Origin of the sequence: Prevotella scopos JCM 17725 (assembly GCF_018127785.1) — a bacterium.
Lineage (GTDB): Bacteria > Bacteroidota > Bacteroidia > Bacteroidales > Bacteroidaceae > Prevotella > Prevotella scopos.
Genome location: NZ_CP072390.1, coordinates 807,397 through 1,038,082, shown reverse-complemented (window position 1 = coordinate 1,038,082; position 230,686 = coordinate 807,397). Strand labels below are relative to the sequence as shown.

186 protein-coding genes, 5 tRNA genes, 14 pseudogenes and 1 riboswitch (2 of these 206 running past the window's edge) are annotated in these 230,686 nt (G+C 38.6%); of the genes and pseudogenes, 108 read left to right on the top strand and 97 right to left on the bottom strand.

Annotated features, from left to right (window positions below):
• Together J4856_RS09755 and guaA are read left to right on the top strand one after the other, a co-directional pair.
• A protein-coding gene (locus tag J4856_RS09755) for a sugar phosphate nucleotidyltransferase (protein WP_025838111.1) crosses the window boundary here: on the top strand, positions 1-653 show its 3' portion. Its footprint begins 154 nt before the window's first position; 653 of the gene's 807 nt are visible here — the last part of the coding sequence; its start codon lies off the left edge, out of view; it ends in the stop codon at positions 651-653.
• A 25-nt stretch (positions 654-678) separates the two neighbouring features.
• Entirely contained in the window at positions 679-2,223 is a 1,545-nt protein-coding gene (gene guaA, locus J4856_RS09750) for a glutamine-hydrolyzing GMP synthase (RefSeq protein WP_065367762.1), read from the top strand.
• A gap of 502 nt (positions 2,224-2,725) precedes the next feature.
• Here the strand turns inward: guaA and mscL are convergent.
• Entirely contained in the window at positions 2,726-3,148 is a 423-nt protein-coding gene (mscL, locus tag J4856_RS09745; RefSeq protein ID WP_025838113.1) for a large-conductance mechanosensitive channel protein MscL, read from the bottom strand.
• Positions 3,149-3,408: 260 nt separating this feature from the next.
• Here mscL and gap point away from each other — a divergent pair, with 260 nt between their 5' ends.
• The 6 genes from gap (at position 3,409) to J4856_RS09715 (ending at position 11,489) form a co-directional block, all read left to right on the top strand.
• The gene (gene gap / locus J4856_RS09740) at positions 3,409-4,437 is read left to right on the top strand and encodes a type I glyceraldehyde-3-phosphate dehydrogenase (RefSeq protein WP_025838115.1); all 1,029 of its coding nucleotides are present in this window, start codon (positions 3,409-3,411) and stop codon (positions 4,435-4,437) included.
• Between the two features lie 110 nt (positions 4,438-4,547).
• A complete protein-coding gene (miaA, locus tag J4856_RS09735; protein ID WP_025838117.1) occupies positions 4,548-5,516 on the top strand; it encodes a tRNA (adenosine(37)-N6)-dimethylallyltransferase MiaA in 969 nt (322 codons plus the stop codon).
• The gene (locus J4856_RS09730; protein WP_025838119.1) at positions 5,510-6,451 is read left to right on the top strand and encodes a diacylglycerol/lipid kinase family protein; all 942 of its coding nucleotides are present in this window, start codon (positions 5,510-5,512) and stop codon (positions 6,449-6,451) included. The genes miaA (J4856_RS09735) and J4856_RS09730 overlap by 7 nt, the downstream gene beginning before the upstream one ends.
• 326 nt (positions 6,452-6,777) lie before the next feature.
• Complete coding sequence (locus tag J4856_RS09725; protein WP_025838121.1) at positions 6,778-8,721, top strand: glycogen debranching enzyme N-terminal domain-containing protein; 1,944 nt, start codon at positions 6,778-6,780, stop codon at positions 8,719-8,721.
• A gap of 14 nt (positions 8,722-8,735) precedes the next feature.
• Positions 8,736-10,004, top strand: coding sequence for a glycosyltransferase family 4 protein (locus tag J4856_RS09720; RefSeq protein WP_025838123.1), 1,269 nt, complete (start codon positions 8,736-8,738; stop codon positions 10,002-10,004).
• Positions 10,005-10,052: 48 nt separating this feature from the next.
• Entirely contained in the window at positions 10,053-11,489 is a 1,437-nt protein-coding gene (locus J4856_RS09715; RefSeq protein WP_044081081.1) for a glycoside hydrolase family 57 protein, read from the top strand.
• 588 nt (positions 11,490-12,077) lie between these two features.
• Here the strand turns inward: J4856_RS09715 and J4856_RS09710 are convergent.
• The 3 genes from J4856_RS09710 to J4856_RS09700 are packed head-to-tail and all read right to left on the bottom strand — an operon-like array spanning position 12,078 to position 13,936.
• Complete coding sequence (locus tag J4856_RS09710) at positions 12,078-12,647, bottom strand: UpxY family transcription antiterminator (RefSeq protein WP_025838125.1); 570 nt, start codon at positions 12,645-12,647, stop codon at positions 12,078-12,080.
• A 24-nt stretch (positions 12,648-12,671) separates the two neighbouring features.
• Positions 12,672-13,241: an anthranilate synthase component II gene (locus tag J4856_RS09705; protein ID WP_065367763.1), complete on the bottom strand. Its 570-nt coding sequence runs from the start codon at positions 13,239-13,241 to the stop codon at positions 12,672-12,674.
• 29 nt (positions 13,242-13,270) lie between these two features.
• A complete protein-coding gene (locus tag J4856_RS09700) occupies positions 13,271-13,936 on the bottom strand; it encodes a phosphoribosylanthranilate isomerase (protein ID WP_065367764.1) in 666 nt (221 codons plus the stop codon).
• Positions 13,937-14,189: 253 nt separating this feature from the next.
• Here J4856_RS09700 and J4856_RS13345 point away from each other — a divergent pair, with 253 nt between their 5' ends.
• Together J4856_RS13345 and rpe are read left to right on the top strand one after the other, a co-directional pair.
• Entirely contained in the window at positions 14,190-14,318 is a 129-nt protein-coding gene (locus J4856_RS13345; RefSeq protein ID WP_262502746.1) for a hypothetical protein, read from the top strand.
• A 7-nt stretch (positions 14,319-14,325) separates the two neighbouring features.
• Complete coding sequence (rpe, locus tag J4856_RS09695; protein ID WP_025838127.1) at positions 14,326-14,982, top strand: ribulose-phosphate 3-epimerase; 657 nt, start codon at positions 14,326-14,328, stop codon at positions 14,980-14,982.
• 99 nt (positions 14,983-15,081) lie between these two features.
• On the opposite strand, the gene J4856_RS09690 is transcribed toward rpe, so the two are convergent.
• Both J4856_RS09690 and J4856_RS09685 read right to left on the bottom strand, forming a co-directional pair.
• Positions 15,082-15,678, bottom strand: coding sequence for a sigma-70 family RNA polymerase sigma factor (locus J4856_RS09690; protein ID WP_025838128.1), 597 nt, complete (start codon positions 15,676-15,678; stop codon positions 15,082-15,084).
• 118 nt (positions 15,679-15,796) lie between these two features.
• The gene (locus J4856_RS09685; RefSeq protein ID WP_025838129.1) at positions 15,797-16,282 is read right to left on the bottom strand and encodes a DUF6359 domain-containing protein; all 486 of its coding nucleotides are present in this window, start codon (positions 16,280-16,282) and stop codon (positions 15,797-15,799) included.
• Between the two features lie 407 nt (positions 16,283-16,689).
• On the opposite strand from J4856_RS09685, the gene J4856_RS09680 reads away from it, so the two are divergent.
• Complete coding sequence (locus J4856_RS09680) at positions 16,690-16,935, top strand: hypothetical protein (protein ID WP_065367765.1); 246 nt, start codon at positions 16,690-16,692, stop codon at positions 16,933-16,935.
• A 107-nt stretch (positions 16,936-17,042) separates the two neighbouring features.
• Here the strand turns inward: J4856_RS09680 and J4856_RS09675 are convergent, their stop codons facing one another.
• The 4 genes from J4856_RS09675 to J4856_RS09660 all read right to left on the bottom strand — a co-directional run bounded on the left by J4856_RS09675 (position 17,043) and on the right by J4856_RS09660 (position 20,955).
• Positions 17,043-18,611 (bottom strand): peptide chain release factor 3, encoded by a 1,569-nt coding sequence (locus J4856_RS09675; RefSeq protein ID WP_025838135.1) that lies wholly within the window; start codon positions 18,609-18,611, stop codon positions 17,043-17,045.
• A 127-nt stretch (positions 18,612-18,738) separates the two neighbouring features.
• A complete protein-coding gene (gene rfbD, locus J4856_RS09670) occupies positions 18,739-19,623 on the bottom strand; it encodes a dTDP-4-dehydrorhamnose reductase (RefSeq protein ID WP_025838136.1) in 885 nt (294 codons plus the stop codon).
• A gap of 12 nt (positions 19,624-19,635) precedes the next feature.
• Positions 19,636-20,244 (bottom strand): DUF4924 family protein, encoded by a 609-nt coding sequence (locus J4856_RS09665; RefSeq protein WP_025838138.1) that lies wholly within the window; start codon positions 20,242-20,244, stop codon positions 19,636-19,638.
• A 24-nt stretch (positions 20,245-20,268) separates the two neighbouring features.
• The gene (locus J4856_RS09660) at positions 20,269-20,955 is read right to left on the bottom strand and encodes a LysE family translocator (RefSeq protein WP_025838140.1); all 687 of its coding nucleotides are present in this window, start codon (positions 20,953-20,955) and stop codon (positions 20,269-20,271) included.
• A 129-nt stretch (positions 20,956-21,084) separates the two neighbouring features.
• Here J4856_RS09660 and J4856_RS09655 point away from each other — a divergent pair, with 129 nt between their 5' ends.
• Positions 21,085-22,086, top strand: coding sequence for an ROK family protein (locus J4856_RS09655; protein WP_025838142.1), 1,002 nt, complete (start codon positions 21,085-21,087; stop codon positions 22,084-22,086).
• A gap of 410 nt (positions 22,087-22,496) precedes the next feature.
• Here the strand turns inward: J4856_RS09655 and fmt are convergent, their stop codons facing one another.
• The 4 genes from fmt to J4856_RS09635 form a co-directional block, all read right to left on the bottom strand.
• Positions 22,497-23,519, bottom strand: a complete 1,023-nt coding sequence (gene fmt, locus J4856_RS09650) for a methionyl-tRNA formyltransferase (RefSeq protein ID WP_025838144.1) — start codon at positions 23,517-23,519, stop codon at positions 22,497-22,499.
• A 57-nt stretch (positions 23,520-23,576) separates the two neighbouring features.
• Positions 23,577-25,373, bottom strand: a complete 1,797-nt coding sequence (locus J4856_RS09645) for a chloride channel protein (RefSeq protein WP_025838146.1) — start codon at positions 25,371-25,373, stop codon at positions 23,577-23,579.
• A gap of 12 nt (positions 25,374-25,385) precedes the next feature.
• On the bottom strand, positions 25,386-25,955 hold the full coding sequence (locus J4856_RS09640) for an L-threonylcarbamoyladenylate synthase (protein WP_025838147.1): 570 nt from the start codon (positions 25,953-25,955) through the stop codon (positions 25,386-25,388).
• A 365-nt stretch (positions 25,956-26,320) separates the two neighbouring features.
• Positions 26,321-27,070, bottom strand: a complete 750-nt coding sequence (locus J4856_RS09635; RefSeq protein WP_025838148.1) for an outer membrane beta-barrel protein — start codon at positions 27,068-27,070, stop codon at positions 26,321-26,323.
• Between the two features lie 1,106 nt (positions 27,071-28,176).
• Between J4856_RS09635 and J4856_RS09630 the strand changes: the two genes are divergently transcribed.
• The 18 genes from J4856_RS09630 to J4856_RS09545 all read left to right on the top strand — a co-directional run bounded on the left by J4856_RS09630 (position 28,177) and on the right by J4856_RS09545 (position 47,408).
• Positions 28,177-28,638 (top strand): DUF6078 family protein, encoded by a 462-nt coding sequence (locus tag J4856_RS09630; RefSeq protein ID WP_025838002.1) that lies wholly within the window; start codon positions 28,177-28,179, stop codon positions 28,636-28,638.
• Positions 28,639-29,129: 491 nt separating this feature from the next.
• A complete protein-coding gene (locus J4856_RS09625) occupies positions 29,130-30,068 on the top strand; it encodes a glycosyltransferase family 2 protein (RefSeq protein ID WP_025838004.1) in 939 nt (312 codons plus the stop codon).
• A 4-nt stretch (positions 30,069-30,072) separates the two neighbouring features.
• On the top strand, positions 30,073-31,044 hold the full coding sequence (locus J4856_RS09620; protein WP_052349116.1) for a glycosyltransferase family 8 protein: 972 nt from the start codon (positions 30,073-30,075) through the stop codon (positions 31,042-31,044).
• A 28-nt stretch (positions 31,045-31,072) separates the two neighbouring features.
• Positions 31,073-32,515 carry a lipopolysaccharide biosynthesis protein gene (locus J4856_RS09615; RefSeq protein WP_065367768.1) on the top strand — a complete coding sequence of 481 codons (1,443 nt, stop codon included), beginning with the start codon at positions 31,073-31,075 and terminating at the stop codon, positions 32,513-32,515.
• Between the two features lie 185 nt (positions 32,516-32,700).
• Positions 32,701-33,693, top strand: a complete 993-nt coding sequence (locus J4856_RS09610) for an acyltransferase family protein (protein ID WP_249117980.1) — start codon at positions 32,701-32,703, stop codon at positions 33,691-33,693.
• Positions 33,678-34,667, top strand: coding sequence for a glycosyltransferase family 2 protein (locus tag J4856_RS09605; protein ID WP_025838008.1), 990 nt, complete (start codon positions 33,678-33,680; stop codon positions 34,665-34,667). The genes J4856_RS09610 and J4856_RS09605 overlap by 16 nt, the downstream gene beginning before the upstream one ends.
• Positions 34,664-35,740, top strand: a complete 1,077-nt coding sequence (locus J4856_RS09600) for a glycosyltransferase family 4 protein (RefSeq protein WP_065367769.1) — start codon at positions 34,664-34,666, stop codon at positions 35,738-35,740. The genes J4856_RS09605 and J4856_RS09600 overlap by 4 nt, the downstream gene beginning before the upstream one ends.
• Positions 35,727-36,521 carry a glycosyltransferase family 2 protein gene (locus J4856_RS09595; RefSeq protein WP_044081067.1) on the top strand — a complete coding sequence of 265 codons (795 nt, stop codon included), beginning with the start codon at positions 35,727-35,729 and terminating at the stop codon, positions 36,519-36,521. The genes J4856_RS09600 and J4856_RS09595 overlap by 14 nt, the downstream gene beginning before the upstream one ends.
• Complete coding sequence (locus tag J4856_RS09590; protein ID WP_025838010.1) at positions 36,518-37,486, top strand: glycosyltransferase family 2 protein; 969 nt, start codon at positions 36,518-36,520, stop codon at positions 37,484-37,486. The genes J4856_RS09595 and J4856_RS09590 overlap by 4 nt, the downstream gene beginning before the upstream one ends.
• Before the next feature lie 46 nt (positions 37,487-37,532).
• Positions 37,533-38,675, top strand: a complete 1,143-nt coding sequence (locus J4856_RS09585; protein WP_065367770.1) for an EpsG family protein — start codon at positions 37,533-37,535, stop codon at positions 38,673-38,675.
• A complete protein-coding gene (locus tag J4856_RS09580) occupies positions 38,672-39,571 on the top strand; it encodes a glycosyltransferase family 2 protein (RefSeq protein WP_025838012.1) in 900 nt (299 codons plus the stop codon). Before J4856_RS09585 ends, J4856_RS09580 begins: the two co-directional genes overlap by 4 nt.
• A gap of 9 nt (positions 39,572-39,580) precedes the next feature.
• Complete coding sequence (locus tag J4856_RS09575) at positions 39,581-40,540, top strand: glycosyltransferase family 8 protein (protein ID WP_025838014.1); 960 nt, start codon at positions 39,581-39,583, stop codon at positions 40,538-40,540.
• Positions 40,541-40,664: 124 nt separating this feature from the next.
• Positions 40,665-41,729, top strand: a complete 1,065-nt coding sequence (locus tag J4856_RS09570; RefSeq protein WP_025838016.1) for a glycosyltransferase — start codon at positions 40,665-40,667, stop codon at positions 41,727-41,729.
• A 214-nt stretch (positions 41,730-41,943) separates the two neighbouring features.
• Positions 41,944-43,047, top strand: coding sequence for a glycosyltransferase family 4 protein (locus J4856_RS09565; protein WP_025838017.1), 1,104 nt, complete (start codon positions 41,944-41,946; stop codon positions 43,045-43,047).
• Positions 43,048-43,080: 33 nt separating this feature from the next.
• Positions 43,081-44,271 (top strand): glycosyltransferase family 4 protein, encoded by a 1,191-nt coding sequence (locus J4856_RS09560; protein WP_025838020.1) that lies wholly within the window; start codon positions 43,081-43,083, stop codon positions 44,269-44,271.
• Between the two features lie 6 nt (positions 44,272-44,277).
• Entirely contained in the window at positions 44,278-45,393 is a 1,116-nt protein-coding gene (locus tag J4856_RS09555; protein ID WP_065367771.1) for an ATP-grasp domain-containing protein, read from the top strand.
• A gap of 9 nt (positions 45,394-45,402) precedes the next feature.
• Entirely contained in the window at positions 45,403-46,038 is a 636-nt protein-coding gene (locus J4856_RS09550) for a sugar transferase (RefSeq protein WP_025838021.1), read from the top strand.
• A gap of 8 nt (positions 46,039-46,046) precedes the next feature.
• Entirely contained in the window at positions 46,047-47,408 is a 1,362-nt protein-coding gene (locus tag J4856_RS09545; protein ID WP_025838023.1) for an aminotransferase class I/II-fold pyridoxal phosphate-dependent enzyme, read from the top strand.
• Between the two features lie 299 nt (positions 47,409-47,707).
• On the opposite strand, the gene J4856_RS09540 is transcribed toward J4856_RS09545, so the two are convergent.
• Together J4856_RS09540 and J4856_RS09535 are read right to left on the bottom strand one after the other, a co-directional pair.
• Positions 47,708-48,490, bottom strand: a complete 783-nt coding sequence (locus J4856_RS09540; RefSeq protein ID WP_025838025.1) for a tetratricopeptide repeat protein — start codon at positions 48,488-48,490, stop codon at positions 47,708-47,710.
• Complete coding sequence (locus tag J4856_RS09535; protein ID WP_025838027.1) at positions 48,475-48,807, bottom strand: 2-amino-4-hydroxy-6-hydroxymethyldihydropteridine diphosphokinase; 333 nt, start codon at positions 48,805-48,807, stop codon at positions 48,475-48,477. The genes J4856_RS09540 and J4856_RS09535 overlap by 16 nt, the downstream gene beginning before the upstream one ends.
• Positions 48,808-48,919: 112 nt before the next feature.
• On the opposite strand from J4856_RS09535, the gene J4856_RS09530 reads away from it, so the two are divergent.
• A complete protein-coding gene (locus J4856_RS09530) occupies positions 48,920-49,873 on the top strand; it encodes a glucosaminidase domain-containing protein (RefSeq protein WP_025838029.1) in 954 nt (317 codons plus the stop codon).
• 425 nt (positions 49,874-50,298) lie between these two features.
• On the opposite strand, the gene J4856_RS09525 is transcribed toward J4856_RS09530, so the two are convergent.
• Both J4856_RS09525 and bamJ read right to left on the bottom strand, forming a co-directional pair.
• Positions 50,299-51,534: a GTP-binding protein gene (locus J4856_RS09525; protein ID WP_025838031.1), complete on the bottom strand. Its 1,236-nt coding sequence runs from the start codon at positions 51,532-51,534 to the stop codon at positions 50,299-50,301.
• Positions 51,535-51,732: 198 nt separating this feature from the next.
• Positions 51,733-52,134 carry a BamJ family beta-barrel-assembly machinery protein gene (bamJ, locus tag J4856_RS09520; protein WP_025838033.1) on the bottom strand — a complete coding sequence of 134 codons (402 nt, stop codon included), beginning with the start codon at positions 52,132-52,134 and terminating at the stop codon, positions 51,733-51,735.
• Between the two features lie 125 nt (positions 52,135-52,259).
• Here bamJ and J4856_RS09515 point away from each other — a divergent pair, with 125 nt between their 5' ends.
• From J4856_RS09515 to J4856_RS09465, 11 genes are all read left to right on the top strand, one after another.
• Positions 52,260-52,400, top strand: coding sequence for a hypothetical protein (locus tag J4856_RS09515; RefSeq protein ID WP_172823683.1), 141 nt, complete (start codon positions 52,260-52,262; stop codon positions 52,398-52,400).
• 13 nt (positions 52,401-52,413) lie between these two features.
• Positions 52,414-53,757 (top strand): MATE family efflux transporter, encoded by a 1,344-nt coding sequence (locus J4856_RS09510; protein ID WP_025838035.1) that lies wholly within the window; start codon positions 52,414-52,416, stop codon positions 53,755-53,757.
• 16 nt (positions 53,758-53,773) lie between these two features.
• Positions 53,774-54,877: a metallophosphoesterase gene (locus J4856_RS09505; protein ID WP_025838037.1), complete on the top strand. Its 1,104-nt coding sequence runs from the start codon at positions 53,774-53,776 to the stop codon at positions 54,875-54,877.
• A 282-nt stretch (positions 54,878-55,159) separates the two neighbouring features.
• The gene (locus tag J4856_RS09500) at positions 55,160-55,960 is read left to right on the top strand and encodes a polysaccharide biosynthesis/export family protein (RefSeq protein WP_025838039.1); all 801 of its coding nucleotides are present in this window, start codon (positions 55,160-55,162) and stop codon (positions 55,958-55,960) included.
• Positions 55,961-56,132: 172 nt separating this feature from the next.
• Entirely contained in the window at positions 56,133-57,980 is a 1,848-nt protein-coding gene (gene glmS, locus J4856_RS09495) for a glutamine--fructose-6-phosphate transaminase (isomerizing) (protein ID WP_065367772.1), read from the top strand.
• Positions 57,981-58,170: 190 nt separating this feature from the next.
• Complete coding sequence (locus J4856_RS09490; protein ID WP_065367773.1) at positions 58,171-60,072, top strand: amidophosphoribosyltransferase; 1,902 nt, start codon at positions 58,171-58,173, stop codon at positions 60,070-60,072.
• Positions 60,073-60,200: 128 nt separating this feature from the next.
• A complete protein-coding gene (gene carA, locus J4856_RS09485) occupies positions 60,201-61,277 on the top strand; it encodes a glutamine-hydrolyzing carbamoyl-phosphate synthase small subunit (protein ID WP_065367774.1) in 1,077 nt (358 codons plus the stop codon).
• A complete protein-coding gene (gene carB / locus J4856_RS09480; RefSeq protein WP_065367775.1) occupies positions 61,277-64,504 on the top strand; it encodes a carbamoyl-phosphate synthase (glutamine-hydrolyzing) large subunit in 3,228 nt (1,075 codons plus the stop codon). Before carA ends, carB begins: the two co-directional genes overlap by 1 nt.
• 74 nt (positions 64,505-64,578) lie before the next feature.
• Positions 64,579-65,160, top strand: coding sequence for a hypothetical protein (locus J4856_RS09475; RefSeq protein WP_044081068.1), 582 nt, complete (start codon positions 64,579-64,581; stop codon positions 65,158-65,160).
• Between the two features lie 108 nt (positions 65,161-65,268).
• Positions 65,269-66,129 carry a patatin-like phospholipase family protein gene (locus tag J4856_RS09470; RefSeq protein WP_065367872.1) on the top strand — a complete coding sequence of 287 codons (861 nt, stop codon included), beginning with the start codon at positions 65,269-65,271 and terminating at the stop codon, positions 66,127-66,129.
• A gap of 102 nt (positions 66,130-66,231) precedes the next feature.
• Positions 66,232-66,717, top strand: coding sequence for a low molecular weight protein-tyrosine-phosphatase (locus J4856_RS09465; protein ID WP_025838043.1), 486 nt, complete (start codon positions 66,232-66,234; stop codon positions 66,715-66,717).
• Positions 66,718-67,078: 361 nt separating this feature from the next.
• On the opposite strand, the gene J4856_RS09460 is transcribed toward J4856_RS09465, so the two are convergent.
• From J4856_RS09460 to J4856_RS09450, 3 genes are all read right to left on the bottom strand, one after another.
• The gene (locus tag J4856_RS09460) at positions 67,079-68,266 is read right to left on the bottom strand and encodes an AGE family epimerase/isomerase (RefSeq protein WP_065367776.1); all 1,188 of its coding nucleotides are present in this window, start codon (positions 68,264-68,266) and stop codon (positions 67,079-67,081) included.
• A gap of 154 nt (positions 68,267-68,420) precedes the next feature.
• The gene (gene uvrA / locus J4856_RS09455; protein WP_025838045.1) at positions 68,421-71,249 is read right to left on the bottom strand and encodes an excinuclease ABC subunit UvrA; all 2,829 of its coding nucleotides are present in this window, start codon (positions 71,247-71,249) and stop codon (positions 68,421-68,423) included.
• Between the two features lie 113 nt (positions 71,250-71,362).
• Complete coding sequence (locus J4856_RS09450) at positions 71,363-72,046, bottom strand: T9SS type B sorting domain-containing protein (RefSeq protein WP_025838047.1); 684 nt, start codon at positions 72,044-72,046, stop codon at positions 71,363-71,365.
• A 213-nt stretch (positions 72,047-72,259) separates the two neighbouring features.
• On the opposite strand from J4856_RS09450, the gene J4856_RS09445 reads away from it, so the two are divergent.
• From J4856_RS09445 to J4856_RS09435, 3 genes are read left to right on the top strand one after another with little or no spacing between them, the layout of a single operon-like run.
• Positions 72,260-73,651 (top strand): PBP1 and LysM peptidoglycan-binding domain-containing protein, encoded by a 1,392-nt coding sequence (locus J4856_RS09445; RefSeq protein ID WP_025838050.1) that lies wholly within the window; start codon positions 72,260-72,262, stop codon positions 73,649-73,651.
• Positions 73,652-73,678: 27 nt separating this feature from the next.
• A complete protein-coding gene (locus tag J4856_RS09440; protein ID WP_025838052.1) occupies positions 73,679-74,428 on the top strand; it encodes a porin family protein in 750 nt (249 codons plus the stop codon).
• A gap of 24 nt (positions 74,429-74,452) precedes the next feature.
• Positions 74,453-75,982, top strand: coding sequence for a peptide MFS transporter (locus J4856_RS09435; protein WP_025838054.1), 1,530 nt, complete (start codon positions 74,453-74,455; stop codon positions 75,980-75,982).
• Between the two features lie 169 nt (positions 75,983-76,151).
• Here J4856_RS09435 and uvrA (J4856_RS09430) read toward each other — a convergent pair whose 3' ends face one another.
• Positions 76,152-79,028 (bottom strand): excinuclease ABC subunit UvrA, encoded by a 2,877-nt coding sequence (gene uvrA / locus J4856_RS09430; protein ID WP_065367777.1) that lies wholly within the window; start codon positions 79,026-79,028, stop codon positions 76,152-76,154.
• Between the two features lie 152 nt (positions 79,029-79,180).
• Here uvrA (J4856_RS09430) and J4856_RS09425 point away from each other — a divergent pair, with 152 nt between their 5' ends.
• Complete coding sequence (locus J4856_RS09425; RefSeq protein WP_025838057.1) at positions 79,181-79,585, top strand: hypothetical protein; 405 nt, start codon at positions 79,181-79,183, stop codon at positions 79,583-79,585.
• A gap of 103 nt (positions 79,586-79,688) precedes the next feature.
• Here J4856_RS09425 and J4856_RS09420 read toward each other — a convergent pair.
• From J4856_RS09420 to J4856_RS09390, 7 genes and pseudogenes are all read right to left on the bottom strand, one after another.
• A pseudogene (locus J4856_RS09420) lies at positions 79,689-81,349 on the bottom strand (IS1182 family transposase).
• A 127-nt stretch (positions 81,350-81,476) separates the two neighbouring features.
• Positions 81,477-82,142, bottom strand: a complete 666-nt coding sequence (locus J4856_RS09415; protein ID WP_025838059.1) for a hypothetical protein — start codon at positions 82,140-82,142, stop codon at positions 81,477-81,479.
• 112 nt (positions 82,143-82,254) lie between these two features.
• Complete coding sequence (locus tag J4856_RS09410) at positions 82,255-82,632, bottom strand: YccF domain-containing protein (RefSeq protein ID WP_025838062.1); 378 nt, start codon at positions 82,630-82,632, stop codon at positions 82,255-82,257.
• Positions 82,633-82,926: 294 nt separating this feature from the next.
• Positions 82,927-83,436 carry a nitroreductase family protein gene (locus J4856_RS09405; protein ID WP_065367779.1) on the bottom strand — a complete coding sequence of 170 codons (510 nt, stop codon included), beginning with the start codon at positions 83,434-83,436 and terminating at the stop codon, positions 82,927-82,929.
• 59 nt (positions 83,437-83,495) lie between these two features.
• The gene (locus J4856_RS09400; RefSeq protein ID WP_025838064.1) at positions 83,496-84,533 is read right to left on the bottom strand and encodes a DHH family phosphoesterase; all 1,038 of its coding nucleotides are present in this window, start codon (positions 84,531-84,533) and stop codon (positions 83,496-83,498) included.
• Positions 84,534-84,693: 160 nt separating this feature from the next.
• Positions 84,694-85,605: a glycosyltransferase family protein gene (locus J4856_RS09395; protein ID WP_025838065.1), complete on the bottom strand. Its 912-nt coding sequence runs from the start codon at positions 85,603-85,605 to the stop codon at positions 84,694-84,696.
• Between the two features lie 283 nt (positions 85,606-85,888).
• On the bottom strand, positions 85,889-86,596 hold the full coding sequence (locus J4856_RS09390) for a DNA alkylation repair protein (protein ID WP_025838067.1): 708 nt from the start codon (positions 86,594-86,596) through the stop codon (positions 85,889-85,891).
• 222 nt (positions 86,597-86,818) lie between these two features.
• On the opposite strand from J4856_RS09390, the gene J4856_RS09385 reads away from it, so the two are divergent.
• Positions 86,819-87,088: a co-chaperone GroES gene (locus tag J4856_RS09385; RefSeq protein ID WP_025838069.1), complete on the top strand. Its 270-nt coding sequence runs from the start codon at positions 86,819-86,821 to the stop codon at positions 87,086-87,088.
• A 114-nt stretch (positions 87,089-87,202) separates the two neighbouring features.
• On the top strand, positions 87,203-88,828 hold the full coding sequence (gene groL, locus J4856_RS09380; protein ID WP_025838071.1) for a chaperonin GroEL: 1,626 nt from the start codon (positions 87,203-87,205) through the stop codon (positions 88,826-88,828).
• Between the two features lie 418 nt (positions 88,829-89,246).
• Here groL and J4856_RS09375 read toward each other — a convergent pair whose 3' ends face one another.
• On the bottom strand, positions 89,247-90,167 hold the full coding sequence (locus tag J4856_RS09375; RefSeq protein WP_428842426.1) for an IS256 family transposase, variant Zn-binding type: 921 nt from the start codon (positions 90,165-90,167) through the stop codon (positions 89,247-89,249).
• 685 nt (positions 90,168-90,852) lie between these two features.
• Between J4856_RS09375 and J4856_RS09370 the strand changes: the two genes are divergently transcribed.
• Complete coding sequence (locus J4856_RS09370) at positions 90,853-92,934, top strand: GDSL-type esterase/lipase family protein (protein ID WP_065367781.1); 2,082 nt, start codon at positions 90,853-90,855, stop codon at positions 92,932-92,934.
• Positions 92,935-93,272: 338 nt separating this feature from the next.
• Here the strand turns inward: J4856_RS09370 and J4856_RS09365 are convergent, their stop codons facing one another.
• Complete coding sequence (locus tag J4856_RS09365; RefSeq protein WP_065367782.1) at positions 93,273-94,814, bottom strand: sulfatase; 1,542 nt, start codon at positions 94,812-94,814, stop codon at positions 93,273-93,275.
• A gap of 435 nt (positions 94,815-95,249) precedes the next feature.
• Between J4856_RS09365 and J4856_RS09360 the strand changes: the two genes are divergently transcribed.
• From J4856_RS09360 to J4856_RS09345, 4 genes are all read left to right on the top strand, one after another.
• A tRNA-Lys gene (locus tag J4856_RS09360) sits at positions 95,250-95,322 on the top strand.
• Between the two features lie 606 nt (positions 95,323-95,928).
• Entirely contained in the window at positions 95,929-97,116 is a 1,188-nt protein-coding gene (locus J4856_RS13470) for an RHS repeat domain-containing protein (RefSeq protein WP_065367783.1), read from the top strand.
• A 199-nt stretch (positions 97,117-97,315) separates the two neighbouring features.
• Positions 97,316-99,196 (top strand): IS1634 family transposase, encoded by a 1,881-nt coding sequence (locus tag J4856_RS09350; RefSeq protein ID WP_065367784.1) that lies wholly within the window; start codon positions 97,316-97,318, stop codon positions 99,194-99,196.
• Positions 99,197-99,399: 203 nt separating this feature from the next.
• On the top strand, positions 99,400-99,723 hold the full coding sequence (locus J4856_RS09345) for a hypothetical protein (protein ID WP_025840016.1): 324 nt from the start codon (positions 99,400-99,402) through the stop codon (positions 99,721-99,723).
• A gap of 540 nt (positions 99,724-100,263) precedes the next feature.
• On the opposite strand, the pseudogene J4856_RS09340 reads toward J4856_RS09345, so the two are convergent.
• A pseudogene (locus tag J4856_RS09340) lies at positions 100,264-101,804 on the bottom strand (sulfatase-like hydrolase/transferase).
• Between the two features lie 266 nt (positions 101,805-102,070).
• Between J4856_RS09340 and J4856_RS09335 the strand changes: the two are divergent.
• Positions 102,071-103,276, top strand: coding sequence for an ISL3 family transposase (locus tag J4856_RS09335; protein WP_065367786.1), 1,206 nt, complete (start codon positions 102,071-102,073; stop codon positions 103,274-103,276).
• 316 nt (positions 103,277-103,592) lie between these two features.
• Positions 103,593-104,321 (top strand): HAD family hydrolase, encoded by a 729-nt coding sequence (locus J4856_RS09330; RefSeq protein WP_025840006.1) that lies wholly within the window; start codon positions 103,593-103,595, stop codon positions 104,319-104,321.
• Between the two features lie 650 nt (positions 104,322-104,971).
• Here the strand turns inward: J4856_RS09330 and J4856_RS09325 are convergent.
• Complete coding sequence (locus J4856_RS09325) at positions 104,972-106,339, bottom strand: DDE transposase (protein WP_211817815.1); 1,368 nt, start codon at positions 106,337-106,339, stop codon at positions 104,972-104,974.
• 128 nt (positions 106,340-106,467) lie between these two features.
• Here J4856_RS09325 and J4856_RS09320 point away from each other — a divergent pair.
• The 3 genes and pseudogenes from J4856_RS09320 to J4856_RS09310 form a co-directional block, all read left to right on the top strand.
• A pseudogene (locus J4856_RS09320) lies at positions 106,468-106,775 on the top strand (transposase); the annotation flags it as partial.
• Positions 106,776-106,940: 165 nt separating this feature from the next.
• Positions 106,941-108,821 (top strand): IS1634 family transposase, encoded by a 1,881-nt coding sequence (locus tag J4856_RS09315; RefSeq protein WP_065367784.1) that lies wholly within the window; start codon positions 106,941-106,943, stop codon positions 108,819-108,821.
• 58 nt (positions 108,822-108,879) lie between these two features.
• A pseudogene (locus J4856_RS09310) lies at positions 108,880-109,467 on the top strand (ISAon1 family transposase); the annotation flags it as partial.
• A 124-nt stretch (positions 109,468-109,591) separates the two neighbouring features.
• On the opposite strand, the gene J4856_RS09305 reads toward J4856_RS09310, so the two are convergent.
• From J4856_RS09305 to sppA, 5 genes are all read right to left on the bottom strand, one after another.
• Positions 109,592-109,664: transfer RNA gene (locus J4856_RS09305), tRNA-Phe, on the bottom strand.
• A 127-nt stretch (positions 109,665-109,791) separates the two neighbouring features.
• Positions 109,792-110,904: a thiamine-phosphate kinase gene (locus J4856_RS09300; RefSeq protein WP_025839930.1), complete on the bottom strand. Its 1,113-nt coding sequence runs from the start codon at positions 110,902-110,904 to the stop codon at positions 109,792-109,794.
• A 99-nt stretch (positions 110,905-111,003) separates the two neighbouring features.
• Positions 111,004-111,813: a purine-nucleoside phosphorylase gene (locus tag J4856_RS09295; protein ID WP_072904696.1), complete on the bottom strand. Its 810-nt coding sequence runs from the start codon at positions 111,811-111,813 to the stop codon at positions 111,004-111,006.
• Positions 111,698-112,876: a tetraacyldisaccharide 4'-kinase gene (gene lpxK, locus J4856_RS09290; protein ID WP_025839933.1), complete on the bottom strand. Its 1,179-nt coding sequence runs from the start codon at positions 112,874-112,876 to the stop codon at positions 111,698-111,700. Before lpxK ends, J4856_RS09295 begins: the two co-directional genes overlap by 116 nt.
• 6 nt (positions 112,877-112,882) lie before the next feature.
• Positions 112,883-114,661, bottom strand: a complete 1,779-nt coding sequence (sppA, locus tag J4856_RS09285) for a signal peptide peptidase SppA (protein ID WP_065367790.1) — start codon at positions 114,659-114,661, stop codon at positions 112,883-112,885.
• Positions 114,662-114,756: 95 nt separating this feature from the next.
• Between sppA and J4856_RS09280 the strand changes: the two are divergent.
• Positions 114,757-115,809: pseudogene (locus tag J4856_RS09280) on the top strand (glycerate kinase family protein).
• Positions 115,810-115,944: 135 nt separating this feature from the next.
• Positions 115,945-116,201, top strand: a pseudogene (locus J4856_RS13250) (helix-turn-helix domain-containing protein).
• Here J4856_RS13250 and J4856_RS09275 read toward each other — a convergent pair.
• Both J4856_RS09275 and J4856_RS09270 read right to left on the bottom strand, forming a co-directional pair.
• Entirely contained in the window at positions 116,164-116,760 is a 597-nt protein-coding gene (locus J4856_RS09275; protein ID WP_025839934.1) for a hypothetical protein, read from the bottom strand. The pseudogene J4856_RS13250 and the gene J4856_RS09275 sit on opposite strands and share 38 nt — an antisense overlap.
• Positions 116,761-116,940: 180 nt before the next feature.
• Entirely contained in the window at positions 116,941-117,084 is a 144-nt protein-coding gene (locus J4856_RS09270; protein ID WP_156766843.1) for a hypothetical protein, read from the bottom strand.
• A gap of 255 nt (positions 117,085-117,339) precedes the next feature.
• On the opposite strand from J4856_RS09270, the pseudogene J4856_RS13245 reads away from it, so the two are divergent.
• Positions 117,340-117,567: pseudogene (locus J4856_RS13245) on the top strand (plasmid mobilization protein); the annotation flags it as partial.
• A gap of 117 nt (positions 117,568-117,684) precedes the next feature.
• Here the strand turns inward: J4856_RS13245 and J4856_RS13465 are convergent.
• The 7 genes from J4856_RS13465 to J4856_RS09235 all read right to left on the bottom strand — a co-directional run bounded on the left by J4856_RS13465 (position 117,685) and on the right by J4856_RS09235 (position 122,002).
• Positions 117,685-117,786, bottom strand: coding sequence for an IS1/IS1595 family N-terminal zinc-binding domain-containing protein (locus tag J4856_RS13465; protein ID WP_428842434.1), 102 nt, complete (start codon positions 117,784-117,786; stop codon positions 117,685-117,687).
• Between the two features lie 221 nt (positions 117,787-118,007).
• Positions 118,008-118,265: a hypothetical protein gene (locus J4856_RS09260; RefSeq protein WP_025839935.1), complete on the bottom strand. Its 258-nt coding sequence runs from the start codon at positions 118,263-118,265 to the stop codon at positions 118,008-118,010.
• A gap of 131 nt (positions 118,266-118,396) precedes the next feature.
• Positions 118,397-118,798, bottom strand: coding sequence for a hypothetical protein (locus J4856_RS09255; protein WP_244885757.1), 402 nt, complete (start codon positions 118,796-118,798; stop codon positions 118,397-118,399).
• 161 nt (positions 118,799-118,959) lie between these two features.
• The gene (locus tag J4856_RS09250; RefSeq protein WP_234967331.1) at positions 118,960-119,442 is read right to left on the bottom strand and encodes a hypothetical protein; all 483 of its coding nucleotides are present in this window, start codon (positions 119,440-119,442) and stop codon (positions 118,960-118,962) included.
• Positions 119,402-120,217, bottom strand: a complete 816-nt coding sequence (locus J4856_RS09245; protein WP_234967330.1) for a hypothetical protein — start codon at positions 120,215-120,217, stop codon at positions 119,402-119,404. Before J4856_RS09245 ends, J4856_RS09250 begins: the two co-directional genes overlap by 41 nt.
• A 48-nt stretch (positions 120,218-120,265) precedes the next feature.
• Entirely contained in the window at positions 120,266-120,649 is a 384-nt protein-coding gene (locus J4856_RS09240; protein ID WP_044081342.1) for a DUF4347 domain-containing protein, read from the bottom strand.
• Between the two features lie 963 nt (positions 120,650-121,612).
• On the bottom strand, positions 121,613-122,002 hold the full coding sequence (locus J4856_RS09235; RefSeq protein ID WP_044081343.1) for a hypothetical protein: 390 nt from the start codon (positions 122,000-122,002) through the stop codon (positions 121,613-121,615).
• Positions 122,003-123,041: 1,039 nt separating this feature from the next.
• Between J4856_RS09235 and J4856_RS09230 the strand changes: the two genes are divergently transcribed.
• The 3 genes from J4856_RS09230 to J4856_RS09220 all read left to right on the top strand — a co-directional run bounded on the left by J4856_RS09230 (position 123,042) and on the right by J4856_RS09220 (position 124,977).
• A complete protein-coding gene (locus J4856_RS09230; protein WP_025839975.1) occupies positions 123,042-124,457 on the top strand; it encodes a threonine/serine exporter family protein in 1,416 nt (471 codons plus the stop codon).
• A gap of 336 nt (positions 124,458-124,793) precedes the next feature.
• Positions 124,794-124,866 (top strand) — tRNA-Lys (locus tag J4856_RS09225).
• A 38-nt stretch (positions 124,867-124,904) separates the two neighbouring features.
• Positions 124,905-124,977, top strand: a tRNA-Lys gene (locus J4856_RS09220).
• 96 nt (positions 124,978-125,073) lie between these two features.
• Here the strand turns inward: J4856_RS09220 and J4856_RS09215 are convergent.
• The 7 genes and pseudogenes from J4856_RS09215 to J4856_RS09185 form a co-directional block, all read right to left on the bottom strand.
• Positions 125,074-125,391, bottom strand: coding sequence for a transposase (locus J4856_RS09215; protein WP_262503084.1), 318 nt, complete (start codon positions 125,389-125,391; stop codon positions 125,074-125,076).
• A 379-nt stretch (positions 125,392-125,770) separates the two neighbouring features.
• Positions 125,771-126,961, bottom strand: a complete 1,191-nt coding sequence (locus J4856_RS09210) for an IS256 family transposase (RefSeq protein ID WP_428842433.1) — start codon at positions 126,959-126,961, stop codon at positions 125,771-125,773.
• Positions 126,962-127,634: 673 nt separating this feature from the next.
• A pseudogene (locus J4856_RS09205) lies at positions 127,635-127,960 on the bottom strand (ISAon1 family transposase N-terminal region protein); the annotation flags it as partial.
• Positions 127,961-128,357: 397 nt separating this feature from the next.
• Positions 128,358-129,665, bottom strand: a complete 1,308-nt coding sequence (eno, locus tag J4856_RS09200; RefSeq protein WP_021671154.1) for a phosphopyruvate hydratase — start codon at positions 129,663-129,665, stop codon at positions 128,358-128,360.
• 126 nt (positions 129,666-129,791) lie between these two features.
• A complete protein-coding gene (locus J4856_RS09195; RefSeq protein ID WP_025839353.1) occupies positions 129,792-130,367 on the bottom strand; it encodes a LutC/YkgG family protein in 576 nt (191 codons plus the stop codon).
• Positions 130,360-131,742 carry a lactate utilization protein B gene (locus J4856_RS09190; protein WP_025839351.1) on the bottom strand — a complete coding sequence of 461 codons (1,383 nt, stop codon included), beginning with the start codon at positions 131,740-131,742 and terminating at the stop codon, positions 130,360-130,362. Before J4856_RS09190 ends, J4856_RS09195 begins: the two co-directional genes overlap by 8 nt.
• Positions 131,743-131,776: 34 nt before the next feature.
• Positions 131,777-132,508, bottom strand: a complete 732-nt coding sequence (locus J4856_RS09185) for a (Fe-S)-binding protein (protein ID WP_025839349.1) — start codon at positions 132,506-132,508, stop codon at positions 131,777-131,779.
• A 169-nt stretch (positions 132,509-132,677) separates the two neighbouring features.
• Here J4856_RS09185 and J4856_RS09180 point away from each other — a divergent pair, with 169 nt between their 5' ends.
• Positions 132,678-134,546, top strand: coding sequence for a DNA topoisomerase 3 (locus tag J4856_RS09180; RefSeq protein WP_025839347.1), 1,869 nt, complete (start codon positions 132,678-132,680; stop codon positions 134,544-134,546).
• Positions 134,547-134,849: 303 nt separating this feature from the next.
• Here the strand turns inward: J4856_RS09180 and J4856_RS09175 are convergent, their stop codons facing one another.
• From J4856_RS09175 to J4856_RS09160, 4 genes are all read right to left on the bottom strand, one after another.
• Positions 134,850-135,401, bottom strand: a complete 552-nt coding sequence (locus tag J4856_RS09175; RefSeq protein ID WP_234967296.1) for a hypothetical protein — start codon at positions 135,399-135,401, stop codon at positions 134,850-134,852.
• A gap of 492 nt (positions 135,402-135,893) precedes the next feature.
• Entirely contained in the window at positions 135,894-137,036 is a 1,143-nt protein-coding gene (locus J4856_RS09170; protein WP_025839344.1) for a cytochrome d ubiquinol oxidase subunit II, read from the bottom strand.
• Complete coding sequence (locus J4856_RS09165) at positions 137,033-138,568, bottom strand: cytochrome ubiquinol oxidase subunit I (protein ID WP_025839342.1); 1,536 nt, start codon at positions 138,566-138,568, stop codon at positions 137,033-137,035. Before J4856_RS09165 ends, J4856_RS09170 begins: the two co-directional genes overlap by 4 nt.
• Before the next feature lie 77 nt (positions 138,569-138,645).
• On the bottom strand, positions 138,646-138,861 hold the full coding sequence (locus J4856_RS09160) for a DUF4492 domain-containing protein (protein ID WP_025839339.1): 216 nt from the start codon (positions 138,859-138,861) through the stop codon (positions 138,646-138,648).
• Positions 138,862-139,055: 194 nt separating this feature from the next.
• Between J4856_RS09160 and J4856_RS09155 the strand changes: the two genes are divergently transcribed.
• The 4 genes from J4856_RS09155 to J4856_RS09140 all read left to right on the top strand — a co-directional run bounded on the left by J4856_RS09155 (position 139,056) and on the right by J4856_RS09140 (position 144,552).
• Positions 139,056-140,561: a TolC family protein gene (locus tag J4856_RS09155; RefSeq protein WP_065367875.1), complete on the top strand. Its 1,506-nt coding sequence runs from the start codon at positions 139,056-139,058 to the stop codon at positions 140,559-140,561.
• A 117-nt stretch (positions 140,562-140,678) separates the two neighbouring features.
• Positions 140,679-141,665, top strand: coding sequence for an HlyD family secretion protein (locus J4856_RS09150; RefSeq protein WP_065367794.1), 987 nt, complete (start codon positions 140,679-140,681; stop codon positions 141,663-141,665).
• Positions 141,666-141,940: 275 nt separating this feature from the next.
• Positions 141,941-143,122, top strand: coding sequence for an ABC transporter permease (locus J4856_RS09145; RefSeq protein ID WP_065367795.1), 1,182 nt, complete (start codon positions 141,941-141,943; stop codon positions 143,120-143,122).
• A 131-nt stretch (positions 143,123-143,253) separates the two neighbouring features.
• On the top strand, positions 143,254-144,552 hold the full coding sequence (locus J4856_RS09140; RefSeq protein WP_025839337.1) for an ABC transporter permease: 1,299 nt from the start codon (positions 143,254-143,256) through the stop codon (positions 144,550-144,552).
• Positions 144,553-144,742: 190 nt separating this feature from the next.
• On the opposite strand, the gene J4856_RS09135 is transcribed toward J4856_RS09140, so the two are convergent.
• The 3 genes from J4856_RS09135 to J4856_RS09125 all read right to left on the bottom strand — a co-directional run bounded on the left by J4856_RS09135 (position 144,743) and on the right by J4856_RS09125 (position 147,393).
• Positions 144,743-145,507 carry an SDR family oxidoreductase gene (locus J4856_RS09135; protein ID WP_025839335.1) on the bottom strand — a complete coding sequence of 255 codons (765 nt, stop codon included), beginning with the start codon at positions 145,505-145,507 and terminating at the stop codon, positions 144,743-144,745.
• A gap of 100 nt (positions 145,508-145,607) precedes the next feature.
• The gene (locus J4856_RS09130) at positions 145,608-146,489 is read right to left on the bottom strand and encodes a DMT family transporter (protein WP_065367796.1); all 882 of its coding nucleotides are present in this window, start codon (positions 146,487-146,489) and stop codon (positions 145,608-145,610) included.
• Complete coding sequence (locus J4856_RS09125) at positions 146,470-147,393, bottom strand: DMT family transporter (protein WP_025839334.1); 924 nt, start codon at positions 147,391-147,393, stop codon at positions 146,470-146,472. Before J4856_RS09125 ends, J4856_RS09130 begins: the two co-directional genes overlap by 20 nt.
• 399 nt (positions 147,394-147,792) lie before the next feature.
• A riboswitch (TPP riboswitch) is annotated at positions 147,793-147,891 on the top strand.
• 91 nt (positions 147,892-147,982) lie between these two features.
• Here J4856_RS09125 and thiD point away from each other — a divergent pair.
• The 9 genes from thiD to J4856_RS09080 all read left to right on the top strand — a co-directional run bounded on the left by thiD (position 147,983) and on the right by J4856_RS09080 (position 156,194).
• Entirely contained in the window at positions 147,983-148,798 is an 816-nt protein-coding gene (thiD, locus tag J4856_RS09120; RefSeq protein WP_025839331.1) for a bifunctional hydroxymethylpyrimidine kinase/phosphomethylpyrimidine kinase, read from the top strand.
• On the top strand, positions 148,795-149,430 hold the full coding sequence (locus tag J4856_RS09115; RefSeq protein ID WP_025839330.1) for a thiamine phosphate synthase: 636 nt from the start codon (positions 148,795-148,797) through the stop codon (positions 149,428-149,430). Before thiD ends, J4856_RS09115 begins: the two co-directional genes overlap by 4 nt.
• A complete protein-coding gene (thiC, locus tag J4856_RS09110; protein ID WP_065367797.1) occupies positions 149,427-151,004 on the top strand; it encodes a phosphomethylpyrimidine synthase ThiC in 1,578 nt (525 codons plus the stop codon). The genes J4856_RS09115 and thiC overlap by 4 nt, the downstream gene beginning before the upstream one ends.
• Before the next feature lie 38 nt (positions 151,005-151,042).
• A complete protein-coding gene (locus J4856_RS09105) occupies positions 151,043-151,816 on the top strand; it encodes a sulfide-dependent adenosine diphosphate thiazole synthase (protein WP_025839328.1) in 774 nt (257 codons plus the stop codon).
• 10 nt (positions 151,817-151,826) lie between these two features.
• Positions 151,827-152,423: a thiamine phosphate synthase gene (locus tag J4856_RS09100; RefSeq protein ID WP_025839326.1), complete on the top strand. Its 597-nt coding sequence runs from the start codon at positions 151,827-151,829 to the stop codon at positions 152,421-152,423.
• 258 nt (positions 152,424-152,681) lie between these two features.
• Positions 152,682-153,677, top strand: coding sequence for a 2-hydroxyacid dehydrogenase (locus J4856_RS09095; RefSeq protein WP_025839325.1), 996 nt, complete (start codon positions 152,682-152,684; stop codon positions 153,675-153,677).
• Positions 153,678-153,977: 300 nt separating this feature from the next.
• Complete coding sequence (locus J4856_RS09090; protein ID WP_025839322.1) at positions 153,978-154,553, top strand: porin family protein; 576 nt, start codon at positions 153,978-153,980, stop codon at positions 154,551-154,553.
• 765 nt (positions 154,554-155,318) lie between these two features.
• Complete coding sequence (gene trxA / locus J4856_RS09085) at positions 155,319-155,828, top strand: thioredoxin (RefSeq protein WP_025839321.1); 510 nt, start codon at positions 155,319-155,321, stop codon at positions 155,826-155,828.
• A 9-nt stretch (positions 155,829-155,837) separates the two neighbouring features.
• Complete coding sequence (locus J4856_RS09080) at positions 155,838-156,194, top strand: MarR family winged helix-turn-helix transcriptional regulator (RefSeq protein WP_025839319.1); 357 nt, start codon at positions 155,838-155,840, stop codon at positions 156,192-156,194.
• Between the two features lie 122 nt (positions 156,195-156,316).
• Here the strand turns inward: J4856_RS09080 and J4856_RS09075 are convergent, their stop codons facing one another.
• Both J4856_RS09075 and J4856_RS09070 read right to left on the bottom strand, forming a co-directional pair.
• Positions 156,317-157,858, bottom strand: a complete 1,542-nt coding sequence (locus J4856_RS09075; RefSeq protein ID WP_025839316.1) for a RapZ C-terminal domain-containing protein — start codon at positions 157,856-157,858, stop codon at positions 156,317-156,319.
• A gap of 42 nt (positions 157,859-157,900) precedes the next feature.
• Positions 157,901-158,119 carry a hypothetical protein gene (locus tag J4856_RS09070; RefSeq protein ID WP_065367798.1) on the bottom strand — a complete coding sequence of 73 codons (219 nt, stop codon included), beginning with the start codon at positions 158,117-158,119 and terminating at the stop codon, positions 157,901-157,903.
• 233 nt (positions 158,120-158,352) lie between these two features.
• On the opposite strand from J4856_RS09070, the pseudogene J4856_RS09065 reads away from it, so the two are divergent.
• A pseudogene (locus tag J4856_RS09065) lies at positions 158,353-159,057 on the top strand (HD domain-containing protein); the annotation flags it as partial.
• Positions 159,058-159,116: 59 nt separating this feature from the next.
• Here J4856_RS09065 and J4856_RS09060 read toward each other — a convergent pair.
• The gene (locus J4856_RS09060) at positions 159,117-160,997 is read right to left on the bottom strand and encodes an IS1634 family transposase (protein ID WP_065367799.1); all 1,881 of its coding nucleotides are present in this window, start codon (positions 160,995-160,997) and stop codon (positions 159,117-159,119) included.
• Positions 160,998-161,186: 189 nt separating this feature from the next.
• On the opposite strand from J4856_RS09060, the gene J4856_RS09055 reads away from it, so the two are divergent.
• From J4856_RS09055 to rpmA, 10 genes are all read left to right on the top strand, one after another.
• Complete coding sequence (locus J4856_RS09055; RefSeq protein WP_234967317.1) at positions 161,187-161,681, top strand: hypothetical protein; 495 nt, start codon at positions 161,187-161,189, stop codon at positions 161,679-161,681.
• Positions 161,682-161,731: 50 nt separating this feature from the next.
• Complete coding sequence (gene lpxD, locus J4856_RS09050) at positions 161,732-162,772, top strand: UDP-3-O-(3-hydroxymyristoyl)glucosamine N-acyltransferase (RefSeq protein WP_025839755.1); 1,041 nt, start codon at positions 161,732-161,734, stop codon at positions 162,770-162,772.
• 5 nt (positions 162,773-162,777) lie between these two features.
• Entirely contained in the window at positions 162,778-164,166 is a 1,389-nt protein-coding gene (locus J4856_RS09045; protein WP_065367800.1) for a bifunctional UDP-3-O-[3-hydroxymyristoyl] N-acetylglucosamine deacetylase/3-hydroxyacyl-ACP dehydratase, read from the top strand.
• Positions 164,167-164,182: 16 nt separating this feature from the next.
• Positions 164,183-164,953, top strand: coding sequence for an acyl-ACP--UDP-N-acetylglucosamine O-acyltransferase (lpxA, locus tag J4856_RS09040; protein WP_025839754.1), 771 nt, complete (start codon positions 164,183-164,185; stop codon positions 164,951-164,953).
• Positions 164,954-165,065: 112 nt separating this feature from the next.
• Positions 165,066-165,992: a tRNA (adenosine(37)-N6)-dimethylallyltransferase MiaA gene (gene miaA / locus J4856_RS09035; protein WP_025839753.1), complete on the top strand. Its 927-nt coding sequence runs from the start codon at positions 165,066-165,068 to the stop codon at positions 165,990-165,992.
• Between the two features lie 77 nt (positions 165,993-166,069).
• On the top strand, positions 166,070-168,592 hold the full coding sequence (locus J4856_RS09030) for a transglycosylase domain-containing protein (RefSeq protein WP_065367801.1): 2,523 nt from the start codon (positions 166,070-166,072) through the stop codon (positions 168,590-168,592).
• Positions 168,593-168,776: 184 nt separating this feature from the next.
• Positions 168,777-170,549, top strand: coding sequence for an ATP-dependent DNA helicase (locus J4856_RS09025; protein ID WP_025839752.1), 1,773 nt, complete (start codon positions 168,777-168,779; stop codon positions 170,547-170,549).
• Between the two features lie 3 nt (positions 170,550-170,552).
• A complete protein-coding gene (locus tag J4856_RS09020) occupies positions 170,553-171,068 on the top strand; it encodes a hypothetical protein (protein WP_044081272.1) in 516 nt (171 codons plus the stop codon).
• 754 nt (positions 171,069-171,822) lie between these two features.
• Positions 171,823-172,140: a 50S ribosomal protein L21 gene (gene rplU / locus J4856_RS09015; RefSeq protein WP_025839751.1), complete on the top strand. Its 318-nt coding sequence runs from the start codon at positions 171,823-171,825 to the stop codon at positions 172,138-172,140.
• 16 nt (positions 172,141-172,156) lie between these two features.
• Positions 172,157-172,447: a 50S ribosomal protein L27 gene (gene rpmA / locus J4856_RS09010; RefSeq protein WP_004361192.1), complete on the top strand. Its 291-nt coding sequence runs from the start codon at positions 172,157-172,159 to the stop codon at positions 172,445-172,447.
• A 539-nt stretch (positions 172,448-172,986) separates the two neighbouring features.
• Here rpmA and J4856_RS09005 read toward each other — a convergent pair.
• Entirely contained in the window at positions 172,987-173,145 is a 159-nt protein-coding gene (locus tag J4856_RS09005) for a hypothetical protein (RefSeq protein ID WP_234967316.1), read from the bottom strand.
• A 169-nt stretch (positions 173,146-173,314) separates the two neighbouring features.
• A complete protein-coding gene (locus J4856_RS09000; protein ID WP_025839749.1) occupies positions 173,315-174,004 on the bottom strand; it encodes an HAD family hydrolase in 690 nt (229 codons plus the stop codon).
• 486 nt (positions 174,005-174,490) lie between these two features.
• Here J4856_RS09000 and nrdD point away from each other — a divergent pair, with 486 nt between their 5' ends.
• A complete protein-coding gene (gene nrdD, locus J4856_RS08995; protein ID WP_025839748.1) occupies positions 174,491-176,650 on the top strand; it encodes an anaerobic ribonucleoside-triphosphate reductase in 2,160 nt (719 codons plus the stop codon).
• Positions 176,651-176,914: 264 nt separating this feature from the next.
• Here nrdD and J4856_RS08990 read toward each other — a convergent pair whose 3' ends face one another.
• On the bottom strand, positions 176,915-177,358 hold the full coding sequence (locus J4856_RS08990) for a hypothetical protein (RefSeq protein WP_025839747.1): 444 nt from the start codon (positions 177,356-177,358) through the stop codon (positions 176,915-176,917).
• Positions 177,359-177,562: 204 nt separating this feature from the next.
• Here J4856_RS08990 and J4856_RS08985 point away from each other — a divergent pair.
• A pseudogene (locus tag J4856_RS08985) lies at positions 177,563-177,786 on the top strand (IS4 family transposase); the annotation flags it as partial.
• Positions 177,787-177,898: 112 nt separating this feature from the next.
• Here J4856_RS08985 and J4856_RS08980 read toward each other — a convergent pair.
• Positions 177,899-178,390 carry a hypothetical protein gene (locus tag J4856_RS08980; protein WP_025839745.1) on the bottom strand — a complete coding sequence of 164 codons (492 nt, stop codon included), beginning with the start codon at positions 178,388-178,390 and terminating at the stop codon, positions 177,899-177,901.
• Positions 178,391-178,540: 150 nt separating this feature from the next.
• On the bottom strand, positions 178,541-179,053 hold the full coding sequence (locus J4856_RS08975) for a hypothetical protein (RefSeq protein ID WP_234967315.1): 513 nt from the start codon (positions 179,051-179,053) through the stop codon (positions 178,541-178,543).
• An 831-nt stretch (positions 179,054-179,884) separates the two neighbouring features.
• Between J4856_RS08975 and J4856_RS08970 the strand changes: the two are divergent.
• A pseudogene (locus J4856_RS08970) lies at positions 179,885-180,546 on the top strand (hypothetical protein).
• 217 nt (positions 180,547-180,763) lie between these two features.
• Here the strand turns inward: J4856_RS08970 and J4856_RS08965 are convergent.
• Positions 180,764-181,159 carry an Imm50 family immunity protein gene (locus tag J4856_RS08965; protein WP_025839741.1) on the bottom strand — a complete coding sequence of 132 codons (396 nt, stop codon included), beginning with the start codon at positions 181,157-181,159 and terminating at the stop codon, positions 180,764-180,766.
• Between the two features lie 157 nt (positions 181,160-181,316).
• Here J4856_RS08965 and J4856_RS08960 point away from each other — a divergent pair.
• The 6 genes and pseudogenes from J4856_RS08960 to J4856_RS08935 form a co-directional block, all read left to right on the top strand.
• Positions 181,317-181,549: pseudogene (locus J4856_RS08960) on the top strand (IS4 family transposase); the annotation flags it as partial.
• 111 nt (positions 181,550-181,660) lie between these two features.
• Positions 181,661-182,851, top strand: coding sequence for an IS256 family transposase (locus tag J4856_RS08955; protein WP_428842427.1), 1,191 nt, complete (start codon positions 181,661-181,663; stop codon positions 182,849-182,851).
• A gap of 966 nt (positions 182,852-183,817) precedes the next feature.
• Positions 183,818-187,138 (top strand): protein O-mannosyl-transferase family, encoded by a 3,321-nt coding sequence (locus tag J4856_RS08950; protein WP_065367804.1) that lies wholly within the window; start codon positions 183,818-183,820, stop codon positions 187,136-187,138.
• 181 nt (positions 187,139-187,319) lie between these two features.
• Positions 187,320-187,952, top strand: coding sequence for a polysaccharide deacetylase family protein (locus J4856_RS08945; RefSeq protein ID WP_065367805.1), 633 nt, complete (start codon positions 187,320-187,322; stop codon positions 187,950-187,952).
• A 130-nt stretch (positions 187,953-188,082) separates the two neighbouring features.
• Entirely contained in the window at positions 188,083-189,078 is a 996-nt protein-coding gene (queG, locus tag J4856_RS08940; protein ID WP_083130768.1) for a tRNA epoxyqueuosine(34) reductase QueG, read from the top strand.
• Between the two features lie 132 nt (positions 189,079-189,210).
• Positions 189,211-189,534 carry a cupin domain-containing protein gene (locus J4856_RS08935; protein WP_025838881.1) on the top strand — a complete coding sequence of 108 codons (324 nt, stop codon included), beginning with the start codon at positions 189,211-189,213 and terminating at the stop codon, positions 189,532-189,534.
• A 186-nt stretch (positions 189,535-189,720) separates the two neighbouring features.
• Here the strand turns inward: J4856_RS08935 and J4856_RS08930 are convergent, their stop codons facing one another.
• Positions 189,721-190,101, bottom strand: a complete 381-nt coding sequence (locus J4856_RS08930; RefSeq protein ID WP_025838878.1) for a hypothetical protein — start codon at positions 190,099-190,101, stop codon at positions 189,721-189,723.
• 209 nt (positions 190,102-190,310) lie between these two features.
• Here J4856_RS08930 and glyA point away from each other — a divergent pair, with 209 nt between their 5' ends.
• The gene (glyA, locus tag J4856_RS08925; RefSeq protein ID WP_025838876.1) at positions 190,311-191,591 is read left to right on the top strand and encodes a serine hydroxymethyltransferase; all 1,281 of its coding nucleotides are present in this window, start codon (positions 190,311-190,313) and stop codon (positions 191,589-191,591) included.
• A 565-nt stretch (positions 191,592-192,156) separates the two neighbouring features.
• Here the strand turns inward: glyA and J4856_RS08920 are convergent.
• The 4 genes from J4856_RS08920 to J4856_RS08905 form a co-directional block, all read right to left on the bottom strand.
• Positions 192,157-193,173 (bottom strand): branched-chain amino acid aminotransferase, encoded by a 1,017-nt coding sequence (locus J4856_RS08920; RefSeq protein ID WP_025838874.1) that lies wholly within the window; start codon positions 193,171-193,173, stop codon positions 192,157-192,159.
• Between the two features lie 126 nt (positions 193,174-193,299).
• Positions 193,300-193,488 carry an exodeoxyribonuclease VII small subunit gene (gene xseB / locus J4856_RS08915; protein WP_025838873.1) on the bottom strand — a complete coding sequence of 63 codons (189 nt, stop codon included), beginning with the start codon at positions 193,486-193,488 and terminating at the stop codon, positions 193,300-193,302.
• A 40-nt stretch (positions 193,489-193,528) separates the two neighbouring features.
• A complete protein-coding gene (xseA, locus tag J4856_RS08910; protein ID WP_025838871.1) occupies positions 193,529-194,833 on the bottom strand; it encodes an exodeoxyribonuclease VII large subunit in 1,305 nt (434 codons plus the stop codon).
• Positions 194,834-194,860: 27 nt separating this feature from the next.
• Positions 194,861-196,282 (bottom strand): S8 family peptidase, encoded by a 1,422-nt coding sequence (locus J4856_RS08905; RefSeq protein WP_025838870.1) that lies wholly within the window; start codon positions 196,280-196,282, stop codon positions 194,861-194,863.
• Positions 196,283-196,662: 380 nt separating this feature from the next.
• Here J4856_RS08905 and J4856_RS08900 point away from each other — a divergent pair, with 380 nt between their 5' ends.
• Complete coding sequence (locus tag J4856_RS08900) at positions 196,663-198,036, top strand: MATE family efflux transporter (protein ID WP_025838868.1); 1,374 nt, start codon at positions 196,663-196,665, stop codon at positions 198,034-198,036.
• A gap of 721 nt (positions 198,037-198,757) precedes the next feature.
• On the opposite strand, the gene pncB is transcribed toward J4856_RS08900, so the two are convergent.
• The 5 genes from pncB to nrfH all read right to left on the bottom strand — a co-directional run bounded on the left by pncB (position 198,758) and on the right by nrfH (position 204,743).
• Positions 198,758-199,963, bottom strand: coding sequence for a nicotinate phosphoribosyltransferase (gene pncB, locus J4856_RS08895; RefSeq protein ID WP_025838866.1), 1,206 nt, complete (start codon positions 199,961-199,963; stop codon positions 198,758-198,760).
• A gap of 311 nt (positions 199,964-200,274) precedes the next feature.
• Positions 200,275-201,063 (bottom strand): cytochrome c biogenesis protein CcsA, encoded by a 789-nt coding sequence (gene ccsA, locus J4856_RS08890; protein ID WP_025838865.1) that lies wholly within the window; start codon positions 201,061-201,063, stop codon positions 200,275-200,277.
• Positions 201,060-202,397 (bottom strand): cytochrome c biogenesis ResB family protein, encoded by a 1,338-nt coding sequence (locus J4856_RS08885; protein ID WP_025838863.1) that lies wholly within the window; start codon positions 202,395-202,397, stop codon positions 201,060-201,062. The genes ccsA and J4856_RS08885 overlap by 4 nt, the downstream gene beginning before the upstream one ends.
• Before the next feature lie 197 nt (positions 202,398-202,594).
• Positions 202,595-204,091, bottom strand: a complete 1,497-nt coding sequence (gene nrfA, locus J4856_RS08880) for an ammonia-forming cytochrome c nitrite reductase (RefSeq protein ID WP_025838861.1) — start codon at positions 204,089-204,091, stop codon at positions 202,595-202,597.
• Positions 204,092-204,110: 19 nt separating this feature from the next.
• Positions 204,111-204,743 carry a cytochrome c nitrite reductase small subunit gene (gene nrfH, locus J4856_RS08875; protein ID WP_025838860.1) on the bottom strand — a complete coding sequence of 211 codons (633 nt, stop codon included), beginning with the start codon at positions 204,741-204,743 and terminating at the stop codon, positions 204,111-204,113.
• A gap of 534 nt (positions 204,744-205,277) precedes the next feature.
• On the opposite strand from nrfH, the gene J4856_RS08870 reads away from it, so the two are divergent.
• Positions 205,278-206,486 (top strand): L-serine ammonia-lyase, encoded by a 1,209-nt coding sequence (locus J4856_RS08870; RefSeq protein ID WP_025838858.1) that lies wholly within the window; start codon positions 205,278-205,280, stop codon positions 206,484-206,486.
• 338 nt (positions 206,487-206,824) lie between these two features.
• On the opposite strand, the gene hisS is transcribed toward J4856_RS08870, so the two are convergent.
• From hisS to J4856_RS08855, 3 genes are all read right to left on the bottom strand, one after another.
• Positions 206,825-208,183, bottom strand: coding sequence for a histidine--tRNA ligase (gene hisS / locus J4856_RS08865; protein ID WP_025838856.1), 1,359 nt, complete (start codon positions 208,181-208,183; stop codon positions 206,825-206,827).
• Between the two features lie 97 nt (positions 208,184-208,280).
• On the bottom strand, positions 208,281-209,555 hold the full coding sequence (locus J4856_RS08860) for an adenylosuccinate synthase (protein WP_025838854.1): 1,275 nt from the start codon (positions 209,553-209,555) through the stop codon (positions 208,281-208,283).
• A complete protein-coding gene (locus J4856_RS08855) occupies positions 209,552-210,058 on the bottom strand; it encodes a Fur family transcriptional regulator (RefSeq protein WP_025838853.1) in 507 nt (168 codons plus the stop codon). Before J4856_RS08855 ends, J4856_RS08860 begins: the two co-directional genes overlap by 4 nt.
• Positions 210,059-210,382: 324 nt before the next feature.
• Between J4856_RS08855 and J4856_RS08850 the strand changes: the two genes are divergently transcribed.
• The 3 genes and pseudogenes from J4856_RS08850 to J4856_RS13240 all read left to right on the top strand — a co-directional run.
• On the top strand, positions 210,383-211,051 hold the full coding sequence (locus tag J4856_RS08850; RefSeq protein WP_025838851.1) for a DUF4230 domain-containing protein: 669 nt from the start codon (positions 210,383-210,385) through the stop codon (positions 211,049-211,051).
• A 2-nt stretch (positions 211,052-211,053) separates the two neighbouring features.
• Entirely contained in the window at positions 211,054-211,746 is a 693-nt protein-coding gene (locus J4856_RS08845) for a DUF4230 domain-containing protein (protein ID WP_025838849.1), read from the top strand.
• Positions 211,747-211,832: 86 nt separating this feature from the next.
• A pseudogene (locus tag J4856_RS13240) lies at positions 211,833-212,051 on the top strand (MATE family efflux transporter); the annotation flags it as partial.
• Here J4856_RS13240 and J4856_RS08840 read toward each other — a convergent pair.
• The 11 genes from J4856_RS08840 to J4856_RS08790 form a co-directional block, all read right to left on the bottom strand.
• Positions 212,031-212,279: a hypothetical protein gene (locus tag J4856_RS08840; protein WP_025838848.1), complete on the bottom strand. Its 249-nt coding sequence runs from the start codon at positions 212,277-212,279 to the stop codon at positions 212,031-212,033. The pseudogene J4856_RS13240 and the gene J4856_RS08840 sit on opposite strands and share 21 nt — an antisense overlap.
• Positions 212,280-213,054: 775 nt before the next feature.
• Positions 213,055-213,606: a 5-formyltetrahydrofolate cyclo-ligase gene (locus tag J4856_RS08835; RefSeq protein WP_025838844.1), complete on the bottom strand. Its 552-nt coding sequence runs from the start codon at positions 213,604-213,606 to the stop codon at positions 213,055-213,057.
• 13 nt (positions 213,607-213,619) lie between these two features.
• A complete protein-coding gene (locus J4856_RS08830) occupies positions 213,620-215,281 on the bottom strand; it encodes a S41 family peptidase (protein WP_025838842.1) in 1,662 nt (553 codons plus the stop codon).
• A gap of 156 nt (positions 215,282-215,437) precedes the next feature.
• A complete protein-coding gene (locus tag J4856_RS08825; RefSeq protein WP_143150347.1) occupies positions 215,438-215,926 on the bottom strand; it encodes a deoxycytidylate deaminase in 489 nt (162 codons plus the stop codon).
• 80 nt (positions 215,927-216,006) lie between these two features.
• Positions 216,007-218,094 carry a M3 family metallopeptidase gene (locus tag J4856_RS08820; protein WP_025838838.1) on the bottom strand — a complete coding sequence of 696 codons (2,088 nt, stop codon included), beginning with the start codon at positions 218,092-218,094 and terminating at the stop codon, positions 216,007-216,009.
• A 202-nt stretch (positions 218,095-218,296) separates the two neighbouring features.
• Positions 218,297-218,962: a Crp/Fnr family transcriptional regulator gene (locus tag J4856_RS08815; protein WP_025838836.1), complete on the bottom strand. Its 666-nt coding sequence runs from the start codon at positions 218,960-218,962 to the stop codon at positions 218,297-218,299.
• 55 nt (positions 218,963-219,017) lie between these two features.
• Entirely contained in the window at positions 219,018-220,034 is a 1,017-nt protein-coding gene (locus J4856_RS08810; protein WP_025838834.1) for an FAD:protein FMN transferase, read from the bottom strand.
• 139 nt (positions 220,035-220,173) lie between these two features.
• The gene (locus tag J4856_RS08805) at positions 220,174-220,866 is read right to left on the bottom strand and encodes a DUF6048 family protein (protein ID WP_025838832.1); all 693 of its coding nucleotides are present in this window, start codon (positions 220,864-220,866) and stop codon (positions 220,174-220,176) included.
• On the bottom strand, positions 220,820-221,323 hold the full coding sequence (locus J4856_RS08800) for a DUF6452 family protein (RefSeq protein ID WP_025838830.1): 504 nt from the start codon (positions 221,321-221,323) through the stop codon (positions 220,820-220,822). Before J4856_RS08800 ends, J4856_RS08805 begins: the two co-directional genes overlap by 47 nt.
• Positions 221,324-221,400: 77 nt before the next feature.
• Entirely contained in the window at positions 221,401-222,354 is a 954-nt protein-coding gene (locus J4856_RS08795; protein WP_025838828.1) for a glycosyltransferase family 2 protein, read from the bottom strand.
• A 51-nt stretch (positions 222,355-222,405) separates the two neighbouring features.
• The gene (locus J4856_RS08790; protein WP_025838827.1) at positions 222,406-222,945 is read right to left on the bottom strand and encodes a DUF4199 domain-containing protein; all 540 of its coding nucleotides are present in this window, start codon (positions 222,943-222,945) and stop codon (positions 222,406-222,408) included.
• A 259-nt stretch (positions 222,946-223,204) separates the two neighbouring features.
• Between J4856_RS08790 and J4856_RS08780 the strand changes: the two genes are divergently transcribed.
• The 3 genes and pseudogenes from J4856_RS08780 to J4856_RS08770 all read left to right on the top strand — a co-directional run bounded on the left by J4856_RS08780 (position 223,205) and on the right by J4856_RS08770 (position 224,872).
• Positions 223,205-223,278, top strand: a tRNA-Thr gene (locus tag J4856_RS08780).
• A gap of 743 nt (positions 223,279-224,021) precedes the next feature.
• Positions 224,022-224,219: pseudogene (locus tag J4856_RS13230) on the top strand (DDE transposase); the annotation flags it as partial.
• A 488-nt stretch (positions 224,220-224,707) separates the two neighbouring features.
• The gene (locus tag J4856_RS08770; RefSeq protein ID WP_065367807.1) at positions 224,708-224,872 is read left to right on the top strand and encodes a transposase; all 165 of its coding nucleotides are present in this window, start codon (positions 224,708-224,710) and stop codon (positions 224,870-224,872) included.
• 369 nt (positions 224,873-225,241) lie between these two features.
• Here the strand turns inward: J4856_RS08770 and J4856_RS08765 are convergent, their stop codons facing one another.
• The 3 genes from J4856_RS08765 to J4856_RS08755 all read right to left on the bottom strand — a co-directional run bounded on the left by J4856_RS08765 (position 225,242) and on the right by J4856_RS08755 (position 229,827).
• A complete protein-coding gene (locus tag J4856_RS08765; RefSeq protein ID WP_025838614.1) occupies positions 225,242-226,357 on the bottom strand; it encodes a nucleotidyltransferase domain-containing protein in 1,116 nt (371 codons plus the stop codon).
• Between the two features lie 8 nt (positions 226,358-226,365).
• Positions 226,366-228,282, bottom strand: coding sequence for a polysaccharide biosynthesis protein (locus J4856_RS08760; protein WP_065367808.1), 1,917 nt, complete (start codon positions 228,280-228,282; stop codon positions 226,366-226,368).
• A 168-nt stretch (positions 228,283-228,450) separates the two neighbouring features.
• Positions 228,451-229,827 (bottom strand): toxin-antitoxin system YwqK family antitoxin, encoded by a 1,377-nt coding sequence (locus tag J4856_RS08755; protein WP_025838617.1) that lies wholly within the window; start codon positions 229,825-229,827, stop codon positions 228,451-228,453.
• A 146-nt stretch (positions 229,828-229,973) separates the two neighbouring features.
• Here J4856_RS08755 and J4856_RS08750 point away from each other — a divergent pair, with 146 nt between their 5' ends.
• On the top strand, positions 229,974-230,686 hold the 5' portion of the coding sequence (locus tag J4856_RS08750) for a phosphate acyltransferase (protein ID WP_025838620.1). 223 nt of this gene lie beyond the right edge of the window; 713 of the gene's 936 nt are visible here — the first part of the coding sequence; it begins with the start codon at positions 229,974-229,976; the stop codon falls past the right edge of the window.

Sequence of the window (230,686 nt, the reverse complement as noted above, 5' to 3'; positions counted from 1 at the left end):
ATGTACATCATTTTGCAAACCAGATAACAGACTATTTGGATACACACAACTATGGTGTGGATATCTATGTGTCTGATGAAACAGAGCAGCTCCTTGATACCGGTGGTGGTATCAAGCGAGCTGCTTCGCTTTTTGATCAGCATCGGCCAGTGCTGATTCATAATGTTGACATATTAAGTAATGTGGATTTAGCCGCATTCTATCGCCATGCTATGGAAACAAAGGCAGATGCAATGTTGTTGGTAAGCCATCGCATCACACAACGTTATTTAGTGTTTGACAGCAATATGCGCTTAGTTGGCTGGACGAATGTGGCTACAGGTGAGGTGAAATCACCTCATGTGGAGATACGTCAGATACATTTCGTTTCACCAACAGAGAAAGAAAGTTCTTATTATCAGAACAACTGCTACCTCTGTGCTTTCTCTGGTATTCACGTGTTAGCTCCCTCTGCGGTACAAACAGTTGAGGCTGTTGATAAAGATAAGTTCCCAATTATGGACTTTTATCTCAACAACTGCGACACACTTGATATCCGTGGCGAACTAAAAATCGACCTCCATCTGCTTGATGTAGGTAAACTTGACAGCTTACAAGCTGCAGAAGACTTTATTGCAAATTCAGATTATCAAAGCTCCAAGACGGAGAACTGATATTCTTTAAATATAATTCATTTACATGCAACAGAAGATTATCATTTTGGATTTCGGCTCACAGACGACACAGCTTATCGGCCGTCGTGTACGTGAGTTGGATACCTTCTGCGAGATCCTCCCTTACAACAAGTTCCCGAAAGATGACCCATCTGTGATTGGTGTGATTCTTTCTGGCTCACCTTATTCCGTACATGACCCAGAGGCTTTCAAGATAGACCTCAGTCAGTTTATCGGTAAGATTCCTGTTCTCGGCATCTGTTATGGTGCTCAGTACATCTCTTATTCAAATGGAGGTAAGGTTGAGCAGACGGGTTCACGTGAGTATGGTCGTGCCAACTTAGAGAGTATCGACCTTAACAACCGCCTTTTTGCAGGCTTTGAGAAAGGCTCGCAAGTGTGGATGAGTCATGGTGATACGATTACGGCAATCCCAGAGGATTATGATATTATTGCCTCTACAGGTGATGTTAAGTATGCTGCTTTTGCATCAAAGACACAGCCAGTATGGGCAGTACAATTCCATCCAGAGGTTTACCACTCATTGCAGGGTAAGCAATTGTTGGAGAACTTCGTTGTGAATATCTGTGGTAGCAAGCAGGAGTGGAGTGCTGCTTCCTTTGTTGAAAGTGCTGTTCAGGAGATTCGTGAGCAGGTGGGTAACGACCGCGTTATCCTTGGTCTTTCAGGTGGTGTTGACTCTTCTGTTTGTGCAGTATTGCTCAATAAGGCTATTGGTAAGAACCTTACTTGTATCTTCGTTGATCATGGTATGCTTCGCAAGAATGAGTTTACAAAGGTTTTGGAAGCTTATAAAGGACTTGGATTGAATGTTATCGGTGTCGATGCATCTGATCAATTCTTTAAGGATTTGGAAGGTGTTACCGATCCAGAGCAGAAGCGTAAGATTATTGGTCGCGACTTCGTTGAGGTATTTAATGCCGAGGCAAAGAAGATTACCGATGCAAAGTGGCTCGCACAGGGTACGATTTATCCAGACCGTATTGAGAGTCTTAGCATTACGGGTATGGTTATCAAGAGCCATCATAATGTAGGTGGACTTCCAGAGGAGATGCATCTTCAGCTTTGTGAGCCACTCCGTTGGCTTTTCAAGGATGAGGTTCGCCGTGTAGGTTATGAACTTGGAATGCCTGAGCGTCTTATCAAGCGTCATCCATTCCCTGGTCCTGGTCTTGCTGTTCGTATTTTGGGTGACATCACGCATGATAAGGTACGTATCCTCCAAGATGCTGACGATATCTATATTGAGAAGATGCATAACTATACAATGCCAGATGGTTCAAGTCTTTATGACCATGTTTGGCAGGCAGGCACTGTATTACTTTCTACGATTCGTTCTGTAGGAGTGATGGGTGATGAGCGTACCTACGAGCATCCAGTCGCTCTTCGTGCTGTAACTTCAATGGATGCGATGACTGCTGACTGGGCACACCTCCCATACGATTTCATGGCAGATGTTTCCAACGAAATCATCCGCAAGGTGAAGGGAGTTAATCGTGTATGTTACGATATCTCTTCAAAACCACCTTCAACAATTGAGTGGGAGTAAGACGAAGATATAAAATATAAGAAGAATGGGGACGTATGAGCGTCCCCATTCTTCTTTATACAATGTTGTAAAGAAAAAGAGAAGAAGGCTACTGGGATTATGTTGGGAACTTACTTTACAACTCTATCTTTCGTTTGATTTTAAAGTTGTGTTCAAAGATGTCAGTAATTTGCCTGCTACGATTCCATCGCTATTTGTGCCATCGTCACCTCAATGATGTGGCGTTTTGTGATAAGTGCTTAACCTTCTATAGTTCAGAAAGATACATAAAGTTGTAAAAATGATAGTAACTTAAAATAAAACTAATCTAGTAAGTTATACGATAATTTCTTTCTAATTTTGGAATACTTGCTATTCAAAAAAATGAAAATATTTATTATCATTAGCTTTTTATGTGCCTTTTCCACACGCTTTTCCTACTAGGTCAGATTCATAAAATCAAAAAAGTTCGAAGACTCTTTACGACTCTTCGAACTCATTATATCAGTTTTCAGAAAATTGCTTACTTATTCTTCAGCAAGTCACGAATCTCAGAAAGAAGTTTCTCCTCGTTAGTTGGCTCTGGGTCTGGTGCAGGAGCAGCTGGCTCTTCCTTCTTTTTAGAGAGTTTGTTGATACCCTTTACCATCATGAATACACAGAAAGCGATGATGATAAAGTCAAGTAATGTCTGTAAGAAGTTACCATAGTTGATGGTAGCTGGTGCAGGAGCTGTTACACCAGGTATCTCTACTGCTGGTAGCGTCCATTTCAAGTCTGAGAAGTTAACACCACCAATAAGCCATCCAATAGGAGGCATGATGATGTCGTCAACGATAGATGAAACAATCTTGCCGAATGCACCACCAATGATTACACCGACTGCCATATCAACAGCATTACCCTTTACAGCGAATTCCTTGAATTCTTGAATAAGTTTGCTCATAATTACTCTTGTTGTTAATTTGTTTTTTGCGTTATTTACTAATACCCTTTTTTGTTACATAGACTTTACAATATTGGTTGGTTATCTTGCATATAATAGTCTATGTGTGCAAAACGATTTAATTTTATAATATTTAATACGCTAAGCGACTGCAAAAATAAAAAAAAAATTGTATCTTTGCAATCGTAAGAAAGGAAATCTTCTATAAGAAGGTAAAAGAGAATTGTTTTTATAAACTTTTATAAATAATTTATAGTAAAATGGTAAATGTAGCTATTAACGGCTTTGGCCGTATTGGTCGTCTCGCATTCCGTCAGATGTTCGAGGCTGAAGGTTATGAGGTTGTTGCAATTAACGACTTGACAAGTCCTAAGATGCTTGCTCATCTTTTGAAGTATGATACCGCTCAGGGTGGTTTCGCTGGCAAGTTCGGTGAGGGTAAGCACACTGTAGAGGCTACTGAGGATTCTATCATCGTTGATGGTAAAGAGATTAAGATCTCTGCTGAGAAGGACGCTGCTAACTGCCCATGGGCTGCTAACAACGTAGATGTAGTTCTTGAGTGTACTGGTTTCTATACATCAAAGGAGAAGGCTTCTGCTCACCTCCAGGCAGGTGCAAAGAAGGTAGTTATCTCAGCTCCAGCAGGTAACGATCTTCCTACAGTTGTTTTCAATACAAACCACAAGACTTTGAAGGCTGATGATACTGTTATTTCTGCAGCTTCTTGTACAACAAACTGCTTGGCTCCAATGGCTGCTGCATTGAACGCATACGCTCCAATCCAGTCAGGTATCATGTCAACTATCCACGCTTACACTGGTGACCAGATGATTCTTGATGGTCCACAGCGTAAGGGTGACCTCCGTCGTTCACGTGCAGGTGCTTGCAACATCGTTCCTAACTCAACTGGTGCTGCTAAGGCTATCGGTCTTGTTATCCCAGAGTTGAACGGTAAGTTGATCGGTTCTGCACAGCGTGTTCCAACTCCAACAGGTTCTACAACAATCCTCGTTGCTGTTGTTAAGGGTAAGGACGTAACAGTAGAGGGTATTAACGCTGCAATGAAGGCTGCTTCAACAGAGAGCTTTGGTTATACTGAGGATCAGATCGTTTCTTCTGATATCATCGGTATGCGTTTCGGTTCTTTGTTTGATGCAACTCAGACTATGGTAAGCAAGATCAGCGATGATTGCTATCAGGTACAGGTTGTTTCTTGGTACGACAATGAGAACTCTTATACTTCTCAGATGGTTCGTACAATCAAGTACTTCGCAGAGTTGAAGTAATACCAACCGAAAGGTCATCTGCAATCCTCTCTTGCGTAGAGAGTGATTGACGGATAAAATAATAGTCTCTGTCAGCTTGCTGGCAGGGATTTTTTTGTTATCTTTGTGACATGAAGAACGAACATATAGGTGAGGACCTTGCTGCTGGTGTTGCTTGCAACAAGCGTATGATAACTATCCTCGGACCAACGGCTTCGGGGAAGACTGACCTTGCTGCGCATTTAGCCGCTCGACTCAACGCTGAAATCATTAGTGCTGACAGCCGTCAGGTTTATTGTGGCATGGATATCGGTACGGGAAAGGACTTGGCTGATTACACGGTGGATGGGAAGACTGTGCCTTATCACCTTATAGATATATGTGAACCAGGAACGAAGTATAACCTTTTTCGCTATCAGAAGGATTTCCTTGATAGTTATGAGGATATACGGAGTAGGGGAGTGCTGCCCATTCTCTGCGGTGGTACGGGTCTTTATATTGAGGCTGTGTTGAAGGGTTATAATCTTTCGCCAGTGCCACAGAATCCTGAACTGCGTAAGGCATTAGAAGAGAAATCGCTCGATGAATTGACGGCTATGTTAGTTGACCTGAAGGAAAAGAATCATTCCGTTATGCACAATAAGACGGATGTTGACTCTTGTCAGCGTGCTATTCGTGCCATTGAGATAGAGACCTATAATCTTACAAAGCCAACAGAAGAACGGCAATGTCCGCCAATTGACTCATTAATAATAGGTGTAGACATAGATCGTGAGGCAAGAAGAAAGAAAATAACCAATCGTCTGAAAGCACGCCTTGAAGAAGGAATGGTTAACGAGATAGCTGGGCTATTGAAGGAGGGGATACCTGCAGAAGACCTTATCTATTATGGCTTGGAATATAAGTATGTGACAGAGTATCTCATAGGGAAGCTGTCTTATGACGAGATGTTCCGACAGTTAGAAATTGCTATTCATCAGTTTGCTAAGCGGCAGATGACGTGGTTTCGTGGTATGGAGCGACGTGGCTTTACAATTCATTGGGTAAATGCTGCACAAAAGATGGAGGATAAACTTGAAGAAATATTGAGCTTATGGTAGAGGAAGGAAGATGGGGAGTTATTTATTGTCCAAAAGGTGGAGGAGTGCTTGCTAACCCCGTAAAACGTTGGGAGCAAACTGAACGTTGCCTGCAAGCGCACAATATTCAATATGATATGGTGCAGAGTGAGAATCCACGTAGTGTGGATAGACTCGTGCGAAAGTTGATTAGTAATGGTTATAAAACAATTATTATCTACGGAGGCGACTCAGCGTTGAATGATGCGGTAAATTATCTGATGCAATTAGAACCAGAAGAGCGTGAGCGTATTACGTTGGGAGTTATTCCGAATGGCGTGTTAAATGATTTTGCACACTTCTGGGGCTTTGATGAGTCGCACTTGGAACAGACAATAGTTTGGCTCAAGCAGAAGCGTGTAAGACGAGTAGATGTCGGCTGTATTCGCTATGAGAATAAGAAGAATGAGCGTTGCCGTCGATATTTTCTTAATTGTGTAAATATTGGAATGGTGGCTAATATTATAAGTCTTCGTCGTCGTATGCGTCACCTCTTCGTATCCCGAACAATCTCATTTATCCTCTCATGTTTTCTGCTTTTGTTTCAACGTATGGATTATCTGATGTCGCTGAAAATCAACACAGACAGCATTAGGCAACGTCTGATGACGATATGTGTCGGTAATGCACAGGGGTATGGGCAGACACCGAATGCTGTTCCTTACAATGGTTTGCTGGATGTTTCTATCGTTTCCCAGCCCAATATGCTCCAAGCAATGGAAGGTATGTATCTGTTGTTGCGGGAAAAGATTTTGAATCATCGTAACGTACAAGCCTACAGAACAAATGAAATAAACGTGCAGATCGCACAGCATACGCCCGTCAGTGTTGATGGTCGCCTCATAAATGGTACACCCATTGGAACATTCACTATTGATGTGGAGAAAGAAGTTATTAACTTTATCATACCGAGTTAAACTACTTTATATATAATGTATGACGTGATATACAAACGTATGTCACGTCATATTAGGTATAGCCTACGGACATAATATCTATTAAAGTGTTAAGATTAAATTTGTAGGTTTTATTTCGTTTATCTATAATTATCAATACCAAATCTTGTCCTTAATTTTCGTATGAGTTTTAAATGTTAAGGTATTAATCGAATATAATAATAAAATAATATCTTACTTTTAATGTCGTTATGAAAAATATTTGTATCTTTGAAGTACGAAAAGGCAAAGTCTGTAAAGACTTCTACCTAGAATACATAAAAACCAAACACTAAACCTTAAAAGACATGAGCTACTTAAAATTTGAAAAGGCTCTGATGACCAATCTTCAAGATTCGCTTCCTAGGGAGCTGTTGAGAACCAACCGCTCTGGTGCCTATTCATGTTCGACGATTGTTGATTGCAATACGCGCAAGTATCATGGATTACTTGTTGTACCAGTTCCCGAACTGGACGATGATAATCATGTGCTATTGAGTTCGCTTGACCCAACCGTCATTCAGCATGGTGCCTCGTTCAATTTGGGCTTGCATAAGTATCACGGCAATAACTTCAGTCCACAAGGGCATAAGTATATTCGTGAATTTGATTGTGATACTGTGCCTACAACGCTTTATCGAGTAGGTGGTGTCTTGTTAAAGAAGGAAGTTGTCTTCCAGCATTACGAGGACCGTATTTTGATACGTTATACCTTATTGGAGGCACATTCAAAGACTACTTTGCAATTCCGTCCGTTCTTGGCATTTCGTAGTGTTCGTCAGTTTACGCATGAGAATGGTGCTGCTGATCGCTCATATCAGGATGTAGATAATGGTATAAGTACTTGTATGTATGCTGGTTATCCTTCACTTTACATGCAGTTCTCAAAGAAAAATGAGTTCCACTTTGAACCATACTGGTATCGTGGGTTGGAATATCCAAAGGAACAGGAACGTGGTTATGCTTCTAATGAGGATCTGTATGTTCCTGGTTATTTTGAGATGAATATCAGTAAAGGAGAAAGTATAGTCTTTGCTGCTTCAACAACTGAAAGCAAAACTTCAACTTTGAAGATTTTGTTTGATAAGGAAGTGGAGTCACGTAGTCCACGTGATAACTTCTTCCATTGTCTTGTTAATGCTGCACATCAGTTCCATAATCGTACGAAGAAAGATGAGCGATATATCCTTGCTGGCTATCCTTGGTTCAAGTGTCGTGCCCGTGATGAGTTCATTGCATTGCCAGGACTTACTTTGAGTATCGAAGAACAAGATTACTTCGAACTTGTAATGGAGACTGCTGCAAAGGGCTTACGTGAGTTTATGGAAGGTAAGCCACTCACGGTGAAAATCTATGAGATGGATAAACCTGACGTTCCATTGTGGTGTATTTGGGCCCTTCAACAGTATGCAAAAGAGGCTGGTAAGGAACGTTGTAAGAAACTCTACATGGACTTGATACGAGAAATCATGGATTATCTCATTGCCAGCAAGCATCCAAATCTTACTTTGGATGAGAAAGGATTGCTCTATGCTGATGCAAAGGGTGAAGCTATTACATGGATGAACTCCATGGACAATGGCAAACCTGTTGTACCTCGTTCAGGTTATATCGTAGAATTCAATGCGCTTTGGTATAATGCACTACGTTTTACAGCTGCCATGGAAACAGAATGTGGCAATGGGGAACGTGCAAATGAACTTGATGTACTTGCAGAGAAATGTAAGGTTGCATTTGTAGAAACGTTTCTCAATGAGTATGGCTACCTCTATGATTATGTTGATGGAAGGATGGTTGACTGGAGTGTACGTCCGAATATGGTGTTTGCTGTGGCTCTTGACTATTCTCCACTTGACCAGAAGCAGAGAAGGGGAGTGTTAGATGTATGTACACGAGAGCTACTTACACCAAAGGGATTGCGTTCGCTTTCTCCAAAGAGCGGTGGATATAACCCGATGTACACAGGTCCGCAGAGTCAGCGCGACCTTGCTTATCATCAAGGAACAGCCTGGCCATGGTTAGGTGGCTTCTATCTTGAGGCTTGTTTAAAGCTATACAAGCAGACACGTCTTAGTTTTGTTGAACGTCAGTTGGTAGGATATGAGGATGAGATGATAAACCATTGCCTCAGTACACTACCTGAACTCTTCGATGGTAATCCACCATTCAATGGCCGTGGAGCAATCTCTTTTGCTATGAATGTAGCCGAGGTGCTTCGTACGTTGGAGTTACTTGAGAAATATAAATTTTAGTATGAGGAACCTGTATGAAAGTATTAATGTTTGGATGGGAGTATCCTCCTCATGTATATGGTGGCTTAGCAACTGCTAATTTTGGAATTTCAGAAGGTCTTCACGCACAGGGTGATATAGAGACAATACTCTGTTTGCCACATCCTTTTGGTGATGAGGACCATACCTATGCTGAGATTGTGGCGATGAATCATGTGCCAATCGCTTATCGTGAATTAGGCTATGATTATGTAAAGAATCGTCTTGGCAACATTATGTCGCCAGAATTATATTTTAAGTTGCGTGAGCATATTTATGCAGACTTTAATTATATGCACGTCAACGACCTTGGCGCAATGGATTTTGCGGGAGGTTATCCTTCAAATTTGCACGAGGAAATTAATAACTATTCTATTATAGCAGGTGTTGTTGCACGTACTTACGACTTCGATATTATCCATGCACACGACTGGCTGACTTACCCCGCTGGTATTCATGCTAAGCGTGTATCCGGTAAACCTTTGTGTATCCATGTGCATGCAACTGATTTTGACCGTTCACGTGGTAAGGTTAATCCTACTGTATATGGTATAGAAAAGGATGGTATGGATAATGCTGACTGCATCATGTGTGTATCAGAACTTACACGCCAAACGGTTATCAATCAGTATCATCAGGACCCACGCAAGGTGTTTACAGTACATAATGCTGTTTATCCACTGCCACAAGATATTGCTGAAATGCCACGTCCCGTCCATAAAGGTAAGGAGAAGATTGTTACTTTCTTGGGGCGTCTGACAATGCAGAAGGGACCAGAATACTTTGTTGAGGCTGCCAACATGGTACTTCATCGAACACGGAATGTTCGTTTTTGTATGGCAGGTTCAGGCGATATGATGGAGCAAATGATTTATCTTGCTGCAGAAAGAGGTATTGCAGACCGCTTCCATTTCCCTGGTTTTATGCGTGGTAAACAGGTTTATGAGTGTCTTAAAGCATCTGATGTTTATGTGATGCCATCTGTGAGTGAGCCTTTCGGTATCTCTCCTTTGGAGGCAATGCAGTGTGGTACACCAAGTATCATCTCTAAACAAAGTGGTTGTGCTGAAATTCTCAACAATTGTATTAAGTTAGATTATTGGGATATCCACGCACTTGCTGATGCTATCTACTCTATCTGTCATAATGAGAGCTTATTCGATTACCTATCTATAGAAGGTAAGCGAGAGGTTGATCAGATAACATGGGAAAAGGTTGGAGCATGGATTCGTGAACTTTATCTTCGTACCTTAGGCTGGTCATAAATGCCATGTGAGTACTAATAACCTTTTTTAAACTAAAACAAAAAGATAATGAAAACAATCTGTTTATATTTCGAGATACACCAGGTAATTCACCTGAAACGCTACCGCTTCTTTGATATTGGTACAGACCATTATTATTATGACGATTTTGAGAACGAACGTTCTGTATCAGAAATCGCTGAGAGAAGCTATATGCCAGCATTGGATACGCTGCTACAGATGATTAAAGATAATGGAAAAGCCTTTAAGGTTGCCTTCTCACTTTCAGGTGTTGGTATTGAACAACTTGAGATGCACGCTCCACAAGTCCTTGACAAACTGCAGGAACTTAACAATACTGGCTGTGTGGAGTTCCTTGCTGAACCTTATTCTCATGGTTTGGCATCGCTAGCTAATGAGGAAAGCTTTAGGTCAGAAGTGAAACGTCAGGCGAATAAGATAAAGGAGTACTTTGGGCAAACACCAAAGGTGTTGCGTAACTCTTCACTCATCTATAGTGACGAGATAGGTCTGATAGCTTCGCAAATGGGCTTTAAGGGAATGTTGACCGAAGGTGCAAAACACGTCTTAGGATGGAAGAGTCCACATTATGTTTATAATTGTGCGCTCGCCCCTAGCCTAAAACTTCTGTTGCGTGATGTGAGATTGAGCGATGATATATCATTGCGCTTTAATAATTCAGACTGGGAGGGGTATCCTTTGTTTGCTGATACGTATATGGCAGAGATTGCCGCACTCCCAAATGAAGAGCAAGTTATTGGTATCTTCATGAACCTTTCAGCACTTGGTATCGAGCAACCTTTGTCAAGCAATATTCTTGAGTTCTTCAAGGCGTTACCTGCTTGTGCTAAGCAACAGGGTATTACCTTCTCAACCCCAACAGAAATTTGTATGAAGTTGAAGAGTGTTGATAACCTCTATGTGCCAGATACCTTGAGTTGGATGGATGAAGAACGTGATGTCAGCACATGGTTGGGTAATCCAATGCAGCGTGAAGCTTTCAACAAGTTGTATAGCATTGCTGATCGTGTACGCATTGCTAACGACTCACGTATTAATCAGGATTGGGACTATCTGCAGGCAAGTGACAACTTCCGCTTTATGTCAACCAAACCTTCACGTGTTGGAATGGATCGTGGTATTTATGATAGTCCGTTTGATGCCTTCACTAATTATATGAATATTCTTGGTGATTTCTTGAATCGTGTCAATACACTTTATCCAGCTGATATTGATAATGAGGAGTTGAATAGCTTACTCACAACAATTCGCAATCAGGGTGATGAGATTGAAATGAAATCAAAGGATATCAGCAATCTCCAAGCAAAGGTTGAGAAATTGGAGGCGGAAGAGGATAAACTTCGTACTCTTATAGAGGAGAAAGCACCTGCAAAGAAAGCCACCACAACAAAGGCTACAGTTAAGAAAACTGCCAAGAAATCTGCTGTTAAGAAAGTTGAAAAGCCTAGTACAGAGGAGTCTTAGTCGAAGTAAAATTCTGTAGTAATATACTTACAATGCTCATATAGCATACTGATGGTTTCATCAATCATGCTGTATGAGTATTTTTATGTCTTGTAGGTTGATAGGTTCATAGGGAAAGGAACTCTCTGCAGATTTTTTAGGGAATTATTCCTTTAAACCTTGTAAAACAAGAGTTTTCAAAGAAGAAAGAAATTATTGCATAAACATAAGAATAGTTTTATTTTGAATTGCTGTCACTTTTAACATTTTATGTATCCTGCTGTAAAATAATAAGTTAAGTATCTAAGATGAATGACACGAGTGACAGGAAATCAAGTTCATAGATTACTCGGTACAATGAAATCTGCTAATTGGTATTGACTTTTTCTCCCCCAAAACATGAAGTGATTTGGTGGGGGGGCTGACACACTTGGTTTGGTGGGAATGCACAACATGTGTGAGACGCTAAGGTCACTATGATATATGGATGATAGAGGATATGTTGTGGGAAAAGCTTTGTATGACTAAGGTTAACAGTGTTCATTAGTTATCCAAAAGAAACGTTGCAGAATCAATTTTAGAAACTATGTGTCGAGAATGATATGGAGTTTATTTCTTTTCTATGGGTACGCAGCACCAACGTGAAATCTTTAGCATAACGCCTAAGCCTGGTATTTCTTTTAGTAGATAATATTTCTTACTTGACCGAACTAACCGCCCATTCATTCCTTTTAATGGACCGAATTTAACAAACACTTCATCTCCAGCTTTCATTTGAGCTTCTTCGGACGAGAGAAACTTGCGCATCGATATTTCAGGATTACACATCAATCGGAACTCATACATCTGATCATGAGGGATGAGTGCCAATTCCTGTGACTCCTTATGTTTTTTTATAATACTAATTTTATAGTTGGTTTCTTGTATAAGCTTCTGAAGTGATTTGTCCTTCTTAGGTTGTTTGATAAAGAGGAGATTACGCACGATAGGGCGTAAGATAGGGTGGAGCTTACCATCAGCACCTTCCACGTCAACATATTGCTCTGGAACAAAACATTCCAAACCAAGATTTGTAAAGTAGGTTCTTACCTCTTCCAGCTTTAATGTGAATAGTCTTAGTGCATACCAAGATGCTCCGTCATCAATGATTCCGTCTATATACCTTGTTGCTTTTGTCATAGTATGTACAAGAATAATTTCTTCTTAAATGCGTAACCAATTAGCCATAATCTTTTTCCCATCAGGCGTAAGAACGCTCTCTGGGTGGAATTGGATGCCATAAATGTTGTATGTCCGATGGCGTAATGCCATTATTAATCCCTCTTTGCTCTCAGCTATTATCTCTAAGCAATTAGGAAAATGCTCTTTTTCTACAACCCAACTATGATATCTACCTACTTGGAAATGTTTTGGTAAACCCTCAAACAGAGGAGTATCGACTATTTGTGTTGTTTTCGTTGTGACACCATGAAATACATCTGATAAATTCTTTAACTTTGCACCAAAAACCTCGCCAATAGCTTGATGTCCTAAACATACTCCTAAGATGGGCTTTATACCCGCATAATGTTTTATAACATCCAATAGTAATCCTGCTTCTGAAGGGATACCAGGACCGGGGCTTAAAACAATACGATCGTAGGTATTCAAGTCTTCAAGTGAGAATTGATTGTTACGTACTACAGTAACATTTAGTCCTAGTTCTTTTATGAGATGGACAAGATTATAGGTAAAAGAATCGTAGTTGTCAATGATAACACAGTTAGTTTTCATCAGTATCTCAATTCTCTAATTAGGGAGTATTACTTTAACTTTTCAAGAAGATCTTTCAGGGCAGCTACATCCTTTATGGCAGTCGCAGCTTCAAACTCTTCATTCACATCGATACCATAGAACAATGGGTGATGAAAGTCTCTGTTCTTTTCTATGTCGTCAATGCTGATATTCCCACTGATGAAGAACGGAATCTTACCATCATAAGATGCTAAGATATTCCAGTCTTTTATATTCTCATCGATTTCAAAGAGGAAATAATCAATTCCCTCCGCATACTCTTTATATTTCTCTATGTCTTCAGGTTTAGTGATAGCCAAGCACTTCATAATCTTTATTCCTGCATGTATATCAGGATCCAATGTGTGTCGAAGATTATCTATCATCACCATATTTTCCGTTCCACTCAGCTGAACGATATCAAGGTTGAAGTTGAAAACACGAGTAACAATATTCTGTGGCATATCATCAGCAAAGACACCACAAAGAACGAGTCTGTGATTTTTTTGTGATGGCTCTTGTGAAGATAAGGCAGACAAGCTACTATAGTCTGGAATAATACCCGCACATGATGATATCTGGCTGACATAACGTTCGCTATTAGGACGAAAATCCAGTCCTACCCAGTCTATGCCCAATTGGGATACTTCGTGAATATTGCTGGCATCACGCATGCCACTTACCTTTATGACCATATAGATTTAAAATGCTCAAATACTTTTATGCTACAAACTTACATAAAATTATTGAATTATAGGCGTGTCTGGTAAAGAAAAGCATTATTTTGCATAGGAAAGATGTTTAAGAGTAGGCAGGCGAACGTTTTCTTTTATGGTATAGTTTCAAATTGTATAAAAAGTGAAAAATTTATTGTGAATAGATATAATAATATTTTTTATATGGCGTTTAGAAGATATCATAACTATTATTAATAAGTTATTAAGGCCTATGGTTAGAATATTTACATCAGAAGAACTTAAGCCGTCTGAAAAGACGCTTAACCTTATCCGACAGATAGCTTATAGCTATCGTGTTATTAAAATCAATGGGAAGATGCAAACCTTCTGCTTGAACTAATATCGATATGGAAATTATTATATCACCTTCTTTGCTCTCCGCTGACTTCCTGCATTTGGACAAGGAGATTGAAATGATTAATGAAAGTGAGGCTGATTGGCTTCATATGGATGTTATGGATGGCGTCTTTGTACCAAACATTTCTTTTGGATTCCCAATCCTTGAGGTAGTTGGTAAAGCCTGTAAGAAACCGATGGACGTACATCTAATGATTGTTTATCCAGAGAACTATATTCAGCAGGTTGCTAATACTGGTGCCGCTATCATGAATGTTCAGTATGAAGCTTGTCTTCACTTGCATCGGACGATACAAGCAATTCATGCTGCAGGAATGAAAGCTGGTGTGACGCTTAATCCTTCAACACCTGTTAATGTTCTTGAGGATATAATTTGCGATGTAGATGTTGTTCAACTGATGAGTGTAAACCCTGGTTTTGGTGGACAAAAATTCATTGAGAGCAGTATCAGGAAAGTGCAACGTCTTCGTCAACTAATTGAGCGTGAGGGAAGTAAGACCCTGATAGAAGTAGATGGAGGTGTACAAGCAGACACGGCTCCTCGTCTGGTTGAAGCAGGGGTTGACATACTCGTAAGTGGTAGCTATGTATTTAAAGCAGCCGACCCCAAGGCTACTATTCATTCACTCAAGCAATTGCATAGATAAACACGCTTGAATGTGAAAATACCCTCACTTGTCCTTATCAAACTGTAAAAAGATAGGTGAGGGTATATAGTATAGAAAAAAGAGGAATGCTTCTTGTATTTATGTTAAGAGCAAACTTACCTTATGTTCGCGCATCATTCTTCTCAAGTTGAAGATAGCATAGCGCATTCTGCCAAGACTAGTGTTAATGCTAACACCTGTTGTTTCAGCAATCTCTTTAAATGACATCTCTTGATAGAATCGCATAAACACGACCTCACGCTGTGTTGCAGGAAGAAGATTCATCATTCGTTTCACATCAGAGAGTGTTTGGCTATTAATAAACTGACACTCAATATTGTCGATAACAATATCGTCACCACCAACATTTGATAAGTCATTGTCTTTAGGTGCATCAACCACCTTGTCTGCACGTTGCGCACGATACCAATCCATAATGACATTATGAGCAATACGCATAATCCATGCAGAGAACTTACCTGTTGGTGAGTACCTACCTTGTTGTAACTTTGTAATGATCTTTACAAAGGTTTCTTGAAACAAATCGTCAGCAGCATCCCTATCACGAACAACGAATAGAATATACGAAAAAAGTTTCGATTGATTGCGTGAAAGCAATAAATCGAAAGCATCGTTGCTTCCTTCAATGTATGACAATGCCAACTGCTCGTCGGTCATCTCATTCAATTTCTTCATCTTTATTTTTTTTCTTATGAAGTAGAAGTTTTTCGATAGGCTTTTCTTATTATTTTTATTAATTGAGTTGCAAATATAATCATTTTTCCTTCTTAATGCAAATCTTTTATACAAAAAGTCACTCATCCAACCATTCGCTGGCTTGTACGTGCTTTTTCATACCAGGTATTCCCAAGTATTTTTGTTTGACACCACAAAAGGCTATATGTCTTCCATAGTTTTGTGGATTTGCATCTAAAGCTATTTCAGTTTTCATCTGTTTGTTAACCATCTGAATGGAGATGACATTCGTTGCGTCAGTCTCATCGGGACTGTCTGCTAGGAGTACTGCTGAATTGGCTGTGAAGGGTGGTTCCCATTCTGCTTGCTTTATGCTGCGTTTACACGCACCAACGATATAGCCGTGTACCCACACCTCTCTATTCCCGAAGTCGCCTTCTATAAATTCACTGATAGTGTAGAGGTCTAACTCGTCTGGTGAGGAAGAAGAGTCCTGCTTTTCTATTTCGTCTTCCTCTTTATTGTCTGATGGCAAGATGGTTTTGCCACAACTAAACAATAATACTAGTATTAAAAGCGAGAGAAAATATCTGTTTTGTTTCATAGAATCAAGATTAATAATCTGTTACAAAGGTAAATAAATATTCGTAACAAGTCAAGTTAAAAGATAGATTTTAATTCTGATGGATAAATAAAAAGAGGTTGGTGCAGGAAGCTACCAACCTCGAAAATGATTTAGCAAAATATCTAAATCAGTGAAAAACACTTCGCAAATATAGAATAAAAAATGGAATAAAGCAAGTTTTATCAGTAAAAAAATATGTTTTTAACATTGTAAGCGCACACATTGACTTATTCCGTCAGTCGGCATTCATATCATAAAGGATAAATAAAAGATTATACATTGAAAGTGCAACAGAAACCATCTCCAAAATTGTTTTTGCTATTTCTTTTAATCATTGGGATAAGGCTAATAATGTAGATGTTGGGACACTTACAGATTCAACAGAAGTGTCAGGTAAGAATACTTATTATTTTCAAAATTGGGGTGGTTCTTCAAAGAAAGTTGTACTCAATGTGAAGAAAGCATATCTTAGAAAAGTTATAGTAACAACTACAACTTCTGATGGTATCGAAACTGTAAGCTCGATAGAACTGAATGAGAATGCACCTATCTATAACCCCGCAGGGCAGCGTGTAAGTAAGGATTATAAGGGTGTTGTAATACAAAATGGTAAAAAGTTTATCAAGCGATAGACAACTCTTAATAAGTTTGTGATACAGATTTTTTTAAGTATCACTTAATAAAAAAGCGCCAAAGAAACGAACTGTTCTTTGGTGCTTTTTATGATCTTAATCTTAAATTAGAACTCACTTGTAAAGTGGAAACGGATGTGCTCAAAGTCTTGTTGTGCCATGCTTAGCACGTAGCCGGAGTCTGCGAGAAAAACATCACGCCCTTCAATATCCTTTGCCATATATTGATATTTACGTTTCTTGAAGTTCTCTAATTCTTTCTCATCGTCAGCTTCAATCCAACAAGCTTTGTAAAGATGTACGGGTTCCCAGCGACACTTTGCATTGTACTCATGCTCTAATCGGTATTGGATAACCTCAAATTGAAGTTGTCCAACGGTTCCTACAATACGACGATTGTTAAACTGATTGACAAACGACTGTGCGACACCTTCGTTCATCAGCTGTTCAATACCTTTCTGGAACTGCTTAGACTTCATAGGGTCGTCGTTCTCAATGTATTTGAATAGCTCTGGTGAGAAGCTTGGTAAGCCGCGGAAGTGGAGGCTCTCTCCTTCAGTCAGTGTGTCACCTATCTTAAAGACACCACCACTATCTGGCAAGCCTACAATGTCACCTGGGTAAGCCTCTTCTACTGTACTTTTACGTTGCGCCATGAACTGAGTAGGAGAGGAGAAACGCATTGTCTTATCGCTACGAACGTGGAGATAAGGCTGGTTACGCTGGAATTTACCAGAGCATACCTTACAAAAGGCAATACAACTACGATGGTTAGGATCGATATTGGCTGTAATCTTAAAGATGAAACCTGTAAACTTAGGTTCAGTAGGTTCTACTACACGTTCTTCAGCCTTGGTAGAACGTGGACTTGGTGCTATCTGAACGAAACAGTTAAGAAGTTCTTGTACACCGAAGTTGTTCAATGCTGAACCGAAGAAAACGGGTGCAACCTCTGCGCGGCGGTAAGCTTCAACATCAAAGTCTGAATAAACGCCATTAACCAATTCAAGGTCATTGCGTAATTGTTCTGCGAACTCTGCACCTACCTGCTCATCCAATGCTTCGGAGTTGATATCTACCTCAACCTTCTCTGTCACACGTTGTTTGTTTGGTGTGAAGAGATTCAGCTGTTGTTCGTAGATGTTATATACACCCTTAAAACGTTGTCCCTGACCGATTGGCCATGAGAGTGGGCGTACGCTGATTTGGAGTTCTTCTTCCAGTTCATCCAACACTTCAAATGGGTCACGACCTTCACGGTCCATCTTATTGATGAAGATGATAACAGGTGTGTTACGCATGCGGCACACTTCCATCAACTTACGTGTCTGTGCCTCTACACCCTTCGCTGAATCGACAACGATGATGGCTGAATCTACAGCCGTCAGTGTACGATAAGTGTCCTCGGCAAAGTCCTGGTGACCAGGAGTGTCGAGGATGTTTACCTTATAACCTTCATAGTCAAACTCCATCACAGAGGTTGATACTGAGATACCACGTTGTTTCTCAATATCCATCCAGTCGGATGTAGCTGTCTTGCGTATCTTATTGCTCTTCACCGCACCAGCAACTTGAATCTGACCACCGAAGAGAAGGAACTTCTCTGTCAGCGTAGTCTTACCGGCATCTGGGTGAGAGATAATGGCGAACGTTCGCCTGCGTTCTATTTCATTCATTTATTTTATAATCTTTTGGAGTACCTGAAAAGTCTGTTGTTGTCTGAGTGCAACTAACTTCTCCCCATTATCTTTTGAAGAGGTTTAGGTCTTGACGCTTTCTGACTAATCTCTGATACTACTCCTATTATTTGTCTTGTTCTTGCAAGCCTTTCATACACTTCTTCAGCGAGTCAACCCAATAAGGAATCTTTATGCTGAAGGTCTCCTTAATCTTTGTCTTGTCAAGGACTGAATAGGCTGGACGTTTAACAGGTGAAGGGAACTCGTCACTATGGCAAGGCAGAATCTCACAGTCCTTATTTCCTGCAAGTTCTGCAATTTTAATGGTGAAGTCGTACCAACTACATACGCCCTCGTTAGAGAAGTGATAGATTCCACTTTTACCTTCATACTTACGCTGCTCAATAATGTCATAGATGGCATCTGCCAAGTCGCCAGCGTAGGTGGGTGTACCACATTGGTCAAAGACAACTTTCAACTGTTGCTTAGTTGCTGTGAGATTAATCATTGTCTTAACAAAGTTATGACCAAACTCACTATAAAGCCATGCTGTACGAAGAATGATGTGTTTCACGCCAGTAGCTTGAATCTTCTCTTCGCCATGTAGCTTTGTTAGTCCATAAACACCAGTTGGAGTACCCTTCATGTCTTCCTTACAAGGAGTGTTATATGGGTCTCCACCAAAAACATAGTCTGTACTGACATGAACAAGCAGACCATCGACTTCTTTCATTGCCTTAGCAAGGTTCTCTGGTGCAACAGCATTGAGCAATTCAACAATCTCACCCGCTGTCTCTGCTTTGTCCACATTAGTCCATGCAGCGCAATTGATGATAAATTCTATCTGATTGTCATGTACCATCTTTCGGATGTCTTCCAGATTCGTAATGTCTAACTTAGTATATCCCTCACACACATCAGTGAAGATATAGTTGTCTTTACTCTGCTTAGATACGAGTTGTATCTCGTTGCCAAGTTGTCCGTTGGCTCCTGTAACTAAAATGTTCATAAGCGATCTCCGTTATTCTTCGCCGAAGTTTAAGCCTTCAGTCTTGTCCTTTATGTAGTAGTCTGATAACATACCTATGAAGGTTGTTATCTCGTTAAGTGCACGAGTTGTTTCGGGAGTAATCTCCTTCTTCTGTAGGCGAAGCATCATCACGCCATAAAGGAGGTCAAAGCATGTTTCAATCTCGCTCTTCCCTAATTGTGAGGCAACGCTCTTCAGCCGATTATCATTTGTACGTGCCATCTTGTCCGCTGTGCGCTTTGCCTTACTTCTTAGTTCAACGATGAAAGGCAGAACACGATAATATTCTGCAGAGTAGAAAGGAAACTTTGAGGATTGTAGCAACTGTGCGTGGAGTTCAGTTAGGTCCTGCATGAGTATCTTGTTTATCTGTAAGTGTCCCCCTTCACGACAACCTTCCTGATTCATCATTCGTACAAGGTCACCAAACCAGTCTTCCTCTTCCTCCTTTTGTTCTTCTGTATATTGGAATTGATCGATATATTCTTTGCGGATACGCGTCAATGAACAATCGTACGCACGAATAGTGTCTTCAATCTGCCACATATAAAGCAGATATTCTGCAATACTCTTTTTTCTTAGTTCCTTTGCAACAAACATAAAATCTATCTTTGAAAGTTATCCTTAGTCCATTAAATTATCAATTGTTGGCAAATGATAGAGATTAAATACTGTTCCCAAAAGCATAATGATAGAGAACAGGATGACAACAGAACCTATTACCTTATTTATGATAAGAATACCATTATCATCAAATTTACCTCTGATTTTATCAATCAACCATGATAAGCCATACCACCATAGCAATGCGCCAGCAGGTATGCAAGCAAAACCGATAATCATCTCTAATGGGCGATCGGGCTGAACAAATGCAAACTGTGCGTATGATGCAATGAAGAGAAAGATAATCAATGGGTTAGAGAGTGTTACCAAGAATGCTGTTACGCCATTATGGAATAGAGAACCCTTTTCTTTGCCGCTTTTATGAGCCTTCTTCATAGGGTTGGATTTGAAGCAATAGATTCCGAATAATAGAAGCAGAACACTTCCTGAAATCTGTATGCCAAGCTTATAGCTAGGGTTTTCTAAAGGTCCCATAATGAAGCTCATTCCTAATCCAACGATAAGTGCGTAAATAGTGTCACTTACAGCCGCTCCTATACCAGTTATAAAACCATACCAACGCCCCTTGTTCAAGGTTCGATGTATACATAATATTCCTACTGGACCCATGGGAGCTGAAGCAATAATACCTATGAGAAGTCCCTTAAAAATGAAATCCAGTATATCTAATTGAATGGGAAATTGCATACCTATTATTTTGAGTGCAAAATTGCAAAAATAATATGAGATAAGCAAATTTACCTAACAAAACTTTGTGGAATACCACTTTTTTCATAACTTTGCCCATAGTATATTAAACTAAAAACTTATTATATCATGGATATATTAGAGCAAAAGCCAGTAGTAACTGGATTGGAAAAGCCTTTCGTTATCGGCTTAGACTTAGGAGGAACAAATGCGGTGTTCGGAGTAGTTGATCAGCGTGGTCAGGTACTTGCGACAAACTCTATAAAAACACAGGCATACAAGACTGTTGACGATTTTGTAGAGGCTGGCGTAGAGGCTATCAAACCACTCGTTGCAAAATACGGTGGAATAGGGCAGTTCCGTGCCATGGGTATTGGTGCTCCTAATGGTAATTTCTATCGTGGAACGATTGAGTTTGCACCTAACCTTTCTTGGGGTCACGATGGTGTAGTGCCATTGGGTGACATGTTCTCAAAGAAGTTAGGTATTCCAGTTGGTCTTACGAACGATGCAAATGCTGCTGCCATTGGTGAGATGCAGTATGGTGTAGCGCGTGGCATGAAGGACTTTATCATGATTACCCTCGGTACAGGTGTAGGCTCTGGTATTGTAATCAATGGTCAGATGGTCTATGGCTCTGATGGTTTTGCAGGTGAGTTGGGCCATGTTATAATGGTACGTGACGGAAAGGGTCGCACCTGTGGTTGCGGTCGTAAAGGTTGCTTGGAGACTTATTGTTCTGCTACTGGTGTTGCACGTACTGCACGTGAGTTCTTGAAGCAGAGCAAGGAGGAATCTTTGTTACGTGATATTAAGGCAGAAGATATTACATCTTTGGATGTTTCTATTGCAGCTGGTCGTGGTGATGCACTTGCTAAGCGTGTTTACGAGTTCACTGGTAATCTGCTTGGTGAAGCTTGTGCTGACTTTGCCACCTTCTCTTCTCCAGAGGCTTTTATCTTCTTCGGTGGTTTGACTAAGGCTGGCGACTTATTGATGGAGCCTATCATGCGATCTTACAAAGAGCATGCATTGGAAATCTTCAAAGATAAGCCAAAGTTCTTGATTAGTTCACTTGATGATGCTGCTGCTGCTGTTCTCGGTGCTTCAGCTATCGGTTGGGAATTGTAATTAAAAATAAGTTAGGATTCTCTCAACTTTTGTATGTACAGGCTTTCTGTATCAGTTGAATAGAATCTGAGACTTATAGATTTAGTTATAGGGACAAACACCCTTGTAAGTAGTTCTTCATCAAGAAGATACTTTAACTTACGAGGTCGTTTGTCCCTATTTCTTTTCTTAGACATTTGAACCTTGAACATAATAGTGCTAAGGTCCTAGACAGAATAACATAAGAACACATTTTCAATGACATGTTCTTTTGGGGAACTAAAAGGGCTAATGATAAGAAAGTCTTTTCAAACTTTGGAATAACGGGTTACAGTTTTACTTTTCCCGCTGCGCTTTTACCTTTTTACTTTATACTTTTCCCAGGAGTGCTAATCATAATTATGAATTATTAATTATGAATTAAAAACAAGTCACTCTCTCCGGAAAGTGTAGTTTTCTATACCCTTAAATCCATTCAAGAATGAGCGAACATCCATTCTTTTTTTACCAGATAGCTGAATATCAAGCAGTTCTATACAACCATCTGAAGTGTTAACATACAAGCGGTTCTTCTCTATGGCAAGCGTACCAGGTGTTCCAGTGGCAGGATGATCTGATTTTGCTGTTTTGTAAACCTTCATCACCAAAGGTTTTTCGCCATTGGGTGAAATAGGATGGAGCGTACTCCATGTCCCAGGATAAGGACTAAGACCACGCACAAAGTCGTAAATCTTCTTAGCCGACTGGTTCCAATTGATTTCACAAGTCTCTTTGAAAATCTTTGGTGCGGTAGGTAGCTCCACATCCTCACATGCTTGAGGAGCGCTGATGTCGTTTAAGACAGCAGTGAAATCAACTTTCTCCAAATTATCTTCAGGCAATTTAGATGCTATCAGGTCGATAGTCTCCATGGCTATTTTTGCTCCTAAATGCATCAACCCATCATAGACATACTCAACGTCTGCCGTATCAGGAATGGCAAACGGCTTTTGAAGAATAATGCGACCAGTATCAATATCCTTATCGAGGAAGAAGGTTGTCACACCCGTCTCCGTTTCACCATTGATGACTGCCCAATTGATAGGAGCAGCACCACGATAATGTGGAAGTAAGGCTGCATGAACGTTAAATGTACCCAATCGAGGCATTCCCCAAACAATCTCTGGTAACATACGAAATGCTACTACGACCTGTAAATCAGCCTTGTATGAACGCAATTCTTCAATAAAATCTGCATCCTTCATCTTAACAGGTTGTAGGACAGGCAGATGATGTGCAAGTGCATATTGCTTCACAGGTGATGGCTGTAACGTCTCTTGATGACGACCAACAGGTTTATCAGGCTGTGTAACAACAGCGACAACATGATAACCATTCTCAACTAATGCCTTCAATGATTCCACAGCAAACTCTGGAGTTCCCATGAAAACAATGCGTATATCTTCTTTTTTCATTGTCTTTGATGATTTTATAAGAGGAAGATGATAAAATGAGAGTAGTTGACAAAAACTCTACTCAGCACTAAAGTCAGCTACAAACTGTCTATACATACTATACAGGCGGGCACGAGAGATATAGCCAACAAGCTGACTGTCAATATTGACGACAGGCAGATATTGTGCCCCCGTGCGTTCAAAAGTCTTCATCACATCTTCCATTGGGTCATTGGCGCCAAGCGTTGCTGCTGGTTCCGTCATAAGCTGACTCACATGAAAGCGATGATAAAGCTCTGTACGGAAGATAATATGTCGAAGTTTGTTTATATCTATCTCACCCAATAGAGTACCCGATTCATTGAGTACAGGGATATAGTCATTTCGACTCCCGCTGATAGCATGAACGAGTTGTCCCATCTCCATATCTGGACTGACTGATGTAAACTCGCGATCCACAAGCTTATCCATGCTCATCAGTGTGAGGATGGACTTGTCCGTATGATGGGTGAGCAATTTACCTTGTTTTGCTAAACGTTCTGCATAAATGCTATGATGCTCAAAAATATTAATGGTGAGATAGGAACTAATCGTCACAATAATCAAAGGGATAAAAAGCTGGTAACCACCCGTCAACTCTGCAATAAGGAAGATGCCTGTCAGTGGTGCATGCATCACCGCTGCCATTACCGCTGCCATTCCATAGAGTGTGAAGTTCTTCTCAGGAACATATACACCAAGTTGTTGCATATTCCAGAATCGAGAAAAGAAAAAACCTGCAAAACCGCCAATAAACAATGATGGAGCGAAGGTTCCACCACAACCACCTGCACCATTTGTTGCACTGGTTGCAAAGACCTTTGTCATCGTGACAAAACCCACATACAACAGAAGGAATTTTGTCTCTCCAGCAAACATGGAACCGCTCATCACCTGCATCCAGTCGGCTTCCGTCTTACCTTCAATAAACAGTCTCAAACTGTTATATCCTTCTCCATATAAAGAAGGGAAGAGGAAGATAAGCGGAGAAAGTACCAAACCACCCACAAGGAGTTTCATATAAGGACGTGAAGATAGCTTCGAATAACCATTCTCACACCATGACATCAGTCGCATGAAATAAAGAGAGACAAATCCACAAGCTATACCTAGCAGGATTGTTGGTGGAACGCGATCAAGTCCCCAAAGGTAGTCCATCTGAAAATGATACATTGATGAACCACCCGTAAAGAAATAAGAGAAACAAGTTGCTGTTACGGATGCTATCAAGATAGGCAAAAGAGAAGCCATCGTTAAATCTACCATCAGCACTTCAAGTGTGAAGACCAAACCTGCTATTGGGGCTTTGAAGATTCCTGATACCGCTGCTGTTGCGCCACAACCGACGAGGAGCATAAGCGTGCGATTGTCTAACTTAAATATACGTCCCAGGTTACTTCCTATTGCTGATCCCGTTAAGACGATAGGTGCCTCAGCTCCTACCGAACCACCAAAGCCAATCGTTATAGCAGACGCAACAATAGACGACCATGTGTTATGGGCTTTTAAGCGCGATTGGTTTGTAGAAATGGCATAGAGGACACGTGTTATACCATGCGAGATATTATCACGTACAACATACTTAACAAACAAACTTGTGAGCCAAATTCCTACGACTGGATAGATGAGATAGAGCCAGTTTATGGTTGTAACATGAAATCCGGAGGTAACCAATTCCTCTATCACCTTGATAATTACATGAAGAATGTAGGCTGCTAAAGAAGCCAGAAAGCCAATCGCAAATGCTAATACTAAGACCAGCTCACGATTGGACACATGATTCTTTCGCCAATTGTCAAGACGAGGTATAAGTCCCAGACTATCTGATGCTTTCATCTATCTGTTCAATTATTTCCTTATAATTGTTACTTCGCCATCAGCAGTCAACTTGATAATGCTAGATGGAGTGTGTGGTTTGTGCTCCTGACGTCTTGTCTGACAAACATAATCAACACCATCAAGAATCTCCTGTGAGATGTCACAATAGTTTTGTGCAGCTGGTTCACCACTGACATTCGCTGACGTACTGACGATTGCTTTTTGGAATCGATAACATAACTCGTGAGAGAACGCTTCCTTCGTAACTCGAATACCGATAGAACCATCTTCTGCTATCAAATTTGGAGCAAGATTCACTGCGCCATCAAGAATTAATGTTGTTGGTTTCTCAACAGCCTCTATCAGCTGCCAAGCAACATCTGGTACGTCACGCACATAACGCTGAAGACGATGGTCAGAATCGACCAGGCAAATCAGTGCCTTCGAATCGTCTCTGCGTTTCAAAGCATAAACCTTTGCCACTGCCTCTGCATTGGTAGCATCGCAACCTATACCCCAAACGGTATCCGTAGGGTAAAGAATAATACCACCTTGTCTCATCACCTCGATAGCTTTCTTGATGTCGTCTTCCTGTTTCATCGTCTTTTCTTTTTTTTCTTTCTAAGTATTATTAGTAAACGCAAAGTTAGAGTAAAAAAACGAGAACACAAAACAAAACTTATAAAAAGAAAAGATATATTGTATAGTGTCTCCTCATTGCTAATAAGGAAAAAATACCGCATCCCTCCCCGAAAAGGGAGGGGGCAAATTTGCTAAGTGAAGGGTGATTGGTTTGTTGTTATTGGGTTTGCGAACTGCAAGCGTATTAGTCTCTAATCATCTCTCACGAAGTGTTGGTGACGAGACTTCTGTGAATTCTCCCTACCTTAGAGGTCTATATGGGTTTGAATCAGGGAGTTCTGTTCCCCTGTCTCTTTATGAGTATTCTGTCTTTAAACTTTGCGTCAAAGAACCTGTATTCTGTATCCAAGAGTCACCTCAAACATACTGTTACGAGCGTTCTTTAGTAAATCCTTTGCTTTATCGTCTTTCGCTAACTTCCTGAAGAATATGTTGTAACGTGCCTCTATCTGCCACTGCTTCCACTCATAGCTAGCACCGATAGGGATAGCTATATCACCTTTATAGATATGATTCCTTAGATTGAGATCTTCACCATGTTTCTCTTTCGCATGTGCATTTACGACATATCCTGTATGTATGCCTGTAGTGAAACTCCATGGTAAATCAGCCCAAGGATACCAACGAACTAAATAGCTCGTGTTGATATAATGCAGATTTACGCTGTATGGACCATATTTCTGTGTAACAGGATTACCATAGTCATCTGTTGCGCTGATATTTCGATAGATGCCCGATGCTCCTTGCTGGCTATACTGCATTTCTACGTCTAACGCAATGTTCTTAGCCAAGAATACCTCAACATAGGCTCCAGCAACGACTCCTGGTTTTATGTTATTCTCAACACCTAAAAGGTTAGATAAGTTTAAGCCAACTTTTGGGGCTACGTAGATGTCCCAAATCGTATGATCACCAGTTGGTTTGGTATCTTGAACAATAGCTTCTTTAACGTCTTGGTAGCCTTCTTTCACAGCCTCGCCAATACGCTTTGCGGCGTTCTTGTTTATTACCTGAGCTTGTCCGTTTGTCAATGCCCCTAAAAGGATGGCAGCAATCAATATAATCTTTTTCATTTTTTTAGGATAACTGATTATGTTGCAAAGATAGTAATTTTTCTTCAAACCATTGATATCTTGTGGCTTTTTCATACATATAAAGATACAGAATGCTAAACAGAATGACATAAAGGTATAGATAATGTTAAGCCATAATGACATAAAGCCATATTCTTTAATGACATATTCGATATAAGCTGTGTGGATAAATATGTTTGATAGCCATAATGACATAAAGCCATATTCTTTAATGACATATTCGATATAAGCTGTGTGGATAAATATGTTTGATAGCCATAATGACATAAAGCCATATTCTTTAATGACATATTTGATATAAGCTGTGTGGATAAATATGTTTGATAGCCATAATGACATAAAGCCATATTTTTTAATGACATATTCGATATAAGCTGTGTGGATAAATATGTTTGATAGCCATAATGACATAAAGCCATATTTTTTAATGACATATTCGATATAAGCTGTGTGAATAAATATGTTTGATAGCCATAATGACATAAAGCCATATTTTTTAATGACATATTCGATATAGGCTGTGTGGATAAATATGTTAAGCCATAATGACATAAAGACATTTGTTATGACATATTCAATACAGGATAGGTGGTTGGAGTATTAATTATGTCTCTATGTCATTCTGTCTTTGCTTTGTCATCATACGTGCGGGGTATCTCGGTGATTACTCCCCTCCCTTTGGGGGAGGGGTTAGGGGGTGGGGCCATTTCTTTCTTTTTTATATCGTGTGCCTACAATTATTCTATGAATATTCTTTCTTTTCTCATTTTTTTTATTTAATTTTGTACCCATAATAACAGAAAATAAAAACTATTAACAGAAAGAGTCTGCGAGCGAATCCCAACTACTGAATTGACCAACACAGTTTTTGTTGTTTAATTGAACGATTGTAACTGTTTCAAGTCCTTTTGTTTTTGCGTTTCGTTCTAAAGTGGAGGAACCGTAATAGTTGTCAGCCTGCGAGCAAATCCTTGTTTGCAGGGAGGAGATGATGTTTTTCATTCAAACAGTTGACAATTTCATTTATGGGGTGTTCTAGATGATTCTCTTTCTTCAGACTGATAGTTTAATATCAATGATTAACTATGGAAATAAACGATTTACTCAGCTTAAACGCATTCCCTAAAGGTTATGAAGCTTGCTTTCTGGAGGGTTGTTCTTTGAAAGAAACTTGTCTTCATCATTTGTATTACAGTTTACAACCGGTGAACAATACTTGGGGTGATGCCATTTATCCTTCAGTTCTTAAGGCTGAAAACCTTGTGGATGGTTGTTGCAGGATGTATCAGGAGAAGAAGCTCGTCACTTGTTATGCGGGGTTTACTCATTTCTTCGATGAGGTGCGCCGTATGGATTTACCAAGTCTTCGCAAAGAAGTATATACCTATTTTCGAGGACGCAGCAATTTTTATCGTTATAGCAATGCTGAAAATGGATACCTTTATACACAGTCGATGGCAGATGATATCAAAGCGTTATTTATGAAGTATGGCTATAACGAACCTAAATACGAACGGACATTTGAATCAATACCCTTCCGGCAGTAAGTATTGAGTCCGTTTTTAAACAAGATATGATTAGTTTAAGCATCATAAAAGTGCTATTTAAAGTTTATTCGGAGCCTTCGGACAAACTTTCCGACACTCTAGGACACTCTGTCTGGAGGCTTCGGACAAAGTGTCCGGGCTATTCGTACAATTAGTTTGGAGGTCTCGGAAAAGCATTAAAGATGTTATAGATGGCATAAAAGTGATTTAATCTTTGTAACTATTTAGCGACAATGTGTATAAACTATTGTTGATTATCAACAAGTTACATAAATAAATGCATACAAATTCTAATAAAGAATGTCACTTCGAACCTTTTTGTCACAATGTTAAGTTTATAGGTTCTTGATATTCAACGTATATTATCGCTGAATAGTTACAAGAATTTATCAGAATGTTTATTAATGTTAAACATAATGTAAGCAAAGGTATTTATACAGCTTCTTAAAAAATCTTGTTTTATTTTTAGTTCGACATAATTTACATATTAAATGGATTTTATTTATAGTATTATAATTCCTCATAAAAACATTCCCAAGCTTTTGCAACGGTGTTTGGATTCTATTCCAGAAAGAGATGATGTACAAGTTATCATTGTGGATGATAATAGTGATCCTGCTATTGTTGACTTTGAACATTTCCCAGGACTACAACGTAAAAATACAATTGTTGTTTTTGACAAATCATCTAAGGGGGCTGGACATGCAAGAAATATTGGAATAGAACATTCCAATAGTAAATGGTTAATATTTGCAGATGCTGATGACTTTTTTAATTATTGCATTGATGAATGCTTAGATAAATATAAGGATGCTTCTGAAGATGTTATATATTTCTTTGCAAACTCTCTTGATAGTGTTACTTATGTAAACAATAATCGTGGAGGGGCTGTGAATAATCAGCTGGAAAGGTATATGTCTGATAATGAGAGCAACGAGTGGCTTGTTAGATATGAGTCTGGAGTTCCATGGGCAAAGTTTTTTAAATCCAATGTTATCGAAAAATATCACATCAGATTTGATGAAACTCGCATACATAATGATAATACGTTCTCTTATTTAGCTGGTTATTTTGCAAAACGAGTTAAAGGTGTTGGAATTGCGATATATTGTGTAACTTATAGAGATGGTTCTATTACATATACAGAAATGGATATGGAGAAGTTCAAGGACCGGTGGACTGTTTTTGCAAAACGAGTAGCCTTTATGGAGCAACATAATCTTAAGTATTTTACCTATGATAGCTTTTTTATTACTTGTCTATTAGAGCTTAAGAAAAAAAAAGATAAAACCCGTTACCATGAAGCTTTGAATATTTTTGAACAGAATGGTGTGCCTATTTCTCTGATAAAATCATTTGTAAGACAGCGAAGGAAAATGGATTTTACGTATAAGGTAAAACATTTTCTTTATCAATTATTAAAATGGTAGAATTATGATGCATGTCGTATGTACTACTGATTCAAATTATGTGATGCCTACTGGGGTCATGATAAAATCATTATCAGTTAATAATAATGAAGAACGAATAGTTTTTCATATAGTTGTAGATGAGAGCGTTACCACACAACAAAAAAAGGAATTGAATCGAGTTTTATGTGAGAATCCTCAACATTCTCTTCTATTCCATCTTGTGGATGATACTTTATTTGATGATTTCCCCCAGTTGGGTGCATCTAATCCAAAATTGTTTATAACGAAAGCAACATATTATAGATTGTTATTTGCAGAAATTCTTCCAGATTCTATTAATAAAGTAATTTATTTGGATTGTGATATGATTGTCCTGGGCTCGATAGCTGAACTCTGGAATATAGATATTTCACACTATGCATTGGCTGCTGTAACTGACATGTCAGAAAGAATTCATGACTTCCAACGTTTAGGCTATAATCCAGAGTTAGGATATTTTAATGCAGGATTGTTACTGATTAATCTTGCATATTGGAGAGATATTAATGCTAAAAGCTTATTTTGGGAATTAATAAAGAAAGATCCAGAACGAATAAAATATCATGATCAAGATGTTTTAAATATTTGTTTTAAAGATGATAAAAAGATGTTGCCTTTCAAATGGAATTTTCAGGATGGTTTTATTTACAAGCCTGAATTGATGGAGTTAGATGAAAAAAAATATCATCAACAACTCATAGAAGCACGTCAAAATCCGATCATCATTCATTATACCTCAATGGCAAAACCTTGGCATGTAGAATGTTTAAATCCTTATAAAAAATATTTTCTTAAATATCTAAAGCAGACCCAATGGAAAACTTATAAGATAAAGCGAAGGTTCGCATATAATCCTTTGAAACATCATTTAGGATTTTTTTTACGGATGTTACATCTTCGTAAGCCTTTGCCACAACATGTTTATCCTTATTCTATTATGAATAATGATGTCTAAAGTATTTAAATCTAAATATTAATTTCTTATGGAAGAAAATATACGTGGAAAAGCTTTTTCAGGAATAATATGGGGAGGTATGGAGAAACTTTCTCTTCAAATTTTTGGTTTCGTGCAAGGTATTATTCTTGCACGTTTACTTTCCCCTGCTGATTATGGATTGGTTGCGATGGTAGGCATCTTTGTGATGCTTTCTTATACTTTCGTTGATGCTGGGTTTGGAACTGCTCTTATTCAAAAAAAAGATAGAACGGAGAAAGATTATTCTACGGTCTTTCTTATGAACCTTTCTTTGTCCTTTTTTATATCACTGATATTATTCCTATCTGCTCCTTTTATAGCTGACTTTTATAAAGAACAGATTTTAACAAAGATTGTCCGGACATACTCTTTTATTATTTTCCTTAGTTCTTTGGTTGCAATCCAAGACGTCAGGTTATCTATTTTTTTAGAATTCAAAAAAAAGAGTATAATTAACATGGTAATCACTGTAGTGTCAGGCGTTTTATCAATAATTCTTGCATTTTCAGGATATGGAGTGTGGTCATTAATTTATCCACAATTTGTAATGTTATTTGTAAAATGTTTGCTTTATTGGCATTTTCAACATTGGATACCGAAGTTAGCTTTCTCGCGTGAATCATTTTGTAAGTTATTTGGTTTTGGCTCAAAGATACTTATCTCATCTATTATGGCAACTTTTTCGGGGAATATTTATTCGCTGGTAATTGGAAAAATATTTTCTGCAAGTGCATTAGGATTTTATGGTCGAGCTGATGGTTATGCAGCACTTCCTGTAAAAACTATTACTGGTGTAGTAGATAGCGTTACTTACCCTGTACTAAGTAAATTTCAAGATAACGATGCACAATTAATTGGTTCTTTTAAACGTATGTTACGTATATCTGCCTATGTTATTTTTCCAATAATGATAGGATTGGTGGTTTTAGCTAAACCTCTTGTTTTAATCTTAGTAACTGAAAAATGGTTACCTTGTGTCGTATATTTACAAGTACTTTGTTTTGCCCGGATGTGGTGGCATGTACACATTTTAAATTTAAACCTTCTAAAAGCGCGAGGCCGTTCTGATTTATTCTTAAAGTTGGAGGTTGTAAAACAATTTACAGTTATATTTTTTCTTATAGCTTCAGCACCATTTGGAATTTTGGCTATATGTGTAGGTAGTGTATTTTCATCATTAGTAAGCATGTGTATTAATTCCTATTATACAGGAAAACTATTACAATTTGGAATAGTTAAACAATTAAAGGAAATGTTACCATCCATATTATATTCTTTAACCATGGGTATAATAGTTTACCTTTCAGTCTTTTTCCTTTCAAGTATGTGGCTAAGACTATTAGTGGGTATATGTGTAGGAATGTTTTCTTACGTTTTACTCTCTATTCTAACTAAGTCTCAAGATTTTAATTATCTATTAGCGTTAGTTCGTGAGAAGATAGGTAAATAATTAATATATGAAACAGCGATATAATTATATAGACAGATTGAAAGGGCTGGCTATTATAATATCATAGATATATAATTTTATTGTGATTTGTTCGTTTAAGTCCTTTACTAAAAAAGTTTGTTTATGGTAGGTATAATTAATAAATACAATAAAAGAAACTCATCTTATGAGTTATTGCGTATATTGTGTATGTTATTTGTTGTAGGTGGGCATCTTATTGGGAAAGGCATGCAAATTACATACGACAATACACTATTAGGGGGGGGGAGGACTATACCCTTTCAAGACTCCTCTATAGCTTCTGTACTGTTGCTGTAAGCACTTTCATACTAATTTCAGGTTATTTTGGCATAAACTTCAATTGGCGTAAAATATTAAAAATTTGGTTTTCTGTGTTATTCTTTTCTTGGGTAATAGTAATTTATAAGATTATAGGACAAAATGATATCAAAGGTTGTCTACCTTATTTTTTGCCAATCATTTCTAATGAATTCTGGTTTATATCTTGTTATTTTATATTATGTGGATTGTCACCATTGTTAAACAAATTAGTTGACAGTTTGTCAAAGAGACAGTTAAAGCAACTGGTACTATTAAATTGTGTTGTTTTTTATGGTTGGGCAACTTTTAATTATATATTCAATTTTAGGCAATTTGTCCCCGACTTTGGAGGAGGTATAATAAATTTCGCTATTTTATATTTAATAGGAAGATATATAAAGCTGTATGGACTTGTTAATCGTTCGTCATTTTTTTGGACTTGTGCTTTTATAGGTAATACATTCTTGATGGTGTTATTAGAGCTATTATATTCTTATATTCTTCATTTTGGATTCACAAGTTTCGAAAATATAAATTCAGTTTTCGTAGTAGCAAATGCAATCTTTCTTTTTTTGGCATTTAAGAACTTACATTTTCATAGTCGGTATATAAATTATTTGGCGGTGTATTGTTTAGCCGTCTATATTATTCATTTTAATGATGTAGGAATGCCTTTTCTTACAGATTTCTTTGGTTTGAAAAATTTACATGGGATTAGCATCTTATGGAGTGTACTATTTATTCCCCCTATTGTGTATTTAGTTTGTGTGATTATAGAGTTCATTCGTAGAACTCTTTGTGGCAGAATCGAAAATTATATATTAGATGCGATAGCACAAAGATGGAAATTAAATTAGTTACATATATTATCCCTATCTATAATGTCTCAGACTATATCGTAAAGTCAGTGCGGAGTCTTTTGGAGCAAAGTTATAGTAATATAGAGTATATTTTTATCAATGATTGCTCCTCGGATGACAGCGAAATAAAGCTACGTAGAACTATTGAAGAATTTCCTGAGCGGTGTGATAATATTAAAATTATTACGAACAAACAGAACCTTGGCTCTGCTACAAGTCGCAATATAGGTTTAGATACAGCACAAGGTGAATATGTCATGTTTGCTGATAGTGATGATTGGATTTTTATGGATTATGTGGAATCTATGGTTCGCCAAATAGATTCTGGTAATTATGATATTGTATATTGTGACTATTTTGAAAGCTATAATAATCATGACATTCGTATCAGCCAAGCTTATGGTCAAGATAATATAGAATGTATTCGTGCAATGTTAGGTAGAGGGATGCATGGGTCTACTTGTAATAAGATTTATAGAAGGTCTTTCCTGTTAGCATCCAAACAAAGATTCATAGATGGGGCAGACCTTTTTGAAGATGTAAGTTGGAATATTCGTTTATTTTCTTGTACGAAACAAATCTCTTATCTTTCTCAGGCTTTCTATCACTACGTTCAGTATAATAATAATTCTATTATTAAGAGCATGTCTTCAACTGAAAAGAAACGAAACAGAGCCTTGCAGCGTATTGAGAATGTAAGAGTTGCTTGTGACTATCTATTATCTTTAGGGTTTTCTGCACATTTAGGTCGTGAAATAAATGAATGGAAGTTGATGGCAAAAAATGATTTGATAGATGAGAAGGATAGGAGTTCTTTGCAAAGTTGGATAGAAATATTTCCTGAAGCAGATTCTGCGATTATTAGTTGCAACAAGATAACGTGGAACTATAAACTTCTGTTATTGTCATTACACTATAAACGTATTTGGCTCTATAACCTTCAAAGGACTATAATGCGTAAATTAAGATGAGAAAGATAGTTTTTTGGATGCCTCGTGCGTGTATGGAACCAGCAGGTGGCTTTAAAATAGTTTTTGAATATGCTAATAGACTTGCCAAAGACGGTTTTCCTGTAGAAATAGTATATCCAATGATTCATTATGGGGCAAGGTATGATTGGAAGCATGCAATAGCTTACCGACTTATTTTCCTTTGGCGACTCATTTTTAAATCGTATAAGCCTGCCAAATGGTTTCATATAGAGGATTCCATTCGACAGAGATGGTTATGGAAACTTGAAAATTATCAGCTAAAAGAACCAGCGGTTATAGTTGCTACTGCTATAGAGACAGCATACAGCTTGCAGAATTATCAAAGTAAATACTTAGAAGGCAAATTTAATTTTATTCAGGGATTTGAGAACTGGAGTTTTACGGATGAACAAGTAATACAAAGTTATCATTTTCCAATAAAGAAAATTGTAATTTCAACGTGGCTTAAAGATATAGTAAATAGTTGTGGTGAAAAATCCGTTTTTATACCTAATGGATTTGATTTTACTTTCTTTAATGTAAAGAATCCGATAACGGATAGGAATGAATATGAAGTTATTTGTATGTATCATACCAGTGCTCTAAAGGATTTTTCAACAGCTTCTAAAGCCTTTGATATTGTAAAAGAAAAACACCCTCAGTTACACGTAACATTATTTGGCGTATTTGATAAACCAGATTTACCTGTGTGGTATGATTATTACCAACGCCCAGAAAAAGAACTCTTTAACAAGTTGTATAATAATGCTGCAATCTATGTTGGTTCAAGTCAGGTTGAAGGCTGGGGATTAACAGTGGGTGAAGCGATGCAATGTGGGTGTGCCGTTGTTTGTACAGATAACAAAGGTTATTTAGAAATGGCAAAAGATGGTGAAACTGCACTTGTCTCTCCAGTAAAAGATCCTCAAGCATTAGCTAAGAATATCATAAGATTGATAGAGGATGATCAGTTACGTCATACTATAGCAATGAATGGGAATAAATTTATTTATGAATTTGATATAGAGAAATCATATCTGAAACTAAAGAAATTTTTGAATGAAATTAACTAATATTATAAATATATCTGTAAGCATAATTATTGTAAATTACAGAACACCTTCTTTAACATTGGCGTGTATAGACAGCATTTATGCTCATACAAAGGGTGTTGATTTTGAAGTAATTGTTGTAGATAATCACTCAGAAGATGATTCTGTTGAACGTTTAAGCAAAGATAATAGGATTATACTTATTGAAAGTTTACGGAATGGTGGCTTTGGATATGGAAATAATCTTGGGATGAAAGTTGCACGTGGAAAATATTTCTTTCTATTAAACTCTGATACGCTTTTGGTAAACAATGCAATAAAAGAATTTTATGATTATGCCGAAAGTCATGAACCTAAAACTCTCTATGGTTGTTATCTTATAGGAGATGATGGTACATATCGTGGGTCTTTTCATTATTTCCCTGCATTAACTATTGGGGCTTTTTTCAGAAGACTTTTTCGTAAACAAAATTATACGCCAGACTATACGGATAAGGAAGTAGAATGTATTTGTGGAGCTGATATGTTTATTCCTCGTACTGCGATAGAAGAATGTGGAGGTTTTGATGAGAATATTTTTCTTTATGGGGAAGAGGGAGAATTACAATTTCGTATGGCAAAAGCCGGCTATAAGCGTATGTTACTCTCTTCACCCAAGATAATTCATCTTGAAGGGAAAAGTTTAGAACAGTCAGAGACGAAAAGGAAGATTAAACTTAAAAGTCATTTTTATGTTCTGAAAAAATATATGTGTTATCCAACTTACTTGTTGGCAAGAACATATTATTACATAAGAGGATGAAAAAAATATCATTTATAATTCCGTTATATAATTGCGAACAATACATTCAGAAATGTATTGAATCAATCTTATCATTACCGATACCCAATTCTGAAAAGGAAATATTGGTAGTAGATGATGGCAGTGTTGATCGGGGTGCTGAAATAACTCAACTTTTCTCTCAGAATCATCCTGAGGTTAGACTGATTCAACAAACAAATAAAGGTGCTTCAACTGCTCGTAATCGTGGTTTAGAAGAAGCTCAAGGTAAATGGGTATGGTTTGTAGATGCCGATGATCAGGTTATTTGGGATACAACAAATAGTTTCCCATTAGAAAGTCTATTAGAATTGGAAGATACAGAACTTATCTGCTTTAATTATAAAAAAGAATATTCCCAAGCTTTAATAGAACATACAGATTATCATTCTCAAGAAAATATAGATGGTGTTAGCTATTTGTATCGACATCAAAGTCTGTATCTTTGGAATAAAATTTTTCGAAGAAGTTCAATAATTAATTATCGTTTTGTAGATGGTACGAAGAATATAGAGGATATGTATTTTGATATGAAAGCTATTATTGATATGAAACATGTGCTTTGTGTGCCAATTTATGGCTATGTTTATAATCAACTTAATTTTAATTCAACTTCACGGAGTAGATCATTATCTAATCTTAGGAAGTTGAGTGATGATACGCAGACAATTCATTCTCTTATTAAGAAGGATATTTCAGTTATGACTGGCGAAAAGAAAGATGTGTTTCAGTTTCTTCTCAATCTAAGTTCTGTCGGATATATTTATAGTTTGGTAACACTATATCCTATAAGGGAGATAAGAAAAAGCTTGAAAGAATATCGAGAGAGGGGATTATACCCTATTAAAAAAACTGGTATAAAAAAGTATGATCTTTTTCTGCTATTTACTAACTGTTCTGTTGGTGTAGTTCTTTGTAGAATTTTATTTTTATTACGCCGATTGTAAAAATTAGATATAAGAATTTGATAATTTAAAAAGATATGATATTATAATGGCTTACTATTTAGTTTTATTTCTTTTTACAGCTATTCTTGCATGGGCTCATAATGGTGAGACGAAAGTGTCTAAATCTTTCTTCTTCGCATTTTGCCTTTGTATCGGTCTGTTTGTTGGTTTAGCTGATATGTTAGGTGGATATGACCGATATATATACAGTGAGGTTTTCGAAAGAATGCACGAGAGTATAAGTGAAGGAGTGGTTTTCAGTCAATCGTTTCTGTCGTTTTTTGGCAAGGAGCCTGTTTATGGATTGATTAACGACCTTATTGCATTTTTTACCCCTAACCGATATGTCTTTATTTTAGTTTACACCTTGGCATTATATGTAGTGTATGCTATTAATTTCTATAAAAACACAAAGAATCCATTCTTTGCCCTTCTTATATTCGAAGGGTTGATGTTTTTCTTTACCTTTACTTATCTTCGCCAAGTATTAGCTGCTGGTATAATATGGTTAGCGATTCCTTATGTTACACATCGGAAGTTTAAGAAATACCTTTTGTTCGTGATGCTGGCAACGCTTATTCACAATTCTGCAGCGTATATGATACTTTTATATTTTATTCCAAGGCGGAAATTTGAACAAAAACATATAATCTTATTCATGTTAGCATTGTTGATTTTTGGCGTTAGTGGATTAACAAAATATGTCTTTTCAATCTCTGGAGATGCCATTAATAATGCAAAGATTGCAGGATATGCGAATACGGCTGAGTTTGGATTTAGAATCGAGTATGTAATTGAATCTGCGTTATTTCTTTTCATTCTATTGACAAATTATAAAAAGATTGGCGAAGATGAATATTCATTGACTATGGTTAATGTATATTTGATGTTTTGTGGGCTTCTACTTTTCTTTTGTAAGTCGTCTGATGGTGGACGCATTTCATGGTACTGTTTATTAGGAGTTATTGTTATATTAGAAAAACTTTGCAGACCAAAATCAGCAGTTCCATTAAAAAGTTTCATAACACTTTTGTGTGTTGTCCTTTTCTATCGAATACTCTCGTCATGGGGGATATTACTCTACCCATACAAGACATTCCTTACTCCAGGAATCAGACAAGGTGATTTCATAGAAGAATTGTATGAGTATGACCATACATATGACAATGATAAATTGTATAATTTATGATAACCGTATTTACTCCTACATACAATAGAGGTAATCTGTTAAACAGGCTATATCAGAGTCTTTGTAAACAAATATACAAAGAATTTGAATGGGTGATTGTTGATGATGGTAGTAGAGATAATACAGCTTCTATTGTCGAATTGATACAGAAAAAGCATTTAAGGAATGAGTTCTCAATCCGTTATTTTAATAAAGAGAATGGGGGGAAGCATACGGCAATTAACTTAGGAGTAAAGAAGGCACAGGGGGAGTTATTCTTTATAGCCGATAGTGACGATTTCTTACCAGCAGACTCTTTACTGATTGTTCATGAAGAATGGGATAAGATAAAACATGATGATTCTTTTCTTGGCTTGAGTGGTGTCGATGCAGATGCAAAAGGAAATATAATAGGTAGTGGTTTACCAAAAGAATACATTGATTGCCATGCCTGGGAGATCTCAACAGTTTATAAAGTTACAGGTGACTTAAAAGAGGTTTTCCGAACGGAAGTGTTACGCCAATTTCCTTTCCCTGAGATTAAAGGAGAAAGATTTTGTCCAGAGGTTTTAGTATGGTTTCGGATGGCACGGCATTACAAAATGAGATTTTTGAATCGTATTATTTATATCGCGGATTATCAACCAAATGGTATCACGTCAGCAATATCACGCTTACGGATGAATAGTCCTATAGGTAGTATGTTAACATACTCTGAATTGGTACATTATCCCATTCCTTTTAAGGATAAATTAAGAAATTCTATAAACTATTGGCGTTTTCGTTTTTGTTTAACAACTAAAAATAAAGCTGGTGTATCACCAAATGAAGTAGATATACCTAAAATCAGTGGGAGATGGTATTTCTTAGCACCAATAGGATATTTAATGCATCTTAAAGATAAAAGAAATATATAAATAATAAATATGAAATCAGATAATCTTCATATAGCAATATCTTCTGACGCTAATTATGCCAAATTAGTTTCAATATTACTTGTCTCACTCTTTGATAATAATAAGTGGGCGAATTGTATAACAGTACATCTTTTGTCTAATAATATAGACGAAGAAAGTATAAAGCAGATTGAAAGACATATTCCTTGTGGTCAAGGTTTCTTAAATGTGTATGATATAAGTGATATTAACAGTCGTTTAAAGGTTAGGGTGCCGCCTACAATTTCGATATCATCATACTCTAGATTATTTCTTTCTTCTCTTTTATCTAGTGACATAGATAAAGTTATCTATATGGATGTGGATGCAATTGTTTCGGGGAGTTTAGAAAAACTTTGGAATACTGATATGAAAGATTATCAAATAGCTGGTGTTTTGGATGATGTTTCGCTATATGCAAAAAAAGCTATCGGGTTGTCTTTTGATACTGCATATGTAAATGCAGGCTTTCTTGTGCTTAATATTAAGCAATGGAGAGAGGACGATATTGAAGCAAAAATATTAGATTATCTTATAGCACATAATGGCAAAGTTTTTCATCACGATCAAGGGTTGATTAATGCAGTGTGTATACGTAAAATGATATTATCTGTGAATTATAATATGGTAACTAATTTCTTCGTTTTCCCTTATCATAGCTTTAAGCAGCAGCCATTCTATTCTGAAGAAGAAATGGAGGATGGAAAAAAGCATCCGATATTTATTCATTTTACAGCAGGTGTCGCTAATCGCCCATGGATGGAAAATTGTAAGCATCCTTTAAAGGACATTTTCCTTAAGTATAAAGCAAGATCTTTATATAAAAATGTTCCGTTAGAAAAGGACTCACGTTCGACTAAACTTAAGATACTTGCAAGTCTGTACTATCATTGCAAACCACTATATTACTTTAGTCTCAAGCTTCGTTCTTTGGTGGAAAGTAGAATATAGTTATTATAATGGAAGTAGGAGATTTTATACATCTCATTGGTGTTAAATAATATCGAAAATGTTGGTTGGGTAGTATGATATCCATCTATAATTTGATTAACAAATAATTTTAAAGATTACTTAGATGAAGGTTTATATTGATCCAAGAACAGAATACAGATATACCTCATTTTATAGGTTAGGTTTATATAAACTTTTTGGGAAAGATAAAATAATATATTCCGTTAATCCATTTGAAGATTTAAAGATTACAAATGCAAGTCAATATGGTTGTGGAATGGAGGTAGTGTTTGATAATGAAAATGGTAAAATAACGAAAGTTTATTTTGATATTAAGGACGTAGCTGAAATTGAAAAAGACAAATATGATTGGTGTGATATCTATTCTAAAGTCAATATAGAGTTTGGAGATTTAGAGAAATATGAAAAATTATTTGTTCCAGGTCCTAATTTTGGCATAAGGAATCATTCTCTTGTAGGTTTATTATCATTCGGCTTGTTAAATTATTATCGTGGAAAATCCTCGTCTTTTCAATCATTAAGGCGATATATGCACGATTACTTCTATATTTATGTGCGCCGTCGCCCTATTAAATATTATGAAGATTTTGTAGAAGTAAAATCTAATTATGTTTTTCACGCATCAACATTATGGTATAATCAATTTGCCAAAGATTGTACCAATCTTTATCGAGGGGAATTTTTGAAATCTTGTCAACGTGCGGGAATGGAAATCGAAGGTGGCTTGTACTACTTAAAAGATGACCCTGCTGTTTTGTCTGAGATGCCTGACTATCCTTATTATGAAGAAATATATAAGAACTTTCTATATGAAAAACGTCTTTCAATGGATGATTATATCCGAAAGACAAAAGAGAGCGTTGTCGTTTTCAATACACCAAGTGTTTGCGGTTGTCATGGTTGGAAGTTAGGTGAATATCTATGTATGGGAAAGGCTATTATATCTTCTCCACTTCTCCGTGAAATGCCAGGAGAAGGTCTTATACACGGAAAGAATATTCATTTTGTCAACTCTCCTGAAGAAATATATGATGCAGTGATAAAGATTAATACTGATGAAGATTACCGAAAGCATTTAGAGGAAGGAGCAAGGCGTTATTATGAAGAATGGATTGCCCCAGAGGTTGTTATAAAGCGGTTGTTGGAGAAAGTAGGTGAAAAGGTCTGAGGCGGAAAAGAAATACTTGGTTCTCGTTCAGGTTTTACATTTTCAATTTTGCTGTCATTTCTGTCACTATAGGTCGTAGCATAAAGTACATTATATCAAGTATTTGTATTCTAATGTTAAAATGACAGGAAACATATATAAACCTTATTTTGATGTTTTATTCAGATAATACAATCAGTAGAGTAGAACGATATAGCATAAAAGATACAAGAGAATGAGAATTTTACAAGTCATAACATCTTTGGATATGGGTGGAGCTGAAACGTTGGTGGTTAATTTGATACCAAGATTACAGGCTTTGGGAAATACGGTGGATTTATGTATCTTTGATTGTACGGAAACACCACTGACCAAACGATTAAAATCTGAATGTCCACAGACGAAGATTTACGCATTAGGGCATGGGGTTTATAATCCTCTCTATATATGTAAATTGGCAAAGATTATGAAAAACTATGATGTTGTTCATACGCACAATTCTTCACCACAACTTTTTGTTGCAATCGCCAATATGTTTGTTCGCACGAAACTTGTATCTACGGAACATAACACCTCAAATCGGAAACGGAACTGGAAATGGTACCGTCCTATAGAAAGCTGGATGTATGGAAGATACAATCATGTGATTTGTATCAGTAAGATCGCAGAAGAGAAATTAAGGGAATATATGGGAGGTGAATGGCTTGATAAATCATCAAATAAGTACAAGATGATTACAACCATTAATAATGGTATAGACGTTGGAGCCATATCCAAAGCCATCCCTTGTAAGGAGCTATTAGACCTAAAGGAAAATCGTAAGTCTATCTTGATGGTGGCTGGATTCCGAAAGCAAAAGAACCAAGATACTATTATTAGGGCTTTAACCTTATTAGATAAAGAAAAATACGAGATTTGGTTTGCTGGTATAGGTGAACGGATGGAGGAAGTAAAACAATTAGCTCTTTCTTTAGGTATTAGTGAGCGAGTTAGATTCTTAGGCTTACGTACCGATATTCCAAATGTCCTGAGAGCAGCAGATGTGATTGTGATGTCTTCTCATTGGGAGGGATTAAGTCTTAGTAATGTAGAAGGGATGAGTGCGCATAAACCTTTTATTGCTTCAGATGTTAATGGCTTGAAAGAGGTTACTAAGGGATATGGTATTCTTTTCCCACATGAGGATGCAAAGGCATTGGCAGAAGAAATTAACCGATTAGCAAGTGATGAAGCTTATTATAACGAAATTGCAGAACGCTGTTATAATAGAGCCTTGGAGTTTGATATTAGCAACACCGTTAATGGTTATGCTGATGTTTATAAGGCTGTCTTGAAATAAAGTCCTCAATATTTACCTATTTTTATTTGAAAATTGGAAGCAAATCAAAGAAAAAAAATTATTCGCGTAACAACAGCAGATATCTCTTTGGATGGTTTACTGAAAGGGCAGCTGAAGTTTTTGAACCAATACTTTGAGGTTATTGGTGTTGCAAAAGATACAGGTGTTCTGAAGGAAGTTAGTAAACGAGAGGGAATTCGTGTTGTGGATGCTCCCTTGGAACGCCCTATCAGTTTGTTAAAGGATATCAAAGGGCTTTGGTTCTTGTATCGTCTGTTTCGTAAGGAGAAGCCATGGTGTGTCCATACTAATACTCCCAAGGGAAGTCTTTTGGCAATGATAGCAGCATGGTTTGCATGCGTTCCGCATAGAGTTTATACCGTCACTGGCTTACGTTATCAAGGAGCTCATGGAATTCTTAGAAATATTCTAAAAGGGATGGAAGTTTGTACTTGTTTTTTTGCAAATAAAGTTGTTCCCGAAGGAAATGGAGTAAAGCAAATTCTGCAGGAGGATCATATAACAAAAAAGGAGTTGAACGTTATTCTGAATGGAAATATAAATGGAGTTGATATTGACTACTTTTCTCCAGACCATTTTACAGCAGAAACAAGAATAAACGGAAAGCCATATACAGGAAGTAAAGAAGATATTCGTAAAGACTTAAATCTTAGTAAAGATGATTTTGTTTTTATTTTCATAGGGCGAATCGTTGGTGATAAGGGTATGAATGAACTATCTGATTCTATGAAACGTTTTCAAAAAGAAGGTAAGAATGTAAAGTTACTTCTTGTTGGACGTTTTGAAACAGAACTCGACCCTTTGAAGAGTGGTAATGAGGATTTTCTTAGAAATAATCCAGATGTACGTTTTGTTGGCTATCAAAGAGATGTACGTCCATTCTTTGTTGCAGCAGATATTTTAGTTTTTCCAAGCTATCGAGAGGGTTTTCCTAATGTAGTGTTACAAGCTGGTGCAATGGGACTACCATCTATTGTAACTAACATCAATGGATGTAATGAGATTATCAAAGAAGGACAGAATGGTAAAATATTCCCTTCTAAAGATACAGATGCATTATTTAAGGAAATGAATTGGTGTATAGAAAATAAAGATCTTATAAAGGTGATGGCTTCACAGTCTCGTAAAATGATAGTTGATAGATTTCGACAAGAAGAGGTTTGGAAGGCAACGCTCAAAGAATACGAAAAACTTGAAAAGTAGTTGACTATGAAATGTGATGTTATTGTAACATATTGTTGGAACCGAGTTGGATATAATATTATTCGTAGCCTTTATGAAAAAGGCTTAAAGGTTGTAGTAGGAGACACATCATCATATAATATTTGCAGTATCTCTAAATTTAGTGTTGGTAAATTTGTCTATAGAGATTTCAAGACAGATGAGCAAGGTTTTATTGAGGATTTGAAGAAAGCTATCAAAGATTTCTCTCCCAAAGTCCTTATGCCCACGCATGATGAAGCCTTAATTATAGCAAAACACATAGATGAGCTTCCTAAGGATGTTATATATACAATGGAATCTTATGAGAAACAAGTTCTGTTGTCTGATAAGCATCAAGCAACTATTTTATCTGATTCTGTTGGTGTACCAGTGCCCCGTTTTATAGACGATATTAAGCAAGCTACATACCCAATAGTAATTAAAACAAAATTTGGGAACTCTGCAAAAGGGGTCTTTTTTCCTAAAAAATATGATGAAGCAAAGAATATTTTACTCAAATATGATACAAAAGATATCTTAATAGAAGAGTTCTTTGCAGGTATAGATTATAGTGTAGACTGTGTTAGGTATGATGGCTTCTTCCAAGCATGTACATATAGATCTTTAGTAACAAAGACAGATGGTGGAGGAACAACAACACAAAGAATTTTGGTTGAAATGCCAGAAATAGAAAGATATTCTAAACTAATTTTAGATAAAGTTGACTATAAAGGAGTTTGTGGTATAGACTTTAAGGTTAATGAAAACACGAAGGAGGCTGTGTTTATTGAGGTTAATGCTCGATTTACTGGCGGTTTAGCAACACCAATGGCGGGTGGTTTCGATATACCTTATATTGTATATTCTCTTTTCACTTCAGGGAAGTATGAGCATAAGATTCAACCACGTATGGGGACAAAGACTAAGTGGATTCTTGGTGATATAATTACTCTTGTGGGTAAAATTCTTCGTTGTTCACTGACAATGAAAGAGTTTAATCAGATTATGAGTTGGGACTTTGATGCTTTTGATGATTATAGAAAAGAAGATAAGAAAGCTATTTTGGGTGAGTTCCTCTATTATTTTGTAAAGTTGGTAAAGAATAGAAATCTGAATCCGTAAATTAATATTATGTGTTTAAAATGGTTATTTGATAAACTCGCATCTTTGTTTGGGTTGCTATTCCTTAGTCCAGTATTATTGGTAGTAGCAATTCTAATCAAGGTGAAGATGCCTGGTCCTATATTGTTTTGTCAGAAGAGAGTGGGGCAGTATGGTAAACTGTTTACTGTATATAAGTTTAGATCGATGACTGTCAAGGCTGAGGCTTCTGTGGCAAGTAGGGATTCAGAAGCAACTTCTATTGCTTCAACTGAACAGTGCCGTATCACACCACTTGGAGAGAAACTCAGACGTTATAAGTTGGATGAACTACCAGAACTCTGGAATGTCCTCAAGGGTGATATGAGTTTTGTTGGTCCACGTCCAGACGTTCCTGGTTATGCGGATCAGTTACAAGGTGAGGAAAGAGATATTCTGAAGTTAAAGCCAGGAATAACAGGTCCAGCCAGTTTGAAATATAGAAATGAGGAAGAACTTTTAGCTTCTGTAGAGAATCCTGCTCAATATAATGATGAGGTGATTTTCCCTGATAAAGTAAAGTTAAACCTCTATTATCTAAAGAACTATTCATTTATAAAAGATATTCAAATGATTATCTGTACGGTTCTCGGTAAAAAGATGGACTATGCAGGTGAAAAAATATAGTTAGTAAAATGGAAAGAAATCGTGTTTTACTTTGTCTCGCTCATATGAGCGGTAACGAGATGAAATACATCCAAGAGGCGTTTGATACCAATTGGGTGGTGCCATTGGGACCGAATGTCAATGGTTTTGAAGATGACTTGAGACGTTTTTCAGTCTCAGTAAGTCCTTCAGGTGTAAGAAGAAACTTCCTTGAAAAAGAGGAATATCCACAGACAATTATGGCGCATGAGGATAATCCTGATAATCTTTGGAAGGAGTCTTTACCAGAATTGGAGGATAAGCGTATAGTCGCACTCTGTTCTGGTACTTCTGCTGTACACCTCGCTTTAGTAGCATTGGGAGTAAAGGCTGGCGATGAGGTTATCTGTCAGAGTTTTACCTTTTGTGCCAGTTCACATCCAGTAACTTACCTTGGTGCAACTCCAGTGTTTGTTGACTCAGAGAAGGAAACATGGAATCTTGATCCTGCACTTTTGGAGGAAGCTATTAAAGATAGAATCGCTAAGACAGGTAAGAAACCAAAAGCAATCATCGTAGTTTATCTTTATGGTATGCCTGCAAAGATAAAAGAAATTCTTGCAGTAGCAGATAAATATGATATCCCTGTTGTAGAGGATGCTGCAGAGGGTTTAGGTTCAAGATATGACGGACAGGTATGTGGTACCTTTGGTGAGTATGGTGTTCTGTCATTTAATGGAAACAAGATGATTACCACATCAGGTGGTGGTGCACTTGTTTGTCCTAATGAAGAGGCTTGTAATAATGTGATGTTCTATGCAACACAGGCTCGCGAGGGTTATCCATACTATCAGCATGAGAAGATTGGTTTCAACTATCGTATGAGTAATGTTTGTGCTGGTATCGGTCGTGGTCAGATGACAGTTTTAGATGAGCATATTGCTCATCACCATCATATTGCTCATTTATATGAAGAGGCTTTCAGTAAGATAGATGGTATTACTTTCCATGCAAACCCTTCACCAGAGTATGACTCTAATTTCTGGTTGAACACAATGGTCCTAGACCCTTCTGTTAAGGTGAAAGGGCAGGAGAATGCATATAAGACAACAGTACAGGGAGCAGTTGGTGGTGCGGCTGGTGTTATACATTCAGTAGATAATGCACATACTGATTGCGAACCTAATACGAACGTTGAGGCTATGCGTGTCTTCTTGGATAAAGCCAATATCGAGAGTCGTCCGCTTTGGAAACCTATGCACAAGCAGCCTTGTTATAAGGATTGCCCAGCATACGTGAATGGGGTAAGCGAAGAGTTATTTAAAGTTGGTATGTGTTTGCCAAGTGGACCATTGGTTACGGATGATGATGTGAAATATATTGTAGAGAAAATAAAAGAGGCAATGGAATAAAACTTATCTTTTTTATCCCATGTAAAGGGCTGACGTCGTAGATCTCAATGTCTTCGGTGCCAGCCCTTGTTGTGTTTCCTCATAGATACTAGATTATGATAATATATTTTTACTTTGCCTTCTTATCTTCTACATAAAACCCGTTAGTTGTCAGATGGATAAATAAAAACCTGAATTTTATTAGGATTGTATGTTAAGTAAATATTAGGCAAGCGTTTCTTATGCTATTTTGAAAAGTAATTGACGCAAAAGTACGAAAAAAAAACGAGCGAACGAAGAAAAGAATAAAAAAATAGTATTTATTTTTCAAGTTTTATTTTCTCATTCTTTTTGATAATATATTTTACAGAATTGAGTGTATTATAGGGTACTAATATCGTAGAAATCAGTGAGTTGATAATTGTCGATATGTTTTTTAATTGCGTCGTCTCATTCTTTTTGTTGGTCGGATTGTCAGTTGTTTTTGATAGAGAGTCTTTAGGTAATGTGGCCTCATAGTTTGCCCAACATGCCGTTGACATACGTTTTATTTGTGCAAGTCTTGTTTGCACCTCTTCTTCCTGTTGATACTGACTATAAATCTTTTCTGCATTCACATATTGGTCGTAAGCAGGTTTCCACAACTGCAGAAACATATTACATAAGCCTAGCCGATAATAGATGTCTCCCTTTTCTCGTTCATAACATACGGTTAAAGTTTTTTCATAGTAGGGGATGGCTTTCTTATACTTCTTTAGATAAAAGTTGCTCTCGGCTGTAGTATAATAGTAGATTGAGCGTTCGTGAGGGGCGAACACTTCCAGTTTGGGCATTACACTTTCCAAATATTTAGCTGCAGTCTCATAGTCCCAATCGTGGTAATAGCATAAGCCGATATAAGCTTTGAAGCGTTCGTTAAGTTTATATTCTTTATCTAAGCGCTGAAAGATGAGCAAGGCTTCATGATACTTTGCAGACGTAAAGTATTCCAGCGCTTTCCCTAACTCTTCAGCATCCTTGCTCTTCTGTGCTGAGGCTGAGAATGTTGTTGTCAGAGATAGCAGAAGTGTTATGATGAGTTTTCCCGTTATTCTTGCAGCCATATAATTTCTTTTACAATCTTATCGCCATATTGTGCAAGGTCAATATCAATCAGAACCATTCCTCTTTGATGGTTTTCGTGCGAATCACCCATGATTTGTTCTATTGCTTTTAAGTAATCTCTTACTTGTTCAAGAGAATATTCTGTTTCAAAATATCCTATACAATTCAAGAATGTATCTGACTCAATCCCAATAGGTTCTGTCCAAACTGGATTAGAAAATCGGATACCCTTGAAACGTTGTTTGAGAAGTATCTGTGCTTTGGATATGTTCTCTTCCTGCTTAGAATTTGAACCAAGTGCAATAATTGTCTTCATAATACAAAGTTACGTATAAGTTTTGAAATCTTTGTGAGATTTAGGATATTTCACTTTGCGCTATGTAATAAAAGGAGTAATTTTGCGTTAGAAAATTTAAAATAGAAATTTTATGAAGCGATATATCTTTTTTATCCTTTCATTCCTCTATATATTACCCGGCGTTGTAGTTGGACAAGCAAAGTGGAATCAGACTTATCAATCGTATATTAATCAGTATAAAGACATGGCTATCGAAGGTATGCTGAAGTATGGTGTGCCAGCCAGTATCACTCTAGCACAAGGACTGCTTGAGAGTGGAGCGGGACGAGGCAGGCTTGTTCTTCTTGGGAATAATCACTTCGGCATCAAATGTCATGGGTGGACGGGGCGTACAATCTCACATGATGATGATGAAAGGGGAGAGTGCTTCCGTGCATACAATAGTGCTTTAGAGAGCTATGAAGATCATTGTAGGTTTCTGCGTGAGCGTCCACGTTATCAAAGTCTGTTTAGTTTGGATAGGACAGATTATCGTGGTTGGGCATACGGCTTGAAGCGTGCTGGTTATGCTACTAATCCTGTTTATGCACAGAGTTTGATAAATATCATAGAGCTTTATAAGCTTTACGTGTATGATACTGCCAAAAGTTACGATCGCTTCATGGCTCATCATAGTGGTGAAAACACTACTATACCTAGTATTGGTAATGGTCGTTTGAATTCTGTTCAGGTTTTAGGCGCACACACTATAAATAAATATAATGAAAATTACTATATTGTTGTAAGACAGGGAGATTCATTTAAGTCTTTAAGTAAAGAATTAGAGATTAGTGCGGGTAAACTGGCTAAGTACAACGAGCGTGATAAGCATGATCGTCTTATCCCAGGTGAATTTATCTGGTTGAAGAAGAAACAGAAGAAAGCTCCGAAAGAGTTTAAGAAACGCCCTTATTATGTACGTAAATCTGAGAGCTTATACGATATTGCGCAGCGGTATGGTATTCGTTTGAAGAGTCTTATAAAGAAGAACGAATCAATTGCTGAACGTGGATTAAGAATAGGTGACGAGGTGCGTTTATATTAAGAGCGGAGAGCGGAGTAAAAAAACGATATCCCTAGTGGTGTTTGACGTTTAAGGCATAATGTACAGAACTAAGTCTAGATCATAGTGCAATGTACAAACTGCAATAATGCTTAACTAATAAATTGAGCATTTGCTTGCTAAAATATGTCATTGAAGAATATGTTCTTATGTCATTCTGTCTATTGTCTATAATAAGATAGCTACAAAAAGTTGTCTTATTAATTAAGGGAACTATATTCTGATACAGATTTACATCTAAACCTCGTACGCTCCGAGACCCATTATGCTGTCTATGTCTTTGTCAATAAAATTGTCTGTCTTCTAACCCGGTGTAATTGACTACACACTTGTTACAAAGACAGACAATCAACTTGATCAATAAAGTAGGTTCAATCTCTAATAATAGATTGATGCGTATAAAGCAATTAGAAATCAGTAAGACAGGTATCCAAAGCTTTGGTTATGGCCTCTTTGTCAAGGTCTTGACCAATAAATACTAATTTCTGCATTCTGTCACCGTAGGGTTCTTCCCAATCCTTTTTAAGTTTTGGATTGTTCTCTAATAATTCACGCAACTGGAATGGAGGCATGGTGGCATACCATTGACCAGCATTGCGAAGACTTACTTGCTTACCTGCTTGTTCAAAGACGTAGCAAATATCCTTTTCATTAGCAAAGTAACAGAGACCTTTACAACGGATAATCTGCTTTGGCCACTGGCGTGCTACGAAATCATCAAAGAAGTTGATGTCAAACGGGCGGCGTGCATAATAGACGAAGGTCTGGATGTTGTATTCCAAGGCTTCACCACTCTCTTCATTTTCCAAGCCATGATGATGATGGCAATGGTGGTGGTGCTCATGATGATCTTCGTGGTCGTGATGGTCGTGATGATGCTCATGACCTTCATGCTCATCATCTTCATGCTCGTTACCCTCAATCTCGGCAATCCATGTTGCTGAGGTAGCAACCTTGTCGAAATCGAAGTTGCCTGTGTTGATAATCTTGTCTAAATCAACATCACCATAGTTACATTCTATCATCTCTGCCTTTGGTTGAAGTGAGCGGATAATCTCCTTCACCAATCCTAATTCTTCCTTGCTGACGTCATCAACTTTGTTTAGGAGGATTATATTACAGAACTCAATTTGCTGAATAAGTAAGTTCTCGATGTCATCTTCTTGCAAATCCTTCTTCAGAAGGTCGTTACCAGCTGAGAATTCGTCACACATACGGCGTGCATCAACAACTGTTACAATAGCATCGAGTACAGCCTTACCATTCTTTGCTAAGTCTGGATACATCTGAGGATAAGCACAAATCGTTTGTGCGATTGGAGCTGGTTCGCAGATGCCACTTGCCTCAATGACGATATAGTCAAACTTCTTCTGTGAAACGATTTCATTCAGTTGCTGCACTAAGTCCATCTTCAGTGTACAGCAGATGCAGCCATTCTGAAGCGCAACAAGTGAATCGTCCTTCTGGTCAACAACACCGCCTGCCTCAATGAGGTCGGCATCAATATTTACTTCGCCAATATCGTTGACGATAACGGCAAACTTAATGCCTTTCTTGTTGGCAAGAATCTTGTTTACTAAAGTAGTCTTACCACTGCCTAAATAACCTGTCAGCAGGAGGACAGGAGTTTCTTTTACTTTCATTTTATATTGTTTTGTTTTATATTTCTAGGATTACAAAGTTACAAAAAATATGCCAAGTGTACTATATAGATAAGTCGAAATGATTTCTAAATAATATTTCTTGTTCCTTCATACAAAAGGCGCACTTGTGATAACTATCAAAGTCGCATTTAATGAAATGGGTTTGGTTAATTTTCTGTTAAAGAACGGATCATTGTCTCATCCGATATCAAAGAGTTCAATCTCGAAAATCAAAGTGGAAAAAGCGGGAATAGCACCATCACGCTTTGTGCCATAGCCCGCCTGATACGGAATGTAAACACGCCAATGGTCGCCTTTATGCATTGCTAGGAGCGCTGTTTGAAAGCCCGTAATCAACTCGTTCACACGGAAAGCCTCAGGGATACCCCTTTGCCAACTATCATCGAACACTTTACCCGTAATAAGACTTCCACGATAATGGCAAGTGACAATGGAACGTGCTGTCACTTTTCCCTCACCGCTTCCTTCCTTGATTATTTCGTAAAGTAAATCATTTGGAAGTGTCTTTATTCCTTCTTTCTGACTCAGTTCTCGAAGGTATTCCTCATTCTTTAATTTATATTCTTGTTTCTTTCCCATATCGTCTAGTTATTTACTTGAACACGTTGCACACGCAAAATTAGCGAATATCTTTTGATTTTACAATAATTTCAATTACTTTTGCTTCGGTATAGTATTTGTTCTATGGCATATAAACGTAAGATATGAATTTTGATAAAATTGAGAATGATACACGTCGGGCAGAGCTGATTCGTGTGTTGGAACATTCAATAGAGCGACTGTCGCTGCCAGAGTTAGAGGCATTGTATTACGACCTTGTAGCTAAGGATTACATCCGAGAGTAGTGAGATGCAATTGATGGATAACTGGAACAAGGAGATTCTTCGCCTTGCCATCCCGTCTATAATAAGTAATGTGACGGTACCACTGTTAGGTCTTGTTGACTTAGCTGTGGTGGGACATATTGGTAATGAGACTTATATCAGTGCAATAGCTGTTGGTTCAATGGTATTTAATGTCATGTACTGGTTGTTAGGATTCTTACGTATGGGTACGAGTGGTATGACATCACAAGCGTATGGCAGGCAAGATGAGCAGGAGTGTCTGAATATTCTTTTACGCACGCTGATGATTGGGTTAGGGATGGGAATCCTCTTTATTGTCGCACAGCGTGGCATAGAGTGGGGGATGCTTCGGCTAATGAATACGCCAGAAGCTTCGTGGAGTTTTGTTGCTACCTATTTTAGGATTGTTATATGGGGCGCTCCTGCAATGTTAGGACTTTATGGACTGACTGGATGGTTTATCGGAATGCAGGATACGCGTACTCCAATGGTAGTGGCTGTATTGCAGAATGTGGTCAATATCCTTGCCTCTTTAATCTTTGTTTTTGTTCTTGGCTGGAAGATTAGTGGTGTTGCTGCGGGTACAGTTCTGGCTCAATGGGTTGGTTTCATGGTTTCTTTATATGCCGCATATAGACGGATTTCGTCTGAGAAAGAACAGGGGCTAACTTCGGAGAAAAGTGGTCTTATGGTGTTGCAGACTACATTCTGTCGTGTACTTGTAATGAGGGGAGAATGGAGAGAGTTCTTTCGTGTCAATAAGGATATCTTCTTGCGAACCCTTTGTTTGGTGGCAGTAAATTTCTTTTTCACCTCAGCTGGAGGAAAACAAGGAGCAATGATGTTGGCAGTGAATACATTATTGATGACTTTGTTTACGCTTTTCTCTTATCTGATGGATGGCTTTGCATACGCAGGAGAGGCACTTAGTGGTAAGTACTATGGTGCTGGTGATACAAAAGGGCTGCGTATAACAGTTCGTCGATTGTTTGGCTTTGGTGTCATTATGGCATTGATGTTTACTGCAGTTTACGTCTTTGGAGGTGTAGGGTTCCTTCATCTTCTTACCAGTGATGGATCTGTTGTGGCAGCAGCACAGCCCTATCTCTTTTGGGCTTACCTTATTCCCATGGCTGGAATGGCAGCTTTTGTGTTAGATGGTGTATTTATTGGGTTGACAGCAACTAAGGGAATGTTATTCTCAACAGCTATGGCAATGATAGTATTCTTTGTTGTTTATTATCTGTTTTGGAATAGTTTTGGAAATGATGCCTTATGGATAGCTTTTCTGTCGTTTCTTGGAATGAGAGGAATAGCCTCTATTCTCTGGGTACGTCGATATTTAGTAATATTTTAATTTTAAAGATTGTAAAATGGGTTTTGGTTGGATAATAGTATTTCTTTTGGTCCTTCTACTGGGCTGTGGATATGTAAGTTGGCATGTGTGGCAGATTTTGCCTCTTGCTGTAGTAGGTAAGTGGATTGTTGTTGGAGTATTATTACTTTTCATCGTATGCTTCTTTACTAATTTTATATTAGGTTTGGATAATAAGCCAATGCCAATAGCAGTGACGTTGTATGAACTTGGCAATTCTGCTGTGTTTATTGGGCTGTATCTGTTGTTATTTTTCCTTGCGCTTGACTTGGGAAGATTACTTCATCTTGTTCCTCGTTCTTTTCTTTATAATAGTTGGACAGGTACAGTGTCAGTAGTTGTCATTATGATAGGATTGTTCGTTTATGGATATTTCAATTATTTGCATAAAGAGCGTGTACCCTTGAGTTTACAGTCTGCTAAAGCGATGAAAAAGCAACATCGTTTGGTGATGATGACCGACCTTCATTTAGGTTATCATAATCGTGCAGATGAGTTTAGAAAGTGGGTTGATAAGGTGAATGAAGAGCAGCCTGAGGCTATTCTCATAGCAGGAGATATTATTGATGGTAGTATTCGTGCGCTCATAGACCAAGATATGGCAGCTGAGTTTCGTCGTCTGAAAGCACCTGTTTATGCATGTTTGGGTAATCATGAGTATATAAGTGGTGAACCACGTGCAAAGAAGTTTTATCAAGATGCAGGTATTCATTTACTAATAGATAATCATAGCTTGGTTCCATTGGCAGGTGGCGATACGATTCTTGTTGTCGGGCGTGATGACAGAACGAATAAGAAGCGTGCTAGTCTTCAGCATCTAATGGAGTCTGCACCAAAGGGCTATTATACGATTTTAATGGATCATCAACCTTACTATTTGGAAGAGGCGCAGCAGGCAGGCATTGACTTTCAACTCTCTGGACATACTCATTATGGACAAGTGTGGCCGGTTAGTTGGATAGAAGATATTATCTACGAGGATGCTTTTGGCCCTTTACAGAAAGGTAATACACATTATTATGTGTCTTCAGGAATAGGTATTTGGGGTGGTAAATTCCGTATCGGCACAAGGTCAGAGTATGTGGTAGCAGATATTCGGTAATGAAAGCATTTACGCATCTTGCTAGTGTCGATAGACAAGCGTTATGGATATAGAATTGCATTTGAGAATCTTCAACACATGAGCGTGGGTAGCTACTCCATTATTTTGTCTTGAAGAATCTAAAAAGAAAAACAGATATTCATTTGCGGTTATCAGAAAATAGTTGTATTTTTGCAAAGAATATATTTCGATCGATAAAATAGGGAAGATGTCCTAGTGTTTTCGTTCGTTTTTGTTTTGCTAAAATTAATGTTGATAGTTGACTACACGTTATTTGTTCAAATGAAAAAGATTATTTTCTCCCTCATAGTTACGGCTATGATTATGGCCATGACGGGATGTGGCTCAAGTAAAGGCTTTACTTACTTAGAAAATGCTGATTCTATTAGTCTTGCTGCCTCACGAGGTCTGTATGATGCACGCATCATGCCAAAAGATGAGTTGACGATTACAGTGAATACTACTGATCCAGAAGCTGCAGCTCCTTTCAATTTGCAGGTACGTAACCAGTTGGGAGGTGGCAAACAGGTTAGTTCAGGTGGTGGTTCGCTACAAGGTTACTTGGTTGACAACTCAGGTTTCATCAATTTCCCTGTGATTGGTAAGATTCATGTCAGTGGTTTGACAAAGCCTGAATGCGAAGACCTTATCAAGAGTAAGATTCAGCCATATTTGGCACGCACTGAGAATCCAATCGTAACTGTTCGTATGAGTAGTTATCATATAACCGTTCTTGGTGAAGTTGGTCAGCCAGGTGTTATCCCTGTATCAACAGAGAAGATGAGTGTTTTGGAAGCAATTGCGCAAGCTGGTGATCTTGGTGTTTATGGAAAGCGTGATAACATCATGTTGATTCGTGAAGATCCAACAGGTCAGAAGCATGTTGTACGTTTGAATCTCAATGATGCAAACCTGCTTAACTCACCTTACTATTATCTTCAGCAGAATGATGTACTCTATGTTCAGCCAAACAGTGTAAAGGCTAAGAACTCAGGTGTTGGTAGTTCTACTACTCTTTGGTTCTCTTTCATTGGTATCGTGACATCAGTTGCATCGTTACTCGTAAACGTATTGAGAAAATAAAATACTATCCTTACCGAGGCTATGTTTATAGCCTTTCTTTGGATAAAATATAATAGGAATGAGAATATCTTTGACATCCACGTCTTGGGTAGGCCTTTGGGTACTACTAAAAAGAGAGGGGTGTGAGAGGTGTTCTTTTTTTTAATTTGTGGTAACTGATTGTATAAGAATTATGTGTGGAATCGTAGGATACATTGGAACAAAGCGTGAAGCTTATCCTATTTTAATAAAAGGCTTACAGCGCCTTGAATATAGGGGATATGACAGTGCTGGTGTTGCATTGATAAATAAAGGTAGGGAATTGAATGTTTATAAGACAAAAGGAAAGGTTGCCGACCTGGAAGAGTTTTGTTCAGATAAGGACATAACTGGTAATGTTGGTATTGCACATACACGTTGGGCAACACATGGTGAACCTTCTTCATTAAATGCTCATCCGCATTATTCACAGTCGAAGAATCTTGCTATTATTCATAATGGCATCATTGAGAACTATGCAGAAATCAAGCATAATCTCATAGAAAAAGGAATGACATTTCAGTCAGAAACTGATACAGAAGTATTAGTGCAATTGATTGATTATATACAAACAAAGAAAAATCTTAGTTTGCTGGAAGCTGTTCAGTTAGCTCTTTATCAGGTAATTGGTGCATATGCCATAGCTATACTTGATAAGCGCAACCCAGATACTATTATTGCTGCACGTAAGCAGAGCCCATTAGTAGTGGGCATCGGTGATGGAGAGTTCTTTCTTGGCTCGGATGCCAGCCCTATTGTAGAGTTTACGGATAAGGTTGTATATTTGGACGATGGCAATATTGCCGTTATGAAGTTAGGAGAAGAGCTGAAGGTTGTTAATATTCTAAATGAAGAACTGTCACCAGAGGTACGTACAGTAGATATTAATCTTGGAGAGATAGAGAAAGGAGGCTTCCCTCACTTTATGCTCAAAGAGATTTTTGCACAGCCACAGTGTTTGAAGAATTGTATGCGAGGACGTGTACATCCAGAACATACTCAGGTGACGCTGAGAGCCTTGATGGATCATCGTGATAAGTTGTTGAATGCGAAGCGTATAATTATTGTTGCTTGTGGTACAAGTTGGCATGCAGGACTAATTGGTAAGCAGCTGATTGAGGAGTATTGTCGTATCCCTGTTCAGGTCGAGTATGCAAGTGAATTCCGTTATGGCAATCCAGTGGTTGGTGATGGTGATGTTGTAATTGCCATCTCACAGAGTGGCGAAACAGCAGATACACTTGCTGCAGTAGAACTTGCAAAATCAAAGGGTGCTTTTATTTATGGAATCTGTAATGCGATAGGCTCAAGCATTCCTCGTGCTACAGATACAGGAACTTATATTCATGTGGGGCCTGAGATTGGTGTAGCATCAACAAAGGCCTTCACAGGACAGGTTACTGTGTTGACAATGTTTGCACTTGCATTGGCTAATGCAAAAGGAAGTATTAGTGGAGGCGAGTATAATAAAGTGATAAAAGGGTTGGCAGAGATGCCATCTGTTATAGAAGAAGTGTTAAAGACAAACGATCAGATAGCAGACTTAGCCCGCACATTTACGTATGCCCGCAACTTCCTCTATCTTGGTCGAGGTTATAGTTATCCTGTAGCTTTGGAAGGTGCACTGAAGTTGAAGGAAATATCCTATATACATGCTGAAGGCTATCCAGCGGCAGAGATGAAACATGGACCAATAGCTTTGATAGATTCAGATATGCCTGTCGTAGCTATTGCAACTCATAATGGGATGTATGAAAAGGTTCGTAGTAATATCCAAGAAATAAAGGCGCGCCAAGGACGTGTGATTGCTTTAGTTTCAAAGGGAGATACAACCATCTCTAAAATAGCAGATGCTGTTATAGAACTTCCTGACATGATGGAATGTCTTGAGCCCTTAGTAGCAACGGTTCCATTGCAGCTGTTGGCTTATCATATCGCTGTTTGTAAAGGCAAAGATGTTGATCAGCCAAGAAATCTGGCTAAGTCTGTAACAGTAGAGTAAGGAGATGTTTGTGGTTGACACCAGACTTTATAAAGCATAGTCTGTGTATTTATTCTTAATGAATATGTCCAATGCACAGACAATGTTACTCCTAATAAAGTGACGTTTATATTCATCTTTCTTTTTATTAAGGAAGACATGGAAATAGATATACGATTTAAAAGTAAAAGAAAGACAGAAAACCTTATCAATGGAAAAGAACATTCATGAAGACTGCGGTGTTGCAATGATCCGATTGCTGAAGCCGCTTGAGTATTATCAGGAGAAGTATGGCACCTGGATGTATGCACTGAATAAACTCTATCTGATGATGGAGAAACAGCATAACCGTGGTCAGGAGGGAGCAGGTATGGCTTCTGTGAAGCTAGATTCTGAACCAGGTAATGAATATATGTTCCGTGAGCGTGCAGAGGGTAAGAATGCTGTAGCTGAGATTTTTGCCAATGTTCATAAGCATTATAATGACCTCCCTTCGGAGCAGTTGTCTGATGTTTCTTTTGCTAAAAAATATCTTCCGTTTGCGGGAGACCTATATATGGGCCACCTTCGGTACTCAACTACCGGTAAGAGTGGCCTTTCTTTTGTCCATCCGTTCCTACGTCGTAATAACTGGAAGGCAAAGAACCTCTGTATGTGTGGGAACTTCAATATGACCAATATTGGAGATGTTTTTGAGATTCTCACAGAGCAGGGACAATGTCCACGTATATACAGCGATACTAATATTTTGCTGGAGTTGATGGGACACAGACTTGATCGTGAGGTGGAACGTAATTTCGTTGATGCTCAGAAGTTAGGACTAACGAACCGTGATATCACCCACTATATTGAAGAGAATGTGCAGATGAGCAATGTTCTCAAGACAACGATGCAGCACTTTGATGGTGGCTACGTTATCTGTGGATTGACTGGTTCGGGTGAGATGTTCTCTATCCGTGATCCATGGTCAATTCGTCCAGCTTTCTATTATAAGAATGATGAGATTGTAGTCTTAGCAAGCGAACGCCCTGTTCTGCAGACAACATTCGACCTTGAGTGTGATGATATTCAAGAGTTAAAGCCTGGGCAAGCATTGATTGTCAATAAACGCGGTGAATGTTCATTGCAACAGATACTTGAACCTAAGAGTAATTCGGCATGCTCCTTTGAGCGAATCTATTTCTCACGAGGTTCTGATCGTGACATATACAAAGAGCGTGAAACACTTGGACGTCAGCTAACAGAACACGTTTTGAAAGCAGTTGACTATGACACAGAGCATACTGTACTCTCATATATTCCAAACACAGCTGAGGTTGCATTCTATGGTCTTGTACATGGCTTTAAGGAGCAAATTGACAAGAAGAAGGTTGAGCAAATTGCTGCTTTAGGTGCTAATGCTTCTTCAGAGGAGGTTTATCGCATTATTCATCAGGATGTACGCTCTGAGAAAGTAGCGTGGAAAGATATTAAGTTGCGCACTTTTATTACTGAAGGTAATTCGCGTAACGACCTTGCTTCTCATGTTTATGACGTTACATACGAGTGTATTAAACCTTATGAGGATAACCTCGTTATTATTGATGACTCTATCGTACGTGGTACAACATTGAAAGAAAGTATTCTTCGTATTCTCGACCGCTTGCATCCTAAGAAGATAGTAGTTGTTTCCAGTGCGCCACAGATTCGATTCCCAGATTACTATGGTATTGATATGCCACATCCAGAAGAGTTCTGTGTCTTCCGTGCAGTAATCGAATTGATACGCGAACGCGGTCTGGAAGACTTGCTTCGTGAGGTTTACGAGAATTGTAAGAAAGAATTGGCAAAGCCTAAGGGAGAGCCAATCTTCAATGCTGTTCGTGCAGTTTATAAGCCTTTCACAGTGGAGGACATTAATCGAAAGATTGTTGAGATGCTGCGCCCTGAAGGTATGACAACACCTGTTGAACTTGTATTCCAAAGTGTTGAAGGATTGCACAATGCAATTCCTAATCATCCAGGTGATTGGTATTTTACAGGAAACTATCCAACTCCAGGTGGTATGCGACTGGTCAATGAGGCTTTCGTGAGCTACTATGAGCGTGAACATTTGAACACAGTAAAAGCGTAATAATCGCTTGTCTGTATATTATTATCATGATAAAAAAGAATTATTTTCATGAAAAGAAATCTTTCTTTTCACGATAAAAAATATTTCTTTTCATGAAAAGAAATTTCAATCCAACAATACTATAAGCAATGAGGAACGTAACTTTAGTCCTAAGTGACGGAACAAAATTCCATGGAAAGTCGTTTGGATACGATGCAGCAGTAGCTGGTGAAGTGGTCTTCAACACAGCTATGATGGGTTATCCAGAGAGCTTGACTGACCCTTCATACGCAGGTCAGCTACTAACAATGACCTTCCCGCTGGTAGGTAACTATGGTGTGCCACCTTTTTCCATAGAGGAAAGTGGTATTCCAACCTTCATGGAGAGTGATAAAATCTATGTTTCAGCCTTGATAGTGTCTGATTATACAGAGAAGTATTCGCACTGGAATGCAGTAGAAAGTCTGGCAGACTGGCTGAAGAGAGAACACGTACCAGGTATTACTGGTATCGATACACGTGAACTTACTAAGGTGCTACGTGAACACGGAGTGATGATGGGTAAGATTCTCTTTGATGATGAACCAGATAATATCCCAGAAGCTGATTATGAAGGAGTTAACTTTGTCGATCGTGTTTCTACAAAGGAGATTCTTCGCTATAATGAGGGTGCTGGTAAGAAGGTTGTGCTTGTTGACTGTGGTGTAAAAGCAAACATTATCCGTTCACTTATCAACAGAGGTGTTGAGGTTATCCGTGTACCTTGGAACTATGATTATACTGGTATGGAGTATGATGGTCTCTTCCTCGGTAATGGTCCTGGTGATCCTGATATGTGCAATGATGCTGTTGAGGTTATCCGTAAGCAGATGAACATGAGCAAGAAGCCTATCTGTGGAATCTGTATGGGTAATCAGTTGCTTTCAAAGGCTGCTGGTGCAAAGATTTATAAGTTGAAATACGGTCATCGTGGACATAACCAGCCTGTTCGTATGGTGGGGACTGACAAGTGTTACATTACCTCACAGAACCATGGTTATGCGGTTGATGCATCGACACTAGACAAGGATTGGAAAGAACTCTTTGTCAATATGAATGACGGAAGTAATGAAGGTATCTGTCACAAGGAGAATCCTTGGTTTACCTCTCAGTTCCATCCAGAGGCTTGCTCTGGTCCGGTTGATACTTACTTTATGTTTGATAAATTTGTAGAAACACTGAAATAATGAAAGACGAGTCAGTAAAGAAAGTCCTGATACTTGGTTCAGGCGCATTAAAGATAGGTGAGGCAGGCGAGTTTGATTACTCTGGTTCACAGGCGTTGAAGGCATTACGCGAAGAAGGTGTTTCTACGGTTTTGATTAACCCAAACATTGCTACGGTACAGACTTCTGAGGGTGTTGCAGATCAGATTTATTTCCTTCCTGTACAGCCTTATTTCGTTGAGCGTGTCATAGAGAAAGAACGTCCAGATGGTATCTTACTATCGTTCGGGGGACAGACGGCGTTGAACTGTGGCGTTGAATTGGATAAGACAGGCGTTTTACAGAAGTATAATGTAAAGGTTTTAGGTACTCCTGTAAAAGCGATTATGGATACTGAAGATCGTGAACTCTTCGTAGAACGGTTAGATGAGATTGACGTAAAGACTATCAAGAGTGAAGCTTGTGAGGATATTCAGCAGGCACGCCAGGCTGCTAAGAGTCTTGGTTACCCTGTTATCGTTCGTGCAGCTTACGCATTGGGAGGCCTTGGAAGTGGTTTCGCTGATAATGAAGAAGAGTTGAATACACTCTGCGAGAAGGCTTTCTCATTCTCACCTCAAGTATTGGTTGAGAAAAGTTTGAAGGGTTGGAAGGAGATTGAGTACGAGGTAGTACGTGACCGATATGACAATTGTATTACCGTTTGTAACATGGAGAATTTCGACCCATTGGGTATTCATACTGGTGAGTCTATCGTTATTGCACCATCTCAAACACTCTCAAACAGCGAGTACCATAAGCTTCGTGCGTTGTCTATCAAGATTGTACGCCACATTGGTATTGTTGGTGAATGTAATGTTCAGTATGCTTTTGACCCAGAGAGTGAAGACTATCGTGTGATTGAGGTGAATGCTCGTTTGTCACGTTCTTCTGCACTCGCTAGTAAGGCTACAGGTTATCCTCTTGCTTTCGTGGCAGCTAAGTTGGGTATGGGTTATGGACTCTTTGACTTGAAGAACTCTGTGACGAAGACTACCTCTGCCTTCTTTGAGCCAGCACTTGACTATGTAGTTTGCAAGATTCCACGTTGGGACCTCAGTAAGTTCCGTGGTGTTGATAGAGAGTTAGGTTCAAGTATGAAGTCAGTCGGTGAAGTGATGGCTATTGGTCGTAACTTCGAGGAAGCTATTCAGAAGGGACTTCGCATGATAGGACAGGGTATGCACGGCTTTGTGGAGAACAAAGAGTTACAGATTGATGACCTTGATGCTGCTCTTCGCGAACCAACTGATAAGCGTGTCTTCCTTATCTCTAAGGCAATGCACAAGGGATATACGGTTGATCAGATTCATGAACTGACCAAGATTGACCGTTGGTTCCTCTATAAGCTAAAGCATATCATTGATATTGATGAGGAGTTGAAACGCAAGAATATCAATACACTTGATAAGGACCTCTTACATACTGCTAAGGTTTATGGTTTTACAGACTTCCAAATCGCACGTGCTGTTGGTTTGGAGGAAGAGTGCAAGAAGATGCACGAAGCGATGAGAATCGTTCGTCGTCTGCGTAAGAGTTTTGGTATTCTTCCTGTTGTTAAGCAGATTGATACATTGGCTGCCGAGTATCCTGCACAGACCAATTACCTCTATGTTACATACGCTGGTGTAGCTTCAGATGTTACGTTCCCTAATGACCGCAACTCGGTTATTGTACTTGGTTCAGGTGCTTATCGTATTGGTAGCTCTGTAGAGTTCGACTGGTGTGGTGTTCAGGCATTGAATACTATTCGCCGTCAGGGTTATCGTTCTATCATGATCAACTACAACCCAGAGACTGTTTCAACAGATTACGATATGTGTGATCGTCTCTATTTTGATGAGTTGACCTTCGAACGTGTAATGGATATCATTGATGCAGAGAATCCACATGGAGTGATTGTGTCAACTGGTGGTCAGATTCCTAACAACCTTGCGATGTATCTTGATGAGGAGAATGTGCCAATTCTTGGAACAGCTGCAAAGGATATTGATAATGCAGAGGACCGTGCAAAGTTCTCATCAATGCTCACAGAGAATGGTATCAACCAGCCGGAATGGAGCGCATTGACAAGCATGGATGATATTGATAAGTTCGTTGACCGTGTAGGCTTCCCTGTCTTAGTACGTCCATCTTATGTACTTTCTGGTGCTGCTATGAACGTCTGTTCAAACAAAGACGAGCTTACTCGCTTCCTTCAGTTGGCTGCAAACGTCAGCGAGGACCATCCAGTTGTGGTAAGTAAGTTCATTGAGCACGCTAAGGAGATTGAAATGGATGCTGTAGCACAGGATGGTGAGATTGTAGCATACGCTATCTCTGAGCACATTGAGTTTGCTGGTGTTCACTCTGGTGATGCTACAATTCAGTTCCCACCACAGAAGCTTTATGTTGAGACGATGCGTCGTATTAAGCGCATTAGCCGTCAGATAGCAAAGAAACTACATATCAACGGACCATTCAATATTCAGTTTATGGCACGTGATAATGACATCCTCGTTATCGAGTGTAATCTCCGTGCAAGTCGTTCGTTCCCATTTGTAAGTAAGGTCTTGAAGATAAATTTCATAGATTTAGCTACGAAGATTATGCTTGGCGTACCAGTGGAGAAGCCTAGCAAGAACCTCTTCGACCTTGATTATGTTGGTATAAAAGCTTCTCAGTTCTCATTCAATCGTTTGCAGAAGGCTGACCCAGTGTTGGGTGTTGATATGAGTTCTACTGGTGAGGTTGGTTGCTTGGGTGATGACACTTCAACGGCATTGCTAAAGTCTATGCTCTCAGTTGGTCTCCGCATCCCAAAGAAGACCATTCTGTTATCAACAGGTGGTGCAAAACAGAAGGCTGACATGCTTGATGCAGCAAAGATGTTGAAGCAGCATGGCTACGAACTTTATGCGACAGTTGGTACATCTAAGTATCTTGCTGAGAACGGAATTGAGAATACTTGTGTCTATATGCCTTCAGATGAGGGAAAGCATCCACAAGCGCTTGACCTATTACATGAGAAGAAGATAGACATGGTTGTAAATATGCCAAAGGACCTTACACCGCGTGAGTTGACTAATGGTTACAAGATTCGTCGTGCAGCGATTGACCTCAATGTACCTTTGGTCACGAACAGTCGATTAGCAAGTGCCTTTATCTCTGCCTTCTGCAATGTCACTTTGGATGACATTGATATTAAAGCATGGGGAGAATATAAATAGTTTAAGGGGCCAGAAGTTAAGAGAGTTTGAATAATTTCTCTGATTTTCTGGTCCTTATCTTTTTCTTCTTAAAAATGAAACAATATCCTATGAAGTTACTGCCCATAGTTTTTGTTACTTTTGCGGCAGTAGCGATTGCGTCTTGCTCTGGTCATTCTTTACGTGGGGTAGGACATTATGATACGACACAGGTTGACACCATGTTAGCTGTCAACCTTGATAGTGCCTCATCAGGTGATGGGACATTTGTTTCATCATGGATTTACCTCAACGATTCTGCAGTAGCGAAGATGCAGAGTGCACCCAATAAGAAATCCCAGATTACGATGTCAAATCGTATGACACTCCGTGTACGTTATCTTGGACGTGTTGGAGTGGAAGCGTGTATGATTCTTGGTGATGGTGAACAGTTTGCTGGAAATAGTTATGACTCAAGCAATTTCGTTCGGGTATATGCGTATGGAAAAGAGGTTGGACGTTTTACTTATAAACCAGGTATCAGTAAGCAGACTGATTCTGCCTTTATTCAAAGTCCTGAGGCTTTTGTTGATTGCCTTCGTAAGAATCGCTCGCTTAAGATTGAGACAACGACCTTTACTAGTGGAACGCTTGTTTATAGCTTTGATGCTGTTGACGCATTGGCACGAAGAAAATAAGAGTGAAGCCTCATCTTTTGGATGATTATATTTTTTTGTGAGGCTATTGTTTATATCTTTAGTTATCAGTTTTTTATTAACGGATTGTATTTAAAGTCAAAGATTATAATGAAGAAAGGACTTGTGTTAGAAGGAGGAGCCATGCGCGGCTTGTTTTCAGCTGGTGTGATGGATGTTCTGATGGAAAAAAATCTATGGCCTGATGGTGTTGTTGGTGTTTCAGCGGGTGCTGCATTTGGATGCAACATGAAGTCGAAGCAGTACGGACGTGTTCTGAGATACAATCAGAAATTAGCACACGATTGGCGTTATGCTTCCTTGCGCTCACTCCTGACAACGGGTGATTATTATGGTGGAGAATATGCTTACCATTATATGCCTCGTCATATTGATTACTTTGATGTTGATACCTTTCGAGAAAATCCTATGGAATTTTGGGCAGTATGTACGAATGTAGGTACTGGAAAGGCTGAATACAAACGCTTGATGGAAGTTGATGATAATTGCTTAGAATATATCCGTGCTTCTGCTTCTATGCCCATTGCCGCACGTATTGTGACGATAGAAGGTAAGAAACTTTTGGATGGTGGAATAGCCGATTCTATCCCACTTCGTTTTTTTCAGGAACAAGGGTATGACCATAATCTCGTAGTACTTACTCAGCCTGATGGTTTTGTTAAAGAGCCAAACTCATTGATGCCGTTAATGCGTATGTGGTTACATCGTCATCCACGTGTTGTAAGGGCTTTGGAGCAACGCCATATCATGTATAATGAGCAGTTAGCCTACGTTCGTGAAGAAGAAAAGAAGCCCAATACCTTAGTGCTTCGTCCTAAAAGAAAACTAACCATAGGACATTTCTCACACGACCCAGCAATGATGCAAGCTACTTATGACCAGGGTAGGGAAGTTGCTTTGGAACATCTAGTTGAGATAAAGGAGTTGTTTGGAGTGAATGAGGTGAAATAAGTTATGCGATGTCCAAAAGTGACATCTTATAAATAAAGATTCAAATAAATCTCAGATTAATCATTTGGAGAAAATTATCTGCCATAAAAATACAAGATTAATATGAATACAACAACAAACGATAAAATCAGTATATTATTTATTTGCTTAGGTAATATTTGTCGCTCTCCGGCTGCACATGCCGTAATGCAACATCTTGTTGAAAAATGCGGTTGTGCTGATAAATATATGATAGATTCGGCTGGTATTGGTAATTGGCATGTTGGACAGTTACCTGATAAGCGCATGCGTGAATTTGGCAGACTGCGGGGGTATAATGTTAATCATCATGCTCGCCAGTTTGATGCCCGTCGAGATTTTGAGTTATTCGATAAGATTGTCGTCATGGACGAGGACAATTATCGTAATATTACGTCTCAAGCACCTAATAAAGAAGCAAGAAACAAAGTTGTGAGAATGACTGATTTCTTTACGAAACATCCTTCAGCTACTTGTGTTCCTGATCCATATTATGGTGATGCAGAGGATTTTAACTTAGCCCTCGACTTAATAGAAGATGGATGCGAAGGTATTCTCAATACACTCTAATGCTTTCCTATGAATCGTAACTGGCAAAGTTGAGGCGAGTCTATTTTAAATTGGTCATTTATGTATCATAGTTAGTTTATCCCTCCGCACACGTGGTGTTAAGCCTCCGCACCAAATGTGTTAAGCCTCCGCACAACTCGTGTTAAGCCTCCGCACCATTTCAGTAGGATATCAGTACAATAGCGAGTGATAGTAAACATTCAGATACATGGTAGTAATGTCTTACTATTCAGGGACAAACAGCTCACACGATTCGTTTTCCAGCTTTGTTCTCTCACAAGTCTTTATAATAAAACTCCCATAACGCTACCGAAGTTGGTAGGATTATGGGAGTTTCTGTTTTATGTCTTAATTTCTTATATTATTCCATTGTCTTCAGTATCTCCTGGCAGAGCATATATCCCTTAATCATCATACGTGGAATGTGGAAAGGACCTTTGAAGAGATTACCCTTTGCAGGTTGTGCAACGGTTCCATCACGATGGAGGTAACCGTACCACTCAGGGTAGTCTTGGTCTAGGAAGTGGGCGTATGTCCACTCGCTAATACGCTGATGACGATAAAGATACTCCTCGTCGCCTGTTCCAAGGTAAGCATAGAGAGATGCAATGATTGTCTCGCACTGTGGCCACCAGAACTTCATATCCTGCGAGTAGTCTTGTGGTGGGAGGTTGCGGCAGTCTCGGAAGTTGATGATACCACCATATTGCTTGTCCCATCCCCAGTCCCATGACCAGTCGAAGATAGTGAGGGCGGTGTCGAGTAAGTCTTTATCCCAGTTGCGTAACTTCGCTTCCTCCATAATAAACCAAGCCGTTTCAATGCAATGACCAGGGTTGATGGTACGTGCTGCATTGGTATCAATGAATTCTCCCTTTGGACCGACTGTTTCAAGCAATGCCTTAAACTCTGGGTGCATGAAGTAGCGACGGAGCAATGAGATAGAATCATCAATCTGCTGGGTTAGTGTTGGATCGTCAATCACTGCACGTAAACGTGAGCCAACGTTGATGAGAATCATAATGATAGAATGGCTCTGCATCTCTACACCTGCCTCATACTTAGATGGAAGGAAGCCCGGAGTAGAGAGAAAACGCTGTGCATCGTGGAACACCTGTAACGCTCTTTCTGCATAGTGTTTGTCACCTGTTGCCAAAGAGTATTCGGCAAAAGCTATCGCTGCAAATGTCTCTGAGAAAACATAGCGACGCTTACGCAGTGGCTTGCCCTCTGCTGTTACCTCAAAATACATGTGTCCATTCTCATCAAAGCAATGCTTCTCTATGAAGTTGATGGCAGACTTAGCTGCTTCAAGCCATTCCTGATTCTTTTCTACATTGTTGTATGCAAAGGCACAGATGAAAGCCCATCGTCCTTGGAACCATACCGACTTTGTCGTGTCCATTAATGAACCATCACGATTCAAACAGGTGTATATACCGCCATTCTCCTTGTCCCAACCATGGCTCAACCAGAAAGGCATAATGTTGTTTGTTAGGTCGTTCTTGTAGGTTTCAGCCCATGAACGTAAGTATTCTTTTTTATCCATAATTTTAGGTGATATAGACAATATTCTATTTCTAAATTGTTGATTAAGTAATGCAGAAGAAAAGTATCTGTTTGCAATAGGTGTCTTGGATGAACTTATCTCTTATCCAAATAAAAGAATTGAATCTCCCGTTACTCCATGAATCATATAAAGCTTATTTTAGCACTTTCGCAAGGAATTCAGAAGTGTAGCTCTCCTTATTTTTTGCCACTACTTCTGGTGTTCCACAACTCAGCACACGACCACCACCACGACCACCTTCTGGCCCCATGTCAATAATATAATCGGCAAGTTTGATGACATCGAGGTTATGTTCGATGATGATAACAGTATTGCCACGGTCCACAAGTTTCTGCAACACATCCATTAAGATACGGATATCTTCAAAGTGTAAACCGGTTGTTGGTTCATCAAGAATGTATAGCGTCTTACCAGTATCACGTTTAGCGAGTTCTGTCGCTAACTTTACACGCTGACTCTCACCACCAGAGAGGGTAGTGGAACTTTGTCCAAGTTTGATATAGCCTAATCCAACATCCTGTAAAGCCTTTATCTTTGGTAATATCTGCGGAACATTCTCAAAAAACTCAACCGCCATATTGACTGTCATATCTAATACGTCAGCAATTGACTTGCCTTTGAAGCGTACTTCAAGCGTTTCACGGTTATAACGTTTGCCATGACATACCTCGCAAGGTACCATCACGTCAGGTAAGAAGTTCATTTCAATAGTTTTGTAACCATTTCCGCCACAGGTTTCACAGCGTCCTCCCTTCACGTTAAATGAGAATCGTCCCGGTTTGTAACCACGAATCTTTGCTTCAGGAAGATTGACGAAGAGTTGACGAATATCTGAGAAAACACCTGTATAAGTGGCAGGATTGCTACGTGGTGTACGTCCAATCGGACTTTGGTCAACATTCACCACTTTGTCTATGTTGTCTATGCCTTCAATCTTTCCGTAAGGCATTGGACGCTTTAGTGAGCGGTAGAAGTGTTGTGAAAGGATAGGCTGTAAAGTCTCATTGATGAGTGTACTCTTTCCTGAACCTGACACACCAGTGACTACAATCAGTTCACCAAGTGGGAAGGTTACGTTTACATCCTTGAGGTTATTACCTTTACAACCAATGAGTTGGACGGTCTTTCCATTGCCTTTCCTACGTTCCTTAGGTATTTCGATAGCACGTGCACCATTCAGGTATTGTGCTGTGAGTGTATGCGTCTTAAGCATATCAGTAGGCTTTCCTTGGAAGACAACCTCCCCACCTTTGCGACCAGCTTTTGGCCCGATGTCTATTACCCAGTCAGCGACACGCATCATGTCTTCGTCGTGTTCCACAACGATGACGGTATTCCCCATATCACGTAGTTCCTTAAGTGAATTAATGAGACGTTCGTTATCGCATTGATGCAGACCAATGGAAGGCTCGTCAAGAATATAAAGCACGTTAACCAACTGCGAACCAATCTGCGTTGCAAGACGGATACGCTGACTCTCTCCACCAGAGAGGGTGGCACTCTGACGATTTAATGCAAGATAGTCAAGACCCACATCCAATAGAAAGTTTATACGCTTACGAATCTCTTTTATGATTTCTACGGCAATCGTAAGTTGCTTCTCATTCATGTGTTCCTCAACATGATCAATCCAACCTTTCAACTCTGTGATGTCCATTTCTGCAAGGTCGGCAATGTTTTTGTCCCATATTTTATACGACAATGTCTCACGATTTAGTCGGTGACCATGACATTCTGGACATCGTACTTCAGCTATGAACTGGTCTGCCCATTTCTTTCCTGTTGATGAGTCATCATTCTCCATAACTGTGCGGAGGTACTTTATGATGCCATCAAAGGATACAAAGTAATCAGAAGTGGTATGAACAAGCTCTTTGGCAATCTTCAACTTTTCAAGTGAACCATACAAGACTTCATCCATTGCCTCTTTTGGAATGTCTTTAACTGGTGTTTTCAGACTACAATCATAATGTTTTAGTAATGCATCTATCTGCCAGAATATCATCTGGTTTTTGTATTTCCCTAAAGGAACAATTGCACCGCTATGAATGTCTAGTTTGTCATCTGGTATAACCTTCTTTAAGTCTATCTCATCAATGACTCCTAAGCCTTTGCACTGAGGGCAGGCTCCTTCTGGAGAGTTGAATGAGAAGATGTTTGGTGCAGGATCTTTATATGCAATACCTGTGATAGGGTCCATCAGTCGTTTAGAAAAGTATTTAGCTTCATTACGCTCGTTATCAAGAATCATAATCAAACCTTCTCCCTGTTTCATTGCTGTTGAAACCGTCTTTGCTAAACGCTCACGTAGGGTATCATTCTCCGTACCACCAAGCTTCATCTTGTCGATAACAACTTCGATGTTATGGTTTTTGTAACGATCTACTTTCATGCCACGCGTAAGTTCCTCTATCTCTCCATCTATGCGTATATACAGATAACCTTTGCGACGCATTTGCTCAAAGAGTTCACGATAGTGACCTTTACGATTGCGGATGAGTGGGGCAAGGATGTGTATCTTTCTACCTTGATAATCAGACATAATCATATCAACCACCTTCTCCTCCGTATATTTTACCATCTTCTCACCACTCATGTAAGAGTAAGCTTCACCTGCACGAGCAAAGAGAAGTCGGAGAAAATCGTATATCTCGGTAGTTGTTCCAACGGTAGAGCGAGGGTTCTTATTCGTTGTCTTTTGTTCAATTGAGATAACAGGAGAGAGTCCTATAATCTTATCTACGTCAGGACGCTCCATATTTCCAAGGAAGTTGCGTGCGTATGCCGAGAAGGTCTCAATGTAGCGACGCTGTCCTTCAGCGAAAATAGTGTCGAAGGCAAGCGAACTCTTTCCCGAACCAGATAGTCCGGTAAAAACTGTAAGTGAGTTGCGTGGGATGGTTACATCTATATTCTTCAGATTATGTACTCTGGCTCCGAAGACTTCTATTTTTTCTTTCATTATTGAGTGCTAATGTGTTGAGTGTTGATGGATAGTTGAATCCTTAGTTGTTCTTTTATGAAATAATAGTCAATTAATAAGAATTTAATTTATGACTAATATTCATTACTTCCTCATCTTGTATTCTGCGTATATCCTCTAAGGAGGTTGACATCTCGACGGATATGAAACTCTTTTCCATCAGCTCCCTTAGCAGTGACGTTGACGAAGTAAGTTCCTTGTGCTACATCTTTTCCTTTATATTTGCCATCCCAGCCACCAGCAGGGTCGTTCCATTCATAAATCTTTTGTCCCCAGCGATTGAATATGATAGCTTTGAACTCAACAATACTTTTATATCCTGGTTTTGCACGATAGACATCATTGATACCATCGCCATTAGGAGAGAAGGCATTAGGCATTTGAAGGCTGCTCTCACTGATAGAGAAGCTGATAGCATTATAGCGTGTAGTGTCCCCATTGAGAATCTCATAGAGGATAACCCTTGTTGTTCCCGCCTCTGTGAAGGTGTATTCTGTATTCTCATCATAACGGATAAGAAAGGCTGAACGAGGATTCTTTTGATTGAAGAAATGCCATTCGTAATTAGTGGACGTATTGTTTGGGGTGAGCGGATTAGCTGAGAATGCAATTGTTAGAGGAGCTGAACCAACATAGGTATCACCCGCTGCAATTGTATTTGTTTCTCCATTAGCATCGGTATATTTACCTGATGGTTGACAATTTTGTGTCCATGCTATAGCAGGAAGTAGCATCGACAGCATCACACCAAATATTCTGAGTTTATATTGTTCCATTCCAATCGTTTGTTTAATGTTACCTTGAAAATGTATAATCGTGCAAATTTACATAATTTTTCCCATACAAACAAGTAAAAGCACTAGCCAGCACATTATAATAATAGTGGAACTGTGTTTTTGTGTTTTTTATCATTCTACATCTTTTGATTACAGATTTCTTTTGTATATTTGCAGTTGTAATTTGTTACTATTCGAAATCAAAGTAAGCATATGAAAAAATATTTAAGATATCTTATGTTGTTTTTAGCAGTGACTTTCAGTTACTGTGTGATGGCACAAAGTGTTCAATGGCGTGATCAACATAAGATAAAACGCAAGGAAACAATCTTTGGTATTGCGAAAGAGTATGGGGTAACTATCCCACAGCTTCTTGATGCTAATCCATCAATGAAGCAGCCAGGATATGAGTTGAAGAAAGGTGATTTGATTTTTGTTCCTTATTCAAAGGAAGGTGACTTCCTTTCAGATGGCTCCGTAAAAGGTAAAACAGACAAGAAAGCAGCTACTAAGCCAGCTGTTGTTCAGGCTCCAGTAAAGGCTGTGAATACGATTCGTGTTGGTGTTATGCTTCCTTTGCATAATCAGGATGGTGATGGAAAACGAATGGTAGAGTTCTATCGTGGTGTGTTATTAGCTCTGAATCAACTCAAGAGTGAAGGAATTACTACAGATGTGCACGCGTGGAATGTTCCAAAGGGTGCTGATATCCGCAAAACCTTACTTGAGCCAAATACCTCAAAGTTAGATATTATCTTTGGTCCTCTTTATTCTGAGCAAGTAAAGCCATTGGCTGATTTTTGTCGTGCGTATGATATTAAGCTTGTGATTCCATTCTCAATAACAGGTAATGATGTTGAGACAAATCCTAATATCTTCCAAGTTTATCAGCCTGAAGCATCGTTGATAAACAAGTCTATTGCTGCTTATTTAGAGCGCTTCCAGAAATCGTTTCATCCTATCTTTATTAATTGTCAGGATCCTGCAAGTCAGGTGGGTGACTTCATAACAAGTTTGAGGAAACAGCTTGATTTACAGAAGATAAAGTATGATCTTACAAGCACAAAGTCGTCAAATGCAGAATTCTCAAAGCATTTTGACGCAACTCGTCCTAATGTTGTAATTCTTAATTCAGAGAAGAGTCCACAGCTAAATGAGGTCTTTGCTAAGTTAGCGCAATTAAAGAAGACACGTCCTGGTGTGGCAATCAGCCTTTATGGGTATAACCAATGGTTTGTTTATCAGGACTATTACCTCGACCAATACTTCAAGTATAATACCTATATCCCATCTACCTATTATTATAATAAGGCAGCGGATAAAACTAAAGAATTGGAAGCTAAGTATATAGAACAATACGGAGAGCCTATGGCAAGGCAGTATATTCCTCGTATGGCACTTATTGGTTACGATATGGCACAGTTCTTTGTACGTGGCTTGAAGACAATTGGAAAGAACTTCAACGGAGCTGCTTCGGAAGTAAAGTATCGTCCTTTGCAGACACGTTATGACTTTGTTCGTGTGGGACAGGGTGGATATATGAATGACAATTTCCAACTGGTTCATTTTAAGACAGACCAGACCATGGAGAATCTTGTCTATTAATTTATAGAAGAGAGCCTTACTTCAAAGATGAAAAATAGAATCTCAAGAATATTAGTTATCTTCCTATTTGCGTTGCCGTTGTCAGTTGCAGCGCAAATAGGAGATCATCGTAACGACTTTGCTATCGGTGTAAATGGTGGTTATATACTCTCTAACGTGGGTTTTACGCCGAGTGTAAGACAGTCTCTACATGGTGGAGTTACTGCTGGTTTAAGTTTGCGTTATGTTTGTGAGAAGTATTTCAATACCATTTGTTCTATCTATGGTGAGGTTAACTATGCCTCAATTGGATGGAAAGAGAAGATACTGACTGGTACCGATCAGCCTGTAATTAACTCCAATGGCTTGGCTGAAGAATACTCACGAACCATAAACTATGTTCAGATACCTGTTTTGGCACACCTTGCATGGGGACGTGAGCAGAATGGTTTTAACTTCTTCATTCAAGCAGGACCACAATTAGGAATTTATCTTGGTGAATCAACTTCTAAGAACTACGATACGCCTAACCTTGCTACCGATGGTACTGGGAGAAGTAATGCGACAATAGCACAGGAATCAATGGCTGTTGAAAAGAAATTAGACTATGGCATTGCGGCTGGCTTAGGAATGGAATATAGCAACAGCCACGTAGGACATTTCTTGCTTGATGCTCGTTATTACTATGGACTAGGTAATATCTATGGCAGTTCAAAGAAAGACTATTTCGGTAAGTCTAACTATGGTAATATAGTCATTAAGGCTACTTATCTTTTTGACATTGTAAAAACAAAGTAATTAATAACCTATAATTTTATCATTATGTTTGAAAACCAACCTAAAGCACTGTATGCGTTGGCATTAGCCAATACTGGTGAGCGTTTCGGCTATTACACTATGATAGCTGTGTTTTCTTTATTTTTAAGAGCCAATTTCGGATTATCTGCTGATACTGCTGGCCTGATTTATAGTATTTTTCTTGGCTTAGTTTACTTTTTGCCATTGATTGGTGGTATCATGGCTGATAAATTTGGCTATGGAAAGATGGTGACTATTGGTATCATTGTCATGTTTGCCGGTTATCTTTTCTTGTCTATTCCATTGGGTGGAGGAGTGACTGCTTTTATAGCAATGCTGGCTGCTCTGTTTCTGATTAGTTTTGGAACGGGCTTATTCAAAGGTAACTTACAAGTAATGGTGGGTAATCTTTATGATACACCAGAATTATCTGCAAAGCGTGACTCTGCATTCTCAATCTTCTACATGGCAATTAATATTGGTGCACTTTTTGCTCCTACTGCAGCTGTAAGAATTAGAGATTGGGCAGAAACATCACTTGGTTATTCAGGTAATGATGCCTACCACTTCTCTTTTGCGGTTGCTTGTGTATCATTAATTGTGTCAATGATGATTTATTATGCTTTCCGTAGCACTTTCAGACATGTTGAAGCTGGTGTAGGTAAGAGTAAGAAAGCTAATACTACAGTTGTTGAAGAAGAACTTACTCCACAGCAAACCAAGGAGCGTATTGTTGCACTTTGTCTTGTCTTTGCTGTCGTTATTTTCTTTTGGATGTCGTTCCATCAGAATGGTCTTACATTGACTTACTTCGCTGATGAGTTTGTTAATCCTAAGGCAGAGGGTGTTCAGACAATGGAATTTGATGTAATCAACCTTGTGATGATTATCTTTATGGTTTATAGTTCAATGTCATTTTTCCAAGGAAAGACTTCTAAAGCTAAGTTGATTTCAGCAGTAGTTTTCCTGGCTGCAGCTGGTATTTTAGTCTATAAATATAATAACATTGGTGGTCCAGTTGACATAAGTGCTCCTATATTCCAGCAGTTTAACCCATTCTATGTGGTAGCTTTGACTCCTATAAGTATGGCCATTTTTGGTGCTTTAGCAGCTAAGGGCAAAGAACCTAAAGCTCCTCGTAAGATTGCTTATGGTATGATTGTCGCTGGTAGTGCCTATCTACTTATGGTTTTGGCATCACGTGGCTTGCTTACTCCTAACGAACAGGCTGCTGCTAAGGCTGCAGGTGAAGCAGTTCCATTTGCTTCTGGTAACTGGTTGATTGGTACCTATCTCGTGCTTACCTTCGGTGAGTTACTGCTTAGCCCTATGGGTATTAGCTTCGTAAGTAAGGTTGCTCCTCCAAAGTACAAGGGTGCGATGATGGGTGGATGGTTTGTTGCTACCGCCATCGGTAACTTACTTGTCAGTGTTGGTGGTTACTTGTGGAACGATCTTCCTTTGACAGTCGTATGGTCTGTTTTCATTGTTCTATGTCTGCTCTCAGCAGGTTTCATGTTCCTTATGATGAAACGCTTGGAGAAAGTTGCATAAGAAGACGCTTATTTAATTATTGATCGTGATATAATGAAAGGCTGAACTCGAAGTACGGGTTCAGCCTTTTTATCATAGCGCAATATATAAGCAGTATTGTTGTTGTACATAGTTTGAATCTTTTAGGTTATCATTCATCTTCTGTACAACACAATACTACAAATCTATCCTATTTTAGTTTTTCAATCAAATACTTACCTGTTAGACTCTCTTTGCAATGTACCACTTCCTCTGGTGTACCGGCAATGACGAGGTATCCACCTTTATCACCACCATCTGGACCAAGGTCGATGACGTGGTCAGCACATTTGATAACATCGAGGTTATGTTCAATAACCAATATGTTGTGTCCACGATCGATGAGGGCATTGAAGGCATGAAGTAAACACTGGATATCGTGGAAGTGCAAACCCGTCGTAGGCTCGTCGAAGATAAAAAGCGTTGGTTCTTGCTGTTCTTGTCCAATGAAATAAGCAAGTTTCACACGTTGGTTCTCACCACCAGATAGGGTAGATGAACTTTGACCAAGTTTGATGTACCCCAGTCCGACATCCTCCAGAGGTTTTAAGCGGTTGACAATAGCTTTGCGCTTGTGCTCACCAAAGAACTGAATAGCCTCAGATACTGTCATATTTAGAACATCATTGATATTCTTTCCTTCGAATTGTACGTCAAGAATTTCATGTTTGAAACGCTGTCCGTGACATTCTTCACATTCCAATACAAGGTCTGCCATAAACTGCATCTCTACCGTAATGACACCAGCACCCTTACATTCTTCGCAGCGACCACCTTCTGTGTTGAATGAGAAATATTGTGGTGTGAAGCCCATCTGCTTAGACAATTGCTGGTCTGCAAATAGCTTTCTGATTTCATCGTATGCTTTCACGTAAGTTGCGGGATTAGAGCGCGTACTCTTACCGATAGGGTTCTGATCCACAAACTCCACGTGTTTTATCTGCTTCCAGTCCCCAGTAATGGCTGAATATTCACCTGGTGTGTCAGCAACTTCGTCTAAATGACGTTTTAGAGCAGGGTAGAGAATACCTTTCACTAGCGAAGATTTTCCACTACCGCTGACACCTGTTACCACGGTAAAGACATTCAGTGGGAACTTAACGTCAATACCTTTAAGATTATTCATGCGAGCTCCCTTCAGTTCTATCGCCATATTCCATGGTCTGCGACTTGCAGGTATGTCGATAACTTCGGTTCCTGTCAGGTATTTAATGGTATAGGAATGAGGATATTGCTCCAACAATTGCTTCGACTTCAAATTCTTTTTCTCTTTGATATCACCCTCTATAGACTTGATATCTGATACCTTACCTTCAAATACAATTTCACCACCCAGTCGTCCTGCATCAGGCCCAACGTCAATCAGGTAGTCGGCAGCACGCATGATTTCCTCGTCATGTTCCACGACAACTACCGTGTTGCCCAATGCTTGAAGTTCTTTGAGTACGTGAATAAGTCGGTCAGTGTCTCGGCTATGCAAACCGATGGAAGGTTCATCAAGTATATAGAGTGAACCAACTAGAGAAGAACCCAATGAAGTTGTGAGATTGATGCGTTGACTTTCACCACCACTCAGCGAGTTGGATTGGCGGTTAAGCGTTAGATAGCCTAATCCTACGTCCAATAGGAACTGAAGACGACTTGTTATCTCGGTCATCAATCGCTTACTAACTTCCTGTTCATGCTCTGTTAGTACAAGATTGTCAAACCATTTTTTAAGGTTGATAATTGACATATCAACAAGGTCAGTGATAGCCATACCGCCTATCTTAACCCATGTTGCTTCCTTCTTTAGCTTTGTACCATGGCAGTCTGGACAAACAGTTTTACCACGATAACGACTGAGCATGATGCGGTATTGAATCTTGTATTGGTTTTCTTTCAACATTTGGAAGAAAGTATCAATGCAGATACGATCGTGAATGTCTTTCTTTCTGTCGCTTGGAAGACCCTTCCAAAGGCTTTCCTTCTCCGCTTTAGTTAGTTCAAAATAAGGCTTGAAGATAGGGAAGGTGTCTTTTGCAGCACGTCTGCAGAACTCATCTTTCCATGTTGCCATCTTCTCACCATGCCAACATTGTACGCAACCATCATAGACAGACAGAGAAGAATCGGGTATAACTAACTTCTCATCAATTCCTATAACGCGGCCAAAACCTTCGCAAGTAGGACAGGCGCCAAGGGGAGAGTTAAACGAAAACATATTGTCGTTTGGTTCCTCAAAGCGAATGCCGTCTGCTTCGAAGCGAGTTGAGAAGTCATAAGTGAGCTTAGCTGGGAGTATCATCAGTTGAATATTGCCGTTGCCCTCATAGAAAGCTGTCTCACAAGAATCGGTAAGTCGGCTCAATGTCTCTTTAGACTTATCAACCGATAGACGGTCAATAACGAGATAAATCTGTATGTCTTTGTCCTTTGTTTTGCCTTTATTTCTCTCATCAACAGGATTTTGTTCAAGCCAATCTTCTATGCGAATAAAGTCATTATCCACATAGATACGTGCATAGCCCTCCTGCATCTCCATTTCAAGTTGAGTTTGTACGCTTCTTCCTTCAATGATGTGAAGAGGAGCAAGAATACAAAACTTTGTTCCTTCCGAATAAGACATCACCTTTTCAATGACGTCTTCAACAGAATGATGTTTCACTTCTTCACCCGAGATAGGACTGAAAGTTCTACCTATACGAGCATAAAGCAGACGAAGGTATTCGTATATTTCTGTTGAAGTGCCCACTGTAGAGCGTGGATTACGTGAGATAACTTTCTGCTCAATAGCTATGGCAGGGGGAAGTCCTTTGATGAAATCTACCTCAGGTTTAGCCATTCTTCCTAAGAACTGACGCGCATAAGCTGAAAGACTCTCAACATATCGGCGTTGTCCTTCAGCATAGAGAGTATCGAAGGCAAGTGATGACTTACCAGAACCTGATACGCCAGTGATAGCAACAAACTGACCTTGAGGGATTTTTACATCTATATCTTTTAGGTTGTTAACCTTAGCACCTTTTACCTCAATATATTTATTCATATTTTTCAACTTTATTCTACATTTATCCTTTCATACTCTTAAAAGTGATTTAAAGGATGAAGAGCAATATGCAAATTTACAAAAAATCGTTGGTTCTTTCTGATATTTACTTTATATTTGCAGCTGATATTTTATTTTTAAAGGATACAATTATGAGAGTTAAGAAATTATTGGTTATAGCTTTGTTGGCCCTTCCAATGATGGGTATGGCACAAAGTTCATACGTGCAGATAGGTGAATCTGCTAATACTACACAGTTCGAGAACAAGCAGAATAGTGCAGCTTACCAGCAGTGGTTAAGCCAGTATGAAGAGTGTGGTCAGCAAATCAACGCAATTTCTGAACAGTATCAGAAAGAGGTTGATAAGCGTGGCTATCCAAAGAAGAAGACTGTTAAGGCAAAGATTGCATTGATAAATCAGTATATCAGCTTGTTACAGCAGCAACGTGATTCACCAGAATTAAATCAGGGTGTTGATCTCGATAAGGTTAATAGTAAAATTTCTATGTGGCAGGAGCAGCTTCAAGGTTTAACTGCTTTGTTGAAGAAGATTTAAATTGTTTACATTGTAATATCAAAGAGGGTGTGTCAAAATGGACACATCCTCTTTTTTATTCTTCCTTTACCTTGTCTACCACATAATTCATTATTTACTGCGGCTATGCTGCTAATTTCATATAAAATGATTTATTGGGCTTTAAATAACCTATATAAACTTGTATACAGCATCTGAAGGTGACTAAAAGTAGCTCCATAACGGCTTTTAGTTCCTTGAGATTGGTTTTTCTACACATTTTCCCTATATTAAAGGCAATAGCGAAGAAGGCAAAGTCCATATTGACCTTGTCTTTTCCAAAATGCCTAAATCTCTTGTAGGCTTTATTATATTTTGTTTGTCCAAAAACAGCTTCAGGTTCTATGCACCTTCGTCCTCGATGCTTGATGCCTTCTTCCGAGGTCAGTAGTTCCCGTGCCTTTTGTTTATAGTGCTGTAGTTGGTGATTTACTTCTATAATTCTGTTCCCTCTTGCTTTAAAACATGAGCCTCTCAACGGACAACCATCACAGCGTTCTGCCTGATAACGTACGCTGTAAGTAACGAATCCGTTAGAGGTTAGGGAACGCTTCATGCCTATACGCTTCATATGCTGTCCCATAGGGCAGACGTAGAAATCCTGTTCCTTATTATAATAAAGGCTTGCGGGACTGAATGGGTTAGGTGTGTGGCGTGGACGCTGCTCTTTATGGAAGTAGTTATACTTCACATAGGCTTCCATATTATGTACGTCCATGAACAGATAGTTCTCCTCGGAGCCATACCCTGAATCAGCTACGACTGTCTTGGTATAACGATGATAGCGTGATTTGAAGGACTCCAAGAAAGAAGGTAGTGTGAGTGTATCGGTACGATTGGCATAGAGTGCAAAGTCGGTGATGAACTGGTTCTCCGTTGCTATCTGCAGATTATATCCAGGCTTAGTCTGTCCGTTCCGCATAGCGTCCTCCTTCATGTGCATAAACGTGGCATCAGGGTCGGTCTTGCTGTAGGAGTTTCTCTCTCCCATAATCTCAAGGTGTTGGTCATACTCCTGGAGTTTATTACGTTTCTTCTCAAGCTCTTTAAGCTGTTTTTTCTTGGTTCTAACAGCCTGCTTCTCTTCTTTTGTCTTAGGTTTAGGGATTGATTCCAAAGACTTGTTCAATTCCTCGGATATCTCATCGAGCAGAGCTGCAGTGAACTCAATACCTTCTTTTTAGCGGCATTGTCCTGCGCTATGACATCATCAACCTGAAGCAAGAGTGTGCGTATTTGTTCCTGCAACTTGGTGCGGTTCTTTTCCACGGTTCTCTTCCAAACGAAGGTATACTTGTTGGCTTTCGATTCTATTTTTGTGCCGTCAATATATTCAACGTCAAGACTTATCAAACCTTTGGCTGCAAGTATTAATACGACTTGTGTGAATATATTGTTGATTTCCTTTTTCACACGATTACGAAAACGATTGATGGTAATAAAATCAGGCTGCTCATATCCTGCCAGATAGATGAAATGAATGTCACGCTTGAGAAGCGACTCTATACGACGGCAGGAATAGATATTATTCATGTAAGCGTAAAGAATCACCTTGAGCATCATTTGTGGATGATAAGGCTTGCGACCACTGGGTTTATAAAGTTTGTAGACATTATCCAACATAAGATTATCCACCAAGGCATCTAAAAGACGAACAGGGTCATCTTCTGCGATATCCTTATCGATTCTTTGAGGAAAAAGAATCATTTTCTTGTGTATGTAAGAACGAAAGTGTACCTTTGCCATAATGAGATTTTTTGTATGCCTAAAGGTACAAAAACTTTAGGAAATAGCAAAGCCCTGGCTTGAGAAAGTCGGGGCTTTGTGCATAAAAAAGAGGATGTGTACATTTTGACACACCCTCTTTTCTAATCTATTGCTCTTCACCATCTGTGTTAAGCAGAACTTTCTTGTTTCCTCTCTTTGCTTCAAAGTAAGGTGGTTCGTCTCTCAACGAAATACTATCATAGACGAATGGTGCCACAATGGTATCCTTCCCGTCAGGGAGTATTAAGCCAAGCTTCCCATCAATTTGTGCTATGAGTGGCATTGTTCGCAAGTCGTCAACATAGACATAACAAGTACGAAGGAACTCATACTTCGGTTCAACGAGTGTACGTCCTCTGTGATCGAGAATACCAAACTTCCCTTTTCGTTCGATAACCTCATGATACTGAATGTAAATCTCACGTATAAGGTTCAGATACTTCACCATCTTTCGTTTATCGTTGACCAATGTTACGAGGTAATCGAAGGTGTCAGAGTAGTTTGCCATCGCACGAGCTAAGACAATCTTCATGTCTAATCCTTTGATAGCCTTGCGGTTTAAGTCGATGTATCGTGCAATAGCAGCCTCCTTTTCCTTCATAGGTAGGTCTTTCAGATGCTCTTCAAAGCGTAACATCTGTTGTTTGCTGCCGTGCATTGCTTTGATGTATCTGTGAATCTGTCGTCCCATCTCCATGCACACGAAATGGCGGATTTGCTGTTCCTCTATAGGGTCAGCATATTCCTGGTTGAAGTTGTCTTGCGTAATCATGGGCTTTTTCTCCTTTGTTTTTGCCAAAGATACTGACTTTTAATAGTTCTACCAAGGAATTAAAAGAATTTAATTCAAATGTTTTTAAAATACCTTTATTTTAATCTTTGAACTAAAGGTGAAGTTCAACATCTTTACCAAATGGAGCAAGGGACAGACCTGCCATTTTAAAGTGTTGCTTTGCAAAAGGAATACCTATAATCGTGATGGCAAGAAGTAGTCCAAAGAAGATGTGGGTAAGACATGCCCAAAAACCACCAAAGATTATCCAAATGATATTGAGTGGAATGGTGATACAGCCTGAAAGACTTTCTCCTTCTCTCACTTCTGCCCCAAAAGGCCATAGACACAAGAGTCCGAGCTTGAATGTTTGTACTGCAGCTGGTATGCCGATAATGGTGATGGCAAGTGCTAAACTACCTGTAAAATAACCGATAGCAGCCTCTAATCCGCCAAATATCCACCAGATGATGTTTCCCAGAATACGCATAATTTATTTATGAATTTAAATGATAATATGCAGATTCTTCTTCTGCTTTTATGTTTAATAATTTAAGTTTCAAATATGATTGACACTTTGTAACTTGTTATCTTCAGCTTGTGTCAACCTTTTTACTAACAAGTCCTGTATTATATTAGTAATGTTTAAGAAGATGTTTACTATCTGTTTATCTGATAAAGGATGAAGAAGTTATTTATGATTACCATTATAAATCTTTATTTCAAGCTTTTATTAATAAACTTATGACTAATTATTTACTGGTAACGAAGATTTCCTTACGGACTAAATGATGTCTATTATTTCTTCTAGTGGCTTTCTTTTCTTCTCATTCGTTGGACAGTCGTCAGCAAGGTGACCAACAGGTACGATGACAACTGGCTCAAAACCTAGATATGGAAAGGTCTCTTTCAGTTTGGCAACATTGAAGTTACATACCCAACAAGTGCCTAAACCACGTTCAGTGGCAGCTAGGCATAGGTGTTCAGTTGCAATGGCCACATCGATATCACCATGCTGCTTGTTATCCTCTGACCGGATCCAGTTCTTCTCAACCTCACGCATACAGATGATGTAAAGTGGTGCTGACTTGAACCATTCACGATTGTAGCATTCATGAAGTTTCTTTTGTGACTCTTCTGACTTTATGACAACAAATTTCCATGGCTGTTTATTGACAGCTGATGGTGCCATACGTGTCACCTCAAGGATATAACTTAAGTCCTCTTCTGACACAGGAATGTCACTGTATTTACGTACGGAAAAACGTTTTTGAGAGAGTTCTAAAATGTTCATGATGTGTGGTTAAATCTATATGGTGAGGAGGATAGTGTAGAGTAGAGATGATTCTCTGCTTATTTCAACTCTTCCTTATAATATAATATTGCTTTGATGGCGATTTGTTCAGCTTCTTCGATGGTGCAATTTAATTTGCCTCCAGAGGCGTCAGCATGCCCTCCGCCATTAAAGAACTTTGCTGCCATTGGTTGACAATGGAATCCGTTGCATGAACGGAGACTCACGAGGATGGTCTTTGGCTTCTCAGTGTCTTCGCGCAAAGATATACTTAGTTTTAGTCCTTTAATCTGTTGTGGAATATTTACAAGCCCTTCCATGTCACCTTTAATGAAATGGAATTGTGTCATTTCTTCCTTTGTTACTGTATAATAGGATGCGTGTAACTCCTCAATTACTTTCATCTTGTTGAGAATAATGTGAGCTCGGAGACGGAGAGCGTTGGTAGAATAGTTATGGAATACACGGTTATAAATCTCGTCCTTATCAATATTCTTTGCAAGAAGTTGACCGATAATATAGAATATCTCTGGGCGTGACGAATTATAGGTGAAGGCACCTGTGTCGGTCATCATACCACAATAAATGCAGGATGCACATTGGGTTGTCATCTTCTCGTAGCCATCTAACTGACTAATCAGGCGGAAGACAATCTCACATGTACTTGACATTTCAGGATGAGAAATTGTCAGTGCATTGTTCGTCTCAGGCTCTAAATGATGATCAATGAGCAGACGAAGAGCTGTTGAAGCCTCCAAAACTCCTTGCATTGCATCAACACGTGAACTTTGGTTGAAGTCGAGACAGCAAACGAGGTCAGCCTCCTTGAAAACTTTCTCAACCTCCTTTGGTCGTCTATCATAACGAATAACGGAATTATGTCCTGGGAGCCAATGCAAGAAATCAGGTGTTGCATCAGGCATACATACCTTAACGTTTGCCTTGCCAATTTGGTTTAGATAATGCATCCACGCCAACGACGAACCTGTTGCATCACCATCAGGTGATTTATGAGCACAGATTACGATGTTTTTTGCATTGGAGAGAAGGTTGCGAAGTGCTGCAAGTTCTTCTTTATTCAGTAGGTTTAATTCCATTATAGCAATGAGCTTTGATGAGTGTTTGAAAGTTGTTTGGCAATTATGCCATAGTGTGTACAAGTGAGAGAAATATAGACCCCTGCCTGAATATCCGTCTTACACCTTGAAGGATTTCGAAGAATGTATGCGGAGGTAGTACCCAGGCAGGGGTTATGTGTTAGAACAATTTAGCAGGATATACACCCTCGTCAACTAGTGACTGAATCTTGTCAACCACACCCTGGCGGTCGGCTGCGTAAGTTACACCAAACCACTTACTGGTAGTGTCAAGTACTTTCACTGTTGATGTGCCATCGTTGATGAGTTTGTTTACCATCAATGGAATGAAGTATTCAGACTTCTTGTTCTCCATGTTCTTTGGATCAGAGAGGAATTCCTTGAAGTAAGCCTCACTATAGTCGAAGTAGTCAGGTGTGAAGCCCCATACATTCATAGATACAGGAGTGTTCTCATCAACAGCAACCCACTCTCCATTATCGTCTTTATACTTGATTTCACCATCACGGCGTTCAATCTCTGTACGTTCAACAACTGTCGTAAGGTTACCATTAGCATCAGTTGAGCAGATACCACGAGCAACAGTACCATTCTCACTCAGCGTGTTACCTATGCGGAAACCAACCATTGCATACTTATTTGTAGAACCTTCTGGAAGGTCAGCAAGGAACTTACCTATTACTTTGAAGCAGTCACGATTATAAAAATCATCGCAGTTGATAACGCAGAAAGGCTCTCTGATAACTTGTAAAGCCATCAATACAGCATGGTTCGTACCCCATGGCTTCTCACGCCCTTCTGGAACATTGAACCCTTCAGGCAATGCATCGATGCTTTGGAAGACAAGTTCTGTAGGGATATGACCCTCATACTTTGACAGAACCTGACTACGGAACTGCTCCTCGAAATCCTTGCGGATAACAAAAACAATCTTTCCAAATCCAGCCTGAATAGCATCATAGATAGAATAGTCCATAATGGTCTCACCATTAGGTCCTAGCTCATCGAGCTGCTTCAGCCCGCCGTAGCGGCTTCCCATACCTGCCGCAAGAAGTAATAATGTAGGTTTCATTTTCTTTTTCTATCGTTAAATTAATATTATGTTCTGAATGCAAAGGTAAGAAAAATATAGGATATTTTATTATTTTGTGTTGTGAATTATGAGCGTTTAGCTTGTTGTTTGTTCTTAACTTCTTCACGTTTAAATTAATTCCTTATTTCTACCCTAATAATCAACATCATTTTCTTGTCTATATTTCTTTCTCCTTTCATCTTCTACATAACTAGTAGCTTATTATTTCAAAGTATTATGCCCTAGCAAATGCGTGATGGGGTGGGGGAAGAAAAGATAGATGTTAGGCACGCTTCATGAGAATAGAACGTTCTATGGGTGAGAACTTCTCTATTGCATAACGTAGCATGGTGCGTGGCATATCTGCTCTGTGGCTCATAATATAATCGTAAAGGCGGTCGGAATCTCGCTTCCCCGCTTCACGTAGCATCCAACCAATTGCCTTGTGCATTAAGTCGTGTGGATGATGCATCATCAATTCGCTCAGCGCATAGGTATCTTCTAATTGTCCTTTGCGGATAAAGGCGTAAGTTGATACAATCGCAATACGATTATCCCATAATAATCGATTTTGAGCAAGCTGATAAAGAATATCACGTGACTTGTCGAGCAGATATTCACCAACAATGTGGTGACAAGATAAGTCAACGAGATCCCAATTGTTGATATGATTGGTTTGCGATAGATAGAGGTCAAATAGTTTCTGTCGTAAGGTCTCATCTTTTTTCTTACTGGTTTCTACCATAATAATTAAGGCGCAAAGACGCACTTCGTGCCATTCTGACTCTAGCAACTCTCTTATTTCTTCAAGTGAAATCTCTTTGTGCCGTTTGGCAATCGTTCTGATATTAGGTACGGTAACGCCTAAGAAACGATCGCCTTCTCCGTATTGTCCTTTGCCTGCCTTGAAAAATTTTGGAAAGATCTCTCGTTTCTCAGCATTTGAAAGTGATTGGAGTTCTTGTGTTATGGTTTTATTAATCTGCGTCATAGTAAGTCATTTGTTGTTTTACCATTATTCATTGTCAGTTGCAAAGATAGTTTTTTATTTTGGTTTTAGTTTAATTACTATGAATAAACTGACAGGTTGTCAGATAATGTTTTTACAACTGTCAGTAAGTCGTTTTGGCATAGTTTTCGTATAACGTAAGGCAAAACGACTTTTTATAGGTCGTAAAGGAATTGGAAATTAAAATCTTAAAACATAACAATTATGACAATTAAACCTTTAGCAGACAGAGTCCTCGTGCTTCCAGCACAGGCAGAAGAGAAAGTTGGTGGTATTATTATCCCAGATACTGCCAAAGAAAAACCACAACGTGGTAAGGTGGTAGCCGTTGGTAATGGTACAAAGGAAGAAGAGATGATTCTGAAAGTTGGTGATGAGGTTCTCTATGGCAAGTACGCTGGTACTGAGCTTGAGAATGATGGAGAGACATATTTAATCATGCGTCAGAGTGACGTGCTAGCAGTTGTTGGCTAAGCACATATTTTTCCTAAAAGAAAACAGCTTTTATAAAAAAGAGATACTTAGAAATGATGGTATAGCTTAAAAGATAAAAGCAGAAAACAATTAGTTAAAAAAAGAATAAAGAAAATGGCAAAAGAGATAAAATTCGATACAGATGCACGTGAACTTTTGAAGAGTGGTGTAGATCAATTGGCAAACGCTGTAAAGGTAACACTCGGCCCTAAGGGACGTAATGTTGTTATTGGTAAGAAATTTGGTGCTCCTCAGATTACAAAAGATGGTGTTACAGTAGCTAAGGAGATAGAGCTCGAAGATAACTTTGAGAATGCAGGTGCACAGCTTGTTAAGAGTGTTGCTAGCAAGACTGGTGATGATGCAGGTGATGGCACAACTACTGCAACCATCCTTACACAGGCTATTGTCACAGAAGGCTTGAAGAATGTTACAGCAGGTGCTAACCCAATGGACCTCAAACGCGGTATCGATAAGGCTGTTGCAAAGGTTGTTGAGCATATCAAGGACTCAGCAGAGGTTGTTGGTGACAACTATGATAAGATTGAACAGGTTGCTACCGTAAGTGCTAACAACGACCCAGAAATTGGTAAGTTGCTTGCTGATGCAATGCGTAAAGTTTCTAAGGATGGTGTTATCACTATTGAGGAGAGCAAGACTCGTGAGACAAGTATTGGAGTTGTTGAGGGAATGCAGTTTGATCGTGGCTATCTCTCTGGTTACTTCGTAACAGATACAGATAAGATGGAGTGTGAAATGGAGAACCCATATATCCTCATCTATGATAAGAAGATTTCAAATGTTAAGGATTTCCTTCCAATCCTTCAGCCTGCTGCAGAGAGCGGTCGTCCATTGTTGGTGATTGCTGAGGATGTTGATTCAGAGGCTTTGACAACATTGGTTGTGAACCGCTTGCGTGCAGGATTGAAGATTTGTGCAGTGAAGGCTCCAGGCTTTGGCGACCGTCGTAAGGCTATGCTCGAAGATATTGCAGTATTGACTGGTGGTGTAGTTATCAGCGAGGAAAAGGGCCTTTCATTGGATAAGGCAACGATTGAGATGCTTGGAACAGCTAAGAAGGTTACCATCTCTAAAGATAATACAACAATTGTTGATGGTGCTGGTGCTAAGGATGCTATCAAAGATCGCGTAGCTCAGATTAAGAATGAGATTGCTGCTTCAACAAGTTCATACGATAAGGAGAAGTTGCAGGAGCGTTTGGCTAAGCTTGCTGGTGGTGTAGCCGTTCTCTATGTAGGTGCTAACTCTGAGGTAGAAATGAAGGAGAAGAAGGATCGTGTTGACGATGCACTCTGTGCTACTCGTGCCGCTATCGAAGAGGGTGTTGTCGTTGGTGGTGGTACCACATACATCCGTGCTCAGGAGGCATTGAAGGACCTTAAGGGTGAGAACGCAGACGAGCAGACTGGTATCAATATCGTATGCCGTGCTATTGAGGAGCCTCTCCGTCAGATTATTGCTAATGCTGGTGGTGAAGGTGCAGTAGTAGTAAATAATGTTCGCGAAGGAAAGGGTGACTATGGTTACAATGCTCGCAAGGATGTTTACGAGGATCTTCGTACAGCAGGAGTTATCGATCCAGCAAAGGTTTCACGCGTTGCTCTTGAGAATGCAGCTTCAATTGCTGGCATGTTCTTGACAACTGAGTGCCTCATCGTTGATAAAGTAGAGGATACTCCAGCAATGCCAGCAGCTCCAGGTATGGGTGGCATGATGTAATACATGTATATTCAAACACATTATAGATAAAAGGAAGGCATCGAAAGGTGTCTTCCTTTTTCATTAATATAATTAATTCTTCGATTTTAGATGAAGGTATGATATTTCCAAGTAACAGGTCTATTGTGAGTCATATCATACAAAAATGATTTAAATTTAGTTTACTGTCACTTTACTCTGAAGTTTTCCTTGAATAAACAGCATGTCTTTATGATTCTCACATTCCTCATTGGTTTGGGTGGGGGATTTCATGCCTATGCAAGACCCAGGAAGCCCCGAAAAACCTCATATCAACATATAGAGCTACAAAAAGACATCTCAATATATAAAATTTTGGCTTATGTGACAAAAGTGTGCTTATTTTAGCGTCGTTTTCTCTTATGTGACAAAAATGTGCTTAAAATCTCCCATTCCCCTTTTATTTCTTAGGAGAATGGGACTTTATAAAGTCTTGGATGAAGATCTTTCTTCTTTCCATACTGATCCCCTTGTGTAGGTTCAATTTTGTCTTTAAATCTGCATTGAGTGATTCAATGGCATTGTTTGTATTTGGCATCTTCAATTCAGGGTAATCATAGTATGTCCACAATGACGACATATTCCTTTTAAGGCTCAAAAAAGCACTACGTAGAGCTTTATGAGTATAATGTGATTTTCCATCTTCTGTTGTTGTCCGTTCCTTAAGAAAATCCTCCCACTTGGTGTACCATTCCTTTAAAGCCCCAATAAAGGACTCCTTGTCCGTATGACATAACATCTTGGATAATTCAAGCAGTTCTTTTGAAGCCTCAAGCTTGGGTCTTGAAGTTAGTTTTGTCTTTATAGTCATTACTTGATGGAACTGGCATAATTGGAATTTATAATTGGGAAAAGCTTGCCTAAGTCCCTTAAAACCATCGCATACAAGCCCTTGAATGGTATACCCAAGTGACTCCAAGTAGCTTATGCCCTCCTTATAGTCTTCAAGACGTTCATGCCTATTGATAAACTTAAACCAAAGTACATCACCAGACAATGAATCCTTCATGATAACGACACCAAAATTACGTCCCCAATAGGTGGCATCCATTAAAACCACTACAGGGCGAACAAGAAGGTTGGGAAGTTCTTCTTTATAAGATTTGGTGAGTTTTCTATAAATTGTCCTGGTTGAAACTCCGTACTCCTCTGATAGATCTTTGACTGTTAGATTACCCTTGGAATAACGATTATTGACAATGGTATTGGTAAGGCGATTATGTCCAACAAAGCTCCTCTTACAGCACTTACAATACCAGCGTTGACTACCATTAAGATGACCACGTTTTATAGTCGATTTTGAGCCACAATAAAAGCAGATTTTTTGCCATAAAAATATAAATAAAACAAAGATAATGATTATTAGATAGTTACAAGGATTTTAAGCACATTTTTGTCATATAGGCCAAAATTTTTCACAAGGAATAATGCTGCGGAATTGAGGTTTTAGATAAATGTTTGGAATTTCCTTCCAAACCTATATCGTGTAAAGATAACTATACACTTTGATAAAGGGATAAAAAAGAAAAAGCGATGACCTTCACAGGGAATCGCTTTAATTACTCAATAGGTATTAGTCTTTTAAAGGTAAAAGATTGTTTTCAGGATAACAGTCACAAAGATATGTTATTTTTACTTTCCGTGCAAACTTTTCGTAGATTATTTTTTCGTTGTAAAAATGTGTGCGAACACATGTTTGTATTAATTCATTCTTAGGTAAAAAAAGGCTCAACATTATTGTTTTAAAGAACTATTTGGCGTTTTAAGATTATAGATTTTATGATATTCATTTTGTAGATGAAGGTGGTTTTGTAATGTAACGTGAGTTGTTCGGAGTCTATAACATTTATCTTATTCTTTATACTTTTGTTTGATAATTTGCCCATTGGACGTTTTTGTTATCTAGGGTTTTTCCTTTATTCATAGATTATATTTAACTTTGCAAGAAATTTGTATGTGAGTAAAATTAAATTTAAAAGCAAAATCTGTCATTACTACGTTTATAAATGATTATGAAGAAAAGAACAATTTTATTGTTTGGACTGCTCTTTATATTTCTGACTGCTGTTGCAGGCGGAAGAATTAAGGTGGCATGTGTGGGTAATAGTGTGACATGGGGGATGACAATCGCTGATAGGGAAAAGAATTGTTATCCAGCGCAGCTACAACAGATGTTAGGAAGTGGTTATGAAGTTAGAAACTTCGGACACTCTGGTACAACGTTGCTTCATCTCGGACATCGTCCTTATATCGAACAAAAAGAATATAAGGAGGCTTTGGACTTCAAGGCAGACCTAGTTGTTATTCACCTTGGACTCAATGATACCGATCCACGCAACTGGCCAGAACATAGTGAGGATTTTAATGCTGATTACATCCGACTGATTGACAGTTTTCGTCAGGCAAATCCTAAGGCAAAGATTTGGATTTGTCTTATGTCACCCATCTTTGACCGCCATCCTCGTTTTGAGAGTGGTACACGTGATTGGTACGCACAGATTCAGCAACATATTCGACAAGTTGCGACTGCTACACGAACATCGTTGATCGACTTAAATACGCCTTTATACAGTCGTCCTGACCTTCTTGCAGATGCGATCCATCCGAATGCTGAAGGTGCAAAGATAATTGCTGAGACCGTATATGGTGCTCTGACAGGTAATTATGGAGGACTTTCGCTTTCGCCATTGTATTCAGATGGCATGGTTGTTCAGCGTGGCAGACCAATTGTTTTTTGTGGAAAGGCAAATACGGGAGAAATGGTTAAGGTAAATTTCAATGGACGTACGCTCTCTTCTGTTGCAGACGGCGCCGGGAAGTGGAGAGCCTCTTTCCCAGCAGAGAAGGCTGGTGGCCCTTATAAAGCAATGATAAGTACGAAGAAACAGAAACTTACGCTTAAGGATATCTACGTCGGTGAGGTATGGCTCTGTTCAGGACAATCGAATATGGAATTACCTGTTAATGCTGTTCAGAGTAGAAAGCAAGATTTAGATGAGGCTGATAGTCAAACTTGTTTACACCTTTTTAATATGTCGGCAATTTATCTAACAACTGCTGTAAAATGGTCGGCTAGTGCTTGTGACTCTGTTAATCGTCATCAGTATCTTCGTATCGGACCATGGCGTAACTGCTCTCGTGAGTCTTTGAGTGGCTTCTCATCAGTGGCTTATCACTTTGGAAAGAAGCTAGCCGATAGCTTGCAAGTTCCTGTAGGTATTATCTGTAATGCTGTTGGTGGAACGACGACAGAGTCATGGATAGATCGCCATACTTTGGAGGAACGGATGCCAGCTATTCTGCGTGATTGGTACCATGGTGACTATGGAATGAAATGGGCACGTGAGCGAGCTTTACAGAATGTCAGTGTGAGTAAGAATCCTTTGCAGCGTCATCCTTTTGCACCAACTTATATGTTTGAAGCAGGTATGTTACCTTTAAAAGGTTATTCGATCAAGGGAGTTGTCTGGTATCAAGGTGAGTCAAATGCGCATAATACGGAACTACACGAACGACTTTTCTCTATGTTGGAGAAGAGTTGGCGTCGGTTCTTCCATAATCCCGAATTACCATTTTACTTCGTACAGCTCTCTAGTCTAAATCGTCCTTCATGGCCACGTTTTCGTGACTCACAGCGTCGTATGGCTTTAACATTACGTAATACGTGGATGGCTGTAACAACTGATGTAGGTGACTCCTTAGATGTTCATTATACCAATAAAAAGCCTGTTGGAGAACGCCTTGGTTTACAAGCGTTGCATCATAGCTATGATTACATGATTGAATCTGAAGGGCCAGTCTGTCATTCTGTGTTGATAAAAGATAATGCACTTGAATTACAATTTACTCATGTGCAGTCACTTTCTGCTAAGGGTAATCACCTTGTTGGCTTCGAGGTTGCAGGTGCTGATGGTATTTATTATCCTGCTGAGGCACAGATAACATCGCCTAACACAATTCTTGTTCGGTCGTCTTCTGTTCATCGTCCTCGTGCAGTCCGTTATGGCTGGCAACCTTTCACACGCGCAAACCTTGTGAATGAAGTAGGATTACCATGTAGTACCTTTCAATGGCAAGTTAAGAAGTAAGCGATTCAGATGATAATAGCTTAATCGTATTGCGCATTAAGCAGTATGTTTCGCACATGCATGATAACATGCTGCAATGTGTTTATCAGTTCGCACTATTGGTGCGGGGCATCTGCACCATTGGTGTTCACCCTCCGCACCATTGGTGTTCACGCTCCGCACCAATTGTGTGGAGTAATGTTACATGAATAAAACATCTCGTGATAGACTCAATTGTTGTATTCTGTCAGTGATTATTAGGTGTGGAAGATGTTTATTAGATGAAAAAAAATAAAGTTATTCAATCGGAGGAGGGGGCAAGATTTGTTATTTGCCACCTCACAACGATAGTTTTATTATTACTTGCTATAATTCACAATAGGCTTTTGTGCTTTCATTTCATGCAGTTGTGATGTAAGGTGGCGATAGAGTTGTTCTACGACCTGCGGATGAGCGGAGGCTACGTTGTAGTTTTCGGATAGGTCGTTCGACAGGTCATAAAGTTCTTTCTGACCTGTCAGATAGGAATAGATCAATTTCCATTTTCCCTCACGAATGGCACAATTCAGGCTGATGCCTAGTCCTTCTCCATCCCATATATTAGGATAATTCCATATCAATTGTCGGTTCTCAAAGTTTTGTTGCTTACCACGAAGGAGAGGGGTGATGTCCCGCCCATCGATAGTTTGTGGTACGTGACAGTTTTTGATGCCTGCCATAGAAAGTAAGGTTGGATAGAGGTCTTCTATAATAATAGGTGTATGAGAACGAGTATTCGGCTTTACAACATTCTTCCATCTCACAATAAAAGGTACTCTTATTCCTCCTTCATAAAGTGAACCTTTGCCGCTTTTGAGCGGTGCATTCTGGGTGTAGAGTTCGCCATCTCTCCAATATGATGACGAAGCGAGCCCACCATTATCACTCATAAAGATAATAATTGTTTCGCGATTGAGGCCAGCTTTTTCTATCCAGTCCATGAGGTCGCCCAGACTTTTGTCCATTCCTGCTATCAATGAGGCGTAAGCAGCCTCTTTCTCTGAGAGTCCACGTGCTCGGTATGTTGGGTAAAAACGCATATCTCTATCAATGGGAACATGTACGGCATAATGAGACATATACAGATAGAAAGGTTGGTTGTATTTTTTAGCTTTTTCTAAACTCGCAATAGCCTCTCTCGTTAAAGCTTCCGTTGCAAAAACTCCAGTACCCCAATAATGTTCCAAACCATGTATAGCGAACGGAGATGTTGGCTTCCCATCCTTCGTGAAACCATAGTTGCGTTCGCTGAGATAGGTTGCTAATCCACCAGCAGCGGTGCCAGTAATGTTCGTTTCAAAGCCAAAATGACAGGGGTTCTCTCCCGGAGTATCAATTGCGCCCCAGTGAGCTTTGCCACAATGGATGGTGTGATAACCGGCATCCTTTAGAAGTTGAACAAAGGATATGGCTTTTGTAGTGTGACCTACATTACCACTTTGTGCGATACCATTGTAATTCCAGTCCGGCAGTGTAACACCTTCTCGTTTCCCATCTGTCATCTGGTCGCGATGTAAAGTCCAATTCGTTACTCGGTGTCGGGCCATATTCATACCTGTCATTAGGCTACATCTGGAAGGTGAGCTGATAGGTGTCGCATAGGCATCAGTAAACATCATACCCTCTGCTGCGAGTCTTTTCATATTCGGTGTGTCGTACTTTCGATTATTAGCAGTAATCGAGTCAGCAAAAGGCAGAGACGTGTCTTGCCATCCCATGTCATCTACCATGAATAAAATTATGTTGGGTTGTTTCTTTACTCCTTGAGATTTGACTGGTGTAGGAGTCCCAAAAGCAAGTAGCGAAATCGTTGCCAATAGGGTAGAGGGGTTCTGAGAACGATTGAAAGTATGCATGTTCATTGTAATAAAGAATCAATATTGGGGGACTTAGTTATGCTACAAAGTTAATAAAAAAGTTGGTATTCGTCATATAAATCAATATTGTTGTTAGTTGGACTATTGAGGTTGAATCATTTCAGATGGTCTATTTCTGGAGCTGATTCAAGATAGAAAGGTGAGCTTCCAAAGATTGGTGTGATACTGCATATCTAATAATAGCATACAGGAAACTGATGAAATACAGGAAAACTGAGATATAGTGTACAATATGCTGAAATCTTTAGTAACAAACGTTATTAATTTATACCTTGCATTACTCAAATAACATCACATCTTAGTTACATAAAACCTTCGTTTGCACATGTCATTTCTAAAAAGAAAAAGAAAAGTTACAAATAATTTGGATTAATCAGAAAATCTTATTACCTTTGCACTCGCTTTCTGAAAGCATAGGGAGATTCGCTAGCTCAGCTGGTAGAGCACAACACTTTTAATGTTGGGGTCATGGGTTCGAGCCCCATGCGAATCACTGAAAAACAAGAGGAATATCCACAAGGGTATTCCTCTCTTGTTTTATTATCTGCGTGTTATAATACTATGTTTAAAATGATAAAGTTGATAAACTCCTCCGATTTTAGGGTCTTCAGGAATTTGGAGTGATGCTATGATATCCTTTGTGCCACTTGTTAGTAAAGAAGATTTGCAAACAGTTCATTATAAGCACTTTGTAGCGTGTATAACCCATGTAGTACAATAATAACTTTCGTAACCTTTAAATTAGTACTTTGTATTCTTTAATATCAGTAAATAAAGGAGCTGTAAAAGTATATAACTTATAAAAGTTATTGATTATCAGACATTAAACACTATCACTCCAAATTCCTGAAGAACCCGATTTTAGAGATTAGTAGTGTAAATCCAAACTACCTTGCAATATTTACTCGGAGTGTATGTTGGTTGTCAATTAGAAATTGTAAAAAAAAGTAGGCATCAAACTTTGATTTGTAAAATTAGTTTTTATATTTGCAGAAACTAATAATTTAAATTACAAACGAACGAAACAATCAATTTGTATGGATGGGGGAGTAAACTCTCTGTCACCTATAAAACCTCGAAGACTAACCTCTTTGTACCTATGGGCAGCATCGTTCCTCCTCTATCTACTAATGTGGCTTTAACGCTGAAAACCGATTACTGTGGAAATATGATTTATGAGAATGGACAATTAAGCAAGATTCTTACCGATGTGGGATACATCACACTTGCGAATTCCACTCCAACATACCATTACTACTTGCAGGACCACTTTGGAAACAATCGTGTAGTGATAGATGAGCATGGACAAGTGGAGCAAATGAATCATTACTATGCCTTTGGTGGACTGATGGGTGAGAGTACAGGCGGAGGCACACAATCTTACAAGTACAACGGTAAGGAACTTGATCGTATGCACGGATTGGATTGGTATGATTATGGTGCACGCCATTATGATGCTGTGCTGGGAAGATGGATGTGTGTGGATCCGTTGGTGGAGAAGTATCCCAGCGTTGGAGGATATGTGTATTGTGTGGATAATCCTGTGAGATATACCGACCCTATGGGAATGGAAATTGAAGAAGGAAATCTAAAAGAATGGGTAAATTTAAAGCAAGAGATTGAAAGACAAAGAGATAATCTTCAAACTGACATTAATAAATTAAATGCCAAAGCGAGGGTCAAAGGTTGGAGTTCTGAAAAATTGGCGGTTAAAATAGGAAATAAGGCAGAAAGATTAGCCAGTTTAAATTCGAGTATTGTAACGATGGAAACTTTGGAAACCAGTAGCCAAGTTTATAGTTTATCTCACACTGCGGATGGTGAAAATGGTGGCGTAACATTAAACACGAACACAAATGTTATTGATATAAAATTTGGTAGTACGGCCAATTTCGTTCACGAAATGACACACGCAGGGCAGTTTGAAACGGGTGATGTCGCATTTTTAAATACAGGAATGACTATATTACAAGATGTATATGAAGAGATGGCTGCATACAAAGCGCAATTTGGGTACAGTCCTTCTTCTGTTTCCGGTTTAACTTCTACTTCTGTTGCAAATTCATTCAGTGAAATTACGCCCGCATGGGTACAAGGATTAAAAGATGCAACAGGTAGTATGCCTTATGCTGAGGGCGGTTCGGCAAATACAGGGCTGATACCTGTAAATATCAATTCAACGAGAGCTGCTCTTATTCAAGCATATCCGTGGAAAGCGGCGGGATTCAGACAATTACCTGAGAATTACAATTTAAGAACACTGCAAGGAGTATATTATAAAAGATGAGGAAAATAATAGCATATTCAACTATTTTAATTTTATCCCAAGTTTAACCGGTAAAAATATTTTTCATAAATTTTCGGGATGTTTTATGTAGTATTAATTTCATAAAAGACTGATAATCAAGCATAGGGTATTGTAACGAGGAGTAAAATCTGATTTGTAGGACACCGTCATATCAAAATTATTTTGTTACTTTGCACTCATGCACGCAAATGTACAGACACGATTCAACCCTGCAACAGGCGACATGGCTCCTTTTTATCGCATTAAGGAGTCATATCGTGACGTGCAGGGTCATGTACATTCGCTAATTCTGTTGAACATCGGGTTCGAACCTTCACTTACAGCCGTACAGGTTCGAAAAATTGCATACGCACTTACCGAACGCTTCAAAAACAGAAGTACACCCTCGCTTTTCAAGGAACATCTTGACGGACTTACTCCTATTGAACAGGTAAAGGCTGATGAATGGTGGAGCCGTATGGAGAACGAAGGTGGAATTGATAGGTTTAACAAGGAAGAGCAGAAGTCGCTGAGAAAATATGAGAACTACGTTGACCTTGAGACGGCAAAATATACTAACGCAAGGAATGTCGGTGCTGAGTGGCTCTGCAAGCAGACGATAGACAAACTGCAATTAGAGGATTTCCTGCGCAAAAACGGCTGGACGGAGAATACAATACACACAGCTTTGTCTGCATTGATTGTTCGCACAGTATATGCTGTTTCTGAACGTTCGTCTTATTATTATTTGCGTGATAACTCGGCTGCTGGTGAACTTTATAGTGGAGTTCCTGGCTGGACACCAGGAATCAATTCTCTGTATAAAGTCACTGACAAATTATATGAACTAAAGGAACAGTTAGAGCGTCATCTGTGCAACGTTACTGACGATCTCTTTAATATAGACAACAAGTTGATGCTCTTCGACTTAACCAACTTCTATTTCGAGGGCAGCAAGCGTAACAGCAACAAGGCCAAGTTCGGCCGATCAAAAGAAAAACGCTCTGACTGTAAGCTACTTGTACTTGCACTATGTATCAATAAAGAAGGTTTTATACGTTATTCTTCTATCTTGGAGGGTAATACAGCAGACCCTAAGTCTCTGCTCAATATGATTGATACGTTAGCAAAGAGGAGTCCATCACGGACAAAAGATACGCTCGTTGTCATGGATGCAGGTGTTGCCACGGAAGAGAACTTGGAGCTGATCAAAAGAAAAGGTTACAATTATCTCTGCGTATCCCGTACAAAGATGAAGGACTATACGCTCAGTGATGATAACAAGAGTGTTACGGTAATGGATGCCCGTCGGCAGAAAATAACGCTGAAAGAGGTTAAGACAGAAGATGATAAGGATTATTATCTCGAAATAACATCTCCTTCGAAAGCTATGACAGAGTCGTCTATGAACAGGGTCTGGAGAGAGCGTTTTGAGATGGAACTGAAGAGAATAAACGATGGAATCTCCAAGAAAGGTGGAACAAAAACCTATGAAAAGGTTGTTGAACGTACAGGACGTGCCATACAGAAGTACCCATCTATAGCGAAGTTCTATCAGATAAGCTACATAAAAGAAGAGAAGAAACCCAAGCAGATGCTGCGCGTAGACTGGGAGATAAAAGACCTCTCTGAAATGGAGTCCGGTCACGGAGTCTACTTCCTCCGCAGCAATATCAGGACACTTTCTGAGCGTGTGACATGGGAATACTACAATCTCATTCGTGAGATAGAATGCACGAACAGGCAACTAAAGAATGACCTCAACCTCCGTCCTATCTATCATCAGAAAGATGAGCGAAGCGACGCACACCTCTTCTTCGGTTTATTAGCCTATTGGGTGGTAAACACCATCCGCTGTCAATTAAAACGAGAAGGAGAATCCTGTTACTGGACCGAGATTGTACGACGTATGAGCACCCAGAAGCTCGTCACAACAAAAGGGAAGAATCCATTAGGTGAGAACATCGAGATGCGCCAATGTAGTAGTCCTTCGAAGCAAGCAAAACAGATATACGATAAGTTGAACTTAAAACACTCACCATTCAAAAAGAATAAAATTTGTAGGACACAGAGTCCATAAGAAAAACGAGGAGAGTACGGTGACTGCAAGAAATAGGCGAAAGTGGGGGTTAAACTTGGGTTAGAATAATTGACCCCTAACGGAAAGGGATGGGTTGAAACAAAGGACCAGGGCGTCTATTGGGATGAAAGAGTCAACTCTGCTAAAGACGGAAAGTTTATCCCAGAAGGTAAGGTGGAAGATATTTAGGAAATACTGTAAATATGTTCGATAATCAAGGACAATATAAATTCGGTGATAATCAAGGGAATATTCTTTCAGCCCACCCAATGGATGAAGTGTCTGTATCCCATAAAAAACATGTTAATTTCTTAGACATTCTAAGTAATATGGGACTGGAACTTTGTAGATATAAAGAATTACCAAAAACTCCTTCAGGTATCTATGCCCCTTTTAACTTTGACGCAATAGGATGGAAAGCTGGATTTAGTTTTCAAATTGTCAATTTACATTACTCTTATGGTCTTGGTTTCACAATTAGTGGTTCTGAGGGAGGTCTTTATAGCATTATGTCTGCGGGGGGGTGATTTGGCTAAACCTGCTTTAAGTTTTAATGCATATATCAACCTTGTTGGATACAAAAACCATACAATTTGGTTCTTCAGGAATTTGGAGTGATAGTGTTTAATGTCTGATAATCAATAACTTTTATAAGTTATATACTTTTACAGCTCCTTTATTTACTGATATTAAAGAATACAAAGTACTAATTTAAAGGTTACGAAAGTTATTATTGTACTACATGGGTTATACACGCTACAAAGTGCTTATAATGAACTGTTTGCAAATCTTCTTTACTAACAAGTGGCACAAAGGATATCATAGCATCACTCCAAATTCCTGAAGACCCAAATTTCTGACATATCCAAGTATTTTGAGAACTTTGTTTCTCAGACACTTGGAGTTCTTAAAAGATTTTACGCTGCGGAATTAAGGTAATTGTAAAAAATAATAGGTCAATAGAGACCACTTTAAACAAATGATTCGTTATGTAGTTAAACTTTACCTTTAAGAACAATAATACAATCATCAAACTTAAGAACAAGGATATTGCTCCTACAAATAAGCTATCTATCTCTTTCGTTCTCTAATATAGCTTGCATACGTGCTACCTCTTCCGGATGTTCTGTAGCGATATTATTTGTTTCATACGGACTTACCATCATATCATATAACTGTGGAACAGGTAGATTACCAGTTTCTATTTTAGGTCCCCACTGAATCATCTTTGGGCCATTACTTGGCTCAATATACCGATATTGAGAAGTAAGAACAGATAGAACATGGGTGTTTGATTGTCCAATAACATAGTCACGACCTTTGAAATCACTACCTAACAGAGTTGGGAGATAATTACGGCTATCTGGCACACTACCTTTCGGGAATCGTGCACAAATAAGCGAGCCTAATGAAGAAATGAGATCTATCTGACTCATAAGCGCCTTGGAAACAACACCTCCCTTAATTTCACGAGGCCAAGAAACAACAAATGGCACAGCTGTTCCACCTTCAAATGCACTATATTTATTTCCACGGAAAGGTCCTGCTGGACTATGTCCATTAAGTAATTCTTTAGCTCTATCTTTATAGCCGTCGTCAACTACAGGTCCGTTGTCACTAGTGAGAATTACAAGTGTTTTATCAGCTATCTTTAATTCACACAATTTCTTCATTATCTGACCAACTGTCCAATCAAATTGAACAATTGCATCACCTCTTAATCCCATAGCGTATTTACCACGAAAACGTTTATGTGGAAATCGAGGAACGTGAACATCATTTGTTGCAAAATACATAAAGAAAGGTGTTTTCTTGTGATCCTCCATGAACTTCATGGCATGTGTGAGCATTGAATCTGCGAGGTTTTCATCCTTCCAAAGCGCCTTTCCCCCTCCCTTCATATATCCAATTCTACCAATTCCATTGACGATTGACATATCATGGCCATGGCTAGATTGCATATTGTAAAGTAGATCCGGATTATTTCGTCCTGTTGTTCACCTTCAAAATTCTTCACGTATGAAACTTCAATTGGAGAAGTGGAATCATAGCTTGCAACCATCCCATTCTCAATAAAAACACAAGGAACACGATCTGCAGTTGCAGCCATAATATAATGATAATCAAAACCAATATCGCCTAATGCTTCTGGTAAGGGGGCATTCCAATCTTGTTCACCTCCTTTATCGCCCAGTCCAAGATGCCACTTACCTATAGCACAAGTTGCGTAACCACAACTCTTAAACATGTCTGCCATAGTAAACTGACTTGGCTTTATAATCATACCAGCATTTCCCGCTGCGACGTCTGTACCCTTACGTCTCCATGCATATTCACCTGTGAGAAGTGAATAACGTGAAGGAGTACTTGTTGCTGCAACAGCATGTCCATTCAAAAAACGGATTCCTGAGTGCGCCAACCGATTGACATTAGGTGTCTTAACGTTTTTCGCACCATAACATTCCAAGTCCCCATAACCAAGGTCATCGGCCAATATGATAATAACATTTGGCTTATCTTTATCTGAATTCAATGATTGTGCATCAGCTATCTGACTAGTTCCACAAGTAGATGATAATAATGCAATTGTTAGCAGTTTACGTTCCATCGTTTTTTGATATGATAAATTATTTGTGGTTGCTCTTGAAAGTAATATTCATGAAATTATTTTCAGATACATCCACCTTTCAGATTGAAGCGAACGCAAAGAAAATTAAAATATTTGAGATAATCAAATTTTTCATAATATTATTAGATATAAATCTGACATGACACTACATTTTTGGTTCTTCCGTTAAATGGATAGATATCTCTGATTAGTTATATATAAAAAGCTGGTATTATGTATCTTTGTAGTGACCAAACTTCAAAAACATGAATACCAGCATAATGCAAAACGCCTTAGGCGTCTCCCAACAAGCTTGTCAGAATCTGCGCTACGAAGGTAATAACTTAGTTTTAGAAATCCAAACTCCAAAGGAAAAACTTTGCTGTCCTGTATGTGGGAGTCATAATATTAATCGTAACGGCAGTCATATTCGTCGCTTTGTAAGTGTTCCTATAGGTCTGAGCAAGACTTATATAGACATGCGTGTACAGCGTATTCAATGTCACGACTGTGGCTGTATCAAACAAGAAAACGTCGCCTTTGCGAAAGGGAAACGCCGGCACACAATAGCCTTTGCGAATATGGTTCTTGACTTGTCTCGCTTTGCTACAATCCAGGACATATCATGGTTTCTTCAGGTATCTTGGGATGTAGTGCGTAATATACAGATGGAGTTTCTGCAGTCGAATTACTCCAACCCAGACCTTTCTACTTTAAGGCGTATTTCCATTGATGAGTTTGCCACTCATAATGGGCATGTATATAAGACCATAGTTGTAGATTTGGATAATGGTCATATTGTTTATGTCGGTGATGTCAATGGGAAGAATGCCCTTGATGGTTTCTGGGACCGTCTCGGCAAGGACAAAGAACATATACAAGCAGTATGTACAGACCTTTCTGCAGCATATACAAGATCTGTAAGTGAGCATCTTCCCAATGCAGCACTTGTAGTAGCCCACTTTCATGTAACCAAGCTTATGAACGAAAAGCTGGACTTGCTAAGAAGACAGTTATGGCATGTGGAAAAGGACGTCAACAAGCGTAAAGTAATCAAAGGAACACGTTGGTTGTTGCTTAGAAATGGAAATGATATTTTTGATTATGCACACAGAAATAGACTGGAGAACGCCCTAAGCCTAAACCGTCCGCTAATGATTGCCTATTATCTCAAAGAAGATCTTAAGGAAATATGGAATCAGTGTAGTAAGCAAAAGGCTAAAGCTGTGTTGGATGAATGGGTAAAGCAAGCTATAGAATCCAAAATACAGCCATTAATGAAAATGGCGTCAACTATTAGAGCATACAAGACATATATATTAGCATGGTATGACCATTATATAACAAACGGAACTATAGAAGGAATTAACAACAAAATAAAGGTTTTGAAAAGACAGATATATGGGTTCAGAAATGAAGAATACTGCAAATTAAGACTATATGCACTGCATGATAGACGTCTACGCATTTAACGGAAGAACCACATTTTTTAGGTTGATAAATTCTTTTATAAAATCATACTTATTAACACTTAGATTAGTTTTATCGATAAATATAAACTATTCGCACATATTAATAAACGTGAAAATAGTAGTTATACCAGTAAAAAAGTCATCAAAAAAATTGCAATAAAGAAAAAAAAGACTATCTTTGCTGCAAAAAGAAAAGGAGGATTATTATTTTTGAAAGGATTTTTTATCATTTACCGTCTACGACAAGCCTTCATTGGACAAGGTTCAATGAAGAAAAGAATGTTCACGATAACAATAATATCTAATTTTAAGGCTTATGACGGAGATTTCACTTATAGCATTTGATGCTGACGATACATTGTGGGGTAGTCAGACCTACTTTAATACAATGGAAAAAGTATACTGTGAGATTCTTGCCCCTTATGCTTCTGCTGCTGAAGTGTCTCATGCTCTCCGCGCCACTGAACAGGCCAACATACCACTTCTTGGTTATGGAAGTAAGGCTTTCATGTTATCACTAATAGAGAATGCGGTCAAAATCAGTCACGGAAATGTAAAGGGAAATGACATCGGACAAATCGTTGAGGTTAGCAAGGAGTTGTTACGACTACCTGGGCACCCTTTTGATGGTGTTAAAGCAACTCTTAAAAAAGTTCGTGACACAGGTAGATACCGAATGATTGTGTTTACAAAAGGAGAATTACTTGACCAGGAAAACAAGTTTCAACGTTCGGGATTACGACCATACTTTGATGACATTGTTATCGTATCAGAAAAAACATCTGATGCCTACAGACGACTTTGTAAACAGTTTGGCGTAAAATCAGGACAATTACTTACGGTTGGTGATTCTTTTACAGAAGATATTGAGCCTGCACTTAAAATAGGAGCATGGGCTGTTCACATACCTAATTATATGGACAATAAAGATACTGATTATCTACATAAGATACATCAACGTATGTTAAGATTACCCACGTTTTCCGGGCTAACAAATTTTCTATGTCCTGTTCCAAGACTGGTTGATGAAAGCAAACTTTCCTGACGGAAGCTCATAGATGCAGAAGAATACTATGTTTCCAATAAAGGAAACTCAGAATGAATTATCGATTTATCCATTACGAGCTAGTAAATCATAAAGTAACGAGTAGGAAGAAAACGAAATGTTTATCTTCCTACTTTCATTTGATAACCACTTTGTAACTTCGTAGGAAGATGATTGAGATTTGATATATTTCATTTTCACCTATTGGATGAAGGATATTGAATATTGGGTGATATTGGTCATGTCTATTCTACACTTTCTCAGTGTGTGGCATGATATCGTGAGACTTCCTTAATTATTTCATACTTGCAGGGAAAAGCTTAAAATTAATAGGCAACCTCGTTTTGCAGAGATATCTTAAACTTATTTTCCTGTCATTCCTATCATTTACACTAATTGCTTAGCTTATTATATCTCAGCAAGATACATGAAATATTAAAAGTGACAACAAACTAAAATAGGGAATTTCAGTTAATTCACTCCTGAACCTGCCAAGAGCATTCAAAAACTGGATTCTTTTTCTTGGAAAAGTTCCTAGAAAAAGAATTTGCAGTGTTTTCTGCTCAAAAATCTCAAATGTTGAGCCGTATGGGCATACCTGCCCCTTCCATACCTGCCTATGGATGGATATAAATCACCTTATCTTTTTATCAAGCCACCTTCTTCATGTCCCTGGCCATCAGCCTTGCGGCAAGAATGGCGGCATTAGCCGTATGGATTCCGAAGAAGAGCAGTAATGTTTCGCTGAACATGTTACGTGCCTTGATGCGCCCAACGGCATAGTGCTGTTTCTGATTCCCGAAGCTGCCCTCCATTACAGTGGCCCTGAGGTTTCCAATAATCTTTCTCGCCGTCCTGAGACATTCTGATTCTTCTTTGGGCTTGGGACCTTTTCTGACGAAACAGGTGGTTATGCCTTTTTCCGTACACATTGTTCGGTTGGCATTGTTGGCATATATGGAATCGGCACCGACACGCTTAACTTTGACCCCCGTCAGAGATTCCTGATACTCAACACATTGCTTAAGACGAACACCCTCGTTGAAAGCCTCAAAGCTGTGGTGTTCTATGAATGATATGCCGTCAATCTGTATGTTGTTGACCTTTGCCCCAAACTCCACACGCTTGTTTTCCTTGCCCCTAACAATGGGACGGAGGTAGGGGCGGTCGATGCTGACAATACGGTGCCTGACTTCCTTGCCTGAAAACAAGGCTGACTGTTGGCGGAATACGGCACGTATGGCGGATAGACGCTTTTCCTGTTCTGCCGACAGGCTGATACAAGGGCTATACAATTTGCAAAGACGGTACCACTGAGAAAGAAGTTTGGAGAGCAGTTTCAGAAGTCTTCTCCTGAGCTTTCGCGTGGATGATGCTGTGTGCTTGCGCTGCTTGGCGTATGCAAGCCTAGCCTTGTCAACATCATTATACTTGCTCCTCGGAACACGCTCCGACAGGTGCTTACACTCGGAGACGAGCAGCTTGTGAAGCCAATGGCAACACTCCCAGAGTAGCTTGATGTCTGTCGGGAAGCGCAGGTAGCTCTCATAACAGGTCGCATCCGTCAGGCATAGGTCCTTGTCCTTGAGGCTGTCTTTCCATTTGGCGTACAATATGCCCTGAAGGCTGTCTATGTCAAGAAGACGGGCAAGACGGTTGCGTATGGCGCTTACAATCTTTCCATCCCTGATGGGACAGGAAGGGTCTATCAGAGCGTCACAGAACATCTGCATGTGGATGCTTCCGTTAAGCATCTCTATCAAGCCATCGTCAGACAGACCTGTGTATGACTTGAGGAACATCAGGGCTATTTCTCCCTCACACGAAAAAAGAGGCTTTTTGCCCCGCTTGCTCTTATGGCTACGACTCGTACATGCTGCTGCCAACTCCTTAAGTGGGAGCTGGGAATGGATACGTCCAAGTTCGCTTTTTGCAAAGCTGTCACGATAGCTCTGTAAAAAATCAAACTCTGTAAAGGGCAAAGTTGGTGTTATATCAGAAATTTTTTGTATCTTCACGACGTTTTTTTTAAATTTTTCCCCCGATTCTGCCCGTGAAGGGTCGTTCGGGGGATTTTATGTAAAGGTACAAATAATATATTACACTGACAAACAATTAGTTAGAAAAATTCTGAATATCCCTATTTAGTGGTTATAGGGATTGGGTCAGTTAAAGCACGCCGAGGAGTGGCTTTTGTTTTCTGATAATATCGGTCCAAATCTTGCCATAGACGAGACGGCTCTCTCCAACGGAGAACTTTATACGATAGTAACCAATCGGGACAAACATGGCAAGAAAGGCTGTTTGGTCGCTGTCGTTGCAGGTACAAAGGCTGAGAAGGTATGTGAGGTACTTGACAGGATAGATGATCAAAAACGTGAGAAGGTCGAAGAGGTGACACTTGATTTATCTGATAGTATGCGCAAGATAGTACGCCACTGCTTCCCAAAGGCTAACCCAAGTTTAACCGGCAAAAATATTTTTCATAAATTTTCGGGATGTTTTATGTAGTATTAATTTCATAAAAGACTGATAATCAAGCATAGGGTATTGTAACGAGGAGTAAAATCTGATTTGTAGGACACCGTCATATCAAAATTATTTTGTTACTTTGCACTCATGCACGCAAATGTACAGACACGATTCAACCCTGCAACAGGCGACATGGCTCCTTTTTATCGCATTAAGGAGTCATATCGTGACGTGCAGGGTCATGTACATTCGCTAATTCTGTTGAACATCGGGTTCGAACCTTCACTTACAGCCGTACAGGTTCGAAAAATTGCATACGCACTTACCGAACGCTTCAAAAACAGAAGTACACCCTCGCTTTTCAAGGAACATCTTGACGGACTTACTCCTATTGAACAGGTAAAGGCTGATGAATGGTGGAGCCGTATGGAGAACGAAGGTGGAATTGATAGGTTTAACAAGGAAGAGCAGAAGTCGCTGAGAAAATATGAGAACTACGTTGACCTTGAGACGGCAAAATATACTAACGCAAGGAATGTCGGTGCTGAGTGGCTCTGCAAGCAGACGATAGACAAACTGCAATTAGAGGATTTCCTGCGCAAAAACGGCTGGACGGAGAATACAATACACACAGCTTTGTCTGCATTGATTGTTCGCACAGTATATGCTGTTTCTGAACGTTCGTCTTATTATTATTTGCGTGATAACTCGGCTGCTGGTGAACTTTATAGTGGAGTTCCTGGCTGGACACCAGGAATCAATTCTCTGTATAAAGTCACTGACAAATTATATGAACTAAAGGAACAGTTAGAGCGTCATCTGTGCAACGTTACTGACGATCTCTTTAATATAGACAACAAGTTGATGCTCTTCGACTTAACCAACTTCTATTTCGAGGGCAGCAAGCGTAACAGCAACAAGGCCAAGTTCGGCCGATCAAAAGAAAAACGCTCTGACTGTAAGCTACTTGTACTTGCACTATGTATCAATAAAGAAGGTTTTATACGTTATTCTTCTATCTTGGAGGGTAATACAGCAGACCCTAAGTCTCTGCTCAATATGATTGATACGTTAGCAAAGAGGAGTCCATCACGGACAAAAGATACGCTCGTTGTCATGGATGCAGGTGTTGCCACGGAAGAGAACTTGGAGCTGATCAAAAGAAAAGGTTACAATTATCTCTGCGTATCCCGTACAAAGATGAAGGACTATACGCTCAGTGATGATAACAAGAGTGTTACGGTAATGGATGCCCGTCGGCAGAAAATAACGCTGAAAGAGGTTAAGACAGAAGATGATAAGGATTATTATCTCGAAATAACATCTCCTTCGAAAGCTATGACAGAGTCGTCTATGAACAGGGTCTGGAGAGAGCGTTTTGAGATGGAACTGAAGAGAATAAACGATGGAATCTCCAAGAAAGGTGGAACAAAAACCTATGAAAAGGTTGTTGAACGTACAGGACGTGCCATACAGAAGTACCCATCTATAGCGAAGTTCTATCAGATAAGCTACATAAAAGAAGAGAAGAAACCCAAGCAGATGCTGCGCGTAGACTGGGAGATAAAAGACCTCTCTGAAATGGAGTCCGGTCACGGAGTCTACTTCCTCCGCAGCAATATCAGGACACTTTCTGAGCGTGTGACATGGGAATACTACAATCTCATTCGTGAGATAGAATGCACGAACAGGCAACTAAAGAATGACCTCAACCTCCGTCCTATCTATCATCAGAAAGATGAGCGAAGCGACGCACACCTCTTCTTCGGTTTATTAGCCTATTGGGTGGTAAACACCATCCGCTGTCAATTAAAACGAGAAGGAGAATCCTGTTACTGGACCGAGATTGTACGACGTATGAGCACCCAGAAGCTCGTCACAACAAAAGGGAAGAATCCATTAGGTGAGAACATCGAGATGCGCCAATGTAGTAGTCCTTCGAAGCAAGCAAAACAGATATACGATAAGTTGAACTTAAAACACTCACCATTCAAAAAGAATAAAATTTGTAGGACACAGAGTCCATAAGAAAAACGATGAAAGCACGATGACAGTTAGATTAGGCGAAAGTGGGTGTTAAACTTGGGCTAAACGTGTAATTGACAGGTTTCATATCCAAAAGCTTGCCTGTGATGCCGTACAGCAAATGAGGATAGACTATCGTTGGGAAGCCATACAGGAGGCAAATGACGAAATGGAAGAAGCCAAACTTATGGGAAAGAAATATCAGCCTTGTACCTTTGAGAATGGAGATACGAAGAAAGAATTGCTGGTCAGAAGTAGATACCTTCTCTTCAAGTCTTCTGAGAAATGGACAGACTCACAGAAGCGGAGAGCTAAGATACTCTTCGAACAGTATCCAAAGCTTAAGACTGCCTATGGGTTGTGTCATTCTCTGAGAATGATCTTTGCCAAGAATACCATCAAGGATGCTGCAAGGCTATCAATGGCTAAATGGTACAATAAAGTGGAAGAGGCAGGATTCCATTCTTTCAATGTTATTGCTGCCACATTCTATGAGCACTATGATGATATACTTAATTTCTACAACAATAGAACATCTAATGCGGCAGCAGAGTCATTCAACTCAAAAATAAAGTTATTCAGAAGTAATCTTAGAGGAGTGCAAGATAAAAGTTTCTTTTTATTCAGAATCAAAAACCTATATGCATAATCCCCACCTTTTTCCTACTGAGCCCCCCCTTTTTCCTACTGAGCCATTTTTACTCACAAGAGAAGACTAAATATGACACAAAAAGAGCGGCCTCTTGCGAGAACCGCCCTGATGAAAGGAGGAGTGGTACCACCAGGAATCGAACCGGGGACACAAGGATTTTCAGTCCTTTGCTCTACCAACTGAGCTATGGCACCATCATATTTTGCAATGTTTAGAAAGATTTGTGCTTGCTTTCTCAATTGCGATGCAAAGGTACTACTTTTATTTGATTCCTCCAAACTTTTCTGAAAAAATATACCGCTATTTACATCCTTTAACAATTTATTTTTCCTTGGTGATAGGCCAACCTTGTGCCTTTAATGCGAACTCGTTACCATCTCGAGCTATAAGATATGTTCCTAAGTTTTCTTTTGTTATATAACCTATCTGTCTGATATTCTCTATCTTATCAATCTTCTCATGGTCACCGATAGGAACTGTAAAAAGAAGTTCATAGTCTTCTCCTCCATTTAAAGCGGCTGTTGTAAGATTCATATTGAACTCCTCACATGTTGCTGCAGTTTGATAATCAATAGGAATATTTTTTTCATAAATTCTACAACCGCAGTGACTTTTTTCGCAAATATGCTTTAAAGCGGTCGCTAAACCATCAGAGATATCTATCAATGAAGTAGGGTGTATTCCAGCTTGGCGAAGTTGGGTGAGAACATAGCCACGTGCTTCAGGTTTTAGCTGACGATCAATAAGATATTCTTTCCCAACAAAATCAGGCTGAAAATCTTCAATAACTGCACGTTCTCTACGCAAAGCCTCAAGACGTTTTTCATCTTTATTAGCCTGTGCTTCTTTTACCTTATTATTATACTCTTGAACTTGTTGAAAGTAAACTGTTTTTTCACGTTCAAGTAACTGTAAGCCCATATAAGCTGCACCTAGATCACCTGTTACACAGATGAGATCAGTTTCATTTGCTCCGCTGCGATAGATGATATCGTCCTTTGCTGCTTCACCAATACAAGTGATATTAATAGCAAGACCTGTATATGAAGAAGTTGTATCACCTCCTATTATATCTATGTCCCATTTGGTACATGCTTCTTTAAGTCCTGCATAGAATAGATCAAGATCTTCTACCTTAAAACGTTTACCTAGGCCCAATGAAACAATTAGTTGTCGTGGCTGACCGTTCATGGCAAAGATATTACTCATCGTTACCATTGCAACTTTGTATCCCAAATGCTCCATATCTATGTAGGTTAAATCGAAGTGCACACCCTCCATAAACATCTGTGAAGAAACGAGCGTCTCTCTATCTGAATAACGCAAGACAGCTGCATCATCACCAACTCCTTTAATGGTCGATACATTTGTAACTTGTATATCTTTTGTAAGTCGGTTGATTAAGCCGAATTCTCCAAGGTCTTTTATTTCCATTTACTTTATTATAGCTTAGTGATATAATGTCTAAGACGTCCTTTATCTATGATTTATAGGATAAAGAACGCCTTAGTATACTTGTTGTATGTATATAACTTATGAGCGTTTAATCATCTCACGCATAATCTCTGTCATACGTGGCTGTGCAGCATTAGCTGCCTCCTGAACCTCTTCATGGCTAACCTTTACGGGAACATCAAAGCCACCAAGATCAGTAATTACACTGATACCAAATACCTTAATACCACTATGGCGAGCGACAATAACCTCTGGTACGGTACTCATACCAACAGCATCACCTCCCATCTTGTGGTACATACGATATTCTGCAGGTGTTTCAAAGGTAGGACCTTGTACACCCATGTAAACTCCGTGTTGAACCTCAATATTTTTTTCTTTAGCAATAGAGTCTGCCAATTCTACTAACTTATGATCGTATGCCTCGTGCATATCAGGGAAACGTGGACCTGTTGGGAAGTTACGACCACGTAGCGGATGTTCTGGGAACATATTGATATGATCAGTAATAATCATAAGGTCACCAATCTTGAATGATGGATTCATACCTCCAGAAGCATTTGAAACAAACAATGTTTCGATACCTAACTCGTGCATTACACGAATTGGGAATGTAACATCCTTCATGTCATATCCCTCATAGAAGTGGAATCGCCCTTTCATAGCCATGATATCCTTACCTCCAAGTCTTCCAAAGATAAGACTTCCTGCATGTCCTTCTACTGTAGAAACAGGGAAATTAGGTATATCTTGATAAGAAAACGCGTAACTATCAGTTATCTCTGAAGCTAATTGTCCGAGACCTGTGCCCAGAATGATGGCTGTCTTTGGACTTGTGGTCATCCTCTCTTTTAGCCAAGATGCTGTTTCTTGAATTTTTTCGTACATAGGATATTATTTTTTGATTGAATGACTCTTCCTTGTCAAGCATAAAACTCACTTTAATAGGAAGCGCATAAATATTTTCTTTTACTTCGTCTGATAATTTGTCTATATCGATAAGTCGAGCCTTATCTTTCTCTGTTGTGACAATCAATTTTGGCTCAGGCATTTTAGCAAAGGTTTCATTAATACGATGAATATCTTTTGTAGTGAATGCATGATGGTCGGGGAAGGAGAGCGTTGTTAGCGCGTTGTTACCTGTGAAGGAATTCAAATCCAACTCCAACTGCTTTGGTGACATGATGCCTGCAAGCAATAAGATGTTTTTTCCTCTTATCTCTGTGAGTGGTATATTTCTTCCTTTATTGAAGATAGGTTCCAAGTCACAATAGTCTAATGTGGTAAAATAAAGCTGCTGGAAAGGGTAGAGTTCCATTGCCTTACTCAGCACACGATAGTCTATTGGGTTAAGACTCTTTGGGCACTTCGTGATGATAACAATATCTGCACGATTCTTTCCAGAGAGTGGCTCACGTAGTCTTCCTGCAGGAAGAAGTTTGTCATAGATGATAAGTCGGTGATAATCAACTAACAGAATGTTGATACCTGGATGCACATATCGGTGCTGAAAAGCATCATCTAAGAGAATAACATCTGTATCTTTTGTTTCTTCATCAGATGTTAGCCGATCTATTCCTTCACAGCGTTTCTTATCAACAGCAACACGAATGTCAGGGAATTTTGTTTTCATTTGATAAGGTTCGTCACCAATCTCACGCATAGGAGTGTTTTCATTCGCCAACACATATCCACGACTTTTACGTTTATAGCCGCGTGAGAGGACAGCCACCTTCATCTTATCCTTCAGCAATCGGATAAGATATTCTACGTGGGGAGTTTTTCCTGAACCACCCACAGTAATGTTACCAACAGATATGACTGGAATATCAAACTGTCTGGATTTGAGAATATTCAGTTCAAATAACTCATTGCGCAATCTTACTCCCAGCCCATAGAGCCAGCTGAAAGGCAACAGCCATTTATTTATTTTAATGTGGTCTCCTTCCATATATGATTAATGGATGTTAGGATAAAATGGCAGACGTGCCTGGATTGCACTCTGTTGGTCGATAGTCTTCAAGAGTGTAAAAGGCTCATAATAGTCACCTAAGCTTGCACGCAACTGCTGGCTTAAATAATTATTTGGCTTTGTCTGCTCTAACATTTGTTCCAAGATGTTTGGCTCCTTTGGATAAGCAGATGTTCTGTGATTTGGCAGCTTAGCAAGCTGTGCAGCCTTTGCTACAGCGACATCTAATCCACCAAGCTCATCAACAAGTCCTATCTTTTGAGCATCTTGCCCTGTAAACACATGGCCCTGTGCAACCTTCTCAACCTGTTCTTCTGTCATCTTACGTCCTTCTGCTACACGGTGACGGAAGAGTTTATAGCCACGGTTTACATATTGGCTAAGATATGACATTTCTTCTTCTGTGAATGGGCGAGCACGTGTGCCGAAGTCTGCGTATTTGTTGGTTTTTACCTCATCAAACTTTAAACCCAATTTCTCTCTTAGTAGACCGCTAACATCAGGGAACATTCCAAAGATACCAATAGAGCCTGTAATTGTTGTAGGCTCAGCAACAATCCAGTTGGCTGGAGCTGACATATAATAGCCGCCTGAAGCAGCCATTCCACCCATACTAACCACGACAGGCTTCAGTTTCTTCAGTTCCATAATCTGATGCCAGATTTGCTCTGATGCATAAGCAGAGCCACCGCCAGAGTTGACACGTACGACAACAGCCTTAACATCTTTGTCTTTTGCCAGCTTCTCCAAATCCTTACAAACAACTTGTGCATCAATCTGATGACCTTGTGAGAAGAGACCTCCTACAACACCATCAACAATATCACCATAAGCGTAGTAGACAGCAACCTGATTTTCTTTATCGCCTTGATTCTTATCTTCAGTATTCAGCATATCAGCAATTGTAACCTGATTGATATCTTTATCATCCTCAAGTCCTAACTGTTTCTTAACGATTCCTTTTATCTGGTCTGTATAAACTAAGCCATCAACGAGCTTTAATTTTACATATTCTTGTGGGTCAGCAAAGGTTATCATACTGTCAGCGTATGCGTTCAATTGTTCTACTGATAATCCTCTGCTTGCGCCAACTTCCTTTGTAATATTCCCCCAGATACTATTTAAGTAGGCTGATGTCTGCTCACGGTTTGCGTCACTCATCTTCTCACCAGTGAACATTTCTGTAGCACTTTTATAAGCACCAACCTTTACAACCTGCATTTTTACACCAAACTTCGCCAAGAGGTCCTTAATGAAAACAGGTTCAGAAGCCAATCCGTGCCAGTCAATTTGTCCTTGTGGATTTAGATAGACCTTGTCAGCAACAGAAGAAATATAGTATGTACCCTGTGTGTAAGTATCTGCGTAAGTAATAATCCATTTCTTACTTTTTTTGAAATCAAGGAGTGCTTTACGTAAAGCCTGCATTGAAGCGTATGAGTCAGAGGCAAAGCCACCTGCTTCGATGTATATACCCTTTATTTTATCGTTGTCTTTAGCTTTTCTGATACCTTCAAGCATATTATCAAGACCCAAACTATTAATCTGAGTGCCTTGCAACTGACTAAGGAAATTATTTTCACTTCGTTCTGCCATTTGTCCAGAAAGATTCAATACAAGTACTGAGTTGTCTTCAGGTTCTTTGGTTGTATCTTGCGATGCAATCATACCAACAATAGTAAAAAGCGCAAAGAGTCCCGTAACGATGCTAAACAACATCATTCCAAAGAAAGAAGCAAAAACGAATTTGAAAAATTGTTTCATATAAAGGTATATAATTATAGTTTATCTTGCAAAGATATATATAATAGATGTAAAATCCAAATTATTCACGAATTCTTAATAACTTTGCAAGCAATATGAAGCATATTATTTTAGCAATTGATAGTTTTAAAGGTTGTTTATCTTCTGTTGAAGCTGAAGATGCTGCTGAACATGGTCTTCGCGAACGTTGGCAGGATGTTAAGGTTGTAAAGGTTCCTGTCACGGATGGGGGAGATGGAATGTTGAATGTCTTTTTACATTTATTCGACTGTGAGAAGGTTGCTGTCAATTGCCATGATGCGCTAATGCGACCTATTCAAGTAAACTATGCAGTACGTGAAGATAATACAGTAATTATAGAATCAGCTTTGTCATGTGGTATCAACTTGCTCAAGTCGCATGAATTGAACCCTTTACGTGCAACCACTTATGGATTAGGTTAAGTCTTTGCTGATGCACTTCAAAGAGGGTATAGAAAGTTTATTATAGGGCTCGGAGGGTCAGCTACAAGCGATTGCGGACTCGGTATGTTGGCAGCTTTGAAAGACATTTTTGGTAAGAACTGGCGTGATATATTTTTACAAGATTTAGATATAACCTTAGCTTCAGATGTAAATAACCCTCTGTATGGCGAACATGGTGCAGCTGAAGTGTTTGGTCCACAGAAGGGAGCGACACCAGAAATGATAGTTTGTTTGGATCGTCGAGCACGTACTTTTGCACGTATGGCTGCTGCTCAGTTAGGTTTTGATTGTTCTTTGAATAACGGTGCTGGAGCTGCAGGTGGATTGGGTTATGCTTTTATGCAGTTTATGAATGCCAAGATGAGGTCTGGTGCAGATGTTCTTTTAGAAACTGTCAATTTTAATTCACTTATAGAAGATGCAGATTTGATTATAACAGGGGAGGGTAGTGCAGATAGTCAGACATTAATGGGAAAGATACCAGTAAAAGTTTTAGAATATGGTCTTCGCAAGAATGTTCCTGTTATGCTTATAGCTGGGAAGGTAAAGGACGTGGCAGCTTTACTTAAAGCAGGCTTCTCACAAGTTCAATGTATTACACCAACGGATATGATGCTTACAGAAGCAATGAAACCTACCGTTGCAAAAGAGAATATTCGAAAAGCTATTATGCAGTTAAATTAAGGTTTCCGATATGCGGAGTAATAAAGCAGACTAAAGTTAGTGATATAAGCATTGTTGTTTTAATTTTATTTTGCTGTCACTTTTAACACTTCACATAAAGATGCTGCAAATCAATAATTTATAGACACTTCTTGGATGATATCAGTGACAGGAAAGTATATTTTGAATAAATTGTTTTGTTCTGCAAACTTTATTCATCGTATCGAACAACTCTTCGGCAATCTGCTCAATGCGGAGGGCTGGCTTGATAACGAAGATTCATGTAAGCATTTGATTATCAGTAAGTGTACCTTGCAATCATACAGAGATGTGGGTAAATTCCTTATTCAATGATTGGACACAAGTGTTACCATTTTAAAATATCTTTGGACGCATATCATAATATTTCTTAAACCTATATTCAATCGAATCAGCTATTTGTTGATCACCAATGGATATATCCCAAATTACTTTCAGATAGGGCGTCGAAGAATTTGGTCTTACAGAGTGTAGAACTAAAGAGATTGCTTTATAACGTCCATTGGTACCTTGAGGTGGAGGTATATCGAAAGGAATTTGTTCTATTGCTATCAATTTGCCCCTTATAACACTATATGAGTATTGATAATATAGATATGTAGGAAGAATAGCTCCTTTGCGGTCAAGTAATTTTAACGAATTAATTCTAATGACAGGAATCGTATTTCCAGTTAATAGAAAATGATATTCAAAATTATTATACATAAAAGAATCTACATCCGACAGGGTTTTATGCACAAAATAAACTTTCATAGAGTCAGATAATTTAATATCTGACTCTATGTTGCTCTGTGAAAACAAACTATTAGGAGTACATTTGATTACTTGGTAATTATTTATTTTTCCTTGTACAAAATAATCCCAGCCTGTTTGTATCATACATGATGTCATAAAAAAACAGGCAAACATGCAAATAACAACTAAATATTTCATTCTTCTTGTTTTGATTCTTTCGATTTTTCTATCGCATTTGTAATATCCTTTAGTGCTACAGAGTAAGCTGCATCAAAATTACTGTGCTTATCATTAAAAGCTTGCTTTCCATTTTCACTTGATGCCCTTTTCTATTTTCCTATATCCTTTGTGCCATTAATAGTCATCACTGAAGCAAGCTTAGTTTTGCACTCTACTTGCACGATATTCCACATAAATGGCTTCATGCTCGCCACTCGTTCTCACCATGCGCTCGCTATTGGTATCGTACCAATGCGAGAATAAATGCTTTTGTCGTCCACTATAAGCGGATGATTTCCACATTAGCAAATGTATATAACATTCTTGAGAAATCCAAAGAAATCGAATTTTATTTTTGAAGATTATTTGTTTTATTGCACATATTGCATTTTATAATTATTTGAGAAGCTTTATTTTCATAGTTACAACACTCTATTAAAATCGATTTATCCTACAGAAAGGTTTTGGTTACCAGAATGTTGTCGGTATTAACACCTCGATGAAAAACGGCTTTGAAGAGATTTCCTAAACGAAGATGTAAGAAACTCAAAGTTTATAATCCGAGCAAGGCTCTTGGACGAAGACTTTAAGCTCATCACGGAAGACTCTTTAAAAGAAACTTACTTAGAGAACTAACAGAAATCGTTGCCTTGACTCATAAGATAGGAGTTCTGTACAACGAAGTCGTGAAAGTCCTCAATAATTAATCATTCTGTCGCCAGTGCTCAACGACTGCTTGGAAAACTCGAAACCTATTACCAAACTCTCATCAGACTGCAACAGTAAGCAGTGCTACTGACAAAATCTCTTGAGAGTAAACAAGAATGAATGCTGATAAATCATAATACCCAATGTTAGTATCGTGCTGTGATTGCCCAATCCCTCTTTGGTCAGTTATCAATGTTAGGAAGATAGGGTTTGTATGTTGTAGACGGTAATAAAACGGTTCTGGCAATTCTTACATCGGTAGCGTTGTTTACCTGTACTACTTTTACCACCTTTGATAATATTGTTTGAGTGGCAATGCGGACATTGAAACTCAACTCTTAATCTGGAGCGTAAAGTGCGAAGCGTTCTTGTAAGATTATTTTTTCTTTGTTTTGGTTACAAATATGGCAAAAGGCAGAGAGTCTTTTCCCTGCCTTTGCGCCTAATCTTTTAACAATCACATTGATAATCAGATGATAATCACAATAACTCCCGATTTGAAGCATTACCGAAAATAATTATTTAAACTTTTTGGGGAGATGTCTTTGCTGATTCTCCCATGACCACGTTGTGGCACGTTTACTCTGTTCAAACCATTTGCAACCAGACTTTATCCAACTCTCTCTATATTCCTTAATTGATTTAATTGTGCAATCTTCATTACCAAACTCAACACCACAACAAGGACATATTTCATAGGTTGGAGTTTTTCCGTCATCTCCCCATGGCTCAAAACCTAATCTATACCCACAGATTCTACAATAAAATTTTTCCATAATCATTGTTGATTTTCCCAATACTTAGCACCTTATTCTGACTTGAATATAGTCTTAGAGTCTCCTTAATAATCCTTTTTTAAATAAGATATTTTTAGGAATAATTGCTCCGCCACATTTCTCCTGTGCAACTATTTCTCCTGTGCTTTGTAAAAAGATATTTCCTTTATAACTTTTTTCTTAGGTAAATCACGAATGTCATAGATTGTAACCACAATGGTATCGGGTGGAACTTGCCTTTCAAAATAATAATTAAGCGTGTACGGTGCTTCAAATGCAGGAATGTTATCTATTTCCCAAGTTTCTCCATAACCTTTGCTTTGCAAGTTATCACTACCTGATAAGATAATTATAAATTGGTAGCTATCTCTATCAACTATTAACGCTTCACTATTGTAATCTCTGTAATTATACGGATGCTCTACAAATGATCCTCTTATGTGAATACATATACTATCAAATACTATTGCAGTTCTATCCGTTTTATATATAGACACAAGCGCACCTCGACCTTGAGATTCTGCTGCAGACATACTATTTGCAATTCTTAAGGTCTTTCGTTTATAAAAACAATTACATGAAGACAAAGCATTTATAATTAATATTATCAAAGTAGTCGATAAAATGATCTTCCTCATAGTATACAAATTGAATAACACTGCCATAACTGATTTTTGTACATAAATAGAATAATTCAAGTATTAAAATAAGCCTTGTAACCGCGCACGTGGTCTATCTTTCCACCGAGGTTGTAGCCGTAGGTTACCTTCTCCTCATCGGGGTAAATCATTTCCAATAGGCGATTGTGGCTGTCATATTTCCACTGTGTTACGTAGGTTGCCACTGCCTGATTAGGCACAATCAGTGTGCGTACCGTCTTCAAGACCTCACCCATCTTACCGTAGTAATACTCGATAGCACCACTTCCGTCCTCGCGAAGCATCAATCTGCCGATACGGTTGTAAGAAGAGTTGATACCACCATAGTGGTACTTCACGTTGTTTTCTGGATGTTCGGGATAGTTGATTGCCGTCAGACGTCCGTAATCGTACTCGTAATTGATGGTCTTGCCCTCCTTTTTGAGGTTGGCTGTCTGCTTCGTCACCACGTTGCCCAAAGCGTCGTTGGTGAAGCCATTACTTGTTGTGTATATAGCTAATTTTTTCAATAATCCCATCTTTATCAAGATACAGGATTTTTCCATATTGCATATTATTTTCGTATTTCTTGATTGACTGCAAATAATGATTTACAGAATCAAAATAATAACCCTCTCCACATTTTAAAAAATGGGAGCCACGCCTACTACATTGTGTAAAGATAGCTTCCAAAGTTCCTTTCCGACCTATAACAAAGCATAATGTTCCTATAAACAAAATGCCTTTTCCCTTTCGTTTGTAGTAAGCTATAGAAACTTTGTTAAAAGATTTCTTATTTATTCCTACAATTTTCAATGAATCAATATTGTTATATATAGTTTCTTGACAAGCCCTTTTGATTAATGATACAGAAACTTTTTTGTCTAACTCAGTCGGTTCTCCCTCCTCATCATAATATACAAGTTTTTCCACTTCTCCTGAATCTGTATAATATACTGCCATTCCATGGAGCTTATTCTGAATTTTTGTAAAGGAATGCGATAATCTATGCGTTTCATCGTCAAAGTGATATACCCGTTCTATTGTATCCTGCCCTTCTATAATATTTTGTACACTTATGCTAATCAAACATGACCAACGTTTACTAAACACTATTCTTCCATTACCGATAGTAATATAATCCTCTAAATAACGTTTACCACCAGAATAGTATTTAATATTAAAAGAACTATCAATCATTGTAATATCCGCATCTTGCACGATATCACCTTTTCTGCTGTTGGGAGTAGAATTAGGCGATACCGAACAAGATGTAAATATTATAAGTAATAACAAAGAATATATTTTTTCCATTATTTCTTCCTTGTTGGAGTAAAATTCAAACGAATTGTGCTACTTCTATCACGTACAATTCGCATTTACTAATTGAATGTGCGGTCCTATATCTACAGCTTTTATCATTGCATCAGTTGTAGCAAAAGTTTTCTTTCCAAAACCAAACAACGAAGCAGAATTACATGAATATAAATCTATCCTTGCATTATTCGCAAAATCTTCACGGCTTAACTGTCCTATATTATAGTTATTCATATTTGTAGGATTTTCTATATCGGTATATTTAACCCCTGTATTTTCATATCCAAATGCAACATTGCTCGCTGTACCATGTGAGAAAATTGACAATTCTGTGATTTTGTCATTATCTCTTTTTGATTTATTTAATTCTCTTATCACATCAGACGTTGTTTTAACGAAATTTATGGCAACCCCCTTCTTTTTGCCCAATTAGAAAAAGTGGATAACTCAGAATGTGCAATAAATCCTTATGACTGAAATTATCTTGCCCTAATTTCAGCCAACACTCAAACGCCACGAATAAGAAGGATATATTCCGTAGACGAAGAGTGAAATCCATTCAAAGAATGAGTTACGACCATAAGCCTGTTATTAGTTATACCCACATTGGCAAATGTATATAACATTCTTGAGAAATCCAAAGAAATCGGAATTTATTTTTGAGGTTTTTGTTTTATTGTATCAAATTGCATCTTATGGCTATTTGATAAGTCTTTGTTTTTCCTAATTGCGACACTCAATTAGAATAGATTACTAAAAAGGCATGTTCTGATTATCAACCTCTTGTCGATATTAATATCTCATTGAAAAGTGGCTTTGAAGTGATTTTCTAACGAGAATGTAAGAAACTCAATGTTAATTATTGGTGTCCGATAAAACTTTTGGGAGTTATCTGTGTTAAATAAAATAGGCTTAAACTTATGACTTTATTAATTTATTTGGTTATTATAGGGCTTCCCTTGTCAAAAAGCACATTTTATAATGCTTACAGTTTAAAACTTAAAGCCAAGCCCATGGATAAGTAAAACGGCTGCAACACCGTTGGATAAAGAGATACAGAGCTTTCAGTTTATTTTTACCGGACAGTAATACCAAACTATAGTAGTCTGCCGTGAGAAGTAGTACCCTTGAAATTCAACTCCTTATCCAGAGCATAAAGTTCCGAAGCATTCTCGTAAGCTCATTTTTCCTTTGTTTTGGGTTACAAAAATAGCAAAAGGCAGAGAATTTATCCCTACCTTTATACCTAATTGCTTAAAACTAAGTTGATTGTCAGGTAGTTGTTCTAATAATTCCCAATCTAAACCATTACTGCATTACCCGATTTTGAACTTTATCGCAAGAAAGCACGATCCAACATTTTCACATTATTATTAATATATACTTAATGGTCTATTCTAAGTTCCCAACCCATTCGAAAATTGTAGCACTTTCGGGATTATCAACATAATCTTTCCAGTAGATAATATGAACACCATTATCATATCTATACTCGAATCCATCATAGTTCATTCCTTCATTACGTTGTTTATTACTTACTTCTATAGTATATAAAGAGTCAATATTCTCATAAAATAAAATAGAGTCTATAGAAATCCCATTTAATGTTTGTTGCCATTTAGAGATACTATGGTAAACAAGCTTTTTTTGTCTATTATAAATAATTTGTTCAAAGTTCCCATCTGGATACAATCTTATTGTATCATATTTATTTGTGCGATTAACATATATACCACAAGCAAAATGTCTTGAACAACTATTGCTCATGATAAGAATTCCCATAAACAATATGATTACTACAGATATTCTCATTCTCATTCTCATTTATGGTATAGTCATTGTACTCATTTGTATTTGGAGATATTCCCAATATAAATCATTATTTTTTTTATGCTGCTTTTTGATTCCGTCCACATATACGTTTGACTTGCACGATAATTCACATAGATGGCTTCATGCTCGCCACTCGTTTTCACCATACGCTCGCTATCGGCATCGTACTAATGTGAGAATAAATGCTTCTGTCGTCCACTATAAGCGGATGATTTCCACGTTGGCAAATGTATATAACATTCTTGAGAAATCCAAAGAAACCGGAATTAATTTTTGAAGATTATTTGTTTTATTGTACATCTTGCATTTTATAATTATTTGAGAAGCTTTATTTTCATAGTTACAACACTCCATTAAAATCGATTTATCCTACAGAAAGGTTTTGATTACCAGAATGTTGTCGGTATTAACACCTCGATGAAAAACGGCTTTGAAGAGATACCCTAACGAAGATGTAAGAAACTCAATGTTTATAGTTCGGATTCTTCTCGTCCACTTCGTTTTCTACGAGAAAATTGTTATCGTTGCGGCATTGGTAGAAAATTCTTTGGGCATTGAAGAATAAGGAGAGGGAAAGAAACCCGTTTGTTTTTATTCATCGACTCTTTGATATATACCTTCTCAAACTTCTAATAATCCGTATTTTACTGTTTGTGAAATGATTTGGTGCAGAGGGACAGCACATATTGTGCGGAGGGTTAGCACATCTTGTGCGGGCGGTGAACACCAATGGTGCGGACGGTTACGATCTACAGATTTACTAAGCATAAGAAAACTTGTTTATTACGAATAGGTCTAAAAGAGAGTAGGGGTTTGCGTCGTAAAAGTCTATAGTAGTATTACTCGAAAAGTCTGATGAGCTTTTTACTATTGAGAACAAAGTTCTATAATTATTATGCTAAAGATTTGATTTTTAGCAGCGTAATTTTCCTATACGGATAATAAATTGTACCTTTGCAAAAGTTTTAAAGTTTAAAGATTGTTTTGTATGGACGAAAAACAGATGGATTGTTCCAAGAAAACCCTTCGTAGAAAACTCGATTTGCTCCTTCGTACAGGGCAAATTCTTATGGAAAGTTCTGCTGATACGAGTCGTGTGAAGCGAAATATGGAGCGTACAGCAGCTTATTTGGGACTTCCCAAAGAGAATCTGCACATGAACATTGATTATTATATGTTGCAGGTGAATGTTAGTGACGAATATCATAGTTTTTCTAAGATGCAGCGTTGTGATAAGCATGTAATTAATATGCTTGCGATTCAGGAAGTTTCAAAACTCTCATGGCGTGCTATTCAAAAGGACTATTCGTTAGATAAGTATGAAGAGGAACTTGAGAAGATTGCTAATGGTAAACACTATTACAAGGATTGGATGATTGCTATTGGTGCAGGTCTTGCTTGTGGTGGATTCTGTATTCAGTTCGGTTGTGATTGGACAGCTTTCTTCTATGCTTCTATAGCAGCTATATTGGGTAATCGTCTTCGTATGTTCTTGAATCATTCTGGTTCTAATCTTTATGCCAACTTTGCTGTTGCGGCTTTTGTTAGTACAATTCTTGCATGGTTGTCGTCTTTTCTCTCTACACCTACCGTTCAAGCAGCGCTACCAGAGTTCCTTCGTCCAATTCTGTTTACAGAAACTCCTTGGCATCCACTCTTAGCTTGTGCCCTTTATATTGTTCCAGGAGTCCCTTTAATAAACGCTGTTAATGACTTGTTAGACAATCATATAAACACGGGATTAGTCCGTGCAATGAATACGCTTCTTATTGTCATAGCAATGTCATTTGGTATTATGTTGGCAATTAAATGTGGTAGTTTTGATGGTTTTGCAAAAGACCTCCCTACTATTCCTCATCATCCTTTCTATGTCTATGCTGTTGCTGCTGCAATTTCTGCTATGGGCTTTGCAACGATTTATAATATTCCATATCGTTTGATGCCTTGGATTGCCTTAGGTGGTGTTATCTGTGTTTGTACGCGAAACTTTATATTCCTCGATCCTTCATCAGGCAATATAGGACTTGGTTTGGGAATTGTAGTTGGTTCTCTTTGTGGTTCAGCATTGATATCTATTATTAATATTAAGGCAGTTCACCTCCTTCATACACCACATCAGTGTATTACAATTCCAGCTGTTATTCCTATTGTCCCTGGTGTACTTATGTATCGCGCACTTTATGGATTTATGGGAATGCATGGCGTTGTAGGAGAGGTAACTCATGCTATGTCATTTGCAATTAATGGTTCTTTAGTATTAATCTGTATCGCACTAGGCGTTGCAATTCCAAATATCTTTGCGAGAAAATGGATAGCACCTCATCGTAACAAAAAATTGCTACGTATGATTGAAGAGCGCCGGCAACGTGGTGAGTTTGAAGATTTGCATCAGTATAATGTGTGATAGAGATTTTATTATATAGGCATAGTATAAGGATGAAACTCTTTCGGGTTTCATCCTTTATTAAATGGCTTTAACTGTGGGGGCAAACTCATCATGAAGTAATTTAGAATAATCAAGTATTCTATGTTCTGAGAACGAATATTAACTATAAATACATAAAAAATATAATAACTTTATAAGAATATATCGTTGGTAATTATCATATTATCTGACAGTTATACTTAGTTTCTAAGAATGTGCTAGGATATAATAGATTTCTTTGCACTAAAAAATGATAGAAAAAGTTTGGTTAATTCGCAAAAAAGTGATACCTTTGCACTCGCAAAAACGAAATGAGCACCCTTAGCTCAGTTGGTAGAGCAACTGACTCTTAATCAGTGGGTCTAGGGTTCGAATCCCTAAGGGTGTACAAGAAGTGCTTCTTACCAAAGTCTTTTCGTTTAGTATGCACCCTTAGCTCAGTTGGTAGAGCAACTGACTCTTAATCAGTGGGTCTAGGGTTCGAATCCCTAAGGGTGTACTATAAAGGATTTCCTATCATAAGGAAATCCTTTTTTATTGAATAATGAGCTATTTTCTGGGTCAGTCATAAAACCCAATTGTATGCCTATTCTTCTTACGCACACAATTTCATAAGCCTATATAAAAAGAAAGGAATATCCGTCACTCCTCTGAACTGTGCCCTGAATGCCTTAACTTTAGCATTGAATGACTCGGCTTTTGCATTCGTAGCTCTGTTTACAAAGAAATTAAGTATGGTTTGATAATGATTTTCAAACGTGTTAATCACGATGTAGAAATTGTCTACTCCTAGTTCTTCAACCTCATTAGACCATTTTACCAGCTTCAGTCTTGCAGCATCCTTGATGCCCCTGATGTTATGAATATCGGTAAGTTTCATTGTCAGCTCATATGCTTTTTTTAGGTTCTTCAGAAATTTGGGATGATAAAGTAAGCCTACTACATATAAACGTCACACAGAGAGGGGGAGAACACGGAGGTAAAAGTTTTGGTAATAAATGTTTTAATAAATCTTGCAAATCACTACTTTGTAATGAAGTAGAGCAAAGCAAAGCATTAAAAAACGGGGTACGTCATCTGAACTGTGTCATTGGCTTCATTTCTTTAGGAGCATGAGGAATGCTGATGGGCAAACCGGAGCAGTCTTTCTCTTGGTAAAATCAGGCTGGGCTCGATGCCCAGCCTGATTTTTAATTTGCTGGTGGTATAAACCATCGCATCTTCTCTTGGTGTTGCAAAGATACGACAGTATTTTTGAACTGCCTAATTTCCGGATGCCTAACTTCATGAACCTATAATAATTGGAAGCGGTCGCCAAACTTTATAGCGAACTGTTGGGCTGTCTGGCCCCAGTTTCGCAATGGCTGAGTCCATTTCTTTTTGATGTTACGATAGGCAAGATATACGAGTTTGAAGAGAGCTTCGTCAGTTGGGAAAACTCCCTTTGTCTTTGTTACCTTACGTATCTGACGATGATAACCTTCTACAATGTTGGTAGTATACATGATACGTCTGATAGGTTCCGTATAGTCAAAATAGTGTGAGAGGTTATCCCACTTGTCACGCCACGACTTGATGACGATAGGATATTGCTTACCCCACTTTTTCTCCAAATTATCGAGTTCTATCTCTGCTTTCTCCTTAGTTTGTGCAGCATAAACCATCTTCAAATCCTTTAGGAACTCCTTCTGATTCTTGCTGGCGACATACTTCACTGAGTTACGGATTTGATGTACAATACATAGCTGTACATCCGTCTTAGGAAATACGCTCTGGATGGCATCTGGGAAGCCCGTAAGGCCATCTACACAAGCTATAAGAATGTCTTTGACACCTCTGTTTTGAAGGTCTGTAAGTACGCTGAGCCAGAAGTTAGCGCCCTCGCTATGAGATACATACATACCCAGAAGATCTTTATGTCCTTCCTTGTCAACACCAATGACATTATATATTGCACGAGATGTTGTAGCACCCGTGTCGTCATGTGCCTTGTAATGGATAGCATCCATCCAAACTATCGGATAGACTTCTTCCAAAGAGCGTGTGCGCCAGGCTTTTATCTCAGGCCAGACCTTGTCCGTAATGTTACTTATTGTCTCTTTGGATATCTTGGTACCATAGTTCTCTTCAAGGAACTTACTTATGTCAGACATGCTCTGACCTGTAGCATAAAGACTGATAATCTTATCGGACAAACCTTCTGCTAATATCGTCTGTCGTTTTTTGATAATCTCAGGGGTAAAACTCCCTTCTCTGTCACGTGGAGTATCTATTTCTACAGGACCATACTCTGTCTGAACCTCCTTGGACATCTTGCCGTTACGGCGATTACTCTTTGTGGATGTCTTAGTGTTATAAAGGTGAGAGTCCATCTCACACTCGAGAGCTGAATTGAGGAAATCTTCCAATACACGATGGAATGCACCATCCTTACCAAACAAAGGAGTACCTTGTTTGAACTGTTCTTTTGCCTGAGACAACATCTCGGCGTACTCGTCTTGTGTCATTTGCTAAATCTAAGTATGCTGATATAACAGCGGTTATATGAGTTTATTGTGTTAGCCGTTGACACAGTTGATATGACATCGTCATAAAACTCGCATATATTCTCTGTTCCTCCACGCACCAACGGTGCCTCTGTGTCAACAATAGCTTTGTTATAAACAATCCTCCGTGCTCTCCATTTCTCTGTGTGACGTTTCTTCAGAGTTCTAATCTCAAAAGGTATCACTCCAAAATGCTGAAGATCTTTTTTTAGTGTCGGATAATGTTCAAAGAAGATTTTCGCCCTAACTTTCTGTGCTTCAGTCCAATTGGTCTTGTGCTTGGTTAATATGAACTTTGCTCTGGCGAGCAACTACTTATGCGTGTCACCATTGCTGTATCTAAATAGTATATATTCCTTACCTTACTTTTAGCTTCTTTTATCTCCTCATTCCTTTTGTCTCTTGCAAACCTATCGGTAAGCGATACGCATGTCATCCAGAGCATCTCACCTATGTTATCTTCAAGCAATAGCCGGTCTTGAGCATAATCCAACTGATTCCAGCTACGGTAGTCGCTGAAATATTCCTTGTATTGTGTGGATAACTGCTTGCCGTTTACGTCATAGTATGCACCGATGCTTGCGATGCTCTCTGCTGTAGATTCAATTCTATTCTTTAAAAAAGAAACGAACTCGGGGGATAGTTTTTACTGCCCTTAGTCGTTAAATCATCATATGAATAAGTAAATATCTCTTCGTTGGAACTGTCACGCCACTTGCGACAGCGAACATGGAGGTAGACAGCTTTGCCACGGAGAGGAAAGTCCTGAATTACACGCTCGTTGGTAAAACCATAACTGCTTACAGTACCTAACTTATATTCTGACTTTTCCATAAAATTATGCTCGTAAAGTCAAAAGGCAAACTGCGATACACTATCAAAGTAGTCGGCAAGTACATCTGGAAAGATGCAACGTAATAATTTGTGACTCTTTATGATGCAAAGGTAATAAATTCTTATGAAATTGTGTGCATAAAAGAATAGCCTTGCACTGACCCGAGTTAAGTGGATTATTATATTTATCATAATGCCCATTATGCCAAAACAAAAGACTTAATATAGGGCAATTCAGTTGTATCATTTCTTTATATTGGCAAGGTGTGTCTTTGTACCACAAATTGTCATTTGTACCACAAAGAACCTTGCCCCGAAAGGGGACCAAATAAATCATCTCACAAGAAAAAGTGCTGCGGAATTAAGGTTATATATAGAATTTTGTTTTACTATCACTTTATTCATAACTATTAAAACTAAATAGGAGATAATCACTCTCACAAGTAATTATCCCCTACTATATAGAATGTTAATTAATCACCAAATGTGATGAATCCTTTTACTTCAACTTTGTGTAGCCATACTTAGCACAAGCACCAAGTTCCTCCTCGATACGGATAAGCTGGTTGTACTTAGCCATACGGTCTGTACGAGACATAGAACCAGTCTTGATCTGGCCAGAGTTTGTTGCTACTGCAATGTCAGAGATTGTTGTATCCTCTGTTTCACCTGAACGATGTGAAGTAACAGTTGTGTAGCCATGACGATGAGCCATCTCGATAGCTTCGAGAGTCTCTGTCAAAGAGCCAATTTGGTTAACCTTGATAAGGATAGAGTTAGCTGCACCCATCTTGATACCCTTCTCGAGGAACTTAACGTTAGTTACGAACAAGTCATCACCAACGAGCTGGCAACGATCACCGATAGCAGATGTCAACTTAACCCAGTTCTCCCAGTCGTTCTCATCGAGACCATCCTCGATAGAGTCAATAGGATACTTTGTGATAAGGTGCTCAAGGTAAGCAATCTGCTCATCAGCGCTGAGCTTCTTACCATTAGGATCCTTTGGCATACCATTCTTCAACTGACGATAGTCATAGAACCACTTACCATCCTCGCATACAGCGAACTCAGAAGCAGCACAGTCCATAGCAATCTTAACATCCTTGCCTGGCTCATAACCTGCGTCCTTGATAGCCTGAATGATTGAATCGAGTGCATCCTCGATACCATCGAACTTAGGAGCGAAACCACCCTCATCACCTACAGCTGTAGAAAGACCGCGCTTCTTCAAAAGCTTAGCAAGTGCGTGGAATACCTCAGCACCCATACGGATACCTTCCTTCTCAGAAGGAGCACCTACAGGGCGAATCATGAACTCCTGGAATGCGATAGGAGCATCAGAGTGAGCACCACCATTGATAATATTCATCATTGGTACTGGCAATACATAAGTATTTGCGCCACCGATATAACGATACAATGGAATATTCAATGCCTTTGCAGCAGTCTGAGCTACAGCCAAAGAAACACCGAGAATAGCGTTAGCACCTAGCTTACTCTTAGTAGGAGTACCATCGAGTTCAAGCATCTTGTAGTCAATAGCACGCTGATTCAGCACGCAGTCACCCTTCAAAGCTGGAGCGATAAGGTTGTTTACATTCTCAACAGCTTTGAGAACACCCTTACCTAAGAAACGATTCTTATCGCCATCACGGAGCTCAAGAGCCTCATTCTCACCGGTAGAAGCACCAGATGGAACGCTTGCACGACCCATTACACCATTTTCGAGAGTTACCTCTACTTCAACTGTAGGATTGCCACGTGAGTCCATAATCTCGCGAGCATGTACTTTTTCAATCTTCATAACTTATATGTTTATTAAAAATCAGTTATATTTTTAACTTTCTTTTCTCCTTGCAAAGTTAATAAAAAAAGTCGTAAACCTCTCCTAACAATACGTTATATTTATGTTTTTGACAAAATTAACTTTTTAACCCATTACAATGACTGTAACCCCACGAGCAGCCTGTGCTCCCATCACAAGAGCTTGTTCTATATCGGCTGTTTTGCTTGGACCAGATATAAAACAACCATAGCCATAGTCTGTCATGTTAATCTTTTTATATGCTTCATGCATATTATTAACGATATTGTTACGTTGAACGAGAATTACAAGGTTCTCTGAGATGAAACAAACAACTCTTTCTTTCATTGTTTGTGGTACCCATACACATCCGTTCTCTGCTACAGCAATTTCTCCCTGAATGATTCCTACATCTGTTCCATTGAGGTCTTGTGCCTTTGAAACAGTGTCAGGATTAAGGTCTGCCTTTATTCCTTTTACACTTGAAGCCAATATCTTAGCATCAGGATAAGCCTTTTGTATCAGTGCATTGATATCATCTTCTGCCTTAGCCTCAATGACTTCACAGCCTACAATATGACTCATCTCGATAAATTGCTGTACTACATCTTGATATTTAATACCCTCAATAGGCTTCTCGGGCATATCAAACTGTTCTTTTGTATTACGTCGTAATTTGCTAAATAAATCTTCTTTATTCATGCTTCAATTCCTCCATTGCGTGCTTAAATATGACATGAAAAGGCTTTTTCGCAAACTTTGGCATTGTATGACCAATGCTCCATGGATTAAGCTTTATATCCATTAGCGATTCTGGTATGTGATTGGCTACTGATGAATTACGAAGTAAAGCATCATAAATATGATAGTTTTCGTAAACAACTTTCATTCCTTCTGCCATCACTTTCTTTTCTTTATTCTCTGTACCATATCTCTCAAGGCTTTGACGCCATCGATAAATCTGACTACCAGGAGTTACCTTTGCAGGGCAAACACAATCACAACTCAAACATAATGAGCATGCAGAAACATTACCACTGTGCTGTTTTGGATTCTTTAGCATACCAAGATCAACTCCAATAGGACCTGGAATAAAATAACTATATGAATAACCTCCTGAACGACGATAGACAGGACACGTATTCATACATGCACCACATCGAATACACTTCAATGTCATCCAATGTTCTTTATTAGCAATCATGTCACTACGACCATTGTCTACTAATATTACATGCATCTCACCTCCTGGTCGTGCCTTACGGAATTGAGAGGTAAAGGCAGTTGATGGTTGCCCTGTTCCACTACGTGCTAATAAGCGTTGGAACACTGCCAACGAATCATAATCAGGAATAACTTTCTCAATACCCATGGCAACAATATGTAATTTAGGTACTGAAGTTGACATGTCAGCATTACCTTCATTAGTGCAGACAACGCAATCTCCTGTCGCAGCAACACCAAAGTTACAACCTGTCAGTCCTGCATCAGCATCCATAAAATCACCACGCAAATCTTCACGCGCACAACGTGTAAGATAAGCTGGGTCATGATTTCCTTTCTCTTTAGAGATTCCTTTCTCTTCAAACATCTCTCCAATCTCATCACGAGTCAAGTGAATAGCAGGCATAACAATATGCGCTGGCTTCAAATGCATGAGTTGAAGAATACGCTCACCAAGGTCGGATTCAACGACATTGATTCCTCTCTTTATCAGATAAGGATTCATTTCGCATTCCTCGGTCAGCATGGATTTAGATTTAACGAGTTTCTTTACTTTATGAGATTCAAGTATCCCATAAACCATTTCATTAAACTCTTGTGCATCTTTTGCAAAATGAACAATAACACCATTACGTTCCAAACTATTAGAGAATTGCTCTAAATAGTCAGCTAAATGGGTTGCTGTATGCTCTTTTATTCGACTTGCATGTTCACGTAAATCCTCCCATTCTGGTAGCTCTGCCGCTGCAGCATCTCTTTTCTGGCGTAATGACCAAAATGTACGGTCATGTCGTTCAACCTTCTTAGGGTCTTTCAGAAACTCTTTTGCTTTTTTAGAATGATATGTTGACATAACTCTTTTGTCTTTTATAACCTTTATATAAATATCATAAACCTGCAGCTAAGATCTCAGCTACATGCATAAACTTGATAGGATAGTGTTTCTTTCCTGCCACACCCTGCATGTGCATTAAGCATGAACTATCTGAACCAGTGATAAATTCAGCACCCGTATCCATGTGACGTTTCACTTTATCATTACCCATGGCCGTGCTGATATAAGGTTCTTCAACAGCAAACATACCACCGAAACCACAACACTCATCCTTGCGATCAGGTTCTTTAACCGTGATACCTTCCTTGAGTTTCAATAATTCAACTATCTTATTTACAGGTTTCTCTTGCAATTCAGAAGGTGTACTAAGCGTTAATTCACGTACACCATGACAAGAGTTATGAACAGACACGACATGAGGAAAATTTCCAGGAAGTTCCTTTACCTTCAGAACATCATGTAAGAATTCTACCAACTCCATTGTTTTCTTAGGTGTCTGACACTCATGATCGAGTATTTGTGGGTAATTAACCCGCACAAAAGCAGCACAAGATACACTCGGTGTTACGATATAATCGAAGTCTTTAAACTTATCCTCAAAACGTCCAGCAAGGTGATTTGACATACGCTGAAAGCCACCATTTGCCATTGGTTGACCACAACAAGTCTGATGTTCGGGATAGACAACATCTATTTTTAGCTTTTTCAAAAGCTTATAAGTTGCTACGCCTACTTGTGGATAAAGTGCATCGACGTAACATGGAATAAAGAGACCAACTCTCATAATCTTATCTTTTCTTGTTCGTTTCTATGCTACAAATTTAGATAAAATTACTTAGATTGCATAGGAAAATCACAAAAAAGACAGGGAATAAAATAAGTTTAATCCTTAACAAAGAATATTTTTCTTACCTTTGCAAAGGTAAAATGGCTTAAAACTAAGAAGAAATTGTATGATAGTTTGCATTGCAGAGAAACCCAGTGTTGCTAAAGATATAGCTCGAATCCTTGGTGCCAACAAGGCTTGTAACGGCTATATGGAGGGCAATAATTACCAAGTAACATGGACCTTCGGCCACCTTTGTGAGTTGAAGGAACCTAATGATTATTTTACGAACTGGAAATATTGGAGTCTCGCTGCATTGCCAATGATACCTCCACGCTTTGGTATTAAGCTCATTGAGGACGAAGGTATCAAGAAGCAGTTTGCTGTTATTGAGCAGCTTTACCAGTCGGCAGAGATGATTATCAACTGTGGTGACGCTGGTCAGGAAGGTGAATTAATCCAGCGGTGGGTAATGCAAAAAGCAGGTGTAAAGTGCCCTGTGAAGCGGCTTTGGATATCTTCGATGACGGATGAAGCTATTCGTGAGGGGTTTGCCAACTTAAAGGAACAAGAGCAGTATCAGCCACTTTACCTCGCAGGATTGTCTCGTGCGATTGGTGACTGGCTGTTAGGAATGAATGCTACCCGCCTTTATACATTAAAGTATGGCAACAATAGTTATGGTAGAGGTCAGGTTCTGTCAATTGGTCGAGTACAGACACCGACCTTGGCACTCATCGTACAGCGACAGAAAGAGATAGATAACTTTAAGCCAGAGCCTTATTGGGTATTAGCTACAGTGTATCGTGATACGCAGTTTACGGCAACAAAGGGTAAATTTACCTCTAAAGAAGAAGGTGAAAAAGCCTTCTCAGCGATTGAAGGAAAGCCTTTTACGATTACAAGTGTAGCAAAAAAGAAAGGGGCAGAACAGCCTAAGCAACTCTATGATCTCACCTCTCTGCAGGTAGATTGTAATCGTAAGTTTGGATTCTCTGCTGAGATGACACTCAATACGATTCAAACTCTCTACGAACGTAAACTTACTACTTATCCACGTGTTGACACACAGTTCCTCTCTGATGATATTTATCCAAAGTGTCCACAGATAATGAACGGACTCTTTCAGACTACCTTTGCAGGTAAAAAGCCTTATGCTGATATCGTGAAGACATTGGGTGGTAAGCCATTGCCTAAGACAAAACGCGTCTTTGATTCTTCAAAGGTGACAGATCACCATGCCATTATTCCGACTGGAGTACTACCACAAGGACTGACAGATGCTGAGCAAAAGGTGTACGACCTCATTGCGCGTCGTTTTATTGCAGCTTTCTATCCCGATTGCAAGTTCTCTACGACAACAGTATTAGGTAATGTGGACGAGATAGAGTTTAAGGTTTCTGGTAAAGAAATATTGGATTTGGGTTGGAGAGTTTGCACTGATACACCTACTGGTTCCTCCTCTACTCCATCAGATGACAGCCAAGAAGGAACCGCTACAACCTCTCCTCTACTTCCTACCTTTAAGAAAGGGGAATCAGGACCGCACACCCCTACCCTTACCGAAAAACAAACAACCCCTCCAAAACATTACACTGAGGCCTCTTTGCTTCGTGCAATGGAAACAGCTGGTAAGTTTGTTGAGGACGAAACCCTGCGTGCTGCTATGAAGGAGAATGGTATCGGACGCCCTTCATCACGTGCAGGAATTATTGAAACGCTCTTTAAACGCCATTATATTCGTCGTAAAAGAAAGAATATAGAAGCAACTGAGACTGGTATTGCACTGATTGATACTATCCACGAGAAACTTCTTACATCAGCCGAATTGACGGGTATCTGGGAGAAGAAACTTCGTGATATTGAAGCTAAAAAGTATGATGCTTCTCAATTTATTAACGAATTGAAAGAGCAGCTTACAAACATAGTCAACGACGTGTTAGCTGACAATTCTACACGAAAAATTGGTGAAGTTGAGGGTAACAAAGAGAAGTAGAAAGAATGTTCTTTCACTTTTCTACAATTAAAGGTATTTAAATAAAAGAGAATAGGTAAAGAGCTGGTAGACTTGTGACCATACCTTCAATTAGACTTACCCACCATATGTCTTCAAAGATGACTGCAAAGGAGGCAGATGAAAGTATAATCATTGGTACGTATATCAGCAAATTTAGATATGGAAAATAGCCTTGTGTTATGGCAGTTATGAAAAGAATCAAAATCGATATGCATAGGAAAATGGCAATCCATACCGTATAAAATAATAATCTCTGTTTCATTTTTCTTTTGTCTATGGTATTTACATTTTCTTTACATACCAATCATTGCCTATATATTCATACTCTTGCTTATGCGAGTCGAAAAGGTATCTTTTGTCATTATAGTCTTTATTTATTTTTATATAGTCAATGCCATTAGAAATCACTCTTATTATCTTCCCATTATCTATGCAACAATACGATAAATTTAATTTCTTATAAGCCTTGAGAAACTTAATTATCTCGTTATCCTGTAAGGGATAGTTCTTTGGCTTTTTAGTTATTCTCAACTGGTTATCTACAAACACAAGACCACTCCCCTTTACCCTAAATAGCTCAAAAATGGTCACGTCAATATCTCTATTATAGATTAAGACACCATCTAATTGATTAAAATCGTAGTTTATTATTTGACTACTATAGTTTACTTCTGAAGAACAACCACCAAAGAGAAATAGAGTAATCAATAAAACTAATATCTTTATCTTCAAATTCATACAACTATTTTCTGCAAAAATAACGCAAACGAGAGCAAAGGAAGCTTGCTTCCACTTTGCCGAGTGCAGCATATTTTCTGCAAAGATATAAAACATATTCTATAAATCGGAATTTGAACTTTATTTTTTTAATTCCATTTTGATTGATACGATACAAAGCTGCTGTTTTGTAAAGATAATTCTAAACACACAAAATAAAAGACGCCAAATAAAGGTTCAATTAAGGCTTAATTGACCTCTAACTAAGGCTTAATTGAAGCCTTAAAGGGCGTTAGTTAGAAGCTAATTAAGCACCTTTTGTTTTCTGACTTTGTAATCTGTTGATTAACTGATAGTTGCAACTATGGTTTTTGATGGTCATTTCTTGAGCTCAAAAGTGCTTTTTATAGAGATTTTTGTAAATATATTTCAATCACAAAAATATCTTTTTTTTTCAAATAAATGAGTGTTGTTGTCTAATAATCAAACTGATTTAAAACCAAGTTTAGTACTTCTTTCTATAAGAAGAAAGGGGTGAGAGAAACTCATAAATAGAAACTTCTCTCACCCCCATAGGCTCTTATCTGTATAGAAAAAGAAGACTAAAACTTAGTAAGCGTGGTCGTCCTCAGCAATTTCCTTACGATCAATAGCCTTCTTGTCGATTGCACGCCAAGCATAAACAATGTATGCCAAAACGAATGGAACAAGGAAGCTAACATAGAACATAGCCTTCAATGTGAACTCACTTGAAGAACTGTTCTGAAGTGTCAATGAGCTCTGTAGGTCGGCTGTTGATGGATAATAAGCTGTGTTGTTCCATCCTGCAATGAGGAAGAGAACCAAAACAACCAATACAACACCAATACCCGCAGGCCAAATACCACGTACATACTCTGGCTTAAGAACAGTCTTAACGATTCCGAAAAGCAAGAGAACAACACCTACAAGCAGAATGATTGCTAATGGCCACATTGCTAATAAGTTGTTCAGATACTTCATTGGTTCCATAACGATAACGCCAGCTTCATTTATTGCATAGCCCTCGCCTACTAATGTTACAATAAGGAAAGGCAAGAAGAACAGTAAGAAAAGAACAGTATTAACGAGCAACTGCTTGCGAACACGTCCACGGATAATATTATCATTCACATTATTATTAATATAGAGTGTGCCGAGGATACGTGCAAGAAATACTACTGAAATACCAAAGATAACAACCCAAGGATTAAGCAGTACGTCGAGTCCACGTGAACCATTTGCCCAATGAGAGATAACAGGCTGCATGAAGTCAGTAATGTTACCTTTCTCTACGATGAAGTTAGAACCTGTAAAGAAGGTTGCAACAGCCCCACCTAAGAGCAATGGACCAAGAATACCATTAATAATCAATCCAGTCTGGAAGGTACGAACACCAAAGAGGTTACCTGCCTTGTTCTGGAATTCATAACTAATAGCCTGAATGATAAATGTGAAGAGAATCAAGACCCATACCCAGTAAGCACCACCAAAGCTGGTACTATAGAACAATGGGAAAGAAGCAAAGAATGCTCCACCGAATGTTACGAGCGTAGTAAAGGTGAACTCCCACTTACGACCAGTCGAATTAATGAGCATGCGGCGCTCTTCTTCAGTCTTACCCAACTGGAAAATCATAGAGTTTGCACCCTGCACGAACAGCAGGAAGACAAGTAGTCCACCTAAGAGTGAGATGATGAACCACCAGTAGTGTTGCAGAAAATCGTATGTCATAGTTCTGGTCCTTTCTTAATTTGCTTACACATAATACTAACTTCAACTGTCAACATTGCAGTAAAGAGAACAAGGAAGAGGAAGAAGGTGAATGCGATACCACCACTTGAGAGGTCGCTCACTGCTGCCCATGTTGGAAGCATATCCTGGATTGTCCATGGCTGGCGGCCAAATTCGGCAACAAGCCATCCACACTCACTTGCAATAAAAGCTAATGGGATGAGTGCAATACCTACTCTCTGCAACCAGCGTGGACGACTAATGTCCTTCTTGTAAACAACGAACAACATCACTGCAAAGATAAGAATGAAGAAACAGCCAAGGCCAACCATGATTCGGAATGACCAGAAGTTAACAGGGATGAATGGTACAATCTGCTCTGCATCTTTAATATATCCATAGCCGAAGTACTTCATATCCTTTTCAAGAACTTTGAGATTAGACTCTTTGTCCTTTCCTGCACGATAGTCTTTAAGTGCTTGGATGGCATTACGACCACGTTCCTGCTTCTCCTTCAACGATGGTTCCATTGTGCCGTCAGCCTTCTTATAACCACGGATAATATCCTTTACACCTGGAACATAACCATGAGCATCCTTTGTTGCAAGGATAGAAAGCATGTTAGGTACAGCTATTCGCATAGGAGGTTCAGACTGGTTCATGTAATCAGGCTGCTCAAATGGGTTCACCCAAGCTACTGCTGTCAAACTCTGATCAGTACCTCCTTCATAGAGAGCTTCCATTGCAGCGAGTTTCATTGGCTGTGATTGCGCTACCATATAAGCAGAGTTATGACCTGTAGAACCTGCTAAAAGGGAAGCTACAAGACCAACAGCTGCACCTACCTTAATACTCTCCTTTGCAAGCTCTATGTGACGTTTACGAAGCAGATACCAGCAACTTACACCTACTGTGAATGCTGCACCCAATATCCAAGAAGAAGTAATGGTGTGTGTGAACTTGTCAATTGCAAATGGACTCAGCGCAACGTCGAGGAATGAGGTCATCTCATTACGCATCGTATCAGGATTGAATGTACAACCGATAGGATACTGCATCCACGCATTAGCCACGAGAATCCACCATGCTGAGAGCGTTGCTCCCAAACCAGTGAGCCATGTAGAAGCGAGGTGGAAGCCAGCTGAAACCTTGTTCCAACCGAAGAACATCACAGCAACGAATGTTGACTCCATAAAGAAAGCCAAGATTCCTTCAATGGCAAGTGGTGCACCAAAGATGTCACCAACGAACCAAGAATAGTTGCTCCAGTTCGTTCCAAACTCGAACTCAAGGATGATACCAGTGGCAACACCCATGGCAAAGTTAATACCAAACAATCGCTGCCAAAAACGAGCTGCAGTACGCCAAAACTCCTTTCGGGTGCGATAATAACAAGTCTCCATGATTCCCATTACGACAGCTAAACCCAGTGTCAAGGGAACGAAAAGCCAGTGATAGATGGCTGTCAGTGCAAACTGTGCACGTGACCAGTCAACAGTTCCTGGATCAATGGCTAAAAGTAGGTTTTCCATTGTTTTTGTTATTTATTAAAATGTTAAGAATTGAATATTTACTATTGGTAATCATTAATGAAAATAATTGAAGTTGGTTATCTTTTCATCAATTGCTGTTCAATGAAATCACCTTCTTTCCCTTTTTTCGCATTCTCTTTCAAAAAATTTGGGAAGAAGAATATCTTTAACACAAGGAACATAATAGCTAACTTAACTATTATCACTGTCCAAAGTGTTTTACCCAATGTCATGTGCCGAAACCCGTCATAATAGAGGTCAAATGCACGATAAAAGAAATTATTTTTGTTCACCGTATGAAATGTTTTCGTACTTGTATTTTATACAAATCTCATGTGCAAAGATAAACAATATTTTCTAAAATTGTCCTATCTTTCCCTAAAAATAGACATATTTTTGGATTTTAATGAATAACGACATCATTTTCCTTGTTAATCCTAACAAAAGGAGTACTTTTGCATTTAGTTATATTGAGAAAATTCAGATAATGAAAAAAATACTCACCATCCTATTGTTTTGGAATGCAACCTTGAGCATTCATGCACAAGGCGTGTATTCTTTGCAGCAATGCCGAGAGCTGGCTTTACAGAACAATCGGCAAATCAAGGTGTCGCATATGACTGTTGAAATGGCTGAAAATGTGCATAAAGCTGCTAAGACTAAATTTCTGCCACGTGTTGATGCGCTAGCAGGATATCAACATTTTTCACGCGAGATATCACTCCTCAGTGACGACCAGAAGAATACTTTTAGTAATCTCGGAACAAATACTTTTGGGCAGTTAGGTGGTCAGATCGGACAGAACTTGACCTCGTTAGCACAGCAAGGTATCCTCAGTCCACAGATGGCTCAGCAACTTGGTCAGCTCTTTAGCAATGTTGCTACACCACTCACTCAGGTAGGAAACAATATTGGACAAAGTATCAATGACGCATTTCGTTCAAACACAAAGAACGTCTATGCCGGTGGTATTGTTGTCAATCAACCTATTTATATGGGTGGTGCTATTAAAGCAGCTAACGATATGGCAGCTATTGGTGAGCAGGTTGCACAGAACAATATCAGCCTCAAGCGACAGTTGGTGCTTTATGGCGTAGATAATGCTTATTGGTTAGCAATCTCTTTAAAAAAGAAAGAATCATTGGCAAAACGGTATCGTGACTTAGCCCAAAAGCTGAATGATGATGTTAAGAAGATGATACGTGAAGGCGTGGCTACACGTGCTGATGGCTTAAAAGTAGAGGTTGCAGTCAACACAGCTGATATGCAGATTGCACGTATCGAGAGTGGTGTATCATTGGCAAAGATGGCATTGTGTGAGCTTTGTGGTCTTGAATTAAATGGTGATATCTTGCTCTCGGATGAAGGTGATGTTGACCTCCCTCCTACTCCTTCTACACAATTTGATAACTACACTGTATCTTCTTCAGATACTACTGGGCTTAACGAAGCTCGTCCAGAGTTACGTCTCTTACAGAATGCAGTTGATATGAGCATACAGAACACCAAACTTATTCGTTCGCTTAATATGCCTCATGTACTTCTTACAGCTGGTTATTCCGTGTCTAATCCGAATCTCTTTAATGGTTTTCAGAAGCGTTTTACCGATTTATGGAACATTGGAATAACAGTTCAAGTACCCGTATGGACTTGGGGAGAAAACAAATATAAGGTTCGTGCGAGCAAAACAGCTACAAGTATTGCACAAATGGAAATGGTGGATGTACGTAAGAAGATTGATTTAGAGATTGAGCAGAATAGGCTTCGTCTGAAAGATGCTAACAAACAGCTTGCTACATCACATAAAAACATGGCTGCTGCAGAAGAGAACTTACGTTGTGCTAATGTTGGATTTAAAGAGGGTGTGATGACGGTTACAGAAGTTATGGCTGCACAAGCAGCTTGGCAAACAGCACGTACAGCAATCATTGATGCAGAGATTAGTGTTAAACTAGCACAATCCGGATTGCAAAAGGCTCTTGGTGGATTATAATAAAAGTGCGAAACTCATTTTTTTACTATCAACACAAGAAAAGTCATATACTCATCTCTCGGAGATGTTTTTAGTTGAATAGAATACACAGATTAAGAAATCAAACCACATACAAATATGTCAGCAAAATCACAACATAATAACATTCTCTTAGCCGTCTTAGGCTTTGTGTCAGTGGTCGCTATCGTTGCTATTATTGGTTATTTTACGATTGATCGCACAGAAGAAGTTATACAAGGAGAAGTAGAAGTAAGCGAATATCGTGTTGCTTGTAAGTATCCTGGACGTATTACCGATATAAAAGTAAAGGAAGGCGACATTGTTCATAAGGGGGATGTGCTTGCAACATTGGCTATCCCAGAAGCAAGCACACAAGAGAAAGTTGCAGAAGCTGCTGCTGGTGCAACTGATGCTTTGAGTGCCTTGACAGAAGGTCCTACTCGTCGTGAAATGGTTGAAAGTGCTTATCAGGTTTATCAGCAAGCAGTTGCTGCGAATAGTATTGCCGAAAAAACCTATGGTCGTATGCAACGATTATATGATGAAGGCGTTATGAGTGCACAAAAACGTGACGAAGCAATGGCAGCATACGAGACAACGAAGGCCGGTGTCGAAGTTGCGAAGTCACAGTGGGAACTAGCTAAGAGTGGTGCACAGAAAGAAACAAAAGAGGCTGCCAAGAAGCAAGCGCAAGCTGCACACTCAGCCATTGACGTGGTCCGTTCTGTGTTAAAAGAAACAGTACAGCGTGCTACGGAAGATGGAGAAGTTGAGACAATCTATCCCAAGGTGGGTGAACTTGTTGGTTTAGGTAGTCCAATTATGAGTATCTCTCTAGTTGATGATATATGGGGAATATTTAATGTTCGTGAGGATCAACTAAAGGACATGAAGGTTGGAACATCGCTTAGAGCCTATGTTCCTGCATTGGACAAGACCATTGAACTACGTGTAGTTTCCTTAAAGGACAAAGGGTCTTATGCTGTATGGAAGGCTACAAAGACCAATGGACAGTATGATTTAAAGACGTTCCAAGTAAAGGCAAAACCAACAAAGAAGGTTGAAGGATTGAAACCTGGTATGTCTCTGATATTAAAGAAGTAGAACCTCCCCCAACCCCTCCAAAGGAGGGTGGTGTCTAACGGAATGTTAGCTGTCGAATAATGACAAAAATAAAACTCTCTTAGTATCTTCTATTGGTGTATTGAGGGTAAACACCAATGGTGCGAAGGTCTAACACCCATGCTTGAGGGGCATACTTTGCTGATAAGCTATTAAACTTTTATTATTTAAAGACCATCTATCAAAGGTATTTAAATCCAGTTTTCCTCGTGTAATGCCCCTTTTAAAGAAGGAGTTGAGGAGTCTTTTTAATTATAATGAAGAAATTACTCTTATATATAAGAAGGATTGTTAATCTCTCTGCTCGTGAAGTAGGATTGATGATACATAACCCCATCTACATCTGTTGTATGGTGGTTTTTCCACTCGTTATCATCTTCTTCTTTACTTCATTGATGAGTGAAGGACAGCCTGAGAAGCTTCCCTGTGGTGTAGTCGATTATGATAACACTTCGGTTACACGAGCAATGATTCGTCAGTTGGATGCTTTTCAAAGCACACGTGTGGTAGGCCATTACAACAATATTGCTGAAGCACGTCAGGCCATACAGCGTAATGAGATATATGGCTTCCTCTATATACCAGAGGGAACAACGGCAAAACTCATTTCTCAACGTCAGCCAGAAATCTCTTTCTATTATAGTAATGTGACACTTGTTGCAGGTGGAATACTATTCAAAGACCTTAAGACTGTAACGACACTTAGTTCAGCAGCTGTTGGTGCAGCCAAGTTACAGATGCTTGGAAAGACCTCCGATGAAATTAAGACAATCATTCAGCCAATAGTTCTTGATGTACACATGATAGGCAATCCTTGGATGAACTATAATGTTTATTTGAGTACTATCATGATTCCTGGTATTCTGATTCTTTTTATGTTTCTTATTACAGCCTACTCCATTGGAACTGAATTAAAGTTTGGTAGAGCTAATGAGTGGATGTCTATGGCTGGAAATAATATTGTTGTAGCCCTTATTGGTAAGCTATTTCCACAGACGCTCATCTTCTTAACCATATTCTTAGGTTATGAATGGTATGTCTATGGCTATCTAAACTTTCCACACCCAGGTGGTCTGGGTATGATAGTCTTCCTTGCTATACTTACTGTATTGTCGTCTCAGGGTTTCGGTGTTTTTGTCTTTGGATTAATGCCTTCTTTGCGAATGTCAATGAGTGTATGTTCTCTTTGGGCAGTAGTAGGATTCTCGGCTTGTGGTGCGACCTTCCCACTTTTTGCTATGGATGGCATAATTGAAGCCCTAGCACAGATTATCCCCCTTCGTCATTATTATATGATTTATCAAATCTGTGTCTTTAATGGCTATCCGTTGATTGATGCGTGGGTTAATCTGTTTGCACTGGTAGCCTTTGCGTCACTACCCATCCTTGTGACCAGAAATATTAAGAAGGCAATGGTTGAGTATGTGTATATCCCATAAGGACTACTACCTATCATTTAAGCGAAGGAGTATCTATCAATGATTTTAAAGAATAGGACCTAACATGGAGCATTTCTTCCTATTAAACATTTAAGAGCCTCTCATTAACGAGGACTCAATAAACAGTTATTATGTCAGATACAAAGAATACATCAAAGCCTACTAATAAAAAGAAAGCAAGCTTAGAACCACTGAGTTTTCTTTCTTCTCTTTGTTATATATGGTGGTTGGAAACCAAAAACACAATTAAGGATGAAGGGGTATTGATATTCTTCCTCCTTGTTCCTTTGGCTTACCCTCTCCTCTATTCATGGATATATAACAATGAGGTGGTACGTGAAGTGCCTGTGGCTATAGTTGACTTATCCCACTCGGCATCTTCTCGTGAATTTATTCAGGACTTCGATGCGTCACCCGATGTACGAGCAGCTTACTATTGTAACAACTTGAAGGAGGCGGAAGCATTGGTTGGAAAACAAGCTGTTCATGGTGTACTCTATTTCCCTACCGATTTTGATCACACTTTGCATCGCGGTGAAAAGGCATTTGTTGGCGTTTATTGTGATATGAGTCTGATGCTTACCTATAAGGCTATCTATCAGACTGCATTGGCAGTATCAATGAAAATGGGTACTGACATAAAGAAAGAACATTCTTTATCGTTTACAGAAAGAGATGAAGAGGTTAGCACCGAACCAATGATTGTAGATGCAGAACCTATATTCAATACGACAGGAGGTTATGGCAATGCTATTCTTCCCGGTGTCTTGATACTTATTCTACAACAGACATTACTTCTTGGTATTGGCTTATCAGCAGGTACAGCACGTGAGAACAACCGATTCCAGGATCTTGTCCCTATTGGTAAACACTACAATGGGATTATGAAAATAGTACTTGGTAAGTCCTCTTGCTATTTCATGATTTATAGTGTGATGTCAGCTTATATGACTATGGTGGTCCCTCATCTTTTTAGCTTCACGATGCTTGCTCGTCCCGCTGACCTCTTTTGGCTTCTTTTGCCATATCTACTAGCAGTTATTTTCTTCGGTATGACTATCTCTTGTCTTGTACGCTACCGCGAGAATGTTATGCTTTTAGTAGTCTTCACATCCATCCCTTTTCTTTTCCTGACCGGAGCATCATGGCCACAGAGTAGTATTCCTGGCGGATGGCAAGGTGTTAGTTGGCTTATTCCTTCAACTTTTGGCGTACGTGGCTATTTAAGAATTGCATCCATGGGTGCAACAATTAATGATGTTCTGCCTGAAGTTCGTGCATTATGGATTCAAGCGACCGTTTATTTCGTAACGACTTGTTTTGTATATAGATTCCAAATTATCAATGCACGGAAACATGCTATTTCACATTATCAGATGATTCAGGACAGAATTAAAACAGCCCGAGAGAAGAAACCTGCGGGAGAATAAGCATTTTGAATTTAATGGTCTGCACATGTGGTGTTTACCATCAACACCATATGTGTTAAGCATCCGCACTATACGTGCAGAGCACCCGCACCAAAGCGAATGATGGTAAACGCTCACAAACATAGAATGGATTAGGCCTATAACTCATTCTATTTCGTTGTTGGAATTGAACTTAAGCTTTCTATTCCGCTTATTTTGATGTGTCTCTGTGCAACACACTTCCACTTGCCTGATGAGTAGCAAGAACCAGTACTTCAGCAATTTGTACATGGGCTGGTGCTGAAGCAGCATAGAATGCAACGTCAGCAATATCAGCACCTGTAAGCGGTTTAACTCCCTCATAAACCTTATCGGCACGGCCATCATCACCATGAAAACGCACGTTAGAGAAGTGTGTCTCGACTAATCCTGGTTTTACATTTGTCACACGTACAGAAGTGTGTGCAAGGTCTATACGGAGTCCGTCAGTTATCGTTTTCACGGCAGCCTTTGTTCCACAATAGACATTTCCACCAGCATAAGCAGCATCACCTGCGACAGAACCAATGTTAATAATGTGTCCACTATCACGTCTTACCATTCTTGGAACAACAAGACGTGTCATGGTAAGGAGTCCTTTGATATTCGTATCAATCATCACATCCCAATCTTCAAAGCTTCCCTCATATTCTGGCTCCAAACCAAGAGCCAACCCTGCATTGTTAATCAAGACATCAATTTGTTGCCATTCAAGTGGTAAACTATTGATAGCAGCTGTTGCTGCATTTCTATTTCGTACGTCGAAAGCAAGTGCAAGTACTCTTACATTCTCCGCCTCAAGCTCTTTCTTAAGGTCGGCAAGGAGCTGTGCTCTGCGACCAGTGATGATAACATCATAGCCTCCTTGTGCAAACTTACGTGCGCAGGCTTCGCCAATTCCACTGGTAGCACCAGTAATTAATGCTATTTTTCTCATATTATGACTAAGTTTTTATTTAAAGACAATATAGATTAAAATGAAATTAATTAGCTTCTCTGTCTTTATCAACAGATTGCTATACATGATGAAGCGTATCTTATTTATTAGATACAGCCACACCAATCAATATCAGTGCACTTCCAATATAAGCTATTGCTGTCATTGGTTCGTTGAGGAAGATAGCACTAGTGACAACTGTACTAATTGGATTCAGATACAGATAGTTTGATGATGTCATTGCACCAATTTTCACAATTACCAACGTCCATAAGACAAAGCAAAGGAATGATGCAATAACACCAAGGAACAAAAGGTTCAGCATCACCTTAGGTGTGAGAAGCATTGATATAGTAGCCGTCCATGGGTCAAAGATAAATGCTGGTAAAACAGTTACAAGACCATAAAAGAAAATTTTTCGTGTGATAAAGATGGCCGAATAACTGTTTGATATCTTCTTCATCAACAAAGAATATACTGCCCAACACAGCGATGCTAATAGGGTAAGAAGGTCGCCCCAAGGACTTAAATGAAGGACAAAACTACCATTAAAGATAACAACGGCTACACCTAGTAAGGCTATTAATGAACCAACAATAAGCGACCAAGTGGCTTTTATACTCTTTACGAAGGTAATACCAAGTAGCACTGTCAGCAACGGAGCAGTACAAACGATGAAGCTGACATTATTTACATAAGTAAGTCCCACAGCATAGTTCTCTGCAAGGAAGAAGACAGATCCTCCCGTTATACCTAATAAAATCATTATTAGTTCATCGCGCCAACTGCGAGCTAAGAGTTTGCGAGGCGATATAAACCAGATACAGACATAGGCAATGGCGAACCTTAGGAAGAATATTTCCAAAGGTGTCAAGCCACTATTGAAAAGAACTTTTGTGTTTACAAACGTTGTGCCCCATACGGCAACAATGAGAATGGCAAGTAAATGCCATAGCATGTTTTTACTCTTTGTGATTTGCATATTTTTTAAGAGGATTAGGTAAGGTTTTCCCTTTTGTAATAAGGAGAATAACAGAGGTTATAATAAGCACACAGCCAATGATAATAGATGTCGTAAAAGGTTCGCCCATTAACGTAATACCAATCGTCATTGCTGTAAGCGGTTCAAAGGCTCCCAGAATTGCCACACTAGCAGAATCTATCAAGGTAAGAGAACGTACTAAGGTAACATTGCTAATTGTGGTTGGTACCAAGCCTAGTAGTACCAATGAAAGAAATGAGTTGGCGTTGCTAATTCGTTGCACGCCTCCTGTCGTAAATGTTGCATAAAGGATGAGTAGCAACATAGCCATAAAGAAGATATAGAAGTTTACCTTCAGAGCTGGCAACTTACGAATACGCATGTGTGGAAATAATACCATATAAATAGCATAAAGCAATCCAGACGACATTGCAAGCATAACACCCCACATAGACTTTATACCATCTGCCTGTCCTACTCCACCAAGAAAGGCAACACCTGCAATAGCAAGTAAGATTGATAATGTGATACGAAGTGTAAGTTTCTCGTTAAAGAAAAGGATGAGTAATATCTCTGTCCATACTGGATAAGAGAAGAGCAATGTCGTTGCTATTCCGCCCGGCATATATTCATAACTGCTGAAAAGGCATACAGCAGAGACAGCATACAAAATGGAAAGAAACATAATTCGAAGTCCATCACCCCATTTAATATGCAGGTTTTGCTTACGCCATAGCAAGATTAACATCATAAAGAGACAACTAAAAGCAAAACGATAAATCAGTACTGAAGGTAACATCATCCCCGACTCCATAACAGGAATGGAGAAAAGCGGGATAGTACCGAACGTAATTGCAGATAGGCTGGCATAACCATACCCCTTTATTGTGGACGAAGTATTCACGACTTTAAAATGATTTCGACATTTTATATACGAATGCAAAAATACATATTTTTCTGTAATATCTGAATTAAAAAGGTCATAAATATCCGCTAAATTCTAAACATTTCATAGATAGCTGAAACATTTGTACAATAAGAAATATTTATATAACAATTATGCATCTTTTTTATCATCCAAAGTCTAAACATGATGACCTTTCAAGGCTTGTAAAATCATTCTTACAAAATAAGAATTAGTAGAAAGAAGTTTTAGTTGTCAACATTGATACTTACTTATCGCTGATGTTTCTAGATTAGAAACATCATATAAAGTGCAATAATTAGAAATAAATGTTAAATAACACGATTCTTTATGTCTATTCAAATAATAACATTTACTTTTGTCAATAAATCAATAAATCAAAGAAACAAGGGGTGCTTCACGATTGTGTTGCTGAGATTATACCCATAGAACCTGACGCTGATAATGCAGCCGCAGGGATTGTCTCATTTTTAACTTACACTTTGTTCGTCATTAATGGGACTGTTTTCTATTTCGTATATCTTTTGAAAAACGACAATAGACGTGCCTCTACAAACCGATACTATCAATGAGGTATGTATGTGCACTGACAATTGCAGGCTCTGATTGTAGTGGTGGAGCTGGAATACAGGCTGACATTAAAACAATGTCAGCCTTAGGAGTTTATGCTACTACTGCTATTACATCCATAACTATACAAAACACGATGGGAGTACAACAGGTAAAAGTTGTTAGTCCAATGATTGTTGCAAAACAGATCAAGGCAGTTATGGATGATATAAAACCGATTGTTATCAAAATAGGAATGGTCCACGATTATGCTACCATCCATGCAATAGCTGATACCCTACAGCATTACCCAAATAGGATAATAGTGATTGACCCTATTATGTTATCTTCAAGTGGACATACGCTTATGCAACCTGAAGCTTTGGATTTGTTTTGTCACTCATTAGTTCCAATAGCTTCACTCCTTACTCCTAATATTCCTGAGGCAGAAATCTTATCAAACATGGCTATAAATAGCATTGAAGATATGGACATTTCAGCGCAAAAGATTCTGAGTTTAGGTTGTAAAGCTGTTTTGATCAAAGGAGGACACCAAGATGGAGATAGAAAAGCAGACCGACTATATACGCCTAACAGTAGTGTGCAGACCTTTATTCATGAAACTATTAACACCCGAAATACACATGGAACAGGCTGTACATTATCTTCTGCAATAACTTCTTATATGGCTCGAGGACTCAATTTACCTGATGCAATAGCCCAGGCAAAAGATTATCTTTCGCACGCCTTAGAAGCCGGTAAGGATATTTATATTGGTGAAGGACACGGAGCTGTTAATCATTTGTTTAATCCTGAAAAACTTATCATCTTATGATTCAATTTATTACACACACCAATGAACGCTATGATTACATAGATGGTGTTCAGATGGCACTTGAAGGAGGTTGTCGATGGATACAACTTCGTATGAAAGATGCTTCTGAAGAAACTTTTCTAAAGACAGCAGAAACTACGAGAGTATTGTGCAAACAATATGACTCAGTATTCATACTTGACGACCATGTGGAATGGGTTGAAAAAATCGGTGCCGATGGTGTTCATCTTGGAAAGGACGATATGCCGATTGATAAAGCGCGTCAACTTCTTGGGAAAGATAAAATTATCGGTGGGACAGCTAATACCTTCGAAGATGTAAAGCGCATCTTTTTAGCTGGTGCAGACTATATAGGCTGTGGTCCTTTCCGTTATACAACTACAAAGAAAAAACTTTCACCTGTCTTAGGATTAGATGGATATAGACAAATTATCTCACAAATGAAAACTTTAGGTATCAATCTACCCGTCATTGCCATTGGCGGAATCCTTTTATCAGATGTAGCTGATATAATGACGACAGGGGTGAGTGGAATTGCTGTTAGCGGTGGTGTTTTAACTGCAAATAATGGTAATGATCCTATAATTACAATGACAAGATTTATCAACAAACTTAAATCATGTAATAAATGAAAACAGACTTCAAATTTATTTATCCTTCTTCTGAGAAGGTTTACTTGAGTGGGAAGATTTATCCCGAGCTCAAGGTGGGAATGCGAAAAGTACATTTAACTCCAACTGTTACGATTAGTAAAGATAAACGACATGAGGAAAGGAACGCACCAGTGTACATATATGATACCAGTGGAGCCTATAGTGATCCAAACGTTGAGATCAACTTAGAACGTGGATTACCCAAACTACGTCAACCTTGGGTGGCAAAGCGTAAAGAAGAAGAAACTCAGATGTATTTTGCCAAGCAAGGTATAATCACTGAGGAGATGGAATACGTCGCTATCAGGGAGAATATGAACTGTGAGGAATTGGGTATCAAAACACGGATTACGCCTGATTTTGTATGCAAAGAGATTGCAGAGGGAAGAGCCGTTATACCAGCTAACAGAAAACATCCTGAGTCTGAGCCAATGATTATTGGAATAAATTTTCTTGTGAAGATAAATGCTAATATTGGCAATTCCTCTACCTCTTCTGATATTGCACAAGAGATAGAAAAAGCTGTCTGGAGTTGTAAATGGGGTTGCGATACATTAATGGACTTGTCAACAGGTAAGGATATCCATGATACTCGTGAACGAATACTACGCAATTGTCCTGTTCCTGTAGGGACTGTTCCAATATATCAGGCGTTTGAAAAGGTAAATGGTAAGATAAGAGATCTTAGTTGGGAAATATTTCGTGATACACTGATTGAACAATGTGAACAAGGCGTGGATTATTTCACAATCCATTGTGGTATTCGTTTGAAGAACATTCATCTTGCTGACAGCAGATTGACGGGTATTGTCAGCCGCGGCGGTAGTATAATTTCTAAATGGTGCAAGGAAAATCAGCAAGAGAGCTTCCTATATGAACACTTTGATGATATTTGCGATGTCTGTGCAAAGTATGACGTTGCTATTTCATTGGGAGACGGACTACGCCCTGGTTGTACGTATGACGCAAATGATGCTGCTCAGTTTGCAGAACTTGACACTATGGGCGAACTGGTTGAACGTGCTTGGAAAAAAAACGTACAGGTCTTTATTGAAGGGCCTGGCCATGTGCCAATGCACAAAATCAAAGAAAATATGGAAAGGCAGATTGACAAGTGTCATGGTGCTCCATTCTATACCTTAGGTCCACTTGTCACTGACATTGCGCCTGCTTACGATCATATAACGTCAGCTATTGGTGCATCGCTTATAGGATGGTATGGTACAGCAATGCTCTGCTACGTAACACCCAAGGAACATCTTGCACTCCCCGAGAAAGAAGATGTTCGTATCGGCGTTATTACATATAAGATTGCAGCTCATGCAGCAGACCTTGCCAAAGGACATCCGAGTGCTTTTATTAGAGATAATGCATTGAGTAAAGCACGTTATGACTTTCGTTGGAAAGACCAATTTAACTTAGCTCTCGACCCAGAACGTGCACTTGAATACTATAAAGCAAGTAACTCTGTAGATGCGAACTATTGTACAATGTGCGGCCCTAACTTCTGCGCAGCTCGTATAAGTCATTCGCTTAAGAGCTGTGATGAATAAAACAAACGAATATAATTATCCATAAACAATAAATTAATATGATTGAAACACAAGTATCAAAAGGTATTATTACTACCTATTTCGACAAACTCCAGCGTAATTTAAACCTTGATGTTGCTATTGTTGGTGGTGGACCATCAGGTATTGTTGCTGCTTATTATCTAGCTAAAGCAGGGTTGAAAACAGCATTATTCGATCGAAAACTGTCACCAGGCGGTGGAATGTGGGGAGGTGCAATGATGTTTAACCAAATAGTTATTCAAGAGGAAGCATTGCACATTGTTAAAGAGTTTAATATCAACTATCAATCTTATGAGAATGAGCTGTACACAATTGACTCTGTAGAAAGCACATCAGCCCTACTCTATCATGCTACTCATGCTGGTGCAACGATATTTAATTGTTATTCAGTAGAAGATGTTATCTTTAAGAATGACATTGTAAATGGTGTTGTTGTCAATTGGACTCCAGTACTTCGTGAAGGCCTACATGTTGATCCTTTAAACATTATCTCTAAGTGTGTAATTGATGGTACCGGACATGATAGTGAGATATGCAAAGTGGTTGCTCGCAAGAATGGTATTCAGCTTGCAACTCCTACAGGTGGAGTCATTGGAGAAATGTCTCTGGATGTAGCAGAAGGTGAACGCAAGGTCGTTGAAGGAACGTGCGAAATCTATCCTAGTCTCTATGTCTGTGGTATGGCTTCTTCTGCCGTTGCTGGTACACCTCGGATGGGACCTATCTTCGGTGGTATGTTACTCTCTGGGAAAAAGGTAGCTGACTTAATTATAGAGAAGCTAAAAAAATAGATCTTATAAAATGAAATGGATAATCATTACCTCTCCCGAATTCTTATCGGGGGAGGCTACTTTTATAGACAAACTCTTTTCTTCAGGGCTTGATTTGTTGCATATACGTAAACCTAACGCATCGATTGAGGCTTATATACAGCTTATCTCTCAAATACCTAGTAAGTGGCATAGTCATATCGTTATACATGAACATTTTGAGTTAGCAGAAGAATATAATTTATATGGTATTCATTTGAATCGACGTTGTTCAAAGATTCCAGCTACTTTTCCTGGTAGAATCTCTTGCTCTTGTCATTCATTAGAAGAAATTGTAAAAGAGAAAGAAACAAAGGACTATGTTTTTCTGAGTCCTATCTTTGATAGTATTTCTAAGGTGGGATATCATGCTGCTTTTTCTCCAATCCTATTGAAGCAGGCTGCTTTAGAAAACATTATAGATGAAAAAGTGATAGCCTTGGGAGGCATAACAGCCTGTAACATTCCGCTTGCAAGAGAATGGCATTTTGGTGGAGTGGCTATATTAGGCGATCTCTGGAGACGAATGTCAGACCCGCAAGTAGAACAATATCTCAAACAATTACATTGTCTTCTCCATCATGTTTAACTAAAATAGGGATTGTTCAAATGCTAATTATAAAGTGCTAACACTCTAGTTCTATGTTGATTTAATAAAAGAATTGTCTAAATAAAAATCTATAAAAGATAAATATTTGCAAGTATTACAATTTATATGTACCTTTGCAAAGTCTTAAGTGATATAAATAATACAACCTGAAGTTCGAGACAACGAAACAAACTCCCTTGTAAATCAAAACAAAGGGATATATAAAACACTTATAATTATTAAAAACATTTTAGGCACATGGCAATAAGGATAGCATTTTTCGACGCAAAGTCGTATGACATTGAGTCTTTCAACGAGGTAAACAAGGATTATAATTTTGATATTCGTTACTATCAAGAGCGTCTCAGCATCAGTACTGTACCTTTGGCAAAAGGCGCAGATGTTGTATGTATTTTTGTGAATGCAGAGTGTGATGCAAGAGTTATTGACGAATTGGAGAATAATGGTGTTAAACTCATTGCATTGCGTTGTGCAGGGTTCAATAATGTTGACCTTAAGGCTGCAGAGGGCCGTATTAAGGTAACACATGTACCAGCCTACTCACCACACGCTGTTGCTGAGTATGCCGTTGCACTGATGCTGAGTTTAAATCGTAAGATTTATCGTGCAGTAAACCGTACACGAGATGGTAACTTTACGCTCCCTGGCTTGTTAGGTTTTGACATGTATGGTAAGACAGCCGGCGTTGTTGGCATGGGTCGTATTGCAAAAGAACTTATAAAGATATTGCATGGCTTTGGTATGAACATCATGGCATACGACCTCTACCCAGATCAGGAGTTTGCAAAACAGTATGGTGTAAAGATTGTACCGCTTGATGAACTCTATGCTAACAGTGATATTATCTCACTCCACTGCCCATTGACACCTGATACAAAATTCCTTATTAATAAGGAAAGTATCGCAAAAATGAAGAAGGGTATCATGATTATTAATACCGGTCGTGGTCAGCTTATTCATACTGAAGATCTTATCGAGGGCTTGCGTACAAAACAGATTGGCTCTGCTGGTCTTGATGTATATGAGGAAGAGAAGGAATACTTCTATGAGGATAAGAGCGACAAGATGATTGACGACGATGTATTAGCGCGCTTGTTGATGGTACCAAACGTTGTATTGACTTCTCACCAAGCTTTCTTTACCAAGGAGGCTCTCTATAACATAGCTGTTTCAACACTTAGCAGCGTTAAAGAACTCTCTGAAGGCAAGCAACTAAGCTGTGAGGTAAAGTAAGTATTTACGATTTGTTACATTTGCATTATAGATAATAGCTAAATAATAAAGTGGTTAGAAGAGAATTTCTTTTCTAGCCACTTTTTTTTATTTATATTTCATTTGTTATAACATCAAATACACACAATTTAACATAAAACTCTTTGCTGATACATGAGTATCACTTACCTTTGCATCCGAATTATTGGATAAACCAATATAAAATTATTGAAAAGCGTGCAAGCTTATATGCATCACACGACAAGAATTAAAGGATAATAGATTGATAACATATATAATAAATTAATATCAAAAAGAGTTATGAAAAAAGTTTTATTCGTAGCAGCAATGATGCTCTCATCAGTAGCTACATTCGCACAGCATGCAGTTGGTTCATTTAATCTTCAGCCAAAGGTTGGTGTTAGTATTGCTAATCTCACAGAGTTTAAGGGTTCAGATCCTCGTGTAGGTGTTGTAGCTGGTGTTGAAGGTGAGTATCAAGCAAGTGATATTTTCTCTGTAAGTGCAGGTGTACTCTACTCTATGCAGGGTGCAAAAGCTAACTTTTCTAATCTTGTTGATGCAACAAACCGCCTTGATTATATTAACGTTCCAGTCATGGCAAACGTTTATGTTGTTAAAGGTCTTGCTGTAAAATTGGGTGTTCAACCTGGCTTTAATGTTAGCAACAAGCTTAAGGTAAACAATCTTGACGCAGTTGAAAATCCAGTAAAGGCACAATCTGTAGATGTTTCTATTCCAGTAGGTCTTTCTTATGAATACAACAATTTCCAGCTTGATGCTCGTTACAACTGGGGTGTTAGCAAGGCTTTCAAATTGTCTGATGCTAAGAACAGCGTATTCCAGATTACTTTGGGTTACAAGTTCGATTTGTAAATCAGTATAAGTACAATCATTAGTAAGAGGTAAACGCCTTATAAAGGGTGTTTACCTCTTTTTTTTGCTAATGGTTCAACACACTCATTATAGGTACGATAACTACTTCTAAGGCAAAATCTATTCTTTTTTGGATGTCCTTAAGTACCTTATTGTTTTTGTCCGAAGCCCTCGGACAGTTATTCCGAAGCATCTGGACACTTTATCCGGAGGCTCCGGACAGTTCTTGTTAGGCCTTAATATAACATATTCAACGCTTCCAAAATATGATAAGGTTGAGATTGAAGGATACACCGGGAATTAAATAGAAATGGAAGGAAAGGTTTTTGCAATGTGTCAATGAGAGAAAATGCCTTGGAAACATGACGCAGGAGTTCAGGATTTACGAACTCATGAAAAATAAACTGACTCAAGATGAATCCCATAACCTACTCTAGTTTTGTATGAAAGAACATGCATGGTGGTATTTTACATACACCTGTACCAATCCATAGCCACTTAATTTTACGTTAAAAAAACTTTCTATCCTCATCTTTTTATAAAGTCATAACTCGTTTCTAAGTTTTATATAAAAAACATTGACAAAACTAATGATAAAGGTATTATCTGATTGAAGAAGTTAAAATAAACACGAATAAATTTCCTTTGGAAATTTGGTATAACAAAGAATATTGTTTATCTTTGCAACGTTTTCCTAAGGAAACAAAAAACAATATTAAGAAACAGCAGATAATAAAACCTCAATTAATTAAAATAAAATATCTAATGAAACGTACAGCAACACTTGTAGTAGCAATTTTGGCATTAGTTTTGACTGCTTGTAAAGCAGATAACAGTCCTAAAAAACAGGACAATAGTGCCATTACAACAGAAGAAACAAAAGATAATAACCCAAAAGAAGGAAAGGAAACAAAGATGAATGTAACAGAAATGAATTCAGAAATGTTCCAGCAGAAGATAATGGATTTCAAGAAGAGTCCTAAGACATGGAACTTTAAGGGTGACAAACCTGCAATCATTGACTTCTATGCAACATGGTGTGGCCCATGTAAGGCTACTGCCCCAGTTCTAGAAGAGGTAGCAGGTGACTATGCAGGTCAGATTGACGTTTATAAGGTTGATGTTGACCAGCAGCGCGAGCTCGCAGCACTCTTTGGTATTCGTTCAATTCCATCAATACTCTTCATTCCTAAGACAGGTGAACCTACTATGCAGAATGGGGCAATGAATAAGGCTCAGTTTGAAGAGGTTATCAAGTCTGTCTTGTTGAAGTAAAAGTAAACAATGGATAATCATTGTATCAGTAAGATTCGAGAAATATTTCGTGTTATCACCGCTTTTGAAAGTCGATTACAGCAGCAAATAGGTTTGAATATTAATGAATCAATGCTGTTGTGTTTACTTTCAGAAAGTGAACATCCCATGTTGGCTGGTGAAATAGCTGAAGCGATGGGGTTGACACGGTCGAACGCCTCTAAAATTATAGCCTCATTAGAGCAGGCATCTCTTATCCGTCGCCGATCATGTTCAGAAGATGGGCGCTGCCAAAGATTCCACATTACAAAGCATGGTTTAGAGAAGTTGGATCACTTACATTGTGACTCTATAGCTGTTCCTGAAGAATTAAAAGAGATGATATAAGATAATATTACAATCTTACTAAATAGATAGAAATAAAAGGGACGTATAGAACGTGTGTTACCCAATGGGCATTATTATTACACACGAACTATACGTCCTTTTTTTTATACCAAAGCTACAACTTACTTGGCTTTCAAGATTTGTTCGATGCCTTGTTCTCTATGATTAATGTGCACCTCAATTCCGTATTTCTTATTAAGATGTTCAGCAAGATGTTGTGCACTATAGACTGAACGGTGCTGACCGCCTGTACATCCAAAAGAGAACATTAAATCAGTAAAGCCACGTTGCATATAACGTTCTACATGTTGATTAGCCAATTCATACACAGGTTTTAGAAAATCGAGTATTTCACCATCATCTTCAAGGAAACGAATGACAGGTTCGTCTAAACCCGTGATCTTTTTATAAGGTTCATAACGACCAGGGTTATGCGTACTTCTACAATCAAAGACATAACCACCACCATTACCTGACGTGTCTTCTGGAATCCCTTTCTTAAAAGAGAAACTAAAAACGCGCACTACCAATGGTCCCTTACCATCATATTTAGAGAAGGTTGCTGGACCATCCAAGGGGTTTGCATTATAAATATCTTTCTCAGCCACTTTAAACCCATCAGTTCGATTTGCGGCAGATTTCTCAATATGAGCAAACTGGGGTAATAAAGTAAGACGTTTTAGCATATCCATCATATATGGATATGGAAAGACATCATCACCTAAAGTCAAGAGATCGCGTAAGTTTTGGATAGCCGGAGGAATAGAATCTATAAAATGCTTCTTCCTTTCAAAATAGCCACGGAAGCCATAGGCACCTAAAACTTGTAGTGTACGGAAAAGCACAAACAAGGATAATCGATTAACGAAATGGCGTTTAGAAGGAACTTCTGTATAATTTTTAAGACTCTGATAGTATTCAAACACTAATTCGCGACGAAGTTTGAAAGAATACTTCGCACTTGCTTGCCATAAGAACGAAGCAAGATCATAGTAGAATGGACCTTTTCTTCCACCTTGGAAATCAATAAAATATGGTCTCCCATCTTTATCTAACAAGATGTTACGTGCTTGAAAATCACGATAAAGGAAGGAATCCATCTTTTCAGACGTTAAGTCTTTTGCAAACATACGGAAATTGGCTTCAAGTTTTAATTCATGAAAGTCAAGTTCTGTCGCTTTGAGGAAGCAATACTTAAAATAGTTCAAATCAAATAGTACGCCTTCCTGATTAAATTCTGGTTGTGGGTAACAATTAGAAAAATCTAATCCTCTTGCACCACGTAACTGAATGTTAGGCAGCTCCCTAATAACATTACGTAATAACTTTTGTTCAGCAAGATTATATCGTCCACCTGCTTCACGACCTCCTCGTATTGCATCATAGAGAGAGGTGTTTCCAAGGTCAGACTGTAGGTAATATAACTCGTCATCTGAAACGACAAAAATATGTGGGACAGGTAAACGTCGTTTCTCAAAATGTTTGGCAAGATAAATAAAAGCGTGATTCTCGTCACGACTTGTTCCTATCACGCCAATAATGGTATCTCCCACTTCATCTGTCAAACGATAATATTCACGATTACTGCCAGCTCCTGCTAGTTTCTCTACATTTGTAGGGGTAATACCCTTCCAACTCTTATATAGTTCTAATAGTTTCTCCATGACTCCTTAGCATCTGTGACTAAGCAACAAAATAATATTGGGCTAATTGGAAGCGTCTTCCTCTTCCTCAATGGCCTTATTAATCTCCTTTGCCTGTTTCTCTCCTCGTTTCTTGTGGTCATACTGACGTAACAAGCCATCAATTAACAACAGAATAACAAGTATTCCGCTCGTAATAAGCCATGACCTTGTAATGTAGTAGATGCACCCGATAACTATAAAGAGTACAACAAATTCTTTCCAATTAATCAATTTTTTCATGCCACAAAGTTAACGAAAAGATTACAGATAAAAGCTGAAAACAGAGAAGATTTTAGATTTATTCTGCCTATGGATAAAATCAAAGATGAAGACGAATAATTTTATAAATATCTACCTAAGAAAGTTTCTAGCTCGAGTGCTGCTTATGAATATTTTTACTAAAGGAATGTTGTGTTGCAGAAAAATGCTATCTTTGTATGTTGAATAAAAAAAGAGCAAGATAAATACACAAGATGACAGACGCAAAGATTATTAATGACCCTGTTTTCGGATTTATAAAGGTGCCACGTGGAATTTTACTAGACATCGTACGTCATCCACTCATGCAGCGATTAACACGTATCAAACAATTAGGATTGACACAGGAGGTTTATCCAGGTGCACAACATACACGCTTTCTACATTCTTTGGGTGCCTTTCATCTGATGAGTGAAGCCCTAATATCACTACAACAGAAAGGTGTTTTTATGTTTGATAGTGAAGCAGAGGCTGTACAGGCAGCAATCCTCATGCACGACATTGGTCATGCCCCCTTTTCTCATGTTTTAGAGAATACCCTTATCACTGGTATCACACATGAGGAAATATCACTGATGATGATGGATCGTATCAACAAAGACATGCATGGTGCACTTAACCTTGCCATCAGTATTTTCAAGAACGAATACCCAAAGTCATACCTTCATCAACTCATTTCAAGTCAACTCGACATGGACAGACTTGATTATCTTCGTCGTGATAGTTTCTTTACAGGGGTAACAGAGGGTAATATTGGTTCAGCACGTATCATCAAGATGCTTAATGTTGTTGATGATTCACTAGTGGTCGAATCAAATGGAATTTATTCTATAGAGAATTATCTTACTTCACGCCGTTTGATGTATTGGCAAGTGTATTTACATAAGACAACAGTTGGCTGTGAGAATGTTCTTATTAACCCAAGTTTAACCCCCACTTTCGCCTATTTCTTGCAGTCACCGTACTCTCCTCGTTTTTCTTATGGACTCTGTGTCCTACAAATTTTATTCTTTTTGAATGGTGAGTGTTTTAAGTTCAACTTATCGTATATCTGTTTTGCTTGCTTCGAAGGACTACTACATTGGCGCATCTCGATGTTCTCACCTAATGGATTCTTCCCTTTTGTTGTGACGAGCTTCTGGGTGCTCATACGTCGTACAATCTCGGTCCAGTAACAGGATTCTCCTTCTCGTTTTAATTGACAGCGGATGGTGTTTACCACCCAATAGGCTAATAAACCGAAGAAGAGGTGTGCGTCGCTTCGCTCATCTTTCTGATGATAGATAGGACGGAGGTTGAGGTCATTCTTTAGTTGCCTGTTCGTGCATTCTATCTCACGAATGAGATTGTAGTATTCCCATGTCACACGCTCAGAAAGTGTCCTGATATTGCTGCGGAGGAAGTAGACTCCGTGACCGGACTCCATTGCCGAGAGGTCTTTTATCTCCCAGTCTACGCGCAGCATCTGCTTGGGTTTCTTCTCATCTTTTATGTAGCTTATCTGATAGAACTTCGCTATAGATGGGTACTTCTGTATGGCACGTCCTGTACGTTCAACAACCTTTTCATAGGTTTTTGTTCCACCTTTCTTGGAGATTCCATCGTTTATTCTCTTCAGTTCCATCTCAAAACGCTCTCTCCAGACCCTGTTCATAGACGACTCTGTCATAGCTTTCGAAGGAGATGTTATTTCGAGATAATAATCCTTGTCATCTTCTGTCTTAACCTCTTTCAGCGTTATTTTCTGCCGACGGGCATCCATTACCGTAACACTCTTGTTATCATCACTGAGCGTATAGTCCTTCATCTTTGTACGGGATACGCAGAGATAATTGTAACCTTTTCTTTTGATCAGCTCCAAGTTCTCTTCCGTGGCAACACCTGCATCCATGACAACGAGCGTATCTTTTGTCCGTGATGGATTCCTCTTTGCTAACGTATCAATCATATTGGGCAGAGACTTAGGGTCTGCTGTATTACCCTCCAAGATAGAAGAATAACGTATAAAACCTTCTTTATTGATACATAGTGCAAGTACAAGTAGCTTACAGTCAGAGCGTTTTTCTTTTGATCGGCCGAACTTGGCCTTGTTGCTGTTACGCTTGCTGCCCTCGAAATAGAAGTTGGTTAAGTCGAAGAGCATCAACTTGTTGTCTATATTAAAGAGATCGTCAGTAACGTTGCACAGATGACGCTCTAACTGTTCCTTTAGTTCATATAATTTGTCAGTGACTTTATACAGAGAATTGATTCCTGGTGTCCAGCCAGGAACTCCACTATAAAGTTCACCAGCAGCCGAGTTATCACGCAAATAATAATAAGACGAACGTTCAGAAACAGCATATACTGTGCGAACAATCAATGCTGACAAAGCTGTGTGTATTGTATTCTCCGTCCAGCCGTTTTTGCGCAGGAAACCCTCTAATTGCAGTTTGTCTATCGTCTGCTTGCAGAGCCACTCAGCACCGACATTCCTTGCGTCAGTATATTTTGCCGTCTCAAGGTCAACGTAGTTCTCATATTTTCTCAGCGACTTCTGCTCTTCCTTGTTAAACCTATCAATTCCACCTTCGTTCTCCATACGGCTCCACCATTCATCAGCCTTTACCTGTTCAATAGGAGTAAGTCCGTCAAGATGTTCCTTGAAAAGCGAGGGTGTACTTCTGTTTTTGAAGCGTTCGGTAAGTGCGTATGCAATTTTTCGAACCTGTACGGCTGTAAGTGAAGGTTCGAACCCGATGTTCAACAGAATTAGCGAATGTACATGACCCTGCACGTCACGATATGACTCCTTAATGCGATAAAAAGGAGCCATGTCGCCTGTTGCAGGGTTGAATCGTGTCTGTACATTTGCGTGCATGAGTGCAAAGTAACAAAATAATTTTGATATGACGGTGTCCTACAAATCAGATTTTACTCCTCGTTACAATACCCTATGCTTGATTATCAGTCTTTTATGAAATTAATACTACATAAAACATCCCGAAAATTTATGAAAAATATTTTTACCGGTTAAACTTGGGTTAACACTTTACGTCGTGCTAAACAATTGGCTAAAGAAGGAGTAAATCTTTTTGCATCACCAGCACTACATTACTTCCTTTACAATGATATTACGGCAGAAACATTCATTAAAGATAAGAAAGCGTTAGATAATTATATTGCGTTGGATGACAATGATATATGGAGCGCTATTAAAGTATGGCAACAGCATGAAGACAGGATTCTTTCTTTACTCTCATCAAACATAATTAATCGAAAAATATTTAAAGTTGAAGTGAGAGAAAAAGAACCTACACAAGATGAAATCAATCAGCTTAAGAAACTTATCTCCGAACGATATGAAATAAATCTTTCTGATTGTGATTACCTCGTTGGAGTAAATCGTGTACAGAAAGACATGTATAATCCATTCGATGACCACATCAGCATTCTCTATAAAGATGGAACTTTGAAAGATATAACCGAAGCATCAGAGATTTTGAACATTGAATTACTCTCGAAAAAAATATGTAAATATTACCTATCTTATCAACGTTTCTAATAAAAAATCCCTATCTTTGCACAAATTATAATCAATAAAAGGCAATATAAATGGAATTCTCTGCGAAACAAATATCGCAATTTATACAAGGTCGTATTGAAGGTGACGAAAACGTAACCATTAATACCTTCGCCAAGATTGAAGAAGGTAAGAAAGGAGCTATCTCCTTTCTTGCAAACCCTAAATATATACACTATCTCTTTGAAACTGAGTCAAGCATTGTCCTCATAGATGAGGATATCCAATTGGACAAGGAAGTAAAGCCTACTCTTATCCGTGTAAAGAATGCACGAGATTGCGTTGCTAAGTTGTTGCAACTCTATGAAAGTATGAAACCAAAGAAGCAGGGTATAGACCCGCTTGCTTTTGTTTCTTCTAAAGCAACAATTGGTAAGGATGTGTATATTGGTGCATTCGCATACATTGGTGACGGCGTAGCTTTGGGTGATGGCTGTCAGGTTTATCCACATGCAACAATTATGGATGGTGTGCAATTGGGAAGTAATTGTATTGTTTATCCAAACGCAAGTATCTATCATGATTGTAAGATTGGTAACAATGTTATTCTACATTCTGGTTGTGTAATTGGTGCGGATGGCTTTGGCTTTGCACCTAATCCAGAAACTGATAGCTATGATAAAATACCTCAAATCGGTATTGTTACGATAGAAGATGACGTAGAGATTGGTGCCAACACTTGTATTGACCGCTCAACTATGGGCAGCACATACGTTCGTAAGGGCGTGAAACTTGACAACCTTGTTCAAATAGCGCACAACAACGATATTGGTGAGAATACCGTGATGTCTGCTCAGGTAGGTATTGCTGGCTCAACTAAGGTTGGACAATGGTGTATGTTTGGTGGTCAGGTGGGTATTGCTGGTCATATCACTATAGGTGATAAGGTATTCCTCGGTGCACAGTCAGGTGTCCCTGGTAGCCTAAAGAGTAATCAGCAACTCATTGGAACTCCCCCTATGGAGCAACGCCCATACTTTAAGTCACAGGCTATCTTCCAACGTTTGCCAGAGATGTACAAGCAGTTGAATGCACTGCAGAAAGAAATTGAAGAATTGAAAAAGAACAAATAACATACATGGAAACAGTTAAGCAGAAAACATTGAAGGGAAGTTTTTCCCTCTTCGGAAAAGGACTTCATACTGGATTGAGCCTTACTGTAACTTTTAATCCTGCTCCAGAGAATACAGGATATAAGATTCAAAGAATAGACCTTGAAGGGCAGCCTATCATTGATGCTGTTGCAGAAAATGTTGTCGATACACAGCGAGGAACAGTATTGGCAAAAGGTGAAGCACGCATTAGTACGATAGAACATGGTATGTCTGCACTTTATGCTATGGGTATAGACAACTGCCTTATTCAAATCAATGGTCCAGAATTCCCAATTCTTGATGGCTCTGCAACCATGTATGTTGACAAAATCAACGAAGTAGGTATTGTTGATCAGAATGCACCGAAGGATTATTACATCATTCGGAAAAAGATAGAAATCAAGGATAAGAATGGTTCTGTTATTACGATTCTTCCTGATGAGCAATTCTCTATAACGGCTATGTGTAACTTCGAATCTAAGTTTATTAGCAGTCAGTTTGCCACATTAGATAATATTGATAATTATGCAACAGAGATAGCCCCTGCGCGTACATTCGTTTTTGTTCGTGACATTATACCTCTTTTGCAGGCTAACCTTATCAAGGGTGGCGACTTGGATAATGCTATAGTAATCTACGAGCAGCAGGTTTCACAAGAGAAACTAGATCAGTTGGCTGACCTTTTGAAGGTTCCACACATGGATGCCAAAAATATTGGTTATATCCAACATAAGCCATTACAATGGGATAATGAGTGTACACGTCATAAACTCCTTGACATCATTGGTGATATGGCACTGATTGGTAAACCTATCAAGGGACGTATCATTGCTACTCGTCCTGGTCATACTGTCAACAATAAGTTTGCACGCTTGATGCGTAAAGAGATACGCAAGCATGAGATTCAAGCGCCAATGTATGATCCTAATGATGAACCATTGATGGATAATATTCGTATCCGTGAGCTTTTACCTCACAGATATCCAATGCAGTTGGTTGATAAGGTTATCGCAATGGGTTCAACGAGTATCATTGGTATTAAGAATGTAACCAGCAATGAACCATTTTTCCAAGGACACTTCCCACAGGAGCCTGTTATGCCAGGTGTATTGCAGGTTGAGGCTATGGCTCAATGTGGTGGTCTTTTGGTGCTTTCACAAGTAGAAGAGCCTGAGCGTTGGTCAACTTATTTCTTGAAGATTGATGACGTTAAGTTCCGCCAAAAGGTTGTCCCTGGTGACACACTCATGTTCCGTGTAGAGCTTCTAGGCCCAGTACGTCACGGAATCAGTTCAATGAAAGGTTATATGTTTGTTGGTGAACGCGTTGTAGCTGAAGCTACATTTACGGCACAAATAGTTAAGAACAAGTAATATAAGAAAGAGAATTATGAACCAGATAAGTCCATTGGCCTTTGTTCATCCAGAGGCGAAACTTGGTGATAATAATATAATTGGACCATTCTGTTACATCGATAAGAATACTGTCATCGGTGACAATAATGTGTTCCAGAATAGTGTAACGATCCATGTAGGCGCACGTTTGGGCAATAACAATGAGATTTTCCCTGGTGCCAGCATCTCAACTAAACCTCAGGACTTGAAGTTTAGGAACGAAGATTCATTGTGTGAGATCGGTGACAACAACTCTATTCGTGAGAATGTTACCATCTCACGCGGTACGGCTTCTAAGGGTACTACAAAGGTTGGTAGCAACAACTTGTTGATGGAGTGTGTACATATAGCACATGATTGTGTCATTGGCTCTGGTGACATTATTGGCAATTCAACAAAGTTTGCAGGTGAGGTAACAGTTGATGATAATGCTATTATCTCTGCAAACATTCTTTGCCATCAATTCTGCCATATCGGTGGATACGTTATGATTCAGGGAGGATCTCGTTTCTCAATGGATGTTCCACCTTATATTATTGTTGGTAAGGAGCCTGCTCGTTACATGGGTATTAACCTTATCGGTCTGCGTCGTCGTGGTTTTTCAAATGAACTTATCGAACTAATTCACAATGCATATCGCATCCTGTATGGAACAGGTACACGCGCCGAAAATATCCAGAGAATTAAGAATGAATTGCAAGTAACACCAGAAATACAACGTATAATTGATTTTGTTGAGTCGTCTGAACGTGGTATTATTAAATAGAGGTCTGCTCTCAATTTCCTAAAAGTAGAGAAAGATTCGTTCGAGTAGATAAATGCGTTTCACAACTTACCTAAGTTGGATTATATTTATTTATAATTATCAGGCATTCAGATTGAAAAACAAAACTTTAATTGTCATCACTGGTTCGACAGGCGTTGGTAAAACAGAGACAACCCTTCGTATTGCTGAACATTTCAACGTACCCGTTATCAATGCGGATTCACGACAGATTTTCTCCGAAATTCCGGTAGGAACAGCAGCACCAACAGCCGAGCAGCAACAACGAATACAACATTATTTTGTTGGTAGCCATCACTTAGAAGATTACTACTCTGCCAGCCGATATGAACAGGACGTGATGGAACTGATTAATACTCAGTCCTCCCCTATCGCTCTGTTATCAGGCGGCTCTATGATGTATATTGATGCAGTATGTAAAGGGATTGATGATATTCCTACAATTCTCCCCGAGATAAGAAGGAATATGATGGATCGTTTGGAAGCTGAAGGACTTGAACAAATGTGCAAACTGTTGCGAGAAAAGGATCCTGCGTATTGGGAAATAGTTGATAAGAATAACCCACGACGTGTTATCCATGCACTTGAAATATGTGTTCAAACAGGAAAGACATACACATCATTCCGCTTAAATACTATAAAGGAACGTCCTTTTAATATCATCAAGATAGGCTTAAATCGTGATAGAGATGAACTTTATCAAAGAATCAATCAACGAGTTTTAAAAATGATTGAAGATGGAATGATTGAAGAAGCTTTACAAGTTTATCCAAAGCGTTCACTTAATTCTCTTAATACTGTTGGTTATAAAGAGTTATTTGAATATCTTGATGGCTTAACGACTCTTGACGAGGCCATATTTAAGATACAGAGTAATACCCGTAGATATGCTCGGAAACAACTCACATGGTATAAAAAAGATGCAACTTTTAGATGGTTTCATCCCGATAAGATTGAAGAAATCTTAAATTATATCCAAACAATGATATCAGATACAAGTAAAGAAGTACTTTTGTATTAAGAGCAGTATGGGCTATATGAGCACATAGGACGTTAGAAGTTCTGGTAAGTTACGTTAAACATGAAGATTATCTATAAATGGTAAAGAAAATATTTAGATTCATAAAAAGCATTTTCCGTGGGCTAATCAACTTTTTTCCTTGGTATGCAAAACTCTATAAAGGTCGTGCTTGGTACACAAAGGCTACTATAGGAGTTGTATCCTTCTTTGTAGCCATCTTCCTTTATTTGGGTATGGTTGACATCAATTTCCTCTGGCTATTTGGGAAATCACCAGGTTTTATAGATATCAAAACACCGCCAACTTATGCTGCATCTGAGATCTATAGTGCTGATTCCGTTCTGATTGGTCGGTTTTATAAAGAGAATCGTACACCTGTAAAGTATGAGGAAGTCAACTCTGCTTTTTGGAATGCGCTCATCAGTACTGAGGATGAACGTTTTTATAGTCATCATGGAATTGACTTTATGGGCATCGGAGGTGCTATCAAAGATGCCGTGACAGGCAGTGGAGGTCGTGGAGCATCCACCATCACACAGCAATTAGCCAAGAATATGTTTCGCGTTCGTACACAATATTCTTCGGGTCTGCTGGGGCATGTTCCAGGCTTGAGAATGCTTATCATGAAGAGCAAAGAGTGGATTATCGCCATTAAGCTAGAGCTTATCTACTCTAAGAAAGAGATTCTTACGATGTATGCCAATACCGTTGATTTCGGTAATAACTCTTTTGGTGTAAAGACAGCGGCTAAGACATACTTTAACACAAGTCCGTCTAAGTTGTCAATTGACCAAGCTGCAACATTGGTAGGTATGTTGAAGGCTACAACTTATTATAATCCAATCTTACATCCAAAGAACTCTATTCGCCGTCGTAATACCGTGTTATATAATATGGTAACACATAACGTATTACCTCGTAGTGAATACGCAGTATGTTCAAAACTTCCAATGAAGTTAGATGTACATGTTGAGGAGAACTATGATGGTCAGGCACAATATTTCCGCGAGTATATATCCGACTACTTCAAAGATTGGATGAAAGACAATGGTTATGATCTCTATAGCAGCGGATTGAGGATTTATACAACCATTGATACTAGAATGCAGAAATATGCTGAACAGGCTGCCACTAAGCAGATGAAGAAGGTTCAACAGACTTTTAACAATCATTGGCGTGGTATGCAACCATGGAGAGATGCAAAGGGAGACGAAATACCTGGCTTTATTGAGGGTATTGCAGAACGCCAACCTTTCTATAAGAAGTTGTTACAGAAATATCCAAACCAGCGTGATAGCGTTCTCTATTATCTCAACAAACCACATAAGGTTACTCTCTTCGACTATGAAAAGGGACACATTGAGAAAGAGATGTCGTCAATGGACTCTATTCGCTATATGGTAAAGTTCATGCACTGTGCCATGGTAGCGATGGAACCAGAAACCGGTGCTGTACGTGCTTGGGTGGGCGATATTGACTTCAAGACGTGGAAGTATGACAAGGTTGTTGCACAGCGTCAGCCTGGTTCAACCTTCAAACTCTTTGTTTATTCAGAAGCGTTCAATCAAGGACTTACTCCATGCGACAAACGTCGTGACGAGTATATTAGCATGGAAGTACTCGATAAGAAGACTGGCCTGATGAAGACATGGACACCTCACAATGCCAATGGTCGATTCTCTAATGATTCTATCACACTGAAAAGTGCATTTGCTCGCAGTATCAACTCGATTGCAGTGCGCTTAGGACAAGAGATGGGTATAAAGAATATTATTCGTACTGCACAGGAGATGGGTATCAAAAGTCCTTTGGATGATGAGCCATCTTTGGCATTGGGATCAAGCGACGTGAACCTTTTAGAATTGGTAAATGCCTATAGCACTGTTGCCAATGAAGGTGAACATCATGTTCCAGTTGTGGTTACACGAATCTTGGATAAAGATGGTAATGAGGTCTATGTTGCACCAAAAGACCATGAGCGAGTGTTACCTTACAAGTCTGCCTTCCTCATGCAACAAATGCTGAAAGCTGGAGTGAATGAAGGTGGCGGTACAAGTCTGGCTCTACGCCATTATATTTTCGGTGATACGGACTGGGGAGGAAAGACAGGAACAAGTAATAACCACTCTGACGCATGGTTTATTGCAGTCAGTCCAAAGCTTGTTGTAGGTGCATGGGTAGGTGGAGAATACCGCTCAATTCACTTCCGTACAGGTGCTTTAGGACAAGGTTCGAAGACAGCCTTACCTATCTGTGGAGAGTTTATTTACAGCTTAATGCGTGATAAGGCCTTCCAGAAGTATCATGCTAAGTGGCAAATAGATCCAGACGAAGGAATTGATCCAACAGCATACAATTGTCAGCCTACAGTGATTCGTCATGCTTTACCAGATTCATTACAGGGTGTTATCTCTAGACGCCGACATCAAGAAAAGGAAGAAGAGCCTATTGATGAAAACGAAAACAATGATGAGGGTGGCTTTATCTTAGAGCCAATGCCACAGCCAGCCCCAGAAAGAGAAAACAACAGTCCTAATAATGAATCACAGAAAATCATAAAGAAGGCAAAGAAGCCGCGCAGTGAGGATATGGAAGTATAGGTATTTCATTATATTCACAGAGAGTCAAACCTCTGTGAATATAAAGGAAATAATCCCAGTTTTGACAATCTAGCCTATTACTTCTGTAGTTGATATCAGCAAATACATTTATAGAGTGTAAGACTATAAAGTGGTAAGTTATAAATAAAAAATAATCTGCGTAGGGCAATGAAGCTCAAAAGCAATGTCTCAAAAGAAAGCAAACATAGACATTAATACAATTGACTTGGATAATACAGAGCTACAAAAAGCGCTTCAAATTATCCAGTTCACCAATAATTCCCTCTTCTTAACCGGAAAAGCAGGAACAGGAAAATCTACGTTTCTACGTTACATTGCTGCTACAACGAAGAAAAAACATATTATTCTAGCACCAACAGGAATTGCTGCAATCAATGCTGGTGGTAGTACGCTACACAGTTTTTTTAAACTCCCTTTCTATCCACTTGTTCCCACAGATAAACGTTATTCTGCGCGCAATCTGCGTAGTACGATGAAATATAATGGTGACAAATGTAAATTGCTACGCGAAGTCGAACTGATTATAATTGACGAAATCAGCATGGTACGGGCTGATATCATTGACTTCATTGACAAATTTCTACGGATATACAATCGTAATATGCGTGAACCATTTGGTGGGAAACAGCTTCTTTTAGTGGGTGATGTTTATCAGCTTGAGCCTGTCTTGAAGGAGGAAGATCGTAAGCTACTACAACCTTTTTATTCAAGCAGTTATTTCTTTGATGCAAAAGTTTTCCAAGATTACCCTCTTGTAAGTATTGAACTCACTAAAGTATATCGTCAGACTGATTCTAGTTTTATATCCATTCTTGACCATATCCGCACGAATCAAGTTTCAGATACAGATTTCAAGTTGATTAATGAGCGCATCGGGGCACGCTTGGAAAATGCAGACAAACCTGAAGGAGATTTCACGATTACTTTATCAACGAAGCGTGATACCGTGGACTGGATTAATAATGAAGGACTCGAAAGTCTTGAAGGAAATCCCGTCATGTTCTTAGGTGAAATCAAAGGCGAATTTCCGGAGAGTAGCCTCCCCACCCCTATCGAATTGAATCTCAAGGTTGGAGCACATATCATGTTTATTAAAAATGACATTGAAAAACAATGGGTCAATGGAACCTTAGGTATCATTATCGGTATCGACGAAGAAGCTGGTATGCTCTATGTCCATACAGAAGATGGTGAAGACTTACAAGTTCAACGTGAGATGTGGGAGAACATAAGATATCGTTTTAATGAGGAAGAACAAAGAATTGAAGAGGAACAGATAGGTACTTATATTCAATTCCCTATTAAATTGGCTTGGGCTATCACTGTTCACAAAAGTCAAGGACTAACCTTCAAAAACGTAAATATTGATTTTACAGGTGGTGTCTTTGCAGGAGGTCAGGCATACGTTGCCCTCTCACGTTGTACAAGTCTTGAGGGTATTACCCTCAAAGAACCTTTACGCCGAAATGAAGTCTTTGTGAGAAGTGAGGTGACACAATTTGCCAAACATTATAACGATAACAATATTATCTCGAAAGCACTCAAGCAGAGCAAGGCTGACAAAGAGTACTATGATGCAACACGTGCATTCGATGATGGCGACTTTGATGCCTTTCTTCGTAATTTTTTTCTTGCAATCCATAGTAGATATGATATTGAACGACCTACAGCAAAGCGTTTTATCAGACGCAAACTGAATATCATAAACAAACTGCGCGCTGAGAACAAAGAACTTAGGAAGCAGCAAGCTGAAAAGAATGAATATCTAAAAGAACTATCCGTTGAATACGTTTTAATGGGTAAAGAGTGCGAACGTGAAGCAATGACTGAAGCAGCTATTGCTAACTATGAGAAAGCAATTGCCCTCTACCCCGATAACCCTACAGCACAAAAAAGATTGAAGAAACTAAAGTCTTCAACAAAGAAGAATAAATAGATAATGGAAAAGAAAAATAATTTCTCGAAAACAATAGCAACAATCGTTTTAGGTATTGTGATCATAATTATAGCAATTGCATCTTGTCATCAAAGTAAATCTATCGAGGGAGGCGATGATAAAGATACAGTTGCGGCAAAGGAGTTTATGCCACATGTTGAAAATGGTAAACTTAATATTGATTTACACAGCATTACTTCTATTCAATTTCCCAAATATAAAACAGCAAAGGCTATCCCGTTTATCCCCGATTCTGTTAGCATAGCTGCTGATGAAGAATCAGTTGCCAGTGGTAACTACTCAGCAACACTGATTCTTGACACTATCCCAAGTAAGGAATTTTATCAGCATATAGACCTTGCTGCACAGCATGATACGTGCTGGGATATAAATAAGTTTGAATATACCTACGAAAGAAAAGATAAACAAGGAGGGATATATAAAATCGCTTTTAGTAAAGGTGGGCAACAGGTTTTTGTTACTCATCTGAATAAAGACATGATTAAAGCCAATCATTAAACTTATTTACACAATCTTTCGGAAGATGAAGCGGGATGTTTTCATGTTCTTAAGGATATCCTTTATCGATATTTTCACGATTCCTATGGGAACGCAGACAACAAATGATTTGATACCTTTCTATCAATAGTGTGGAAAGTATATTCAAACATTAACAGTTGGAGTCAATTGGAGAGTCGCCATTTATGACAAACTTCAGCCAGAAAAAGAACAAAACCTCTCGTATAATGGACCTTACAATAATTGTCCGAAGCCTCCGGACAAAATGTCCGGACGCTTCGGAACAACAGTCCAGGTAGCACGGACAAATATTATAGTACTTAAGTGAGTATCAAGAAAGTAAACAATTGTAGTAAAGTGCATTGACCATAGGATTTCACGCGGGACAGAAAAAGATTCACGAGGTACAAGGTGAGAATCACAAAAAGATAAGCATATTTGATCGTTTCAAGTATAATCGATAAGAAAAGTATTTACTTGAAAAACTATCTTTAGCTCATCATCATAGTTGATAATACAACATTACCCATTGCAGGATTCTCTATATAACGCCATTAAAAACAACAATAAACCAGTCATCTCACCTTGAGAATACTCTAATTATTGTTAATTTAGTAAGAAATATTATCGAGAAACATGTTACATAACATTAAAATTTAGTAACTTTGTACCCGATTATGCCGTTGTGGGCTCAGAACAAGTGCTGGATAGATGCTCAGCCGCCCAACGGTACAAACCCGTTTACAATAAAATAATGTACGCAATTGTAGAAATTAACGGTCAGCAGTTCAAGGCTGAGGAGGGCAAGAAGCTCTTCGTAAACCACATCAAAGATGCGGAAGAAGGCAAGGCTGTTGAGTTTGACAAGGTTCTGTTGGTTGATAACAACGGAACAATCACAGTAGGCGCACCAACTGTTGAGGGCGCAAAAGTAGTAGCTGAGGTAGTAGCTCCTCTCGTAAAGGGCGACAAGGTTATCGTCTTCAAGATGAAACGTCGTAAGGACTACAGAAAGAAGAATGGTCATCGTACCCACTTCACTCAGGTAGAAATTAAATCAATTAACGCTTAACAAGGAGGACTTAAGAATGGCACATAAAAAAGGTGTAGGTAGTTCTAAGAACGGTCGTGAATCAGCTTCAAAGCGTTTAGGTGTTAAGATCTGGGGTGGCCAGAAGATTATCGCAGGTAACATTATCGTTCGTCAGCGCGGTAATAAGCACTTCCCAGGCGAGAATGTTGCACAGGGTAAAGACGACACATTGTATGCTCTTGCAGACGGTGTTGTTTACTTCCACAAGGGCAAGTACAATAAGAGTACTGTTTCTGTCCTTTCAGAGGAGGTTTACGCTGCAAAAACAGTAAAGCCAGAAGCTTAAAGCAAAACAAACAACTATTCCAAACAAACAACATAATCCCGGTCTCCTGTTGGAGCCGGGATTCATGCTTTTATAAAGGTAACTATAAATATACTACAGAAAACAAAAGAAGGGTTCGATAAAAAAAAGTATGAAAATTACTTTAACTAGCATATTTTTGTTTGAATCATTGAATAAAAATAGTGTTTCAAATATTTAGAATGACAAGTGTTAAGTGATGGTTGTTGAAGAAATGACACACTGAGCCACTGAGAAAACAGAAGTTTTGCTAGATACAAAGATATGGTGGTCACAGAGGCAACTCATAAATCTTAGTCCCTATCATTTACGATAGGTGCTTAAAATGTTATTATTTATTAAAATGCATGAGATGTAAAAAATGGCAGCAACTTAAAAATAAAACTAATCTCGTACTTTAAACGATTATTCCTTTCTTATTTTGGAATACTTGTTATTCCAAAGTTTGAAAGTACTTTTTATCATTAACCTTTTATGTAGCTGTTTCCACACCCTTTTCCTACAGAACCAAAATCTAGCTCCTATTCCCAAATCTTTGAGGCAAGCTTTACAAATTCAACCTTACCATCTATATAATCAGCAAAATACTCTGTAGCAGGTACGCCATCAGGAAGACTGCATGAGCCACATCCGCCACACGATGGTGATTTGCAGTTAAATCGTTCCTGTATAAATTCCATACGCTCCTCACGATTTGAAAATTCTATTTGTGGTGCTAACATTTTATCAATAATGAGTTTTAAAATAAACTTTCTATGTTTGTTACTTTTGACCTACAAACTTACATAAAATATTTGAGATAAACTGAAACATTTACAAAATGTACTAACATTGAAAGCAAAAAACACTTTATAGTGCGTCTTTTAATTGTGAAAAAAAATCTAACTTCAACAAGTGAGGGTGTTCGTACTCCTCTACTACTTCATGCAACCAGATAGTATGAAATGGAATATGTGCAGCCCAACCGCCAAGTTTCAAAACAGGTTCAATATCTGAACGAAAAGAATTACCCACCATTAATAGTTGATCAACACCGACAGAAAATTGCTCACACAACTGATGATATGACTTTTCTGTTTTATCTGAAACAACGATGATATCATTAAAATAAGTACTTAACCCCGAACGATGAAACTTATTCTTTTGATCAAGTAATTCGCCTTTCGTAAAGACAACCAAATTATATTTCCCTGATTCACGTAGAACCTTCAGCGTTTCTTCAACGCCATCCATGGGCTTTGCAGGTAACTCAAGAAGTTCTTTACCTAATGCGATAATCTTCTTAACCTCATTAGCTTTAAGTTTTCCTTTACTTACTTCTATTGCATTCTCTACCAAAGAGATTAAAAAAGCCTTACTACCATAGCCCAAGAGTGGCATATTAGCTGTTTCAACTGCAAACAAAGTTTTGGACACTTCCTCTGCAGGGGCATAAACGCTAAGCAACTTGCAATATTCCTTCTCAATTGATTCAAAATAAGTTTGACACTCCCACAAAGTGTCATCAGCATCGAAAGCTATTAATGATATATTTCTCATAACTTTATTATTTTCACCTACAAAAATACATCATTTAAACCTGCGCAACAAATAACAAGGGTAAAATAATCTTTATTACAAAACAAACTTCTACTTTGTTTTCTCTATATTCATGATTAACGTTACAGAATATTATTTCATCAACGCTACCAAACTATCACTTTACTAGATTTCAGGAAGATTCAATCTAAAAAAGATTCAGCCTACTAATAAAACTTCAAACCCTTATACCATCGATGTTCCACACAAAATGATACACAAAATTAGTAATTTATCCAATATTTTTTAGTTCAGATTTTCTTTGTTGAATGAATAGTTTTATATAAATTTGCAGCACGAAGTTTATCAAAATGGAAAACTTTTCGAGTAATAAAATGAAAAAAGTTATCCAAAACGGATAACTTTTCAATCAAAAGAAGTTACTTAAAATAACTTTTTCAAGAACAATAACAAAAGAAAATCAAACACCTAAAAGATAAATTAACAATGGAAATGAAGAACTTTACAATCACAAAACGTGATGGGTCAAAGGATCGGTTCTCCCTCGACAAAATTATGAATGCTATTCTCAAGGCATTCGAAAGCGTCAATGAACCTACTGATTTGGGTACTTTATCAAAAATCATCGCTAACTTAAATATTCAAAACGACATCAAGGTAGAAGACATCCAAAATCAGGTTGAGTTGGCACTTATGAAAGAAGGCTATTATCAAGTAGCAAAAAGTTTCATTGTCTATCGTCAGCAACACACAGAAGACCGTGAAACTCTTGAAAAGATGAAATTTCTTTCTGACTATTGTGTTGCATCAAATGCAGCTACAGGTTCAAAATTTGATGCCAATGCAAATGTTGAACATAAGAACATTGCAACACTTATTGGCGAACTTCCTAAGCAAGGCTTCATTCGTCTCAATCGTAGATTACTTGTTGATCGTATCAAAAAGATGTATGGTAAGGAGCTAGCTGATGAATACATTGATCTCCTTAATCACCATTTTATATATAAGAATGACGAGACAAACCTCGCCAACTATTGTGCTTCCATCACAATGTACCCTTGGCTTATTGGAGGTACAAATTCAATTGGGGGCAATTCGACAGCGCCAACAAATCTGAAAAGTTTCTGTGGTGGCTTTATTAATATGGTATTCATGGTCTCATCTATGCTTGCAGGTGCCTGCGCAACTCCAGAGTTCCTGATGTACATGAACTACTTTATCCAAAAGGAATATGGTAAAGACTACTGGGAGCGTGCTGATGAAGTTGTTGATCTTAGCCTAAGAAAGCGAACCATTGACAAGGTGATTACTGATTACTTTGAACAGATAGTTTATTCACTGAACCAGCCTACAGGTGCTCGCAACTATCAAGCAGTATTCTGGAACATTTCTTATTATGACCGCCCATATTTCGAGTCACTCTTCGGAAACTTCTATTTCCCAGATGGATCACAGCCTGACTGGGAGAGTCTTTCATGGTTACAGAAACGCTTTATGACTTGGTTTAACCAAGAGCGTCTAAAGACTGTTCTCACCTTCCCTGTAGAAACAATGGCTTTGTTAGCAGAGAATGGTGATTGCAAGGATAAGGAATGGGGTGACTTTGCCGCTAAGATGTATTCTGAGGGACATAGTTTCTTCACATACATGAGCGATAATGCTGACTCACTCAGTTCATGCTGCCGTCTGCGTAATGAGATTCAAGACAATGGTTTCTCTTATACACTTGGTGCTGGTGGCGTCTCTACAGGCTCGAAAAGTGTATTGACAATCAACCTCAATCGCTGTATTCAGTATGCAGTTAACAATAACCTTGATTACAAGGAGTATCTCACGCATATTATCGAGTTGTGCCATAAGGTACAATTAGCATACAACGAAAATCTCAAGGAGTTACTGCGTAATCACATGCTCCCACTCTTTGATGCTGGATACATCAACATTGATCGCCAGTATCTCACTATTGGTATCAATGGTCTTGTAGAAGCAGCAGAATTCATGGGACTTGACATCACACCGAATGAAGAATATAAGAAGTTCGTACAGACTGTACTTGGATTGATAGAAACACAGAATAAGGCTTTCCGTACAAAGGAAGCTATGTTCAACTGTGAGATGATTCCTGCAGAGAATGTCGGAGTAAAACATGCTAAATGGGACTCCGAAGATGGGTATTTTGTTCCACGCAGTTGCTATAACAGCTATTTCTATCGTGTTGAGGACAACTCGTTGACAATTCTCGACAAGTTCAAACTGCACGGAGCACCTTATATAGAACATCTAACTGGTGGTTCTGCACTTCACATGAACCTCGAAGAGCACCTCTCCGAACCACAGTATCGCCAGTTGTTGCGTGTCGCTGCACAGGAAGGTTGCAACTACTTCACATTCAACATTCCAAATACCGTCTGCAACGACTGCGGTCACATAGACAAACGTTATATGCACGAATGTCCACATTGTCATTCTAAGAATGTTGATTATCTCACTCGCATCATTGGTTACATGAAACGTGTTAGTAACTTCTCTGTACCTCGCCAAGAGGAAGCACACCGCCGTTTCTATGCAGGAGAAGATAAATATACAGTTAATACAACAAATGAGAAGTTATGTAAAGAATCGGTTACTGAAACCAAGAACGCATAACAGGCATTATTGTAAAAACGCTTTAACTTACTAATAGGGCTGACAGCCTTCACGTCTAATACCCCTAAAATCATTTACGGACACACGCTTATGTGTGTCCGTATTTGTTTATATTCCTCTTCATAAATTTTATGCTGCAACTATCAAAAATAAAATCCAAGTATCCACAAAACTACTTGTTTGACACACAACATTGTTAAAAAGTTCACCCTACTACCAATAAAGTAACTAATCTTTTATTTTGGTGTCCTCGGATTTGGAGCATTACCCTTGAGACCTAAAAAGAGCTATTCCACATTTATAATCATCGATTTTACATAGATCCATCCAATCTGCTTCAAATTCATGCAACGAATGAAATGTAAGTACACATGAATCTCTGTCTATGGTTAATATAATTTCATATCCACATTTTATTTCTTTTAGTATATTCTCCAATCTATCTGCGAAAATAAAAGCATTTGATACTATATCCTTACGACAAAAATCTTCAATGTGGACATTATTGAGAAAACATTCATATGCCGTCATATCATCAAACATATCTAATGTTATATGTGGATTATTGACATAAAAACGTTTAAAGAAAACACATTGTCCATTGACAGTGATTCCTTCTTTTAAAAGATACGCAAGTCCTTTGGACAGCTTATTTGAAATAGGCTGTCTTTTCAGAAAGAACATCATTTTTTTATTAAATACTATCATTCTCAAAGATATTTTTGTCCTTTTTATGGTACGTTGGGCATCTTTGTTCTCAAGTCATTAGTGTCCCGTTAAAATCGGGACATTAATGATATACTAAAGTTTTCCACCCTAATAAATAGATAGAAAAATAACAGTTTGTCGAATTTTCTTTGTAAATTAGTAATTGCAAACAACTGATTTTAAAGACAAGACAACAAAACTGTTATGGAAGCAAAAATAGAGAAAATAAGTGAGTTATCCAAACGTTTGAGTGTTAAAACTCGAGTGAGTGATGATTTATTTCCTCTTTTTGGTAAGCTTGGCATCGGTCACCTATTATCTCGCCTGTCATTGGAGAAACAGGACGGGGGCTCCGCTTCGGAGTTGATTCTTTCTCTTTGCCTCTTCCGCATTGTCGGTGAGAGAGCATCAACCGTATATGCAAACACTTCCACTGCATGACATATGTTACCCTGCCTGGTTTGGCACAATCAGCGTGCGCACGTCTTCAATACTTCACCCATCTTACCATGGTAATACTCGATAGCGCCGCTGCCGTTCTCACGAATTCTTATCATGGACAAACCATTTGTTGTTCATAAGTAAATTAAGTACCTTCTCATTATTAAATTTTTCAACTTGAAAAGAAAAAGTCAAATATCCCACATCAACATTATTATGAATTAACCATTCAAACGTTTCGTCAAAAATAGTTAACCCTATCATATAATAAAGATTGATGCTTTCCTTACTATGTCCTCGTGGAGTATAAGTCTTGTTACCTTTCATAAACTCTATAAAATCTTCTCTTGAAAACTTAGAATATTTTTCATTTAGGGCTATATCATATCCTTTTGTCAAATAGATAAAATTAGAGTCTATGTTTTGAAACAAAGGCATAAAAATTGGGTCTAAGAAATCGACAACTGGCCATTTATATTCAAAATTAAATGTTTTTACTTGTTCCTGATTAGTGACGAAACCGTCAATATCTAATTCGTATATTTTATATAGTTGCTCTGTTATACGCGAATCAATAACACTTTTCATCATTATTTCCTATTTATATAACTATTTAGCGATAATGAACGTTGAATAGTTACAAATTCTTTGTAACTTGTTAGAAATCCCTAAAGTTTCACTTGTGTCCTCTAATAACTTTACCGCTTTCTTTTTTCCTTGATTGTTAAATCTCCAACTCAATCATAAACCCCAAGAGAAGAGTATAGAGTCCGCCTCACTTTTTGATATTACGACATCAATACTATTATATAATTTTTTAATTTGAGAAGGGCTGTTACTACTATTGTAATTTCTTTTAGCTGTATGATAGACGTATTCCCATTTCTTTTTTTCGAAATAGTATGTAGTAGTCAAAGATTCTCGTATACTTCCATCTATCGTCATATAAGTTTTGTCTCCCATATATATATCACTTTCCCAAATTAACCTATTGTTCTTTATTAAATTACGTTTTTGAAAATAAAAAGGTACTCCGTCCTTTTTTTGCGGATTAACCCAAGTTCCCCCCTCAGATGTATAGGAGGGGGAGTATTTCCAAGAAGAATCTAATAGAGGTAACTTTATAATACTCCTTTGGTTGTTAAAATTTATGCCATATCTATTCTTTTTTTCTGCACAGCTAAATATTATTAATATGACACATAAAGAGCAAATCATACATTTTAGTCTTTTATCCTTACTGTTTCTGTCCATTTCCAAATTTCTTTAATGTTACCACCAAGTCTTATACCTTCTCCTCTCATTTTGTTGGTTATAATTAAGTCATAACATCCATTCATTTGAAAGCGTAATACATTTTCCAATACGAGATGAACCAATAGCTTTGCCAGTGAATTTTATAATATCAGGAGTAATTCCGTTCTTGTGGTAGATATAAGAATGATATACATTACATTTTTCTTGGTAAGAAACAAATTCTATTTGCCCACTATAATAGTTAATATTTCTTACCATTCTACAATTTGTTGTTTTAAGGCTATTTATCACACTGTCAATATCACTTCTTTGAATATTAATATTATATCTTAAAAGGATTTTCTTACACATCTTAAAGTTAGTTCTAATATTACTCAAAGAGATTTGTTTTCTTTTGTCATCTATTATGTAAGGAATAATGTCAATATTGACATCATCTTTACATTTATTTAATGAAAAAACAATCTGTTTATCTTTGCTATTGACAATATTTTGACTGTTGTAAAAATTAATAAGTACGTTAAAATACTTTTCGTTATTTTGAAAATTGGCAATAAAGAATTCCCTTGTGCAAGGATTGGGGTTCTTGCATGAAAACATCGAAAATACCATAATAAAAAACACGCACACACTTTTCATATATAATCACGATTAGGATGGTATCCAACGTAGCGAACAACGTTGGATGCCACAAGATATTTATTTGATTTTTTTTACTAAAGTTCCCCATCCAAATAAATATAGATAGAAAAATAACAGTTTGTCGAATTTTCTTTTTAAATTAGTAATCGCAAACAACTGATTTATAGACAAGACAACAAAACTATTATAGAAGCAAAAATAAAGGAAATAAGCGAGTTATCCAAACTTTTGAGTGTTAAAACTCGGATGAGTGATGATTTATTTCCTCTTTTTGGTAAGTTTGGCATCGGTCACCTGTTATCTCGCCTGTCATTATAGATGACACCATGCTTCGGAAAAGTGGCGTGAGAAAGGAAGATATCAGTCGTGTTTTCGACAATGTAAAAGACAGGTTCGTATTGGGCTACAAACTATTACTTTCTACATTCTTTGACGGCAAGACAACCATACCCTGTGATTTTTCACTGCATCAGAAAAAGGGGAAAAAAGAAACTAAGCAGTATCTCGGATTAGGTGGTTATCAAGGTTGCGACTTCAATGGTCAGATAGCCGACGCTACGCTGTGTTACCTTACATATACCGTCATGCCCTTGGAAAAGAGATTCACAGAATATCAAATCATGGAAGAACTCTTTTCGGATATGGAGGATGACCTCATGGCACTCATGTTATGGAAGAGAGTTCTTGCCTGTATTGAACACATTCTTCGTGTTTTAGGAGAAACGCTTGGGATGACGCCCCAACACCTTATGGCTACAATCAGCGGAAACGACAAAGAGATGAGCAAAATCCTTTTAATGGCTGAAGCATTGGAAAAATGGGACGAAGTATGTGAACAGTCTGCATAACTTCTGTTAGTCATGTGTTAAAAGTCAATAGATATGGAGGACGACAGGCAAAGAGGAATGAGAAAAACCTGTGTTTGAAGGGGTGGGGAACTTTAGTTATTTTGATAATTCCCATTTTAGAGCATTATCTCTGAAATTGAACATATTAAAAATACTCCTCAATTAGCCCACTTAATCTGGAATCAGTAACCTCTTTTGCAGTTATTAACTTCACTATTTATTCTTTAGTATAACCACTTATATTTTTTATATACGCCCATCTTGCCTCAAATTTAATTTTATCACAATTCGCTTTATTCGTAAGAATAATGATATGTTCGTTTCCTCGTAAACTCTCTATTGTAAAACTATAATTACTTCCATTATCTATATTAAAATTTATAATCTTCACCCCTATAAAATCAAATTCAATTTGAACTGTATTTACCTTGCGGTCTAACCATTTTAAAGGTAATTTTTCTGGAAGTTCTGATGTATCTAATGTTAGTATAAGTTCGAGGTCTTCGCCTGGAACTACGATAATTTTTATTATTTCTACATCTTGGAGTTGAGGTATATTTTTATATAGTGCTGTTAGACTACGTACATTTTCAAATCGTGTTATGTCCATCATTTATTTTATGAGATAATGTTTACTTACTTTGGGATTTCAATGTATATAACTAAAGTTTCCCACCCTAATAAATAGAAAAATAACAGTTTGTCGAATTTTCTTTGTTAATTAGTAATTGCTAAACAACTGATTTTAAAGACAAGACAACAAAACTATTATGGAAGCAAAAATAGAGAAAATAAGTGAGTTATCCAAACTCTTGAGTGTTAAAACTCGGATGAGTGATGATTTATTTTATCTTTTTGGCAAGTTTGGCAATGGTCACTTGTTATCTCGCCTGTCATTACAGATGACACCATGCTTAGGAAGAGTGGCGTGAGAAAGGAAGATATCAGTCGTGTTTTCGACAATGTAAAAGGCAGGTGCGTATTGGGCTACAACCTGCTACTTCGTGGACGATGTCATATCAACTGTGTCAACGGCTAACACAATAAACTCATATAACCGCTGTTATATCAGCATACTTAGATTTAGCAAATGACACAAGACGAGTACGCCGAGATGTTGTCTCAGGCAAAAGAACAGTTCAAACAAGGTACTCCTTTGTTTGGTAAGGATGGTGCATTCCATCGTGTATTGGAAGATTTCCTCAATTCAGCTCTCGAGTGTGAGATGGACTCTCACCTTTATAACACTAAGACATCCACAAAGATTAATCGCCGTAACGGCAAGATGTCCAAGGAGGTTCAAACAGAGTATGGTCCTGTAGAAATAGATACTCCACGTGACAGAGAAGGGAGTTTTACCCCTGAGATTATCAAAAAACGACAGACGATATTAGCAGAAGGTTTGTCCGATAAGATTATCAGTCTTTATGCTACAGGTCAGAGCATGTCTGACATAAGTAAGTTCCTTGAAGAGAACTATGGTACCAAGATATCCAAAGAGACAATAAGTAACATTACGGACAAGGTCTGGCCTGAGATAAAAGCCTGGCGCACACGCTCTTTGGAAGAAGTCTATCCGATAGTTTGGATGGATGCTATCCATTACAAGGCACATGACGACACGGGTGCTACAACATCTCGTGCAATATATAATGTCATTGGTGTTGACAAGGAAGGACATAAAGATCTTCTGGGTATGTATGTATCTCATAGCGAGGGCGCTAACTTCTGGCTCAGCGTACTTACAGACCTTCAAAACAGAGGTGTCAAAGACATTCTTATAGCTTGTGTAGATGGCCTTACGGGCTTCCCAGATGCCATCCAGAGCGTATTTCCTAAGACGGATGTACAGCTATGTATTGTACATCAAATCCGTAACTCAGTGAAGTATGTCGCCAGCAAGAATCAGAAGGAGTTCCTAAAGGATTTGAAGATGGTTTATGCTGCACAAACTAAGGAGAAAGCAGAGATAGAACTCGATAATTTGGAGAAAAAGTGGGGTAAGCAATATCCTATCGTCATCAAGTCGTGGCGTGACAAGTGGGATAACCTCTCACACTATTTTGACTATACGGAACCTATCAGACGTATCATGTATACTACCAACATTGTAGAAGGTTATCATCGTCAGATACGTAAGGTAACAAAGACAAAGGGAGTTTTCCCAACTGACGAAGCTCTCTTCAAACTCGTATATCTTGCCTATCGTAACATCAAAAAGAAATGGACTCAGCCATTGCGAAACTGGGGCCAGACAGCCCAACAGTTCGCTATAAAGTTTGGCGACCGCTTCCAATTATTATAGGTTCATGAAGTTAGGCATCCGGAAATTAGGCAGTTCAAAAATACTGTCGTATCTTTGCAACACCAAGAGAAGATGCGATGGTTTATACCACCAGCAAATTAAAAATCAGGCTGGGCATCGAGCCCAGCCTGATTTTACCAAGAGAAAGACTGCTCCGGTTTGCCCATCAGCATTACTCATGCTCCTAAAGAAATGAAGCCAATGACACAGTTCAGATGACGTACCCACTTCGTGCATTCTTTGACAGCAAGACAACCATACCCTTTGTTTTTTTATCACTCCAGTCCAATTTGACAACTTATAGCTAAGTGAAAAGTACTCCATCCCATTGGTGTTAGTACTTCGCACCAATGGTGCTTACCAACAGCACAATATGTGCTAAGCAACACTACAAGTATTTTAAAGTTTCTATATGCAAACTTATATCAAGATGTAAAAAATGAATACTCATCTCAAACATTCGAATAGTTTAATCATCCTTCTTAAACACAATCATTTGCGATTCCCTAAAACTTATTGGTATATCCATAATAACCGAATGGACTTTAATGCACCCATCCTCAGTATTCAGAGAACAAAGTATTTCCCTAAAAATATTTTTGCTGTCACTACTGTCATCCAAGATCATCATATAACTTATTAGTTTACAGTGGTATTACATGAAATGTTAAAAGTGACAGCAACTTAAAATAAAAAATACTCTTGTAAGATATGTAATATAATCCTCCTATCCGAGTATAAAACTTCAAAAAACACATTTACATTATCTTACCTTAATACTTTAATCCAAGCAAATAAAGTCAATTCCAAACGTTAGTCATGTTCTTTTCATCACATTTTATTATAATTTCTCCACTCTCTTTATGTTGTTTTGATTAATATTATTATCTTTGCACTGATTATTTCGAAATAAATATCTCTGCTTATCCGAGAAAGATGAGCAGACAGTAAATTCTAATCGTATAAATGAAACAATTCAGACTGGTGGACAACATCGTCGGATGGCTTGCATTCTTTATTGCAGCTTTCGTCTACTGTTCCACAATTGAACCGACAGCCAGTTTCTGGGACTGTCCCGAATTCATTACAACAGGCTATAAACTGGAGATTGGACACCCTCCTGGGGCACCTTTCTTTATGCTTACAGCCAATCTTTTCTCACATTTTGCTAGCGACCCAACAGAGGTAGCACGTATGGTTAACACCATGAGCGCATTGCTTTCGGCAACGTGTATCATGTTCCTTTTCTGGACCATTACCCACCTCTCACGTCGACTGATTGTGCGTGATGGTGAAGCCCCTTCACTTGCAAAAACTATCGCCATCGAAGGTGCAGGCCTTGTTGGTGCGCTGATTTATACTTTCAGTGACACTTTCTGGTTCTCAGCAGTTGAGGGCGAGGTATATGCCTATTCATCAGCGTTTACAGCTGTTGTTTTCTGGCTTATATTGAAATGGGAAGATAATGCAGACAAACCTCATTCTGACCGTTGGTTGATACTGATTACCTATATGACTGGTCTGTCAATTGGTGTGCACCTACTCAACCTCCTTTGTATTCCAGCCATTGCACTGGTTTACTATTATAAGAAGGTGCCAGATGCAAACTTGAAGGGTTCACTCTTTGCCTTGCTCCTCTCTGTAGTCCTCGTTGCAGCCGTTCTGTATGGTGTTGTTCCAGGTATTATCACAGTAGGTGGATGGTTTGAGTTATTCTTCACGAATACACTTGGCATGCCATTCAACACGGGTACCATTATTTATATTGCCTTACTCATTGCTTCTTTTATTTGGGGCATTTATGAGACATATCAGGATAAGAACCCACGCCGTCAGAATATAGCATTCTTGGCAGCACTGGGACTGATTGGTATTCCATTCTATGGCTATGGATGGACAGCATTCTTTACAGGACTTATTGTTCTTGCACTCGTTTACGTACTGCTTCAGTGGCAGCGTCCATTTAACAAAGATGGTAAAAAGCAGCGTGTTGCACTTGTTTCTTCACGCATAAAGAATACAGCTTTGCTTTGTATGCTGATGTTGTTTATCGGCTACTCTTCATATGCTGTAATCGTTATTCGCTCAACAGCCAATCCACCAATGGATCAGAATTCACCAGAGGATATCTTTACTTTGGGTAGTTATCTGAGTCGTGACCAGTATGGTGACCGTCCATTACTTTACGGACAGGCATACTCAAGTCAACCTGCAGTTGCAGAAGACGGTATGCACTATAAGTTTGATGAGGGTGCTCCGGTTTATGAGCGTAAGGAGAAAGCGTCTAAAGACGAGAAAGATTCTTACTACATTGTTCGTCATAAGGCGACACAGGTGTTCGAACAGAATATGTTCTTCCCACGTATGTATAACCCAAGTTCTGCGAGTCAATACGAACAATGGATGGGTGGCGTTACCGGTCATGAGGTTGATGGCGTGAAGATTCCAACCCAATTGGAGAACATAAAGTTCTTCCTTTCTTACCAGTGTAACTTTATGTATTGGCGTTACTTTATGTGGAACTTTGCAGGGCGTCAGAATGATATTCAAGGCAATGGTGAACCAGAACATGGAAACTGGATTACTGGTATATCCTTCATTGATAATGCGTTATATGGCAACCAAGACTTGTTACCAGATGAGTTAAAAACTAATAAGGGACACAATGTTTTCTATTGTTTACCATTATTACTCGGTTTGATTGGTCTTTTCTGGCAAGCATGGCGAGGAAAACGTGGCATACAGCAGTTCTGGGTGGTTTTCTTCCTGTTCTTTATGACTGGTCTTGCCATCGTTATCTATCTGAACCAAACGCCTAGTCAGCCACGTGAGCGTGACTATGCTTATGCTGGCTCGTTCTACGCTTACGCAATATGGTGTGGTTTAGGCGTGTTGGCACTCTACGACTGGGCACGTAAACTAAAGGTTGCACCGATACTCTCAGCCTCTGTTATTTCAGCTGTCTGTCTGCTTGTTCCAATACAGATGGCGTCACAGACATGGGATGACCACGACCGCTCAGGTAGATATACTTGCCGTGACTTCGGTCAGAATTATCTTAATTCATTGCAGCAGAAGGGTGACCCAATCATCTTCACCAATGGTGATAATGATACCTTCCCATTATGGTACAACCAAGAGGTTGAAGGAGTACGCACAGACGCTCGCGTCTGCAACCTTTCTTACCTGCAAACAGACTGGTACATCGACCAGATGCGTCGTCCTGCATACAATTCACCAAGTGTACCTATTTCATGGGCACGCCTTGATTATGTAAGTGGAACGAATGAATATGTACAAGTTGCACCACAATTTAAGCAACAGATTCGTGATTTCTACAAGCAGGAGCCAGCAGCTGCGAAGGCTCAGTTCGGTGATGACCCATTTGAGTTGAAGAATATTCTCAAGTACTGGGTACGCTCAAAGAACGAAGAAAATCATATCATTCCTACTGATACTATCTATATGACTATCGATAAGGAAGCTGTCCGTCGCAGTGGTATGATGCTTCCAGGTGATTCTATTCCAGATCGAATGGTCATCTCATTGGCAGGAAAACAAGCTTTATACAAGAATGATTTGATGATGCTTGAGATGATTGCTAACTGTAACTGGACACGTCCTCTCTATGTAGCTGTAACCGTTGGAGCTGAGAACTTTATGAACTTAGGTGAAAACTTCATTCAAGAAGGTCTCGTAAATCGTATTACCCCATTCTCTACAATGGACAATGCAAATTCTACAGGCATCAATATGCGTAACTTCGATACAGAGAAGACTTATGATGTCATGATGAATCGCTTCAAATGGGGTGGTCTTAGCAAGCCAGGACTTTACATCGATGAAACTGTAGCTCGTATGTGCTATACGCATCGTCGTGAGATGGCTGACCTTGCACTCCACCTTATTGCAAAGGGTGAAAAGGCTAAGGCCTTAAAGGTTCTTCAGAAGGCTGAGAAGGAAATTCCAACGTATAATGTCCCAATAAGCTACATGAGTGGATCAGGTGATATGGCTCATGCATACGCATTACTGGGACAGAAAGCAAAGGCACGTCAATTATATGATGCGCTGTGGAAGATTTCACTTCAGTATGTAAACTACTATCTCAGTCTTTCTCCTCGTCTCTTCAATATGACACAAGGATCATGTAAGATGAATTTCCAGATTATGGCAAATCTTATTAATGAAAATGAGCAGATTAACCATGCTTGGGCTAACAAACATGCCGCCGAACTTGATAATCTCTTCAGAAGATTCCAGAACCAAAATGGATCATTAGATTAGGGATTGTTATAATCAAAGCAAACATAAAAAATTAAAAGCCAGAATCTGGTTGTCTTAAAAGATTACCAAACTCTGGCTTTTAACTTTCCCTATCCACCCTAGAGTCTTAGATCGATAGGATATTATAATGTTGAATAAGTAGGCTTTGCCCTTGATTCACTAAAATTATTGGGAGGTTAATATGTTAATAGAACAACCTGCACGCTGGTTACGTATCTTTTATCCACACGCTCTTTGGCGTATGGACAAGAATGATCATTCAGTCTATCTCACATTTGATGATGGACCAATACCTGAGGCTACACCTTTTATACTTGATGTACTTGACCAGTTCAATGCAAAGGCCATGTTTTTTATGGTTGCTGATAATGTGCGAAAACATCCAGAAATATATGAAGAGGTGATTCGTCGTGGACATAAGGTAGGCAATCACACCTATCATCACTTGGGTTCTTTTAGGCATTGGACATTGACTTATGCCGTAGATGTAACCAAGGCCGACGTTCTTCTCAAATCTCCCTACTTTCGTCCTCCGCATGGATGGTTGCGACATACAGTATATTGGTGGGTAAAACAGAATTATCGTGTTGTGATGTGGGACCTTGTGACACGTGATTATTCCAAATGGCTGACAGCTGCAGACGTTGTAAACAATATAAAGAAATACTCACGTAATGGTTCTATCATTACCTTCCATGATTCCCTTAAGAGTATTGACAAGCTTCGCACTGCACTTCCAGAGTCTTTGCAATGGCTTAAAGATCAAGGTTATGAATTTAAGGTTTTCCCTGATGATCCAGCTGAAACCTTTTAATAATACATTAGCAGAACTTCGTCTTAAAATAAAAGGATAACATTATATAATTTGAAAATGAACTATTAATTATCGAGACATACTTCGGTCTTCCGATAATTTAAGTTTACTTTATGCTTTAATCTCTCTTATGACATCATCAGACACCCTAAACCCATCAATTCACGAAGAGGACTTAGAAACTGCTCAATCAGTTACCATCAAGTTTTTAGCACGAGACGTGGGATTCTCTGCTTGTGGCATAGCAAAGGCAGCACCTGTTGATGAAGAAATAGCGCAAAAATACCGAAGATGGTTGGAAAATGGAGAAGAGGCTTCCATGGCGTATATGTCAAATTACCTTGAGAAACGCCTTGACCCACGTCTCCTTATTCCTGGTGTACGAAGTATTGTTTCACTTGCTTTCAATTACACACCTGCACAGCAGATGCCTAAAGGGGAGTATCAAATTGCGGCCTATGCCCTTGGACAAGATTACCACGATTTGATGAAACGTAAGATGAGAGAGTTGGCAATGAAGATATCAGAACGTTGGCAGATTCCTCAAAACGAAAATAAAGGAGAAGAACCTTTAATACGTTGCTTTTGCGATACTGCTCCTGTTCTGGAACGTTACTGGGCACAAAAGGCTGGTTTAGGTTGGGTAGGTCGAAATCATCAACTAATTATCCCTCATGCTGGCTCAATGTTTTTCTTAGGTGAGATATTCTTACCCTTTGAAGTTGATGTTTATGATGAACCGATGTCAAACCGATGTGGGAAGTGTCATAGATGCATCGATGCATGCCCTACCCGAGCCATCATCCCCGATGAAGACTTCCATGCAGAACGCTGTCTGTCATATCAGCTCATTGAAAATCGAGGAGAATTATCTGATGAGGCAAAGTCGTCTATGGGAGATACCATTTACGGGTGTGATCGTTGTCAAACTGCTTGCCCATGGAACCGATTTTCCACCCCCAACACAGAACCATCGTTGCAGCCTAAGCCAGAACTTCTCAGTATGAGTAAAGAGATGTGGCATAACTTAACAGTAGAAGATTATCAACGTCTTTTTAAGGGTTCAGCTGTTAAACGAGTCAAATTTGATGGTTTGAAACGAAATATTAAAGCCAAGAAAAGATAAGTTGGCAAAACAGAAACTTAAGATATAACTTAATTAAAGAGTAACATTTGTTCCCACTTTCTAATTTGGCATCAACTTTGTAATATATAAATAGGTAAACTGAATATTACAAATTAATAAAGAAGATAAATCATGAGTAAAGTAGAAAAAGGAGTTGTTTTCACTTCAAACAATGTGATTGATTATGCAGAAGGTGGTGTAGTAAGTAAGGAACTAGTACACAATAATGCAGGAAGTGTTACCTTATTCAGCTTTGATGCAGGTCAGGGACTATCAGAACACACAGCACCATTCGATGCTTTTATCCAGGTTATTGATGGAAAGATGGAACTGACTGTAGAAAAAGTAAAACATGTCATTAAAGCAGGTGAGAGTTTTATCATTCCAAGTGGAGCACCTCACTCAGTCAATGCACCTGAACGATTCAAGATGATTATAACAATGATTAGAGGGTAATCATTGGGTTGACAAGTTGACAAGTTAAATGTGTACGAGTAAACGAGTTGACAAATAAATAAGGAAAAAGCAAACGAGTTGACAAGTTGAAGTGATTAAGAGGATAAAAGTCTTTTTATCACATAACTTGTCAACTCGTTTACATTTTAACTTGTTAACTCGTTCACATTCAACTTGTCAACTACTTTACTTCATAATAGCTTGATAATCTTTCTCAAATGCACGAGGACAGCGACCAATCAATACTGTGTTCAACAAGCAATTAGCAACCAGTTCCTCATTAGTAAGATCCACCTTTGGCTCTTTCTTTACTTCCTTACCAAGAAGTACTTCCCAAGGACCATTAAAATCGTGGTCATCAGCACCAAAAAACATCTCATTAGTGTCAGGATCTTCCATCAGCTGATAACGAATTTGCTTCTTAGACATCACAGGATTGAGCGACAATAATAGATTGTATGCATTATGGAACTGCACACGTAAATGGCGACCTTTTGGAAACATAAGTCCTATAAGAGGATAAATCTCTTCGAACTCATAAGCTTGAAATAATTCTTTTAGCTTCATATATAATGTTGTAATATATTATCAATAATCACTTTATGTGCGTTACACCAATGATGTAAGCAAACAGCAGACATATAATTGTAAATGCAAATTTACATTATTTTTTTGATACACTTGCAAGTTAGAACATTAATTTGTATATTTGCAGCGTAACACTAACCAGGGGGTTTGTTTACTAAAAATGACTCCCTACTAAACATTCAATACACATGAGAAGAGACCAAGAAATTTTTGACCTTATTGAAAAGGAACACAAACGTCAGCTCAAAGGAATGGAGCTGATTGCATCTGAGAATTTCGTCAGTGACGAAGTTATGCACGCAATGGGATCTTACCTAACTAACAAGTATGCAGAAGGTTATCCTGGCAAACGTTATTATGGCGGATGTCAGGTTGTTGACCAAGTAGAAACATTCGCTATTGAGCGTGTCAAACAGCTTTTCGGTGCTGAGTATGCCAATGTGCAGCCACACTCTGGTGCACAAGCTAACCAAGCTGTATTTCTTGCCGTACTGAAACCAGGCGACACCTTTATGGGACTTGATCTTGATCAGGGTGGCCATCTCTCTCATGGTAGCGAGGTGAATACTTCTGGTATTCTTTATAACCACATTGGATACACCCTAAATCCAGAGACAGGACGAGTTGATTATGACGAGATGGAGCGACTAGCTCGTGAGCACAAGCCAAAGCTCATCATCGGTGGTGGCTCTGCTTACAGCCGCGAATGGGACTACAAACGTATGCGTAAGATCGCTGATGAAGTAGGTGCATTGCTGTTGATTGATATGGCTCACCCTGCTGGTCTTATCGCTGCAGGTCTTCTTGATAACCCTGTGAAATATGCTCACATTGTCACCACAACAACGCACAAGACACTCCGTGGTCCTCGTGGTGGTGTAATCCTTTTGGGCAAAGATTTCGAAAATCCATGGGGTTTAAGAACCAAGAAGGGCGATTTGAAGCCAATGTCAATGCTCATAAATTCTGCTGTTTTCCCTGGTAACCAGGGTGGACCATTGGAACATGTAATAGCAGCAAAGGCTGTAGGTTTCGGAGAGAACCTTTTACCAAGTTGGAAGGAATATGCCTTACAAGTAAAGAAGAATGCTTCTGTCCTTGCACAAGCTCTTGTTGATAAAGGCTTCAGCATTGTCAGTGGTGGTACAGATAACCACTCTATGTTGCTTGACCTTCGCCAAAAATATCCTGATTTGACTGGTAAACTTGCAGAGAATGCACTTGTAGCAGCTGATATTACAGCTAACAAGAATAAGGTTCCTTATGACGAGCGTTCTGCTTTCCAGACAAGTGGTTTGCGTCTTGGCACTGCAGCTATGACAACTCGTGGTTGTAAAGAAGACATGATGCTACTCTGTGCTGATCTTATCGATGAGGTCTTATCAGATCCAGAGAATGAGCAGGTTATCAAGCGTGTCCGTGAGAAAGTTAACGAGACGATGAAGGATTATCCTCTCTTCGCTTACTAACATGTAATTGATATATATCACAAATACATAAATGATAATGGGAGTATGTCCGCTTTGACATGCTCCCATTCATTTTATTGACACCTCGGAATACCTTTTCTATGAAATTATGTAATGTTCGAAACTTCACATCTTTAATTTGTAATATGACAAACACATTACTATCACAATATATTTCATTGAAAAAGCTTCTCAGATAGAATTATCAATAGCCTTCGTTTGTATTTCATTTATAAGACAAAGTACCTTAAGTATTTTTAGAGAACCACTACTTACCAGCATATATGGAGTTCTTGGTATATAGCTTTAGTGCGGAGCGTGAACACATTTGGTGCGGAGGGTATGCACCATTAGTGCAGGTGGTCAACACATTAAAATAAAGAAGCTAACATGAATGCAAACATACTTGTTTTGAGGTAAGGACCATGCTGCAAGTAAAAGAATTAGAGATACCTTCACTTAATAAAAAGATTTGCACCAAAGCTATTGCTAAATGCAATCATAAGCTTTGGCGCAAATCTTTATTTTACGTATATTTTTGTTAACTTCTATCCTTCAGAGAATTCTATTCAATCACGACAGTTGTCCAGCCATGTTTATCTTCAACTGTACCATACTGAATGCCACGAAGAGTATTATAAAGTTTTGTTGACCAAGGACCTGGTTTCTCTCCAAAGTTATAAACCTTACCTGTATCCATATCATCAAGATGTGAAATAGGTGAGATGACAGCAGCCGTGCCACAAGCACCTGCCTCCTCAAAGCTATCTAACTCATCTTCAGAAATAGGGCGACGCTCTACTTTCATACCCAAATCTTCTGCAATTTGCATCAGACTTTTATTGGTAATAGATGGCAGAATTGAACTCGATTTTGGAGTTACATACGTATCATTCTTAATACCAAAGAAGTTGGCTGCACCACATTCGTCAACATATTTCTTTTCCTTTGCATCAAGATAGAACTCTGATGCATAACCCTGCTCATGCGCACGACGATTAGCTCGCAATGATGCTGCATAGTTACCACCGACTTTAAACATACCTGTTCCTAATGGAGCCGCACGGTCAACGTCACGAACAATAACATAAGGATTTGCACAGAAGCCACCCTTAAAATAAGGCCCTACAGGAGTAACGAAGATTAAGAAGCAATATTCTTCTGCTGGGCGAACACCCACTTGTGCAGATGTACCAATTAACAGCGGACGAATATAGAGTGAAGCACCGCTCTCGTATGGTGGGATAAATTCCTGATTGAGGCGAACGACTTTCTTAACCATTTCAGTAAATAGTTCTGTTGGCACCTCTGGCATTACGATTCCACGGCTTGTGTTCTGCAGACGTTCAGCATTTGCTTCTACACGGAAAACACGTACCTTACCATCTGGACAACGATACGCCTTTAAGCCCTCAAAAGCCTCTTGACCATAGTGGAGACATGTTGCTGCCATGTGGAGTTTGAGATATTCATCTGAACATACTTCAACCTCACCCCACTTGCCATTACGATAGTAACAACGTACATTATAATCAGTTGGCATATAGCCAAATGTTAAACTTGACCATTCTATATTCTTCATATTATTTTGTTTTAAGTTATCATTCATGACAATTATCCACAAAAGTAATCAAAAATATCTTATCGTGCAACCAAATGGCAAGTTTATTAAACCTACTTCTTATTTTTTATACAAATGGTTATGATTTTATTGTTTTTCCAAAAGTTTTTGAATCTCATTATCAGTACGCTTTAGCTTTTGTTTACAGAGTTTCACCAACTCTTTTGCCTCTTTCAATTGGTCAGCTAAAGTGTCGATGTCAAGTTTTCCACTTTCCATTTTCTCAACTATTGCTTCTAGTTGACGAACTGCTTCTTCGTATTTTATTTCTTTCATTGTTTTTTAATTTTGAAATTATAGGTAACATTCTGCTCTCTTATGATAAACGATTGACCTTACTTTCCACCTCTCCTTTCTCAAATCGTGTTGTTAATGTGTCGCCCATCTTCAAATCCTTTGCATTCCGAATAATCTTACCATTACATAAGGTAATGCTAAATCCACGTTTTAAGAGTAGTGATGGGTCAAGCAATCGCAAACGCTGTCCGAGAATCTCTATACGATGATGCTCGTTTGCCAACCTATTCTGAAGTGTCGGTAAGATGCGATTTTGTATAGTACACAGATGAAAATCGACTTGCTTCATAGCTTCCTGCATCTTTGTAATAAGACATTGTGACAAGCCATCAAGCATAGCTTCTTGTTTTGTACGAACGACAGAGAACATAACAGGAATCTGTGTAGCAATCTGTTGGATACGCATCTTCTCTATTTCCAATGTACGACGAACGTTGTCAACAATCATAGCTTGTGCGTTCTCAACTCGCATAAGCGTCGATGAAAGGTGGTCAATGAGATAAGCTGCTGCTGCAGTAGGTGTTTTCACACGTTGAAACGAAACCATATCCAAAACGCTCTCATCACGTTCATGTCCAATACCCGTTATGATGGGTAATGGGAAGTTTGCAACATTCTCAGCGAGCTTTAAAGTATCAAAGCCGCTGAGGTCAGCTGTTGCACCACCACCACGAATGATAACAACACAATCAAAATTATCTTCACAGCTATTGATTTTATTCAAAGCTTCTATTATACTCTTTTCAACATAGTCCCCTTGCATGATTGTTGGAAATAATTCTACATGAAAAAAGAGTCCGTAATCATTTGATTCTAACTGATTGCAAAAATCTCCATAACCTGCAGCTGTTTCTGAAGATATTACCGCTATACGTTGAGCAAACATAGGTAGATGTAGCTCTTTCTGTAAATCAAAAACACCTTCTGTCTTTAATTGGCGAATAATCTCCTGACGTTTTCGCATCATATCACCCATTGTATATTCAGGATTGATATCGTCAACTATCCACGAGAAACCATATTGAGGATGGAACTGTGCATGTACTTGCAACATTACCTTCATTCCTGCTCTCACTTCTTGACCTGTTATACGCAAAAAAGCAGACTTGATAAGCATCCAAACATTACTCCAGCACTTAGCGGAAGCACGTGCTATGGGTACATTACTACCTTCATTTTTTTCAATCAGTTCCATATAGCAATGTCCTCGATTCTCCCGGGCTTCGGATAATTCCGCTTGGACCCAGTAAGAACGTGACATCGTACTATCTATAACATCCGCAACAAGATTGTTTAATTCGAAAAGTGAAAGTGCCTTTATCATCCTTCAAAATTTTTGTATGATAACTCACTACTGCTTATAGCGTGTAGCAAATTGGTAAGCTAAAAAGAAATCAGGAATACCATATCCCATGATATTGTCAGGATAATCATGGTTGTTTCCTGCCTGACGCACAAGGTCTATTATCTCCGAGGCAGACTTATTCGGGATTGCCTGCCATAGACAAGCTACCATTCCAGCAATAAGTGGACAAGCAAATGAAGTCCCATTATCAGGTATTATATATCCCCTACCCGACACGACGTTCGTTGGACATCCATACGCCATTACGTCAGGTTTTATACGCCCATCGGCTGTTGGTCCGATTGAAGAAAATGGTGCATTTATCTTGTCCGGAGAAACTGCTCCTACGGTCAGGATATCAAAAGCGTCAGCGGGAACGTTGATTTTTTTCCAGGTACCCATACCATCATTCCCCGCACTATTCACAAGAATCATACCCTTCCTTACCAAACAGGAAGCTACTCTAGAGATAGCTGCCGTTTTACCATTTAGATCTGCATAACGATAGTTCATAGATTTGTCATCAAAACCATGATAACCCAATGATGAGGTGATGATGTCAACACCTACTGAATCAGAAAACTCAACGGCAGCAATCCAGAAGTCTTCTTCTGCAGGACTCTCTGTCAAATAATCTTCTGTCCGCAGCAACCAAAAGTTGGCCTTAGGAGCTGTACCGACAAAAACTGTAGGTTGATTCATTGCGATTGTTGACAAAGTTTTAGTACCATGATCCATTTCTTTAAAAACATTATTATCATAGCCCACAACAAAATTACGTGTTCCTCTTATATTAAGATTCTTAAAAGCAGAGATTTTATCAACGTTCATGAAACCTGCGTCAAGTACAGCAATTGTCATACCTTGTCCCATAAAGCCCAGATTATGCAATTTCCTACCATTCAAATTCTCTATTTGTGCCTTACCTACACCATAATAATCATGACTCGTCGAATCCAAACATTGAAGTTCTGAATTATAATGTACACGCTGAGAAAGTGGCCGGATAGAGTCAGGAGAGACAAATACCAACTTACTATCTTTTACAAATGAGAGCAACTTCAAATCTTCCAATGTTTGGCGGTTATTACCACGCACAAGAACAGAGTTGTTCCATTTGCTTACTGCAACTACCTTACCACCCTTCTTCACTATCTGTTGAATATAATTCGGGGATACAGGGAGATCTGTCGAGTCAAGTCTTAATCCCTGACGTACACGTCGAAGGATAGAAGCGTTCGAAAGGAATCTTTCAGGCTTATCCAAGGAGTAAGATGTTCCATTCTTATCCTTCAGAGTAACACGGAACATATAACATTTTCCCCCAGGATAACCTATCCGCCCATCACTGCCCTTGTAAGCCCATAGAACAGAACATGCCAGAGAAAGGAAAAGGGTAATATAGCTTCTAAGATGAGTCTGTTTCATAATATGCAAACTTACACAAAATAATTGAGATAGAAAGAAGTTAGTGAAGAAAATAAATAAAACGTACGATGATAAGAACGACTTTAAGCGTAACCGATTCTTTATGTTTACTGTTTAAAGACAAGTATTACCTTTGAAACAATAGGCAATTCTATGAGTTCATATCAGACCTTTTAATTAATTCCTATTACTTTTCCATAAAGAAGTGTATTATAGCTGCACATAATTCATTTAAAAACTCGTTTTATAATAACTCTCAGCACTTTACAGATGGAACAAATGCAGATTAAAGACAAGTAATTTAAATATTATGCATGAAAATACAGTATTTTTTTCGTATCTTTGCAGAGCATCATACAAAAACTAACAGGAATAACAGCATGTCATATAATTTTTCAAATTACGAAACACATTATAAAAATCTTACATTTTTAGGTGTTCCAATCATCATTGGACAATTAGGAAACCTTATCCTTAACTTTGCCGATACACTCATGATTGGTCATCATAGTACAGAAGAATTAGCAGCGGCTGCATTTGTTAATAACATGTTCACGCTGGTAATTATTTTTGCTATTGGTTTTACGTATGCTATTACTGCTCTCGTAGGGATTTTATATGGACAAGAGAAGACACAGCGTATTGGTGAGTTGATGAAGAGTGCCACAGCGGCAAATACCTGTATGGCACTATTCTTATCGGTCATCATGGTTGTTCTTTATCTTAATATTCACCGATTAGGACAACCAGAGGAATTATTACCTCTCATTCGTCCCTATTTTCTTATCCAACTTATCTCCCTACCTTTTGTCTGTTGGTTCAATACTTTCCGCCAGTTTACTGATGGTATCACAGACACCAAGGTTGCTATGTGGATTCTTATTGGTGGCAATGTAATGAATATTTTTGGCAACTGGATTCTAATTTATGGTCATTTAGGAATGCCTGAGATGGGACTGATAGGTGCAGGACTATCCACAATGATTTCACGTATCGTTATGACTATCGTCATGGTTGGAATCTTCTTCGTTAGTAAGAAATATAACGAATATAGGAAGGGATGGGGTGCAGGAAAAATTCAATATGCCGATTTTAAGAAGATTACAGTGCTTGGATTTCCTTTAGCATTGCAGATGGGTATGGAGACGGCAGCCTTTAGTCTTTCAAGTTTGATGGTAGGCTGGTTTGGTACAGAGTCATTAGCTGCCCATCAAGTTATGTTGACAATCTCACAGTTGGGATATATGATTTATTATGGATTGGCTGCAGCTGTAGCAGTGCGCATTAGTAACTTTATGGGACAGCGTGATTACCTTGCCGTAAGACGAACAGCAACAGCAGGTATCCATCTGGTTTTCCTACTTGCATTACTAACCTCCGTACCAATCTTTATCTTCCGCCATGTTATTGGTGGACTCTTCACTGATAATGCGAACGTTATTTCAATGGTTTCTATGACGATTATTCCATTTATGATATATCAGTTTGGCGATGGTATGCAGTGCAATTATGCTAATGCAATGAGAGGTACAGCCAATGTACGCCCACTGATTTGGATTGCTTTCATATCTTTTTTTATCGTATCATTACCCCTAGGCTATCTCTTCGGTGTAGTAATGAATTACCAACTGTTAGGTGTATGGTTTGCCTTCCCATTTGGTCTAACACTGTCTGGTATTCTCTATTACATCTATTATCAGAAGGGACTAAATAAGATAGAAAACTCCAATATCCAAAATAAAATAGAAGAGTAAAAAGATCAAGGAACTCTCTTAATTAATATCTTCTTCTTTCCTTGAAATGATGAAAGAAAAAGATATTAATTAAGTGTATTCGTGAGCGAGCAAAACGTAAATTTAAGTTCCTATCATTTTAATTAGACACTTAACTTTATATTTTTCTCCAGATTAAGAGAAATGTTAAATATGACAGCAACTTGAATAAAATCTATTCTTTGGTATTTTTGCTGATTGCCCTCTTACATAGGTATGCTTTTAAAACTCTAAAGATTGAAACATTCGTTTTAGAAAGAATGGCTCCATAACGAATCGTGTGGGTTGTGTGTTGATATTCCATCGGTTTGGTGCGGGTGCTCAGCACGTTTGGTGCGGGTGCTTAGCACATGTGGTGCGGATGGTATGCACAACATGTGCGAAGGGTTAACACCATTGCTGTATATGAAAGGGTAGGGATTTAATGTGCGTTAAGCATATTGAAATGAAGGTCAATCTGGAGTTGTGTCTAGTTGGAGGCTATACCTTTCAACAATATTTTATGCTCTATGACGAATTACCCACACGATTCGTTATAGAGCCGAAAGAATTCATTGTAAGCTTCTCTCCCACTATTTTCTATTGATCCAATAACATAATGAAACGCAAGAAGGCGGTAATAAGTTGAGAATTAACATAACTAATTACCGCCTTTTATTATTCACAGATTCTTCTGTCGATTGGAAGAAAACAAGCAGAAAGCTTATTCTTTATAATGTATAGCTTCCATAAATCGTTTAATAACCTCTGGTTTTCCTGTATGTTTGCCTTTATCTTCTGATATCTTACAAGTATCATTATAAAATGGCCATGATTCCGTAATCTTTACGGCAACCAGCTTTATAACAATATTCATAGGTTTAACATGTGGGAAATCATTGGTGAAGTGAGTTCCAATACCAAATGATGGCATCACACGACTCTCTGCATAACGCTGAATCTCAATAGCCTTATCAGTATCTAAAGCATTTGAAAATAAAACCTGCTTGTCGCGTGCATTGATACCAAAAGATTTATATTTAGCAATGATTTTCTCTAGCTGTTCAATATTATCTCCAGAATCAATACGCAATCCCTTAAATTGATTTGCAAAATCCTCAGAGAAATTATAGGAGAAGATGTCCCAACCAAAAGAATCATAGAGATAGGTTCCTAACGCACCACGATAGGTTCTGCGCCATGCCTCCATTGCCATATAGTTTGCCATTTGCGGACCAAACATACCACCGATAGCACAAATAAACTCATGCGCCATAGTTCCAACTGGAGTAAGGTCATACTTCATGGCAAGATGAATATTACTTGTTCCTACAAAACGACCCTTCCATTCTCGACTATCATAACAATCCTTCATAGCACGTACAGCAGTATCTTCTGCTGTTAGGCTAGCACGACGACGTGTTCCGAAGTCAGAGAAAACGCAACCTGCCTCAAGAAGACGCTCTGTCTTATGATAGGTTTTATCATAAAGCTCCTGATAATCAAAGTTCTGAGCTTGGTCGTTAAACATATAGAACAACTCAGAGATAATCGCAAGGACCTTCACTTCTAACAGAATTGTATCTGCCCATAATCCTTCAAATTCTATATAAAGATGACCCTCTTCATCCTGCCAGACTTTCACCCATTCTCGTGAAAAGCGGAAGCCGCGTAGATAGGTTAAAAACCATTCTGGAAGATAGTAACATTTCTTACGAAGAAAATTAATTTCGTCATCCGTAATAACAACCGATTCCAATAATTCTATCTGATGTTCCACTTCACGTGCGAATCCTTCTGGATAAACCGTGTCATCACGGTCAACAAAATGATAGCATACATGTGCACGTGGATAATTGTCAATGACTGCACAGCACATTGTAAGCTTGTAAAGGTCATCGTCTGTGAAATAATTAATGATTTGTCTCATTTTAATGTAGTTGAATTCAGTTGCCAAAAGTATAAAAAAGATATGGAAAGACAAAGGTTTTTGTCAAAAATATGGCTTCATCTGTGCATCTGTTTTTCATAAGTATTTATAGCAATGTGTTTAAGTACACAATATCATTTTATAGAATTAAGACTTACTTATTCTGAGCAAATCACTTTTAGGTATAAACAAGACTCGTTTTACACGTTGTTTAAGAAAAAAATCGTATCAGAAGTGTAAACTTATGACATTTGTAACTTCTGATACGATTTTATGAATCTTTGAGATAAGCTAAAAATACGAATAAAGACTTAACTCAAATTATAGGTATGAACACTTACACCTTGTGCTGAAGGAAGATAATTTATTCCCCACCAACACATCTGAAGTAAGATGAATGCTACAATCAATATCCATAAAGCTGGACGGATGATACGAGGACGATATTGACGATAGTGAACATAAACCAAATAGGAAAGCCAAGTGATAGCAGCCCATGTCTCCTTTGGGTCCCATGACCAGTAATGTCCCCATGCTTCCTTTGCCCATAAAGCACCCATCAGCATACCGAGAGTCATAAATGAGAGACCAACGTAAGTGAGATTATCCGTTATCTCCATTTCCTTATCCGTATCAGCACTCTTCTTAAAGAAAAGAAGATAAACTGACATGACCACTGCAGCTCCCAAAAGAGCGTAAGCCATCATATAAACAATTACATGAGGAGCAAACCATGGACTTTGTAAGGCTGGCATAAGTGTCTTTGAATGTATCTCTGGTTTAAAGATGTTCACACAAACAAAGACGGTTGCAAGAAGTGTGGAGAAACTTAATATCCACTTATACTGCCAGCGACTAAAGACAATAATACCTGCCAATGGGAGGAAAAAACTGTACCACAGACGTGTCTCACCCATCGTACGAAGAGGTGGTCGTTCCAAGGTTATCCACATTATTAAAATATATGCAAAGAATACTGCTAATCCAAGCCCTGTAGATCCAAAGGCCATAACGTGACGACTATGCCATGCTGCCCATGCACCAATGACCCATAAAATTACAGATATGATTGCAAAAATAATAAAATAATTCCAGATCATAGTTTTACCTCCTTCTTACGACTTGCTGTCAAGAACATTCCGACAGCTCCGAACAACAACAAGAATATTCCAACATACACAACTGGCATCCAAGGATCGGTTACAATCTCAAAGATACTTAAGTTACTCCATTTTCCCATCTGCTCATTATAGCTAAGCTGATAGATTTTCCATCCTTCGATACTAAACGGTTTGTTAACCTCTATCTCAGTACGAATATTCTGTCCTGCTTGTGTATAAATGTCAACAAGAGATGAGAAGCGTCGTGGCTCGCGATTAGGCATGACCAGTCTTCTACTATCTTCAAGTTTCAAAGATTGATAAGGGAAAAGGTAACTACCACATGTAAGCCATCCTGTGATAGTATGTTGTTTATTTTTCTTTAATCTAGAATCACTATTTCCATTATTGCCTATACCTGTTGTCACCTTCACATATATTGCACATGCTGTTCCTTTAGCATCAGAAGGAATATAACCTTCTTTATTGCGTGCCTGTCCTAATGAATCCATACGGATATTGCTCATCATACCTCCAGGCATTTTACCAACCATCTTGCTCAACATAACAGGCATAGCGTTATCGATACGCTTGAGAACCTCGATCTTACAATCCAATAGATAACCAAACTTTACATTCTTATCTAAAAGAATATTCTCAGGCTTCCCTTTCGGAAGTGGAAGTCCCATGTTATCAATAAGCATGAGCTTAGGTGGATATTCATCAATAGTGAACTTCTCTAATTGTATTGCTACCGGAAGGTGATGAACGTTGCTAAAAGCGTCAAGACCACGCCATTCAGGCTGCCCCTCTTCACAATACATCTTCACACGTAGCATATCTGCGCTACCAAGTGTACCACAAGTAAGAACAATGAAAAGACCAACATGACTCGTTAGTGTGGGCAAACGACGCCATGAAAAATGAGATAATTGGTTCAAAGTTACCTCACCAACAATAGCAGTCATCCAAACATAGACTAGAACGAAAGGCCAAAAATTAAGCATCTTCGTTATACCAAGCGGATCAACAGCATCTCTCCCCTCCGCTACTTGCTTTGTAATTCCCATGACAAAGGTTAATACTGCTGCTGCTGCTATAGCAGGAATAGCTGCTTGCATAGTAGCCATAAAACGGCAGAAATAAGACCATTTGCGTAATATGAATACTGCGACAAGTGCCAGAACAAATAAAACTAAAGTAATGAAGTTGGCTGGCCAAGCAAAAAAGCCCCACTCCAAGGACCCCATTGTTGCCTGTAAAAAGACACCAGTTACCAATAAACCAACAACAATTGCTGTTCCTTCTTTTAGTGTATAAGGTTTATTCCACATAACAAGAAAAACTCTACTCCACCCTTTTCCTAATAAGAAAAGACATAAAAAATTAAGTATTGGAGTAAGAGTAAATAAATAAATTCTGTGTGAGTTATAAAATATAAAGATTAGTAAGTACCCAGTTAATATGGGTATTCTCACTTTTACAGACAAGATTCCTCCCCCAGATGGGAAGGAATCCTGTTAGTAACTATTTACATCGGCTTAGTAACAAAGCGTTTGTTCTTTCTAGCTTGCTCAATCCATTTTGGTACGATTGTATCAAGGAATTTCTTCTTCTGTGAATTGAGCTTAGGCATATCCAAACCAATGTATGATTGTGCCTTAGCCTTTGTTGAAACATCTGGAAGAGGAATCTTACCAGTGTATCCATGTTTAGCCACAACACGTGCTATCTGTAAACGAGCATCCATTGCATACTGCATTGCACTTCCAAGGATTCGCATCACCTCTTGTGGAGCATGGAAGGCAGCTCCGTGGCTAGCTACAGCATAGTCCCAACGCCACTGACCCTTGCGGAGATCCTTAAGAACAGGCTCCATCTCAGCTTCCGTCGCACCCTTTTCCCAAGCAAATTTAGCCTCGATGTGTGCAGCTGCAAGTTCCTTTTCTACATTTGTACGGAAGTCATAAATCTTCTTCTGACGCTCATAAACATTCTGACGAAGCGTCTCAGCATCTTGACGGTGACAGGTCTGACAAGTACGCTCGATGTTTGCCAATGGGCTTGTAATATGGTGATCAGTATATTTCACACCACCCTCAGAGATGTAAGGCATATGACAATCAGCACATGAAACACCACGCTGTCCATGGATTCCCTGTAAATACAATTCATAACCAGGGTGCTGTGCCTTTAGAATCTTCGCCTTTGATAATGGGTTGATGTAATCGTAGAAGCCAATACTATCGTAGTATTCCTCTGCTGCCTCACACGTCATACCCTTTTCTTGAGGGAAATGTAGATAGTTGCCATTCTCTTTCTCGAAGTAGTATTCCGTGTGGCACTGTGCGCAGACCAGGCTACGCATCTCTTGATGGCTGGCTTTTCTCACGTCTTTACCGACACGAGCCCATGCCTCATAGAGAGCAGGACGAGCGGGACGAAGTTCCATCGTCCTTGCATCATGGCAGTCAGAGCAACCGACGGTGTTCATGACCTCTGGTCCCCAGTCGCTCCACTTGGCAGCATAGAATTTATCAGTTCCTTTCTCACGCATTAGACGTGGAACATCAGGACCCTTGCAGGTCCAACAGGTTCCTGGCTGTATGTCATCTTGTCCATCAACACCTGGACTTCCTGTACGCATAATCTTACGTAAGTCATCAATACAATGACGGTGTCCACGTGGTGTATTATACCCTCTTGAGAAAGAATAGCCAGCCCATAGGATAACCATTTCGGGTCTCTCTGCCAGTACATCTACTTCCTGGGAAGAATTGTACTTACTCACGAAACTTGTGTCTTCTGTCATTGCCCACGTCTCATATTCACGTGGGAAATCAGCTGCAAATTTCTCATTCTGAGATACAATGGAGTCAGTCATCGGTGTACGTCTGTTGTTGAACACACTTACAACCTCAGCTCTTCTTTCAAGCATTGAAGAACAGAGCAGTCCAAGAATGAACACGAGAACCATTGCTCCTCCAAAGAGTAGCCAGCCTTGCCATTTCTTTAATGTCTTTGCCATAATTATCGATTTTTAGTTCTTATTTTTTCTTTCCTAACACTTTTTGCAACCAATCTGGAACAGGAGAAGGTGGCATTGGTTCCACATATTCTGCACCAGGGGTGCTTGAGAGAGAATTCATCTTCATGTGTGCTACATCACGATGACAATCCCAGCAGGCTTTACCTTCACCACGCTGAGCCTCCATGTAATCTATTCTGCCTGTATTTACAAACTCTTGATTTAATTGTTTATGGCAGCGGATGCAGTTATCCATTATCACTTCTGCCGATGCTGATTCTGCCTGAATAGTTTGCGATTCATTAAATGTAACAAAATAAGCTACATGCTTCATACCATCCATACCTTTAAAAGCATAGTGTGCAGCAACGTTATCATTAGGAACGTGACAATCGTTACATGTGGTGTTACGAGCATGTGCAGAGTGTGACCACGTAGCATAATAAGGTGACATGATATGGCAATTAATACATGCCGCTGGGTCATCACCTATTATATAGGTATGCATACGTAGAAGATAAAAGAATAACCCTGTTAATCCTACTATCACACCGCACAAAATAGATAATGTAACCTTTTGCCGATATGAGATGCATGATAGAAACTTATCTATCATACTTTTCAATTTGGTAGATATGGTTTTTAGTTTCATAGGATTTATATCTTGTTTCGTGCACAAAGATATGTATTATTTTTCATTAGACAAGTAAAGAAAAAAGAAAAAATCATCATAAATTATGATTTAGACTAATTCTAAGAAAATACATTCATTTGAAGAAATTATAGAAAAGATATACTAACATGCTATTCCACTTACAATTACAGTATGTTATTATTACAACGAATGTGAAGATGACGGGCAGAAAAGAAATATTGTTGTCTATTGATTCATAACAATCTTTACCAACCTTCATATATCAAAAAATCATTTTATTATTATATATAAAACATTTTCCCGTAAACATAAATCAATGTGTAATCTATGGAGAAGCAAAGATAATCAATTGGCTTGGAGAATTCTCTTCGGATGTTGTTCTTACGTACTTTTAGCTTATACAAATGGTAGAAGAGCGTTCATTAAAAAAAAATTATCCGACAATTAAAGTTTTTATCTGCTCCATTGATGTTTTTTTCGTACATTTGCATTTCAATTATAATATAAAAGTATTTGGGACATAAAACATATATGGAATCATTAAAAGAGATATTTAAAATCGGTAAAGGACCTTCAAGTAGTCATACTATGGGTCCACAGCGTGCAGCAATCATCTTTGCTGAGCGTCATCCCGAAGCAGCAAAATTTGAAGTTACACTTTATGGCAGCTTAGCAGCTACTGGTAAGGGACACATGACAGATAAGGCTATCATTGATGTTTTGAAGAAAGTTGCACCGATAGAAATAAGGTGGGAACCTGAAGTCTTTCTCCCCTATCATCCCAATGGTATGTTATTTCGTGCTTTTAATAACAATCAAGACCTATTGGATGAATGGATAGTCTATAGTGTTGGTGGAGGCGCACTATCAGAAGGTAAAGCTACAAATGATTATTTTCATAAGGAATCTGTTTATGACATGCACACTCTCAAAGATATTCAGATATGGTGTGAGCATCATGGACGTGGCTATTGGGAGTATGTAAAACAGTGCGAGAGTGATGATTTCTGGGATTATCTTCGTGAGGTCTGGAAAACTATGCAGGCAGCTGTTGAACGTGGTCTTGATAGCGAAGGTTCTTTACCAGGACCATTAAACCTAGCTCGAAAAGCACCAAATTATTACATCAAAGCACGTGGATATAAGCCTTCTCTGCAGAGTCGTGGAATGGTGTATTCATACGCTTTGGCTGTCAGTGAGGAAAATGCGTCTGGTGGTAAAATTGTTACTGCACCAACTTGTGGTGCTTGCGGTGTAGTCCCAGCAGTACTCTATCATTTGCAAAAAGGACATGAGTTTTCTGAAACGAAGATTTTACACGCACTTGCAACAGCAGGTCTGTTTGGTAACATCGTAAAATACAATGCTTCTATCTCTGGCGCAGAAGTAGGTTGTCAAGGTGAGGTTGGTGTAGCTTGTGCAATGGCTTCTGCCGCTTCTTGTCAATTATTTGGTGGTAGTCCTTCCCAGATAGAATATGCTGCCGAAATGGGATTAGAGCATCACTTGGGTATGACCTGCGATCCAGTTTGTGGTTTAGTGCAGATTCCTTGTATTGAGCGTAATGCATTCGCTGCTTGTCGAGCTTTGGATGCACAGCTTTATGCGTCATTTAGTGATGGGCACCATCGCGTCTCATTCGATCGTGTTGTTGAAGTAATGAAGCAAACAGGGCATGATATTCCATCACTTTATAAAGAAACAAGTGCTGGTGGATTGGCAAAGCAATATCCAATGTAATATTATTGTTGTTTTCTAAATAAGGCTTGTTGTCCTACTTAATCTTACTCAGTGTTGCGCCTTTGCCTGAATGGAGTCTGTCATCAAAATAGGTGCGAAAGTCTGATATCCTCGTATGTTTCAGAGCGTGCAATTTAAGAAAAGTTCCCCTCTTCCCATTTCTTGCTTAAAAATACGTTTACAAGGAGCATTATAAAGAAAAACCTTTTATATAGCAAAGATATTCGACAGATTGCAGTTCTGCATGGTTGTCTTTATATCAATAAAACAGTATTAGATCACAATCATAATTAACAATACTCCTCTCTCCTCCTAGCATGAAGAGAGGAGTATAAGTTTTAGATCTTATTAATCAATTCCTCTGGCGTAACAAGTTCTTGTTCACCAGTAGTCATATTCTTCAACGTTATCTTACCTTCCTGCATTTCAGTTTCACCTGCAAGTGCAACGAATCCAATATTCTTAACGTTAGCATAGCTCATTTGTTTCTTCATTTTAACCTTATCAGGAAATATCTCAGTGCGTATGCCAGCCTTTCGAGTAGCTGCAACTATTGGGAGACAATAAGCTGTCTCTTCCTCACCGAAATTGATGAATAGGAGCTGAGTACCTTGAACGCTCTCTTTTGGATAAAGGTCTAGCGTGTTAAGAACATCATAAATACGATCAGCACCGAAGCTTATACCTACTCCAGAGATACCTGGCATACCAAAGATGCCAGTCAGGTTATCATAGCGTCCGCCACCTGTAATAGAACCAATCTGAACATCAAGTGCCTTAACCTCAAAGATAGCGCCTGTGTAATAGTTCAGTCCACGTGCCAAGGTTAGGTCAAGTTGTACCTCGTTATTTAGTCCAGAGTTCTTCAAATTATCAAGAATAAAACGAGACTCTTCAACACCTTTTAGGCCAGTTTCACTATCCTTCAGTACCTCAGCAATAACATCAAGTTTTTCTTCATTAGTACCTTCTAACTTAATGATTGGCTGTAACTTTTCAATTGCTTCCTCAGAGATCCCATTGCCACGCAACTCTTCATTAACATTGTCAAGTCCTATTTTGTCAAGTTTATCAATTGCGACAGTGATATCAACGATCTTTTCTTTTTCGCCAATAACCTCTGCTATACCCGTAAGGATCTTTCTATTATTAATTTTAATCTGAACACGGATACCAAATTCTGTAAAGACCGTATCAATAATTTGCATTAATTCGACCTCGTTCAACAATGAGTCTGAACCAACAACATCAGCATCACACTGGTAGAACTCACGATAACGTCCCTTTTGTGGTCTATCTGCGCGCCATACTGGCTGTATCTGATAACGTTTAAATGGTAACTGAATCTCATCACGATGCATAACAACATAACGTGCGAAAGGAACTGTAAGGTCATAACGTAAACCTTTTTCGCAGAGCTTTGTTTGCAATTTAAGTGTATTGCGCTCCTTGAGTTCGTCGTCACTAACAGACTTCAAGTAATTCCCAGAGTTCAAAATCTTAAAGAGAAGTTTATCTCCCTCTTCACCATATTTGCCCATCAGCGTATGCAAAGTTTCCATCGCGGGAGTCTCTATTTGCTGAAAGCCATAGAGCGCATACACACGCTTAATTGTATCAAATATATAATTTCGTTTAGCCATCTCATCAGGACCAAAATCACGCGTTCCCTTTGGGATGGAAGGTTTGTTTGCCATTTGTCGTTTATTTATGTTTTTTGAATATGAATATTAGGTAGTAATAGACGAAATAAGCTTTAAAAAATCACAGTCGCCTGTCACAGCCTAAATCAGGTTATAAAACAATCGTTTGTTCACGATCAGGACCAACAGAGATAACCCCTATACGGGTTTCAAGATAGTTCTCAAGGAAAGCTACATAGTCACGGAACTCCTGTGGGAATTCATCTTGTGACTTGCATTTCGTCATATCCTTCTTCCAACCACGGAAGTCTTTGTAGATAGGCTTCACATTGTCAATTTCATAAGGGAAGTCCTTTGTTTCAGTACCATCAGGTAGTTCATACGCCACACAAGCTTTGATGGTTTCGAAGCTATCGAGAACATCACTCTTCATCATGATAAGCTCTGTCACACCATTAATCATGACAGAATAACGAAGCTGAACGAGATCGATCCAACCACAACGACGTTCACGTCCTGTCACAGCGCCATATTCATGACCAAGGTCACGAATCTCTTTGCCAATCTCATCGAAAAGTTCTGTTGGGAATGGGCCAGCACCAACACGAGTACAATAAGCTTTCATAATGCCATAGACATTTCCAACCTTATTTGGACCGATTCCAAGTCCAGTGCAAGCACCAGCACAAATTGTATTTGAAGAGGTAACAAATGGATATGAGCCAAAATCTACATCTAGCATCGTACCTTGGGCTCCTTCACAAAGAATATGCCTACCCTCACGAATTAGGTGATTGATTTCATTCTCTGAATCAACGAATTTAAACTCCTTCATATAAGCGATTCCTTCCATCCAAACCTTCTCGGTCTCTTCCAAACCTTCAAAGTTCGTCCAACCAAGACCTGTTAGCATCTTCATGTGACGCTCCTTGTGAGCAGCATACTTGCGTTCGAAATCACAAAGAATGTCACCAACACGTAAACCATTACGGCTAACTTTATCGGTGTAAGTAGGTCCAATACCCTTACCAGTCGTTCCTACCTTATTCTTTCCTTTTGCTGCTTCGTAAGCACGGTCGAGGATACGATGTGTAGGCATGATGAGGTGTGCCTTCTTTGATATATGCAAGCGCTCTTTCAGTGGATGCCCACTCTTTTCAAGGTCTTTTGCCTCACCCATAAAAAGGTCAGGAGCTAAGACAACTCCATTACCAATGATGTTAACTTTTCCACCTTGAAAGATGCCTGAAGGTATAGAACGCAGCACATACTTCTGACCTTCGAATTCAAGAGTATGTCCAGCATTTGGACCTCCTTGGAAACGAGCCACTACATCATATCGTGGTGTAAGCACGTCTACAACCTTACCTTTTCCTTCATCACCCCATTGGAGACCCAATAGGACGTCTACTTTACCTGTGTTCATTTGCTTTTATGTGAGTTTTTAACTTGCCTCTGTGTAAGAAACTTACTCCTCTGACGCGACAAAATGGCCTGACAGCGTGAGCAGATTCCATATATATATAAGGAGAAACCATCACGGCGGAAACGGTGGAACTTTGTATTCTTAATCGCATCCGCAATTTCTGGAGAATCTACCTCTGTTACTGTTCCGCATAGCGTACAGATCTGATGAATATGATCTTCATTGTTGTAGCATGCTTCATATTTAGTTTGACCAATGAAACGATGTCTAACAACGAGACGCAACTCTATGAAAAGACGCATTGTATTATAGAGTGTGGCACGAGAAACTCGAAAATTATTCTTTTCAAGCGCTGCACCCAACTCATCCAAGGAGAAATGTTCCTCCATGTCATACACTGCATCCAGAATAGCATACCGCTCTGATGTCCTGCGATGATTATTAGCTTCGAGGTATTCATCCAGAATATCTCGAACTCTTTTTTTGACTATATCTCTAGTCACTGTTTACTGATTAAATTCGCACAAAGTTACTTTTTTTTAATGATATAACTAATATATAACAACAAAAAAAAGTTAAAAGCAATTCACTCAAATAACACCTTATCTTCGTATTAGTAGGTTAATCTATTAAACGCAATAATCGAGTTGTTTAGTTAAAACTATAGTTTACACTTACTTTATCTTCTAACATTTCTTATCAATAGTTCTATGTTCGTGTGTCTATCTGTTTTTACTTCTTTTTATCGAATAAAAAAACGTTTTATTCTGTGTTTTTTGTATCTTTGTACACACAATAATAAAGAAATAAAGAAATAAAGATAAAGAATGAAATATTTTATCCTCGTAGTTTCGTCTCTCTTACTGCTCATAACTGCATGTACCAACAAGAATAGCACTGAGGAACCTACCGTAAAGAGCATTGACACAATACCGATGTTGGTGACTCAAGTACAGCAGTGTTCCCGACTCTATACGACAGAATATCGTATACATAAGATTATCACCCACAACGATGAGATTAAATTATCAGGATCAATTATGAAACATGACTTCAATGTGGATCTTCCATTAGGTAGCCGTAGAATAGCTATTCCAATGGATGCAACATTGAAAGCATACATTGATTTATCCAGTTTTAGCAAAAAAAATATTAAACATAAAGGCAATGAACTTTTCATTACTCTACCCGATCCTAAAGTTGTTCTCACTTCAACAAAGATAGATCATAATGAGGTGAAGGAATATGTAGCACTGACACGTCATAATTTCACAGACGCAGAGCTTACAAGTTATGAGTCACAAGGTAGAGAACATATTATTGCTTCTATCCCACAGATGGGCATCATTGAACAAGCGCAAAGGAGTGCAGCACGACAACTTGTTCCTTTATTTACAGCTATGGGTTATAAAGAGTATAATATAACTATCTCTTTCCGCAAGAAGTTTACAATTAGAGATTTAAGACAGTTAGTTGAAGTAAATATAAAAGATTAAAAATGAAAATAACATCAACTGATAATATCAATTTAGGGCAAAAGGAGAATGAGATAAAAATGGATAAAAAAAGTTTTTTCAAACGCTTTTTATCTTTTAATAAGGGGTGTCTTATATTCTTCATTGTCATCTTATGCCTTTTTAGCGGGCTCTTTTATTGGTTTAATTCTTCTAATGAAGTAAGTGTATCTACTAATCAACGAATTGATATAACACACACACAGATACAACAGATACAAGACATTGGTCAATGGGAATTTCTTGCCATCAACGACGAAGAACTTATTGACACTGTAAGTCGTGGTTTTTTCTCTGATTCAGAACTCGTACGTATATATTATGGTACTTTACGCTTAGGCATTGATTTACATCAGACAGAACCTCACTGGATTCGCGTTGAGAATGACAGCGTTATCGTTGCAAAGTTACCTCCAATTATACTACTTGACACCAACTTTATTGATGAAGCCAAGTCACGTTCTTTCTTTGAAAAAGGAGATTGGACTTCAGCTGATCGCGAACAACTTTATAACCGCGCCTACAAGAAGATGATTGCTCGTTGTATGACAAAAGAAAACATCATGATTGCTGAAAGAAATGCAAAGCAGCAGTTTGTACAGTTTCTTCATTCCATGGGTTATAAAAATATAAAGGTAGAATTCATGCCACGTAAAAATAAAAAGCTATCGCCCTAGCTTAATATTTACGATAAATGGAATTGACAAAACACAACATGCTAAAAACATGACGAAAGGTGCTCCTTCACGTGCTATTTTAAAGTTTGCAATACCACATTCAGGGACTAGGATATAGCAATTTTAGTCTGATGAGCGGTGTTATGGAGATGATAGCACACTGTGGTATGAGTATCTGGTTAGTACCTTTACTTGCATGGGTCGGTGTTTGTTATGCAAACCCAATAGCTTGGATAATGGCAAATATATTCCTTATTCCTACCTATATATGGCTCATGAAAAGATTAAAGCATCAGCCCGCTTAACTTTTTGATTGCATCTTGCATATCCTCAGCAAACCTTTTGTGCGTTAAAAGAAACTCTTCACGTCTGCCGGCTAAAAGTTTGTATAACTCAGGGTTCATCCCCTCGACATACGAACTAATTGCGTATTCAATATCATCTTTTTGACGTTCAATATTTGAGAAGGCATAAACCTGATATTTCTGATGAAGGAAGCAGTAAGCTGCTTCTATGCTGCCTTTGGTTATCATTATAGTTTTAAATATGAGTAAGGAAATTTCTTTAATACAAGATTAATCGTTGTGAGAAGTATTTCTATAGTGAAGCTATCATCAATGCCCAAATAAAGTCTTCTCGTAACAACATTTGTTATACTTCTTTCTTAGAACAAAGAAACAACGCGACATCTTCCGTTTCATCAAGATGTTATTTATTGGTCTTCTTTACGCCACGAGCATAAAACAATGACAGAGATTAACCCATAGTTCCTGGGTTAAGATCTAACGTCACTTTTTCCTCCCACACTCCGCCTGTATATTCCGTTTCTTCTTACAACTTGCATTATGCTGCATGTAGCGATTGCTCTCCGTTCTAACACTCTTGCACATATTTCTATTTAGACAGCCCCTAATACATGTCTGTACTGACGCTCCCAAATAAGATTGCCGTATTCAACCTCAGCAATTACATTAAACCATGTAAGACAAGAAAAACGTAATATTCGTCATATACTCTCCCATTAGGTAGCTGTACCATATCACGTTGGACCTTTAACCATGGTCGATTAATAAAGTTATTCTGACGAGAGTACGCTCCATTTAATTTCTTTCTCATTGCAGTGTATAATTTTATCCATAATATCATTCTTTCGGGTAAATATCAATTATTTTTTCTAAAATCAGCAAAGAGATCATCGTATGAAGATGTAAATCTATGGTGGGTTCTGATCTATAACTTCAAGTGTTCATAAAAAGCGAATGGTATATTATCTTTCTTTCTACATTAAAAACAATGACCCTTACTATCTTAAAGACCTGAAGAAATGCATTCATCCACCTTTATATCAGTTTCTTCTGCTGGAATATTCTTGAGAAGTTGGAATGGGAAACAAATACCAAGTTTATAAGCTTCTTTTAATAGCGGTAAAAAACGATCATAATAACCTTTACCACGACCTAGACGATTACATTCATCATCAAAAGCCATACCAGGAATCAGTGCAAACTCTATAGAAGAAAAATCTGTAAAGGCTTCACCAGTTGGCTCAAGTATGCCATAACTACTTGTTTCAAAAGATTCAGAATCTTTATAGAGGCGTAATTCCATCTCCGTATCACTAATAACAACGGGGAGGAGTATCGTCTTTCCTTCATTGTGAAGCTGCCTGATAAGGTCATGTGTATAGACCTCATCAGGCAAAGAATTATATAAAAGAATTGTTTTGGCATTCTGCAGATGTGGATGATCTAATACACGCTGAATTAATGGATGCGATTCTTTAATCAACTCTTCTGTAGAATATTGTTTTTTACGCATTCTCATTTCTTTACGTAAGGATTTCTTATCAAGCTGTTTCATATCCATAGAGATGTTATTTACGTAATAAGTTTGCTTGCCGATGGGTTATTTGGTTCTTTTTCGGCAACAACAGAGAAGGCATATGGAATACCTTGACAGCCTCCTTAACAGTGGCATCATCGAGGTTCACATACTCAATCCAAGCCTGTTCATCAAGTATATTATAAATAATACGACTATTGAGGTAATCTTCAAAAAGTGGATGTGAACGCATAATCATCAAATTGCGTCGGCGCAATCCATTCCTTTCCGCAAAGTTAACGAAATCGCCCACAAGATTCTGATGCTCTAAGTAGTTTGCTAAAGGCTTCATTTCACCAAAACTACTGAGCTTCTTTCTATTGCTATCAGTATAATTGAAAGCATACTGAAGCATGAGTCCACTCATCACCGCCTCCTTGTAATAAGAAGTAACTTTTGATGTATCTTCTGGAACAAAGATATCAGGTGTTATACCACCGCCACCATACACAGTACGTCCGTTCATTGTATGATAAGCTGGTCCTTCATGCTTGATACTATCCTGAGAGAAGAACTCACCATGCTGGTAACGTGTAAGAATATCATTCTCATAGTCCGCATTATCACCTGGCTTGAATGGTTTTTGAATACAACGACCAGATGGAGTATAATAACGTGCAATTGTCAACCTTATCAAACTACCATCATTAAATTGAATCTGCTGCTGTACCAATCCTTTACCAAATGAACGACGACCAACAATTGTTGCACGATCGTTATCTTGCATAGCACCAGCAAAGATCTCTGCCGCAGAAGCAGATCCCTCGTTGATGAGTACAACCATAGGAATATGTTGATAGCTTCCTTTGCCATCGCTACGATAATTAACACGTGGACTCTTTCTTCCTTGAGTATAAACAATCAAACGATTCTTAGGAAGAAACTCATTTGCCATCTGCACGGCAGCCTCCAGGATACCACCTCCATTGTCACGAAGGTCAATAACTAAATGGTCAGCACCTTGGATATTAAGTGTCTGTAAGGCAGCTAACATCTCTGCATAAGTTCTTTCACCAAAGTTCTTGATACGAATATAACCAGTTGAATCATTAAGCATATATGCTGCAGAAACACTCTTCACAGCGATGTCACCACGCGTTACAGTGAACATTTTTACACCATTCTCACCATATCGTCTCACCCCTATCTTAACCTTTGAATCTTTTGGTCCCTTGAGGCGATGCATCGCTTCTTCATTTGTCACATCTTTCCCAACAAACGCTTTACCATTAATACTTACAACCTTGTCACCTGCCAATATACCTGCTTTGTCTGCTGGTCCATCTTTGATAACATTCTGTATGCATAATGTATCTTGACGAATATTAAACTCAATTCCAACTCCAGAAAAAGAGCCCTTCAAATCATCTGTTGCTAGTTGAACATCTTTCGCACTGATATACACTGAATGTGGATCTAATTCTGACAAAATTTCAGGGATAGCTTTATCAACAAGTTCATCAATATTAACGGAATCAACGTACTGGTCATCAATAATATGCAACAGATTACTGAGTCTGCTACTACCATTATTAATAATATTCAGACGATTACCTGAAAAGTGATTGGCATAGAAAGTACCAATAAGAATACCGACAACTACACAAAGTGCCATCAGTAGCGGCATGAAACGATTCTTTTTGTTCTGATTCATAAAAGCCTAAAACTCGCTTTCCCCTAGAATAAGGTATTCCTCAGTGGGATGCGATAATTACTTATTATATTTTATTCTTTGACAATAGGAATGAATCATATTAGGCAGAAAACCTATTTGATAATACTCCATCAGCAACTCTAATACTAGTTACATTTACAAAGACTTTGAAGAGGAGCTGCAACCATCTTCAAGACTTAAATACTCTACTTCAACTCCAGATCTTGTCAGTAGGTCAATACCATCTGTTAGACGATATTTCTCGGCATATACTACCCGACGAATACCAGCTTGAATGATTAGTTTTGAACATTCAATACAAGGTGAGGCAGTTACATATAGCGTTGACCCTTCACTATTGTTACCGCTTCTAGCTAGCTTCGTAATGGCATTTGCTTCTGCATGAAGGACGTAAGGTTTTGTGACTCCCATGTCATCTTCACAGACATTCTCGAAACCACTTGGTGTACCATTATAACCATCACTAATAATCATTTTATCCTTCACTACCAACGCACCTACTTGTCGACGTTTACAATATGAATTCTCTGCCCATATACGTGCCATACGGAGGTAGCGATAATCTACAGCAACCTTACTTCTTCCTTCTACTAGAGAAGAAGACGTTGATGAATGCGCTTTCATAAGTTCTTTATTCATTAGCTTAATAGAGTTTATTGATAAACAAGGAAGTGATGAGAATAGTAATTGGCATTACCTTACAATTACTGTCGTTTTAAAAGTCCATCTCGTTCTTTCAATGCATCAATTGTTGGTTCACTTCCACGGAAACGCTTATAGAGAGTCATTGGGTGTTCCGTTCCACCACGTGAGAGGACATTATCTCTGAAACGCTGAGCAGTTGCTTGGTTGAAGATTCCTTCTTTCTTGAACACGCTGAACGCATCAGCATCAAGAACTTCAGCCCATTTATAGCTATAATAACCTGCAGCGTAACCTCCAGCCATAATGTGAGAGAACTGTACGGTCATACATGTATCCATACGCTGCTCATCAATAATTGCTGCTTCCCAAGCTTTCTTCTCAAATGGGATAATATCTTCTGTGAACTCATCTTTATGAGTGTAATAAGCCATATCTAAGAGACCGAAACTAACTTGTCGTAAACAAGCGGTTGCAGCACCATAATTACGACTTGCAATAACCTTGTCAATCAATTCATCTGGCATAGGCTCACCAGTTTTATAATGGAAAGCAAAGGTACGAAGGAAGTCTTTCTCAACAGCAAAGTTTTCCATAAACTGCGAAGGAAGTTCAACGAAGTCCCACCATACATTAGTTCCTGATAGACTTTCAAAGCGTGTATTGGCAAAGATACCATGAAGAGAATGACCAAACTCATGTAAGAATGTCTCAACTTCACCGAGCCTCAGTAATGCAGGTTTATCCTCTGTTGGCTTCGAAAAGTTCATTACGAGAGATACATGTGGACGGACATTCGTCCCATCACGTTCTACCCATTGGCCCTGGAACTCAGTCATCCATGCACCATCACGTTTTCCTTTACGTGGGTAAAAGTCAACGTAGAGTACTGCTAAATAGCTACCATCCTTATCATATACCTCATACGGCTTTACATCAGGATGATAAACAGGGATTTCTTTATTCTCTTTGAATGTAATACCGTAAAGACGAGTAGCAAGTCCAAAGACACCTTTGATAACATTACCTAACTCTAAGTAAGGACGGAGCATCTCTGGGTCGAGGTCAAACTTCTTCTTTTTCAGCAATTGGCTGTAATACGCCACATCCCAAGGCTCCATCTTAAAGTCCTCACCCTCTTCTTCCTTGGCCAATGCTTCAACTTCTTCACGTTCTTCAATAGCTTTTGGTTTATAAGCTTCGATAAGATCATTAAGAAGTTTATACACATTCTCAACCTTTGTTGCCATACGATGCTTCATCACGTAGTCAGCAAAGCTATCGTAACCTAGAAGTTGCGCCATCTCTCTACGAAGATTAATCAAACGCTTACAAAGTTCGAGATTATTTGTATCATTATCTTTTATACAGAGCGTATTGCGCGCCATGTAGAGATCCTTACGCAATTCACGTTGTTTACTATACATCATAAACGGCCCATAACTTGGAGCATCTAAGGTAAATATCCATCCCTCCAAACCACGTTCCTTGACCGCTTCACGTGCTGCTTCACGTGCCGTATCAGGTAATCCGTCAAGCTGCTTCTCATCTGTTATATGCAATGTGTAAGCTTTGTTTTCTTTCAAAACATTCTGTGAGAACTGCAGTGAAAGCATCGATGCTTCCTCAGTGAGCTTACGCAAACGATCTTTCCTAGCTTCATCGAGCAACGCACCACTACGAACAAAACCCTCATAGCTTTTCTCCAGCAAGCAACTTTCCTCTGGAGTCAACTCACGATGATGTTCATAGACATACTTTACACGCTCAAAAATCTTTGGATTTAAACTGACATCATTACTATGCTTAGTGAGAATTGGACTCATTTTCTGAGCCAAAGCATCCATATCATCATTTGTTTCAGCACTTAGCATATTAAAAAATACACTCTCTACACGATTTAGAAGATCATAGTAATGCTTACGCCCTTTAATCTCGTCCTCTGGAATAATCGTATTCTCGAAGGTAGGCTCATCTGGGTTATTGATAATCTTCTCAATCTGCTCGTCTTCACGCCGTATTCCTTCCATCATTGCTTCTTCATAATCAGCAAGTTCAATCTTGTTGAAAGGTACTGCGTTATGCGGTGTATCATAAGGTAGGAAGAAAGGATTTACACGTTCTTTCTCCCCTGTTATATTGTCTATCATATCTTTTCTTACTTTCTCTTAATTTAATTTACAAAGATAACTCAAAAAAAGGGAAATACTATATAAATAGGTTGGAATTTAACGCAATTTTGTTTCTATATCAGAAGTAAAGCAAAAAGAATCTGTTTATAGAAGTACGTGTCGTTCGGATTAACGGCACCATTACACATTAAAAGACAAAAGCAATCTGCTTGAATCACGCTTATCCTCTCAAATCTTCCAATTGTGGAATTATAATAACTCCCCTACTCATCGACAACATGCCTTCCTTTTTTAAAGCATTGAGCATACGAGAGACATTAAGACGACTTTGATGAAGCTCATATGCAAGATCTTCCATCCTTATTCTAAGTATTTTACATCCAGCTTGTGTTATACAACGAAGACGTAGAAAGTGAACAAACTGCTGACGAATGCCACTAGGCTGTAACCTCCATGGAATACGACTCATTCGCTGCGCCTGCATAGAAATACTATTGAGAAGATTAAGACGGAAGATAAGGTAAGAGTCTATTAATCGTAGTACTTCAGCCTTATCTAACGAAAGCAAACTACAATCAGACTGTGCTATAAAATCCTTTGTATAACGTTGCTGAAGTCCAAAAAGATGTTCAGGTTGAATAACAGCAGGAGCAGAAAGTTCTTCTTCTATACGATATCTGTAATTATCAGCATAACTCACCACGCAAAGTGTTCCGCTCATTAGAAAGAAGAGTTGTGTACATTTATCATCAGTACTGACGAGTTGTTTGTCAGCCACTAACTTATGAAAACCAAACTTTGTTTGCCCAACGATATCTGACAATTCATCTGTACTTATACCGATGAAAAGTGGTAGTTCAATGAGTTTATCGTAGAGCTGAAGCATATTGTCAATTAGAAATTATATAGCCACCTTCACAATTAAAAGCGGCTATCATTTTTTATTCCACAAGCTTTCCTTTCATTGATGCGCTATACCAGACCTGAAGATTACCTTTCGCATCCGAATAGATGAAGTAGGCCATCAACTCCGGATGACGCTCAAGTAGTTTGCGTGCCTTTTCAATTCCCATCACCATAAATGCTGTTGCATATGCATCAGCTGTAGCACAGTTTTTTGCTAAAACAGTAGCAGAAAGGAGCGAATGTTGTACTGGATAACCCGTTTTAGGATCAATCGTATGCGCATATTTTTTTCCTCCTTTATAATAGAAATTACGATAGTTCCCACTCGTAGCCATAGCTTTGTCAGTTACATTCAGCACGGTTTGAATCTCTTGGTTAACTTTCAAACTATCCTCTGTAGGTTTTGTAACCCCAATCTTCCATGGCAGACGCTGTTCACTATTTCCCATTGTAACAATTTCACCACCTATCTCAACCATAAAGTTCTTGATGCCATTACGACGTAAGAAACGAGCTACAATGTCTGAACCATATCCTTTGGCGATAGCAGAACAATCAAGCATTATGCGTTTATTCGTTTTCTGAATCTTGTTATCAACAAGTTTAACCTTGTTGTATCCAACGATTTGATGCAGGCTATCTATAGCTTGCTTAGAAGGATGTTGCCCTGTCTTAAAACCAAAGCCCCACATATTTACCATTGGTGCAACCGTAATATCAAAAGCCCCATTGGTTTCTTTCGAAATAGACTCAGCAAGTGTAAACACTTCTCTAAACATCTCATTCACCTTTACTGGCTCATTTTGATTAATCTGAGATATCAATGAGTGAGATTCAAAAGTTGAAAAGGTTTGATTTACCTTTTTCAATTCTGCTTCTATCTGCGGCTGAAGATCTTCATCGCTTTGATAGGTAATATTATAAACTGTACCAAAGATAAAACCCTTGTTATGCTGATAAGGCATGGCATGCTGACAACGGACAATTGCTATTGACCCAATAATCAGTACAAGAAGAAAGGGTATTTGCCAATATAGTTTTTTCTTATTCATATAATGTTTGTATTTATTAAGAGATAAGAGAAAGTTAGAATGAGAATAATAATTGAGATGTACAAGCAAAGTATCAACAAGCATACACTATAATTGAAATATAGGTATGTAATCTCTTTATTTTTAGTCAACTCTCTCCTTATAATTCAAGTAGTACATTAAAGGTTGCACCTAGCTGTGACGAACCTCCACGACCATACCCAGGAACATACCATGCTTCACCAACTTCTCCCATCTTATGGGCAAGGCGTAATTTATATCTAACTGACCATCCCAGACGAACTGGTCCTATAATCTTTGCATCTACACTTCCAACAAGTTCTGCCCAAAGCTGACTTCCCTTGTTGCCAAGTGAGCCATACGATGAATGCGTTCCCCAAATTGGGTCTGCAATACCAGGACTTAGGACATCATACTTAAACGAGGTATAACCCACTCTACCGCCCACTAAGAAGCGATAGTCGTCGTGTTTATTCTTGAGCATATTGAAATCACAACCCACTCGAGCGTAAGGTGCACTAGTATTGTAATTTGTCTCAGTCGTCTCGTCAGTCTTATCTGCCTGTCCTAAGCCTAATTCAATGACAGGAAAGTACCTATCCTTAAGATTTACACGAAGCAATGCTTCATACTGACCATAGAAAGCAAGCCTACGCATTGCTGGACCAATCAAATCAATACCAACTGCAGCTCCCCTGAAAAAAGGAATACTGTCCTCCTTCACCTTTGATACAGATGATCGATGCTGTGCGTTCGCTGTTGACGGAGTCAACAGGAATAGCGTACTAAGGATTAGTAAAACTGATAAGTATATGCTCTTTCGTACCATCATAATCAACGTTAGGGTTACTGATTTTTATCTGACTTACACGAGTACCCTTTGCTGCGACAGCTGTAAGAGTATGGAAGAAAGCTGGAGGACAATCAACACTCTCGAAGTGACTTATATTTGTCTTCGATATCGTCACCGTGTCAACAGTTGTCACACCAGTCTTACTTGTGAAGACAAAGCGCAACTTATCATTTGCACTACTATAACTCATCGGTAAGCTAAACTTCGTTGTATTGATCTGTTTATTCAACAATATCGTGTCACTTTTGCTCTCCCTTATAGCAGAGATGGTAAGTGTATCATGTAAAGTATCACCTTGAACAACATAATTTGCCCACACGCCATTGGTTACAGGACAATCTATGTCTGAACAAGAACTCAGCCAACTTAGTCCTCCAAAGAGAATTACAAAGATACTGATGCTACTTACTATATGTCTGATGTTTCTATAGTTCATTATCTTTTATTTCAATCTATCAATAAAGAACAAACTGTTCAATGCTCTCTTCAGTAATACCTCTGAGTGCTATTATGTTACATCTCTTTCTCAATCTGATAGTCATTCCGCCTTGGATTGCTACGACTGATGAGGTCACCTATAAATCCAGCAAGGAAGAGCTGTGTACCAAGAATCATTGCGACGAGTGCTATAAAGAAGGACGCATGATTTGAAAGCAAATCTCCATAAACGCCATTCACAAGCATTACCAGCTTCTCAACAATCAGCCAAAGAAAAGCTATAAAACCGATGAAGAACATAAATGATCCCATTAGACCAAAGACATGCATTGGCTTTTTGCCAAAGTTTGTAAGGAACCAAAGTGTCAATAAGTCAAGATAACCATTAAAGAAACGGTTTATACCAAACTTTGACTTACCATACTTACGTGCTTGATGGTGCACTACTTTCTCACCGATACGTGAAAAACCTGCTTCCTTAGCAAGATAAGGAATATAACGATGCATCTCACCATAAACCTCAATGTTCTTCACAACATCATGGCGATAAGCTTTCAAACCACAGTTAAAGTCATGTAAATTATGTACACCACTAATCTTACGAGCCGTAGCATTGAAAAGTTTTGTAGGTATAGTCTTTGTCAATGGGTCATAACGTTTCTGCTTATATCCACTAACAAGATCATACTTCTCCTCCATTATCATTCGATAAAGTTCTGGTATTTCATCTGGTGAATCTTGCAAGTCTGCATCCATCGTTATGATGACATCACCTTTTGCAGCTTTAAAACCACAGTATAGAGCAGGACTCTTACCATAGTTACGACGGAACTTTATGGCATGAACATGTTCTTTATCCTTATGATGCAAATCCTCAATGACATTCCAGCTTCTGTCCTTTGAGCCGTCATTGATAAAAATTATTTCATACGTGAAGCCGTTAGCGTTCATCACGCGTTGAATCCAAGCATATAATTCTGGTAAACTTTCTTCCTCATTGTAAAGAGGAATAATTACTGATATATCCATATTCTAATTAGGAGTTTTCAATTTAGATAAAAAGATTAATTATAATTCATCTTACAACGAGCGATTCTTTACCTTCTTTGACATAATCGCTGCAATAAATAAAGAGAAGAAACCACCCAGTAACACAGCATAAACAAAACTGCTTGCAGCCAAAGAGTATGGTTGGAAAGCTTCTGACAACGCTGTAAGAAATTGCTCGTATGGAATACCTATGGCAGCAAGAAGACTTTTACCTTCATTACTATTATAGATATTGGTAACCATCATAAGTAATTTACCTTTGTCAAGATACTCCATATATAACCATTGCAACAGACTAAAGATAATAGCAGAATTGAAGAATACACGTAAACAATAGAAAAGTGCACGACGAAAAGAGATAACACCATTACGACCTTCCTCACGAAAAACCTTAAGTCGATAAGCAACAAAGAAAGGTGTCGAGAGAGTGAGTAAAAAACTAAATTGCGCCAAAACTGGCAGTGCAGTCATACCCAATAAGCATGCAAAGCTTGCCGTCCAAATGATAGCAAGATAAATACCATCATAACGAGCATAAGCTGTCAGTTGTTTCAAATCTTCATTAATCATGTTACAAAAGTACTGATTATTTATTATAAATAATGTAGTAATCTACCAAATTTATGTTTTTTTGTTAAAATCAGAAAAAGTTTTCATTCCTTTTTGCCAGTATTAAATAAATTCTGTATCTTTGCACCCGCTTTAACAGCAATGGTAAAGTAGAAGACGGACAAGTCTCTTACGACCAGCTCCCTTTGAATCCCCCAGGACGGGAACGTAGCAAGGGCAGAAGGTTGTAGCGGTGCGATAGGAATCGCTTGTCCACCCCGCCTCTTTAGCTCAGTTGGCCAGAGCACGTGATTTGTAATCTCGGGGTCGTTGGTTCGAATCCGACAAGAGGCTCAAATAAATAGAATGACTAAGAACACAGAAGAAGGTATGTCGTGAAGCATACCTTTTTTGTATGTCATTATATTTGTTAGAAAATATTTTATCTTTAGGCAGCTTACCATTCAGGTGCACATTCTACAAAGCCTTATCTTTGTATTCATTATGCTCACCATATACAATGACCTTTTGGGGTAAAAGTCAAGACAACTTCATCGTAAATGCGGCTGAAAACAAACACATCTCCTTTTTTCTTAATCCTAAATTTTACCCTGCTCCTATTAGTTTTAAATAGGGATATTCAGAATTTTCATAACTAATTGTTTGTCAGTGTAATATATTATTTACACCTCTACATAAAATCCCCCGAACGACCCTTCACGGGCAGAATCGGGGGAAAACTTCTTAAAAAACATCGTAAAGATAAAAAAAAATCTGATATAAAACCAACTTTGCCCTTTACAGAGTTCGATTTTTTATAGAGCTATCGTGACAGCTTTGCAAAAAACGAACTTAGACGTATCCATTCCCAACTCCCACTTAAGGAGTTGGCAGTAGCATGTACGAGTCGTAGCCATAAGAGCAAGCGGGGCAAAAAGCCTCTTTTTTCGTGTGAGGGAGAAATTGCCCTGATGTTCCTCAAGTCATACACAGCCCTGTCTGTGACGTTCTGATAGACCCTTCCTGTCCCATCAGGGATGGAAAGATTGTAAGTGCCATACGCAACCGTCTTGCCCCTCTTCTTGACATAGACCATCTTGTTTTCTGGCAAGGAAGTCAGGCATCGCATTGTCAGCATCGACCATCCCTACCTCCGTCCCATTGTCAGGGGCAAGAAAAACAAGCGTATGGAGTTTGAGGCAAAGGTCAACAACATACAGGTTGATGGCATATCATTCATAGAGCACCACAGCATTGAGGCTTTCAATGAGAGTGTCCGTCTTAAGCAATGTATTGCTTCTATAACGAATCGTGTGGGTTGTGTGTTGATATTCCACCGGTTTGGTGCGGGTGCTTAGCACATGTGGTGCGGATGCTCAACACTAATGGTGCGGATGGTATGCACCACATGTGCGAAGGATTAACACCGTTGCTGTATATGTAAGGGTAGGGATTTAATGTGAATTAAGTGAATTAAAACTAAGGTTAATTGCGAGTTATATTTAGTTGAAGGCTATACCTTCTGACAATATTTTTAGGCTCTATGACGAATTACCCACATGATTCATTATAGAGCCAATGTATTGATTATCAGGAATCTCTGACGGTAGTCAAAGTCAAGCCTGTCGGTGCCGATTCCATATATGCCAACAATGCTAACCGGACAATGTATACGGAATAAGGCATAACGACCTGTTTCGTCAGAAAAGGTCTCAAACCCAAAGAAGAATCTGAATGTCTCAGGACAGCGAGAAAGATTATCGGAAACCTCAGGGCCACGGTAATGGAGGGCAGCTTCGGGAATCAGAAACAGCACTATGCCGTTGGGCGCATCAAGGCACGTAACATGTTCAGCGAAACATTACTGCTCTTCTTCGGAATCCATACGGCTAATGCCGCCATTCTTGCCGCAAGGCAGATGGCCAGGGACATGAAGAAGGTGGCTTGATAAAGAGATAAGGTGATTTATATCCATCCATAGGCAGGTATGGAAGGGGCAGGTATGCCCATACGGCTCAACATTTGAGATTTTTGAGCAGAAAACACTGCAAATTCTTTTTCTAGGAGCTTTTTCAAGAAAAAGAATCCAGTTTTTGAATGCTCTTGGCAGGTTCAGGAGTGAATTAACTGAAATTCCCTAAATTAAATATTTTATAAAAGTAAATGGATAGTTCAATTTCTTTCTGAAATAAATGTTTTTATTCAGAAAGAACTAATATACCTGTGATTAATCTACAAGTAGAAAAAAGACAGTTGTCTTTAGACAATTACTTACTTTTATTACAAGACGTTATGCTCTATGTGATGCTATTATCGTTTAGATTCCTTTAAGATCCCCTTTAATAGCCATAAGTGCCTTGTGTGGGACAGATGAAAATATTGAAGCTTTAATCTCACGAGGTGAGAAACGATAAAATCGATAGTAAAGTTGCAACTTTCTGTATGTTGTCATTAAGAAATATTGAGCCTTAAATCTGAACTTTCGATTATGTCCATGGAATCCGAAGTTACCTCCAAACCATACGACATCCATAAACATATTTATTGCCTTTAAAGATTCTTTATCTGGAGCTATTGGTGACAATGCATATTTTTTATCCATGCCTAAAATGTCAACTAATATCATCTGAACAATCTCAAATGCCTTTCTAAAATCTAAAGCATCTAACCATTCGAAAAACTGTTTCTCATCAATTGAATTATAATATGTTTTCAAAAGAATAGCAAGATCACAAAACTGACGTAATCCTACTCCCAATTCTATCAAATGATGATAAAGATGTAAAAATGTATATAATAAGTTTAGGGTCGGTTCCAACGTCGGAATAGAACATCCATCAATTTCTACATGATTGTGGGTTAGAGACAGAAAAATATTATCCCATATTTTCTGAGATTTTTTACTAGCAAATTTCATCAAACAATGATGCAATTCCAAAATGATTGAGTTATGAATTAACTCAAAATGTTGTTCAGATGGTTTACCCTCTGCATGTATTCCCCAAGTAGATGCCATTGCCGATATCATCTTTGGGAGATTATCTTCATTACAATAGAAGTCAATATCTCCAGGTGTACGGGCTAGTGGATTTGGGTAATAGATGCCAATTGTTTGTCCTTTGACGACGACAGACTCAATATCATTTTCTGTAAAAAGTTTACTTAGGGATAGCAACTCAGAGTTAACAGCCTTATTAGTTGTAGCAACTCTACCCTGAATGGCTAAAACCTTCATGACATCTTTTCTCTCCAAAGAAACATTATTCCTTATCAGGCTTTCAGCAATCATTCCTAATACTGCCTGTTTTGAAGCTAAATCATATACTGAAAGAAATTCAGAATGGCTCAAAGATAAATCCAATGACGTCTGCCAAAGTTCACTCTTCAAAAGTTTTAAGAAATTAGAGTATGGAGAAGATAATATGTCAGTCATATATCGAGTTATTTGTCTAAGACAGAGTACTTACTGTTATTACTTACATACTCTGGTACTATTTCCTTCATCTTCTCAACAATTGCCATATCATTATATGAATGACTTAAAGCAATGAGTGATTCAATCTGTTTGTTAACTTCATTATAATCGTACTCACGTACCTCAGCAATACGAATTTTTTCGTGGAAACTTGGGAGCGTATTTTCAGTTGTACTCAAGACTTCTTCATATAGTTTCTCTCCTGCACGTAGGCCCGTGTATTTTATCTCAACATTCTCTGCTCCAGAAAGCTTTATCATTCGTTTGGCAAGATCGGCAATTCTAACCGGTTTACCCATATCAAACACAAATATCTCCCCTCCACTTCCATGAGTTCCAGCTTCAAGCACTAATTTACACGCCTCAGGTATTAGCATGAAAAATCTTATGATGTTTGGATCTGTAACTGTCACCGGACCACCAGCTTTTATCTGCTTTTCAAACAAAGGAATAACAGACCCATTTGAACCCAACACATTACCAAAACGAGTAGTTACAAATTGAGTTTCAGGTTTTCCATTTGCCTGTTCATTTATCATTTTGTTAAGGCTCTGACAATATATTTCACAGATACGCTTAGAGCATCCCATTACATTCGTAGGGTTGACGGCTTTATCTGTTGAGACCATAACAAACTTTTTAACGCCATATTTTACACTAAGATCCGCAATAACCTTTGTACCCCAAATATTATTCTGTACACTTTCTGAAGGATTGTTTTCCATCATTGGTACATGTTTATACGCAGCAGCATGGAATACATAATCAGGTTTATAGGTCTGAAAAATCTTCTCCATTCTATCAGCATTGGATATACTAGATACAATAGTATGTGCTTTAATGTCAGGCCATTCAAATTGCATCATCAGTCTGATGTTATGCTGAGGTGTTTCTGCCTGATCGATAAGAATAAGCGCTGCAGGCTTATATATAGCAATCTGGCGTACTAACTCAGAACCAATGCTACCTGCGGAGCCTGTAATCATTATCTTTTTATCCCGAAGCAGGTTTCCTATAGAATCCATATCTACATTAATCTGGTCACGCGGAAGCAAGTCTTCGATACTAATTTCCTTCAGCTGTACCTTGGTATAGTCGTCATTCTGAGTCCACTCTTTCTCTGCAGAACTCATAAAGATCTGTACACCAAGCGTTAAAAGTATATCTTGCAGTTTTGTGTCATTACGAAAACGTTCATTCTGTAATGGTGATATCAAAACGGCCTTTATTTTTAATGATTTAATATGCTCCGCTAGATTATCATCAACAAGATAGATCTTCTCACCCATGAGCATTTTACCTTTAATCGAAGGATCATGCGCTATAAATCCTTTCAATAAAAACTTACGTGGCTTGTCAGTTCTTATGTTTTTAGCCAATCCAACACCACCATCTTTCACGCCATAGATGAGTGTACGAATACTTTTATCTGTAGTAAATAATACATCATAAAGTGATTTTGTTAATATGCGGAAAGCCATCATACCAATTGTTGCAACAAGATACATTGCGGCAATCTGTCTTCCTTGTAGTCTAACAAATTCAAGATTCCAGTGGTAAACAATATAATGCATTACTTCAGCAACAATAAGAGAAAGGAACATTGCTAACACAACTCGTTGCAAATCAATGAATGACGAGTAACGAATAATTCCTGAATATGTACGAAAAATTCTAAAACCAATTAGGTTAAAAATCATGTACATAAATATAGTCTTGGTCAATAATACAATATGCTCGGGAGATACAGCACCATGATAATATAACCAGAAAACAAAGATACCTGAGAAATAACAGATAGCAATGTCAATCGCCAAGATAACCCAATATGGTAGCGCATTCATCGAAAGATACCAATTCAACAGCTTGTCAAAAACTTTCATAACTCTTTTAAATAGTTTATTGGTAATTACTCATTATAAAAAATGAGTTTTTATAGTTCTCTCTTAGTAGAAAATTAATTTTATGATGCAAATATACTAAAAAAAGCTAATTGACATACGTCAAATCGCATAATATTTGATTTAATTTATCTAAAAAGTTTTATTAATTTATCTTATATCCATTTGTATATGGTAAAGTCCCGAATATAGATTAGGCTGATGAGTAAACGTAACTATAACCTCATGCTCATCATAGTTTATTGGTTTTGTCTTTTGTTCAAGAATAAAGTTCCCATCTGCAGACTGATAATCTACTCCACCAAGTGTTTTGAAACCAGCTTGTACTGCATCTTGTGCAAAATGATACATTTCTTCTTCAGACCAAGTAAAAATTTTAATTCGGTCAATTTGGAGCTTGTTTCCAATAACCGTCCCAAAATAACCTATTTGCCTTGGCTTCTGTCCCGTTATTTCGTCTTTGCCACTTTGGGATTCATAAATCATGTTATGATTGAAGATTACTTCTTTTTGCGCTCCAAAACCATCGATAATCTGTGAAGAAGTTAATTGAAAGTTATGACTGATATTTATTAGTACGCCTAGATTCTTCAAGCGCTCATCCTCTCTACTTAACAGACTATAAAGATAAGCGAAATTGAATTCTCCTTTCTTTTTTAGTTTCATATCCAAAGAGATCCTTTCCTTTCCCGATCCAACTTCTTTATCTGAAGTTTCTGGATATTTTATATTACCAACATATCTATTTTCCGCTGTTGCATGACTGAATTCATTGTTTTTAACCCAGGGGTCATCCTTCTTTGTAGGCCTATTATGAACTAATTCCTCATGTACAGGTTGAGACGTCAAAGTATCTTTTGTAAGTGTAGTCTTTGGCTGTTTTATCTTTTCTACACTATTACTATTTTCTCTTACTTTAGTGATGTTCTTAGATTGCGCCATAATTACTGCTTCATCATGACGATAACGCTCACAGAATTCATCCTCATTAGTTTTTTTATCTATGTAATGATCCTTACCACCTTTAATCTCATTAACTTTAGAACCATTACGCCAAATAGTAGTATACTCCAATCGGTCATTCTCCGCATAGGTGTAGCATGGTCCATCAAGTAATCCATTGCGGTAAGATAATTTCATACCAATATTACCATTCGGGAAAAATGACAAAGCACGCCCATTGGCCTTACCATTCTTATATTGTAAAACAGACTCTACTCTACCCGATTTATGGAATGTTCTACACACGCCATTTAGTATCGTGTTATGATCATTTTGTTTGTTAATACTTATATAATGTTTTTCTGCTTTCAGCTGTCCAGTTATAAAATAATCATAAAATATCTTTTGTCCCTTATTATCAACGCCCAAAATCCTATAATATGTTGCTTTATCAGCGCTAGCAACACCTTGCCACTGACTATTATAGAAAATGGCTCCATAAGGAATAAAAGAACGCTTAACACGTTGAGCAGAAGCTACAAAACATAACAAGCATACAAATACAATCAAATAAAATCGTTTCATATATCAAATCCAATTTTTAATGCAAATATACGCTAATGAAAACAAAAAAAAAATTTCTTTTGTTTTTTCTTTAAATATCGAGCATAATCCAAAACAAAATAGTATCTTTGCCCTTGTATAAAATTGTAACTGAAAATCGATAAACTATGCGCGAAGAAAAAAAGATTATCACGGACTTTAAAAAGCTCGTCCTTCTTCTTAAAAACAAGAATATTTGCAAGCGAGCTGTTGTTGTCTGGCCTGAAGAGAATCACACACAAGAAGCTGTGTGTAAAGCTGTACAAGAAGGTTTTATAAAACCTGTACTAGTATGTTCAGAACAAACAAAAAAAGAATTTGCAGATAAGAATTCTTTTCAAGCTTTCATTGCAAATTCACCTGAAGAAGCTGCTCGTAAGGCTGTTGAAATGGTAAAGAATGGAGGAGCTGATATTATTCTAAAAGGATTTCTAAATACTGACGTCCTCCTACGTGCCATACTTGATAAGGAAATTGGCATTCTTCCTAAAGACACGGTGTTAACTCATATTACTGTTGCAAAACTACCTGAATACCCGAAGCTACTCTTCTTTACAGATGCTGCTGTAATCCCAACCCCAACGGATAAACAACGTAAAGAGCAAGTAAGATATATTGTAGATTTTTGTCATGCTTTCGAGATTGAATGTCCTAAGATTGCTCTTATACATTGCTCAGAAAAAGTTGACGAACGTCATTTCCCATACACAGCTTCATACAAAGTATTAAAAGAAGAAGGAGAAAAAGGAGTATTTGGGAAATGTATTATAGATGGACCTTTAGATTTAAAAACGTCATGCTCAACTGATGCTTTGAAAATAAAAAAGATAAACTCTCCTAT

Coding starts and splice junctions, on each gene's coding strand:
- guaA (WP_065367762.1), top strand. CDS start 679: ATGCAACAGAAGATTATCATTTTGGATTTCGGCTCACAGACGACACAG.
- mscL (WP_025838113.1), bottom strand. CDS start 3,148: ATGAGCAAACTTATTCAAGAATTCAAGGAATTCGCTGTAAAGGGTAAT.
- gap (WP_025838115.1), top strand. CDS start 3,409: ATGGTAAATGTAGCTATTAACGGCTTTGGCCGTATTGGTCGTCTCGCA.
- miaA (WP_025838117.1), top strand. CDS start 4,548: ATGAAGAACGAACATATAGGTGAGGACCTTGCTGCTGGTGTTGCTTGC.
- J4856_RS09730 (WP_025838119.1), top strand. CDS start 5,510: ATGGTAGAGGAAGGAAGATGGGGAGTTATTTATTGTCCAAAAGGTGGA.
- J4856_RS09725 (WP_025838121.1), top strand. CDS start 6,778: ATGAGCTACTTAAAATTTGAAAAGGCTCTGATGACCAATCTTCAAGAT.
- J4856_RS09720 (WP_025838123.1), top strand. CDS start 8,736: ATGAAAGTATTAATGTTTGGATGGGAGTATCCTCCTCATGTATATGGT.
- J4856_RS09715 (WP_044081081.1), top strand. CDS start 10,053: ATGAAAACAATCTGTTTATATTTCGAGATACACCAGGTAATTCACCTG.
- J4856_RS09710 (WP_025838125.1), bottom strand. CDS start 12,647: ATGACAAAAGCAACAAGGTATATAGACGGAATCATTGATGACGGAGCA.
- J4856_RS09705 (WP_065367763.1), bottom strand. CDS start 13,241: ATGAAAACTAACTGTGTTATCATTGACAACTACGATTCTTTTACCTAT.
- J4856_RS09700 (WP_065367764.1), bottom strand. CDS start 13,936: ATGGTCATAAAGGTAAGTGGCATGCGTGATGCCAGCAATATTCACGAA.
- J4856_RS13345 (WP_262502746.1), top strand. CDS start 14,190: ATGGTTAGAATATTTACATCAGAAGAACTTAAGCCGTCTGAAAAGACG.
- rpe (WP_025838127.1), top strand. CDS start 14,326: ATGGAAATTATTATATCACCTTCTTTGCTCTCCGCTGACTTCCTGCAT.
- J4856_RS09690 (WP_025838128.1), bottom strand. CDS start 15,678: ATGAAGAAATTGAATGAGATGACCGACGAGCAGTTGGCATTGTCATAC.
- J4856_RS09685 (WP_025838129.1), bottom strand. CDS start 16,282: ATGAAACAAAACAGATATTTTCTCTCGCTTTTAATACTAGTATTATTG.
- J4856_RS09675 (WP_025838135.1), bottom strand. CDS start 18,611: ATGAATGAAATAGAACGCAGGCGAACGTTCGCCATTATCTCTCACCCA.
- rfbD (WP_025838136.1), bottom strand. CDS start 19,623: ATGAACATTTTAGTTACAGGAGCCAACGGACAACTTGGCAACGAGATA.
- J4856_RS09665 (WP_025838138.1), bottom strand. CDS start 20,244: ATGTTTGTTGCAAAGGAACTAAGAAAAAAGAGTATTGCAGAATATCTG.
- J4856_RS09660 (WP_025838140.1), bottom strand. CDS start 20,955: ATGCAATTTCCCATTCAATTAGATATACTGGATTTCATTTTTAAGGGA.
- J4856_RS09655 (WP_025838142.1), top strand. CDS start 21,085: ATGGATATATTAGAGCAAAAGCCAGTAGTAACTGGATTGGAAAAGCCT.
- fmt (WP_025838144.1), bottom strand. CDS start 23,519: ATGAAAAAAGAAGATATACGCATTGTTTTCATGGGAACTCCAGAGTTT.
- J4856_RS09645 (WP_025838146.1), bottom strand. CDS start 25,373: ATGAAAGCATCAGATAGTCTGGGACTTATACCTCGTCTTGACAATTGG.
- J4856_RS09640 (WP_025838147.1), bottom strand. CDS start 25,955: ATGAAACAGGAAGACGACATCAAGAAAGCTATCGAGGTGATGAGACAA.
- J4856_RS09635 (WP_025838148.1), bottom strand. CDS start 27,070: ATGAAAAAGATTATATTGATTGCTGCCATCCTTTTAGGGGCATTGACA.
- J4856_RS09630 (WP_025838002.1), top strand. CDS start 28,177: ATGGAAATAAACGATTTACTCAGCTTAAACGCATTCCCTAAAGGTTAT.
- J4856_RS09625 (WP_025838004.1), top strand. CDS start 29,130: ATGGATTTTATTTATAGTATTATAATTCCTCATAAAAACATTCCCAAG.
- J4856_RS09620 (WP_052349116.1), top strand. CDS start 30,073: ATGATGCATGTCGTATGTACTACTGATTCAAATTATGTGATGCCTACT.
- J4856_RS09615 (WP_065367768.1), top strand. CDS start 31,073: ATGGAAGAAAATATACGTGGAAAAGCTTTTTCAGGAATAATATGGGGA.
- J4856_RS09605 (WP_025838008.1), top strand. CDS start 33,678: ATGGAAATTAAATTAGTTACATATATTATCCCTATCTATAATGTCTCA.
- J4856_RS09600 (WP_065367769.1), top strand. CDS start 34,664: ATGAGAAAGATAGTTTTTTGGATGCCTCGTGCGTGTATGGAACCAGCA.
- J4856_RS09595 (WP_044081067.1), top strand. CDS start 35,727: ATGAAATTAACTAATATTATAAATATATCTGTAAGCATAATTATTGTA.
- J4856_RS09590 (WP_025838010.1), top strand. CDS start 36,518: ATGAAAAAAATATCATTTATAATTCCGTTATATAATTGCGAACAATAC.
- J4856_RS09585 (WP_065367770.1), top strand. CDS start 37,533: ATGGCTTACTATTTAGTTTTATTTCTTTTTACAGCTATTCTTGCATGG.
- J4856_RS09580 (WP_025838012.1), top strand. CDS start 38,672: ATGATAACCGTATTTACTCCTACATACAATAGAGGTAATCTGTTAAAC.
- J4856_RS09575 (WP_025838014.1), top strand. CDS start 39,581: ATGAAATCAGATAATCTTCATATAGCAATATCTTCTGACGCTAATTAT.
- J4856_RS09570 (WP_025838016.1), top strand. CDS start 40,665: ATGAAGGTTTATATTGATCCAAGAACAGAATACAGATATACCTCATTT.
- J4856_RS09565 (WP_025838017.1), top strand. CDS start 41,944: ATGAGAATTTTACAAGTCATAACATCTTTGGATATGGGTGGAGCTGAA.
- J4856_RS09555 (WP_065367771.1), top strand. CDS start 44,278: ATGAAATGTGATGTTATTGTAACATATTGTTGGAACCGAGTTGGATAT.
- J4856_RS09550 (WP_025838021.1), top strand. CDS start 45,403: ATGTGTTTAAAATGGTTATTTGATAAACTCGCATCTTTGTTTGGGTTG.
- J4856_RS09545 (WP_025838023.1), top strand. CDS start 46,047: ATGGAAAGAAATCGTGTTTTACTTTGTCTCGCTCATATGAGCGGTAAC.
- J4856_RS09540 (WP_025838025.1), bottom strand. CDS start 48,490: ATGGCTGCAAGAATAACGGGAAAACTCATCATAACACTTCTGCTATCT.
- J4856_RS09535 (WP_025838027.1), bottom strand. CDS start 48,807: ATGAAGACAATTATTGCACTTGGTTCAAATTCTAAGCAGGAAGAGAAC.
- J4856_RS09530 (WP_025838029.1), top strand. CDS start 48,920: ATGAAGCGATATATCTTTTTTATCCTTTCATTCCTCTATATATTACCC.
- J4856_RS09525 (WP_025838031.1), bottom strand. CDS start 51,534: ATGAAAGTAAAAGAAACTCCTGTCCTCCTGCTGACAGGTTATTTAGGC.
- bamJ (WP_025838033.1), bottom strand. CDS start 52,134: ATGGGAAAGAAACAAGAATATAAATTAAAGAATGAGGAATACCTTCGA.
- J4856_RS09515 (WP_172823683.1), top strand. CDS start 52,260: ATGAATTTTGATAAAATTGAGAATGATACACGTCGGGCAGAGCTGATT.
- J4856_RS09510 (WP_025838035.1), top strand. CDS start 52,414: ATGGATAACTGGAACAAGGAGATTCTTCGCCTTGCCATCCCGTCTATA.
- J4856_RS09505 (WP_025838037.1), top strand. CDS start 53,774: ATGGGTTTTGGTTGGATAATAGTATTTCTTTTGGTCCTTCTACTGGGC.
- J4856_RS09500 (WP_025838039.1), top strand. CDS start 55,160: ATGAAAAAGATTATTTTCTCCCTCATAGTTACGGCTATGATTATGGCC.
- glmS (WP_065367772.1), top strand. CDS start 56,133: ATGTGTGGAATCGTAGGATACATTGGAACAAAGCGTGAAGCTTATCCT.
- J4856_RS09490 (WP_065367773.1), top strand. CDS start 58,171: ATGGAAAAGAACATTCATGAAGACTGCGGTGTTGCAATGATCCGATTG.
- carA (WP_065367774.1), top strand. CDS start 60,201: ATGAGGAACGTAACTTTAGTCCTAAGTGACGGAACAAAATTCCATGGA.
- carB (WP_065367775.1), top strand. CDS start 61,277: ATGAAAGACGAGTCAGTAAAGAAAGTCCTGATACTTGGTTCAGGCGCA.
- J4856_RS09475 (WP_044081068.1), top strand. CDS start 64,579: ATGAAACAATATCCTATGAAGTTACTGCCCATAGTTTTTGTTACTTTT.
- J4856_RS09470 (WP_065367872.1), top strand. CDS start 65,269: ATGAAGAAAGGACTTGTGTTAGAAGGAGGAGCCATGCGCGGCTTGTTT.
- J4856_RS09465 (WP_025838043.1), top strand. CDS start 66,232: ATGAATACAACAACAAACGATAAAATCAGTATATTATTTATTTGCTTA.
- J4856_RS09460 (WP_065367776.1), bottom strand. CDS start 68,266: ATGGATAAAAAAGAATACTTACGTTCATGGGCTGAAACCTACAAGAAC.
- uvrA (WP_025838045.1), bottom strand. CDS start 71,249: ATGAAAGAAAAAATAGAAGTCTTCGGAGCCAGAGTACATAATCTGAAG.
- J4856_RS09450 (WP_025838047.1), bottom strand. CDS start 72,046: ATGGAACAATATAAACTCAGAATATTTGGTGTGATGCTGTCGATGCTA.
- J4856_RS09445 (WP_025838050.1), top strand. CDS start 72,260: ATGAAAAAATATTTAAGATATCTTATGTTGTTTTTAGCAGTGACTTTC.
- J4856_RS09440 (WP_025838052.1), top strand. CDS start 73,679: ATGAAAAATAGAATCTCAAGAATATTAGTTATCTTCCTATTTGCGTTG.
- J4856_RS09435 (WP_025838054.1), top strand. CDS start 74,453: ATGTTTGAAAACCAACCTAAAGCACTGTATGCGTTGGCATTAGCCAAT.
- uvrA (WP_065367777.1), bottom strand. CDS start 79,028: ATGAATAAATATATTGAGGTAAAAGGTGCTAAGGTTAACAACCTAAAA.
- J4856_RS09425 (WP_025838057.1), top strand. CDS start 79,181: ATGAGAGTTAAGAAATTATTGGTTATAGCTTTGTTGGCCCTTCCAATG.
- J4856_RS09415 (WP_025838059.1), bottom strand. CDS start 82,142: ATGATTACGCAAGACAACTTCAACCAGGAATATGCTGACCCTATAGAG.
- J4856_RS09410 (WP_025838062.1), bottom strand. CDS start 82,632: ATGCGTATTCTGGGAAACATCATCTGGTGGATATTTGGCGGATTAGAG.
- J4856_RS09405 (WP_065367779.1), bottom strand. CDS start 83,436: ATGAACATTTTAGAACTCTCTCAAAAACGTTTTTCCGTACGTAAATAC.
- J4856_RS09400 (WP_025838064.1), bottom strand. CDS start 84,533: ATGGAATTAAACCTACTGAATAAAGAAGAACTTGCAGCACTTCGCAAC.
- J4856_RS09395 (WP_025838065.1), bottom strand. CDS start 85,605: ATGAAACCTACATTATTACTTCTTGCGGCAGGTATGGGAAGCCGCTAC.
- J4856_RS09390 (WP_025838067.1), bottom strand. CDS start 86,596: ATGACGCAGATTAATAAAACCATAACACAAGAACTCCAATCACTTTCA.
- J4856_RS09385 (WP_025838069.1), top strand. CDS start 86,819: ATGACAATTAAACCTTTAGCAGACAGAGTCCTCGTGCTTCCAGCACAG.
- groL (WP_025838071.1), top strand. CDS start 87,203: ATGGCAAAAGAGATAAAATTCGATACAGATGCACGTGAACTTTTGAAG.
- J4856_RS09370 (WP_065367781.1), top strand. CDS start 90,853: ATGATTATGAAGAAAAGAACAATTTTATTGTTTGGACTGCTCTTTATA.
- J4856_RS09365 (WP_065367782.1), bottom strand. CDS start 94,814: ATGAACATGCATACTTTCAATCGTTCTCAGAACCCCTCTACCCTATTG.
- J4856_RS13470 (WP_065367783.1), top strand. CDS start 95,929: ATGGGCAGCATCGTTCCTCCTCTATCTACTAATGTGGCTTTAACGCTG.
- J4856_RS09350 (WP_065367784.1), top strand. CDS start 97,316: ATGCACGCAAATGTACAGACACGATTCAACCCTGCAACAGGCGACATG.
- J4856_RS09345 (WP_025840016.1), top strand. CDS start 99,400: ATGTTCGATAATCAAGGACAATATAAATTCGGTGATAATCAAGGGAAT.
- J4856_RS09335 (WP_065367786.1), top strand. CDS start 102,071: ATGAATACCAGCATAATGCAAAACGCCTTAGGCGTCTCCCAACAAGCT.
- J4856_RS09330 (WP_025840006.1), top strand. CDS start 103,593: ATGACGGAGATTTCACTTATAGCATTTGATGCTGACGATACATTGTGG.
- J4856_RS09315 (WP_065367784.1), top strand. CDS start 106,941: ATGCACGCAAATGTACAGACACGATTCAACCCTGCAACAGGCGACATG.
- J4856_RS09300 (WP_025839930.1), bottom strand. CDS start 110,904: ATGGAAATAAAAGACCTTGGAGAATTCGGCTTAATCAACCGACTTACA.
- J4856_RS09295 (WP_072904696.1), bottom strand. CDS start 111,813: ATGTACGAAAAAATTCAAGAAACAGCATCTTGGCTAAAAGAGAGGATG.
- lpxK (WP_025839933.1), bottom strand. CDS start 112,876: ATGGAAGGAGACCACATTAAAATAAATAAATGGCTGTTGCCTTTCAGC.
- sppA (WP_065367790.1), bottom strand. CDS start 114,661: ATGAAACAATTTTTCAAATTCGTTTTTGCTTCTTTCTTTGGAATGATG.
- J4856_RS09275 (WP_025839934.1), bottom strand. CDS start 116,760: ATGAAATATTTAGTTGTTATTTGCATGTTTGCCTGTTTTTTTATGACA.
- J4856_RS09270 (WP_156766843.1), bottom strand. CDS start 117,084: ATGTGGAAATCATCCGCTTATAGTGGACGACAAAAGCATTTATTCTCG.
- J4856_RS09260 (WP_025839935.1), bottom strand. CDS start 118,265: ATGGAAAAATTTTATTGTAGAATCTGTGGGTATAGATTAGGTTTTGAG.
- J4856_RS09255 (WP_244885757.1), bottom strand. CDS start 118,798: ATGTCTGCAGCAGAATCTCAAGGTCGAGGTGCGCTTGTGTCTATATAT.
- J4856_RS09250 (WP_234967331.1), bottom strand. CDS start 119,442: ATGGGATTATTGAAAAAATTAGCTATATACACAACAAGTAATGGCTTC.
- J4856_RS09245 (WP_234967330.1), bottom strand. CDS start 120,217: ATGGAAAAAATATATTCTTTGTTATTACTTATAATATTTACATCTTGT.
- J4856_RS09235 (WP_044081343.1), bottom strand. CDS start 122,002: ATGGGAATTCTTATCATGAGCAATAGTTGTTCAAGACATTTTGCTTGT.
- J4856_RS09230 (WP_025839975.1), top strand. CDS start 123,042: ATGGACGAAAAACAGATGGATTGTTCCAAGAAAACCCTTCGTAGAAAA.
- J4856_RS09210 (WP_428842433.1), bottom strand. CDS start 126,961: ATGTTGTCTCAGGCAAAAGAACAGTTCAAACAAGGTACTCCTTTGTTT.
- eno (WP_021671154.1), bottom strand. CDS start 129,665: ATGAAGATTGAAAAAGTACATGCTCGCGAGATTATGGACTCACGTGGC.
- J4856_RS09195 (WP_025839353.1), bottom strand. CDS start 130,367: ATGAATAAAGAAGATTTATTTAGCAAATTACGACGTAATACAAAAGAA.
- J4856_RS09190 (WP_025839351.1), bottom strand. CDS start 131,742: ATGTCAACATATCATTCTAAAAAAGCAAAAGAGTTTCTGAAAGACCCT.
- J4856_RS09185 (WP_025839349.1), bottom strand. CDS start 132,508: ATGAGAGTTGGTCTCTTTATTCCATGTTACGTCGATGCACTTTATCCA.
- J4856_RS09180 (WP_025839347.1), top strand. CDS start 132,678: ATGATAGTTTGCATTGCAGAGAAACCCAGTGTTGCTAAAGATATAGCT.
- J4856_RS09175 (WP_234967296.1), bottom strand. CDS start 135,401: ATGTTTTATATCTTTGCAGAAAATATGCTGCACTCGGCAAAGTGGAAG.
- J4856_RS09170 (WP_025839344.1), bottom strand. CDS start 137,036: ATGACATACGATTTTCTGCAACACTACTGGTGGTTCATCATCTCACTC.
- J4856_RS09165 (WP_025839342.1), bottom strand. CDS start 138,568: ATGGAAAACCTACTTTTAGCCATTGATCCAGGAACTGTTGACTGGTCA.
- J4856_RS09155 (WP_065367875.1), top strand. CDS start 139,056: ATGAAAAAAATACTCACCATCCTATTGTTTTGGAATGCAACCTTGAGC.
- J4856_RS09150 (WP_065367794.1), top strand. CDS start 140,679: ATGTCAGCAAAATCACAACATAATAACATTCTCTTAGCCGTCTTAGGC.
- J4856_RS09145 (WP_065367795.1), top strand. CDS start 141,941: ATGAAGAAATTACTCTTATATATAAGAAGGATTGTTAATCTCTCTGCT.
- J4856_RS09140 (WP_025839337.1), top strand. CDS start 143,254: ATGTCAGATACAAAGAATACATCAAAGCCTACTAATAAAAAGAAAGCA.
- J4856_RS09135 (WP_025839335.1), bottom strand. CDS start 145,507: ATGAGAAAAATAGCATTAATTACTGGTGCTACCAGTGGAATTGGCGAA.
- J4856_RS09130 (WP_065367796.1), bottom strand. CDS start 146,489: ATGCAAATCACAAAGAGTAAAAACATGCTATGGCATTTACTTGCCATT.
- thiD (WP_025839331.1), top strand. CDS start 147,983: ATGAGGTATGTATGTGCACTGACAATTGCAGGCTCTGATTGTAGTGGT.
- J4856_RS09115 (WP_025839330.1), top strand. CDS start 148,795: ATGATTCAATTTATTACACACACCAATGAACGCTATGATTACATAGAT.
- thiC (WP_065367797.1), top strand. CDS start 149,427: ATGAAAACAGACTTCAAATTTATTTATCCTTCTTCTGAGAAGGTTTAC.
- J4856_RS09105 (WP_025839328.1), top strand. CDS start 151,043: ATGATTGAAACACAAGTATCAAAAGGTATTATTACTACCTATTTCGAC.
- J4856_RS09100 (WP_025839326.1), top strand. CDS start 151,827: ATGAAATGGATAATCATTACCTCTCCCGAATTCTTATCGGGGGAGGCT.
- J4856_RS09095 (WP_025839325.1), top strand. CDS start 152,682: ATGGCAATAAGGATAGCATTTTTCGACGCAAAGTCGTATGACATTGAG.
- J4856_RS09090 (WP_025839322.1), top strand. CDS start 153,978: ATGAAAAAAGTTTTATTCGTAGCAGCAATGATGCTCTCATCAGTAGCT.
- trxA (WP_025839321.1), top strand. CDS start 155,319: ATGAAACGTACAGCAACACTTGTAGTAGCAATTTTGGCATTAGTTTTG.
- J4856_RS09080 (WP_025839319.1), top strand. CDS start 155,838: ATGGATAATCATTGTATCAGTAAGATTCGAGAAATATTTCGTGTTATC.
- J4856_RS09075 (WP_025839316.1), bottom strand. CDS start 157,858: ATGGAGAAACTATTAGAACTATATAAGAGTTGGAAGGGTATTACCCCT.
- J4856_RS09070 (WP_065367798.1), bottom strand. CDS start 158,119: ATGAAAAAATTGATTAATTGGAAAGAATTTGTTGTACTCTTTATAGTT.
- J4856_RS09060 (WP_065367799.1), bottom strand. CDS start 160,997: ATGCACGCAAATGTACAGACACGATTCAACCCTGCAACAGGCGACATG.
- lpxD (WP_025839755.1), top strand. CDS start 161,732: ATGGAATTCTCTGCGAAACAAATATCGCAATTTATACAAGGTCGTATT.
- J4856_RS09045 (WP_065367800.1), top strand. CDS start 162,778: ATGGAAACAGTTAAGCAGAAAACATTGAAGGGAAGTTTTTCCCTCTTC.
- lpxA (WP_025839754.1), top strand. CDS start 164,183: ATGAACCAGATAAGTCCATTGGCCTTTGTTCATCCAGAGGCGAAACTT.
- J4856_RS09030 (WP_065367801.1), top strand. CDS start 166,070: ATGGTAAAGAAAATATTTAGATTCATAAAAAGCATTTTCCGTGGGCTA.
- J4856_RS09025 (WP_025839752.1), top strand. CDS start 168,777: ATGTCTCAAAAGAAAGCAAACATAGACATTAATACAATTGACTTGGAT.
- J4856_RS09020 (WP_044081272.1), top strand. CDS start 170,553: ATGGAAAAGAAAAATAATTTCTCGAAAACAATAGCAACAATCGTTTTA.
- rplU (WP_025839751.1), top strand. CDS start 171,823: ATGTACGCAATTGTAGAAATTAACGGTCAGCAGTTCAAGGCTGAGGAG.
- rpmA (WP_004361192.1), top strand. CDS start 172,157: ATGGCACATAAAAAAGGTGTAGGTAGTTCTAAGAACGGTCGTGAATCA.
- J4856_RS09005 (WP_234967316.1), bottom strand. CDS start 173,145: ATGGAATTTATACAGGAACGATTTAACTGCAAATCACCATCGTGTGGC.
- J4856_RS09000 (WP_025839749.1), bottom strand. CDS start 174,004: ATGAGAAATATATCATTAATAGCTTTCGATGCTGATGACACTTTGTGG.
- nrdD (WP_025839748.1), top strand. CDS start 174,491: ATGGAAATGAAGAACTTTACAATCACAAAACGTGATGGGTCAAAGGAT.
- J4856_RS08990 (WP_025839747.1), bottom strand. CDS start 177,358: ATGATAGTATTTAATAAAAAAATGATGTTCTTTCTGAAAAGACAGCCT.
- J4856_RS08980 (WP_025839745.1), bottom strand. CDS start 178,390: ATGATGAAAAGTGTTATTGATTCGCGTATAACAGAGCAACTATATAAA.
- J4856_RS08975 (WP_234967315.1), bottom strand. CDS start 179,053: ATGGACAGAAACAGTAAGGATAAAAGACTAAAATGTATGATTTGCTCT.
- J4856_RS08965 (WP_025839741.1), bottom strand. CDS start 181,159: ATGATGGACATAACACGATTTGAAAATGTACGTAGTCTAACAGCACTA.
- J4856_RS08955 (WP_428842427.1), top strand. CDS start 181,661: ATGTTGTCTCAGGCAAAAGAACAGTTCAAACAAGGTACTCCTTTGTTT.
- J4856_RS08950 (WP_065367804.1), top strand. CDS start 183,818: ATGAAACAATTCAGACTGGTGGACAACATCGTCGGATGGCTTGCATTC.
- J4856_RS08945 (WP_065367805.1), top strand. CDS start 187,320: ATGTTAATAGAACAACCTGCACGCTGGTTACGTATCTTTTATCCACAC.
- queG (WP_083130768.1), top strand. CDS start 188,083: ATGACATCATCAGACACCCTAAACCCATCAATTCACGAAGAGGACTTA.
- J4856_RS08935 (WP_025838881.1), top strand. CDS start 189,211: ATGAGTAAAGTAGAAAAAGGAGTTGTTTTCACTTCAAACAATGTGATT.
- J4856_RS08930 (WP_025838878.1), bottom strand. CDS start 190,101: ATGAAGCTAAAAGAATTATTTCAAGCTTATGAGTTCGAAGAGATTTAT.
- glyA (WP_025838876.1), top strand. CDS start 190,311: ATGAGAAGAGACCAAGAAATTTTTGACCTTATTGAAAAGGAACACAAA.
- J4856_RS08920 (WP_025838874.1), bottom strand. CDS start 193,173: ATGAAGAATATAGAATGGTCAAGTTTAACATTTGGCTATATGCCAACT.
- xseB (WP_025838873.1), bottom strand. CDS start 193,488: ATGAAAGAAATAAAATACGAAGAAGCAGTTCGTCAACTAGAAGCAATA.
- xseA (WP_025838871.1), bottom strand. CDS start 194,833: ATGATAAAGGCACTTTCACTTTTCGAATTAAACAATCTTGTTGCGGAT.
- J4856_RS08905 (WP_025838870.1), bottom strand. CDS start 196,282: ATGAAACAGACTCATCTTAGAAGCTATATTACCCTTTTCCTTTCTCTG.
- J4856_RS08900 (WP_025838868.1), top strand. CDS start 196,663: ATGTCATATAATTTTTCAAATTACGAAACACATTATAAAAATCTTACA.
- pncB (WP_025838866.1), bottom strand. CDS start 199,963: ATGAGACAAATCATTAATTATTTCACAGACGATGACCTTTACAAGCTT.
- ccsA (WP_025838865.1), bottom strand. CDS start 201,063: ATGATCTGGAATTATTTTATTATTTTTGCAATCATATCTGTAATTTTA.
- J4856_RS08885 (WP_025838863.1), bottom strand. CDS start 202,397: ATGTGGAATAAACCTTATACACTAAAAGAAGGAACAGCAATTGTTGTT.
- nrfA (WP_025838861.1), bottom strand. CDS start 204,091: ATGGCAAAGACATTAAAGAAATGGCAAGGCTGGCTACTCTTTGGAGGA.
- nrfH (WP_025838860.1), bottom strand. CDS start 204,743: ATGAAACTAAAAACCATATCTACCAAATTGAAAAGTATGATAGATAAG.
- J4856_RS08870 (WP_025838858.1), top strand. CDS start 205,278: ATGGAATCATTAAAAGAGATATTTAAAATCGGTAAAGGACCTTCAAGT.
- hisS (WP_025838856.1), bottom strand. CDS start 208,183: ATGGCAAACAAACCTTCCATCCCAAAGGGAACGCGTGATTTTGGTCCT.
- J4856_RS08860 (WP_025838854.1), bottom strand. CDS start 209,555: ATGAACACAGGTAAAGTAGACGTCCTATTGGGTCTCCAATGGGGTGAT.
- J4856_RS08850 (WP_025838851.1), top strand. CDS start 210,383: ATGAAATATTTTATCCTCGTAGTTTCGTCTCTCTTACTGCTCATAACT.
- J4856_RS08845 (WP_025838849.1), top strand. CDS start 211,054: ATGAAAATAACATCAACTGATAATATCAATTTAGGGCAAAAGGAGAAT.
- J4856_RS08840 (WP_025838848.1), bottom strand. CDS start 212,279: ATGATAACCAAAGGCAGCATAGAAGCAGCTTACTGCTTCCTTCATCAG.
- J4856_RS08835 (WP_025838844.1), bottom strand. CDS start 213,606: ATGAAACAGCTTGATAAGAAATCCTTACGTAAAGAAATGAGAATGCGT.
- J4856_RS08830 (WP_025838842.1), bottom strand. CDS start 215,281: ATGAATCAGAACAAAAAGAATCGTTTCATGCCGCTACTGATGGCACTT.
- J4856_RS08825 (WP_143150347.1), bottom strand. CDS start 215,926: ATGAAAGCGCATTCATCAACGTCTTCTTCTCTAGTAGAAGGAAGAAGT.
- J4856_RS08820 (WP_025838838.1), bottom strand. CDS start 218,094: ATGATAGACAATATAACAGGGGAGAAAGAACGTGTAAATCCTTTCTTC.
- J4856_RS08815 (WP_025838836.1), bottom strand. CDS start 218,962: ATGCTTCAGCTCTACGATAAACTCATTGAACTACCACTTTTCATCGGT.
- J4856_RS08810 (WP_025838834.1), bottom strand. CDS start 220,034: ATGAATAAGAAAAAACTATATTGGCAAATACCCTTTCTTCTTGTACTG.
- J4856_RS08805 (WP_025838832.1), bottom strand. CDS start 220,866: ATGATGGTACGAAAGAGCATATACTTATCAGTTTTACTAATCCTTAGT.
- J4856_RS08800 (WP_025838830.1), bottom strand. CDS start 221,323: ATGAACTATAGAAACATCAGACATATAGTAAGTAGCATCAGTATCTTT.
- J4856_RS08795 (WP_025838828.1), bottom strand. CDS start 222,354: ATGGATATATCAGTAATTATTCCTCTTTACAATGAGGAAGAAAGTTTA.
- J4856_RS08790 (WP_025838827.1), bottom strand. CDS start 222,945: ATGATTAATGAAGATTTGAAACAACTGACAGCTTATGCTCGTTATGAT.
- J4856_RS08770 (WP_065367807.1), top strand. CDS start 224,708: ATGGAGGGCAGCTTCGGGAATCAGAAACAGCACTATGCCGTTGGGCGC.
- J4856_RS08765 (WP_025838614.1), bottom strand. CDS start 226,357: ATGACTGACATATTATCTTCTCCATACTCTAATTTCTTAAAACTTTTG.
- J4856_RS08760 (WP_065367808.1), bottom strand. CDS start 228,282: ATGAAAGTTTTTGACAAGCTGTTGAATTGGTATCTTTCGATGAATGCG.
- J4856_RS08755 (WP_025838617.1), bottom strand. CDS start 229,827: ATGAAACGATTTTATTTGATTGTATTTGTATGCTTGTTATGTTTTGTA.